This window comes from Streptomyces sp. NPDC050422, assembly GCF_044458665.1.
Taxonomy (GTDB): Bacteria; Actinomycetota; Actinomycetes; order Streptomycetales; family Streptomycetaceae; genus Streptomyces.
Genome location: NZ_JBITIE010000001.1, coordinates 266,666 through 497,351 on the forward strand (window position 1 = coordinate 266,666; position 230,686 = coordinate 497,351).

The 230,686-nt window shown below is 70.3% G+C and carries 187 protein-coding genes and 11 pseudogenes; 95 read left to right on the forward strand and 103 right to left on the reverse strand.

Annotation, left to right across the window (positions count from 1 at the left end):
* Window positions 1-177: 177 nt before the first annotated feature.
* The 3 genes from ACIBJG_RS01125 to ACIBJG_RS01135 all read left to right on the forward strand — a co-directional run bounded on the left by ACIBJG_RS01125 (window position 178) and on the right by ACIBJG_RS01135 (window position 4,143).
* Window positions 178-1,410: an arginine deiminase gene (locus ACIBJG_RS01125; RefSeq protein WP_399302610.1), complete on the forward strand. Its 1,233-nt coding sequence runs from the start codon at window positions 178-180 to the stop codon at window positions 1,408-1,410.
* 114 nt (window positions 1,411-1,524) lie between these two features.
* Window positions 1,525-2,529, forward strand: coding sequence for an ornithine carbamoyltransferase (gene argF / locus ACIBJG_RS01130; protein WP_399302612.1), 1,005 nt, complete (start codon window positions 1,525-1,527; stop codon window positions 2,527-2,529).
* Between the two features lie 186 nt (window positions 2,530-2,715).
* On the forward strand, window positions 2,716-4,143 hold the full coding sequence (locus ACIBJG_RS01135) for an amino acid permease (protein ID WP_399302614.1): 1,428 nt from the start codon (window positions 2,716-2,718) through the stop codon (window positions 4,141-4,143).
* Window positions 4,144-4,177: 34 nt separating this feature from the next.
* Here ACIBJG_RS01135 and ACIBJG_RS01140 read toward each other — a convergent pair whose 3' ends face one another.
* The gene (locus tag ACIBJG_RS01140; RefSeq protein ID WP_399302616.1) at window positions 4,178-4,603 is read right to left on the reverse strand and encodes an ATP-binding protein; all 426 of its coding nucleotides are present in this window, start codon (window positions 4,601-4,603) and stop codon (window positions 4,178-4,180) included.
* 243 nt (window positions 4,604-4,846) lie between these two features.
* On the opposite strand from ACIBJG_RS01140, the gene ACIBJG_RS01145 reads away from it, so the two are divergent.
* A complete protein-coding gene (locus ACIBJG_RS01145) occupies window positions 4,847-5,674 on the forward strand; it encodes an enoyl-CoA hydratase family protein (protein ID WP_399302618.1) in 828 nt (275 codons plus the stop codon).
* Window positions 5,675-5,678: 4 nt separating this feature from the next.
* On the forward strand, window positions 5,679-7,979 hold the full coding sequence (locus tag ACIBJG_RS01150; protein WP_399302620.1) for a bifunctional salicylyl-CoA 5-hydroxylase/oxidoreductase: 2,301 nt from the start codon (window positions 5,679-5,681) through the stop codon (window positions 7,977-7,979).
* 20 nt (window positions 7,980-7,999) lie between these two features.
* Here ACIBJG_RS01150 and ACIBJG_RS01155 read toward each other — a convergent pair whose 3' ends face one another.
* On the reverse strand, window positions 8,000-8,815 hold the full coding sequence (locus ACIBJG_RS01155; RefSeq protein ID WP_399302622.1) for a PaaX family transcriptional regulator C-terminal domain-containing protein: 816 nt from the start codon (window positions 8,813-8,815) through the stop codon (window positions 8,000-8,002).
* A 4-nt stretch (window positions 8,816-8,819) separates the two neighbouring features.
* Entirely contained in the window at window positions 8,820-10,457 is a 1,638-nt protein-coding gene (locus tag ACIBJG_RS01160) for an AMP-binding protein (RefSeq protein WP_399302624.1), read from the reverse strand.
* Window positions 10,458-10,579: 122 nt separating this feature from the next.
* Here ACIBJG_RS01160 and ACIBJG_RS01165 point away from each other — a divergent pair, with 122 nt between their 5' ends.
* Together ACIBJG_RS01165 and ACIBJG_RS01170 are read left to right on the forward strand one after the other, a co-directional pair.
* Entirely contained in the window at window positions 10,580-11,707 is a 1,128-nt protein-coding gene (locus ACIBJG_RS01165) for an acyl-CoA dehydrogenase family protein (protein ID WP_399302626.1), read from the forward strand.
* A complete protein-coding gene (locus tag ACIBJG_RS01170; RefSeq protein WP_399302628.1) occupies window positions 11,704-12,105 on the forward strand; it encodes a RidA family protein in 402 nt (133 codons plus the stop codon). The genes ACIBJG_RS01165 and ACIBJG_RS01170 overlap by 4 nt, the downstream gene beginning before the upstream one ends.
* A gap of 70 nt (window positions 12,106-12,175) precedes the next feature.
* Here ACIBJG_RS01170 and ACIBJG_RS01175 read toward each other — a convergent pair whose 3' ends face one another.
* From ACIBJG_RS01175 to ACIBJG_RS01195, 5 genes are read right to left on the reverse strand one after another with little or no spacing between them, the layout of a single operon-like run.
* On the reverse strand, window positions 12,176-13,309 hold the full coding sequence (locus tag ACIBJG_RS01175) for an FAD-dependent monooxygenase (RefSeq protein WP_399302630.1): 1,134 nt from the start codon (window positions 13,307-13,309) through the stop codon (window positions 12,176-12,178).
* Between the two features lie 51 nt (window positions 13,310-13,360).
* Window positions 13,361-13,930, reverse strand: a complete 570-nt coding sequence (locus tag ACIBJG_RS01180; protein WP_399302632.1) for a GTP-binding protein — start codon at window positions 13,928-13,930, stop codon at window positions 13,361-13,363.
* A gap of 6 nt (window positions 13,931-13,936) precedes the next feature.
* Window positions 13,937-14,362 (reverse strand): DUF742 domain-containing protein, encoded by a 426-nt coding sequence (locus ACIBJG_RS01185; protein WP_399302634.1) that lies wholly within the window; start codon window positions 14,360-14,362, stop codon window positions 13,937-13,939.
* On the reverse strand, window positions 14,359-14,796 hold the full coding sequence (locus tag ACIBJG_RS01190) for a roadblock/LC7 domain-containing protein (protein WP_359144614.1): 438 nt from the start codon (window positions 14,794-14,796) through the stop codon (window positions 14,359-14,361). Before ACIBJG_RS01190 ends, ACIBJG_RS01185 begins: the two co-directional genes overlap by 4 nt.
* A complete protein-coding gene (locus tag ACIBJG_RS01195) occupies window positions 14,793-17,705 on the reverse strand; it encodes a nitrate- and nitrite sensing domain-containing protein (protein WP_399302636.1) in 2,913 nt (970 codons plus the stop codon). Before ACIBJG_RS01195 ends, ACIBJG_RS01190 begins: the two co-directional genes overlap by 4 nt.
* 378 nt (window positions 17,706-18,083) lie before the next feature.
* Here ACIBJG_RS01195 and ACIBJG_RS01200 point away from each other — a divergent pair, with 378 nt between their 5' ends.
* From ACIBJG_RS01200 to mnhG, 6 genes are read left to right on the forward strand one after another with little or no spacing between them, the layout of a single operon-like run.
* Entirely contained in the window at window positions 18,084-21,002 is a 2,919-nt protein-coding gene (locus tag ACIBJG_RS01200) for a Na+/H+ antiporter subunit A (protein ID WP_399302638.1), read from the forward strand.
* Window positions 20,999-21,628, forward strand: coding sequence for a Na(+)/H(+) antiporter subunit C (locus ACIBJG_RS01205; RefSeq protein WP_399302640.1), 630 nt, complete (start codon window positions 20,999-21,001; stop codon window positions 21,626-21,628). The genes ACIBJG_RS01200 and ACIBJG_RS01205 overlap by 4 nt, the downstream gene beginning before the upstream one ends.
* On the forward strand, window positions 21,625-23,280 hold the full coding sequence (locus ACIBJG_RS01210) for a Na+/H+ antiporter subunit D (protein WP_399302642.1): 1,656 nt from the start codon (window positions 21,625-21,627) through the stop codon (window positions 23,278-23,280). Before ACIBJG_RS01205 ends, ACIBJG_RS01210 begins: the two co-directional genes overlap by 4 nt.
* Window positions 23,277-23,921 (forward strand): Na+/H+ antiporter subunit E, encoded by a 645-nt coding sequence (locus ACIBJG_RS01215; protein WP_399302644.1) that lies wholly within the window; start codon window positions 23,277-23,279, stop codon window positions 23,919-23,921. Before ACIBJG_RS01210 ends, ACIBJG_RS01215 begins: the two co-directional genes overlap by 4 nt.
* Window positions 23,918-24,253: a monovalent cation/H+ antiporter complex subunit F gene (locus ACIBJG_RS01220; protein ID WP_399302646.1), complete on the forward strand. Its 336-nt coding sequence runs from the start codon at window positions 23,918-23,920 to the stop codon at window positions 24,251-24,253. The genes ACIBJG_RS01215 and ACIBJG_RS01220 overlap by 4 nt, the downstream gene beginning before the upstream one ends.
* Window positions 24,250-24,603, forward strand: a complete 354-nt coding sequence (mnhG, locus tag ACIBJG_RS01225; RefSeq protein ID WP_399302648.1) for a monovalent cation/H(+) antiporter subunit G — start codon at window positions 24,250-24,252, stop codon at window positions 24,601-24,603. Before ACIBJG_RS01220 ends, mnhG begins: the two co-directional genes overlap by 4 nt.
* A gap of 52 nt (window positions 24,604-24,655) precedes the next feature.
* Here the strand turns inward: mnhG and ACIBJG_RS01230 are convergent, their stop codons facing one another.
* Entirely contained in the window at window positions 24,656-25,204 is a 549-nt protein-coding gene (locus tag ACIBJG_RS01230) for a MarR family winged helix-turn-helix transcriptional regulator (RefSeq protein WP_399302650.1), read from the reverse strand.
* Window positions 25,205-25,250: 46 nt separating this feature from the next.
* Between ACIBJG_RS01230 and ACIBJG_RS01235 the strand changes: the two genes are divergently transcribed.
* The 3 genes from ACIBJG_RS01235 (at window position 25,251) to ACIBJG_RS01245 (ending at window position 28,225) form a co-directional block, all read left to right on the forward strand.
* Entirely contained in the window at window positions 25,251-26,549 is a 1,299-nt protein-coding gene (locus ACIBJG_RS01235; protein ID WP_399302652.1) for a multidrug effflux MFS transporter, read from the forward strand.
* A 105-nt stretch (window positions 26,550-26,654) separates the two neighbouring features.
* On the forward strand, window positions 26,655-27,761 hold the full coding sequence (locus ACIBJG_RS01240) for a P1 family peptidase (protein ID WP_399302654.1): 1,107 nt from the start codon (window positions 26,655-26,657) through the stop codon (window positions 27,759-27,761).
* A gap of 287 nt (window positions 27,762-28,048) precedes the next feature.
* The gene (locus ACIBJG_RS01245; RefSeq protein WP_399302656.1) at window positions 28,049-28,225 is read left to right on the forward strand and encodes a hypothetical protein; all 177 of its coding nucleotides are present in this window, start codon (window positions 28,049-28,051) and stop codon (window positions 28,223-28,225) included.
* Window positions 28,226-28,248: 23 nt separating this feature from the next.
* Here the strand turns inward: ACIBJG_RS01245 and ACIBJG_RS01250 are convergent, their stop codons facing one another.
* Complete coding sequence (locus ACIBJG_RS01250) at window positions 28,249-29,478, reverse strand: alpha/beta fold hydrolase (RefSeq protein WP_399302658.1); 1,230 nt, start codon at window positions 29,476-29,478, stop codon at window positions 28,249-28,251.
* Between the two features lie 67 nt (window positions 29,479-29,545).
* Here ACIBJG_RS01250 and ACIBJG_RS01255 point away from each other — a divergent pair, with 67 nt between their 5' ends.
* The gene (locus ACIBJG_RS01255; RefSeq protein WP_399302660.1) at window positions 29,546-30,079 is read left to right on the forward strand and encodes a helix-turn-helix domain-containing protein; all 534 of its coding nucleotides are present in this window, start codon (window positions 29,546-29,548) and stop codon (window positions 30,077-30,079) included.
* Between the two features lie 45 nt (window positions 30,080-30,124).
* Here ACIBJG_RS01255 and ACIBJG_RS01260 read toward each other — a convergent pair whose 3' ends face one another.
* Window positions 30,125-30,535: a DUF6086 family protein gene (locus ACIBJG_RS01260; RefSeq protein WP_399302662.1), complete on the reverse strand. Its 411-nt coding sequence runs from the start codon at window positions 30,533-30,535 to the stop codon at window positions 30,125-30,127.
* Window positions 30,536-30,856: 321 nt separating this feature from the next.
* Between ACIBJG_RS01260 and ACIBJG_RS01265 the strand changes: the two are divergent.
* A pseudogene (locus ACIBJG_RS01265) lies at window positions 30,857-31,194 on the forward strand (DUF6234 family protein).
* Window positions 31,195-31,308: 114 nt separating this feature from the next.
* On the opposite strand, the gene ACIBJG_RS01270 reads toward ACIBJG_RS01265, so the two are convergent.
* From ACIBJG_RS01270 to ACIBJG_RS01285, 4 genes are all read right to left on the reverse strand, one after another.
* Entirely contained in the window at window positions 31,309-32,094 is a 786-nt protein-coding gene (locus tag ACIBJG_RS01270) for an ABC transporter permease (protein ID WP_399302664.1), read from the reverse strand.
* Entirely contained in the window at window positions 32,091-33,083 is a 993-nt protein-coding gene (locus ACIBJG_RS01275) for an ATP-binding cassette domain-containing protein (RefSeq protein WP_399302666.1), read from the reverse strand. The genes ACIBJG_RS01270 and ACIBJG_RS01275 overlap by 4 nt, the downstream gene beginning before the upstream one ends.
* Window positions 33,084-33,197: 114 nt before the next feature.
* The gene (locus tag ACIBJG_RS01280) at window positions 33,198-34,043 is read right to left on the reverse strand and encodes a DUF4097 family beta strand repeat-containing protein (RefSeq protein WP_399302668.1); all 846 of its coding nucleotides are present in this window, start codon (window positions 34,041-34,043) and stop codon (window positions 33,198-33,200) included.
* A gap of 83 nt (window positions 34,044-34,126) precedes the next feature.
* Window positions 34,127-34,642: a toxin-antitoxin system HicB family antitoxin gene (locus tag ACIBJG_RS01285; protein WP_399302670.1), complete on the reverse strand. Its 516-nt coding sequence runs from the start codon at window positions 34,640-34,642 to the stop codon at window positions 34,127-34,129.
* Window positions 34,643-34,904: 262 nt separating this feature from the next.
* On the opposite strand from ACIBJG_RS01285, the gene ACIBJG_RS01290 reads away from it, so the two are divergent.
* From ACIBJG_RS01290 to ACIBJG_RS01300, 3 genes are all read left to right on the forward strand, one after another.
* Complete coding sequence (locus ACIBJG_RS01290) at window positions 34,905-35,363, forward strand: MarR family winged helix-turn-helix transcriptional regulator (RefSeq protein ID WP_399302672.1); 459 nt, start codon at window positions 34,905-34,907, stop codon at window positions 35,361-35,363.
* 26 nt (window positions 35,364-35,389) lie between these two features.
* A complete protein-coding gene (locus ACIBJG_RS01295; protein ID WP_399302674.1) occupies window positions 35,390-36,844 on the forward strand; it encodes an MFS transporter in 1,455 nt (484 codons plus the stop codon).
* Between the two features lie 125 nt (window positions 36,845-36,969).
* On the forward strand, window positions 36,970-37,263 hold the full coding sequence (locus tag ACIBJG_RS01300) for a DUF1330 domain-containing protein (RefSeq protein WP_399302676.1): 294 nt from the start codon (window positions 36,970-36,972) through the stop codon (window positions 37,261-37,263).
* Window positions 37,264-37,514: 251 nt separating this feature from the next.
* Here the strand turns inward: ACIBJG_RS01300 and ACIBJG_RS01305 are convergent, their stop codons facing one another.
* The 4 genes from ACIBJG_RS01305 to ACIBJG_RS01320 all read right to left on the reverse strand — a co-directional run bounded on the left by ACIBJG_RS01305 (window position 37,515) and on the right by ACIBJG_RS01320 (window position 40,023).
* Complete coding sequence (locus ACIBJG_RS01305) at window positions 37,515-38,039, reverse strand: SMI1/KNR4 family protein (RefSeq protein ID WP_399302677.1); 525 nt, start codon at window positions 38,037-38,039, stop codon at window positions 37,515-37,517.
* A 401-nt stretch (window positions 38,040-38,440) separates the two neighbouring features.
* Window positions 38,441-38,785 carry a hypothetical protein gene (locus ACIBJG_RS01310; protein WP_399302679.1) on the reverse strand — a complete coding sequence of 115 codons (345 nt, stop codon included), beginning with the start codon at window positions 38,783-38,785 and terminating at the stop codon, window positions 38,441-38,443.
* Window positions 38,786-39,058: 273 nt separating this feature from the next.
* Window positions 39,059-39,595, reverse strand: a complete 537-nt coding sequence (locus ACIBJG_RS01315; protein WP_399302681.1) for a hypothetical protein — start codon at window positions 39,593-39,595, stop codon at window positions 39,059-39,061.
* A gap of 41 nt (window positions 39,596-39,636) precedes the next feature.
* A complete protein-coding gene (locus ACIBJG_RS01320; RefSeq protein ID WP_399302683.1) occupies window positions 39,637-40,023 on the reverse strand; it encodes a DNA/RNA non-specific endonuclease in 387 nt (128 codons plus the stop codon).
* Window positions 40,024-40,206: 183 nt separating this feature from the next.
* Between ACIBJG_RS01320 and ACIBJG_RS01325 the strand changes: the two genes are divergently transcribed.
* Both ACIBJG_RS01325 and ACIBJG_RS01330 read left to right on the forward strand, forming a co-directional pair.
* Complete coding sequence (locus tag ACIBJG_RS01325) at window positions 40,207-40,608, forward strand: VOC family protein (RefSeq protein WP_355848177.1); 402 nt, start codon at window positions 40,207-40,209, stop codon at window positions 40,606-40,608.
* Window positions 40,609-40,768: 160 nt separating this feature from the next.
* Window positions 40,769-42,064: pseudogene (locus tag ACIBJG_RS01330) on the forward strand (ISAs1 family transposase).
* A gap of 330 nt (window positions 42,065-42,394) precedes the next feature.
* On the opposite strand, the pseudogene ACIBJG_RS01335 reads toward ACIBJG_RS01330, so the two are convergent.
* Window positions 42,395-42,595, reverse strand: a pseudogene (locus ACIBJG_RS01335) (RHS repeat-associated core domain-containing protein); the annotation flags it as partial.
* Between the two features lie 68 nt (window positions 42,596-42,663).
* Here ACIBJG_RS01335 and ACIBJG_RS01340 point away from each other — a divergent pair.
* Both ACIBJG_RS01340 and lepB read left to right on the forward strand, forming a co-directional pair.
* Entirely contained in the window at window positions 42,664-42,933 is a 270-nt protein-coding gene (locus tag ACIBJG_RS01340; RefSeq protein ID WP_399302685.1) for a L,D-transpeptidase family protein, read from the forward strand.
* Between the two features lie 30 nt (window positions 42,934-42,963).
* Complete coding sequence (lepB, locus tag ACIBJG_RS01345) at window positions 42,964-43,605, forward strand: signal peptidase I (protein ID WP_399302687.1); 642 nt, start codon at window positions 42,964-42,966, stop codon at window positions 43,603-43,605.
* Here the strand turns inward: lepB and ACIBJG_RS01350 are convergent.
* From ACIBJG_RS01350 to ACIBJG_RS01360, 3 genes are all read right to left on the reverse strand, one after another.
* Window positions 43,593-44,324 carry a hypothetical protein gene (locus ACIBJG_RS01350; protein ID WP_399302689.1) on the reverse strand — a complete coding sequence of 244 codons (732 nt, stop codon included), beginning with the start codon at window positions 44,322-44,324 and terminating at the stop codon, window positions 43,593-43,595. The two genes, lepB and ACIBJG_RS01350, sit on opposite strands and share 13 nt — an antisense overlap.
* On the reverse strand, window positions 44,321-44,950 hold the full coding sequence (locus ACIBJG_RS01355) for an RNA polymerase sigma factor (protein WP_399302691.1): 630 nt from the start codon (window positions 44,948-44,950) through the stop codon (window positions 44,321-44,323). The genes ACIBJG_RS01350 and ACIBJG_RS01355 overlap by 4 nt, the downstream gene beginning before the upstream one ends.
* A 117-nt stretch (window positions 44,951-45,067) precedes the next feature.
* A complete protein-coding gene (locus ACIBJG_RS01360; RefSeq protein ID WP_399302693.1) occupies window positions 45,068-45,391 on the reverse strand; it encodes a hypothetical protein in 324 nt (107 codons plus the stop codon).
* Window positions 45,392-45,775: 384 nt separating this feature from the next.
* Between ACIBJG_RS01360 and ACIBJG_RS01365 the strand changes: the two are divergent.
* Window positions 45,776-46,231 (forward strand): annotated as a pseudogene (locus tag ACIBJG_RS01365) (transposase); the annotation flags it as partial.
* Window positions 46,232-46,306: 75 nt separating this feature from the next.
* Here the strand turns inward: ACIBJG_RS01365 and ACIBJG_RS01370 are convergent.
* Window positions 46,307-46,741: a MarR family winged helix-turn-helix transcriptional regulator gene (locus ACIBJG_RS01370; RefSeq protein WP_399302695.1), complete on the reverse strand. Its 435-nt coding sequence runs from the start codon at window positions 46,739-46,741 to the stop codon at window positions 46,307-46,309.
* On the opposite strand from ACIBJG_RS01370, the gene ACIBJG_RS01375 reads away from it, so the two are divergent.
* Window positions 46,740-47,765 carry an alpha/beta hydrolase gene (locus tag ACIBJG_RS01375; protein ID WP_399302697.1) on the forward strand — a complete coding sequence of 342 codons (1,026 nt, stop codon included), beginning with the start codon at window positions 46,740-46,742 and terminating at the stop codon, window positions 47,763-47,765. The genes ACIBJG_RS01370 and ACIBJG_RS01375 overlap by 2 nt on opposite strands.
* 412 nt (window positions 47,766-48,177) lie before the next feature.
* Window positions 48,178-48,348, forward strand: coding sequence for a hypothetical protein (locus ACIBJG_RS01380; RefSeq protein WP_399302699.1), 171 nt, complete (start codon window positions 48,178-48,180; stop codon window positions 48,346-48,348).
* A gap of 80 nt (window positions 48,349-48,428) precedes the next feature.
* Here the strand turns inward: ACIBJG_RS01380 and ACIBJG_RS01385 are convergent, their stop codons facing one another.
* The gene (locus ACIBJG_RS01385; RefSeq protein ID WP_399302701.1) at window positions 48,429-49,319 is read right to left on the reverse strand and encodes an alpha/beta fold hydrolase; all 891 of its coding nucleotides are present in this window, start codon (window positions 49,317-49,319) and stop codon (window positions 48,429-48,431) included.
* A gap of 83 nt (window positions 49,320-49,402) precedes the next feature.
* Here ACIBJG_RS01385 and ACIBJG_RS01390 point away from each other — a divergent pair, with 83 nt between their 5' ends.
* Window positions 49,403-49,876 (forward strand): MarR family winged helix-turn-helix transcriptional regulator, encoded by a 474-nt coding sequence (locus ACIBJG_RS01390; RefSeq protein WP_399302703.1) that lies wholly within the window; start codon window positions 49,403-49,405, stop codon window positions 49,874-49,876.
* 916 nt (window positions 49,877-50,792) lie between these two features.
* Here the strand turns inward: ACIBJG_RS01390 and ACIBJG_RS01395 are convergent.
* Entirely contained in the window at window positions 50,793-52,322 is a 1,530-nt protein-coding gene (locus ACIBJG_RS01395; protein WP_399302705.1) for a helix-turn-helix domain-containing protein, read from the reverse strand.
* A 265-nt stretch (window positions 52,323-52,587) separates the two neighbouring features.
* Between ACIBJG_RS01395 and ACIBJG_RS01400 the strand changes: the two genes are divergently transcribed.
* Complete coding sequence (locus tag ACIBJG_RS01400) at window positions 52,588-53,238, forward strand: MOSC domain-containing protein (protein WP_399302707.1); 651 nt, start codon at window positions 52,588-52,590, stop codon at window positions 53,236-53,238.
* An 87-nt stretch (window positions 53,239-53,325) separates the two neighbouring features.
* On the opposite strand, the gene ACIBJG_RS01405 is transcribed toward ACIBJG_RS01400, so the two are convergent.
* Complete coding sequence (locus tag ACIBJG_RS01405) at window positions 53,326-54,411, reverse strand: DUF5937 family protein (protein ID WP_399302709.1); 1,086 nt, start codon at window positions 54,409-54,411, stop codon at window positions 53,326-53,328.
* A gap of 99 nt (window positions 54,412-54,510) precedes the next feature.
* Between ACIBJG_RS01405 and ACIBJG_RS01410 the strand changes: the two genes are divergently transcribed.
* Entirely contained in the window at window positions 54,511-55,770 is a 1,260-nt protein-coding gene (locus tag ACIBJG_RS01410; protein WP_399302711.1) for an MFS transporter, read from the forward strand.
* A 143-nt stretch (window positions 55,771-55,913) separates the two neighbouring features.
* On the opposite strand, the gene ACIBJG_RS01415 is transcribed toward ACIBJG_RS01410, so the two are convergent.
* The 4 genes from ACIBJG_RS01415 to ACIBJG_RS01430 all read right to left on the reverse strand — a co-directional run bounded on the left by ACIBJG_RS01415 (window position 55,914) and on the right by ACIBJG_RS01430 (window position 61,158).
* Entirely contained in the window at window positions 55,914-56,723 is an 810-nt protein-coding gene (locus ACIBJG_RS01415) for a leucine-rich repeat domain-containing protein (protein ID WP_399302713.1), read from the reverse strand.
* 747 nt (window positions 56,724-57,470) lie between these two features.
* Complete coding sequence (locus ACIBJG_RS01420) at window positions 57,471-58,523, reverse strand: ATP-binding protein (protein WP_399302715.1); 1,053 nt, start codon at window positions 58,521-58,523, stop codon at window positions 57,471-57,473.
* Complete coding sequence (locus tag ACIBJG_RS01425) at window positions 58,520-60,049, reverse strand: Mu transposase C-terminal domain-containing protein (RefSeq protein WP_399303266.1); 1,530 nt, start codon at window positions 60,047-60,049, stop codon at window positions 58,520-58,522. The genes ACIBJG_RS01420 and ACIBJG_RS01425 overlap by 4 nt, the downstream gene beginning before the upstream one ends.
* A 356-nt stretch (window positions 60,050-60,405) precedes the next feature.
* On the reverse strand, window positions 60,406-61,158 hold the full coding sequence (locus ACIBJG_RS01430; protein ID WP_399302717.1) for a TnsA-like heteromeric transposase endonuclease subunit: 753 nt from the start codon (window positions 61,156-61,158) through the stop codon (window positions 60,406-60,408).
* A gap of 318 nt (window positions 61,159-61,476) precedes the next feature.
* On the opposite strand from ACIBJG_RS01430, the gene acnA reads away from it, so the two are divergent.
* A complete protein-coding gene (gene acnA, locus ACIBJG_RS01435) occupies window positions 61,477-64,191 on the forward strand; it encodes an aconitate hydratase AcnA (protein ID WP_399302719.1) in 2,715 nt (904 codons plus the stop codon).
* 83 nt (window positions 64,192-64,274) lie between these two features.
* Here the strand turns inward: acnA and ACIBJG_RS01440 are convergent, their stop codons facing one another.
* From ACIBJG_RS01440 to ACIBJG_RS01450, 3 genes are all read right to left on the reverse strand, one after another.
* On the reverse strand, window positions 64,275-65,195 hold the full coding sequence (locus ACIBJG_RS01440; RefSeq protein ID WP_399302721.1) for an FG-GAP repeat domain-containing protein: 921 nt from the start codon (window positions 65,193-65,195) through the stop codon (window positions 64,275-64,277).
* Between the two features lie 114 nt (window positions 65,196-65,309).
* Window positions 65,310-66,161: an FG-GAP repeat domain-containing protein gene (locus ACIBJG_RS01445; protein WP_399302723.1), complete on the reverse strand. Its 852-nt coding sequence runs from the start codon at window positions 66,159-66,161 to the stop codon at window positions 65,310-65,312.
* A 175-nt stretch (window positions 66,162-66,336) separates the two neighbouring features.
* Complete coding sequence (locus tag ACIBJG_RS01450; RefSeq protein ID WP_399302725.1) at window positions 66,337-68,364, reverse strand: FUSC family protein; 2,028 nt, start codon at window positions 68,362-68,364, stop codon at window positions 66,337-66,339.
* A 233-nt stretch (window positions 68,365-68,597) separates the two neighbouring features.
* Here ACIBJG_RS01450 and ACIBJG_RS01455 point away from each other — a divergent pair, with 233 nt between their 5' ends.
* The gene (locus ACIBJG_RS01455) at window positions 68,598-69,830 is read left to right on the forward strand and encodes an ROK family protein (protein WP_399302727.1); all 1,233 of its coding nucleotides are present in this window, start codon (window positions 68,598-68,600) and stop codon (window positions 69,828-69,830) included.
* A 65-nt stretch (window positions 69,831-69,895) separates the two neighbouring features.
* Here ACIBJG_RS01455 and ACIBJG_RS01460 read toward each other — a convergent pair whose 3' ends face one another.
* The 5 genes from ACIBJG_RS01460 to xylA form a co-directional block, all read right to left on the reverse strand.
* Window positions 69,896-71,275, reverse strand: a complete 1,380-nt coding sequence (locus tag ACIBJG_RS01460) for a GH1 family beta-glucosidase (RefSeq protein WP_399302729.1) — start codon at window positions 71,273-71,275, stop codon at window positions 69,896-69,898.
* 8 nt (window positions 71,276-71,283) lie between these two features.
* Window positions 71,284-72,138 (reverse strand): carbohydrate ABC transporter permease, encoded by an 855-nt coding sequence (locus ACIBJG_RS01465; protein WP_399302731.1) that lies wholly within the window; start codon window positions 72,136-72,138, stop codon window positions 71,284-71,286.
* A 5-nt stretch (window positions 72,139-72,143) separates the two neighbouring features.
* Entirely contained in the window at window positions 72,144-73,115 is a 972-nt protein-coding gene (locus ACIBJG_RS01470) for a carbohydrate ABC transporter permease (protein WP_399302733.1), read from the reverse strand.
* 12 nt (window positions 73,116-73,127) lie between these two features.
* On the reverse strand, window positions 73,128-74,366 hold the full coding sequence (locus ACIBJG_RS01475) for an ABC transporter substrate-binding protein (protein WP_399303268.1): 1,239 nt from the start codon (window positions 74,364-74,366) through the stop codon (window positions 73,128-73,130).
* A gap of 173 nt (window positions 74,367-74,539) precedes the next feature.
* Window positions 74,540-75,709, reverse strand: coding sequence for a xylose isomerase (gene xylA / locus ACIBJG_RS01480; RefSeq protein ID WP_399302735.1), 1,170 nt, complete (start codon window positions 75,707-75,709; stop codon window positions 74,540-74,542).
* Between the two features lie 268 nt (window positions 75,710-75,977).
* Here xylA and xylB point away from each other — a divergent pair, with 268 nt between their 5' ends.
* From xylB to ACIBJG_RS01500, 4 genes are all read left to right on the forward strand, one after another.
* Window positions 75,978-77,474: a xylulokinase gene (gene xylB / locus ACIBJG_RS01485; RefSeq protein ID WP_399302737.1), complete on the forward strand. Its 1,497-nt coding sequence runs from the start codon at window positions 75,978-75,980 to the stop codon at window positions 77,472-77,474.
* A gap of 47 nt (window positions 77,475-77,521) precedes the next feature.
* Window positions 77,522-79,777, forward strand: coding sequence for an alpha-xylosidase (gene yicI / locus ACIBJG_RS01490; RefSeq protein ID WP_399302739.1), 2,256 nt, complete (start codon window positions 77,522-77,524; stop codon window positions 79,775-79,777).
* A 108-nt stretch (window positions 79,778-79,885) separates the two neighbouring features.
* A complete protein-coding gene (locus ACIBJG_RS01495) occupies window positions 79,886-80,770 on the forward strand; it encodes an aminoglycoside phosphotransferase family protein (RefSeq protein WP_399302741.1) in 885 nt (294 codons plus the stop codon).
* 142 nt (window positions 80,771-80,912) lie between these two features.
* The gene (locus ACIBJG_RS01500) at window positions 80,913-81,554 is read left to right on the forward strand and encodes a histidine phosphatase family protein (protein ID WP_399302743.1); all 642 of its coding nucleotides are present in this window, start codon (window positions 80,913-80,915) and stop codon (window positions 81,552-81,554) included.
* A gap of 19 nt (window positions 81,555-81,573) precedes the next feature.
* Here ACIBJG_RS01500 and ACIBJG_RS01505 read toward each other — a convergent pair whose 3' ends face one another.
* The 4 genes from ACIBJG_RS01505 to ACIBJG_RS01520 form a co-directional block, all read right to left on the reverse strand.
* Complete coding sequence (locus tag ACIBJG_RS01505; protein ID WP_399302745.1) at window positions 81,574-83,061, reverse strand: hypothetical protein; 1,488 nt, start codon at window positions 83,059-83,061, stop codon at window positions 81,574-81,576.
* Between the two features lie 29 nt (window positions 83,062-83,090).
* Window positions 83,091-83,300, reverse strand: coding sequence for a DUF397 domain-containing protein (locus ACIBJG_RS01510; RefSeq protein WP_399302747.1), 210 nt, complete (start codon window positions 83,298-83,300; stop codon window positions 83,091-83,093).
* On the reverse strand, window positions 83,297-84,130 hold the full coding sequence (locus ACIBJG_RS01515) for a Scr1 family TA system antitoxin-like transcriptional regulator (protein ID WP_399302749.1): 834 nt from the start codon (window positions 84,128-84,130) through the stop codon (window positions 83,297-83,299). The genes ACIBJG_RS01510 and ACIBJG_RS01515 overlap by 4 nt, the downstream gene beginning before the upstream one ends.
* A gap of 138 nt (window positions 84,131-84,268) precedes the next feature.
* Window positions 84,269-88,114 (reverse strand): GH92 family glycosyl hydrolase, encoded by a 3,846-nt coding sequence (locus ACIBJG_RS01520; protein WP_399302751.1) that lies wholly within the window; start codon window positions 88,112-88,114, stop codon window positions 84,269-84,271.
* A 500-nt stretch (window positions 88,115-88,614) separates the two neighbouring features.
* Between ACIBJG_RS01520 and ngcE the strand changes: the two genes are divergently transcribed.
* The 9 genes from ngcE to ACIBJG_RS01565 all read left to right on the forward strand — a co-directional run bounded on the left by ngcE (window position 88,615) and on the right by ACIBJG_RS01565 (window position 100,775).
* Window positions 88,615-90,060, forward strand: coding sequence for an N-acetylglucosamine/diacetylchitobiose ABC transporter substrate-binding protein (gene ngcE / locus ACIBJG_RS01525; RefSeq protein ID WP_399302754.1), 1,446 nt, complete (start codon window positions 88,615-88,617; stop codon window positions 90,058-90,060).
* 50 nt (window positions 90,061-90,110) lie between these two features.
* Window positions 90,111-91,034, forward strand: coding sequence for a carbohydrate ABC transporter permease (locus tag ACIBJG_RS01530; protein ID WP_399302756.1), 924 nt, complete (start codon window positions 90,111-90,113; stop codon window positions 91,032-91,034).
* Window positions 91,035-91,176: 142 nt separating this feature from the next.
* Window positions 91,177-92,043, forward strand: a complete 867-nt coding sequence (locus ACIBJG_RS01535) for a carbohydrate ABC transporter permease (protein ID WP_399303271.1) — start codon at window positions 91,177-91,179, stop codon at window positions 92,041-92,043.
* 216 nt (window positions 92,044-92,259) lie between these two features.
* On the forward strand, window positions 92,260-93,459 hold the full coding sequence (locus ACIBJG_RS01540) for an ROK family protein (RefSeq protein ID WP_399302758.1): 1,200 nt from the start codon (window positions 92,260-92,262) through the stop codon (window positions 93,457-93,459).
* A gap of 123 nt (window positions 93,460-93,582) precedes the next feature.
* The gene (locus tag ACIBJG_RS01545) at window positions 93,583-94,650 is read left to right on the forward strand and encodes a sugar ABC transporter substrate-binding protein (RefSeq protein WP_399302760.1); all 1,068 of its coding nucleotides are present in this window, start codon (window positions 93,583-93,585) and stop codon (window positions 94,648-94,650) included.
* A 231-nt stretch (window positions 94,651-94,881) separates the two neighbouring features.
* Window positions 94,882-95,670, forward strand: a complete 789-nt coding sequence (locus tag ACIBJG_RS01550; protein ID WP_030979331.1) for an ATP-binding cassette domain-containing protein — start codon at window positions 94,882-94,884, stop codon at window positions 95,668-95,670.
* Window positions 95,667-96,965 (forward strand): sugar ABC transporter permease, encoded by a 1,299-nt coding sequence (locus ACIBJG_RS01555; RefSeq protein ID WP_399302762.1) that lies wholly within the window; start codon window positions 95,667-95,669, stop codon window positions 96,963-96,965. The genes ACIBJG_RS01550 and ACIBJG_RS01555 overlap by 4 nt, the downstream gene beginning before the upstream one ends.
* A 182-nt stretch (window positions 96,966-97,147) precedes the next feature.
* A complete protein-coding gene (gene dxs, locus ACIBJG_RS01560) occupies window positions 97,148-99,106 on the forward strand; it encodes a 1-deoxy-D-xylulose-5-phosphate synthase (RefSeq protein WP_399302764.1) in 1,959 nt (652 codons plus the stop codon).
* 163 nt (window positions 99,107-99,269) lie between these two features.
* Window positions 99,270-100,775 (forward strand): amino acid permease, encoded by a 1,506-nt coding sequence (locus ACIBJG_RS01565; RefSeq protein WP_399302766.1) that lies wholly within the window; start codon window positions 99,270-99,272, stop codon window positions 100,773-100,775.
* Between the two features lie 61 nt (window positions 100,776-100,836).
* On the opposite strand, the gene ACIBJG_RS01570 is transcribed toward ACIBJG_RS01565, so the two are convergent.
* The gene (locus tag ACIBJG_RS01570) at window positions 100,837-101,934 is read right to left on the reverse strand and encodes an LCP family protein (RefSeq protein ID WP_399302768.1); all 1,098 of its coding nucleotides are present in this window, start codon (window positions 101,932-101,934) and stop codon (window positions 100,837-100,839) included.
* 306 nt (window positions 101,935-102,240) lie between these two features.
* Between ACIBJG_RS01570 and ACIBJG_RS01575 the strand changes: the two genes are divergently transcribed.
* Complete coding sequence (locus tag ACIBJG_RS01575; RefSeq protein WP_399302770.1) at window positions 102,241-103,317, forward strand: hypothetical protein; 1,077 nt, start codon at window positions 102,241-102,243, stop codon at window positions 103,315-103,317.
* A 301-nt stretch (window positions 103,318-103,618) separates the two neighbouring features.
* Window positions 103,619-104,713, forward strand: coding sequence for a hypothetical protein (locus ACIBJG_RS01580; RefSeq protein WP_399302772.1), 1,095 nt, complete (start codon window positions 103,619-103,621; stop codon window positions 104,711-104,713).
* Between the two features lie 199 nt (window positions 104,714-104,912).
* Here the strand turns inward: ACIBJG_RS01580 and ACIBJG_RS01585 are convergent, their stop codons facing one another.
* The 11 genes from ACIBJG_RS01585 to ACIBJG_RS01635 form a co-directional block, all read right to left on the reverse strand.
* Entirely contained in the window at window positions 104,913-106,547 is a 1,635-nt protein-coding gene (locus ACIBJG_RS01585) for a glycosyltransferase family 2 protein (protein ID WP_399302774.1), read from the reverse strand.
* A 4-nt stretch (window positions 106,548-106,551) separates the two neighbouring features.
* Window positions 106,552-107,253, reverse strand: a complete 702-nt coding sequence (locus ACIBJG_RS01590) for an Ig-like domain-containing protein (RefSeq protein WP_399302776.1) — start codon at window positions 107,251-107,253, stop codon at window positions 106,552-106,554.
* Window positions 107,254-107,345: 92 nt separating this feature from the next.
* On the reverse strand, window positions 107,346-108,161 hold the full coding sequence (locus tag ACIBJG_RS01595; RefSeq protein ID WP_399302778.1) for a rhamnogalacturonan acetylesterase: 816 nt from the start codon (window positions 108,159-108,161) through the stop codon (window positions 107,346-107,348).
* A 31-nt stretch (window positions 108,162-108,192) separates the two neighbouring features.
* Window positions 108,193-109,695: a D-ribitol-5-phosphate cytidylyltransferase gene (locus tag ACIBJG_RS01600; protein WP_399302781.1), complete on the reverse strand. Its 1,503-nt coding sequence runs from the start codon at window positions 109,693-109,695 to the stop codon at window positions 108,193-108,195.
* A gap of 59 nt (window positions 109,696-109,754) precedes the next feature.
* Window positions 109,755-111,782, reverse strand: coding sequence for a hypothetical protein (locus ACIBJG_RS01605; RefSeq protein WP_399302782.1), 2,028 nt, complete (start codon window positions 111,780-111,782; stop codon window positions 109,755-109,757).
* Window positions 111,783-112,105: 323 nt separating this feature from the next.
* The gene (locus ACIBJG_RS01610; RefSeq protein WP_399302784.1) at window positions 112,106-112,807 is read right to left on the reverse strand and encodes a signaling protein; all 702 of its coding nucleotides are present in this window, start codon (window positions 112,805-112,807) and stop codon (window positions 112,106-112,108) included.
* A 497-nt stretch (window positions 112,808-113,304) separates the two neighbouring features.
* Window positions 113,305-115,446, reverse strand: a complete 2,142-nt coding sequence (locus tag ACIBJG_RS01615; protein WP_399302786.1) for a 3-hydroxyacyl-CoA dehydrogenase NAD-binding domain-containing protein — start codon at window positions 115,444-115,446, stop codon at window positions 113,305-113,307.
* Window positions 115,443-116,663 carry a thiolase family protein gene (locus tag ACIBJG_RS01620; RefSeq protein ID WP_399302788.1) on the reverse strand — a complete coding sequence of 407 codons (1,221 nt, stop codon included), beginning with the start codon at window positions 116,661-116,663 and terminating at the stop codon, window positions 115,443-115,445. Before ACIBJG_RS01620 ends, ACIBJG_RS01615 begins: the two co-directional genes overlap by 4 nt.
* A 284-nt stretch (window positions 116,664-116,947) precedes the next feature.
* Entirely contained in the window at window positions 116,948-118,222 is a 1,275-nt protein-coding gene (locus tag ACIBJG_RS01625; protein WP_399302790.1) for an HRDC domain-containing protein, read from the reverse strand.
* A 124-nt stretch (window positions 118,223-118,346) separates the two neighbouring features.
* Entirely contained in the window at window positions 118,347-119,009 is a 663-nt protein-coding gene (locus tag ACIBJG_RS01630) for a response regulator transcription factor (protein WP_024488613.1), read from the reverse strand.
* 261 nt (window positions 119,010-119,270) lie between these two features.
* Window positions 119,271-119,930: a DUF3000 domain-containing protein gene (locus ACIBJG_RS01635; RefSeq protein ID WP_399302792.1), complete on the reverse strand. Its 660-nt coding sequence runs from the start codon at window positions 119,928-119,930 to the stop codon at window positions 119,271-119,273.
* A 92-nt stretch (window positions 119,931-120,022) separates the two neighbouring features.
* On the opposite strand from ACIBJG_RS01635, the gene hemE reads away from it, so the two are divergent.
* The gene (gene hemE / locus ACIBJG_RS01640) at window positions 120,023-121,096 is read left to right on the forward strand and encodes a uroporphyrinogen decarboxylase (RefSeq protein WP_399302794.1); all 1,074 of its coding nucleotides are present in this window, start codon (window positions 120,023-120,025) and stop codon (window positions 121,094-121,096) included.
* Window positions 121,097-121,120: 24 nt separating this feature from the next.
* Here the strand turns inward: hemE and ACIBJG_RS01645 are convergent, their stop codons facing one another.
* Window positions 121,121-122,503 (reverse strand): FAD-dependent oxidoreductase, encoded by a 1,383-nt coding sequence (locus ACIBJG_RS01645; RefSeq protein WP_399302796.1) that lies wholly within the window; start codon window positions 122,501-122,503, stop codon window positions 121,121-121,123.
* 83 nt (window positions 122,504-122,586) lie between these two features.
* Window positions 122,587-123,531, reverse strand: a complete 945-nt coding sequence (locus ACIBJG_RS01650; RefSeq protein ID WP_399302798.1) for a DUF4349 domain-containing protein — start codon at window positions 123,529-123,531, stop codon at window positions 122,587-122,589.
* A gap of 127 nt (window positions 123,532-123,658) precedes the next feature.
* Here ACIBJG_RS01650 and hemG point away from each other — a divergent pair, with 127 nt between their 5' ends.
* Both hemG and hemQ read left to right on the forward strand, forming a co-directional pair.
* The gene (hemG, locus tag ACIBJG_RS01655; protein WP_399302800.1) at window positions 123,659-125,155 is read left to right on the forward strand and encodes a protoporphyrinogen oxidase; all 1,497 of its coding nucleotides are present in this window, start codon (window positions 123,659-123,661) and stop codon (window positions 125,153-125,155) included.
* A gap of 4 nt (window positions 125,156-125,159) precedes the next feature.
* Window positions 125,160-125,894 carry a hydrogen peroxide-dependent heme synthase gene (gene hemQ, locus ACIBJG_RS01660; RefSeq protein ID WP_399302802.1) on the forward strand — a complete coding sequence of 245 codons (735 nt, stop codon included), beginning with the start codon at window positions 125,160-125,162 and terminating at the stop codon, window positions 125,892-125,894.
* A 134-nt stretch (window positions 125,895-126,028) separates the two neighbouring features.
* Here the strand turns inward: hemQ and ACIBJG_RS01665 are convergent, their stop codons facing one another.
* The 5 genes from ACIBJG_RS01665 to ACIBJG_RS01685 form a co-directional block, all read right to left on the reverse strand.
* Complete coding sequence (locus ACIBJG_RS01665) at window positions 126,029-126,832, reverse strand: TIGR04222 domain-containing membrane protein (RefSeq protein ID WP_399302804.1); 804 nt, start codon at window positions 126,830-126,832, stop codon at window positions 126,029-126,031.
* A gap of 64 nt (window positions 126,833-126,896) precedes the next feature.
* Entirely contained in the window at window positions 126,897-127,952 is a 1,056-nt protein-coding gene (locus ACIBJG_RS01670; protein ID WP_399302806.1) for a TIGR04222 domain-containing membrane protein, read from the reverse strand.
* Between the two features lie 5 nt (window positions 127,953-127,957).
* Window positions 127,958-129,259, reverse strand: coding sequence for a DUF692 domain-containing protein (locus tag ACIBJG_RS01675; RefSeq protein ID WP_399302808.1), 1,302 nt, complete (start codon window positions 129,257-129,259; stop codon window positions 127,958-127,960).
* Between the two features lie 145 nt (window positions 129,260-129,404).
* A complete protein-coding gene (locus ACIBJG_RS01680; protein WP_399302810.1) occupies window positions 129,405-130,142 on the reverse strand; it encodes a DUF4142 domain-containing protein in 738 nt (245 codons plus the stop codon).
* A gap of 196 nt (window positions 130,143-130,338) precedes the next feature.
* Window positions 130,339-131,085, reverse strand: a complete 747-nt coding sequence (locus tag ACIBJG_RS01685; RefSeq protein ID WP_399302812.1) for a peptidyl-tRNA hydrolase — start codon at window positions 131,083-131,085, stop codon at window positions 130,339-130,341.
* A gap of 71 nt (window positions 131,086-131,156) precedes the next feature.
* On the opposite strand from ACIBJG_RS01685, the gene ACIBJG_RS01690 reads away from it, so the two are divergent.
* From ACIBJG_RS01690 to ACIBJG_RS01705, 4 genes are read left to right on the forward strand one after another with little or no spacing between them, the layout of a single operon-like run.
* Window positions 131,157-131,834 carry an AIM24 family protein gene (locus ACIBJG_RS01690; RefSeq protein WP_399302814.1) on the forward strand — a complete coding sequence of 226 codons (678 nt, stop codon included), beginning with the start codon at window positions 131,157-131,159 and terminating at the stop codon, window positions 131,832-131,834.
* An 11-nt stretch (window positions 131,835-131,845) separates the two neighbouring features.
* Entirely contained in the window at window positions 131,846-132,706 is an 861-nt protein-coding gene (locus tag ACIBJG_RS01695; RefSeq protein WP_399303273.1) for an ATP-binding cassette domain-containing protein, read from the forward strand.
* The gene (locus tag ACIBJG_RS01700; protein ID WP_399302816.1) at window positions 132,703-133,374 is read left to right on the forward strand and encodes an ABC transporter; all 672 of its coding nucleotides are present in this window, start codon (window positions 132,703-132,705) and stop codon (window positions 133,372-133,374) included. Before ACIBJG_RS01695 ends, ACIBJG_RS01700 begins: the two co-directional genes overlap by 4 nt.
* A 14-nt stretch (window positions 133,375-133,388) precedes the next feature.
* Window positions 133,389-133,580 (forward strand): hypothetical protein, encoded by a 192-nt coding sequence (locus tag ACIBJG_RS01705; protein ID WP_399302817.1) that lies wholly within the window; start codon window positions 133,389-133,391, stop codon window positions 133,578-133,580.
* A 16-nt stretch (window positions 133,581-133,596) separates the two neighbouring features.
* Here ACIBJG_RS01705 and ACIBJG_RS01710 read toward each other — a convergent pair whose 3' ends face one another.
* From ACIBJG_RS01710 to zapE, 19 genes and pseudogenes are all read right to left on the reverse strand, one after another.
* Window positions 133,597-134,472 (reverse strand): polysaccharide deacetylase family protein, encoded by an 876-nt coding sequence (locus ACIBJG_RS01710; protein ID WP_399302819.1) that lies wholly within the window; start codon window positions 134,470-134,472, stop codon window positions 133,597-133,599.
* 77 nt (window positions 134,473-134,549) lie between these two features.
* Window positions 134,550-135,976 (reverse strand): annotated as a pseudogene (locus ACIBJG_RS01715) (DUF6177 family protein).
* Window positions 135,977-136,067: 91 nt separating this feature from the next.
* Window positions 136,068-136,706: a hypothetical protein gene (locus tag ACIBJG_RS01720; RefSeq protein WP_399302821.1), complete on the reverse strand. Its 639-nt coding sequence runs from the start codon at window positions 136,704-136,706 to the stop codon at window positions 136,068-136,070.
* A 36-nt stretch (window positions 136,707-136,742) separates the two neighbouring features.
* The gene (locus ACIBJG_RS01725) at window positions 136,743-137,237 is read right to left on the reverse strand and encodes a hypothetical protein (RefSeq protein ID WP_399302823.1); all 495 of its coding nucleotides are present in this window, start codon (window positions 137,235-137,237) and stop codon (window positions 136,743-136,745) included.
* 71 nt (window positions 137,238-137,308) lie between these two features.
* On the reverse strand, window positions 137,309-137,596 hold the full coding sequence (locus ACIBJG_RS01730) for a hypothetical protein (protein WP_399302825.1): 288 nt from the start codon (window positions 137,594-137,596) through the stop codon (window positions 137,309-137,311).
* 100 nt (window positions 137,597-137,696) lie between these two features.
* On the reverse strand, window positions 137,697-138,380 hold the full coding sequence (locus ACIBJG_RS01735) for a pentapeptide repeat-containing protein (protein ID WP_399302827.1): 684 nt from the start codon (window positions 138,378-138,380) through the stop codon (window positions 137,697-137,699).
* Window positions 138,381-138,518: 138 nt separating this feature from the next.
* Window positions 138,519-139,139 (reverse strand): annotated as a pseudogene (locus ACIBJG_RS01740) (RNA-guided endonuclease InsQ/TnpB family protein); the annotation flags it as partial.
* 121 nt (window positions 139,140-139,260) lie between these two features.
* A pseudogene (locus ACIBJG_RS01745) lies at window positions 139,261-140,022 on the reverse strand (IS607 family element RNA-guided endonuclease TnpB); the annotation flags it as partial.
* Between the two features lie 72 nt (window positions 140,023-140,094).
* A complete protein-coding gene (locus tag ACIBJG_RS01750; RefSeq protein ID WP_399302829.1) occupies window positions 140,095-140,871 on the reverse strand; it encodes a hypothetical protein in 777 nt (258 codons plus the stop codon).
* A gap of 197 nt (window positions 140,872-141,068) precedes the next feature.
* On the reverse strand, window positions 141,069-141,368 hold the full coding sequence (locus tag ACIBJG_RS01755; RefSeq protein WP_399302831.1) for a hypothetical protein: 300 nt from the start codon (window positions 141,366-141,368) through the stop codon (window positions 141,069-141,071).
* A gap of 165 nt (window positions 141,369-141,533) precedes the next feature.
* A complete protein-coding gene (locus ACIBJG_RS01760; RefSeq protein WP_399303275.1) occupies window positions 141,534-141,995 on the reverse strand; it encodes a DUF6507 family protein in 462 nt (153 codons plus the stop codon).
* A 78-nt stretch (window positions 141,996-142,073) separates the two neighbouring features.
* The gene (locus ACIBJG_RS01765; protein ID WP_399302833.1) at window positions 142,074-143,447 is read right to left on the reverse strand and encodes an alkaline phosphatase PhoX; all 1,374 of its coding nucleotides are present in this window, start codon (window positions 143,445-143,447) and stop codon (window positions 142,074-142,076) included.
* Window positions 143,448-143,528: 81 nt separating this feature from the next.
* Window positions 143,529-145,076: a sensor histidine kinase gene (locus ACIBJG_RS01770; RefSeq protein ID WP_399302835.1), complete on the reverse strand. Its 1,548-nt coding sequence runs from the start codon at window positions 145,074-145,076 to the stop codon at window positions 143,529-143,531.
* Window positions 145,073-145,792, reverse strand: a complete 720-nt coding sequence (locus ACIBJG_RS01775) for a response regulator transcription factor (RefSeq protein WP_399302837.1) — start codon at window positions 145,790-145,792, stop codon at window positions 145,073-145,075. Before ACIBJG_RS01775 ends, ACIBJG_RS01770 begins: the two co-directional genes overlap by 4 nt.
* Window positions 145,793-145,971: 179 nt before the next feature.
* The gene (locus tag ACIBJG_RS01780) at window positions 145,972-147,645 is read right to left on the reverse strand and encodes a CotH kinase family protein (RefSeq protein ID WP_399302839.1); all 1,674 of its coding nucleotides are present in this window, start codon (window positions 147,643-147,645) and stop codon (window positions 145,972-145,974) included.
* Entirely contained in the window at window positions 147,642-148,319 is a 678-nt protein-coding gene (locus tag ACIBJG_RS01785) for a DUF4956 domain-containing protein (protein WP_399302841.1), read from the reverse strand. The genes ACIBJG_RS01780 and ACIBJG_RS01785 overlap by 4 nt, the downstream gene beginning before the upstream one ends.
* Window positions 148,316-149,212, reverse strand: a complete 897-nt coding sequence (locus ACIBJG_RS01790; RefSeq protein WP_399303277.1) for a polyphosphate polymerase domain-containing protein — start codon at window positions 149,210-149,212, stop codon at window positions 148,316-148,318. The genes ACIBJG_RS01785 and ACIBJG_RS01790 overlap by 4 nt, the downstream gene beginning before the upstream one ends.
* A gap of 211 nt (window positions 149,213-149,423) precedes the next feature.
* The gene (locus tag ACIBJG_RS01795; RefSeq protein ID WP_399302843.1) at window positions 149,424-149,849 is read right to left on the reverse strand and encodes an OsmC family protein; all 426 of its coding nucleotides are present in this window, start codon (window positions 149,847-149,849) and stop codon (window positions 149,424-149,426) included.
* 84 nt (window positions 149,850-149,933) lie between these two features.
* Window positions 149,934-151,028 (reverse strand): cell division protein ZapE, encoded by a 1,095-nt coding sequence (gene zapE / locus ACIBJG_RS01800; RefSeq protein WP_399302845.1) that lies wholly within the window; start codon window positions 151,026-151,028, stop codon window positions 149,934-149,936.
* A gap of 240 nt (window positions 151,029-151,268) precedes the next feature.
* Here zapE and ACIBJG_RS01805 point away from each other — a divergent pair, with 240 nt between their 5' ends.
* The 4 genes from ACIBJG_RS01805 to msrB all read left to right on the forward strand — a co-directional run bounded on the left by ACIBJG_RS01805 (window position 151,269) and on the right by msrB (window position 154,485).
* A complete protein-coding gene (locus ACIBJG_RS01805) occupies window positions 151,269-152,033 on the forward strand; it encodes a pyrimidine reductase family protein (protein WP_399302847.1) in 765 nt (254 codons plus the stop codon).
* A gap of 149 nt (window positions 152,034-152,182) precedes the next feature.
* Entirely contained in the window at window positions 152,183-152,635 is a 453-nt protein-coding gene (locus ACIBJG_RS01810) for an indole-3-glycerol phosphate synthase (protein WP_399302849.1), read from the forward strand.
* A 40-nt stretch (window positions 152,636-152,675) separates the two neighbouring features.
* Window positions 152,676-154,070, forward strand: coding sequence for a UDP-N-acetylmuramate--L-alanine ligase (gene murC / locus ACIBJG_RS01815; protein WP_399302851.1), 1,395 nt, complete (start codon window positions 152,676-152,678; stop codon window positions 154,068-154,070).
* A 10-nt stretch (window positions 154,071-154,080) separates the two neighbouring features.
* Window positions 154,081-154,485 carry a peptide-methionine (R)-S-oxide reductase MsrB gene (gene msrB / locus ACIBJG_RS01820; RefSeq protein WP_399302853.1) on the forward strand — a complete coding sequence of 135 codons (405 nt, stop codon included), beginning with the start codon at window positions 154,081-154,083 and terminating at the stop codon, window positions 154,483-154,485.
* 31 nt (window positions 154,486-154,516) lie between these two features.
* Here the strand turns inward: msrB and ACIBJG_RS01825 are convergent, their stop codons facing one another.
* Both ACIBJG_RS01825 and ACIBJG_RS01830 read right to left on the reverse strand, forming a co-directional pair.
* Window positions 154,517-154,978: a hypothetical protein gene (locus ACIBJG_RS01825; RefSeq protein ID WP_399302855.1), complete on the reverse strand. Its 462-nt coding sequence runs from the start codon at window positions 154,976-154,978 to the stop codon at window positions 154,517-154,519.
* A 96-nt stretch (window positions 154,979-155,074) separates the two neighbouring features.
* Complete coding sequence (locus ACIBJG_RS01830; RefSeq protein ID WP_399302857.1) at window positions 155,075-157,534, reverse strand: GTPase-associated protein 1-related protein; 2,460 nt, start codon at window positions 157,532-157,534, stop codon at window positions 155,075-155,077.
* Between the two features lie 266 nt (window positions 157,535-157,800).
* On the opposite strand from ACIBJG_RS01830, the gene ACIBJG_RS01835 reads away from it, so the two are divergent.
* The 6 genes from ACIBJG_RS01835 (at window position 157,801) to ACIBJG_RS01860 (ending at window position 168,130) form a co-directional block, all read left to right on the forward strand.
* A complete protein-coding gene (locus tag ACIBJG_RS01835; protein ID WP_399302859.1) occupies window positions 157,801-159,786 on the forward strand; it encodes a serine/threonine-protein kinase in 1,986 nt (661 codons plus the stop codon).
* Window positions 159,787-159,882: 96 nt separating this feature from the next.
* Window positions 159,883-161,433: a DUF4157 domain-containing protein gene (locus ACIBJG_RS01840; RefSeq protein ID WP_399302861.1), complete on the forward strand. Its 1,551-nt coding sequence runs from the start codon at window positions 159,883-159,885 to the stop codon at window positions 161,431-161,433.
* 32 nt (window positions 161,434-161,465) lie between these two features.
* A complete protein-coding gene (locus tag ACIBJG_RS01845; RefSeq protein WP_399302863.1) occupies window positions 161,466-161,915 on the forward strand; it encodes a hypothetical protein in 450 nt (149 codons plus the stop codon).
* A 133-nt stretch (window positions 161,916-162,048) separates the two neighbouring features.
* On the forward strand, window positions 162,049-162,945 hold the full coding sequence (locus ACIBJG_RS01850; RefSeq protein ID WP_399302864.1) for a LysR family transcriptional regulator: 897 nt from the start codon (window positions 162,049-162,051) through the stop codon (window positions 162,943-162,945).
* 462 nt (window positions 162,946-163,407) lie between these two features.
* Complete coding sequence (locus tag ACIBJG_RS01855) at window positions 163,408-164,193, forward strand: hypothetical protein (protein WP_399302866.1); 786 nt, start codon at window positions 163,408-163,410, stop codon at window positions 164,191-164,193.
* A gap of 115 nt (window positions 164,194-164,308) precedes the next feature.
* Complete coding sequence (locus tag ACIBJG_RS01860) at window positions 164,309-168,130, forward strand: S8 family serine peptidase (protein ID WP_399302868.1); 3,822 nt, start codon at window positions 164,309-164,311, stop codon at window positions 168,128-168,130.
* Window positions 168,131-168,266: 136 nt separating this feature from the next.
* On the opposite strand, the gene ACIBJG_RS01865 is transcribed toward ACIBJG_RS01860, so the two are convergent.
* Both ACIBJG_RS01865 and ACIBJG_RS01870 read right to left on the reverse strand, forming a co-directional pair.
* A complete protein-coding gene (locus ACIBJG_RS01865) occupies window positions 168,267-169,037 on the reverse strand; it encodes an SDR family oxidoreductase (RefSeq protein ID WP_399302870.1) in 771 nt (256 codons plus the stop codon).
* Between the two features lie 133 nt (window positions 169,038-169,170).
* Window positions 169,171-169,411: pseudogene (locus ACIBJG_RS01870) on the reverse strand (DUF397 domain-containing protein).
* An 85-nt stretch (window positions 169,412-169,496) separates the two neighbouring features.
* Between ACIBJG_RS01870 and ACIBJG_RS01875 the strand changes: the two are divergent.
* Window positions 169,497-169,721 (forward strand): annotated as a pseudogene (locus ACIBJG_RS01875) (ATP-binding protein); the annotation flags it as partial.
* A gap of 10 nt (window positions 169,722-169,731) precedes the next feature.
* Here the strand turns inward: ACIBJG_RS01875 and ACIBJG_RS01880 are convergent.
* From ACIBJG_RS01880 to ACIBJG_RS01890, 3 genes are all read right to left on the reverse strand, one after another.
* Complete coding sequence (locus tag ACIBJG_RS01880) at window positions 169,732-170,142, reverse strand: RidA family protein (RefSeq protein WP_399302872.1); 411 nt, start codon at window positions 170,140-170,142, stop codon at window positions 169,732-169,734.
* Window positions 170,143-170,220: 78 nt separating this feature from the next.
* Window positions 170,221-170,841 carry an L-threonylcarbamoyladenylate synthase gene (locus tag ACIBJG_RS01885; RefSeq protein ID WP_399302874.1) on the reverse strand — a complete coding sequence of 207 codons (621 nt, stop codon included), beginning with the start codon at window positions 170,839-170,841 and terminating at the stop codon, window positions 170,221-170,223.
* A gap of 119 nt (window positions 170,842-170,960) precedes the next feature.
* Window positions 170,961-172,421 carry an MFS transporter gene (locus ACIBJG_RS01890; RefSeq protein ID WP_399302876.1) on the reverse strand — a complete coding sequence of 487 codons (1,461 nt, stop codon included), beginning with the start codon at window positions 172,419-172,421 and terminating at the stop codon, window positions 170,961-170,963.
* Between the two features lie 176 nt (window positions 172,422-172,597).
* On the opposite strand from ACIBJG_RS01890, the gene ACIBJG_RS01895 reads away from it, so the two are divergent.
* Complete coding sequence (locus ACIBJG_RS01895; protein WP_399302878.1) at window positions 172,598-173,044, forward strand: MarR family winged helix-turn-helix transcriptional regulator; 447 nt, start codon at window positions 172,598-172,600, stop codon at window positions 173,042-173,044.
* A 75-nt stretch (window positions 173,045-173,119) separates the two neighbouring features.
* Here ACIBJG_RS01895 and ACIBJG_RS01900 read toward each other — a convergent pair whose 3' ends face one another.
* Window positions 173,120-175,111, reverse strand: a complete 1,992-nt coding sequence (locus ACIBJG_RS01900) for an RICIN domain-containing protein (RefSeq protein ID WP_399302880.1) — start codon at window positions 175,109-175,111, stop codon at window positions 173,120-173,122.
* A gap of 272 nt (window positions 175,112-175,383) precedes the next feature.
* On the opposite strand from ACIBJG_RS01900, the gene ACIBJG_RS01905 reads away from it, so the two are divergent.
* From ACIBJG_RS01905 to ACIBJG_RS01915, 3 genes are read left to right on the forward strand one after another with little or no spacing between them, the layout of a single operon-like run.
* Window positions 175,384-176,160, forward strand: coding sequence for a hypothetical protein (locus ACIBJG_RS01905; RefSeq protein WP_399303279.1), 777 nt, complete (start codon window positions 175,384-175,386; stop codon window positions 176,158-176,160).
* Between the two features lie 16 nt (window positions 176,161-176,176).
* On the forward strand, window positions 176,177-178,318 hold the full coding sequence (locus tag ACIBJG_RS01910; RefSeq protein ID WP_399303281.1) for a bifunctional serine/threonine-protein kinase/ABC transporter substrate-binding protein: 2,142 nt from the start codon (window positions 176,177-176,179) through the stop codon (window positions 178,316-178,318).
* 6 nt (window positions 178,319-178,324) lie between these two features.
* Window positions 178,325-180,421: a bifunctional serine/threonine-protein kinase/ABC transporter substrate-binding protein gene (locus ACIBJG_RS01915; RefSeq protein ID WP_399302881.1), complete on the forward strand. Its 2,097-nt coding sequence runs from the start codon at window positions 178,325-178,327 to the stop codon at window positions 180,419-180,421.
* Between the two features lie 91 nt (window positions 180,422-180,512).
* Here ACIBJG_RS01915 and ACIBJG_RS01920 read toward each other — a convergent pair whose 3' ends face one another.
* Both ACIBJG_RS01920 and ACIBJG_RS01925 read right to left on the reverse strand, forming a co-directional pair.
* Window positions 180,513-181,526, reverse strand: coding sequence for a CU044_5270 family protein (locus tag ACIBJG_RS01920; protein ID WP_399302883.1), 1,014 nt, complete (start codon window positions 181,524-181,526; stop codon window positions 180,513-180,515).
* Complete coding sequence (locus tag ACIBJG_RS01925) at window positions 181,519-182,154, reverse strand: RNA polymerase sigma factor (protein ID WP_399302885.1); 636 nt, start codon at window positions 182,152-182,154, stop codon at window positions 181,519-181,521. The genes ACIBJG_RS01920 and ACIBJG_RS01925 overlap by 8 nt, the downstream gene beginning before the upstream one ends.
* Window positions 182,155-182,351: 197 nt before the next feature.
* Here ACIBJG_RS01925 and ACIBJG_RS01930 point away from each other — a divergent pair, with 197 nt between their 5' ends.
* The 4 genes from ACIBJG_RS01930 (at window position 182,352) to ACIBJG_RS01945 (ending at window position 186,690) form a co-directional block, all read left to right on the forward strand.
* Complete coding sequence (locus ACIBJG_RS01930; RefSeq protein ID WP_399302887.1) at window positions 182,352-183,188, forward strand: alpha/beta fold hydrolase; 837 nt, start codon at window positions 182,352-182,354, stop codon at window positions 183,186-183,188.
* Window positions 183,189-183,461: 273 nt separating this feature from the next.
* Complete coding sequence (gene tdh / locus ACIBJG_RS01935; RefSeq protein ID WP_399302889.1) at window positions 183,462-184,490, forward strand: L-threonine 3-dehydrogenase; 1,029 nt, start codon at window positions 183,462-183,464, stop codon at window positions 184,488-184,490.
* A 42-nt stretch (window positions 184,491-184,532) separates the two neighbouring features.
* Window positions 184,533-185,726 (forward strand): glycine C-acetyltransferase, encoded by a 1,194-nt coding sequence (locus ACIBJG_RS01940; protein ID WP_399302891.1) that lies wholly within the window; start codon window positions 184,533-184,535, stop codon window positions 185,724-185,726.
* A gap of 43 nt (window positions 185,727-185,769) precedes the next feature.
* Window positions 185,770-186,690 (forward strand): LysR family transcriptional regulator, encoded by a 921-nt coding sequence (locus ACIBJG_RS01945; protein ID WP_399302893.1) that lies wholly within the window; start codon window positions 185,770-185,772, stop codon window positions 186,688-186,690.
* Window positions 186,691-186,708: 18 nt separating this feature from the next.
* Here ACIBJG_RS01945 and ACIBJG_RS01950 read toward each other — a convergent pair whose 3' ends face one another.
* Both ACIBJG_RS01950 and ACIBJG_RS01955 read right to left on the reverse strand, forming a co-directional pair.
* The gene (locus ACIBJG_RS01950; protein ID WP_399302895.1) at window positions 186,709-189,312 is read right to left on the reverse strand and encodes an FtsX-like permease family protein; all 2,604 of its coding nucleotides are present in this window, start codon (window positions 189,310-189,312) and stop codon (window positions 186,709-186,711) included.
* Window positions 189,309-190,019 carry an ABC transporter ATP-binding protein gene (locus ACIBJG_RS01955; protein ID WP_399302897.1) on the reverse strand — a complete coding sequence of 237 codons (711 nt, stop codon included), beginning with the start codon at window positions 190,017-190,019 and terminating at the stop codon, window positions 189,309-189,311. Before ACIBJG_RS01955 ends, ACIBJG_RS01950 begins: the two co-directional genes overlap by 4 nt.
* A 169-nt stretch (window positions 190,020-190,188) precedes the next feature.
* Here ACIBJG_RS01955 and ACIBJG_RS01960 point away from each other — a divergent pair, with 169 nt between their 5' ends.
* From ACIBJG_RS01960 to ACIBJG_RS01970, 3 genes are all read left to right on the forward strand, one after another.
* Window positions 190,189-191,418, forward strand: a complete 1,230-nt coding sequence (locus tag ACIBJG_RS01960) for a sensor histidine kinase (RefSeq protein WP_399302899.1) — start codon at window positions 190,189-190,191, stop codon at window positions 191,416-191,418.
* Window positions 191,406-192,065 carry a LuxR C-terminal-related transcriptional regulator gene (locus tag ACIBJG_RS01965; protein WP_399302901.1) on the forward strand — a complete coding sequence of 220 codons (660 nt, stop codon included), beginning with the start codon at window positions 191,406-191,408 and terminating at the stop codon, window positions 192,063-192,065. Before ACIBJG_RS01960 ends, ACIBJG_RS01965 begins: the two co-directional genes overlap by 13 nt.
* Window positions 192,066-192,180: 115 nt before the next feature.
* Window positions 192,181-194,592 carry a family 20 glycosylhydrolase gene (locus ACIBJG_RS01970; protein WP_399302903.1) on the forward strand — a complete coding sequence of 804 codons (2,412 nt, stop codon included), beginning with the start codon at window positions 192,181-192,183 and terminating at the stop codon, window positions 194,590-194,592.
* 437 nt (window positions 194,593-195,029) lie between these two features.
* On the opposite strand, the pseudogene ACIBJG_RS01975 reads toward ACIBJG_RS01970, so the two are convergent.
* Both ACIBJG_RS01975 and ACIBJG_RS01980 read right to left on the reverse strand, forming a co-directional pair.
* Window positions 195,030-196,505, reverse strand: a pseudogene (locus tag ACIBJG_RS01975) (exo-alpha-sialidase); the annotation flags it as partial.
* 266 nt (window positions 196,506-196,771) lie between these two features.
* Complete coding sequence (locus ACIBJG_RS01980; RefSeq protein WP_399302905.1) at window positions 196,772-197,158, reverse strand: VOC family protein; 387 nt, start codon at window positions 197,156-197,158, stop codon at window positions 196,772-196,774.
* A gap of 326 nt (window positions 197,159-197,484) precedes the next feature.
* Here ACIBJG_RS01980 and ACIBJG_RS01985 point away from each other — a divergent pair, with 326 nt between their 5' ends.
* Window positions 197,485-197,718 (forward strand): hypothetical protein, encoded by a 234-nt coding sequence (locus ACIBJG_RS01985; RefSeq protein WP_399302907.1) that lies wholly within the window; start codon window positions 197,485-197,487, stop codon window positions 197,716-197,718.
* A gap of 117 nt (window positions 197,719-197,835) precedes the next feature.
* Window positions 197,836-199,227: an extracellular solute-binding protein gene (locus ACIBJG_RS01990; protein ID WP_399302909.1), complete on the forward strand. Its 1,392-nt coding sequence runs from the start codon at window positions 197,836-197,838 to the stop codon at window positions 199,225-199,227.
* A gap of 312 nt (window positions 199,228-199,539) precedes the next feature.
* Here the strand turns inward: ACIBJG_RS01990 and ACIBJG_RS01995 are convergent, their stop codons facing one another.
* Window positions 199,540-199,716, reverse strand: a complete 177-nt coding sequence (locus ACIBJG_RS01995; protein ID WP_399302911.1) for a hypothetical protein — start codon at window positions 199,714-199,716, stop codon at window positions 199,540-199,542.
* 595 nt (window positions 199,717-200,311) lie between these two features.
* Here ACIBJG_RS01995 and ACIBJG_RS02000 point away from each other — a divergent pair.
* Window positions 200,312-201,880, forward strand: a complete 1,569-nt coding sequence (locus ACIBJG_RS02000) for a hypothetical protein (RefSeq protein ID WP_399302913.1) — start codon at window positions 200,312-200,314, stop codon at window positions 201,878-201,880.
* 61 nt (window positions 201,881-201,941) lie between these two features.
* Here ACIBJG_RS02000 and ACIBJG_RS02005 read toward each other — a convergent pair whose 3' ends face one another.
* Window positions 201,942-202,985 (reverse strand): LacI family DNA-binding transcriptional regulator, encoded by a 1,044-nt coding sequence (locus ACIBJG_RS02005; protein WP_399302915.1) that lies wholly within the window; start codon window positions 202,983-202,985, stop codon window positions 201,942-201,944.
* A gap of 194 nt (window positions 202,986-203,179) precedes the next feature.
* Between ACIBJG_RS02005 and ACIBJG_RS02010 the strand changes: the two genes are divergently transcribed.
* From ACIBJG_RS02010 to ACIBJG_RS02035, 6 genes and pseudogenes are all read left to right on the forward strand, one after another.
* Window positions 203,180-206,290, forward strand: a complete 3,111-nt coding sequence (locus ACIBJG_RS02010) for a glycoside hydrolase family 2 TIM barrel-domain containing protein (protein WP_399302917.1) — start codon at window positions 203,180-203,182, stop codon at window positions 206,288-206,290.
* A 203-nt stretch (window positions 206,291-206,493) separates the two neighbouring features.
* Window positions 206,494-207,543, forward strand: coding sequence for a carbohydrate ABC transporter permease (locus ACIBJG_RS02015; protein WP_399302919.1), 1,050 nt, complete (start codon window positions 206,494-206,496; stop codon window positions 207,541-207,543).
* On the forward strand, window positions 207,540-208,379 hold the full coding sequence (locus tag ACIBJG_RS02020; RefSeq protein WP_399302921.1) for a carbohydrate ABC transporter permease: 840 nt from the start codon (window positions 207,540-207,542) through the stop codon (window positions 208,377-208,379). The genes ACIBJG_RS02015 and ACIBJG_RS02020 overlap by 4 nt, the downstream gene beginning before the upstream one ends.
* Window positions 208,379-209,809 carry an alpha-L-fucosidase gene (locus ACIBJG_RS02025; RefSeq protein WP_399302923.1) on the forward strand — a complete coding sequence of 477 codons (1,431 nt, stop codon included), beginning with the start codon at window positions 208,379-208,381 and terminating at the stop codon, window positions 209,807-209,809. The genes ACIBJG_RS02020 and ACIBJG_RS02025 overlap by 1 nt, the downstream gene beginning before the upstream one ends.
* A 119-nt stretch (window positions 209,810-209,928) precedes the next feature.
* Window positions 209,929-210,090, forward strand: a pseudogene (locus ACIBJG_RS02030) (nucleoside/nucleotide kinase family protein); the annotation flags it as partial.
* Between the two features lie 67 nt (window positions 210,091-210,157).
* On the forward strand, window positions 210,158-211,288 hold the full coding sequence (locus ACIBJG_RS02035; RefSeq protein ID WP_399302925.1) for a M24 family metallopeptidase: 1,131 nt from the start codon (window positions 210,158-210,160) through the stop codon (window positions 211,286-211,288).
* 4 nt (window positions 211,289-211,292) lie between these two features.
* Here ACIBJG_RS02035 and treZ read toward each other — a convergent pair whose 3' ends face one another.
* Window positions 211,293-213,053 (reverse strand): malto-oligosyltrehalose trehalohydrolase, encoded by a 1,761-nt coding sequence (gene treZ, locus ACIBJG_RS02040; protein ID WP_399302927.1) that lies wholly within the window; start codon window positions 213,051-213,053, stop codon window positions 211,293-211,295.
* Window positions 213,054-213,218: 165 nt separating this feature from the next.
* Here treZ and ACIBJG_RS02045 point away from each other — a divergent pair, with 165 nt between their 5' ends.
* Window positions 213,219-214,574, forward strand: a complete 1,356-nt coding sequence (locus tag ACIBJG_RS02045) for a GH1 family beta-glucosidase (protein ID WP_399302929.1) — start codon at window positions 213,219-213,221, stop codon at window positions 214,572-214,574.
* Window positions 214,575-214,608: 34 nt separating this feature from the next.
* On the opposite strand, the gene ACIBJG_RS02050 is transcribed toward ACIBJG_RS02045, so the two are convergent.
* A complete protein-coding gene (locus tag ACIBJG_RS02050) occupies window positions 214,609-215,520 on the reverse strand; it encodes a GNAT family N-acetyltransferase (RefSeq protein WP_399302931.1) in 912 nt (303 codons plus the stop codon).
* Window positions 215,521-215,749: 229 nt separating this feature from the next.
* The gene (locus tag ACIBJG_RS02055) at window positions 215,750-216,706 is read right to left on the reverse strand and encodes a GNAT family N-acetyltransferase (RefSeq protein WP_399302933.1); all 957 of its coding nucleotides are present in this window, start codon (window positions 216,704-216,706) and stop codon (window positions 215,750-215,752) included.
* Window positions 216,707-216,879: 173 nt separating this feature from the next.
* On the opposite strand from ACIBJG_RS02055, the gene ACIBJG_RS02060 reads away from it, so the two are divergent.
* The 3 genes from ACIBJG_RS02060 (at window position 216,880) to ACIBJG_RS02070 (ending at window position 219,491) form a co-directional block, all read left to right on the forward strand.
* Window positions 216,880-217,446, forward strand: coding sequence for an FHA domain-containing protein (locus tag ACIBJG_RS02060; RefSeq protein WP_399302935.1), 567 nt, complete (start codon window positions 216,880-216,882; stop codon window positions 217,444-217,446).
* Between the two features lie 247 nt (window positions 217,447-217,693).
* Window positions 217,694-218,326 carry a hypothetical protein gene (locus ACIBJG_RS02065; RefSeq protein WP_399302937.1) on the forward strand — a complete coding sequence of 211 codons (633 nt, stop codon included), beginning with the start codon at window positions 217,694-217,696 and terminating at the stop codon, window positions 218,324-218,326.
* A 145-nt stretch (window positions 218,327-218,471) separates the two neighbouring features.
* Window positions 218,472-219,491, forward strand: coding sequence for a cytochrome P450 (locus ACIBJG_RS02070; RefSeq protein ID WP_399302939.1), 1,020 nt, complete (start codon window positions 218,472-218,474; stop codon window positions 219,489-219,491).
* Here the strand turns inward: ACIBJG_RS02070 and treY are convergent.
* Both treY and glgX read right to left on the reverse strand, forming a co-directional pair.
* A complete protein-coding gene (gene treY, locus ACIBJG_RS02075) occupies window positions 219,488-221,857 on the reverse strand; it encodes a malto-oligosyltrehalose synthase (RefSeq protein ID WP_399302941.1) in 2,370 nt (789 codons plus the stop codon). The two genes, ACIBJG_RS02070 and treY, sit on opposite strands and share 4 nt — an antisense overlap.
* A gap of 78 nt (window positions 221,858-221,935) precedes the next feature.
* A complete protein-coding gene (glgX, locus tag ACIBJG_RS02080; protein WP_399302943.1) occupies window positions 221,936-224,113 on the reverse strand; it encodes a glycogen debranching protein GlgX in 2,178 nt (725 codons plus the stop codon).
* A gap of 388 nt (window positions 224,114-224,501) precedes the next feature.
* Here glgX and ACIBJG_RS02085 point away from each other — a divergent pair, with 388 nt between their 5' ends.
* Both ACIBJG_RS02085 and ACIBJG_RS02090 read left to right on the forward strand, forming a co-directional pair.
* Window positions 224,502-225,734 carry an SAV2148 family HEPN domain-containing protein gene (locus tag ACIBJG_RS02085; RefSeq protein WP_399302946.1) on the forward strand — a complete coding sequence of 411 codons (1,233 nt, stop codon included), beginning with the start codon at window positions 224,502-224,504 and terminating at the stop codon, window positions 225,732-225,734.
* A 78-nt stretch (window positions 225,735-225,812) separates the two neighbouring features.
* Window positions 225,813-226,559, forward strand: a complete 747-nt coding sequence (locus tag ACIBJG_RS02090; protein ID WP_399302948.1) for a 3'-5' exonuclease — start codon at window positions 225,813-225,815, stop codon at window positions 226,557-226,559.
* An 11-nt stretch (window positions 226,560-226,570) separates the two neighbouring features.
* Here the strand turns inward: ACIBJG_RS02090 and ACIBJG_RS02095 are convergent, their stop codons facing one another.
* Window positions 226,571-227,437, reverse strand: a complete 867-nt coding sequence (locus ACIBJG_RS02095) for a phosphotransferase enzyme family protein (RefSeq protein ID WP_399302950.1) — start codon at window positions 227,435-227,437, stop codon at window positions 226,571-226,573.
* Window positions 227,438-227,562: 125 nt separating this feature from the next.
* On the opposite strand from ACIBJG_RS02095, the gene ACIBJG_RS02100 reads away from it, so the two are divergent.
* Genes ACIBJG_RS02100 through ACIBJG_RS02110 form a run of 3 tightly spaced genes read left to right on the forward strand, consistent with a single transcriptional unit; the run spans window position 227,563 to window position 230,641 of the window.
* On the forward strand, window positions 227,563-228,513 hold the full coding sequence (locus ACIBJG_RS02100) for a carbohydrate ABC transporter permease (RefSeq protein ID WP_399302952.1): 951 nt from the start codon (window positions 227,563-227,565) through the stop codon (window positions 228,511-228,513).
* Complete coding sequence (locus tag ACIBJG_RS02105; protein ID WP_399302954.1) at window positions 228,510-229,349, forward strand: carbohydrate ABC transporter permease; 840 nt, start codon at window positions 228,510-228,512, stop codon at window positions 229,347-229,349. The genes ACIBJG_RS02100 and ACIBJG_RS02105 overlap by 4 nt, the downstream gene beginning before the upstream one ends.
* Window positions 229,349-230,641, forward strand: a complete 1,293-nt coding sequence (locus ACIBJG_RS02110; protein ID WP_399302956.1) for an ABC transporter substrate-binding protein — start codon at window positions 229,349-229,351, stop codon at window positions 230,639-230,641. The genes ACIBJG_RS02105 and ACIBJG_RS02110 overlap by 1 nt, the downstream gene beginning before the upstream one ends.
* Window positions 230,642-230,686: the final 45 nt, after the last annotated feature.

A 230,686-nucleotide genomic window follows, 5' to 3' on the forward strand; every position in this document is an offset into this window, starting at 1 on the left:
GGGGGGGGGGGGGCCCCGCGGGGGTCGGTGGGGTGCGCGCGCGCTGTGGCGGGCGGGGTGCCCCCGGCCCCCGCCGCCCCCCGCGGCGGCCCGCCCCCCCCCCGCCCCCCCCCCCGCCGGAAGAACAGGCTGGCGATTCGCCGGGTGAACGGCGTCCCGCGCGGTGAGGATGAGGGCATGGGATTCCATGTCGACTCCGAGGCCGGGCGGCTGCGCCGCGTCATCCTGCACCGCCCCGATCTGGAACTGAAACGGCTCACCCCGGACAACCGGGGCGAGCTGCTCTTCGATGACGTGCTCTGGGTCCGCCGGGCCCGCGAGGAGCATGACGGCTTCGCGGAGGTGCTGCGCGACCGCGGGGTGGAGGTGCACCTCTTCGGTGACCTGCTCCGGGAGGCGCTGGAGATTCCCGTCGCCCGACGGCTCGTGCTGGACCGGGTCTTCGAGGAGAAGGAGTACGGACCGCTGGCCACCGAGCACCTGCGGGCCGCCTTCGAGGAACTGTCCACGGCCGACCTCTGCGAGGCGCTGGTCGGCGGGATGACCAAACGGGAGTTCCTGGAGCGGTTCCGCGAACCGACGTCCGTGCGCTTCCACGTCATGGACCTGGACGACTTCCTGCTCGGGCCGCTGCCCAACCACCTCTTCACCCGTGACACCTCGGCCTGGATCTACGACGGTGTCTCGATCAACGCCATGAAGTGGCCCGCCCGGCAGCGCGAGACCGTCCACTTCGAGGCGATCTACCGCCACCACCCGCTCTTCACGGGCCCCGACGCCGGAGCCTTCCACCACTGGTCACAGGGACAGGACGACTACCCCTCCACCATCGAGGGCGGCGACGTCCTCGTCATCGGCCGGGGGGCCGTGCTCATCGGGATGAGCGAACGCACCACCCCGCAGGCGGTGGAGATGCTGGCCCGCGGCCTCTTCGACGCCGGTTCTGCCCGCACGATCGTGGCACTCGACATGCCCAAGAGCCGGGCCTTCATGCACCTCGACACGGTGATGACGATGGTCGACGGCGACACCTTCACCAAGTACGCGGGCCTGGGCATGCTCCGCTCGTACACCATCGAACCCGGGGACGGGCCGCGCGACCTCAAGGTCACCGACCATCCGCCCGAGCACATGCACCGGGCCATCGCCGAGGCGCTGGGCCTGGAGTCGATCCGGGTCCTGACCGCCACCCAGGACGTGCACGCGGCCGCGCGCGAGCAGTGGGACGACGGCTGCAACGTCCTGGCCGTCGAGCCGGGCGTCGTCGTCGCCTACGAGCGCAACGCCACCACCAACACCCACCTGCGCAAGGAGGGCATCGAGGTCATCGAGATCCGCGGCAGCGAACTGGGCCGGGGCCGGGGCGGCCCCCGCTGCATGAGCTGCCCGGTGGTCCGGGATCCGGTGTAGGCGGGATGTGCGGCGCTGGGGGAGGGGCCAGGGGGGTCTGTATAGCGATGCATTGTGTCGTATAGACTTCCAGGGTTACGGTATGCGTCCCCGTCCCACCCAGGAGCAGTCACCATGGCCATAGACCTCGCAGGCCGCCACTTCCTCAAGGAGCTGGACTTCACGGCCGAGGAGTTCCGCGGCCTGATCGCCCTGGCCGCCGAGCTCAAGGCCGCGAAGAAGGCGGGGACCGAGGTCCAGCGGCTGCGCGGCAGGAACATCGCGCTGATCTTCGAGAAGACCTCGACGCGCACCCGCTGCGCGTTCGAGGTGGCCGCCGCCGACCAGGGCGCCTCCACCACCTACCTCGACCCCTCCGGCTCGCAGATGGGGCACAAGGAGTCCGTGAAGGACACCGCCCGCGTCCTCGGCCGGATGTTCGACGGGATCGAGTACCGCGGTGACAGCCAGCAGGCCGTCGAGGAACTGGCGGCCCACGGCGGCGTGCCCGTCTTCAACGGGCTCACGGACGACTGGCACCCCACCCAGATGCTCGCCGACGTCCTCACGATGACCGAGCACAGCGACAAGCCACTGGAACGCATCGCCTTCGCCTACCTCGGCGACGCCCGGTTCAACATGGGCAACTCCTACCTCGTCACCGGCGCCCTGCTGGGCATGGACGTACGGATTGTCGCGCCGAAGGCCTACTGGCCCGCGGACGCCGTCGTCGCCGAGGCCCGCGCGCTCGCCGCGGCGAGCGGGGCGACGGTCACGCTCACCGAGGACATCGCCGAAGGCGTGCGCGGTGCCGACTTCGTCGCCACCGACGTCTGGGTCTCGATGGGCGAGCCCAAGGAGGTCTGGGACGAGCGCATCGCCGCCCTCGCCCCGTACGCCGTGACGATGGACGTCCTGCGGGCCAGCGGCAACGACGGTGTGAAGTTCCTGCACTGCCTCCCCGCCTTCCACGACCTCGGTACCAAGGTGGGCCAGGAGATCCACGCCCGGCACGGCCTCACCGAGCTGGAGGTCAGCGACGAGGTCTTCGAGTCTGCGCACTCCGTCGTCTTCGACGAGGCGGAGAACCGGATGCACACGATCAAGGCGGTCCTGGTGTCGACGATGGCAACGCGCTGACGCGGTCGGGTTCCGCATGATCATGCACCCAATTGGGTGAACATGCACACGGGTGTCTAATATGGTCCCCGTTGGTGGGGTTCGAGCTCGCACGCTCGAACCCCATTTTTCGTGTGCGGCGACCGGCCCCCACTGCCGTCGCCGCACCGTCCCCCCACCTGTACCGCCAGAGATGAGACCACCGCCGTGAGCCCCCTGCGCCTGCCCGGCCCGCCGCACCGCGTCAAGGACCCGCATCAGCTGATCGCCGAGTCCGGCGCCGACCTGGAGGGCCACGGGCTCAAGCGCACCATGGGACTCTTCCAGCTGGTGTGCTTCGGGATCGGCGCCGTCGTCGGCACCGGCATCTTCGTCGGCCTGTCCGACAGTGTCGCCGAGGCCGGCCCCGCCGTCGTGCTGTCCTTCGTCCTCGCGGCCGTCACCTGCATCTTCACGGCGTTCTCGTTCGCCGAGCTGGGCAGCGCGATCCCGGTCTCCGGCAGCTCGTACTCCTTCGCCTACGCCACCCTCGGCGAGCGCACCGCCTTCCTGGTCGGCTGGTGCCTGCTCCTGGAGTACGGCGTCTCGGTCTCCGCCGTGGCGGTGGGCTGGAGCCAGTACGTCAACGAACTGCTCGACAGCCTCTTCGGGTGGCAGTTGCCGGCCGCCCTCTCCGCCGGTCCCGGCGACGGCGGTGCGATCAACCTGCCCGCCGTCATCGTGGTCATGATGGCCGCGACCCTGCTCGTGCGCGGCATTCGGGAGAGCGCCGGGGCCACGGCGGCGATGGCCGTCCTCAAGATCACCATCCTGATCGCGTTCTGCGTCATCGCCTTCACCGCCTTCGAGCACGGCAACCTCACGCCGTTCATGTCACACGGTGCGGGCGGCGTCACCGCGGGCGCGTCGCTGGCGTTCTTCTCGTACATCGGATTCGATGCCATCACCACCACCGGCGAGGAGGTCAAGAACCCGCGGCGCAACATCCCCATCGCGATCATGATCTGCATCGGCCTGGTCACGCTGCTCTACTGCGCCGTCGCCCTCGCCGCGATCGGCGCCCTCGGACCGGACGCCGTCTCCGACAAGCCTGCCGCGCTCTCCCTGATCGTCGACCAGGTCACCGGCTCGACCGTCGGCGGAGGGATCATCGCGTTCGGCGCGGTCGTCGCCATCGCCTCGGTCGTCCTCGCGGTGATGTACGGACAGACCCGCATCCTGATGTCGATGTCGCGCGACGGCCTGGTCCCGCGGGTCTTCGAACGGGTCTCGCCGCGCACCGCGACACCGGTCGCCAACACCTGGATCGTCGCCGTCGTCTTCGCCGTTCCGGCGGCCTTCTCCTCGCTCGACGTGGTGGTGAACCTGACCACCATCGGGACGCTGGCCACGATGGTCGCGGTGAACGTCGCCGTGATCGTGCTGCGCCGCCGCAATCCGGAGGTGCAGGGTTCGTTCCGGGTCCCGCTCTACCCGCTCAGCCCGCTGCTCGGCGTCGCCTTCTGCGTGTATCTGATGTACGGGACCGGCTGGTCGACCTGGGTGCAGTTCGCGGTCTTCCTGGCCGTCGGCGCCGGGGTCTACGCCGGCTACGGGCGCAGCCGTTCGCGGCTGGCGGGCCGGGCCGGCGGCTGAGGGGCCCGACAGGTCGGGGCGCCGGCCGGGCGGGCTACGGCAGGGTGAACCACACCGCCTTGCCGCGCTCCGTCGTGCGGTGACCGCAGGACGAGCTGAGGGTGCGGATCAACAGCAGCCCGCGGCCGTGCTCCTGCCAGGGGTCGGGCATGGAGTCCGGCTCCGGGCGGGAGAGGTCGCCCGGCGGTGAGGGGTCGCCGTCGTGCACCTCCACCTGACAGCCGGTCGGCAGGAGCTCGACGACCAGCTCGACGGGCTCGTCGCCGGGGGTGTGCTCGACGGCGTTGGCGACCAGCTCGGCGGTCAGCAGTTCGGCGGTGTCGCTGTCGGCCGGTGCGTCCGGGTCCGAGTCGATGGATGCCAGCACCGTACGGATCAGCGCGCGGGCGATCGGCACGGCGGCCGCGGAGTGCGGCAGCGCGATACGCCAGGTGGCGTGGGCGGGGGCATCGGACGGCACAGCGGGGCTTCCGTTCGGGAGAGCGTGAACAGTCCTGGGCTCAGGCGCTCCGGAGCTCAAGTCTTCTTGTCTTCAACCTTACGAAGCCCCACGACACGGGCAAGGGCCTGCCGACCGGTACGAAGGGGACGTTCGTCACTCCGTTCTCACACTCCGGTTATCGCGTACTCGTGACGGAAGTCACGTACGGGTGATAGATTCGGGGTCAGGCAGCAGCCCGACGGCTGAAGGGGACCACCCTCGATGAGTCCGTTTCCGAGCTCCGCGTCCCGTACGGAGAACTGGCGCAATCTGCGGGTCACGACGCAGGACGGCGTCGCCACCGTCACCCTCGCCAGGCCCGAGAAGCTCAACGCGCTGACCTTCGGCGCCTACGCGGATCTGCGCGACCTCCTGGCCGAACTGTCGCGGGAGCGTTCCGTGCGGGCTCTGGTGCTGGCCGGTGAGGGACGCGGCTTCTGTTCGGGCGGCGATGTGGACGAGATCATCGGCGCCACCCTCGCGATGGACACCGCCCAGCTGCTGGACTTCAACCGGATGACCGGCCAGGTCGTACGGGCCCTGCGGGAGTGCCCGTTCCCCGTCGTCGCGGCCGTGCACGGGGTCGCCGCCGGAGCGGGGGCCGTCCTCGCGCTGGCCGCCGACTTCCGGGTCGCAGACCCCTCGGCGAAGTTCGCCTTCCTCTTCACCCGCGTCGGGCTCTCCGGCGGTGACATGGGCGCGGCCTATCTGCTGCCCCGGGTCGTCGGTCTCGGCCACGCCACCCGGCTGCTGATGCTGGGCGACCCCGTCCGCGCCCCCGAGGCCGAACGGATCGGGCTGATCAGCGAACTGGCCGAGGAGGGCGGGGCCGATGAGCGGGCCGCGGCCCTCGCCCGGCGCCTCGCGGACGGCCCCGCGCTCGCCCTCGCCCAGACCAAGGCGCTGCTCACCGCCGAACTCGACATGCCGCTCGCCGCCTCCGTGGAGATGGACGCCGCCACCCAGGCGCTCCTGATGCACGGCGAGGACTACGCCGAGTTCCACACCGCCTTCACCGAGAAGCGGCCGCCGAAATGGCAGGGCCGGTGACGCGATGACGCCCTCCGACAGTGAGCCGTCCACGCTCCGCCGGATCGCCGTCGTCGGCGGCGGACCCGGCGGCCTCTACGCGGCGGCACTGCTCAAGCGGCTGGGGCCCGAGCGCGAGATCACCCTCTGGGAGCGCAACGCGCCCGAGGACACCTTCGGTTTCGGCGTCGTCCTCTCCGACGAGACCCTCGGCGGCATCGAACACGCTGACCCCGTCGTCCACGCCGCACTCCAGCGCGAGTTCGTCCGCTGGGACGACATCGACATCGTCCACCGCGGCCACACCCAGACCTCCGGCGGTCACGGCTTCGCCGCGCTCGCCCGCCGCCGGCTCCTGGAGATTCTGCACGAGCGCTGCACCGGCCTCGGGGTGAACCTCCGCTTCCGCGAGGAGGCGCCGCCCGCCGCCGAACTCGCCGCCTCGCACGACCTGGTGATCGCGGCCGACGGCGTCCACAGCCGGACCCGCGAGGCACACGCGGAGAGCTTCGGGCCCCGTCTGACCACGCACCGCTGCCGTTACATCTGGCTCGCCGCCGACTTCGCCCTGGACGCCTTTCGCTTCGAGACCGTCGAGACCGCGTACGGCGTGATGCAACTGCACGCCTACCCCTTTTCCCCCGATGCCTCGACCGTCATCGTGGAGATGCGCGAAGAGGTCTGGCGCGCTGCCGGATTCGACACCTGCGACCCCGCCGAGTCGACCCGGCACTGCGCCAAGATCTTCGCCGACGCCCTCGGCCACCGGCCGCTGCGCTCCAACAACTCCTCCTGGCTCACCTTCCGTACCGTCGTCAACGAGCACTGGTCGCACGGGAACACGGTCCTCATCGGGGACGCCGCCCACACCGCGCACTTCTCCATCGGATCCGGCACCAAACTCGCGGTCGAGGACGCCCTCGCCCTCGCCGCCTGCATCGAGGAACACCCCGGGCTGCCCGCCGCCCTCGCCGCGTACGAGAGCGAGCGCCGGCCCGTCGTCGAGTCGACCCAGCGTGCCGCCGCGGCCAGCCTGCGCTGGTTCGAGGAGCTGGGCACCTACGTCGACCAGCCGCCCCGACAGTTCGCCTTCAACCTCCTCACCCGCAGCCGCCGCGTCACCCACGACAACCTGCGGCTGCGCGACGCCTCGTTCACCGCGGCCGTCGAGGACGAGTTCGGCTGCGCGCCCGGCACTCCGCCGATGTTCACCCCGCTGCGGCTGCGCGGCCTGGAGCTGCGCAACCGTGTCGTCGTCTCGCCCATGGACATGTACTCCGCCACCGACGGCGTCCCGGGCGACTTCCACCTCGTCCACCTCGGGGCGCGGGCGCTCGGAGGCGCCGGGCTGGTCATGACGGAAATGGTGTGCGTGAGCCCCGAGGGCCGCATCACCCCGGGCTGCACCGGCCTCTACACCGAGGAGCAGGCGGCCGCCTGGTCCAGAATCACCGACTTCGTGCACGCCGGATCGCCCGGCACCGTGATCGGGGTCCAGCTCGGCCACTCCGGCCGCAAGGGCTCCACCAAGCTCATGTGGGAGGGCATCGACCAGCCGCTCGACGACAGCAACTGGCCGCTCACCGCCGCCTCCCCGCTTCCGTACACGCCGGGCGTCAACCAGACCCCGCACGCACTGGACCGTTCCGGTCTGGACGCCGTACGCGAGCAGTTCGCCTCCGCCGCCGAACGCGCCGACGCCTGCGGATTCGACCTCCTCGAACTCCACTGCGCCCACGGCTATCTGCTCTCCGGCTTCCTCTCGCCACTCACCAACCACCGCACCGACGCATACGGCGGCACCGTGGCGAACCGGCTCCGCTTCCCGCTGGAGGTCTTCGACGCGGTTCGCGCATGCTGGCCCGACGACCGTCCGATGACCGTCCGGATCTCCGCGACGGACTGGGCCGAGGGCGGGACGACGGGCGAGGACGCGATCGAGATCGCCCGCGCCTTCGTCGCGCACGGCGCCGACGCCATCGACGTCTCCACCGGCCAGGTCGTCCCCTTCGAGCAGCCCGAGTACGGGCGCTCCTACCAGACCCCGTACGCGGACCGGATCCGCAACACCCTGTGCGTGCCCGTCATCGCCGTCGGCGCCATCTCCTCCTGGGACGACGTCAACTCACTGCTGCTCGCGGGCCGCGCCGACCTCTGCGCCCTGGCACGCCCACACCTGTACGACCCGCACTGGACGCTCCACGCGGCAGCCGACCAGGGCTACACCGGACCGGGCGCCCCCTGGCCGCTCCCGTACCGTGCGGGCAGCCGCACCCCGCCGGCCGGCCGCACGGACGCACCGAAACCCAGGCTCACCCTGGGCTGAGCGGCAGGGGGGCGAGGGAGTCACCCGCGTACGAACTCCGCCCCCGCGTCCCGCAGCCGCTCGTGCAGCAGCCCGAACACCTCCGCCGACCTGCCGCCCGGCCACGTCCGCGGAAGCAGCTCCCTCGGCAGCCCCGGGTCCGCGTACGGCACCTGACGCCAGGAATCCAGCGCCATCAGGTAGTCGCGGTACGCCGTCTCCGGAACCGGCGGCTCGTCCGGGCGTGCCTCCCAGGACCGCAGCACCGGCTCGTGGAGCGTCAGGAAGTCGTGGTGCAGCCGGGCCACCGCGTCGAGGTCCCACCAGCGCGCCACCGACTCCCCGGTGGCCGCGAACCCCAGGTGGTCGCCGCGGAACAGTTCCACGTAGGGGGCGAGGCCGAGGCGTTCCAGGGTGTGGCGGGTCTCGTCGTACAGGGCGGCCGGTGCGATCCAGACGCCGGGTGCGGCCGTGCCGAAGCCGAGCCCGGAGAGCCGTGAGCGCAGCAGGTGCCGCTTGTGGCGTTCGGCCTCCGGTACGGAGAACACGGCGAGCACCCAGCCGTCCTCGACGCGTGGGTCGGGATGCCGGTAGATCCGCCGGTCTCCGTCGTCGAGCAGTTGCCGGGCGTCGGCCGAGAGCGCGTACCCGGCTGCCCCGCCCGGCGTCCGGGCCGCGACGAGGAGTCCGCGTCGCTTGAGCCGGGAGACGGAGGAGCGCACGGCGGGCGCCTCGACGCCGACGGCGCCGAGCAGCCGGACGAGTTCCGCCACCGGCATCGGGGCGTCGCCCGGGGTGCGGCCGTACGCACCGTAGAGGGTGACGATCAGCGAGCGGGGGGTGTGCGGTTCGACCATGTGATCATTCTCGGCCCGGTGTGCCGGAGTCCGCACCGGGTTCGTCCCCGCGCAGCCGGAACCGTTGCAGTTTCCCGGTCGCGGTACGGGGGAGTGCGGGCAGGAACGTGATGAGGCGGGGGCATTTGTGCGGGGCCAGTTCGGACCGCATGAAGGCGCGCAGCGCGTCGGCGGTCAGGGCGGAGCCCTCGCGCCGCACCACGTACGCCGCCACGATCCGGCCGCGCAGCTCGTCCTCCCTGCCCACCACCGCGGCCTCCGCCACCTCGGGGTGGCGCAACAGGGCGTCCTCGACCTCGGGGCCCGCGATGTTGTAGCCGGAGGAGATGATCATGTCGTCGGCGCGGGCCACGTACCGGAAGTAGCCGTCCGCGTCGCGCACATAGGTGTCGCCCGTGAGGTTCCAGCCGTGCCGTACGTACTCCCGCTGCCGCTCGTCGGCGAGGTAGCGGCAGCCGACCGGCCCGCGCACGGCGAGCAGTCCCGGCTCGCCGTCCGGCACCGTTTCGCCGTCCGGGTCGACCACGCGCGCCTGCCAGCCGGGGACCGGGACGCCGGTGGTACCGGGGCGGATGGCGTCGTCGGCGGCGGAGACGAAGATGTGCAGCAGCTCGGTGGCGCCGATGCCGTTGATGATCCGCAGCCCGGTCCGCTCGTACCAGGAGTGCCAGGTCGCGACGGGCAGGTTCTCGCCCGCCGAGACGCAACGGCGCAGGGCCGAGAGGTCGTGACCGTCGAGCTGGTCGAGCATCACCCGGTAGGCGGTCGGGGCGGTGAACAGCACCGAGACCCGGTGCGCGGCCAGGGCGGGCAGCAGTTGCTTGGGGCCCGCCTGTTCCAGCAGCAGCGCCGAGGCGCCGGCCCGCAGCGGGAAGACGACCAGGCCGCCGAGCCCGAAGGTGAAACCTAGCGGCGGACTGCCCGCGAAGACGTCGTCGGGCACCGGCCGCAGGACATGCCGGGAGAAGGTGTCGGCGATCGCGAGCACGTCGCGGTGCAGATGCATGCAGCCCTTGGGGCGCCCGGTGGTCCCCGAGGTGAACGCGATCAGCGCCACGTCGTCCGCCGCCGTGTCCACGGCCCGGTACGGGCCCGGCCGGCTCTCGGCCAGCCGCAGCAGGTCCTCGGGTGCGTCACCGCCGTACGCGGTGATCCGCAGCCCCGGGACTTCCGCCTTCACCAGGTCGTCGACCGACCGGACATCGCACAGCGCGTGGCTGATCCGGGCGATCGAGCAGATCGTGGCGAGTTCGGAGGCCCGCTGCTGCGCCAGTACGGTGACGGCGATCGCGCCCGCCTTCAGCACCGCGAGCCAGCAGGCGGCGAGATGCGGCGTGGTGGGGCCGCGCAGCAGCACGCGGTTGCCGGGGACGACGCCCAGGTCCGAGGTGAGGACATGGGCGATCCGGTCGACCAGGTCCTGCAGCTCCCCGTAGCTCAGCACCCCGCCGTCGGGCGTACGGAAGGCCGGCCGGTCGGGTCCGAAGCGCTCGGCCGTACGGTCCAGGAGCTCGACGGCGCAGTTGAGCCGGACCGGATAGTGCAGCTCGGGGAGGTCGAAGACCAGTTCCGGCCACTGGTCGTCGGGTGGCAGATGTTCCCTGGCGAAGCTGTCGATGTGCGCTGAGGTATTCGGTTCCATCAAGGATCGCCCCCTTGTCGCCCTTGGAGCGTATCGTTTGGGTGACGGTAGTCAACGGCCCGCGATAAAGTCCCGGTCCCGGAGGGGACGTCACCGGGACTTTCGACCAGAGAGGCGCCGGTATGACGGCATTCTCGCTCGATCCGGCACAGACCGCCTGGTGCGAGGAACTGCGCACCCTGGCCGATGAGCGGCTGCGTCCGCTCGCCGGGAAGGGCGAGCCGGGGCACGTCAACCGCCCCCTGGTCGCCGCGCTGGGGGAGCTCGGGCTGCTCGACCGGCTGCTCGGCTCCGGCGCGCTCGACCTGTGCCTGCTGCGTGAATCGCTCGCCCGCGGCTGCACGGAGGCCGAGACCGCCCTCGCGCTCCAGGGCCTCGGAACGTACCCCGTCGTGCAGGCGGGCACCCCCGCACAGCGCGAGCGCTGGCTCCCCGAGGTCCGCGCGGGCCGCGCCGTCGCCGCCTTCGCACTCAGCGAACCGGGGGCCGGGTCCGACGCGGCGGCCCTCGCCCTCGATGCCGTACACGCCCCCGACGGCTGGCGGCTCACCGGCGAGAAGTGCTGGATCTCCAACGCCCCCGAGGCGGACTTCTACACCGTCTTCGCCCGGACGACCGAGGGCGCCGGAGCGCGCGGCGTCACCGCGTTCCTGGTCCCCGCCGACCGCCCCGGCCTGACCGGCACCGCGCTGGACATGCTCTCCCCGCACCCGATCGGCGCGCTCCACTTCGACGGAGTCCCGGTCACCCCCGACGACGTGCTCGGCGAACCGGACCGGGGCTTCCGGGTCGCCATGAACACCCTCAACCTCTTCCGGCCCAGCGTCGGCGCCTTCGCCCTCGGCATGGCCCGCGCCGCGCTCGACGCCACCGTGGAGCACACCGCCACCCGCACCGCGTTCGGCGGACCGCTGAGCGACCTGCAGGCCGTCTCCCACCAGGTCGCTGAGATGGCCACCCGCACCGAGGCCGCCCGGCTGCTGGTGTACGCGGCCGCCGCCGCGTACGACGCGGGGGAGCCGGGCGTCCCGCGGCGGGCCGCGATGGCGAAGCTGTACGCCACCGAGACCGCGCAGTACGTCGTGGACACCGCCGTCCAGCTGCACGGCGCCCGCGCCCTGCGCCGCGGCCATCTGCTCGAACACCTCTACCGGGAGGTCCGCGCCCCCCGCATCTACGAGGGCGCCAGCGAGGTCCAGCGCGCCATCATCGCCAAGGAGCTGTACGCGAACCGGGAGCCGTCCGCATGAGCCCGATCCACCGGATCAACCCCGCCGAACTCTCACCGCCCGCGGGCTTCTCGCACGCGGTCACCGCCACCGGCGGCCAACTGGTCTTCCTCGCCGGGCAGACCGCCCTGGACCAGCGGGGCGACATCATCGGGAGCACCCTGCCCGAGCAGTTCGCCACCGCCCTCACCAACCTCCTCACCGCCCTGCGCGCGGCAGGCGGCGCCCCGGCGGACCTCGCCCGGGTCACGGTCTACGCCACCGATGTCGCCGACTACCGGGCCAACGCCGCCGCACTGGGCCGGATCTGGCGCGGGCTGGCGGGCCGCGACTACCCGGCGATGGCCGTCATCGGGGCGGCGCGGCTCTGGGACGAGCAGGCACTGGTCGAGATCGACGGAGTGGCGGTCCTGCCCTGAGAGCGAGAACGCCCCTTCCCGGCCCGGGAATCCGGGCCGGGAAGGGGCGTTCAGGGCGATCGGACCGTGATCAGTACGGCTGCACCAGCACGTGTGCCGCACCCGGGATGCCGACCTTCAGCAGCTCGTCCTCCTCGGGCGTCGTCTCCCCGCCCGTCTCCTGCTTGAGCACGGCGCGCGACAGCGCCTGCACCCACATGGCGCGGGGGCGGCGGCGGGCCTCCCACGCGTCGAGCGCGACCGCGACGTCCGCCTCGGTGTCCAGCGACTCGGCGAGCACCAGCGCGTCCTCCACGGCCATCGCCGCACCCTGCGCGAGATGCGGGGTGCTCGCGTGCGCGGCGTCGCCGGCCAGGACCACCCGGCCGACGTGCCACGGCTCCTCGACGCTCACCTGGGAGATCCGCGAGTACACCACCGCTTCCGGTCCGGTGACCGCGGCGAGCGCCTCGGCGACCGGGCCGGAGAACATCGGCAGCCGCTCCTTGAGCTGCTCGTGCGCCTTCTCCGCGTCGGGGCGGAAGTCCTCGGGCTCGGCGAACACCGCGCCCAGGTACATCAGCTCGTCCGTGATCGGGGTGAGCAGCGCCTTGGCGGCCTGGCCCGCGGAGCCCATGACCACGCCCTTGACCTGCTCCTGACGGGGCACGGTGACCCGCCAGTTGGCGAAGCCGGTGTACTCGGGGGCGTAGCGGTCGCCGTACAGCCGGGTCCGCAGCGGCGAGCCGATGCCGTCGAAGCCGACGACCAGGTCCCAGCGCGCGGCCGAACCGTCGGACAGGGTGACGTCCACGCCCTCGCCGTCGTCGGTGAGCTCGGTGATGGTCGCGCCGAAGCGGATCGTCGCACCGGCCGCCGTGGCCGCGGCGCCGAGTATCCGGGAGAGCGCCGGGCGCGGGATGCCGTTGTTGGACGGGGCGTCGCCCATGCGGGGCTGCGGGATCTCGGCCAGGACGTTGCCGGTGGGGTCGGCGATGGTCAGGACCTCCCACTCGAAGCCCGCCTTGAGGCAGTCGTCGAGGACCCCGATCTCGCGCATGACGTGCAGGGCGTTGGACGGCTGGATGATGCCGACGCCCAGGGCCTCCAGCTCGTCGCGGAGTTCGGCGACCTCGACGGTGTGGCCGCGCCGGGCCAGGGCGGTGGCGAGCGTCAGCCCGCCGATGCCGCCGCCGTGGATCAGGACGCGCAGGGGTGTTGCCATATCGGTTCTCTCCAGTGCGGAAACGGTGCGAAGTGTCGGGGGAGGGGGTGATCAGCCGGCTGTGACGGGCAGGCTCATCAGGTGGTCCACGAGGGCCAGCAGCACGTCACGGCCGAACGGCCGCTCGCGTACGTCGCCGACCAGCAGGGGGACGTGCGGATCGAGGTCGAGAGCGGCTCTGATCTCGTCCAGCGTGCGGCTGTTGTGGCCGTGGAAGCAGTTGATCGCCACGACGAACGGGATGTCCCGGCTCTCGAAGAAGTCGATCGAGGCGAAGCTGGTCTCCAGCCGCCGGGTGTCGGCGATGACGACGCCGCCGAGAGCTCCGTTGACGAGGTCGTTCCACATGAACCAGAAGCGCTCCTGGCCCGGTGTGCCGAACAGGTAGACGACGAGCTCCGGACTGACCGTGATCCGGCCGAAGTCCAGGGCCACGGTGGTCGTGTCCTTCTGTCCGACACCGGCCAGGTCGTCGACGCCGATGCTGGCCTTGGTCAGGAACTCCTCGGTGCGCAGGGGTGCGACCTCGCTGACCGCTCCCACGAGGGTGGTCTTGCCGACGCCGAAGCCGCCGGCGATCAGAATCTTTACGGCGGCGGGGGCCGCCTGACTGGTGGTCATCTTGGCTCAGAGTCTCCCGAGTCCGTCGCGAAGGGCGGCCAGCATTCCCATGTCGGCACCGCCGGCCGCCCGGGCCACCGAAAGGGGCGCACGGGCGAGCAGCAGGCCCTGGGCGACCAGGTCCGCCAGCAGGATCTTGGTCACCGAGACCGGGAGGTTGAGGTCCGCGGAGACCTCGGCGACCGCGGCGGGACGCAGGCAGCGCTCCAGGATCATCCGGTGCTCCGGCTGGAGCCTGCCCGGATGGATCGCCGCGCCGTGTCCGTCCCGCGGGTCGTGCGCGGTCGTCAGCACGGTGATGAGGGTGAAGTCGTCCCGCTCGGGAGCGGTCCGGCCACGGGTGATGGTGTACGGGCGCACCATGGTGCCCGCACCGTCCTCCTCGTCCGCCCAGCCCTCGTCGTTCGCCTCGTCCTCCCAGCGCGGGGTCACGCGCGCGGCCCGTCCCCGCCGCCGAAGGCGTTGAAGTCGCCCCGCACCGGGGTGCTGAGCTTCTGGCCGACCTGCTGGACGAGGTTGTGCATGGCGAGCGACATGATCTCGGCGTCCACCTCCTGGGAGGCGACGACGGCCAGGTGCGTGCCCTGGGCCGCCGAGATGATGAAGAGCCAGAGATCCGACAGCTCGACGATCACCTGGTGCACGCCGCCGCCGTTGAAGAGCTGGCCCACGCCGCGGGCCAGGCTCTGCTGCCCGGTGCAGATGGCGGCCAGCCGCTCGGCGTCGGAACGCTCGACGGTGCGCGAATGGCTCACCACCAGGCCGTCGTCGGAGAGCAGCACGGCGTTCAGGGTCTCGGCCACGGAGTCCACCAGACCGTCGAGCAGCCAGTCGAGGTCCTGGTGAGTGGCGGTAGTGCGTGTCATGACCGTTCTTCTCTCGTGGGGAGGGGGGCGGGAGGGTCGGGCTGCGTCGGCGGCTCGTCGGTCGCGCGGGCGGCGCGGGACCGGCGCTGGAAGGCTCCGATGGCGGCACCGGCGCGGCGCGGGGCCGGACGGGACTGCGGACTCGCCGACCTGCTCGGCGACGGGGACGGGGCAGTCCCGGAGGCCGGTGTGATCCGCAGTTCGTCCGCGAGGCTGGCCTGGCGAACCCGGCGCGGCAACGGGGGTTCCGCGGCGGGTCCCGCCGGCAGCGCGGGCCGTCCCGGCCCGCTCTCCCGGCCGGTCGTGCCGGCCGCCGGGGGAGCCGGATGGTCGGGTTCGGCCACCGGGAACCGTCCGGGGTGTCCTGCGGCCGGTTCCGGCTGCCGGGGTGCGGGCACCGGGAAGCCGGTCCGGTCGGGGACGCCCGCCGCGTACGGTCCCGGGTACGGCTGGCGCGGAGTCATGTACGGCTCCTCGGGCGTCTGGTAGGGCTGGTGCGGTACCGGGTACTGGCCCTCGGCCTTCATGTACGGCTGCTCGGCATCGGAGTACGTGTTCCGGTGGGTGCCGACGTACGCGGTGTCGCCCTGGTTGCCGTACGGGCTCTGATCCGTACCGCCGTACGGGGAGGCGGGTGCGCCCTGGCCGTACGTGTTCCCCGGCGTGGTGTCGCCGTACGGGGAGGCGGGTACGGCCTGGCCGTACGTACTGGCCGGCGTGGTGTCGGCGTACGGGGTGTACGGAGTCACCGGATCACTGAACGGGTTGCCGGCGGGGGCCGGCTGTGGTTGCTCCTCCCGGTCGGGGAAGGGTTCCTCCGCCACCGTGTAGGGCGCATCGGTGGTCTCGAACGGTGCGCCGGAGGCGTGCAGTGCCGTGACCCCGGCGAGGGCCTGGCCGCGGCCGCGGCTGGGCAGTGCGTCGGCGTCGCGGGTCGGGGCGGGCGCCGCGTCCGTGTCCTCGGGGGAGGGCGAGGGTACGGCCACCGGACCGGAGTGCGGGCCGGGGACGGTGAGCGCGTCGGGGACGAGCACGACGACCCGGGTGCCGCCGAAGGCCGAATGACGGAACTCGACCCGCAGGCCGTGCTGGTCGGCGAGGCGCGCGATCACGTACAGACCGAGCCGGATGTCGTCGGCATGCGCCAGCACGTCCATCCGGGGCGGCCTGCTCATCAGCTCGTTCGCCTCGGCGAGCTGCTCCTCCTCCATGCCCAGTCCGCGGTCCTCGACCTCGATGGCCAGGCCCCGGCTGACCCGGGCCGCTCTGACCTCGACGGGGCTGGGCGGCTTGGAGAAGGTGAGGGCGTTCTCGATCAGCTCCGCGAGCACATGGGAGACCGGGCCGACGGCCCGCTCCGAGAGCCACGGGGCGCCGTCCAGGTCCAGCACCACGCGCTGGTAGTCCTGCACCTCGCCCTGGGCGGAGCGCATGACGTCCAGCAGCGGTACGGGCTTGCGCCAGCGCCGGTGCGGGGAGCCGCCGGCGAGGATCACGAGGTTCTCCTCGTAGCGCCGGAGGCGGGCGGTGAGGTGGTCGAGGTCGAAGAGGCCGTCCAGTACCTCGGGGTCCTCGTGCTTGCGCTCCAGCTCGTCCAGCTTCTTCAGCTGCTGGCCGATCAACTGCTGGGTGCGGCGGGCGATGCGCTGCAGCAGCCGTTCGAAGCCACGGTGCTGGTCGGCCTGTTTGACGGCCGCCTGCAGCGCACTGGCGCGGGCCAGGTCGAGTGCGTCGCCGAGCTGGGTCAGCTCGTCGGCCTTGGCACCGTCCTTGCGGTCGTGGCCGATGGCGCGGGCCTCGGCCTCGACGTCGATGCGTTCGCCCTTGCCGAGCCGCTCGACGATGTCGGGCAGGTCCTTCTCCAGCTCCTCGGCCCGCTCCTGGAGCCGGCCGATTCGGCGGCGCAGGTTCCGGGTGAGGCGCCAGGTGATCCAGATGACCGCGATGACGGCGAGGAGGCCGACGACCGTGGTGAGGACGACCCTGATCAGCAGGGAGATGATGCTGTCCTTGCCGTTCGCGACGACGAGCTCGGTGCGGTGCTCCATCAGCTTCATCAGCTGGGGCGTGACCTCGTCCATCGCACCGCGCCAGGTCTTCTCCTCGACGCCGAGGCTGACGAAGCCGTCCTTGTCCGCGTCGGCGGGCCGCAGTACCTCGGTCTCCAACCGGGTCTTGGTCTTCCAGGCCGAACTGCCGGAGACCTCCTCCCACATGGCCTTCTCGTCCGCCGGAAGGTAGGGAACGACCTTGGTGGCGTACTGGAAGGTCTGGCCGGAAACGGCCTGCCGGACCTGCTGGAGGTCCTCCGTGCTCAGCTTGCCCTTGGTCCAGCCACGGGCCAGCAGGGCGTCCGAGCGCGAGATCATCTCCTTGGCCCAGAACAGGTCGACCAGCGGCTGGGACAGCGTGGTGATCTCGCCGTTGTCCACGTGGCTGAGCGCGGTGAAGAGCTGCAGGTCGACGGCGATCAGATCCGTGTAGTAGCCGTACACGGCCTTCTGCTGGTCGTTGTCCCCCTCATTGACGAGGGCGCGCTGGGCCGGGAGTTGGGTGATCGCCGTACGGGCCTGGACGACCGCGTCCCGGACCTCGCCGGGGGCGTCGTCGGTGGCGATGTCGGAGAGGGACTGGAAGGTGGTGATCGCTTCGTCGGTCAGCTTGCGCTGCTTGCGGAGTGCGTCGGTGGCACCTCCGTTGCGGGCCAGAGCCTCGGCGCTCAGCCGCCGCTCCTCCTGCAGGTTGTAGTAGACGATGTTGGACGGCTGGCCGGCCTTCTGGGCCAACTGCCCCTGGGCTGCTTGCCTCTGGAAGTCGAGCAGAGTCTGACCACTGGTGACGGCCCAGAGGGCGGCCAGTGCGACACCGGGGACGATGGCCAATACGAGCAGGGCCGTCCGCAGCGACATTGTGGTCGAGTCGCTCCGCCTTGACGCGCGCGTGCGCAGGGCATGCTCCTTGACGATGATGCCAGCCTCGCGACTGGTCAAATCCGTTGAAAACTTCGACAGATAGATATTAGTCACACTGCAAAAAAAGAAAGGAAGCGGGCTCACATGTGCAACACCGATCGCCCACAGAAACACCACTAACGCGCGGAGCTGTCCGGAAAGTGACATGGCGACGTCCCGAGGGGCGAAGGCACCGGTCCGGGGTGACGTCGCGGGAGCGGGATGACGGTCCATCACCGTCCGTGCGGCGCGCCGTACGGGTGAAGAGGGGATGGCGATATATCTGTACTTAGTGCCCACTGTCTGTTCTGTAACGCCTCCCGCCGCACCGGCCGTATGACCGCGCTCGTCATCTGCCACTTCGTCCTCGCCGCATGCGCGCGCCCGCTGGTGCGGCGCCTGGGCGCGCGCGCCTTCGTGGTCCTCGCGCTGCCCCCGGCCGCCACCACGTGCTGGGCGCTCGCCCAGTGGGACACGGCCGCCTCCGGCGCCTCGGTCACCTGGTCGTGGACCTGGATCCCGGCGTACGACGTCTCCGTCGGCCTGCGCCTGGACGCCCTCGCCGAACTCATGGTGCTGCTCGCGGCGGGCGTCGGCACGCTCGTCCTGCTCTACTGCGCCTCGTACTTCACGAGCGACACTCCGCAACTGGCGGGATTCGCCGGGAACCTGCTCGCCTTCGCCGGAGCGATGCTCGCGCTCGTCCTCAGCGACGACCTGATCACGCTCTACGTGTTCTGGGAGCTGACCACGGTCTTCTCCTACCTGCTGATCGGGTACGACAGCGAGCAGCGGCACAGCCGCCGCTCCGCCCTCCAGGCGCTCACCGTCACCACCCTCGGCGGACTCGCCATGCTGGTCGGCTTCCTGATCGTCGGCCAGGTGACCGGCACCTACCGCATCTCCGCGATCCTCGCCGACCCACCGCCCACGAGCCTCGCCGTCTCCGTGGCCGTGGTGCTGATCCTGTGCGGGGCCCTGTCGAAATCGGCGATCTGGCCGTTCAGCCTCTGGCTCCCGAACGCCATGGCCGCCCCCACCCCCGTCAGCGCGTACCTGCACGCCGCGGCCATGGTCAAGGCCGGCGTCTACCTGGTCGCCCGGCTCGCCCCGGGCTTCGCCGACGTACCCGTGTGGCGGCCCGTCGTCATGGTCCTCGGCGCAGCGACGATGCTGCTCGGCGGCTGGCGGGCCCTGCGGCTCAACGACCTGAAACTCGTCCTCGCCTACGGCACCGTCAGCCAGCTCGGCTTCCTCACCCTGCTCGCCGGCGTCGGCAACCGCGACGCGGCGCTGGCCGCCGCCGTCATGATCCTCGGTCACGCCCTGTTCAAGGCGCCGCTCTTCCTCGTCACCGGCATCGTCGACCATGCGGCCGGCACCCGGGACCTGCGCAGGCTCTCCGGCGTCGGGCGGTCGCTGCCGCACGTCTGCGCCGTCGCCGTGACCGCCGCGGCCTCCATGGCCGCACTGCCGCCGCTGCTCGGCTTCGCCGCGAAGGAGGCCGCCTTCGACGCGCTGCTGCACGGCGACACCGCGGACCGCTGGGCGCTGGGCATCACGGTGGCGGGATCGATGCTGACCGTCGCGTACACCGTCCGGTTCGTCTGGGGTGCCTTCTGGCGCAAGGCCGGTGTCGCCGACACCCCCGTCCACCGGGTCGCCCCGGCCTTCCTCGCGCCGCCCGCCCTGCTCGCCGTCTGCGGGCTGGTACTGGGCCCCGGTGTCGGCTGGACCGACCGGCTGTTCAGCGCGTACGCGGACGCCTTCCCCGCCCCCGCCCACCCGTACCACCTCGCGCTCTGGCACGGCTGGGGCACCGCGCTGCTGCTGTCGGTCATCGCCACGGCGGGCGGCGCGGTGCTCTTCGTCGTGCGGGGCCCGGTCGTCCGGCTCTCCCGGCGGATCGCCTGGCCGACCGCGGACAGCGTCTTCGGCCATCTGCTGCTGGGCCTGGAGCGGTTCTCCCTCCAGGTCACCGGATTCGTCCAGCGCGGCTCCCTGTCGGTCTACCTCGCCACCAGCCTGCTCGTGATGCTCGGCGGTCAGCTCGCCGTGCTCGGCGTCGACCGGCCCTGGCACGGCGCCGCGGCGCCGCGGCTCTGGGACGTACCGCTGCAGGGCGCCGTCGCGCTGCTGACCTGCACGGCGGCACTGTTCTGCCTGACCGTCAGACGGCGCATGAAGGCCGTGGTGCTGGCCGGACTCACCGGATACGGGACCGCGCTGCTCTTCGTCGTCCAGGGCGCGCCGGACCTGGCGCTCACGCAGTTCTGCGTGGAGACCGTGTCGATGATCGTGTTCGTGCTGGTGCTGCGGCGGATGCCGGTGCACTTCCAGGAGTCGGTGAGCACTTGGCGGCGGGCCGTCCGCATCCCGGTGGCGCTGGCCGCCGCGGCCACCCTCAGCGTCGTGGTGTGGGTCGCCGCGGCCGCCCGCACCGCGGAGCCCGCGGGCGCCGCCATGGTCGAGGAGACCGCTCACCACGGCCTCAAGGACGTGGTGGCCACCATCCTGGTGGACCTGCGGGCCTGGGACACGATGGGGGAGTCCGCCGTCCTGGCCGCCGCGGCGATCGGCGTGACGAGCCTGATCTATCTGCACCGACGCGCCGAGGGCGACCCGGCGCCCCCCGAGACACGGCGGCACACCGCCTGGTCGGTCACCACGCCCCCGCTGACCGGGGTTCCGCGCGGAGACGAAGGCGCGCCGGAGCGCGGCTGGCTGGCGGCCGGCGCCACGCTCGCGCCCGAACACCGCTCCATCGTCTTCGAGGTGGTGGCCCGGCTGCTGTTCCACCCGATCCTGGTGCTCTCGGTGTATCTGCTGTTCTGCGCCGAGAACATGCCGGGCGGCGGATTCGTCGCCGGGCTCGTCGCCGGCGTCGCGCTGATCACCCGTTACCTGGCCGGCGGCCGCTTCGAACTCGCCGAGGCCGCACCCCTGCAGCCCGGGCTCTTCACCGGCCTCGGCCTGTTCCTGTCCACCGGAGTGGCCCTGCTCGGTCTCGCGGACGGCACGGTCCTGCACGCCTGGACCCACCACGGACACCTGCCGCTCATCGGCGACTACCACTTCGGAACGCCGGTCATCTTCGACTGCGGGGTCTATCTGCTGGTCCTGGGTGTGGTGCTTGACATCGTGCGCGCCCTCGGCGCCAAGATCGACCGGCAGATCGAGCGGGCCGCGGCCGAACAGGCGGCCGCCGGCCCCGCTACCGGCCCCGCATCCGGGACGGGAGGCGCCACCCCGTGACCGTCAGCGTCTCGCTCCTCGCCACCGCCGCGGTCCTGTGCGCGGTCGGCGGCATCCTCATGCTCACCCGGCCCCTCACCCGGATCCTGCTGGGCGCGGTCATCGCGGGCAACGGCATCAACCTGCTCGTCCTGTCCGCCACCGGATCAGCCGGCCGTGAACCCCTGCTCTACGGCGTCGAACTGGGCCGGGTCACCGACCCGCTGCCCCAGGCCATCGCCCTCACCGCGATCGTCATCACGCTGGCCACCACCGCGTTCCTCCTCGCCATGGCCTACCGCAGCCACCAGCTGACCGGCACGGACGAGGTGCACGACGACGACGAGGACCGCCGCATCGCGCTGCGCGCCGAGGTGCTGGGGGAGCGCGACGAACTGCGCGAGCGGTACCGCTCCGAGTCCGACCGCACCGCCGAGGAACGCCGCCGCTACCGCGAGGAGCGCCGCCGCCTGCGCGCCAGGCTGCGCGCCGACCGCGCCCTCCAGGCCCGCGGCCGCGACGCGAGCGGCGACCTGTGGCACGACGTCCTGGGCGCCGACCCGGAGGACTACGCGCAGGAGCGGCCCACCGAGGGCCCCGATACCCCCAGCACCCCCGACGACGCGAACCGAGGAGACACCGGGTGAACGCACTCGTCCCCCTGCCGGTGCTGCTGCCGCTCTGCGCAACCGGCCTGAGCCTCGCCTTCGGCACCCGGCTCAAACAGTTCCAGCGCTTCATCAGCGTCGCCGTGCTCACCGCCGTACTGGGTCTTTCGGTCGCCCTGATGATCGCCGCCGACAGGAACGGCCCGCTCAGCGTGCACCTCGGCGACTTCGCACCGCCGCTCGGCATCACCCTCGTCGCCGACCGGCTCTCCGGACTGATGCTGACCGTCTCCTCGGCCGTCACCCTCTGCGTCCTCGTCTACTCCCTGGGCCAGGGCATGGCCGACCGGGACGAGGAGACACCGGTCGCCGTCTTCCACCCCGCCTACCTGATCCTGGTCGCCGGAGTCTCCTGCACCTTCCTCTCCGGCGACCTCGTCAACCTGTACGTCGGCTTCGAGATCATGCTGGTCGCCAGCTTCGTCCTGCTCACGCTCGGCGGCACCGGCCCCCGGATCCGGGCGGGCTCCACGTACGTGATCATCTCCCTGTTCTCCTCGATGCTCTTCCTCACCGCCATCGCCATGACGTACGCGGCCACCGGCACCGCCAACTTCGCCCAACTGGCCGGCCGCCTCGCCGAACTCCCGCTCGGCGTACAGACCCTGATCCAGGCGATGCTGCTGACGGTCTTCGCCATCAAGGCAGCCGTCTTCCCCCTCGCCGCCTGGCTCCCCGACTCCTACCCGACCGCACCGGCCCCCGTCACCGCGGTCTTCGCCGGACTGCTCACCAAGGTCGGCGTCTACTGCATGCTGCGCACCGAGACGCTGCTCTTCCCCGGCAACCGGCTCGGCGACCTCCTGATGGCCGCGGCACTCGCCTCGATGGTCGTCGGCATCCTCGGCGCCGTCGCCCAGACCGACCTCAAGCGGCTGCTCTCGTTCACCCTCATCAGCCACATCGGCTACATGGTCTTCGGCATCGGCCTCGCCACCCGGCAGGCTTACGGCGGCGCCATCGTCTACGTCGTCCACCACATCACCGTCCAGACCACGCTGTTCCTGGTGGCCGGACTGATCGAGCGGCGGGGCGGCACCACCGAACTGACCCGGCTCGGCGGCATCGCCAGAGCCGCTCCGCTGCTGGCCGCCCTCTTCTTCGTACCCGCGATGAACCTGGCCGGCATTCCGCCGCTCTCCGGCTTCATCGGCAAGCTCGGACTCATGCGGGCCGGTGTCGCCGACGGCAGCGTCTGGGCGTGGATCCTCGTCATCGGGTCCACGGCGACCAGCCTGCTCACGCTGTACGTGATGGCCAAGGTCTGGAACCTGGCGTTCTGGCGGGCAGCACCCCCCGGCCAGGCCGCCGACGGCACGGTGCTGGAGTCGGACGACGACAGCGACGACGACGACAGCGACGACGGACCCGACCGGATGCCCGGCACCGGCGACGAAGGGGTACGCCCCCGCCACGAGCCGGCCGGACGCGCGGTCGCGGCCACCCTCCACGGTCACGCCGTCACGACCACCACCAAGCTGCCGCACCTGATGACCTGGGCCACCGCGGCGACGGTCGCGCTCGGCCTCGCCTTCACGGTGTTCGCCGGACCGCTGACCTCGTACACCGACCGCTCGGCCGCCGAACTCATCGCGCGCGCCCCCTATATCGAGGCGGTGCTGGGCCGGTGAAACGCCTGATCACACTCTCCCGCCGGAACAAGGCCCTGCCGCCGTTCAGCTGCGAGTTCGGCGGCCGCAGGCCGCGCGTGCTCGACCTTCCGCTGATCGCCTGGCTCACCCTCATCTGGGTGCTGCTCTGGTCCAGTCTGAACTGGGCCAACGTCCTGACCGGAGCCGTGGTCGCGGTGGCCGTGTGCCTGGCCTTCCCCCTGCCCCAGGTCGATCTGGGGCTGCGACTGCACCCCTGGGGCATCGTGCGGCTCGTCACCTGGCTGCTCTACGACATGTACACCTCCGGCGTGAAGGTCACCCGGCAGATCTTCGGGGACCGCCCGCACCGGGCCGCCGTCATCGCCGTTCCGCTGCGCTGCCGCTCGGACCTGATGCTCACCGCGACCGCCGTCGCGGTGTCGAACGTCCCGGGCGGATCGGTCGTCGAGGTGCGCCGCGCCACCGCCACCGTCTTCGTGCACGTCCTCGACGCGGACCGGCCCGCCGAACTGGACGCAGCCCGGCGTTCCGTATGGCACATGGAGGAGCTGACCGTCCGGGCCTTCGGCACCCGCGACGAGATCGACCGCGTCGCCGGGCCGCCCCCGTCCGTAACGCACCCCGGCGAGCGGCCGGGCAACCAGGAGGAGGGCGCATGAGTGTGCCGGAGACCGTGGACCGGGTGCTGCTGACCGCGGCCGTCGTCCTGATCGTCGTCGCCGGAGCGGCCCTGCTGATCCGTATCCAACGCGGCCCCTCCATGCTCGACCGGGCTCTCGCGCTGGATGTCTGCGCGGCGCTCATCATCGCCGGGCTCGGCGCCAAGTCCGCCTTCGCGCGGGATCCGTTCTACTTCCCGATCATGCTGGTGCTGGCGCTCCTCGGCTTCACCGGATCGGTCGGCATCGCGCGCTTCATCGCGGTGCGCGACCGGCCGCCGGGCCGCCCGCGCCCCGACGGCGACCCGCGGACCGACAAGGAGGCGCCGTGAACGTCTGGCTCCAGATCGTGGACACGGCGGGCGCGGTGCTGCTGCTGATCGGCGCGGCCATCTGCCTGCTCGGCGTGATCGGCATGCTGCGGCTGCCCGATGTCCTCTCCCGCAGCCACGCCGCGACCAAGCCGCAGTCCCTCGGCCTGCTGCTGGTGCTGGCCGGGGTCGCACTGCGGCTGCGCAGCGGCATGGACCTCGCGACGCTGGGCCTGATCGGCTTCTTCCAGCTGATGTCCAGTCCGGTGGCCGCGCACCTGGTCGCGCGCTCCGCGTACCGCACGGGCCAGATCGACCACGGTGAGCTGCTCTTCGACGACCTGGACGAGCAGCTCACCGAGGAGAGCTGACCCGGGCTCCGGCAACGGTGCGCGGGGTGACGGGCGCCCGGGCTCCGTCCGGTCAAGTGGCCTGGGTGCCCCGGATGTTGGTGAGGCCCAGACCCAGGCCCCTGCCGTGCCGGCCGGCCAGACCGTCCTCCATCACCTCGGCGAGGCGCGCGAGGGCGTCGACCACCCGCGCCCGGTCCTCGCCGAGACCGGACAGCAGCTCGGCCTCGGTGGTGAGCTGGCGCGGGAAGATCTGGTCGATGGCCTGCTTCCCCGACTCCGTGATCGTCACGAGCGCGGCCCGCCGGTCGGCGGGGTTCGGAGTGCGTTCGATGTGGCCGCGCTTCTCCAGCTTGGCCAGCGTCTTGCTGACCCCGGCGCGCGACAGCCCCATGTTGTCGGCCAGCCGGCGGGCGATGGACGGCTCGGTCGCGTAGCGGAGCGGAATGAGCAGGTCTGCCTCGGCCACGGTGAGGGGAGCGCCCTCGTACACCGGCTCCAGAGCGCGGGCGAAGAGCGCGGACACCTGCTTGACGAGGCCCACGACGTCCATGGCGGAGGCATCGAGCCCAGGGTTGTGACGGGCCCAGTCGTCGCGGACACCATCGGGGTGGGGTTGCACCGGCACTCCTTTGTTAACCAGCGAACTATCGGTTACCTTTCTTGCCATGCTATCTCGTTCCCCCGCCTCCGACGAGGCGGCGTCCCGGGCTGCCCGGCCCCCGTCCGCCCCGCTCGTGTCCCCCAAGCAGGTCTCCGCCCTGATCGCGGTCCTGGGCGCGCTCACCGCCGTCGCCCCGCTGGCCACCGACATGTACGTGCCCGGCTTCCCCTCGATGGGAGCCACCCTGCACGCGAGCAGTTCCGCCGTGCAGCTCACGCTGACCGCCTTCCTGGTCGGCATGGTGGTGGGCCAGCTGCTGATCGGCCCGATGAGCGACGGCTGGGGCCGCCGCCGGCTCCTGATCTCCGGATCGGCGGGCTTCGTCCTCTTCTCCCTGTTGTGCGCCGTCGCGCCGAACGTGGAACTCCTCACCGCGGCCCGTTTCCTCCAGGGCTTCGCGGGCGCCGCCGGAATGGTGCTCGCCCGCGCTGTGATCACCGACTGCTTCCGGGGAGCGGACGTACCCCGCTACTTCGCGCTGCTCTCGCAGATCCTCGGCATCGCACCGATCGCCGCCCCCGTCATCGGCGGCGCGGTCCTGTCGCTGTCGACCTGGCGCGCCGTCTTCGTCGTCCTCGCCGTTCTCGGCGCCCTCATGCTCATCGCCGTACTGAAGAAGGTCCCCGAGACACTGCCGCCCGAACGCCGGCACAGCGGAGGCCTCACCGGCACCTTCCGCACCATGGGCACGCTGCTGGGGCACCGCGCCTTCATGGGCTACGTACTCGTGCTCGGCTTCACCTCGGCGGCGCTGTTCGCCTACATCAGCGGTTCCAGCTTCGTCTTCCAGAACGTGCACGGCGTATCGGCCACCGCCTACTCGCTCATCTTCGCGTCGAACGCGGTGGGCATGCTGATCGCCGGAGTCACCTTCGCGCGGCTCTCCGTACGCGTCCGGCTGAACACCCTCCTGATCGCCGGGCTCACCCTCTCGGGCGTCGGTGCCGTGGCCCTGCTCGTCCTGCCCGCCATGACGGGGGAGAACCTGGCCGTCAGCTGGATCTGCCTCTTCGTCGCCATCTCCGGCATCGCGGTGATCTTCCCCTCGACCATGAGCATCGGCCAGAGCCTGGGGCGCAGCGCACCGGGTGCGGCATCGGCGCTCATCGGCGGACTCCAGTTCCTGTTCGGCGCCGTGACCTCACCGCTGGTCGGCCTCTTCGGAGAGGACAGTGCGACTCCCATGGCCGCCATCATCGTCGTCGCCCTCGCCCTGGCGGGCGTCAGCCTGCTCCTGCTCGCCCGGCCCTGGATGAGCCACGGAGAGGTGACCGCCGAACCCGCCGAGCACGAGAAGCCCTGACGGACAGCGCCCCGGTCCGCCCTGTCTGCGCACCCGCGTGATCACGTACTCTCTGCCCGCACGGTCGACGACGGCACGCGGGAGGAACCTGTGGACGACAACCGCATGAGGGCACGTGAACTCGGCATACCCCTGTCCGGCGAACCGGGTCCGTGGAACGCGATCACGGACGTTCCCGGAGTCGAGGTCGGCTACGTGACCCTCCGCGAGGGCGACGACGTCCGCACCGGCGTCACCGCGCTCCTCCCGCGCGGCAGGGAGGGCGTGGGCACGCCCTGCGCGGCCGGCCTGCACTCGTTCAACGGCAACGGCGAGATGACCGGCACCGCCTGGATCGAGGAGAGCGGATCGCTCGCCGTTCCGGTGCTCGTCACCAACACGTACGCGGTCGGCCCGGTGCACCGCGGCGTCGTCGAGTGGGTGCGCGCCAACCGCCGCGACATGGCGCCCGAGTGGCTGCTGCCGGTGGTCACCGAGACCTGGGACGGCCACCTCAACGACATCCACGGCGCGGCCGTGGAGTCACGCCACGCGGCCGAAGCCATCGAGGCGGCGGCCTCCGGCCCCGTCGAGGAGGGATGCGTCGGCGGCGGTACGGGCATGCGCTGCTACGGATTCAAGGGCGGCTCGGGGACCGCTTCGCGGGTGGTCGCGTACGGCGAGGACCGCTACACCGTGGGCGCCTTCGTGCAGGCCAACTTCGGCGCCCGGCGCGAACTGGTGGTGGCCGGCGTCCCGGTGGGCCGCGAACTGCCCGACGGGCCCGCGCCGGCGCCCGACGGCGAGCGCCAGGTCCCGCCCGGCGCGGGCTCGGTGATCGTGGTGGTGGCCACGGACGCACCCCTGCTGCCCGGCCAGTGCGAGGCGCTGGCCCGGCGGGCGACTCTGGGCCTCGCCCGCACCGGCACCACCGGAAGCCACTTCTCCGGCGACATCTTCCTGGCCTTCTCCACCGCCAACGCGGGGGCGCTGACCAGCACGTTCCCGGAGGACGACGGCAGCGCCCCGTACGAGTCGATGCGCTTCGTGCCGTGGGGCCGGATGGACCCCTTCTACGGCGCGGTCGTCGAGTCGGTGGAGGAGGCGGTCCTCAACGTGCTCACCGGCGCGCACTCGATGACCGGCCGGGCCGGCCACCACGTTCCGGCACTGCCGCTGGACCGGGTCGTCGAACTGCTGGCGGCGCGGGGCGCGGTGGCCCAGGTGTACTGACCCGTGAGGTCAGGGCCTCTCGTTCGGATCAGGCCGGCCAGCCGGCTCGCTGCCGAACGTCCCCGTCACCCGTGCGGACGAGGCCCTCGGACCTGGACCGCACGGGCGGCATCCCGCCGGCCACGGAGGGGCACAACCCTTCCGCGGCCGGTCCCTGACCGGCTCCTGGCCGCAGCCCGTGCGTTCCCCGACGCCGAGGGGACGGAGTTCCGAAAGGTTCCTGGGGCGGGATGCCTCTGTCCGTTCCGCGACTGCCCCCGATGCCGGAAGGACAGTGCCCGAGGCCCGTGGAGGCCGCGCTGCCGCCGATCATCACGGCCATCGACGAACCCCCGGCCGAAGCGCTCAGCGCCAACGTGGGGGCCGTCGCATCCCGGTTGACACCCAGGGCGTTCGACCCTGCGGCCGCACACCGGCTGCGCGACGTCGCCGACTGGCTCCTTGCCGGGAGCCGACCCTCCTGACGAAGATCTGAAGCAATCCGTGTCTATCGCCGCGCCAGCCAGGACGCGATCTCGTCCACCACCGCGGCGTCGACGTGGTCCGTCCGGGTGTACTCGGCAGGCGTGGACGGCTCCCGGCCGCTGAAGAAGAAGTGGTTGGCGTCCGGGTGGACCCGGATGGCCACCTCGGGCCGGTCCGCCAGGGCGCGTTGCCATCGCGTCAGGTCGTCGGCGACCGTCACCTGGTAGTCCCGCCCGCCCTGCAGAATCAGCATGGGGCACGTCAGTTCGGCAGCCGTGGCCACCGGATCGTAGGCGCGCAGGTCGAGCCAGTACGCGGCGGAGAACCCGAAGGGCAACAGTTCCGACGGGGTGTCGGGCGCGAGTTGGGGTCCTGCCACGAGCGCTGCCTGCCGGGTCAGCGTCGCCACTGCTGCGTCCGCGTTCGGGCCAGGGGTACGCGCGGCGAGATGACCGGCGACCCGTACGGCGGCCTCGTGCATCGGCTGGGCATCCGCGGCGAGGAGCACCAGTCCGGCGATCGACGGATCAGCGGCGGCGGCGCGGGGCGCGACCTTGCCGCCCATGCTGTGACCGAGGAGGTGGACGCGGTCCGGGTCCACCTCCTGCCGCTCCCGGAGGAGCCGGACGGCATCGAGAGCGTACGGCAGGTACTCGTCGGCCATCGTGAAGCCCGAGGGCAGGCTGCCGGGCTGGGTGAAGGTGATCTTGTCGAACCGCAGCACGGCCACCTGCTGCGAGGCGAGTCCCCAAGCAAGGTCCTTGAGCGGCTTGTTGGGGCCGACGCTCTCGTCCCGGTCGAACGCGCCGCCACCCCCGAGCAGAACCACGGCGGGCCACGGGCCGGTGCCGACGGGCATGCTCAGTGTGCCCGGCACGGCGAGCGGCCCGTTGCCGACCACGACGTCCTGCTCGGTGAAGCGCTCCGGCTCCGCGTACTGCGGTGGCCGCCAGCTACCGCCCTCCGTATCGAACCGCAGCCCGTGGAGCAGTCCGTCGTCGCCCACCGACGTGACCACGGTGAAGCCTCCGTCGGCGCATTTCACCGGGATACGTACGCGCACCGGGGAGGTGTCACCGTCCGCCTGCGAAGGCTCCCCGATATTCACTTCCCCGCCTCGCCCGGCTGCCTCGGCCGTCCACGCGAGCCGCAGCGCGTCCGCGGACACGGCACCGCGCAGCGGGGGCGTGAACAACTCGACGATCTCGGCGAAACGCTCAGCCCGCAGTAACGTGGCGAATCGCTGAGACATGGCGAGCGCCTTCACTTCATCCGTTCGCATGATTGAGAAAGGTATCAGTCATGAGAAGGTATGGGGTATGGACTCCCTGGAGCTGCTCGCCCACCCCATCCGGCTGCGGATCGTTCACGCGATGGGCGGCGGACGGGTCATGACGACCACTCAGCTCTGCGCCCGGATCCCCGAAGCCTCCAAGGCCACCGTGTACCGCCATATCGACCTGCTGTCGACGGGCGGGATCCTGGAGGTGGCTGAGGAGCACAGGGTGCGAGGTGCGGTGCGGCGCCACTACCGGTTGCGCCGGGACCGGGCTGTGATCGGCCCCGATGCGATCCGCGACCTCACCCCCGACGACCACCGGCAGGCTTTCGCCACCGCGATGACGGCCCTGCTGGCCGAGTTCAACGGCTATCTCGACCGTGACGGGGCCGACCCTGTGGCCGACCAGGTGGGCTACCGGCAGCATGCACTCTGGCTCAGCCCGGGAGAGCTCGACGAACTCATCGCCGGACTGCGCGCGGCCATCGCACCGAAGCTGTCCAACCGGCCGGCCCCCGAGCGGACGCAGTACCTGCTGAGCCCGATCCACTTTCCGGTGGAGGGGTCTCGATGAGCCGCCGAGTAGCAGCCTCTGGGCCGGCAAGGAGCGAACGGTGGATCAGCGGTCCATCTGCCGGTCCATCTCCCGCGCTCGTCTGCCCAGGGCGGTGACGACAGCCTCTGGCGTGGTCCTGGGATCGACGGGTGCCTGCAGGTCCCGCCGGGCGCCCCCGGCAGCGTCGCTGGACTCCGGTCCGGGCAACTCGACCGCGATTCCCGCCCGCCGCGCGAGCGCGACGGCAACGGCAGAGAACCCCTCGGAGAGCGCGAGGATCACACCGTGGCGCGTACGGCAGTGCCAGGCGACGAGACCGTGTACGAACTCCGCGTACACCGCCCGGTCCAGGACGACCGTGTCCGGGTCGCCCGCATGCTCGCCCTGGCGGATTCCGGAGGGCAGGCCGAGCTCCGCCTCCAGGGCCTCGACGTGCCGCAGGAAGAGGCGGCCGCACCGTTGGACGGGTTCCACAGCGTCGTCTCGCCGATGTCGAAGTACGTGCTCATCGCTGATCCCCCGCTCAGCCGCCGACGCCACAGGATAGAAGATCGCGCGGTCGTCGGCGTCGGGGTAAAACGGAACTCGGCCCCAAGTGACCTGTGGATAACGCCCGTTGCCGGAGCCCTGAGCTTCGTGAAGGCGGCTGCGTCGCATGAGTGTGCGTACTCAGGCGCGCTGGAGGCCGGTTCGGAGCATGGGGCCATGACTCATGAGCTTCGCGCGCGTCTGTCCCGACGCAGATGGCCCTGGTAGAACACAACGTCCCGCGGTTCGGACATCGCCACGGCCGTCATGCTGCTCATCGTCGAGGCCCTGGTCTTCGTCTGGACGATGTTCGGTTACGGGATGGACGGGTGGGCCGCGCAGGGGAGGCGGGAGAAGATCGACGAGGCGGCGCTGGCGAACATCGCGTTCATGCGGCACTTCCTCATCGCGTACTCGTCCTCTTCGTGCTCGCGATGCTGGCCCGCGCCCGGCGGACAGCGGTCCTGCAGCTCCTGACGGCCGGCGCCGTCGCGATGATGTTCGTGCTCAGCCAGCACGAGTACGAACAGTCGCACCCGGGTCCCGCACCCACCCCGAGCGCCGGGTACTCGCCCTGTTACAGCGGCAGCGGACGATGCAACTGATCGACCGAGCCGCCAGCGGGTGCCGTCCCAGCCCTACGGGGCGGCCTACGCCGACGTGGTGTCCGGAGTACGCCGCCCCGTGGCGGGAGCTGATCTTCGAGCTGCTGACCGGTACTACTTCGGATCGGCGTTGAACTTCGAGGTGGACCAGAGGTAGCCGAGCACCGTAAGGCCCAGGCACCAGGCGACGGCGAGCCAGCCGTTGTGGCCGATCCCGGTGCCTAGCAGCAGACCGCGCAGGGTCTCGATGGCGGGGGTGAAGGGCTGGTACTCGGCGATGGGCTGGAACCAGCCGGGCATGGTGTCGACCGGGATGAAGGCGCTGGACAGCAGGGGCAGCAGGATCATGGGCAGTGCGTTGTTGCTGGCGGCTTCGGCGTTGGGGCTGATCAGGCCCATGCCGACGGCGATCCAGGTGAACGCCGTGGCGAAGAGGACGAGCAGTCCGAAGGCGGCGAGCCATTCGAGGACGGTGGCGTCGGTGGAGCGGAAGCCGATGGCCACGCCGACGGCGCCGACGAGGACGACGCTGGCGATGCACTGCAGGACGCTGCCCACGACGTGTCCGACGAGGACGGATCCGCGGTGGATGGCCATGGTGCGGAATCGGGCGATGATGCCTTCGGTCATGTCGTTGGAGACGGAGACCGCGGTGCCGATGGTGGTGCTGCCGATGGTCATCAGCAGCAGGCCCGGGACGATGTACGCGATGTAGTCGGAGCGGTCCGCGCCACCGATCCCGGCGCTCATGACGTCGCCGAAGATGTAGACGAAGAGGAGCAGCAGCATGATCGGGGTGAGGAGCAGGTTCAGGGTGAGGGAGGGGTAGCGGCGGGCGTGCAGGAGGTTGCGGCGCAGCATGGTGTTCGAGTCGCGGACGGCGAGGGAGAGGGCGCTCATCGGACTGTCTCCTTGGACTGGTCGGTCTGGGCCGGCTGGTTGTTGCCCGTCAGGGCGAAGAACACGTCGTCGAGGTCGGGGGTGTGGACGGTGAGTTCGTCCGCCTCGACGCCGGCCGAGTCCAGCCAGTCGAGGATGGAGCGCAGTTCGCGCTGGCTGCCGTCGCTGGGGATCTGCAGCGCGAGCGCCTCGTCGTCCCGGGCGGCCTCGCCCAGGACGGACGCGGCGGAGCGGTAGGCGGCCGGGTCGGTGAAGCGGAGTCGGATGTGCCCGCCGGGGACGAGCCGTTTCAGTTCGTCGGCGGTGCCCTCGGCGGCGATCTTTCCGTCGTTCAGCACCGCGATCCGGTCGGCGAGTTCGTCGGCCTCGTCCAGGTACTGAGTGGTGAGGAAGACCGTGACGCCGCCCGTGACCAGGGTGCGGATGATGCCCCACATGTTGTGGCGCGAACGGGGGTCGAGGCCGGTGGTCGGCTCGTCGAGGAAGATGATCCGCGGGTTGCCGACCAGGGTCATGGCGATGTCGAGGCGACGCTTCATGCCACCGGAGTAGGTGGAGGCGGGCCTCGATGCAGCCTCGACCAGGTCGAAGCGTTCCAGCAGTTCGGCGGCGACCCGCCGCCCCTCCTGCTTGGACAGGTGGTGCAGGTCCGCCATGAGGAGCATGTTCTCCTCGCCGGTGATCAGGCCGTCGACGGCGGAGAACTGGCCGGTGACGCCGATCGCGGCGCGCACCGACTGCGGGTCGGTGGCCAGGTCGTGGCCGTCGACGCGCAGATCGCCGGCGTCCGCGGTGACGAGGGTGGAGAGGATCTTCACGGCGGTGGTCTTGCCGGCGCCGTTCGGGCCGAGCAGTGCGAACACGGTGCCTGCGGGGATGCGCAGATCGATCCCGTCGAGGACGACCTTGTCGCCGTAGGACTTGCGCATCCCGACGGCGGAGACGGCGTCCGGCAACGGCTGGCCGTCACCCTTCCTGGATGTGGGCATGACAGACGAAGGCATGGAGCCCTCCCGTTCGAAGGTGAAAGTGGCTGGGGCTGAGCTGGTGGGGCGGGATGGGGCGGTGGCGCTGTGCGGGCCGGTGCGGGCCGGTGCCAGGGGTCAGGCCTTGGCGCGGCGGATGTCGATGTTGCCGTACCGGGTGCGGGCGCGGACCCTGACGGTGTCCTCGCTCTCCGCCGGGGTCTCGGACGCGGTGAGGGTGTTGCGCACCTGCCCGGCACCGGAGTTGACATCGAGCCAGGCGGCCGTTCCCTCGCGGATGCCGACCTCGATGGCCCCGTGGTTCGTCTCCAGCTGGGCTGTGCCGCGGGCGATCTCGGCCACGCGCAGGGTGCCGTGGGCGGTGGTGGCGGTGACCGAGCCCTCGGCGCGGGCGATGTCGATGTCGCCGTTGGAGCCGCTCACCCGCAGCTCGCCGGTCGCGGCCCCGACGGTCGTGGTGCCGTGCGAGTTCTTCAGGACGGCGGGTCCGTCGACGAACCCGACGCGCAGGCTGCCGGAGCTGGTGGTGATCTCGGCCTTGCCCTCGATGTGGTCCACGGTGATCGAGCCGTGCGACGCGGTCAGGTGCAGCGGGCCGGTCGTGTCGAGGCGGACGTCGCCGGACGAGGTCTTCACGCGGACCTCACCGAGCCGGCCCTCGCCGAGCACCTGCGCCCAGGCGCCGGTCACATCGATGTGCGAGCCCGTGGGCAGCTCGACCGTCACGTCCACGGTGCCGGTGCGGCCGATCAGGTAGCGCTGCTTGGGCGTCCGGATGGTCAGTGCGCCGCCGGCGTAGGTGACCTCGGTCTGCTCGGCCGCCCGGACGTCCTGGTCCTTCTTCGGGTCGCGGGGCCGTGCTTCGACGACGGTGTCGGGGCGGTCGCCCGCGGTGAACTGGATGGAACCGGCGTCCACGTGGGCGGTGACCGCGATCGGCTCGGAGGTGTCGAAAGAAGGCATGACTGTCCCGTCCTCTTAGGTCTTGGTGGCGTCCCCGCTGGTGGGACGTGGTGTGGGTGAAGCGGCGCGGGCAGGGGGTGCGGCTAGCGCACCCAGCCGGTGTAGCCCTGTCCGAGCGTCTGGCTCTTCTCCGTCGTACGCGGCCCGGTGCCGCCGTCGACCGCGGCCGACACGGCTCGCACCAGCCATGCGTTGACCGACAGGCCCTCGCGGGCCGCGGCCTCCTCGGCTCGCGCCTTCAGGTGGGCCGGCAGCCGCAGGTTGACGCGGGCGGTGCCACCCTCGTCGCCGTCCATCGGGGGCGGGGTCCTGAGCGGTTCGGCGGGCGCGGCCGGCTCCGCGGCGACGGTGCCGGTGACCGGCAGTGTCACGACGAAGTCGGGGTCGAGCCCGCGCAGCCGTACGTCGACGGAACCGGGGGCGAGTTCGCGGGTGACCTCGTCCATCGCAGCGGAGAGCACGTTGAGCATGGTCAGCCGGGTCGCCGACTCCAGGGGAGCGGTGAGCCTCTCCGCCAGCGCGCGGGCTTCGTCGCCGCCGGCTTCGGCAGCCACCGCGAGTTCGCGGCGGAGGGTGTCGACATACGGGGTGAGGTCCATGACGCCATCTTGGCACCACGATGGCGCCATGCGCAAGTGATGTGGCGCGGTTTCCGGACACTCTTGCAGCGAAACTGCTCTGACCTGCGGAAACGGCATGGCTCCAGTTGGGGCGATAGTGGTGCCAGACGTGTTCAGGTGGCCGTGATGGCACCGAATGGCACCCCGTGGTGCCACGTGGTGCCATGCGGTACCGCCTCGCTCCGTGTGCGGCCCCGCCGGGATGCATAAAGAATTCATATAAATCCGCTATGCTTCAGGTATGAGTCGCCGAGACGCCGCGCACGGCGCTTCCGATGCCATCGGGTCAGCCCTCTACGGTCTGGCCACCAGGGCCGTGAGACGCCTTCCCCGCGACATGAGCCTGACGTCCGCCGCCACCTTGGCCACCCTGGACAAGACCGGCCCGCGACGGATCACCGATCTGGCAGTGTCCGAGGGCGTCACCCAGCCCGCGATGACCGTCCTGGTCCGGGTGATGGAGGAATCCGGGCTGGTCGAGCGGAAGGGCGATCCGTCCGACAAGCGGGTCACGCTGGTGTGCCTGACCGAGGCCGGCGCGTCGTACGTCCGGACGCGACGCCAGGCGGGCGTCGACGCGTACGCGCGGTTGATCGACGAACTCACCGGTGACGAGGTCGAGGCCTTGGCAGCAGCCCTTCCGGCGCTGCAGCATCTGGCGGAGCTCGAAAGCCACGCCCGAGAGGAGTCGGACCGGTGACCGCGGCCCAGGCTCATGACCAGCCCATGAGCACTGACCCGATACGTTCCGAGGCGCGTCTGCTGGTCCCCGCCCTGATGTTCATCGCCCTGGTCGTGGCGGCGGTCGCCAGCCTCGGGACGCCGCTCATCACCAGCGTGGCGACCACGTTCCACGTCTCCCTCGACAGCGCGCAGTGGACGCTGACCATCGCCCTGCTCAGCGGCGCCGTCGCCACACCTGTCCTCGGCCGGCTCGGAGCCGGTCCGCACCGGCGGGCCACGATTCTCGCCACGCTGGCGATCGTCGTCGTCGGCAGCGCGCTCACCGTGCTGCCGCTGCCGTTCGCCTGGCTGCTCGTGGGCAGAGCCGCCCAAGGCGTCGGACTCGGTCTCACGGCGCTGATGATGGGCGTGGCCCGCGACCATCTTCCCGAGGAGCGCAGCGCGGCCACGATCGCCCTGATCTCCGTGGTCTCCATCATCGGAGCCGGCGTCGGCTACCCGCTGGCCGCGCTGCTCGCCGAGTTCGGCGGACTGCGGGCCGCCTACGGCCTCGGCCTGCTCGTCACCGCCGTCGCCTTCGTGACCGCGTGGCGCTCCGTGCCCGCAACTCCCGAAGGCCGCTCCGCTCACGTGAACGTGGCAGGTGCGCTCGTCCTGGCGGGTGGACTGATCGTCGTCCTGTTCCTGGCCGGCGAGAGGAGCCTGTGGAGCCGACACCTCGCAGTGGCGGTGACCCTTGCCGTCGCCGCCGTACTCCTGCTCTGCGTCTGGGCCGTTTCCGAACTGCGAACCAGGACGCCCCTGGTCGACGTCCGGGCGGTACGGCACCCGGCGGTCGCCGGGGCGAACATCGCCATGTTCGTCGGCGGGATCGGCATGTACCTCCTGCTCACGCTCATCACCCGCTACGCGCAGACGCCGCACAGCGCCGGCTACGGCTTCGGACTGACCACCTCCGTGGCGGGGCTGGTCCTCATCCCGTTCTCCGTGCTGGGGTTCATCGCCGGCAAGCTCACGCCGCGGGTCCGGACACGGATCGACGGGCCCCTGCTCCTGGCCGGCAGCGCCGCCATCGTCGGCGGCGGGTTCGTCCTGTTCGCCACCGCCCGGTCCAACCTGGCCGAACTGCTCGCGGCCATGGGCGTGCTGGGCTTCGGCGTCGGCAGCTTCTCGGCCGCCATGCCCGGCGTCATCCTGGCCGTCACCCCCAAGAGCGAGACGTCGAGCGCCATGAGCTTCAACTATGTCGTGCGCAGCGTCGGGTACTCCCTGGGCAGCGCCATCGGCGGCCTGGTCCTCGCCGCCGGCACTGCCACGGGCCGCCTCTTCCCGAACGACGACGCCTACACGACCGCGGCGCTGGTCGGCGTCGCCGCGATGGCGATCACGACGATGGTCAGCCTCGCCCTCGCCCGCCGACGCACACCCGAGATCAGTCCGATCACCGCCCCAGTCGGCCTGCCGGGCCCGGGCCGGTCGAGTCGAAACGAAAGCTGAGGACCGAAGCCGTCCGACTTCGACGCAGTCTCCGTCGGCTCGCTGACCCGGCTCGCTGACCCACTGCGCGCCGGCCATGGATCCGAGCACGCTTCTGATCATCAATTCCGAACACAGGAGGCACCGTGGCCAAGGGCTACTGGGTCAGCGCCTACCGCACCATCGCGGACCCCGAGAGGCTTGCTGCCTACGACAAGCTGGCTGGTCCAGCCGTCGCTGCCGCGGGCGGGCGGCTGCTCTCCCGCGGCAGCCGGGTCGTCGCACACGACGCCGGAATCGCCGAGCGCACCATCCTGATCGAGTTCGACAGCTTCGAGCAGGCGGTCGCCGCACGTGCGAGTGCGGCCTACCAGGAGGCGCTGGCCGCACTTGCTGACGGCGTCGAGCGCGACTTCCGCATCATCGAAGGCCTCGACTGACGATCGAGGCTGCGTCGGCGACGAAGGCGAAGCCGACTGCGGGGATCACCCCGACCAGCAGTACTCGTCGCCCCGTTCTGCGGGCCCCCACGGAACGAAGCCTTCGGGGCCCGGGCTGTGGACCTTGTGAAGTGCGACAGCCGAAACGTCGCCGAACTCGGTGTTCCGACCGCGAGTGCAGCTCGCCATCGCGTCAGGAGGCCGAATACCTGACCGTCGGCACAGGCCGGAAAGTCGATTCTCGATCGCTTTCAGCCGACGGAGACTACGGGTCCAGGCCCCGGAAAGTTCGGAGGGAGACCATGCGGTGCGGCCTTTCCCGAGCACAGCCAGGCGAGATAGCTCGAGAGGCTGCCCTCGTAGTGGAACCAGTCGTCATTCCGCCCAGCCACAACGACGGTCCATTCGTTGGGCTGCCCTTCTGTACGCCAGAAAAACTCATCCCCGTCTATCGAGCCGCCCCACAACAGCAACCCTCCCGACTCCGGGAACCCAGGGTAGCCGCCCAGCATTCCCCTCTGCGCCATGCCCTCGGCGCCGGCGATATCCTCTCTCGCCTCCTCGACGAATCCCGCTTCGTCACCTGGGGCCGGCGACGTCACAGTGAGGAATTGACCGATCTCCAGCCGAGGGTATGACTCCGCCAAAGTGATGTAGTCGTCCGGCAGGCGAGTCCCAAACCCGTCGAAGACAACCTGCCAGTCGATGCGCCGTAGAACCTCGAGACGCTGCGCCACCAGCCCCGGCAGCGCAATCTCCAGGGATTCGATTCCCAACGGCCACCCCTTATTTACGGTACGGTCTTGTTTTATATCCTCTCTCACGCGTCCTCATGTCTTCGTGCGCCGAGAGGACTTCGCAAGGCTCGAACAGGACGGAAAGGGGCGTCCTGTCCGCGTGCTCCCTGTTGAGCGGGCTTGTTTGCAGAGGAGTTGAGGAGGCCAGCACCCCTTGGGTCGCCTCGCTGCATCAAAGTCTCCTGCGCTCAGTCCGCCGGCGTGAATGCGGGGTCCGGAACGTGGGGAGCCAGCGTAAAGGGACGGAAATCAACATCCGTCAACACCCTGAAAAGAAACTCGGCTACACTCATTTCGTATCGATCCCAATCACCGATATCGGAATCCGCAACTCGGCCGAGAATGGGCCAACGGGCTTCTTTCTCTCCTTCCTGGACCAGTCAATAGAATTCGTCTCCCGTGTCGCCTGCACCCCACGGAATCAATCCGCCCTTGCCCGGTTCGTAGATCGCATATGGCTCGTAGAGGTTGACGGATTTCGAGGATACATTATTTTGCGTGTACTCCAAGCGAACCCGCCAATTTGTCAACAGGTCAAACACTTGATTCGGGTCTACGGAGTTCACCCAAATAGAGGTTGAGAATGCCCCGTGGCCGAATGATTCACACATGTTTTTATATTTGGAAGGGAGCTCCAAGCCTAATTCGGCTTCCAGGGGGTTCCAGTCAATGCGAAGCTCCTGATTCGCTCGCCCGGTAATCTCGAGCAGACGTTCAACCCACATTCCCACTCCAATTAGTTTTGCTGACCGATGCGGGCGAGGGCCCCACCAGAGCCGGCGCCGCGCGCTTGGGGAGTAAAGAGGCGGCGCAATCCGGCCGTCACTTACCAAGTGGCATCAGGAAGCTGCAATCCCCTACCACGCAACGCGGGCTGATTCCCACGGTATAGGGAACATATTCCGTCCCAGGCGTAGAGGGATAATTGAAAGCGCCACGGCCCGCACGATGTGAGGCGAGCGGGCCGTGGCGTCGATCGGACCGGACTGTGAGCAGGATCAATATTCCCGGTAGTAGGGCGATGGAATCGACTCTGCGATACCGAAGGGTTCGAATTCGGTCTCGGTGAGAACGCGGTAGACGAATTCCGAGGCCGACATGTCAAAGCGCTGAAATGGTTCCAGCGGGTCAACACGTGCGATCACCGGCCAAGTGGCCGGGTCTCGCGCTGCGTCAGCCAGCCAGTAGCACTCTTCCTCGATCAAGGAAAAACCCCACTGTACGAGGCCCGTCCCCGGACTGTTCTTGTTCGCGCCGAAAAGCCCGAAGGGTTTGAACATGTCCAGGTTTTCCGGGTTTCCCGATACCGACTTGAGCAGTTTGGCGTGGTTGGTGTGCACCGTCTCTGAACCATCGGTCGCCTTCAGAATCAGGAGATGATCACTGAAAGCGCCCCAGGGTGCGAAGCGGCGGCGCAGTTCCTTGAAGTCGTCGGGGAGAGGGGTGCCCAGGAACTCTTCGGTGCCGGACCAGTCGGTTTCGCTGGTTTCGCCATCCCAACCCGTGACCGCCACCAGGCGTTCTACCCATTCCATGTGCACCCCTCCATGAGATTTACTTGATGACTACGTCTCGGTCAGGGTTTGTTCCAAATTGTCTGATCGACAATTCTGGCCCCACTGGACGTATAGGCAGTCATCGTAACACCGAGCGGAATGGGATTGCTGTCGCTACCCCACACCGGAACGGCCGAATAGTAGACGGTGTTACCCGCGGCGATCGAGTCGGCGATCTTATCCTCTTGCTTCGACATCACCGGGGCATTCGCGTTGCGATACAGCGTGACCAAATTGCGCCGGTCCGTACCGCTACCTCCGAGCTGGCGGGCGAGGAGGTGCCCACGGTTCAGCGTTGGGTCGTTCCCCAGCACAAATCCGGGCGGTGCGTTCTCGAAGAATCCCGGCGTCTTCGGCGGCCAGGGCGCGGGACTGCCCATTATTTCCGTGTCCGGTGTGTTCAGCATCGTGCTTCCCTTCTTGTCCGTGTAGTTGAATCCACCGGCGGTGAGGCAGGCGTAGGCGCCCTGGGCCCTGCCCCAGGGCCCCGGCGAGTGCCTGGATCGCCCCACCCCGGGGTGATCCAGGCACTCGTCGGGGCCCTGGCTTCACCCCTGCCACCCTCGCGGTCCGCGTGGCAAGATCGCCGGATGCTGAAGCTCACCGATTTCATCATCGACTGCCCCGAGCCCATGAAGCTCGCGGCGTTCTACGCCGAGGTCACCGGCGAACCCGTCAAGCCCGACAGCGACGACAACTGGGCCGGCATCAAGTTCGGCAAGATCGAGCTCGCGTTCCAGCGCGTCGACAACTTCCGCGCCCCGAACTGGCCCGATGACGAGCACCCCAAGCAGTTCCACCTCGACTTCGAAGTCGACGAGTTCGAACCCGAGGAACAGCGCCTCACCGCCCTCGGCGCCACCCTCCGCAAGGACTTCGTCGGCGAGGAGGGCTACGGCTGGCGCGTCTACACCGACCCGGTCGGCCACCCCTTCTGCCTGTGCCGCAACAGGCGCGTCCAGTGGATCGACGGCGAGCCCGTCGGGCTCTGACGGACACCGGATGGGCCCGGGGGCTCCGGGCATGGCCCCGGCGAGTACCTGGATCGCCCCACCCTGGGGTGATTGATCTCGATGGCGAGCCCCGGAAGCAGATGAACACGGCGCCTGTGGATCATGTAGTTCTCTACGCTGCAAGATCCACGAAGGTGCCGTGTTCGTTCCTCCATCATCTCCTGTCGCTGTCCGTGCGCCTCATGCGCCCTGCCTGGAAGCTCTCCGCGAGGGTGTGGCCAAGGACCAAGTCCGTGGCCTGGTTGCCGAGTTCGAGTCGGTCACCGATCCGTGAGGGGCCTGCGGAGTGCGCTACCGGCTCTCCTCTGTCCTGGCCCTGGTGGTCTGCGCGATGACCCCGTCCGGCCACGACTCGATCACCGCGGCGGCGGAATGGTGCCGACGTGCGACGCCGGAGGAGCTGGCCGCCTTCGGCCTGCCCTACCACCCGCTCCTTGGCCGCTACCGGATCCCGAGTGAGAAAACCCTGCGCAGCATCCTGGGGCGGCTCGATCCCGGCGAGATCAGCGCGGCCGGGCACGACTACCTGCGGCCCCTGCTGTCCGCACGGTCCCGCCGTCCGGAGCCGGTGATGCCCGACGGCGGCACCGAGCGTGAACAGCGTCGGGCCCACCGGGCGGCCGCCCGCGCCGAGCCGGTACGCCCCCGGCGGCGGGCGATCGCGGTGGACGGTAAGTGCCTGCGCGGCGCCAGACGCCCCGACGGCAGCCGCGTCTTCGTCCTGTCCGCCGTCCACCACGGCGACGGTGTCACGCTCGCCTCCCGCGAGATCGGCGCGAAGACCAACGAAATCCCCGAGTTCGCACCCCTGCTCGACCAGATCGACGACGCGGATCTCGCGGGGGCGGTCGTCACCGCCGACGCCCTCCACGCCCAACACGGCCACGCCACCTACCTGCGCGAACGCGGCGCCCACTACCTGCTGACCATCAAGAACAACCAGCGCGGCCAGGCCCGTCAACTCCACGCCCTGCCCTGGAAGGCCATCCCCGTGATCCACCGCGACGACGCCCGGGGACACGGCCGCCACGAGCAGCGGCTCGTACAGGTCGTCACCGTCGACGGCCTGCTCTTCCCGCACGCGGCCCAGGTCCTGCGCATCCAGCGCCGTCGTCGTCTCTACGGGGCGAAGAAGTGGTCCAGCGAGACCGTCTACGCCGTCACCGACCTGCCCGCCGAGGAAGCGAACGCAGCCGAGATCGCATCCTGGGCTCGCGGCCACTGGACCGTGGAGAACACCGTCCACTGGTGCCGAGATGTCACCTTCAACGAGGACAAGTCCCAGGTCAGGACCCACAATGCGCCCGCCGTACTCGCTGCCCTCCGCGACCTGATCCGCAGCGCGCTCAAGCTCGCCGGCTACGTCAACACCGCCGCCGGACGACGAGCCCACACCGACCGACTCCGCATCCTCACCCTCTACGGCATCACATGATCAAACCGGACGAGCCAGGCACTCGCCGGGGCCCTGGGCCCTGCCCTGCTTGTCGAGGGGTGCGTAGTACGTCATGCTCTGGCCGGCCGCGCAGTCGTCACGGGTGAACGGGAACGGGGTGTCGGCCGGCTGCCACTCCTTCTTGGAGTCCGGCTTGAGGAGAAGTTCCTTGTTGTAGTCCGGGGTGTCTCCAGGGTCCGACTCGAAGCCGTTGGACACGGTGGGCGTGTTCCACCCGATTCCGTTGAGGAAGACCTCAACCGCCGTGAACACACCCTTGGGCGCCTTCGTGGCGACCTTTCCGCCACCCGAGAAGAAGTTCTTGATCGGGTCGAGCCAGCTGTGGCCGTCGAGTTCGGTACGACTCACCGGGTTGCCGCCAGTGAAGGCGTAGCGGTTGCCCGTGTAGGGGTCCGCGCCGAGACTCATGTCGGCGAGGGCTCCGTTGTACATGTCACGGGTGGTGAACCGGTTGAGCCCCGGGCTGTAGTCACGGAACCCCATGTCGTACGTTCCGGACTGGGCATCCCAGCCCCTACACGCGGGTCAACTCCTCGCACTGGTGGGTGGAGGACCCCGAGTCTGCGTACTACAACTCGATGCATTCCGCCGCCGGCGCCGATTTCCCCCTCGTCGAGACCGGGGAGCGGGGCAGCGAGCACCTCATCAACTACCCCACGCAGTACGCGAAGGCGCTGGTCATCAACTTCAACCGCCGGCCTGCCACTCCGGGACGCGGTGCCGGGATCTTCCTCCACGTCAACGGGTCCGGGGCGACAGCGGGTTGTGTCTCGGTACCGCGGGCCACGATGGACACGATCATGGCCTGGATCAAGCCCGGAGCCCATCCGCGCATCGCCATCGGCTGACGCGTCGACCCGCACACGGAATGAGAGCCGATGAGCGAAAGCCGATGCCCACATGGCGGGCGCCGACTGCTGATCACGGGGACGGTCCTGACGGTCCTGGGGGCCCTCACGGCTGCCGGGGCGCTCTGGTCGGTCCTGGGTTCCTACACGGTGGTCACGGCCAGAAGGGCTATGGAACCCACCTACCACGAAGGCGACCGCGTCATGGTCGAGCGATCCAGTGGCGAGGAGGTGCGGCGAGGGGATGTCGTGCTCTACAGCGTGCCGGATCGCTACAACGGGCTGGCGGTCCTGCAGCGCGTCATCGGGCTCGGCGGCGACCGAGTCGTCTTCGCCGACGGGACGCTGACCGTCAATGGAGCACCGGCTGACGGACCCTACGTGAAGAAGGCGGATTCCCCGTTCGGCACGGCACCTTACGACGTGAAGGTGCCGGCCGGGCGCATGTTCCTCCTGGGTGACAATCGCGGGAACGCGAACGACTCGCGGTACTTCCTCAGCGAGGACTCCGGCACCGTTCCCACCGCCGCTGTCCAGGGCCGCGCGCTCAAGAGCGGCGGCGCCCCGGTGAAGCTCGGACTGGCCGTGGTGCTCGGCGTACTGCTGGCCGTCGGTGGCGGCATCTGCGCTCTGGCCGGCAGACGGACCCGCCGGCCCGGCTACGGACGCTGACCGGCGCCGGCGGTGTGCTCCGCGCTCCTGCCCCGTGGGGGAGAGGCAGCTGGGGGGCCGTCCTTCGACGACCCCGTCGCGGGCGTCCGCGACGGCTTCCCGGGCGTCGAAGGAGCAGCGTCGTCCACGCCGGACAGCGCGGCACAGTAGGCATCCACCGCGTCCTCCCCGCCCGCGGCTTCCGCCAGCCGCCGGAACGCCGCACCTTGGTGCTTGCCGTTGCCGTTGCCCTTGGCCCACGCGTGGCACAGCGCGGCGCGATTGACCGATGCCGGATCGTGCGACGTGGCCCGGTCCGAGGGCGTGGGCGCCGGTGACGAGGTGGTCCGGTCCGGCCCCGCCGGACCGGTGCTGCCAGGAGTGCGCGGAGCATGCGCCCCCGGCCGAGGCCCAGGAGTCTCGGCCGGGGCGAGCGGATCCGGGAACACACCCGTGCCGGCGGCCAGTGCCACGCCGCCCAGCGTCACACCGGCGAGGACGACCCCGAGGGCCGCCCGCAACGAAACACGCGTGGGAAACCTGCGGCGGACCGGACGCCAGTCGTCGCGCCTCCGGCGTCTGAGCGGGACGGTCCCCGTCGCCGCGCTGCCGGCCTCCCGGAAGACCGCGAGCGCACGCTCGAGACCCGCCGCTCCGGCATCGCCCCGCACAGCTTCCGCGAGCGCCTCGATCTCGGGTGTGAGGAGCCCCGGATCCGTCTCTTCCGCCTTGCGACTCATGTCTCATCCTTCACGGCGCCCCGCGCCGCATCCGCTGCCCGCTCCGGGCCGCTGCCCGAGGTCAACTGCTCCGCCAACCGCTTCAACCCGCGGTAGGCGGCCGTCCGCACCGCTCCGGGCCGCTTGCCCAGCACCCGCGCCGTGGCAGGCCCGTCCAGCCCCACCACCACCCGCAGCAGAACGGCCTCCGCCTGGTCCGGCGGGAGCTCGCGGATCTGTGCCAGCGTCCACCGCGTCGACATCGACTCCAGCACCGCATCCGCCGTGTCGGCCCGCCCGGGCAGTGCCAGGACATCCTGCTCGATCAGAGACGTACGTGGCCTTCGCCTCTGCTTGCGGAGGTGGTCCAGGGCCCGGTGGCGCGCGATGGTCGCCGTCCAGCCGCGGAAGCCCGCGCCATCACCGCGGAAGCGCCCCACGTCCCTGGCGATCTCCAGCCAGGCATCCGAAGCGACGTCCTCCGCGTCGTCCCCGACGAGCCCGCGCAGATATCCCAGGAGCCCGGGATGCACCAGCCGGTACGCCGCTGCGAACCCGTCCTCGTCCCCCTGCTGAGCAAGCGATACAGCCGTCCCGAGCTCAACGTCGTACGCCTGCGTACGACGCCGGTCCCCACCCCTGCCCACACGTGCCTCTTCGATCGTCCAGCATGCTGCCCCCGTTCTTCTGCGTCCTGACGCACAGAAACGTCACAGCAATCGGAAGCGCCGCTTCACAGGCCGGCCCTGGTACGAAGCTCGAGCTCACCGCGCGGCCTTCACCGGTACGCGGCCATGGAGCAGGAAGTACATCTGCTGTACGGACTCCTCCTGGCCGGCCACGAACCGATTGGCCACTTTTCCGATCGGGTTCCACACCCGCCCGTCAGGCATCCGGACACCCACCATCTGACCGAAGAGCTCCTGCTGGCCCCGGTCGAAATCCACCCACTGCGCGCCGGCCCTCCGGACGAACACCTCGCCCGCGTAGGCCCCGAGCCAGAACAGCTCACGCGCCACGTCCCGATGCTCCGGTCCGGCACCGCGGAGCCCGTCGGTGATGCGGTCCACCACACGGAGGCTTGCCACCGAGTAGTCCAGGGGCAACCGGTTCCGTGCTGTCACCCGCCGTACGAACTCAGCCACCCCCACGCGCATCTCACCGGCAGACAAGACACGTCTCTGTTCTTCACCCGAACCCACCGCAGCCCCCAACTGTCGCCTCCGGGAGCCTCGTCCGGACGCCCGGCGAGGGACTCCTTGCGGTCCCTCCCCCAACCAAGCGAAGCCGTGCCCGCAAGCGTCACTGCGACGACCGGCACCGCCGGGACGGGCACCTGTGGCTCCCCGCCGGGGAGATGAGGGCCGGCGCTCCTGGTGCAAAGTCCTCCAGAGAAGTCCCAGAGAAGTCCCAGAGGGCTCCCATTGTTGACAGACGCCCTTTCGCCTCCATCCAGGCTGTGAAGTTCCCCCGGGGTGCGGTACTTCCACGGCTGCTACTCCGTCGGCGACGACCGGCTGTGGGGCGTCAACCGCCGCACGGAGGGGGTGGTGAACACCCTGGCCGCACTGAGGTCGATCCGGGCCGCGCGGTCGGACGGCGCCCCGATCTACGTCATCCTGGACAACGTGTCCGCCCACAAGGGCGACAAGATCCGTCGCTGGGCGAAGGAGAGCCGCGCCGAGCTGTGCTTCACCCCGATCTACGCCTCCTGGGTCAACCCGGTCGAAGCCCCTTTCGGGCCGCTGCGGCAGTTCACGATCGCGAACTGCCGCCACCGCAACCACAGCGTGCAGACCCAGGCGCTGCACGCCTACCTGCGCCGGCGTATCGCCAACGCCCGCCACCCCGACGTCCTCGCGCCGCAGCGTCGCGAACGCGCCCGCATCCGGAGCGAGAAGGGCATCCGCCGGGGTGGACGTCCCTTGCCGTCGCCCCCTGAACGATCTGACGAAACCATGCGGTCGCAGCCCGAACGTGCTGCAGAGCACCGGACAGACGAATCACTCGCGCATACGGACTGACGCTGGCGAGGCGAGCATCGCTTTGAGGATGCGTTGCAGTTCAACGCGATCCTGGGGAGCGACCCTCGCCAACCTGCGGTCGTACTCCGCCGCGAGGGCTGCAAGTGCTCGATCGCGTGCTTGCGTGCCCGCAGCGGTCAGTACGAGTCGATGACGCCGCAAGTCCGCCTCGTCGATCTCGCGGCGGATAAAGCCCTTGGCGACGAGGTTGCGAACGTAGACCGTCACGCTCGCCTTGGGCAGCAGCAGCGCAGCCGCGATCTCGGCCGGGTACGGCGATGCCTCGACCTCGGCCAGGACGAAGAACTCCTTCGTCTCCAACTCGAGCTCGGCCAGCTCCCGCGTGCAGGCATCCATCACTACGCCCAGCAGCCGCTGGTTCAGCGTCCACAGCTGCGCCCCGTCGACTGACATGCGAGCCCCCGTCCCGAGGTGGTACCGTTTCGTATTAGTTTCATATTGTACCAGTTGCTGTTTTGTGCTGGATTCCTATGGAACAACGACCTCACGAAGGAAGCCACACATGCTTCAGCACCTCACGATCCCGCGCGGTCCCATCGAACTCGCCGCCGACCTCCATCTGCCGGACAAGGCCGACAGCAGCGCACCGCTGCGCGCCGTGGTGCTCTCTACCCCAGGTAGCAGCGTGAAGGGGCAGATCGGCGCCAACTACGCCTCCCGTCTCGCCGCCCGCGGAATCGCGGCGCTCGTCTTCGACCCCGCCCATCAGGGTCAGAGCGGAGGCGAGCCCCGCGACCTCGAAGACCCCTACCTCCGAGGCGAGGACATCTCCTACGCCATCGACGTGCTCACGACGACCCCCGGCATGGACCCGCATCGCATCGGCGTCCTCGGTATCTGCGCCGGTGGGGGCTATGCCGTGCACACCGCCCGCACGGACCACCGCATCAAGGCGGTCGGTACGGTCGTCCCCAGCGACATAGGCACCTCGTTCCGCAGCTTCCAGCCCAACGGCCCGGCCGCCGCACTCGACGCCCTCGCGGACGCACGTATCGAAGAGGCCGGCTCCGGCAAGACGAACCGTGTGAACTGGCTGCCCGACACCCTCGATGACGCCACGACAGCGGGCCTGACCGACATCGACACCACTCAGGCCATCACCTACTACCGCACCGAGCGCGGCGGCAACGAACACTCCACAAATCGGCGCCTCTCGCGCAGCGACTCCCTTCTGCTGGGCTATGACGCGTTCCACTTGGCCGATCAGCTCATGACCCAGCCGCTACAGGTCGTCCTCGCCGGACGCATCGGCAACACCGGCTCCTACGACACCGGCATGCAGCTGTGGAAGCTGGCCCCCAACCCCGTCGACCTCCTGGTGATCGACGGCGCCGGCCACTACGAGATGTACGACGAGCCCGAATACGTCGACGCTGCCGTCGAACGACTCGCCAGCTTCTATATGAACAACCTGTAAGGCATCCGAACCGGCGAACCTATGCGGTCACAGCTAGTGACGTGAGTCGGAGATTCGCTGGCAGTAGGACGCGACTTTGTCGAGGATCCCCTGACATGGGCGGGGTGTTGGAGCCAGGCTGGCTGTATGGGCCGTGGGGATCTGACGAATGAGTCTCCCCTCGTAGCATGGAGTCCGTGACCGCAGGGGGAGTTGAGAGTCATGGCGGAGAAGCGGAGGGTGTTCAAGCCGGAGTTTCGTGAGGGGCTGCACGGATTGTGACGGAGACCGGGAAGCTGATCCCTGAGGGCGCGCAGAACCCAGGTGCGAGACAACGCTGACGAGCCGGGTCTCGCGGGCCAAGCGGGCCGGCAACGGCCGGAGCGAGAGCGAGGCCGAGGAGCTCGCCCGGCTGCGGGCCGAAGATGCGCAGTTGAAGAAGGACAACAAGGAACTCGGCATGGAGCGCGATGTCCTCGAACGCTGCATGGTCCTGTGGGTGAAGCAGCTGCCGCGGACCCGGACGGCGTGGCAGGGGTCATCAGCGGCCAGAGGGCCGAGCACCGCGTTCCACATGCCGTGGCCTGTCGTGCACTGGGCGTGAGCGAGTCATGGTTCTACAAGTGGCGGAACCGCAAGCCCGCCACCCAGTTGCGTACCGTCACGGCAAGGGGAGGCGCGGTCCTACTTGTTGTCGATTTGCCTGGTGAAGTTGATAAGCGTGGCCGTGAGTGCCTCGGGGGCTTCCTGTGCGACGGAATGACCCACTCCGTCAAGATGCACCGCGGTGATCTCGCCGGCGATCACTTGGCGGAAGGTGTTCTCGGTGAAGGGGTGATTGGCGCCGTCGACCGTGAGTACCGGCACTGCTATCGGGTGGGATTCGGCCAAAGCCCTGGTTGCCCCCTTGTCGGCAAAGAGTGCTTGATAGAGACCCTCTGTGCCGCGCCAGCCGTTCGGGCGCGCGTAGGCGCGGACGAATTCGTCGATGTCACCTTCCGTAATGGAACCCTCCGTCCCGTGCATCAGAGGTAGCGCCCAGCCGGCCAGGAACTCGCGTTCATGGCCCTGGAGGAGCATCCCGGGGATGCCGGGAGCGCCGAGGAAGCCGACGTGCCAGGAACCGAAGTTGTTCACGTCGGCAAGAGCTTCGAGTCCGAAACCGGCCAGGGTCGTCTCGACCCCGGTGAAGCTGATGACGTTCTCGGGGTGCAGTGCGGCGAAGCGGAAGGCCGCGCCGCCGCTGATGTCCTGGCACAGGAGGTGGACCGGGCCGGCGCCGATGTGCTCGACGAGATGGTGCAGGTCCTCTGCCGTGACCGCCTCGCCGTACTCGGTGTCGGCGTTGCTCGAGTCGCCGAACCCTCGGAGGTCGGGGGCGAAGACCCGGTGTGTCTCGGCGAGCAGCGGAATCAACTTGCGGAACGCCCACCACGTTTCCGGCCAGCCGTGCACCAGCAGGATCGGGGAGCCGGTGGTGCCGGCGGAGACGTAGTGGAGTTGCGTTCCGTTGATGTCCGCGAGGTGGTGCGTGACGCCGGGGAGGGTCGCCCCGGGGGGCGTGATGGTGGTCATGAGGAGCTCCCAAATAGGCAACTTGGTTGCTAATAATGTAGGCAACCGGGTTGCGCATGTCAAGGGGGTCGTATGCTGACGGCATGTCCAGATCAGGCGCCGACCTTGCCCTGCTCCTGCTCGCCGGCTTCCGCAATTTCGCGGACCGAGCCACCGCTGAGCTCGCCGAACTCGGGTACGAGGACGTACGGCCGGTGCATGACTTCGCTCTTCATTCGATCTTGTCCGGTGCGGACAGCGTTTCCGAACTCGCGCGCAGGATGTCGGTGACGAGGCAAGGGGCCGCGAAGACGATCGCCGTACTGGAGGAACGCAAATTCCTGAAGCGCGAACCCGACCCGGTCGACCGCCGACGAACACGACTTCACGTCACCGAGCACGGACTTGCGATGCTGCAGGAGGGCGAAGTCATCTTCAACAAGCTTCGTGAGCAGTGGGAGGAGCAGGTGGGTGCGGCGTCACTGTCTGCGCTTGAGGAGACGCTTCGAGCCTTCGTCGGGACGAGTGTGATCCGGCCTGACTCGCCGGGTTGGACCGCGCGCGACCTGGGCGTGTAGGCCCTCTCTTGGGCCTACCTGATGCGCAACGTCTCGACGGGTGTCGCTGTCGGGATCGGTGGTTGTGCACGCGCCGAGCCGCGGGGTGATCCCTCGTCCTGCGAAGGCGCAGATCCCCCATGGCTCAGAAATTCGCTCCGGAACCCCAGAGGTGCAACTCGCGGGCGAACCGCGAGCGGATTCTCGTCGTCGCCGGCAGGAGCTGGGCGGAACGCAATCGCGTCGCTCGGTGGGATCGCCCGCGCCGCGGGCGTGGTGCGGGCGCTCGCTCCACGGGTACTTCCCGGGTGTCTGCGGGTACTCGTTGAGGCGCCGGCGGACTGGGTGTACTGAGCGCGAGCGTTGTTGGCGATCCTTGCCCATCACGCCCTTGAAGCCGGGAAGGTGCGGCTGGCCGAGGAGGAGCCCGGCGAAGTGGTGGCAGCCGTCGCCTGGAGGCCCGCAGAGTCCGAACGGGTATCGGATCCCGTGCAGTTCGAGCGGCTGCTGGCCAGGGAGGTGGGACCGCAAGACAAGTTGCGGAACATCGGACGCATGGACGGCCGGGCGGCCACTGCGCACTGGCCCCGGGAACCGCACGCTGTACTGACGCTCGCACGACGGTAAGGAAGATCGGCCAAGGACATCGGGGTGGACCTGGCCCGAATGGCGCTACGGGACCTCGGTCCCCGGCATGGCCTCGTTGTTGCCGTCAGCCGGTCCGAGGGAGAAGGGCGCGAGCTCGTATGCGGCAGGTGAGGGGGCCGGCGTCACGCAGGCCAGGCAAAAGGGCAAGGAGTCCACCGCTGCGCGGTGCACGGAAGCCGTCGCTCCTGGTTCAAAGTCCCAGAGAAGTCCCAGGGACTCCGTCACACCCCGCCTCGACTCGCATTTGTGCAGGTCAAGAGGGGTGCGACGGTGCCATTTCTGCAGGCTGTCAGATGTCCCGGAAGATCTCGATCTGCGCGCCCACCGAGTTCAGCCGCTCCGCGAGCTCCTCGTAACCGCGGTTGATCACATACACGTTGCGCAGTACGGAGGTCCCCTCGGCCGCCATCATCGCGAGCAGCACCACCACCGCCGGACGCAGTGCCGGCGGGCACATCATCTCCGCCGCGCGCCACCGGGTCGGGCCCTCGACCAGCACCCGGTGCGGGTCCAGGAGCTGGAGACGGCCGCCGAGGCGGTTGAGGTCGGTGAGGTAGATCGCGCGGTTGTCGTAGACCCAGTCGTGGATGAGGGTCTGGCCGTGGGCCGAGGCGGCGATGGCCGCGAAGAACGGCACGTTGTCGATGTTGAGGCCCGGGAACGGCATCGGGTGGATCTTGTCGATGGGCGCCTCCAGTTTGGAGGGCCGGACCGTCAGGTCGACCAGGCGGGTGCGCCCGTTGTCGGCGGCGTACTCCGCCGTGCGGGCGCAGTCGACGCCCATCTCCTCCAGGACCGCGAGCTCGATCTCCAGGAACTCGATCGGCACCCGGCGGATCGTCAGCTCCGACTCCGTCACGACGGCGGCGGCGAGCAGGCTCATCGCCTCGACCGGGTCCTCGGAGGGGGAGTAGTCGACGTCCACGTCGATGTTCGGTACACCGTGCACGGTCAGCGTCGTCGTGCCGACGCCGTCCACCCGTACGCCCAGCGTCTCCAGGAAGAAGCAGAGGTCCTGGACCATGTAGTTGGAGGACGCGTTGCGGATGACGGTGGTGCCGTCGTGCCGGGCGGCGGCCAGCAGCGCGTTCTCGGTCACGGTGTCGCCGCGCTCGGTCAGCACGATGGGGCGGCCGGGGGTGACGGCGTGGTCGACCTGGGCGTGGTAGATGCCCTCGGTCGCGGCGATCTCCAGGCCGAAGCGGCGCAGCGCGATCATGTGCGGCTCGATGGTGCGCGTGCCGAGGTCGCAGCCACCGGCGTACGGCAGCTTGAACCGGTCCATGCGGTGCAGCAGCGGACCGAGGAACATGATGATCGAACGCGTCCGGCGGGCGGCGTCCGCGTCGATCGCGTCCATGTCGAGCCGGGCAGGCGGGACGATCTCCAGATCGGTGCCGTCGTTGATCCACCGGGTGCGTACCCCGATGGAGTTCAGCACCTCCAGGAGGCGGTAGACCTCCTCGATCCTGGCCACCCGGCGCAGCACCGTACGGCCCTTGTTGAGCAGCGAGGCGCAGAGCAGCGCCACGCACGCGTTCTTGCTGGTCTTGACGTCGATGGACCCGGAGAGCCGGCGTCCGCCGACCACTCGGAGGTGCATGGGGCCGGCGTAGCCGAGCGAGACGATTTCGCTGTCGAGTGCTTCACCGATGCGGGCGATCATCTCAAGGCTGATGTTTTGGTTGCCGCGCTCGATGCGGTTCACGGCGCTCTGGCTGGTGGCGAGCGCCTCGGCGAGCTGGCTCTGTGTCCAGCCCCGGTGCTGACGGGCGTCACGGATGAGCTTGCCGATACGTACGAGGTAGTCATCTGACATAACGAAAGGCTATCTCAGATATGAGATGAGACTGATGCCGGGGTGCGGTGTTCGAGTGACGGCTGAGTGCAGAGCCGCAGCAGGAGGGTGCGGCTCGACCGGGAGGCGCTGTCCACCTCCAAGGTCCGCCCGCAGCATCGGTTCGGCACGCGGGGCGCGTCCATCGGCACCGGCGGGACGCCGTGAGGGCTCGACTGCGTCGCTTCTCGGTACGGCCCCCGAAACCCTGTCGCCCGAGCGCGCCGCGGATCGTATCGTCCCCGGCATGAAGGTGCTCTCCGTCAATATCGGCCGCCCCCGCCCCAACCCCTGGAAGGGGCTGGGCGCGACCGGGATCGACAAGCGCCCCGCCGTCGGACCGGTCGCCGTTGCCGACCCCGGCCCCAAGGGCACCGGTGCGGTCGGCCTCGCCGGTGACCGGTGCTACGACGTGCGGCATCACGGCGGCCGCGACCAGGCCGTCTATGCCTACGCCCGCGAGGATCTCGACGGCTGGGAGCCCGAGCTGGGCGGGCCGCTCGCGCACGGAGCCTTCGGGGAGAACCTCACGACCCACGGGCTGGACGTCAACGGCGCCCTGATCGGCGAGCGTTGGCGGATCGGGCCCGATGTGGTCCTGGAGGTGTCGTGCCCGCGGATCCCGTGTGCGACGTTCCAGGGATGGCTGCAACGCGACGGCTGGCTCGAACGGTTCACGCAGGCCGCCCGGCCCGGCGCGTACCTGCGGGTGATCGAGCCCGGCGACATCCGGTCCGCCGATCCGGTCGAGATCGTGCATCGCCCTGATCACGACGTGACCGTCGCGCTCGCCTTCCGGGCCATGACCCTCGATGTCGAGCTGCTGCCGCGACTGCTGGCCGCCGACGCGCTGCCCGACGAGAGCAAGGAGCTGGTCCGTCGGCGGACCTCCGCATAGGCACCCCCGCCGCCGCCGTGGCCGGGAACGGCCGTCCGGAGTGACCGGGGTTCGGCCGCGCTCCCGGTGTCAGCAGACCGAAGCCACTCAGCGCAGTACGGCTGCCAGCAGGTCGGTGCCCAGTGCCGTCAGATCGGGCAGATCGAGGGTGTATCGGACGTAGCGGCCCTGCCGCCGGGCCGTGAGCAGGCCCGCGCGGCGCAGGACAGCGAGGTGACGGGACACCTCCGGGGGTGAAAGTCCCCAGGCATGGGCCAGTTCACCGGTGGTGTGCGAACCTCGGGCCAGGGTGCGCAGCAGCCGCAGCCGCACCGGATGTGCGAGTGCCTCCAGCCGTAGCGTGACCGTTTCCAGCGATACCGGCTGCGGTGGAGTCGCCTCGGCCACGGGGTACTGCACCACCGGCTGCCACCCGGGCGCGTGGACCATCACCAGGTGCGGGTGGCCGAAGACGCTGGGGAGAAAGGTGACCCCGGTACCGCGGGCGGCGATCGCATGGTCCTGGAGCTTGTCCACGATGATGCGGTTGCCGTCCGGCGCCAGGGTGACGGCGCCGGAGACCGATGCGAGTGCCGCCGCGGCGCCCTGGCGCTTCAGTAGATCGTTCTTCAGGCGCAGGTCGGTGGCGAGTTGCACGGCGACACCCGTCCAGGCGGCGTCGAAGAAGGCCTCGCCGCACTGTTCGAGGGTGTGACGCACCCGCGCCCGTACGGCGGCCGGGTCCGCGAGCAGCCGTTCCGCAAAGGCCTCTTGGAGCGTGCCGCGGGCCTGGGCCAGGTCGAGGGCACGCTCGCGCGCCGTCGAGTCGGCGAGCGGCGAGGGGGACGCGAAGTGGACCCGGTTGCTGCCGCACGTGGTGGTGAGCGCGGCGGCCACATAGGTTTCGTCGTCGATCCGGTCCACATCGTCCAACTCCTCGGCGAGGGTCTGCCGGGGACGAGCGGGGACCAGGAAGTCGGCTCGTGAGGAACGCCAGAGGAACTCCGCCTCCCTGAGCCGCTCGGCCAGCTCCGGCCGCAGCCCGGCCCAGACGCCCCCGGCCCAGTCGGCGAGCTGCGGGTGGTGCGCGGGTTCGGCCAGCACGTGCAGCATCGCGGTCAGCTCGGCCAGCGGAGAGGCGGCGAACCGCAGTCGCCCGGACGGCGGGCCGCCGATGTCGATCCTCAACGTCATCCCCTCATCATCGTCGGTCGGACGGCCGACGACCGCGTCGGTTGACGGTGTCCGTCAACCGACGCGGTCGGCCCGGCGGCCGAACGCACCGTTGACGCCATGGCAACCACCACCAAGCTCCGGCCACGCGCCCTCGTCCGTGCCTCCGGAGGCCCCCGCTACGCCGTCGCGCTGGCCGTGGACGCGCTCGGCACCGGCCTGCTGCGGCCCTTTCTGCTGCTCTACGGGGTGACGGTGCTGAGGCTGTCCGCGCCGGCCACCGGCATGGCCATGACGGTCGGCGCCGTCGTGGGTCTGGTGTGCATGCCGGCTGTCGGGCGATGGCTGGACCGGGGCCCGCGGAGCACGGTCGTGGCGGCGTCGATGCTGGTGCGGGTGCTGGGCGTCGCGCTGCTGCTGGCCGCCCCGGCGGGACACATCCGGCTGTTCGCGACGGCGGCGCTCTTCCTCGGCATCGGCAACCAGGCATGGCCGGCCGCCCATGCCGCCCTCGTGGCCACGGTCGCCCATGGCCGCGAACGCGACGCCGCTCTCGCGGCAGGCCGCGCCCTGCGCAACGCCGGCCTGGGCGCGGGCGCCCTCATCGCCACCGCATGCCTGGCGGGCGGCACCGCCGCGTTGCAGGCGCTGGCAGCCGTCACCGGGTTCGCCTACCTCGCCGCGGCGGCCCTGGCGTGGTCGGTCCACGTGCACGCTCGTCCGGCCGCTGCCGCGGCCGAGGGCAGGGACGACGAGCCCGTACCCCGGATGCGCGCGCTCCTGGCCGCCAATGTGATCTACGTCTTCTGCCTCAACGTCCCCGAAATCGCGCTACCCCTGGTCCTGGTGACGCAGATGCACGCCTCCCCGGTGTGGTCGGGGGCCATCTTGGTGGCCAACACGGTGCTGGTGGTCACCCTGCAGGTTCCGGTCACCGTCCTGATGTCCCGCTTCCCCCGCCGGTCCGTGCCGGTCATCGCCGGCCTGCTGCTCACCGCGTCCTACCTCGGCTTCCTCGCGGCCACCTCCCTGGGGCACGGCTGGGGTGCCCCGGCCGTCGCCGCGGTGTCCGTGGTCTGCACCCTCGGCGAGATCGTCTACGCGGGCAGCGCCACGGCACTCGTCACCGCCCTCGCCCCGGCGCATGTCCTGGGACGCGCCCTCGCCCGCTTCCAGCTCTCCACGGGCTTCGGCCTCGCGGTCTCCCCGGTGGTCATCACCGCTCTGGCACCCCACGGCCCGGCCGCCCTCTGGGGCAGCCTCGCCACCGCGACGCTCTTCTCCACCGGAGCCGTCGCCGCCGAGCGGGATCAAGGAACGCGGCTCAGCGGTTGCGGACCTCGGTCCGGGCGCCCCTCGCCGACCGGGTCCGCTGAGTGAACGACTCGATCGGGTGAGAGCGGCCAGGCACTGTCCTTCGACACTGAAGTTAGTCGCCTGGGTCGCGCTGACCTGCCACGACTAAGTTGGTTGGCAAACGATCACGTGAGATCGATCGCGGCGTTGGTGGTCACGTCGGCTAATCAGTCCCAGTCGGACGCCGGCTGATCGACTCGGCCGCCTGTGTGTGGTGTGGGGATGTAGCGCTTCGCACCGTCAGGGAGGTCGGCGACACACGCCGACGAGCAGGCGCTGCCCAGCAGAGGAAGCACGTCGGTGGCCACGCGTAGCGAGATCCACACCTGGTGGAATCCGCTCTGGGCGATCAGACGGTTGCAGACACTGCAGCGATGGATGGCGGTGCTGCCCCATCGCCGGGGATCCAGGTTCTCCAGATCGAGGTCCACGACGGAGTCCTGGGCAGGCTGAAGCCTTGGGAAGGGTGGCCGCAGCTTCTCGTTGCCGAACAACGCGCGCGTGCTCACTGTGCTGCGGGTCAGCTTCTGGCATCGGGTGATCTCGTAGGGGAACCAGTGAAGTCGGTATGAGGTGTATGGGGTGAACTCCTCCAGGCTGATCATGGATCCGATCTCGGGCGGGATGCGGACCAAGTTGCTGCCGTAGAGCACCAGGTGTTTGACCGCCGTCAGCCTGGCGATGCTCGGCGGCAGGGTGATGACCTGTCGCCGCTCTTCCGGGCTCAGCTCGGTGAGGGGACGGAACTCTTCGCGCCCGTCGGCGGCGGCTTCATCGACCAACTCCAGCAGGTGTTGCCAGCCCGAGGCAGAGGTGTCCTGCCGTTCGGTGTGGAATCCGACGCGGGCTCGCGGGTGCGGCCTGGACTGGTCGAAGCACGAGCACGCGTCCTGGCGGGACCCCCGCCGCTCCGGGGCTGGATCTGCTGTGTCGCCCCAGCGGTTCACGTAGAGCTTCGGTTCTTCCGTGTCCGTCATGGCACCAAGATACGGAGGTTGCTGAGGGCCGTTCCATTGACTATGTGCGCGCGAGAGACTCAGGGTCGAACGCTTGCGTGTGGAAGCTGACGCTGCTGATGGGGAATTGCGTGACGTTCCACATGCGGACGGGACCGGAAGTAGGCGTTGATTGAGGAGTAGGACACTGAGACGTCGTGGTCGTCCATCAGCCGGTTCCAGATCTCTCGGAGATCGAGGCGTTGGGCGAGCATGGCGTCAATCAGGGTTCGTGTTGAGTCGTTGATCGCGGGGGCGGGCCGTCTGGATGGCTGCCGCGTCTTGGGAACTTTCCTGGACCTGTAGGTGCTCGGCGCGGGCATTTCCAGGATGGTGCGGATGGTCCGGGAGGGCAGTTGGTGGCGTCTGGACAGGTCACGGATGGTCGCGGTCCCGGACTGGGCAGTCTCGTGGATGCGGAGGGCAAGGTCCGGGTGGTCGGCCAAGGGGACAGCGCTGGGGTAGCGGACGTTCGGCTTGGTGCGTCGTCGTGGCGATGCGACGTCGGCCAGCGTTCGAGCGAGCGTCTGGGGCGGCCGGAGACTGCTGCGAGGCGGGAGAGACTGGGTTTGCCGAACCAGAACGGTGGGCCGCAGAGGAAACGGTGCAGGTAGCTGGGCTTGAGGTGGTTGGCGCGAGCCAGGCGCCGGATGTAGGAGTCGGTTGTCTCTCCGAGCCGTGGCGGAACCTGGATGGGAAGCAGGGCAGGGCGGTCAGTTGGCATGCAGGTCACCGTCGGGCCGTCATCTTGGACGGAGGCGTCGTCGCGGTCTCCGCGGCGTGGTCCAGGGGGATCGCGTCGATCGCTTCTTTTGTCACACGCTCGGTGCCGTTGAGGATTGCGTCGATCGCGGCGCCGCGGATCGCGTGAGACAACGCTCCGATCATGCCGTCGGCCCGGTTGTGGAGGTAGCGGTCCAGTTTGACCAGGCTTCCCGGCGGGTGTTTGTGCAGGAGCAAGGTCTCTTCCAAGGTCGCGACCAGCCTCTTCCATTCGTCTCCATAAGGAAAAGGCCGGGTGGGAACGAGGGTGAAGCGGCCCGCGATCTGGGCGCCCCGCGTGCCGACCAGCAGTTCGCTGGTCTCCAGGCCGATGCCGGCGTAAACGAACGTTGCGGGGATGCGCTCCGAGAAGTACTTCAGAGTGTCGGAGACCTCGCCGCCGGCCCGCGTGACCTGCGAGACATTGTGGATTTCGTCGACGAGCACGAGGCCGGTGCGAGTGTCGGTGCAGACGCCGACCACTGCCTCGATGATGTCCGTCATGTTCGAGCGGCCTCGGACGGGAAGGCCGAGGAAGCGGGCGAACTCAGCGGCGACCATGCGGGCGGTGGCCGCAGGCGGGACGGTGATGTAGAGAACCGGGATGCGGTCGGCGATGTTCGGGTGCCGGGCCCGGTCGAGGAGTTCGTGGGACCGTCCGAGCTGGGTGATGGCGCTGGTCTTGCCCGTGCCGGGAAGCCCGGAGACCATCAGGCCGCGGCGGGCACTGATCGCGTGCCGGTTGAGTAGGACCAACCTGCGACCACAGATCACCGTCTTCTCGACGAACGAGGTGGCGACCGTGAGCATGCGGGCGTGATGGCCGAGCCGATCGTCGTCGTAAAGGTCCCGGCCGGTGGGAGAGAGCTGCTTCAGGTCGCCGGGAGACAAGAGGACCGGGGGCGCGGGGGATCTGTCGATGAACCTCCGCCATCCGTCCAACGTGGTGAGCTGCCGGTTGGCATCGGCGTCGACCTCCAGCAACGCGGTGTGTCGGGCCGCTAGTTCAGGGGTGGTCACGAACGCCTCCAGGGATTGGCGAGCGGGTCGAACAAGCCCAGCGGGATGACCTTGGCCAGGCCGGAGTCCGTATGGCCCTCCGGCGTCGCCTCGGTGACCGGCGGGTCAGGATTCGACCGGTCGGTCGTGGTGGCCCGAGTGCGGGCAGCGACGCGGCGGTCTCGCCGGGAGGTCCTGGCCGGACGGGCGTTCTCCTCTGCGGGGCCGTCGTGGGCTCGCTGCAGAAGGGCAGCGGCAGCATCGGCGATCTGTTCCTCGCTCCCGCCGGATACCTGTTCACGGGCGTGGTCCCAGGCCATCTCGCCGAACGGGACGCCGACGCGGTGCAGGTGCTTCCAGAACACCGTGATCCACCGGGCCGGCTCGCTGCGGCGGTCGCGTACCCAGATGCGGGAGACGTCGTAGGGGTCGTAGTGGATCTCCCATAGCCCCTTCTTCGCCGCCACCCCGGAGTGCTGGCGGCGCATGGGGGTCAACTCGCGGGCGTCATAGGTGCGGTGGTTGATCCGGATGCCGTAGGCGTTGATCGCCTGCCACCGTTCGGGCAGCAACTCGATGTAGTCCTCGCCGCTGAGCGGGGCCGGAACATAGCCGCACGACTCCAGCAGCGTCGAGTACTTCTCGTTTGGCGAGAAGGCCCGTTTCGGAGAGTCCGGATCCCGCAATGCATCGTGCGGACGGTTCTGCCAGACGGCAACAGTCCACTCCTCCAGCAGGCCCTGCAACTCGGGCAAGGACCACAGCGGCCCGTTCTCAAGGCCCCGGCCCCGGCGGTCCACCGACCGGCCGGTGTAGCCCGCGACGAACTGCGCGAACAGCGTCGCCACCGACCCCAGCGTCTTCTCGATCGCACCCTTCTCGAAGGGCGACGCCTTGTGAGTCGGCTGAAGACTGATGCCCAGGTAGCGGCAAGAGGCACGGAAGTTGTTCGAGATGAAGACCTTCCCGTGGTCGCAGACGATCGTGTCCGGCACGATCACCGGCCTAGCAGCCGCGTGCTCCAGCCTTTCGTCCAAAGCCAGCAGCCGCCGGTGCGGCATCGCCGACCTCGACATCCGAAGGGCCTCCGACCAGCCAGGACGCATCGCCTCCGGGGTGATACTCCGGGCCAGAAGAGCAGAAGCGTCGGCAGCCTTCGTCGTCGGCCGCAGCACCACAGCGGCCAGCGACCTGGTCGCCAGGTCGATCATGGCCGTCAACTCGACCTTCTCGGCAATACCGTCGTCCAGCCGCACCAGGACATCCAGCGGAGTGGAGTCGATCTGCATCCACTCGCCCGGCGCGCAGGCGGGCACCTCCCCGAACGGACCGGCCGGACGCGCGTTCACCGAACGGCGCGTGGTCGCCGAGCCCGTCGCGTGAGTGCCGGTCGCTAACCTGTCGAACAGCCGATAGAGCGTGCGCTCGGACGGCACCTCGACACCTTCCGCGTCCTCGCGTGCGTCCAGGATCTGTGTCGCCCGCCAGACCACGAAGCCGATCGTCTTCGATGACGCCTCGGCGGTCTCCTCGATCGCCTCCCGCATCGCCTCGACCACCGCCGGGTCGACCCGGCCAAACGACGGCATCTGTTTGGCCGAACGGCCATCGGCCAGTCCTACCAGCCCGTCGCGCTGGTAACGCTGGCGCCGCTGCTTGACGCCGCTGGCCGTCATCACGTGCCCGGCCGCCGTCAGCTCGACAGCCTTGGCCCGCTCCCGCTGAGCCAGCGAGCTCCGCTCCGGATCGAACTCCGGCCGTGGAACCGTCCCCGCAGGAGCATCCGGCGGCAAGCCGTCCAGAACCTCCAGAATGTGCCTCTCCCACCAGCGAGCCTGTTCAGCAGCGCTCTCCGGGAATTCCGCGATCCTGCCCGTCGGAGGCACCCGTCGCCCCTTCCCCGTCACCGTCCACCTCCGTCCGCCAGGCGCACGATGGTGGACGGCCCCAGCAACTCGACCGACAGTCCATCGGCGGCCGCTTCCTGGAGCCAGAGGAGGTGGAACAAGGCAGGCAGCGTCGCAAGCCGGTCGCCGGCAGCATCGGCCCCGACCATCAGAGGGATCGGAGCCGAGAGCATTGCCCGGAGCCGGTCTGCGACCGGTCCATGCAGGCACCGCGGGTGCCGGTAGCGCGACAGCCACCGAACATTCGCCAGAAGCACCGCATCCGGCACCCCGACCCGCTCGAAGCCCCATCCCGCCTGGCCGCAGGCCAGGCGGGTGACCTCGAACGCCTCCGCGTCCTTCGGCTCGATCCGTTCATCGGCGCGGACGTCGACGATCACCGCCGAGCCGTCCGTGCGGCGTACGAAGTAGTCCGGAGCGTGCCGACGCTCCCGCTTGCCGTCGTGCCAGTGCAGCCAGAACGGTTGCGAGGCGATCCCCTTCACCTCGGGATCGAAGTCCATCAGCAAAAGCCGGTCCCGCTCCAGCCACGATTCGAAACCGACGTGCTGCCCGGTCGTTGCCGCCCAGTACCAGCCAGAGAAGTGACGCTCACCGCGCGACCAGCGAAACGGTCGCACGGCAGCCACGTCCTCGAACCGGGCCGTCACACAGTCCAGCAGCGGACGCCGCCGACGCTCGCATACAGCATCCACGTACGACAGCTCGACGTACGGCTCCGCGAGATTCACCCCGACCGGTACGACCACCCAGCACCCCCAGCACGTCACCTCGTACGACTAGGTTCGCTGGCAAGGAAGGCGAAACGACTGGGTTCACTGTCAAACGCCTCGATTGGATGACAGCGGTCAGGCACGCCCTGACATGACCCTTCCCCGGCCATGTACTAGAGTTATCTCGACATCGAGATATATGCCGAAGGCGCACAGCGGACCGCCGCACAGTAAGGGTTACCTAACTAATCCTTACCTTAGTGGATGGCCGGGTCGCCGAAGGCGGCACCACGCGGCGCCCGCCGAAGTGAGGCGCGGCGCGGGGTTACGCGCACATTGATGAAGGAGACTGTCGTGTCGGCGAACAGCTTCGACGCCCGCAGCACGCTGCGCGTGGGCGACGAGTCGTACGAGATCTTCAAGCTGGACAAGGTCGAGGGCTCCGCGCGCCTCCCTTACAGCCTGAAGGTGCTGCTGGAGAACCTGCTCCGCACGGAGGACGGCGCGAACATCACCGCCGACCACATCCGGGCGCTCGGCGGCTGGGACTCCCAGGCCCAGCCCAGTCAGGAGATCCAGTTCACGCCGGCTCGCGTGATCATGCAGGACTTCACCGGTGTGCCGTGTGTCGTGGACCTCGCCACCATGCGTGAGGCCGTCAAGGAGCTCGGCGGCGACGCCACGAAGATCAACCCGCTGGCCCCGGCCGAGCTGGTCATCGACCACTCCGTCATCGCCGACAAGTTCGGCACCAACGACGCGTTCGCGCAGAACGTCGAGCTGGAGTACGGCCGGAACAAGGAGCGCTACCAGTTCCTGCGCTGGGGCCAGACCGCCTTCGACGAGTTCAAGGTCGTCCCCCCGGGCACCGGCATCGTCCACCAGGTGAACATCGAGCACCTGGCCCGTACGGTCATGGTCCGCGGTGGCCAGGCGTACCCCGACACCCTGGTCGGCACCGACTCGCACACCACCATGGTCAACGGCCTGGGCGTGCTGGGCTGGGGCGTCGGCGGCATCGAGGCCGAGGCCGCGATGCTCGGCCAGCCGGTCTCCATGCTCATCCCGCGCGTCGTCGGCTTCAAGCTGACCGGTGAGCTTCCGGCCGGCACCACCGCCACCGACCTCGTGCTGACCATCACCGAGATGCTCCGCAAGCACGGCGTCGTCGGCAAGTTCGTCGAGTTCTACGGTGAGGGCGTCGCCGCCACCTCCCTCGCGAACCGCGCCACCATCGGCAACATGTCGCCGGAGTTCGGCTCCACCGCCGCGATCTTCCCGATCGACGACGAGACGCTGAAGTACCTGCGTCTGACCGGTCGCGACGCCCAGCAGGTCGCGCTCGTCGAGGCGTACGCCAAGGAGCAGGGCCTCTGGCTCGACCCGGCCGCCGAGCCCGACTTCTCCGAGAAGCTGGAGCTCGACCTCTCCACGGTCGTCCCCTCCATCGCCGGCCCGAAGCGCCCGCAGGACCGCATTATCCTGGCGAACGCCAAGGCGCAGTTCGCCCAGGACGTACGCAACTACGTCTCGGACGACGAGGAGGCGGGCAAGGAGTCCTTCCCGGCCTCCGACTCGCCGGCCACCCACAACGGCGTCCCGTCGAACCCGGTCACCGTGACCGCGCCCGACGGCACCACGTACGAGCTGGACCACGGCGCCGTCACCGTCGCCGCGATCACCTCCTGCACCAACACCTCGAACCCCTACGTCATGGTCGCCGCGGCGCTCGTGGCGAAGAAGGCTGTGGAGAAGGGCCTGACCCGCAAGCCGTGGGTCAAGACCACTCTCGCCCCGGGCTCGAAGGTCGTCACCGACTACTTCGACAAGGCGGGACTGACCCCGTACCTCGACAAGGTCGGCTTCAACCTCGTCGGCTACGGCTGCACCACCTGCATCGGCAACTCCGGCCCGCTGCCGGAAGAGGTCTCCAAGGCGGTCAACGACCACGACCTGGCCGTCACCTCGGTGCTCTCCGGCAACCGCAACTTCGAGGGCCGGATCAACCCCGACGTCAAGATGAACTACCTGGCGTCGCCGCCGCTGGTCGTCGCGTACGCCCTGGCCGGTTCGATGAAGGTCGACATCACGAAGGACGCCCTCGGCGTCGACCAGGACGGCAAGCCCGTCTTCCTCGCCGACATCTGGCCGTCCGAGGCCGAGGTGAACGACGTCGTCGCCAACTCCATCGGCGAGGACATGTTCAACAAGTCCTACCAGGACGTCTTCGCGGGCGACGCCCAGTGGCAGGCGCTCTCGATCCCGACCGGCAACACCTTCGAGTGGGACTCCGAGTCCACCTACGTGCGCAAGCCCCCGTACTTCGAGGGCATGACGATGGAGACGACCCCGGTCGAGGACATCACCGGCGCCCGGGTGCTCGCCAAGCTGGGCGACTCGGTCACCACCGACCACATCTCCCCGGCCGGTGCGATCAAGGCCGACACCCCGGCCGGCAAGTACCTCACGGAGCACGGCATCGAGCGCCGTGACTTCAACTCCTACGGCTCGCGCCGTGGTAACCACGAGGTCATGATCCGCGGCACGTTCGCCAACATCCGCCTGCGCAACCAGATCGCGCCGGGCACCGAGGGCGGCTTCACCCGCGACTTCACCCAGGCCGACGCCCCCGTGTCGTTCATCTACGACGCCTCGCAGAACTACCAGGCCGCCGGCACCCCGCTGGTCATCCTGGCCGGCAAGGAGTACGGCTCCGGCTCGTCCCGCGACTGGGCGGCCAAGGGCACCGCGCTCCTCGGCGTCAAGGCCGTCATCGCCGAGTCCTACGAGCGCATCCACCGCTCGAACCTCATCGGCATGGGCGTCCTGCCGCTCCAGTTCCCGGAGGGCCACACCGCCGAGAGCCTCGGCCTGACCGGCGAGGAGTCCTTCTCCTTCACCGGCGTGACCGAGCTGAACGACGGCACCACCCCGCGCACGGTCAAGGTCACCACCGACACCGGTGTGGAGTTCGACGGCGTCGTCCGCATCGACACCCCCGGTGAGGCGGACTACTACCGCAACGGCGGCATCCTGCAGTACGTGCTCCGCAGCCTGATCCGCAAGTAGGGATCAGCGGCAGTACGGCGAGAGGGCCGCACCCCCGGCGACGGGGGTGCGGCCCTCTCTCATGATGTGGGGGAACTACCGGCTCAGAAGAGGAAGCGGTAGCTGTTCCAGCCGCTCGCGCCGATCTTCACGCGACCACCGAAGGGGGTCGCGGCCTTGCCGGTGCCCTTGTACAGGTACAGCGCGCCGGTCTTGTCGCGGGCGATGAGGTCGGTCTTGCCGTCCTCGGTGATGTCACCCGTGGAGATGAGCTGGTTGTACGTGTTCCAGCCACTGCCGATCTTGGTGCGGGTGGCGAAGGGGGCCTTGTAGTTGCCGGTGCCCTTGTAGAGCCACAGGACGCCGGCCGCGTCGCGGGCGACGAGGTCGTTCTTGCCGTCGCCGCTCAGGTCGCCGTTGCCGGCGATCTGGTTGTAGATGTTCCAGCCGCTGCCGACCTTGTAGCGGCTCGTCAGCTTGCCCGTGCCGAGGCCCAGGTAGAGGTAGAGCGCGCCGCTGCTGTCGCGGCCGAGCAGGTCACCGGCGCCGGCGCCGCCGACGTTGCCGGGCGAGACGAGCTTGTTGTAGATGTTCCAGCCGGTGCCGACCTTGACCGGAGCCGTGGCGTCGAACTTCAGGTACCCGAGGTACCCGTTGGACTCGCGGTACCAGATGCCGTCGGCGTCGCCGCTGCTCTTCGGTACGTTGGCGACCTGCAGGAGGTTGGAGACACCCTGCCAGCCCGTGCCCATGAGGTCGCGGGCGGTGATGCCGCCCTTGCCGTTGGACCGGTACGCGTACGCGTCGCCGTTGGAGGTGAGACCGTACAGCGCGAAGTCGGGTGCGACAGCCGCGGCGGCGGCGGTCGTTGCGGCCGAAGGCGCCTCGGCTGCCGTACCGAGCGACGGCTGGGGGGAATCGGCGGCAACGGCGGAGGTGCCGGTGCCGACGAGTGCGGCGGTGAGCGCCGCGGCTGCCACGCGGGCGGCTATGCGTCTGTGCTTACGGCCAGAGGTTTTGGCCACGAAGTACTCCATGGATCTAGATGAAGGGTGGCCCACCCGCCCCAAGAGGGAGGGCAGGCCACGAGTTTCACCCGAATGGTGTCATGACTTCGGTTGCGAAACCTTCACTTTTGATCAGAAGAGGAGACGGTAGGTGTTCCAGCCACCCGTACCGATCAGCTCGCGGCCTCCGTACGGGGTCGCGGCCTTGCCGGTGCCCTTGTACAGGTACAGCGCACCCTTGGCGTCCCGGCCGACGAGGTCGGTCGTGCCGTCCATGTCGATGTCGCCGGGGGCGAAGACGGTGTTGTACGTGTTCCAGCCACCGCCGACCTTGGTGCGGGCGGCGAAGGGGGCCTTGTAGTCGCCGGTGCCCTTGTAGAGCCACAGGACGCCGGACTTGTCGCGGGCGACGATGTCGTTCTTGCCGTCGCCGGTCAGGTCGCCGTTGCCGGCGATCTGGTTGTACGCGTTCCAGCCGCCGCCGACCTTGTACCGCTTGGTGACGGTTCCGTCGCCGTAGCCCAGGTACAGGTAGAGGTAGCCGGCGGCATCGCGGCCCAGGAGGTCGCCGGACTCGGCGCCGCCCAGATCGCCCGCCGAGAGAAGCGTGTTGTAGATGTTCCAGCCGTGGCCGACGTTCTTGAGGCCGGAGTTGTCGTTGGCGGCGTAGTTGAGCACCCCGGCCGCGTTCGTCTGCCAGCGGCCGTCGGCGACGCTGTCGGCGTCGTTGTCCACGCGGCCGAGGAACTTGACGTCCTTCCAGCCGGTGTCGAGCGGGACACGGGCCTGCAGGCCGCCCTCACCGTTCGGCGCGTAGTAGTACGAGGCGCCCGCGCTGTCCAGGCCGGCGATGCCGTACATGGGCGCGTCGCCCGGCTCAGCGGCGAACGCGGAGGCGCCGGTGCCGACGAGGGCCGCGGCTATCGCGGCGGCAGCGAGGCTGGTGGCGGCCCTTCCGGACAGCCGGCCAGAAATATTGGCCACGTGTGTTCTCCATGGGTGGTGGGACGAGGCGTGACGCGCCGCGGGATACGGGGATACGCCACGGAATTGAGGGTGATCCTTTCACGAGTCCCTCACGTGTCCAAGGGTTTGGCGAAATGATGCCACCACGGCATCTTCGCCCGCATATGCGGGTGTTGCGGGGTCCGGGGAGGGCTCAGGACCGAGGCGCCCGGCAGGGCGCCGACGGCCCCGGGAGCCCTTCCGCGGTCAGCCGGTGAATGCCGTGCAACTGGGTCATCACATCCCGCAGCGACCGGCAGTCCCGCGGACCCGGTCCCGGCGCCGGCCGCGCGGTGCGGTGGCCGTCCTCCAGGGCGTCCGCCAGCACGGACAGCGCCGTCGTCACGCGCTCCGCCTCGCCGGACGAGGGCCGCGGCACCCCGTTCTCGACCCGCAGCGCGCACGCGGTCGCCGCGTCGACGACCAGCTCGGCGGCCACCGTCACCGCCGACCAGTCGTGGCGCCGCCCGCCGAACGGGCGCGGCAGCTCGACCGCCACGGTCTCCGCCGCAGCCCGTGCCTCGGCGAGCGCCCGGTACGCGGCGCCGCGCAGCGCCAGTCCCCGTACGTCGTCCCGCTGCCGCCCCCCGGCCGGGTCCGGCGCGTCCAGCACATGGCGCAGATACCGCTCCGTGCAGCGCAGCGTGACGGCGAACCGGTGGCCGGCCCGTACCCGGGGATCGGCCACCAGCGGCAGATGGCCGACGAGCAGCACGATGACGCAGGCCAGGAACGTCTCCAGCAGCCGGGACGCGGCCGCCTCGGTGTCACCCGCGGTGTGCACGAACGACAGCACCAGCACAGTGATCACCGCGGTCTGGAACGCGAAGTGGCGGGTGGACAGCGGCACCAGCGCCCCGGCCACGACGACCGCCGACACGACGAGCGGCGCGCCGAGGCCTCCGAGCGCGGAAACGAGTGAGACGAAGGCGAGAACTCCGGCCACGGTCCCGGCGAACCGGTTCACCACGCGCGAGAACAGTGGCCCCATGTCCGGCTTCACCAGGAACGCCGCGGTGGCGGGCAGCCAGTACCAGTGGTCCTCGTGCAGCAGCAGCGCGACGGCCGCCGTGACCGAGACACAGAGCGCCACACGCAGCCCGTACTCACGTCCGGCGGGCGTGAACAGACCCGGGCCGACAGCGGAGTTCCGGCCGGCCGTGCGGGGGTGCCCGGGGCCCTGCCGCGGGTGCGCGCCGGCCGTCGTCCGGTCGAAGACCACCGCGGCCTCCAACACCGCCCGGTCGAAGGCCAGCCGCTCGACGGTGTCCGGCCGCGGGCTCGGCAACGCACCAGCCGGCCCGCCGGACCGGACCGCCGACGCCAGCCGCCGGGGGCCCGCGGCCACCGCGTCCGGGACGGGCCGGCCCTCCCACAGCAGCGCGATGCTCGCCTCGCAGAGCGCGACCCCCGCGCCGAAGCGTGCGGCGAGCACGTCATCCGCACCGCCGGACCGGCGGGGCCACGGCAGCAGGCGCATCAGCCGCAGCGCCTCGTCGGCCTGCTGCTGCGCGGCGACCAGGGCGCGCCGGGCGGCCGGTGCTTCCGGTCCGCCGAGCGCGCGCAGCGCGTCCGCGAGCGCGTCGAACACGGCGGCGACCGTCTCGCGTTCGCCGCTCCATCGCGTCGCGCCGGGCGATCGCGGGGTACGCAGCAGCAGCCGCAGGAGGACGAGCCAGCCCGCACCGGCCAGGAAGCACAGCGCCTTCAGCCACGCGGGGCCGGCCAGCGGCATCCCCATGCCGATCGTCGTGGTGACCAGCATCTGGAGGGCGGCCGCCGACCACACGGCGCCCCGGGCGCTCAGCGCCCCGGAGACCCAGCCCACCAGGAAGAGCACGGGGACCGCTGCCCATCGCCCCGTCGCGTCAGCGACCAGAGCGCCGGCCAGCAGCCCCAGCGATCCGGCCGCGGCCGGCAGCCCTATGTGGACGAGCCCCTTACGACGGGTGCCCGGCCGGTCGTTGACCCCGGCCAGCATCGCCCCGAGCGCGGCGAGGACCCCCGGGCCCGGCTGCCCGGCGGCGATCCCGGCCCCGAGCAGCGGGCCCGCACCGAGCGCGCCGCGCACCATCGCCGTACGGGGCACGGGGGCCCGGCGCAGACGGGTGACGTGGGTGAGCCAGGCGGGCGCGGTGCGCCGCGACTTCGTGCTGTGGGCTCGGACGGCCGGAACGTGCACCGCGGACCTCCTCGTTCACCGGCCGGACCACGGGGACGGGGTCCGGGGGAGGGTGGAGCGGGCAACGGCGGCCGCGTACGGCCAACGTAGCCGGGCGATGTGGCCGGGCGGCTGCGGCGGTGTTTCAGATGTGTGATCATCTGAGGCCCCTCCCCGTACCGGCACGAAACCGCAGGTCGTCCGCGGGGTGCGCGCGCGGTGGCGGACGCCGAGGGCCTACGCTCGAAGGTCTGATGACGACGATCCGTCCCACCTCGCCCGGCGCCAAGGCCGGACCCGAGTCCGTGCGCCGCAACAACCTCGGCCTCGTCCTGCGTGCCGTCCTGGAGGAGGGCGAGGTGACCCGTGCCCGGGTGGCCGCCCGGATCGGGCTGACCCGGGCCGCGGTCTCCTCGCTCGTCGAGGAACTGCAGGCACTCGACCTGCTGACCGAGTCCGGCAAGACGTTCAGCGGAAGCGCCGGACGCCCCGGCACCGTGCTGAAGGTGTCGGACACCGGCCCGGCCGGGCTCGGCGTCGAGATCAACATCGACTACGTCTCGGTGTGCGCGGTCGGGCTCACCGGCACCGACCGGGTCCGCGTCACCGAGCACATCGACAACCGGAACACCCCGCCGGCCGAGGTCCTCGCCCATGCGGCCCGACTCACCAACCGGGTCATCACCTCGACCGGCGAGCAGGGGCTGCGGGCCGTCGGCGTCGAGCTGGCACTGCCCGGACTCGTCTCCGGCGGCATGGTCCGCCAGGCACCCAACCTGGGCTGGTACCGGGTCGCGGCCGAAGGCATCTTCGGCCAGGCGCTCAGCACCCTGCGGCCGGCCGGGCGGGCGCTGGCGATCAGCTCCGACAACGAGGCCAACCTGGCGGCGCTGGCCGAACTGTGGTTCGGCGGCCTCGGCGACGCCCACTGCTTCCTCTACCTCACCGGTGAGATCGGTGTCGGCGGTGCGCTGGTGCTCCAGGGCGAACTGCTGCGCGGCGCCCATGGGTTCGCGGGGGAGGTCGGGCACGTGGTCGTCGACCCGGAGGGGCCGCTGTGCGGGTGCGGCGCCCGGGGCTGTCTCGAGCAGTACGCCGGACAGGCGGCCCTGCTGCGGGCCGCCGGCATCGACCCGGCAGCGGGGGTGCGCGGACTCGCCGAGCTGGAGAAGCGGGCGGGGTCGGGTGACCCGGACACACTGGACGTGCTGCGGGCGGCCGGTGACCGCATGGGTGTGGTCCTGGCCGGAGCGGTCAACCTCTTCGATCTGGGCACCGTCGTCCTCGGCGGCATCTACCGCGACCTGATGCCGTGGCTCGCCGACGCGGCCGAGGCGCAGCTCGCGGACCGGGTGGTGTCAGGCAGGTGGCGGAGCGACGGCTACGGGCTGCGGGCCTCCTCGCTCTCCGGCGACGCGGCACGGGGCGCGGCGGCCCGGGTGGTGCGCGGGGTCCTGGCGGACCCGGCGGCGTACGCGGCGCGCTGAGGGGCCCGGGCAAGGAACAGCCCCCGGCCGCGGCAGGGCGGACGGGGGCAGGAGCGGACCGGAGACTACTTCCGGTGCGCCGCGATCAGCTCCTGGTACCAGCGGTAGCTGTCCTTCGGCGTGCGCTCCAGGGTGTCGTAGTCGACCCGGATGATCCCGAACCGCTTCGCGTAGCCGAGCGCCCACTCGAAGTTGTCCAGCAGCGACCAGACGTAGTAGCCGCGCACGTCGACGCCCGCGTCCATTGCCGCCCGCAGAGCCGTCAGGTGCGTCTGCAGGTACGCGACGCGGTCCGCGTCGTGTACCGAGCCGTCGGCGTCCACGGTGTCGAACTCCGCCGAGCCGTTCTCCGTGATGTGCACCGGCGGCAGCGCGTCGCCGTACGTCTGCTTCAGCGCGGTCAGCAGGTCGGTGAACGACTCGGGCACGACCGGCCAGTTCATCGCCGTCTTGCGGACGCCCCGGTACTCGCCCTCGCTGTACCGGTTGTCGGTGGCGACCCGCAGCGCCGGGTCCGCCTCGCGGTGCGGGGCGGCGGCGACCACGATGGGGCGGTAGTAGTTGATGCCCAGGAAGTCCATCGGCTGGGAGATCAGCTCCAGGTCGCCCTCGCGCCGGAAGTCCTGGGCGGTGATGAGCTCGCCCCAGGTCTCCTCCTCGGTGGCCGGGTAGCGACCCGCGAGGATCGGCTCGGTCCACACGAGGTTGTGCTGGGTGTCCGCGCGGACGACCGCGGCGAGGTCGGCGTCCGACTCGGTGGCCGGGACGTTGCGGTCCAGGTTGAGCGTGATGCCCGCCTCGCGGACGCCCGCCGCGCGCAGCGCGGTCATCGCGTGGCCGTGGCCGACGAGCAGGTGGTGCGCGGCGGCCAGGGCCCCGCGTCCCTCCTTCGCGCCCGGCGCGTGACGGCCGACCGAGTAGCCGAGGAACGCGCTGCACCACGGTTCGTTCAGCGTGATCCAGCGCGGCACCCGGTCGCCCAGGTGCTCCGCCATGATCGCCGTGTACTCGCCGAAGCGCTCCGCGGTCTCCCGTACCCGCCAGCCGCCCTTGTCCTCCAGGGCCTGCGGCAGGTCCCAGTGGTAGAGGGTGGCGGCCGGCTCGATGCCCGCTTCGAGGAGCTCGTCGACCAGCCGGGAGTAGAAGTCCAGGCCCTTGGCGTTTATCGCCCCGCCGCCCTCGGGCTGGATGCGCGACCAGGCGATCGAGAAGCGGTACGAGTCCACGCCCAGGTCGCGCAGCAGCGCCACGTCCTCGGGGTAGCGGTGGTAGTGGTCGCAGGCCACGTCACCGGTGTCACCGCCGTCGGTCTTTCCGGGCGTGTGGCTGTAGGTGTCCCAGATGGACGGCCCGCGGCCGTCCTCGTCGACGGCGCCCTCGATCTGGTACGAGGCCGTGGCGGCGCCGAAGACGAAACCGGGCGGGAAGACCGGGAAGTCACTCATGGAAACCCTTACTTGACCGAGCCGCCGGTGATCCCGGCAGCGATGTACTTCTGGGACAGGACGAGCAGAACGGCTGCCGGGACCGCGGAGAGCACGGACGCGGCCATGACCGAACCCCAGTCACCGACGTGGGCGCCGATGTACTGGTAGATGCCCAGTGTGATCGGCTTGACGTCGTCCGTGGTGTTCAGGGTCAGCGCGAACATGAAGTCGCTCCATGCGTACAGGAACGAGAACAGCCCTGCCGTGATCAGGGAGTTGCGGCTCATCGGGAGCACGACCTGCACGAACGTACGGAAGCGTCCGGCGCCGTCGACCTCGGCGGCCTCGATGACCTCGCGCGGGATGGACACCATGAACGAGCGCATCAGCACGATCGCGAAGGGGATGCCCAGCGAGGCGTCCGCCAGCATCAGGCCGAAGTAGGAGTTGACCAGGCCCATGTCCACGTACGCGCTGTACAGGGCGTTCGCGATGACGATGCCCGGCACCATCTGGGTGATGAGCGTTCCGAAGACGATCGTCTTGCCGCCCCGCAGGTTGAACTGCGCCAGGCCGTACGCCGCCGGTGCGGAGATCGCCAGGCAGATCGCGACGGCGCCGAGCGCCACGGCCAGCGAGGTCAGCAGGTTGCCGCCCTGCTCGGTGAGGGCGGAGGTGAAGCCGGAGAAGTCCACGCCCGTCGGGACCGGGCCGACGTCGACCAGGCTCGCGTCCGGCTGCAGCGCGGTGTTGATCATCCAGTACAGCGGGAACAGCATCACCGCGAGGATGACGACGCCGAGGACGGTCGCTCCCCAGCGGCGCTTCGGCCGGTGGACGGCGGGAGCCGGGGCGGCGGGGATCTGGGTGGTGGTCGCCATGCCGGTCACTTCCCCTCGTTGCGGTTGACCCGCAGGTAGAACACCGCGAAGACGGCGGAGATCAGGATCAGGATGTTGCCGACCACGGCACCGGCCCCGAAGTCCATCTGGACGAAGGAGTTCTGGTACGTGAGCGTGCCGAGCGTCTGGGTGGAGTCGGCGGGCCCGCCGTCGGTGAGGGCGAGGACCAGGTCGAGGATCTTGACCGTCGACATGAAGCCGAGTACCAGCACCACGGTGATGACGGGCTTGAGCATGGGAAGGGTGACCGAGCGGAACGTACGCCAGGCGGACGCGCCGTCGAGCGAGGCGGCCTCGTTCAGCTCCTTGGGGACCTCCTGGAGGCCGCCGTAGAGGATCACCATGTTGAACGGGATGCCGATCCAGATGTTCACCAGGATCACCGAGATCAGCGCCATGCTGGTGCTCGTCAGCCACGGCGTGTCACCGGGGAGGCCGACGGTGCCCAGGAAGGAGTTGAGGACACCGGTGTCCTGGTCGAAGATGCGCCGCCACACGATGCCGGAGACGACCATCGGGACGAGCCACGGCAGCAGGATCAGCGAGCGCAGGATCCCGTTCAGCGGGAAGCGGCGGGTGAAGAAGACGGCGAGGGCCAGGCCGATGCAGAACTGGCCGACGAGCGATCCGACCGTGAAGAGGATCGTCTGCCACAGGGCCTTGCCGAACAGCCCGTCGTTGAAGACGTTGCTCCAGTTGTCGAAGCCGTTGAACGGCGCGTCGCCGGTGAAGAACGTGGACGGCGAGTAGTCCTGGAAGCTCATCACGATGTTGCGGACGAGCGGGTAGCCGAAGAACAGCGCCATGAAGACCACGGCGGGGGCGATGAACCCCCACTGGGCGAGCGTCCTGCGCCGCTTGGCACTCCGCGGGTTCACGGGCTTCTTGACCGCGCCGGCCGCGGGGGCCTTCGGGTCGGCCGGCGGCGCGGCGGCCGAGGCTGTGGTGGATGACATGGTTCGTATACCTCAGTTCCCGCTCGTGACCTGCTGCTGGGCACGCTTCAGAGCGGCCTCGCTGGACTCACCGGTGAGCGCGGACTGGAAGGCGCTCTGCAGGGCCAGCGACACGGACGACCACTGCGCGCCGAGCTTCGCGGTACGCGAACGGGCCGTGGCGACCTGGTCGGCGAGGGCGGCCAGCTCCGGGGTCTTCGCGCGCCACTTGGCTGCGGCCTTCTCGTTGGCCGGGACCATCCAGCTGTTGATCGCGTAGGTGATCTCTTCCTGCTCGCCCGACATGCAGCCGATGATGCGGGCGGACATCTTCTCCCGCGCCTCGTCACCGGTGTTGGGGACGGTCAGGATTCCCCCGCCCAGCGGGCCCACCGAGTCGTCGCCCGCCTTCGGGACGGGGATCTGGGCGATGCCCCAGTTCAGCCCTTTCTTGGCGTTGAGGCTCTCGACCTGCCACGGGCCGTTGATCATCATGGCCGCGTTGCCGGCCATGAACTGGTCGTTCACATCGGCCTGGGTCCAGTTGACCGTCGACTTGGACAGCGAGCCGTCCTTGAGGAGGGCCTTCCAGTAGTCCAGCGCCCCGGCGACCTGCGGGCTGTCGAGCTTCGTCTCGTCGCCGCCGTTGGACCACATGAACGGGGCGAACTGGAAGACGCCGTCCTCCGCGCCGCCCGCGCTGAGCGCGAGACCGTACCGCTTGCCCTGGGTGAGCTTCTTAGCGGTCGCCTGCATCTCGGCCCAGGTGGTGGGCACCTCCAGGCCGGCCTTGGCGAGGGTGTCCTTGTTGTAGAACAGCGCCAGCGTGTTCACGGTGCGCGCCGCCCCGTAGTACTTCCCGTCGTACGAGCCGAAGTTGACGATCCCCTCGGGGATGTCCTTCGTCGTCAGACCGAGGTCTTTCAGCGGGATCAGCCCGCCCGCCTCGGCGAACGTCGGCATCTCCGAGGCGTCCAGCTGGAGCACGTCCGGCAGCGACTTCGAGGACGCCATCCGCAGGGCCTTCGTCATGACCTGCGCGGCCGGGACGCTCTGCTGCTCGATCTTCACCCCGAGCGTCTTGCTGCACCGGGCCAGCGTCTGGGCGTCCCAGCGGTGGTAGGACTCGTCGGTCGACGAGTTCATGACGGTGTACACGTCCGGGTCGGCCTGCTGCCCGCAGCCGGACAGGACGACTCCGCCGACCAACGCGGAGACGACGGTGAGCGGGACGATGACCCGCCGGTGATGACGGCGGCGCGGCTGGCGCATGCCGTCCGGAGAAGGTGCAGTCACGATGGTGCCCTTGCGTGAAGAGGGGTGCCGGCCCGAGGGGACCACTGTGTCCCGGCGGGGTGGATCCACCAGCCCGTGCACAGGTCCGGCAGTCCCGTGCCCGGGGAAACGGGGGTGTCCGACGGCGCTCCGCCGGACACCCCGGGGTGTCAGCTGACGCCGAGCAGGTGCTCCATGGCGAGCTGGTCGAGGGCCTCGAAGGCCATCGAGCGCTGGGCGGCGCCGTCCACGTCGAAGTCCTCGTACGCGGAACGGTCCGCGAGCAGGGCCTTGACGCCGTCGGCGGCGGTCGGCTGCGCCAGTTCGTCCAGACGGGAGGCGGCCAGCGCCTCCTGGACGGCCGGGTCGGCGCGGAACGCCAGCGCGCGCTCCTTGAGGATCAGGTAGTTGCGCATGCAGTTCTTCGCGGACTCCCACACCCCGTCGATGCCGTCGGTGCGCACCGGCTTGAAGTCGAAGTGCAGCGGGCCCGCATAGTCCGAGCTCTCCAGCAGGTCGACGAGCCAGAAGGCCTGGCGCAGGTCACCGGCGCCGAAGCGGAGGTCCTGGTCGTACTTGATGCCGGACTGGCCGTTGAGGTCGATGTGGAAGAGCTTGCCCGCCCACAGGGCCTGCGCGATGCCGTGCGCGAAGTTCAGCCCGGCCATCTGCTCGTGGCCGACCTCGGGGTTCACGCCGTACATCTCCGGGCGCTCCAGGCGCTCGATGAAGGCCAGGGCGTGGCCGACGGTGGGGAGCAGGATGTCGCCGCGCGGCTCGTTCGGCTTGGGCTCGATCGCGAACTTCAGGTCGTAGCCCTGGTCGACGACGTAGTCACCGAGGAGGTCGAACGCTTCCTTCATCCGGTCCAGCGCGTCCCGCACGTCCTTGGCGCCACCCGACTCGGCGCCCTCGCGGCCGCCCCAGGCGACATACGTCTCGGCGCCCAGCTCGACGGCGAGGTCGATGTTGCGGATGACCTTGCGCAGCGCGAAGCGGCGGACGTCGCGGTCGTTGGAGGTGAAGCCGCCGTCCTTGAAGACGGGGTGCGTGAAGAGGTTGGTGGTGGCCATGGGGACCTTGAGACCGGTGTGGTCCAGGGCGGCCTTGAAACGCGTGATGATCGCGGCGCGCTCGCTGTCCGAGGACCCGAACGGAATCAGGTCGTCGTCGTGGAACGTCACGCCGTGCGCGCCGAGTTCCGCGAGGCGCTCGACGGACTCGACCGGGTCCAGGGCGGGGCGGGTGGCGTCACCGAAGGGGTCGTTGCCTCGCCAGCCGACGGTCCAGAGCCCGAAGGTGAACCGGTCGGCGGGGGTGGGGGTGAAGCGATTCGACATTCTGCTGCCTCTTGTCGACATGGCCCGGGCGGCTGCTCTGCCGTCCGACCGATTTGTTTGCTGGCAGTACTAATACGGCATCTCGGCGTTTGTTTCTAGACCATCCCAGTGACACTCCCGTCACATAGGGGCAACACGGCAGTGTGCTGGGGGTCTTGCGGCCCATGCGGGGCGGGGTGTGAGCACCCTCGGGTGCTGTCGAAGCGCTTCGAAGAATTATTTGTTTTGTGTACGATCAAAATCGGGACCCACAGGAACGAGGTACGACATGCCGTCGCGACCAGCCCAGAATCCGGACGCCGCACCGGTATCGGCCGTCATCGGCGTGGACAGCTCCACCCAGTCCACCAAGGCGGCCGTCGTCGACACCGCCACCGGCCGGCTCCTCGCCGTGGGCCGCGCCCCGCACACCGTGACCGGCCAGGGCGGCGCCCGCGAGAGCGACCCGGAACAGTGGTGGCAGGCCCTGTGCGCGGCCGTCGCCGCCGCCCTCGCCGAATCCGGGCTGGACCCGGCCGCCGTCACCGGGATCGCCGTGGCCGGCCAGCAGCACGGGCTCGTCACCCTGGACGCCGAGGGCCGCCCGCTGCGCCCCGCGATCCTGTGGAACGACACCCGCTCGGCCCCGCAGGCCGCCGCCCTCACCGCCGCACTCGGCCGGGACGCCTGGCTGGACCGCACCGGAACGGTGCCCGTCGCCTCGATGACCGCCGCCAAGTGGATGTGGCTGCGCGAGAACGAACCGTCCACCGCCGCCAGGGCCGCCGCCGTCCGCCTCCCGCACGACTTCCTCACCGAACGGCTGTGCGGCGCCGCCGTCACCGATCCCGGCGACGCGTCCGGCACCTGCTGGTACGACCCCGCCACCCAGGGTTACGACCCCGAGCTGCTCGCCCTCACCGGCATCCGCGCGGACATGCTGTCCACGGTCGCCGCCACCGGGGCCACCCCCGCCGGACACCTCACCACCGAGGCCGCCCGCGCCCTCGGCCTGCCCGCCGACATCCCCGTCGCCGCCGGCACTGGCGACAACATGGCCGCCGCGGTGGGCCTCGGCCTGGGCGCCGAAGGGCTCCTGGACCACCCGGTCGTCAGCCTGGGCACCTCGGGCACCGTCTTCGCCGCCACCCGCAACCGCCCGCACTCCGCCCTGCTCGCCGGCTTCGCCGCCACCGACGGCACCCGCCTCCCGCTGGGCTGCACCCTGAACTGCACCCTCGCCGTGGACAAGGTCGCCGAGCTGCTCGGCCTGGACCGTGAGGACGCCGTACCCGGCGGCGAGGCCGTGCTGCTGCCCTTCCTGGACGGCGAGCGCACCCCGGACCTCCCGGCCGCCTCCGGCCTCCTGCACGGGCTGCGGCACGACACGACCCGGCAGCAGATCCTCGGCGCCGCCTACGAGGGCGCGGTCGTCGCCGTCCTGCGTGCCCTGGACGAGCTGCCGCTCGACGCGCCCGACGCGCCGCTGCGGCTGATCGGCGGGGGAGCGCGGGGCACGATGTGGGTGGAGACCGTACGCCGGCTGTCCGGCCGTGCGGTGATCCTCCCGGACTCCGGCGAGCTGGTCGCCCTGGGCGCGGCCGCTCTCGCCGCGGGCGCCGCCACCGGGCGCGACCCGGTGGCCCTGGCGACGGAGTGGGGCACCGGCGCGGGCCGCGAACTGCCCGCCGTGGCCCGGGACACGGCCACCTGGGACCGGGTGACCTCGGTCCTCGACCGGGCCGCGCCCGCACTCCTGACGCGCACTCCTGACGAAGCACCCTGACGACGCACCCCGAACACCCCTGTACCACCGGCTAAGGAAGACCCCCCATGAAGTTCACCGACGGCTTCTGGCAGATGCGAGACGGTGTGGACGCCTCGTACGCCACCGAAATCCGCGACCTGCGCCTCGACGCCGACCGCCTCACCGCCCACGCCGCCGTCAAGCGCGTGACGCGGCGCGGGGACACGCTCAACGCCCCCCTGATCACGGTGGAGGCGTACGCCGCCGCCGAAGGCGTCATCGGCGTCCGCGTCACCCACCTCGCGGGCAAGCGCCGCCCCGGCCCCGAGTTCGGCCTGCCCGGCGCCACCGGTGACGCCAAGGCCACCACCCGTGACGACGGCCCCACCGCCGAGCTCACCAGCGGACCGCTCACCCTCAGGCTCCCCACCGAGGGCGGCTTCGGCCTGGAGTTCCTGGACGCGGACGGCCGGCTCCTGACCACCGCCGGTCGCAAGGGCACCGCCTTCGCCACGGTCCAGGACGGCGGGCACCACATGTTCGCCCAGCTCGCCCTCGGCGTCGGCGAGACGATCCACGGCCTCGGCGAGCGGTTCACCCCGTACGTCAAGAACGGCCAGGTCGTCGACATGTGGCAGGCCGACGGCGGCACCAGCAGCGAACAGGCGTACAAGAACGTCCCGTTCTACCTCTCCTCGCGCGGCTACGGTGTCTTCGTCAACCACCCCGGCAAGGTCTCCTTCGAGGTCGGCTCCGAGGCCGTCGGCCAGGTGCAGTTCAGTGTCGAGGACCAGACGATGGAGTACTTCGTCGTCGCGGGCCCCACGCCCAAGGACGTCCTCACCCGCTACACCGCGCTCACCGGCCGTCCGGCCCTGCCGCCGGCCTGGTCGTTCGGCCTCTGGCTGACCACCTCGTTCACCACCGACTACGACGAGGCGACCGTCACCTCGTTCGTGGACGGCATGGCCGAGCGCGGCATCCCGCTCTCCGTCTTCCACTTCGACTGCTTCTGGATGCGCGAGTACCAGTGGTGCGACTTCGAATGGGACCCGGACACCTTCCCCGACCCGGTCGGCATGCTCGCCCGGCTCAAGGCGAAGGGCCTGAAGATCTGCGTCTGGATCAACCCGTACATCGCGCAGAAGAGCGCCCTGTACGCGGAGGGCGCGGAGAAGGGCTACTTCGTCCTCACCCCCGAGGGCGACGTCTGGCAGTGGGACAAGTGGCAGGCCGGCATGGCGCTGGTCGACTTCACCAACCCCGAGGCCACCGCCTGGTTCCAGTCCAAGCTGAAGCCCCTCCTCGACCAGGGCGTCGACGGCTTCAAGACGGACTTCGGCGAGCGCATCCCCACCGACGTCGTCTGGCACGACGGCTCCGACCCGGAGCGGATGCACAACTACTACACGCACCTGTTCAACAAGTCGGTCTTCGAGCTCCTGGAGAAGGAGCGCGGCCAGGGCGAGGCGGTCCTCTTCGCCCGCTCCGCCACCGCCGGCGGCCAGCAGTTCCCGGTCCACTGGGGCGGCGACTGCTGGTCCTCCTTCGAGGCGATGGCCGAGTCCCTGCGCGGCGGACTCTCCCTGTCCCTCTCCGGCTTCGGCTTCTGGAGCCATGACATCGGCGGCTTCGAAGGCACCCCCGACCCCGCCGTCTTCAAGCGCTGGCTCGCCTTCGGCCTGCTCTCCTCGCACAGCCGCCTGCACGGCTCCTCGTCCTACCGGGTGCCGTGGGAGTTCGGCGACGAGGCGGTCGCGGTCGCCAAGCAGTTCACCGAGCTGAAGCACCGCCTCATGCCGTACCTGTACGGTGCCGCCGCCGAGGCCCACCGCACCGGCGTCCCCACCATGCGCCCGATGCTGCTGGAGTTCCCCGACGACCCGGCCACCCGCACGGTGGACCGCCAGTACCTGCTGGGCCCGGACCTCCTGGTGGCGCCGGTCTTCAGCGAGGACGGCCGGGTCGAGTACTACGTCCCCGAGGGCACCTGGACGCACTTCCTGACCGGCGAGACCGTCACCGGCCCGGCCTGGCACCGGGACACCTACGGCTTCGACAGCCTCCCGCTCCTGGTCCGCCCCGGCGCGGTCCTGCCGCTCGGCGCGGACGCCTCCCGCCCCGACAGCGACTGGACGCAGAACCTCGAACTGCGCGTGTACGCCCCCGAGGGCCTCGGCGACTTCACCCGCACGGTGACGGTCCCCGACCTCACGGGCGCCCCCGCCGCCACGTACGAACTGGTCCGCGAGGGCGGCACGCTCCGCGTCACGGCGGACACGGACCGGCCGTACGAGGTCGTGGTCGTCGGCGACGCGGCTCTGGAGGTCGTCAAGGGCTGATCCCGTTCCCGTCCGGGGCACGGCCCCGGACGGGAAAGTGGTTGACCCGGCTGCCGCCGCCGAGGTCGTATGGCGGGCGACCGAGGATCACCCTCCAGGACGGTAGTGATGCACGCTGACGAGCCCGCAACCGACGCCGCGCTGGTGCACCGGCTGATCGCCGCGCAGTTCCCCCGGTGGGCCGGCCTCCCCGCCACCCGCGTCGGCACTGCTGGGACAGCCAACGCGATGTACCGGCTCGGCGAGGACCTCGTGGTCCGGCTTCCTCGCACAGCGGGCTCGGCCGACGACACCGCGAAGGAACATCGCTGGCTGCCGCGCCTGGCCCCCGCGCTCCCGGTCGCCGTTCCCGTACCGCTGGGCGCAGGCGTGCCCGGCTACGGCTACCCCTACCCCTGGTCCGTCTACGGCTGGCTCGACGGGAAGTGCCCGACGGCCGGCGACACCACCGAAGCCGCCCCGCTCGCCCGGGACCTGGCCGAGTTCGTCACCGCACTCCACCGTATCGACCCCGCCGACGGGCCATCCTCCTACCGCAGCGAACCCCTGACCGCCCGGGACCGCGAAGTCCGCAAGGCCCTCGCGGACCTGACCACCGAGATCGACGTCGCGGCGGTCGCCGACGTCTGGGAGACGGCCCTGCGCGCACCCGCACCGACCGGGCCTCCCGTCTGGATCCACGCGGACCTGCAACCCGGCAACATGCTCACGGCCGACCGACGGCTCACCGCCGTCATCGACTTCGGCTGCCTCGGCCTGGGCGACGCCGCTGTCGACCTGATCGCGGCCTGGTACGTGCTGCCCGCCGGGGCGCGCGACACCTTCCGCGCCGCGGCGGAGGCGGACGACGCCGCCTGGGCACGGGGCATCGGGTGGGCGCTGTCGATCGCGCTGATGGAGCTCCAGCACTACCGGGAGACCAACGCGTTCATGGCCGACACCGCACGGCACGTCATCGCGGAGATCCTCGCCGGTCGCCGCCGGCCCGCATAGCCGCATCTGATCACTCCCGGGCGCGCCCGCCCGCCTCGCCACGGGCGGAATGCGATCGTGGACCAGCGGGTTCACACCCTCGACAGCACGTGAGCGGCACCCGCCACGTGAGCGGTAACGGCACTGAGAGCGGATGGCCTCCATGGGCGAGTTGATCCTGATCCGGCACGGTGAGACCGAGTGGTCCCGCAACGGACAGCACACGAGCCACACCGACCTGCCCCTGACGCCGCTCGGCGAACGCCAGGCCCGCGCCCTCGCGCCCCTGCTCGCCGACCGGCACATCGCCCTCACCCTGGTCAGCCCTTCGGTACGGGCCCGGCGCACCGCCGAGCTCGCAGGGCTGGCCGCGCCCCGCATCACCCCCGAGCTGCGCGAGTGGGACTACGGCGGCTACGAGGGCATCACCACCCACGACATCCACCTCACCCGACCCGACTGGAACCTCTGGACCGACGGCGTCACGGCCGGTCCCGAGGCGCACCCCGGTGAGACCCCCGCAGGGGTGGGCGAACGGGCCGACCGGATCCTGGCCGAGGTCAGGGAGGCCGCCGAACGGGCCGGCGACGAGGACATCGCCCTCGTCGCCCACTCCCACTTCCTCCGTGTCCTGACGGCCCGCTACCTCGGCCTGACCCCGGCCGAGGGCACGCTGTTCCAGCTCGCCACGGGAGCCGTGTCCCGGCTCGGCACGGAGCACGGCCAGCCGGTGATCACAGCGTGGAACGTGACGCTGCCGGAGAGCCTGTTCCCCGCCGCCGTCCCGGACACCCCGCAGCTCTGAAGGACACGGCTGCCCGACGTCAGCTCGCGTCGGCCGGCTCGTCCTCCTCGTACAGGCCCGCCAGGTCTTCGATGCACTTCTCGGCGATCTCGGCCGCGAACCGCGGGCAGGTCCAGGACTCCGCGCTGCGGGACTCCTCGCCCGGCGGGAACTCCTCCGGGGCCCAGAAATGCGCCATGCCGTCGCGGAACCCCGCGCCGCGCAGAGCCGGGTGCTCGTCCTCGTGCAGGCACTCGGCGGGCAGGGGAGCCGCAACGACGGCGCGCATGGTGGCCAGGACGCCCCGGACGACGGAGAGCGGAGGGCTCGGGTAGGAGATGTTCATCGCCTGGTGGGCCACGAGCAGCAGTACGGCGCGATCCCGGTCGTCGGCGGACTGCCCGTGACGACGGGCGGCCCACAGTCCCAGATCGTCGGCGTACTCCTGGTTCCAGCTCTTGTTGTCCGTCCGCTCCACGAGCTTCTCGATGTTCAGCCGGCCGTCCGCACGCAGATACTCGGCGTCGGCGTGCGAGGTGTCGCGCTCCCCGAAGAGCTCTTCCCGCCGCCTGCGCAGTAGTTCCAGCGTCCCGTCCGCGACCTCTGCCATGAGGACCGGACACGCCACTGCGTCGAGCGGGGCGTTCCGGCCCGATGCGATGCGGCCACGTTCGTAGATCTCCCGCCCGCCGGCACTGCTCAGCATGATGCCGAGTGCCGCAGCGTCCGGCCCGCTGCCCGGCAGAGCGGGGTGCCCGTCGTGGGCGCAGTCGCCGTGGGCGAAGTGCGGCAGCGCCTCCTCCACCGCTTCGGCCAGGTCGTCGAGTACGGACTTCGTACGCACCATGCCGGACACCGCGTACCAGGTCACCGCCCGGACCACCATCAGCCGCCCGGCACGGTCCGCCGGGTCCGCGCCGGACAGCTCCGACGCCTGGCTGCTGATCTCGTCGTCGATGTCGGTCCACGGCTTCGGGTACCCGTGCAGCAGCGCCGACAGCGTACTGATGCTGTCCTTGGCCTCCACCGGCAGACGGGGTGGCACATCCGCGACCGATCCGGGGTGGATGATGTCCAGGCCGATCCGCGCGAATCCGGCCGCGTTGCGCGGGCAACACCACTCGCTCCGAGGGCTGTCCTCGTCCCAGTCGGCGCTCTCGTCGGCGAGCGCGGGCAGCAGTTCGGCGAGGTACGCGTCTTCCTCGTCGTCGTGGTCCCGGTACGGATGCGAGTCGTGAGGGCAAGCGCGGTCGCGCAGGGCGCTGTCGGCAGCTTCCAGCGCTGCCGTGGCCTGCTGTACGACGCCTGCGCCGGGCAGCCAGGTGAGGTACGGGGCCATTACGGCCAGCCCGATCGCCCACACGTAGGCGGACTCGCCACCGGGATCGGAGGCGAGCCGGGCAGCGCAGTCGAGCACCGCCCGGTCATAGGCGCTGTTGTCGGATGTCTCGTAGTTCTCCCGTATGTCGTCCCAGATCTCGCTGAGTTCGTCGAGCGTCACGCCGTCGATATCGATCACGGTCTTCATGACGCGCGACGGACACGGGGGAGTTCCCGTCAGAGCGAGCCGTTGCCGATGGCCGCGACGAAGGGTGCCCAGTGCGCCACCGCGAAGGTGATCGCAGGCCCCTCGGGGCCGGTCTTGCTGTCGCGTACGGGAACGATGCCGGGGAGGTTGTCGGCGATCTCGACGCAGTCGCCGCCGTCCCCGTTGCTGTACGACGACGTGCGCCAGACGGCGGTGCTCAGGTCAGGTGTGGTGCTCATGGCGTCGCGAACTCCCTCGCCGCCGAGACGATCCGAACCAGGGAAGCCTCCGGCGACAGCGCGGCAGCCCTGGCCAGATCGTATGCGGTGCTGTACTGCTCCACCAGCAGGGGTTCTTCCACGAGTTGGCCGCTGTAGGCGCTCTCCGTGTACACCACGGCCGGGGCGTCGGTGAACTGCATCAGCAGCATGGAAGCGTGCAGGAAGGGATGCGCCCCGGCGGAGAACGGGAGTACCTGAGTGACGATACGAGGGCGGGAATCCGTCTGCTCGGCAAGGTGGTTGAGCTGCTCGGCCATGACAACACGCCCACCGACGGGCACGAGCAGAGCAGCCTCATGAATCATGACCCACAACACCGGCGCGGCGGGCGAGTCGAGGAGCTGGGCGCGCTCCATGCGCGTCGTGACATGGCCTTCGACCACCTCTGCGGTGGCGAAGGGATGCGCGGCCCGGGTGAGCGCCCGCGCGTAAGAGGCGGTCTGCAACAGGCCGGGCACGAGCATGGCCGTGTAGCTGTCGATGGACGAGGACCGCGCCTGGAGCTCGACCGCATCCGCGAAGTACCCCGCCACCTTCGACTTCCGTGCCAGAAGGCACAGCCGCTGAAGATGCTCGCCGCTCCCCAGCAACCCGTCGAGCGTGCGCGACAGCTCCAACTGGGGCCGTCGTTCCCCCGCTTCGAACAGCCCGATGTACGTCCCGGAGCAGAACGCCCGGGATCCCAACTCGCCCTGAGACAGCCCGGCCGCCTCGCGCAGCCGGCGTAACTCGGCGCCGTAGAAGGCGCGGGGATCGGTGTACGGGTCCAGGTCCTTCGGCTGCGGCATGCCACGGAATGTAGCGGCCCGCCCACGGCCCCGTACCCCCGATCGGCACACATCCACCCGCACGTGTGGTTGCGCGAGAACCGCGACCGGCCGGAACCTCGCGAGGAGGTACCGGCCGGCCGTGTGAAGTGCGCAGGGTCAGGAGATCAGCTCCACCTCCGCGAGCGTCGACTCCGTGTCGAGCACCAGGCGGTAGTGCGCGTACGAGGCGGGGGCGTTCACCGTGAAGGCCCTCGTCTGCTTGTCCCAGGCGAACGACTGGCCGGACCGCTTGTCGAGGTCCTTCCAGGTCGTACCGTCCGAGGACCCCTGCAGGGTCCACCCGCTCGGTGCCTTGGCCGCCTCGGCCGACGTCAGCGTGTACTGGACCGCGTTCGTCGCCGAGGGGACCGGCAGCTCCACCGTGGAGGCCTTGGCCGTGGTGGCGGAGGTGTTGTCGAACAGCGCGCCCTCGCCCTTCAGGACGTCCTTCTTCGGCGACGGCACCTTGTCGTCCTTGGTGATCGAGACCGGGGCGGCGTCCTTGCCGGTGCCCCAGGCCGACGGCTCGGAGCCCATGTCGAACTCCAGCACCCCGCCCTTGGCCAGCAGGTCGTGCGGCAGCGAGGTGGAGGTCCACTTCTTGCCGTTGACCTTCAGGCCCTGGACGTAGATGTTCTTCGCGCTGTTCTTCGGCGCCTTGACGACCAGGTCGTGGCCGTTCTCCAGGTGCACGGTCGTCTTGGTGAACAGCGGGGAGCCGATCGCGTACTCGCCACTGCCCATCACCAGCGGGTAGAAGCCGAGGGAGGAGAAGAGGAACCAGGCCGACTGCTCGCCGTTGTCCTCGTCGCCGTGGTAACCCTGGCCGATCTCGCTGCCCGTGTAGAGACGGCTCAGGACCTCGCGGACCTTCTCCTGGGTCTTGTACGGCTGCGAGGCCGCGTCGTACATGTACGTGACGTGGTGCGCGACCTGGTTGCTGTGGCCGTACTGGCCCATCCGTACGTCACGGGCCTCCGTCATCTCGTGGATGACGCCGCCGTAACTGCCGACGAACTCGGGGCCCGCCGTCTCGGGGGTGGAGAAGTACGTGTCCAGCTTCTTGGCCAGACCGTCCCGGCCGCCGTACAGGTTGGCGAGGCCCTTGCTGTCCTGCGGGGCGGTGAAGGCGTAGCCCCAGCCGTTCGTCTCGGTGTAGTCGTAGCCCCAGACGCGCGGGTCGAACTGGTCGGACGGGAGCCGCCAGTCGCCCTTGGCGTCCTTGCCCTGGAAGAAGCCCGCCTTGTCGTCGAACAGCTCGACGTAGTTACGGGCCCGGTTCAGGAAGTACTCGGACTCGTCCTTGTAGCGCTGCTTGTGGGTCTTCTTGTAGAGGGCCTGGCCCATCTGCGCGATGCCGTAGTCGTTGAGGTATCCCTCCAGCGACCAGGACAGGCCCTCGTGGGTCGAGGTGTTGGCGTACCCGGCGAACGGGGACGTCTCCATGCCCTTGCGGCCGACGCCCGAGGTCGGCGGGACGACCGTGGCGTTCTTCAGGGCCGCGTCGTACGCCGCCTCGGCGTCGAAGTCCACGCCCTTGACGTACGCGTCCGCGAACGCGACGTCCGAGGAGGTGCCGGTCATCAGGTCCGAGTAGCCGGGGGAGGACCAGCGGGAGATCCAGCCGCCGTCCTTGTACTGCTGGACGAAGCCGTCGACCATCTCGCCGGCCTTCTTCGGCGTGAGGAAGGAGTACGCCGGCCACGTCGTCCGGTAGGTGTCCCAGAAGCCGTTGTTGACGTACACCTTGCCGTCGACGATCTTCGCGCCGGTGTGCGTCGGGGTGTCCGAGCCGACCTGCGGGGAGAACGGGGAGGCGTACTTGTCCTTGCCGCCGACCTTCTCGAAGCCCGAGTTCGGGTAGAGGTAGAGCCGGTACATGCTGGAGTACAGCGTGGTCAGCTGGTCGGCGGACGCGCCCTCGACCTCGACCTTGCCCAGCAGGTCGTCCCAGGTGCCCTGGGCCTTGTCCTCGACCCGGCCGAAGGAGCGCGAGGCGGGGATCTCGGCGGCCAGGTTCTGCTTGGCCTGGTCGATGCTGATCAGCGAGGTGGCGAGCCGCAGGTTGACCGTACGGTCCTTGCCCGCGTCGAAGCGCAGGTAGCCCGTGACGTCATCGCCGCCGCCGCCGGAGAGCTTGCCGCTGCCGGTGACGGGGGCGTCGAAGACGCCGTACACGAAGAGCCGGGTGGCACCGGTCGAGCCGCCGCTCTTCACGTCGGAGAAGCCGGTGAAGGAGCTCGTCTTCGCATCGAGGGTCAGACCGCCGTCGTTGGAGACGTTGTCGAAGACCATGCTCGCGTCCTTGCCCGGATACGTGAACCGCATCCGTGCCGCGTGGTCGGTCGGCGTCATCTCGGCCTTGAGACCGTTCTCGAACGTCACCCCGTAGTAGTGGGGCCTCGCCGTCTCGTTCTCGTGCTTGAACGGCAGCGCACGGGCCGTGCGCGAGGCGTCCGGGGTGCCGGAGGCCGCCGACGGCATCAGCTGGAAGGTCTGCCGGTCGCCCATCCAGGGGCTCGGCTCATGGCTGGCGCTGAAGGCCTGCAGGGTGGGCAGGTTGTCGTCGTTGTTGCCGCGCGCGTAGTCGTACAGCCAACTGGTCGATCCGGCGTTGGTGACCGGCGTCCAGAAGTTGAAGCCGTTGGGGACGGCGGTGGCGGGGAAGTTGTTGCCCCGGGAGAAGCCGCCGCTGGAGTTGGTGCCGCGGACGGTCGAGGCGTAGTCCGAGAGGTGCTTCCTGCGCTTCTCGGGCGCCTTCGGGGCGATCTTGACGTCGTCGATCCAGCCCTGGAACTTCGCGGGGCCCTTGGGGGAGTCGTACGCGACGAGGATCCGGTCGACGGTCTTGCCGGCCGCGACCGTGCCGATGCGCGCGTCGACCTTGTTCCACTGGTTGACGTACAGCCGCTTGGCGTCGGCCTGGCCACCGGGAGTCAGCAGGCCGCCGTTGGTGTCGGTGGCGCGCAGATCGCTGAGGTAGGTGCCGTCCGTGAACGCGAGGTCCACCGCGACGTGCGTGGCCGGGTAGGACAGGTCCGTCTCGCCCATCTGGGGGTACACCAGGTAGGAAAGTTCGGTGTCCCGGGTGACGGCCGTGTTGACGTCGAAGATCTTGTTGTACGAGTACGCCCGGCCGTCCGCCTTGTGCGTGCCCGCGTACCGCAGCGCCTTCTTGCCGGTGAAGCCCGCGCCGGCCTTGGCGGTGGGGGAGCCGGACGGGCCGCGGTCGATCTGGCTGCGCATGTCGTCGGGGGCGGGGGCGGAGGTGTCCCCGTCGGAGAACTGGACGTCGGCGAGCTGGGTCGCGTCCGGGGCGCCGTTGTTCTTCGTGATGTCCAGGCGGAAGTGCTGGTAGGCCTTGTCCGCCGTGAAGTCGTACGACTTGGTCTGGAAGCGCTCACTGAAGGTCTGGCCGGTCCGCGTGTCCAGGTCCGTCCAGGTCTTGCCGTCCTCGGAGCCCTGAAGGGTCCAGTCCTTCGGGTCCCGCTCGTCGTGGTCGTCGGCCGAGGTCAGCGCGTACGTCACGACCTTCACGGGCTCGACGAGATCGAACTCGGCCCAGGCGGTGGGCTTGAACGACAGCCACTTCGTACCGGACTGTCCGTCGACGAGGTTTTCCTTCACCTCGCCGCCGCCGGTGTTCTCCTCGCTGGCGCGGACATCTGTGACCTTGTCGGTGACATTGCCCGGTATTCCGGCGGAGAAGCCGCCATCGATACCCGATGCCCGCTTCTTTCCGTCAGGGCCTTCTTCAACGGTATTGCGCCAGTCCGGCTGCTTTTCGTCCGCCTCGAAGGACGAGCTGAATGTCCGGTCGCCGGCGGCCTTCTGGCCCTTCGCGTTCGTACCGGCCGAGGTGGCGGCGGCGGCGGTGGGGGCGGTCACGAGCAGGACGAGTGAGGCCGCGATCAGCGCGGCCGTGCTGCTTTGTCTCTTACGAGAACCATGTCGGGGCTGCATGCCGAGCCATTCCTCCCGAGGAAGTGCGCTTGGACAACGTTGTCAGAGGGGGGCGCAGGAACCAGTAGGGAGTGAAGTGGCGGTTGGTGTCAAGGGTGTTGGAACAGACCCGGTGTTCGAATCGACCGGAATGCGGAAATCGTTACATCCGAAGGAGGCCGTGCGGTGCCGAGGTATCCGCGAGGTCTCAACTCGGGAAAGACTGCCGCCCAAACCTGCATTCGATCTTGCTCAGTTGGCGACAAGTGGACTATACCTGTCGGCGTCTGCACAGCTTCTTTCCAACTGTGCGGTCAGGGAGACACGGGGGCAGGGCAACGGGGGCGCCGCAGGTGCGTCCGCTGTTCGGTCTCCCCGCGCCCCCCACTGCATTGGCTAGCCTGAAAATCTGTACCACCCAAGCGCAACTGACCGCGGTGGCGGGGCCCTTCGCCTGAGGCGAATATCGACGGGCGACCGGTACACACCGCCTGAGTCCTGGAGAAGGCGAGGACTTGAGCATGGGATCCACCTCCGCCCAAAAGAATGAGGGCCTTGGCCGTCGCGATCTGATCAAGCGGTCTGCCGCACTCGGTCTGATCACCGTTCCGACGATGAGCTTCCTGTCGGCGTGTGCGAGCGGCGACAGCGGCAGCGACGACCAGGTCGAGAAGGGCAAGACCAGCGCGAAGAACCCGCTGGGCGTCAACGAGACGGCCGCTCTCGACGTGGTCATCTTCGACGGCGGCTTCGGCCAGCAGTACGCGATCGACGCCGAGAAGAAGTACACCGCGGCCTTCCCGAAGGCCAAGGTCAAGCACGCCGCGACCCAGAAGATCCAGTCGCAGCTGCAGCCGCGCTTCAACGGCGGCACCCCGCCGGACCTGATCGACAACTCCGGTGCCGAGCAGATGGACATGGGTGTCCTCGTCGGCAAGAAGCAGCTGCTCGACCTGACGCCGCTGATGGACGCCCCGTCCATCGACGACCCGAGCAAGAAGGTCCGCGACACCCTGCGCCCCGGTGTCCTGGAGATGGGCCAGTTCGACGGCGACCCGGTCTGGATCATGTACTACGCGTACACGGTCTACGGTGTCTGGTACTCGCAGACCGCGCTGGAGAACCTGGACGCTCAGTACCCCGAGGACTGGGACGCCATGCTCGCCCTGTGCGAGAAGGCGAAGAAGAAGGGCATCGCCGGCTGGACGTACGCGGGCAAGTACCCGTACTACCTGCCGTTCTCGCTCTACCCGTTCATCGGCAAGATCGGTGGCCGGGAGGTTCTCGACAAGATCGACAACCTGGAGCCGAACGCCTGGAAGGACCCCGCGGTCAAGGCGGCGTTCGAGGCGTACTACGAGCTGTACAAGAAGGGGTACATCCTCCAGGGCACCCCGGGCCTGACCCACATCCAGTCGCAGACCGAGTGGACCAAGGGCAAGGCGCTCTTCATCCCGAACGGTTCGTGGGTGGAGAACGAGGCGGCCAAGACCACGCCCAAGGACTTCAAGATGATGGTCTCGGCCCCCTCTGGCCTGGACTCGTCCGACAAGCTGCCCTTCGGCACCATCTGGGCGTCCGGCGGCGAGCCCTTCGTCGTCCCGGCCAAGGCGAAGAACCCCCAGGGCGGCATGGAGCAGCTGCGCATCATGCTCTCCGAGGAGTCCTCGAAGAACTTCACCAAGCAGGTCAAGTCCCTGAGCGCCTTCAACGGCGGCACCGACGGCCTGACCCTCTCCACGGCCATGCAGGCCGGTGTCGACGCGCTGAAGAAGGCCGGCGACAACGTGGTGAACCCGCGGATGCAGGACTGGTACGTGAAGCTCCAGAAGGAGCAGATCGGCACCGCCGGCATCGGCGAGATGATGGCCGGGCGTCTGACGCCCGCCGAGGCCATCAAGAAGATCCAGGCCTACGCGGACGCCGCGGCCAAGGACCAGTCCATCAAGCACTACAGGCACCAGTGAGCAACCGTCACCAGCGGCGGCACCCGCGGAAAGATCGGGGTCGGTAAACGATGCAGCACGGCAAGTACCGGTTCATTGTGGGGTTCCTGGTAGCCCCACTGGCGTTGTATGCGGTCTTCGTCATCTGGCCGTTCATCCAGTCCATCTACTACTCGTTCACGGACTGGACCGGCCTGAGCCCGGACTTCAAGATGGTCGGCCTCGACAACTACACGAGGATGCTCAAGGACGACATTTTCTGGAAGTCGCTGCAGCACAGCGTGCTGCTCGTGCTGCTGCTGCCGCTGGTGACGCTGGGCCTCGCGCTCTTCTTCGCCTTCATGCTCAATGTCGGAGGCCGACGGCGCAAGAACGCCGCGGTCTCCGGCGTGCGGGGCTCGGGGTTCTACAAGATCGCCTATTTCTTCCCGCAGGTGCTCTCGATCGTCATCGTCGCCCTGCTGTTCCAGTTCGCGTACAACCCGCGCAGTGGAATGCTGAATTCGGCGCTCAAGGGAATCGGACTCGACTCCGTCCAGCCTGACTGGCTGGGTGACCCGAACCTGGCGCTCATCTGCGTCATGGTGGTTCTGGTCTGGTCGACCGTCGGATTCTTCGTCGTCCTCTTCTCCGCCGGAATGGCCTCCATCCCGAAGGACTTCTACGAGGCGGCGCTCCTGGACGGGGCCAGCCGCGTCACGACGTTCTTCAAGATCACCCTGCCGCTTCTCTGGGACACGGTGCAGTCGGGGTGGGTCTACATGGGAATCCTGGCGCTCGGGGTCGAGGCGTTCACGGCCGTACAGGTCATGACCGTGGGCCCCGGCGGCCCCGACTACTCGACCTCGGTCCTGCCGCTGTACGTCTACCAGACGGCGTTCCGCGACGGTCAGGCCGGATACGCGACCACGATCGGTGTGGGGCTGCTCATCGTCACCATGGTGTTCGCCGCCATCGTGATGCGCCTGGGCCGGCGCGAGCGGCTGGAGTTCTGATGCTGTGCTTCCCGGGACGCGTTGCCCGGATCCCCAGCAGGCAAGACAGCCCGGCCTGGGCGGCCGGCTCGACAGTACGAGGTGAGCACACGTGAAGGCCACTGAAACCCCTCCCGTGGTCACGGTGACGGAACCGGCCCCCGTGTCCAAGGAGCCCGCGCAGGGCGGCAAGAAGAAGAGCGGCGAGGGCAAGGTCCTCAACGTCTTCTCGCACGGTGTGCTGATCATCTGGGCGATCCTGGTGGTCATGCCGCTGCTCTGGGCGGTCATGACCTCGTTCAAGACCGACGACTCGATCCTGTCGACGCCCTGGGCGCTGCCGGACAAGCTCCACTTCGAGAACTGGTCACGCGCCTGGGGTCAGGCGCACATGAGCGAATACTTCCTGAACACCATCGTGGTGGTCGGAGGTTCACTCATCGGCACCCTGCTGCTGGGCTCGATGGCGGCCTACGTGCTGGCCCGGTTCGACTTCCCGGGCAACCGCTTCGTGTACTACCTGTTCATCGGCGGGATGAGCTTCCCGATCATCCTGGCGCTGGTCCCGCTGTTCTTCGTGATGAACAACATGGGGCTGCTGAACACCACGCACGGACTGATCCTGGTCTACATCGCCTACTCGTTGCCGTTCACCGTCTTCTTCCTCACCGCCTTCTTCCGGACGCTGCCGGGCTCCGTGGCGGAGGCGGCGATGATCGACGGGGCCTCGCACACCCGGACGTTCTTCCAGGTGATGCTGCCCATGGCGAAGCCGGGCCTGATCAGCGTGGGCATCTTCAACTTCCTGGGGCAGTGGAACCAGTACATGCTGCCGACGGTGCTGAACAGCGACCCCAACCACCGGGTGCTCTCCCAGGGGCTCGTCGAACTGGCCAACAGCCAGGGCTACAAGGGCGACTGGTCCGGACTCTTCGCCGGTCTGGTGATGGCGATGCTTCCGGTCCTCGCGGCCTACATCGTCTTCCAGCGTCAGGTCGTGGCCGGTCTGACCGCGGGAGCGGTGAAGTAATAGCTCAAGCGCTTTCTCCACCGAACCACCGAACCGCCCGCCGGCAGTCCTGCCGACGGGCGGTTCGTCTGTGTAAGGGGGAGTTCGCGGAGCGTGCCATGCGGGGGCTCTGTGCTCATACGAGGCTTCGACTGCTCAAGGTCTTGACGGGGCGCACCCCAAAACGGTCAGCTTAGGGTTCACATGTTGGAGAATATGGCAGGAGTGAGAGAGTCGATGGAGACTCCGGGGTCGCAGACATCTCTGCATCGCGCCAACCTTGAGCGGGTCGTGCGCGCCGTACGTATGGCGGGCTCGCTCACCCAGGCGGAGATCGCCAGGAGCACGGGCCTCTCCGCGGCCACCGTCTCCAATATCGTTCGTGAACTGAAGGAGGGCGGCACCGTCGAGGTGACCCCCACCTCGGCCGGCGGCCGCCGGGCCCGCAGCGTCTCGCTCAGCGGGGACGCGGGCATCGTGATCGGCGTCGACTTCGGGCACACGCACCTGCGGGTGGCGGTCGGCAACCTGGCCCATCAGGTGCTCGCCGAGGAGTCCGAGCCGCTGGACGTGGACGCCTCGTCCGCCGAGGGCTTCGGACGGGCGGAACAGCTGGTCAACCGGCTGATCGAGACCACCGGGATCAGCCCGGGCAAGGTCATCGGGGTGGGCCTCGGTGTTCCCGGCCCGATCGACGTCGAGTCCGGCACGCTGGGCTCCACGTCGATCCTGCCGGGCTGGACGGGCATCAACCCCAGCGAGGAGCTCGCCGGACGCCTCGGCGTGCCGGTGTACGTCGACAACGACGCCAACCTCGGGGCGCTGGGCGAGTTGGTGTGGGGGAGCGGCCGCGGGGTCCGGGACCTCGCGTACATCAAGGTCGCGAGCGGTGTCGGCGCCGGTCTGGTGATCGACGGGCACATCTACCGGGGGCCGGGCGGCACGGCGGGCGAGATCGGCCACATCACCCTCGACGAATCGGGCCCCGTCTGCCGCTGCGGCAACCGCGGCTGCCTGGAGACCTTCGCGGCCGCCAGGTACGTCCTGCCCCTGCTCCAGCCCGGCCACGGGGCCGATCTCACCATGGAGCGGGTGGTCCAGCTGGCCCGCGAGGGCGACCCGGGCTGCCGCCGCGTGATCGCCGACGTCGGCCGGCACATCGGCAGCGGGGTGGCCAACCTCTGCAATCTGCTCAACCCGAGCCGCGTGGTGCTCGGCGGCTCGCTCGCGGAGGCGGGCGAACTGGTCCTCGGGCCCATCCGCGACTCCGTGTCGCGCTACGCCATCCCCAGCGCCGCACGACAGCTCTCGGTGCTCCCCGGCGCCCTCGGCGGACGGGCGGAGGTGCTGGGTGCGCTGGCCCTCGTCCTGAACGAGATGGGGGATTCAACCCTTTTGGAGAGCACGCTCCCCGCGGCGACTCCTGCCTTCACTTAGATAACGGATGGCACCGTTGTCATCTCGTTAAGGATTTACTCCTTGACGCCACGCCTGCGGCCGAGTTGACTCCAACCCACCTCGGCCGCAACGTTGCGGCCTCGTCAGGGAGGCACACCCGCAATGAACGCAATGACGCGACGCATCGTCATCGGCACGGCCGCAGTTTCGATGGCCGTCTCCCTCGCCGCTTGCGGCAAGGCGGGCGACGACAAGAAGGACTCCGCGGACTCGGGCAGCAAGACCAAGATCGGGCTGCTGCTCCCGGAGAACAAGACCGCTCGCTACGAGACGCTGGACAAGCCGCTGTTCATCGAAGCGGTCAAGAAGGACTGTGCGGACTGCGAGGTCGTCTACAACAACGCAGCCGGTGACGTCGGCCAGCAGAAGCAGCAGTTCGAGCAGCAGATAGCCGACGGTATCAAGGTCATCGCGATCTCCTCGGTCGACTCCGAGAAGTCCGCCGGGTGGATCGACGCCGCGCACAAGAAGGGCGTCAAGGTCGTCGCGTACGACCGCGCCATCGTCGGTGCCGACGCCTACGTCAGCCACGACAACGAGAAGATCGGCAAGCTCCAGGGCCAGGCGATCCTCGACGCCCTGGGCTCCAAGGCTGCCGGCTCCAACCTCGTCATGATCAACGGCGACGAGAAGGACCCGAACGCCGGCCTGTTCAAGAAGGGCGCCCACGCGTCCCTCGACGGCAAGATCAAGATTGCCTACGAGGCGTCCGGCGAGTGGGACCCGAAGATCGCCGGCGAGAAGATGACCGCCGCGATCTCCTCGGTCGGCAAGGGCAAGATCAACGCCGTCTACTCCGCCAACGACGGCATGGCGGGCGGCATCATCACGTCCCTGGACAACGCCGGCATCAAGGACATCCCGGTGGGTGGCCAGGACGCCGAGCTCCCCGGTATCCAGCGGCTCATCGCCGGTACGCAGACCTTCACGATCTACAAGTCGCCGAAGCAGCTCGCCCCGACGGCCGCCCAGTTCGCTGTCAACCTGCTCCAGGGCAAGGACATCGGCGCCGCGGGCAAGACGGACGGCGTTCCCTCCACGCTGCTCGAGCCGACCGTGGTGAACAAGGACAACATCCAGTCCACCGTGATCAAGGACGGCATCTACAAGGTCGCCGATGTCTGCGTCAAGGACATCGCCGCCAAGTGCACCGCGCTGGGCATCAAGTAGTCCCTCCTCGTGCCGGGGCCGACAGGCCCTGGCACGTACGGGTCTGATCCGCGCCGCACGGCGGGGTCCGCCCGCCCCATGACTGTCCGGCCCCGGCCGGCCCACACCCCGCTGCCGGCCGGGTGCCGGACATTCTTCTCCCAGTACTTCCCGTACGTCGACGCTGCCGCTCGTGGCGCGGCGTCTCCGCCGGTCAGGCGGCACATCCCCGCCGGTCAGGCGGCGAAGGAGATGGTTCACGTGTCACAGACGCCCGTGCTGGCGTTGCGTGGAGTCTTCAAGCGATTCGGAGCGGTCCAGGTCCTCTCCGGTGTCGATCTCGAAGTCCACGCCGGAGAAGTGGTCGCCCTGGTCGGCGACAACGGTGCAGGAAAGTCCACGCTGGTCAAGACGATCGCCGGCGTGCACCCCATCGATGAGGGCGTCATCGAGTGGGAGGGCGCGAAGGTGGACATCAACCGTCCGCACGACGCCCAGAACCTCGGCGTCGCCACCGTCTACCAGGACCTCGCGCTCTGCGACAACCTGGATGTCGTCGCCAACCTCTTCCTCGGTCGCGAGATCAAGAAGGGGGGCGTCCTCGACGAGGTCGCCATGGAGAAGCGGGCGCAGGACCTCCTGTCCACGCTCTCCATCCGTATCCCCAGCGTCCGTATCCCGGTTGCCGCGCTCTCCGGCGGCCAGCGCCAGGTCGTGGCCATCGCCCGTGCCCTGGTCGGCAACCCCAAGATCGTGATCCTGGACGAGCCCACCGCGGCCCTCGGCGTCGAGCAGACCGCACAGGTCCTCGACCTGGTGGAGCGGCTGCGCGAGCAGAACCTCGGCGTCATCCTCATCAGCCACAACATGGCCGATGTGAAGGCTGTCGCCGACAAGGTCGCCGTGCTGCGACTCGGCCACAACAACGGCATCTTCCCTGTGGCGACGACCAGCCACGAAGAAATCATCGCCGCGATCACGGGCGCCACGGACAACGCCGTGACCCGTCGCAAGTCCCGCAGCGCGGAGGCATCCAAGTGAGCAAGATCAGCAAGACCTCGGCCGAGATCCCGGCCCAGGCAGAGGCCACCGACGCTCCCGCAGCAGCGGCCGGCGCAGTCAAGGTCGTCGACCCCCGTCTGCTCATCCGTGAGCAGGGCTTCAAGGGCTACTGGACCGAGTTCAAGCGCAAGGTGCGCTCGGGCGAGATCGGCTCGCTGCCCGTCGTGGTGGGTCTGATCATCATCGGGGTCGTCTTCCAGCTCGAGACCGGAAACTTCCTCACCTCGTACAACCTCGACCAGATCACGCTGTACGCGGCGGGCCCCGGCATCATGGCCGTGGGCATCGTCTTCGTCCTGCTGCTCGGCGAGATCGACCTCGCGGTCGGTTCCGTCGCGGGTCTCGCGGGTGCGATGTGGGCCGTGCTCGGCACGGACATGCCCGACTCCCTCGCCATCGTGCTCGGCATCCTGTCCGGCACGGTCGTCGGCGCCTTCCACGGCATCGTCTTCGCCAAGATCGGCGTGCCCGCGTTCGTCGTGACGCTGGCAGGCTTCCTGGGCTGGGCCGGTCTGCAGACCTGGGTGATGGGCGACAAGTCCACCATCACCACCCCGCTCGGCAGCTTCGTCCGTGACCTGACCAGCTACTACTTCGCCGACGTCGCCGCCGCCTACGGTCTCGCCGTGGTCGTGATCGTCGCCTTCTACCTCGCGCAGCTGCGCGACTCGAGCCGCCGCAAGGCAGCGGAGCTGCCGCACCGCCCGCAGAGCGAGATCATCCTGCGCACCGTGCTGCTCGCCGTCCTGGCCCTCCTCGCCGCGTACGCGTTCAACCAGGAGCAGGGCCTCCCGCTCTCCCTGGTGATCTTCCTCGCGATCCTGGTCATCACCGACTTCGTTCTGCGCCGCACCACCTACGGCCGTCAGATCTTCGCGGTCGGCGGTGGCATCGAGGCAGCGCGTCGTGCCGGTATCAACGTGTCCTGGATCCGCATCTCGGTGTTCATGATCTCCGGCACACTCGGTGCGGTCGGCGGTCTCTTCCTGGCCTCCGCGACCGGCGGCGCCGACCGTTCGCTCGGTGGCGGCAACCAGCTGATGATGTGCATCGCCGCAGCCGTCATCGGCGGCACGTCCCTGTTCGGTGGACGCGGCAAGGTCTGGTCCGCGCTGCTGGGCATCCTGGTCATCCAGTCGATCGTCCAGGGCCTCAACCAGATGAACCTGTCGTCGAACGCGATCCAGTACATGATCACCGGTGGAGTACTCCTCATCGCCGTGATCATCGACTCGGTCTCGCGCAAGACCCAGAAGACCGCGGGCCGCGCCTGACCGCGGATCCGCAGGAGCGCCCGGCACCGCATCCCGGTGCCGGGCGCTCCTGCGTGCGCCGCCCCGAGTGACACACAACGCACCGCCCGACGCACCGCCCGATGAACACGTCCGCGGCCGGAACATTAGACTCGTCGAGATCCGGCAGAAGTCCGATCAGGCTAGAACGCAAGGAGGCACGGGTGGCGCTGCTGACCCGCATCACGGGACCGCGCGATCTGGACCGGCTCACCCCGGAGCAGCTGGACCAGCTCGCCGAAGAGATCCGGACCTTCCTCGTCGACGCCGTCTCCAAGACCGGCGGACACCTCGGACCCAACCTGGGCGTGGTCGAGCTGACCATCGCCCTGCACCGGGTCTTCGACTCGCCGAAGGACAGGGTCCTCTTCGACACCGGCCACCAGAGCTATGTGCACAAGCTCCTCACCGGCCGTCAGGACTTCTCGAAGCTCAAGAGCAAGGGCGGCCTCTCCGGCTACCCCTCGCGTGCCGAGTCCGAGCACGACGTCATCGAGAACTCGCACGCCTCCACCGTGCTCGGCTGGGCCGACGGCCTCGCCAAGGCCAACGAGGTGCTGGGCAAGGACGACCACGTCGTCGCGGTCATCGGTGACGGCGCTCTCACCGGCGGCATGGCCTGGGAGGCGCTGAACAACATCGCCGCCGCCAAGGACCGCCCCCTCGTCATCGTCGTCAACGACAACGAGCGCTCCTACGCCCCGACGATCGGCGGCCTCGCCAACCACCTGGCGACCCTGCGCACCACGGACGGCTACGAGCGCTTCCTGGCCCGCGGCAAGGACCTCCTGGAGCGCACCCCCGTCGTCGGGAAGCCGCTGTACGAGACGCTGCACGGCGCCAAGAAGGGCCTGAAGGACTTCATCGCCCCGCAGGGCATGTTCGAGGACCTCGGCCTGAAGTACGTCGGCCCGATCGACGGCCACGACCTGGAGGCGCTGGAGTCCGCGCTCCAGCGCGCCAAGCGCTTCGGCGGCCCCGTCATCGTGCACTGCCTCACGGAGAAGGGCCGCGGCTACACCCCGGCTCTGCTGGACGAGGCCGACCGCTTCCACGCCGTCGGCAAGATCCACCCCGACACCGGCCTGCCCGTCGCCACCTCCGGCCTCGACTGGACCTCCGTGTTCGGCGAGGAGATGGTCAAGCTCGGCAAGGAGCGCGAGGACATCGTCGCGATCACCGCGGCCATGCTCCAGCCGGTCGGCCTGACCAAGTTCGAGAAGGCCTTCCCGGACCGGATCTACGACGTCGGCATCGCCGAGCAGCACGGCGCGGTCTCCGCGGCGGGCCTCGCCACCGGCGGCCTGCACCCCGTCTTCGCGGTGTACGCCACCTTCCTCAACCGCGCCTTCGACCAGGTCCTGATGGATGTCGCCCTGCACAGGTGCGGTGTGACGTTCGTCCTCGACCGGGCCGGAGTCACCGGTACGGACGGCGCCTCGCACAACGGCATGTGGGACATGTCGATCCTGCAGTGCGTGCCGACCCTGCGCATCGCCGCCCCGCGCGACGCCGACCAGGTCCGCGCCCAGCTGCGCGAGGCCGTCGAGGTCGACGACGCCCCGACGGTCGTCCGCTTCTCCAAGGGCGCGGTCGGCCCGTCGGTCAAGGCCGTCGGCAGGGTCGGCGGCATGGACGTGCTCCGCGAGCCGGCCGCCGCCCGGCCCGACGTCCTGCTCGTCTCCATCGGGGCGCTCGCCCCGATGTGCCTGGAGATCGCGGACCTGCTCGACGCCCAGGGCATCTCGACCACCGTCGTCGACCCGCGCTGGGTCAAGCCCGTGGACGAGGCCATGGCACCGCTGGCCGCGAAGCACCGGGTCGTCGTCACCGTCGAGGACAACAGCAGGGCCGGCGGTGTCGGCTCCGCCGTCGCCCAGGCGCTGCGCGACGCCGACGTCGACGTACCGCTGCGCGACTTCGGCATCCCGCCGGTCTTCCTCGACCACGCCTCCCGCAAGGAGATCATGGCCGAGATCGGACTGACCGCGCCGGACATCGCCCGCCAGGTCACCGGTCTGGTCGCCAGGTTCGACGGCCGCTACGAGACGGACGCGGAGAGCACGGACGCGGAGAGCACGGACGCGGAGAGCCGTTCCGTAGCGGAGCCGGTCCGGGACTGACCCCCTCACCGCCGCACGCCGATTGGGCCGGTCGCCCACCCTGTACGGGTGGTCCGACCGGCCCAATCGTGTGAAATACCGCCGTGCGCGGCGTGCTGCGGGCAGCCGGGGGGCGGGCGGGTCCGAATCATGGCGTACACGACGAGTGCGTGGAGGTACGCCGGTGAGCACCCAGCAGGACCTGCCCCCCAGCGGAGACGGACTGTTCAGGACCAAGACGGTCGAACAGTCGATCCGCGACACCGAGGAGCCGGAGCACGCCCTCAAGAAGTCCCTTTCCGCCCTGGACCTCACGGTCTTCGGAGTGGGCGTCATCATCGGTACCGGCATCTTCGTGCTCACCGGCAAGGTGGCCAAGGAGACGGCGGGCCCGGCCACGGCCATCGCCTTCGTGGTCGCCGGCGTCGTCTGCGCCCTGGCCGCGCTCTGCTACGCGGAATTCGCCTCCACCGTCCCGGTGGCCGGCTCGGCGTACACCTTCTCCTACGCGTCGCTCGGCGAACTGGTCGCCTGGATCATCGGCTGGGACCTGGTCCTGGAGTTCGCGCTGGGCACGGCGGTGGTGGCGGTCGGCTGGTCCGGCTACGTCCGCTCGCTGCTGGACAACGCCGGCTGGCACCTGCCGGACGCGCTGTCCGGCCCGGACGTGGCGGACGGGTTCGGCTTCGACATCCTCGCCTTCGTCCTGGTGCTGGTGCTGACCGTCATCCTGGTGCTCGGCATGAAACTCTCCGCCCGGGTCACGACGGTGGTGGTGGCCATCAAGGTGGCGGTCGTGCTGATCGTGATCATCGCGGGCCTGTTCTTCATCGACACCGCGAACTACTCGCCCTTCGTCCCCGAGGCCCAGCCCCAGCCCTCCGGATCGGGCCTGAACGCCCCGCTGATCCAGCTGATCTTCGGATACGCCCCCACGAACTTCGGCGTCATGGGCATCTTCACCGCCGCATCGGTCGTCTTCTTCGCCTTCATCGGCTTCGACGTCGTGGCCACGGCCGCCGAGGAGACCAAGCTCCCGCAGCGCGACATGCCCCGCGGCATCATGGCCTCGCTCGTCATCTGCACAGCGCTCTACGTCGCCGTATCGATCGTCGTCACCGGAATGCAGCACTACACCGAGCTTTCCGTGAGCGCCCCGCTCGCCGACGCCTTCAAGGCCGTCGGGCACCCCTTCTACGCCGGCGTCATCAGCTTCGGCGCCGCAGTCGGCCTCACCACGGTCTGCATGATCCTGCTGCTCGGCCAGACCCGGGTGTTCTTCGCGATGAGCCGGGACGGCCTGCTCCCGCGCTTCTTCTCGAAGACGCACCCGCGGTTCCACACCCCGTACCGCCCGACCATCCTGCTCGGCGTACTCATCGCGATCATCGCCGGCTTCACCAGCATCAACGAACTGGCGACGCTGGTGAACATCGGCACGCTCTTCGCCTTCGTGGTCGTCGCCCTCGGCGTCATCGTCCTGCGCCGCACCCGCCCCGACCTGCACCGCGCTTTCCGCACACCGTGGGTCCCGCTGCTCCCGATCGTCTCGGTCGCCGCGTCGGTCTGGCTGATGCTCAACCTGCCGGCGGAGACGTGGCTGCGGTTCGGTATCTGGATGGTCATCGGCGTGGTCATCTACTTCGCGTACGGCCGCAGGCACAGCCGGGTGAACCGCACGCGGGTGTGACACACGCCAAAGGCCCCGCCGGCCCGTGCGGGCCGGCGGGGCCGGGCTGTCTGCCGTCGCGTCAGCCGCCGGTGGCGGGGGACTTCCTGGCGGACGCCGGGATGGCGGAGTCCGTGCGGATCGCCTTCCAGAGCGTGTCTGCCTGCGGCTGCGCGGAGATCACGCGGTTCGGGTCGATCTTGTCGTAGGCGACGGGGAGCATGATGGTCTCCATCGTGGCCGGGTCGACGCCGTTCATCGAACGGGCGAAGCTGGTCAGCGACGTGAGCGAGGCGAGACCCTCGTCCGTCGTCAGCGACTTGGTCGCGGAGTTGGCGATCTTGTAGGCGCTGGTCGGACTGCCCAGCAGATCCTGCTTCTTGACCTCGCTGAGAAGGGCGAACAGGAACTGCTGCTGGAGCCCGATGCGCCCGAGGTCGCTGCCGTCGCCGATGCCGTGCCGGGTGCGTACGTAGGCGAGGGACTGGGTGCCGTCGAGCTTGTGGGGCCCGGCGGTGAGGTCGAGGCCGGAGGACTTGTCGTGGATGTCCTGCGGGACGTCCACGGTGACGCCGCCGATGGCGTCGACGAGACCCTTGAACCCGGCGAAGTTGATCTCCAGGTAGTGGTCGATGCGGACGCCGGACATCTTCTCGACGGTCTTGACCACGCAGGCCGGACCGACCTGCGAATAGACGGAGTTGAACATCTTGCGCTCCGCCGAGGGCACCGTGGTGCCGTCGGCCTTGGTGCACTCGGGCCGGGTCACCAGGGTGTCGCGGGGGATGGAGACGGCGACGGCCTTGCTGCGGCCCTCGGGTATGTGCACGACCATCGCGGTGTCGGAGCGGGCTCCGCTGATGCTCCCGCCGCCGCCCAGCTCCTTGTTCTCGGCCCCGGCGCGCGAGTCCGAGCCGAGGACCAGGAGGTTCTGCCCGCTGGTCGGGAGCTTCTCGGGGCGGTCCTCACCCAGCGCCTTGTTGATGTCGACGCCCTTGATGTTGCCGTCGAGCCGGCTGTAGAGCCAGTAGGTCGTACCGCCCGCCGCGATGACGAGGACCAGAACGGACAGCAGTACGGCCCGGCGTATGCGCTGGCCCCGCGTCCGTACACGCTTGCGCCCGCGAGAAGGGGATTCCGGGGAACTCCGGTGCCCGGGCGTGGTGGAGTCTTGGCTCATCCTGAGTGAGTCCTCACAACTTATGGCCTGGTCAGGGCGCAGGTGATGGGGTGGGACTCGGGTGGGGGGGCATGCCGGTCCGCGATTTCCTGGTGAGTGAGCACTATAGACAGTCGATCTGGTGTACGTACGAAGTCTGTGGCGTGACTGTGACATAGCGGGCGGACGGCGGGGCCGGGAAGAGGGGGCGGATCGTACGCTGGTGAGGCCCGGGAAAGACTTCAGTGCCGGGGCTTTAGGATGTGACAGCTTCGAAACGTTGTGCGAGTTGTCGGAAGTCAGTTCTTGAAAAGGTGATCGCAGACCATGGGACAGGATGCCCGTGCGACCTCGAAGGTCGCGCCTGAAGCCAAGGCGCTCCGCGGCATCTGGCTCACCCGGGGGAGGGACGGCAGGCTCACCGCCTACGTTCCCGGCGACGGTGGTCTGCGGCGCTGGACCGAAAGGCGTCCGGGAGGCCCGGAATGGGATGCTCCGGACGTCATGCCGGCTCCAGACCTCACGCATCTGTCCGTGACGCAGAACGCCAACGCCTACGTCCACTTCGTAGGCCGTCGTGAACGAGCCGCGGCAGACGGCGCCGTCACGGTCGACATCGTGCACGCGATCCAGTACCAGACGGGCCGCCCGGCCTCGGCCTGGCAGTCGCTGGGTACGCCGCACAAGGAAGCCGTCGTGGGTCGCCGGCTCGGTGCACCCGTCGCCGTCGTCAGCGAGTCCGGTGAGATGCACGTCGCCGTGCGCAACGGCGGAGGCGGCATGATGATGCGTCGCGAGCGGCCCGACGGCAAATGGCGTGGCTGGGAAGATCTGCGCGGCAAGCACATCAAGGAAGAGCCCGCGGTGGTCGCGCTCAGCTCCGGATGCGTTGCTGTTCTCGCGGCGACGGACGAGGGTCCGCTGTACTGGCAGCAGGCCGAGCCCGGCGGCGGATGGGGCGCGTTCAAGCGCTTGGAGATCACCGTGAAGCCCGGCTCCCTGGGCGTACTGGAGACGGCCCCCGGCAGGGCCACGTACTACGGGACCGATCCGCAGGGCGAAGTGGTCGCCTACCGAGCTGATGAGGAGCCGATGCCGCTCGGCGGTGCCCCGGGAGACGGCGGGCACGCCGCGATCCGAACGATGCTGGACGGCTCCGACTGCACCGTGCTGGCGCACCGCGGAGCGGGCGGTACGGCGATCGTGGGCGTTGGGGTCACCGAGAGCGAGGCCAACGGCCTGTGGTGGTCGGACACCGGTGTGTCCTGTATGGGCGTACCGGCCCTGATGCACGACGCCCAGGGCCGAGTCGTCATGGCAGTGGTGGGAGAGGGCGGCGCCCCGCGGGTGGCGCGTCAGACCGACGGCCCGGGGCTGACCTTCGACCAGTGGCGCGGACTCTGAGGTTCGCGCGCGTCGTCGACTTTACGGGGCTGGTGCCGGGTCTGTGGTCTTCCCGGCGCGCTCACGTGACGGCTGTGCCTCGGCGGACAGCGTGACTCACCTTCGTCGGCCGCGTGCAGGGGCGATGGGCTGACCGGTGTGCTCTCGAGCACGGCAGCAGGTCTCGTGGTGCACGGTGACGACGAAGTGAAGCATGTGACAAAATCATGGTCGGAATACCATGGGATGCCCGTGGCGGAAGAAGGCGGGGCAGGGCGTGATCCGTGGCAGGAATGGTGGTCGCTCTGCGGGGCCCCGGCGTGTGAGCACATCCGGTGCCCCGGGCGGAGCTCCGCAGGTTTCCGCAGGACCGGGGCGCTGGCTCTTCACCGGCCGCGACGGACGGATGACGGCGTACGGAACGTCGGCCGACGGACTGGTCCGCTGGACCGAAATGGCGGGGGGAACCGGGGCTTGGTCCGGTCCTGATTCCTTCGAGGTGCCGCACTGGGCCGGCCGGGTAGTGATGGCGCAGAGCCGTGAAGGCTATGTGTGCTTCGCCGCTCTCCAGGACCAGGACGGCGCGCAGAGCATCGCGGTGGCCACCCAGTTTCAAACGGGGCGCGCGTTGGCCGGCTGGCACTCCCTCGGCCTGCCGAAGAGAGACGGCGCCGCATTCGACGACGTCCTGGTTCACAGCCCGTTGATCGCGGTCAATCCCGCCACGAGCTCGGTACACGTGCTGGTTTCGCTCAGCCGGAGTGGCGTGTTCCGGTGCAGCCGAAAGCCTGAAGGCGAGTGGGGAAGCTGGAAGCCCGTCACCGATCGGGCATACCCCTCGGAGCCTGGGGTGGTCATGACCGAGGGAGGGCCACTGGAAGTCCTGGCCATCGGTCCTGCCGGAGCCGATCACTGGGTCGGAACGTCCAAGGGCCGGTTCCAGCTCGTCGGCAGCGTGGGGACTCCAGTCGTCTCCGGGTCCGTCACTGCCCACGAGACAGGACCCAAACGGGCAACCTACTTCTGGAGATACCCCGGTGACGGCTCGCTGGTGGCGTGGCGACGTCCTGACAGGCAAGGGACCGACGGTGGTCTCATGACGCTCGGGGGCGCGGGGGGCATCGGCGCACCCAGCGTCACTCGGGCCTTCATCGGCGGATACGACTGCACCGTCCTTGCCCAGACAGGCGTCGACGGTGCAGTGGAGATCACCGCGTACGTCACTGAGAACGAGGGATACGGAATGTGGTGGGCGCAGGTCGAAGGCCGGGGTATGCAGTCGCCGCAGGTAGCTGTGGACGGCGCCGGCCGAGTCGTGGTGGCCGCCCTCGACAGCGAGGGGTCTCTGCTCGTCGCGCGGCAGAACCATGCCATTGAGGGCCTTGGCTTCGAACCGTGGGTCCGGGCAACTGGCTGACGGGTGCGGTGGCGGCCGCCAGGGGCTCAGGAACGACCTGAGGCCGCCGTGCGGTGGCCCCCACGGCAGCGATGTCGTCCCGCCGGCGGCACGCCACGTGGTGGGGCGCTTCTCGCCCTCGCGTCCCGTGCCGCTTCGAAGAGAGGAAGCCGAACCGCTGACGATGGTCAGGAGGTGGCGGTCCGACATGCTTCGGAGTTCACCAAGTGGGTTCCTCCGGAGACGAGTTGTTCCCCTTCGGGAGTGGGCGGCGCTCCGCAACCTCGACGCCGAGGTGACCGGTCTCCGAGCAGAAGAGCGTGGCGACCAACTCGTGCTGTGCGGACGTGGGCGAGGGAGCAATGCGAACAGGCGCGCGGCTGGTGAGGTCGACGTTCTCGGAGCGCTCACGGCCCAGACGAACCTCCTTGGTGACCCCTTCGAAACTCACTGCGAGGTAGATGTCCCAGACGCCGGGTGCCACCGGCCACCCGCTCGTGGTCTGCCGAAGATTGACACGGGCGGAATACCGGCCCATCGCCCGGGGCTTCCCCTTCGTGTTCAGCAGCTTCTCGTCCCGGCGAGCCGTGACCGAGAAGCGGTGCTCATCACCACTGTCCGGCTCCCGCAGAACCACCTCGGTGGCTCTGTCCCGGGTGGACAGTTGCTCGAAGAAGGCGAACCCGTCAAGGCCGAGGATCGAGTCGGTCCACTGAACGCGGGTGAGCTGCTGACTCACGGTCATGCGATCCGTGATCTCGAAAAGTTCGTCGGGCAGCCCGACTTCGGCATCGCGGAAGAAGGGCAACGTGGTGAAGACCCTTCCGTTCTCCACAGTCTTGCGTGGAGGGGTGCGGTCCTTGTCGGTTTCGTAGGCGATCATGTGTGCCATCTCGGAGAACCGGCCCGCTGAAAGGAGGGCCAGCCGCACCGCGAGCGGCTTCGGAAGCAACGCGATTGAGCCGTGGGTGAGATGGGCGTTCAGCACGTCCCTGGCAGCCCAGCAGGTACGCTCCCGCTCGTCCCTGCTCCGGATCCCGATGAGTGAGGCGCCGGTGGCGGGACCCAGATCCAGTTCCAGATGCCTGGCGAGCAGGTAATCGCGTTGTGGACCTGCCGGCCGGAGCGAAGCGGCCCACCGCATCATGTAGTCCGCGAGACCGATCCGTTCGACGGGCGACAGCGCCGGTGTCCGGACCGGGTCCAAGATGAGGCAAGGGGCGTCGGCCACCACGGCGATGTTGTCGGCTGCCACATATGCCGCCGCGGTGAATGCCATCTCGTCTGCCCCGGCAGGGGCATCGAGCGGGAACTCCAGCGCGTTTCGGCGGAGCAGGTCGGTGCGGAAGAGCTTGTTCGCGGACAGCGACCAGTAGGCGCGAGAATCGTAGAGGCTCATGGACACGCGGCTGCGCCGGTACAGAGCGGCAGGTTCCGAGGTTCCCGCCAGGCTCTCAGGCTGTCCGGCGACGACGTCCGCCTCTTGTGCGTCAGCCATGTCCACCAGCCGTTCGAGGGCGTCCGCGTGCAGCCGGTCCGATCCCTCGAGGAAGATGACATACCGCCCGGAGACCTGGCTCAGAGCCATGTTGCGCGCTGCTGCGGGCCTCACGCCGATGGGCTGCCGGCCTGCCTTTATCAGATCCGGGTGAGCGCTCGCGATCTTCGCCAGCAACGCGGGACCGTGATCGGAGGATCCGTCGTCGATGGCCACCACTTCCAGGCGGTTCTTCCCGATCGACTGCGTCAGCAGCGAGTCGAGGCACGCCTCGACTGTGGTGGCGTGGTTGCTGACACGGACGGCAACGGTGACGTCGCGTATGTCGGCAGGGTGCATGGGCCGCGAGCGGAGCATGGGTTTACCGGTTCCTCGGAGATTCTTGGGGCCAGGGCATCTTCCCGGTCAGTTCGGGCCATTGCCAGGGAGAGAACGCGGTGACGGCAGGAGCCTGGGGGAAAACTCCCGGCGCCGCGGCGAGGTCACCGACGAACACATTGGCCGTCGCCGTCGCCTTCATCGAATCAGCGGTGCCGATCGTGTACTCGAACCGGTCGTAGCCGACGAATCCCGGAGCGGGTTCATAGGTCACCCATCCGTCGCGCGAGAGCTGAGCGTTGCCGTGCAGAGGCTGGGTGACCGAGATGGCGAAGCTGCCGTCCGGAGCTTCGTCGAGTACGTTCCCTTCACCCCGGACGCCCGGGCTCGTGAGAATCCGGAGCCCGGTCAGCCGATGCGGCATTATCGGCACCGAGTGCCCGGTCAGGCGCGCCGTACGGACCATCTTGCGCTGAGTCACGTCGGGAACGCCGACCATGATCTGGGGCCGCAGCCGGGGCGCGCACCCAGGGCGGCCGATCCGCACGGACAGCACTCCCGTGCGCGTCTCTTCGGGGTCGGCGCGCACTCTGAACCAGCGTTGCCGCGGAAAGTATTCGAGGGCTTCCAGGGACACGACTTCTCCGGCATCGAGCAGAGAGCTCTCCAGCAGATAGGCGCAGCCTCGCGGCGCCCCCTGCTCGGCGGCGACGCACAAGGCCAGCTCGATGATGTCGCCGGGCACGACGGAGCGGTCCGGTTCCGCTGAGCTGTAGAGGCCGGCGCGCACAATGCCCTGGGACGGGCCCGTGGCACGGCCGCTGCACAACAAGTGGTTCATACGGCGGGGTCCTCCGGGAGACGGATGGAGACCCGCTCCCTGGTCCGGCGGGCGAAAGTGTCGTCATCGAGCCAGCCCAGTTCGTCGTACGAGAAGCGGCGGCGATCCAGGTCTGTGGTCCAGTGCCCAGGGACGATCTGCTGACTGCGCAGGCTGCGGGCCACGTAGCGCGCGCACTCGATCGCACCCTCGGCACGCAGGTGCACGTTGTCCGCGTCCTGGACGATCTTCTGCAGCGGCTCACCGGGGCGCAGGTACGTGAACGCGTGCTTGGAATCCTCCGGCCCGAGCTCTTCCCACCAAGCGAGGCTCTGCCCGTACAGATCGACGACAGGGAGGTGTTCCTCCTGCGCGAGCCGGCGCATGGCGCTCGGATAATCCCCCAGGAAGCGGGACACGTTCCCGTGAAGGTCCACCCTGCGACGCTCAAAGGGGAGCAGCACCACCGGATGCCCCTGTGCTGCCCGGGTTCCGACGGCATAGGCGCGCATGTGCTCCAGGAACGATCCGAAGGGATCGGTGTGCAGACCGGCATCGGGCTTCCAGTCGATCTGGCCGAAGCCGAAGATCAGGTAGTCACCCGGTGCCATGTTCTCCAGGATCCACTGGAGACGGCCACGCTCATGGAAACTCTTCGAGCTGGCTCGGGCGCGTGCGCAATTGACCACCTCCACCGAGGGACTGAGGAACAACGGCAGTGCTTGTGCCCAGCCTGCCATCGGCAGGTGACTGACCGGCCTGGTGACGGCAGTGGAGTCACCGGCGATGAATATCTTCGGCTTCCGGCCGTCGGGCTGTGCAGAGTGGTCCATGAGTTTCTCTCACCGGTTGGACGCAGCGGGGTTATGCGGACGAGTCGGCCTGCTCGTGCAGGACCGATGCGAGTGCCTGCTCGAACTCCGAAGCGGCAGCCTGGCTCGTCGTGGGGTCCTGCTGGCGCACATCAATGACATGGCCCGTCATGGAGGACAGCAGGACGTCCAGCGAGCTGAGCGCCACCATCTCGGAGGAGAGCAGAGAACCACTGGGCTCGTCGCCGAAGGCCTTGGTCCGCATGGGAGTGGCCGTTCGCTCCGGGTTGACGCAGTTGACCCGGATGCGGTCCCCGGCCCATTCGTCCGAGAGGGCCTGCGTCAGATTCACCATGGCAGCCTTGGTCGACGAGTACAGGCTGTACTCGGCGCGCCCCCGTGTGTAGCTGCTCGAGGTGAAGAGCAACAGCTGACCTTGTGTCTCGGCGAGGTACTTGAACGCGGTCCGCGCGATGTTCACCGGGGCCAAGTAGTTGACCTCCAGCGCTTCGCGCAGGGTCGCGCTGTCCGTCGCGTCGAGTCTGCCGATCCGCAGGACCCCCGCCGTGTTGACGACGTAGTCGATTCTCCCGGTCTCCGCGTAGGCCCGGGAGAACGCCGCCTCGACATCGTCGGGGTTCTCCACGTGCGTGCCGGTGGTGGAGCGGCCCAGGGCGAAGACGCGAGCCCCGTATGCCTCGGCCATTCGGGCGATGTCGGAACCGATACCGTACGACCCGCCGAACACGATCAAGGTCCGCCCGGCCAGACCATTCCGGTAGAACTCCTCGCCGCCAGGGCTCGGTGCGGTGGTCGACGCCAACTGGAACAGCTTGTCGGCAATGAAGACGTCGACGGGCTGAGTCACCTTCATGTTGTACTCGTCGCCCATGACGACGTGGACAGGCACGTCCGGCAGGTACTTCACGACCACGGAACAGTCATCGGTGGCCTGGAAGTGAGGGTCGGAACTTGCGCGGGTGTAGGCGCTGTTGATGGTGGAGAGCCAGAAACCCTGGGGTGTCTGGCCGCGCCTGAGCCTGCCGCGGTCCGGGATCTCGGTGATGAACTCGCCGTCGCCCCCGTGCATCCGGGTGACAATCACGGTGTCGGCCGACGGGATGGCCACATCGACGGCCTGATACTTCTTCAGCGCCTGGACACATTCCTTGACCACGCGCTGTGAGACCAATGGTCGTACAGCATCGTGGAACAGGAGGTTGCAGTCCTCGCCGTCGTCGAGCCCGGCCTTCACCGCATCGATGGCCAGCATGGTGGTCTCACTGCGGGTGGAGCCTCCGGCGAGAACCTGGGAGACCTTGCCGAGCCCGGCACGAGCCACGATCTTTTCGGCCTCGGCCACATAGTCGGGCGTCATCAGAACGATCACGTCGTCGATGTCCGGCGAGCTTTCGAATATCTGCAGCGTGTGTTCCAGAATCGGCTTCCCAGCGATCTTCAGGAGCTGCTTGGGTATGGCGAGCCCGATGCGCTGCCCGGTGCCACCGGCGAGGACCACGGCGACGGTACGGCGATGGGTTGGGCGGGTGGTCAAGAGATCCTGCTTCCTCGAGAGATGTGGGTCGGCGGGCGGGAGGGTGAAGCCCTGCGCTGTCAGGCCGGCAGGCGGGGCTGCTGCCCCGGCTGGTCGGGGAACTCCTCAAAGGCTGGGTACTCGATGGGGAAGTCCTGGAGCCCACGGGAGTAGAGGTCGTTCGCGGCGTTGTTGAACCTGACCGTGGAAGGCGGGTGGTCCGTGCCGAGCAGATAGTCCTTCAGTTGCTCCCGATAGGAAGCCATCACGTCTTGCGTCGGATCGAGCGTGGCCGCCAGGGCTTGGTCGAGACCGTTGCAGTCGCCGTCGAGCAGGTACGACGCGTAGGCCGTGCGCTGTTCGTTCCGGAACTCCGCGTCGGGGAGCCCATCCAGGTTGAAGATCGCATACGGCTTCCGGGTCGCCACGAAGTCCGAGACGACACTCGACATGTCACCGATGAGCAGGTCGGAGTGGTTGAAGCAGTCGTACAGGGTGGGCACTCTGTCCGTCACGACGTGGTGGGCGTCCGGGGGCAGCGAGTCCCAGTAGAGGGTGCCGGCCTGATCACGCAGCTTTCGAATCCGGACGGTCCGAGCCTCTTCGGTCAGGTCCGGATGCTTGGACCGGACTCCCCGCTCCTGAAACGCGGCGAGACGTTTGTCGATGCGCGCCAGTTTGCGGGACGCGGTCTTCGAATCCAGTACGTTACGTCCGAATCGTCGCGCGTTGTCCTCCTGGAGAAGCGCGATGATACGCCGGTGTGCGGCCGCTGCGGCCGTTGACCGCGTGCCGGTCAGCGGGTGCGGCTTGTAGATGATCCGAAGGCGTCGCTCGTGCGACAGGAGGGCGCGTATGAGCTGCTCACCGGCCGGAATGACGGATGTGTAGCAAGCGTCGTCGGTCCAGCCCTCCCACGTGGGGGCATAGATGACGGTGGGTGTCTCGTTGTTGCTGAGCGAACCGGTCCAGTGTCGCAGCGGCGCCAGTTGGGGGCGCCCGACCTCGACGATCTGCTGGGCGGTCACTGCGTGCTTGATGCGCTCGTAGCGGTCTCGCCCGGCTCGGCCCGCCACCCAGATCTCGTCGAAGACCTTGCTGACCCGGTTACTGCTGGCCAGCTTGTCGCTGTCGCCGTGTCCGATGAAGACGTGCTTGACCTCGTGACGCTGAAGCATGTGCACGTTCTTGCCGGCGTTGCCCGGATAGAGGGTGACTCGGAGCTCGGGCATTTCGACGCGGGCCAGGTACTCGGCCTTCGGGACGCAGATGACCGGTACGGATGTGGCATCCAGGAAGCGCAGCGTGGCCCGCTCCCGGAGCACGATAATGGGCCGCAGGTCCATCGCCTCCAGGGACTCCAACCACATGTTCACCTGGTACATGAAGTCCCGCGAGACGGCGGCGAAGGTGAAGTAGAGCGCGATCTGAGGCCTGTACTCCGCGAGCTGTCGGTTCAGCTCATCGATGGCGTCGTCGGGAGACGGCAGTATGAGGGCATTCCTCGCGCCGGGCAGCAGGACCAGCACGGCCAGGCAGGCGAACCAGACCGAGGCGATCGCGCCGAAGGTCACGTACTCCCACCGGTCGGTGGCGATGGTTCCGATCGCACCGCCCATCAGAGGGACGTCGAGGTGCAGCGTCTTGCGGAGGTACTTGCTCATCAGGAAGGGGTGCGGCATGCGCCGTATTCCCAGCGCCTCCAGGTCGAGCCCACGGGTGGTGAACGGCAGGGCCGCGCGCTCGGTCTTGACCCGCTTCAACAGTGCTCCGTAGACGAGCTGGAGTACGAAGAGCAGCAGCAGACCCACGGATGTCATCTGGACGACGAACGAGTCGAGGTCGTTGATCGACCCGCAGAGAGCCAGTAGGAGGAACTGGCGGATCAGGAACCGGATGGTGAGGCCGAACCGTGAGTCCCGCAGCCGGTCCAGGGTCGAGGACTCGGAGGTGTGCAGGAGCAGGTCCGCCGCGTAGCTGGCTGCGGCCGCATATGTGAAGACGAGGAGTGACGGGATGACGACCGCTACCAGCATGCCCAGGAACCCGAGCACGAGGGCAGCGGTGATCAGAAACCCCAGTGCGGCCTGGCGGTGTGCTTTGCCCATCAGTGGCCGACTCCTCCTTCAGTGATGTGTGCGGCGCTTGGCTGTGTTGGCCAGCGCGAAGCAGGGAGTGCCGCACGTCACAGTGGGGGCCGAGCGCCGCAGTCGAATGGAGTGCGCGGGCAGGGTGTAAGGAACTTGTGAAGCCTCCGGCAGAACTCTAAACACTCATCGAGTGTTCAGTGAACTCCCATAGGGACAAAAGTTGAACATTCACTGCTTGGATGCCGAACAGTTATGAACAGAAAGGGGATTTTTGTGATCTCTCTAACTTTTCTGTGGCTCGTCTGACGATATGGCGGGTCTCGTGCTAGACCTCCTCCGCGTCAAGACCCGCACGAGTAGACGGTGAGTTTGCGCCGGTCACGCGTCTTGACCGACAAGGCGATGCAGAGCTCGGGCGTGCTGCCCGGCCTGACGGCGATCCCTTCAGGCTCCCGAAAGCGCAACCCCGGAGCGGCCGTCACTCGCCGGCGCGCAACCGTCCGCCCACTGCTCACGTCGATCGTCGAAACGAACGTGTTGCCGCCGGCGGACGGAGGATTCTCACCCGCTTCATCCGTATAGGGATTTCCGGTGAGCTGATAGATGTGCTCGTCGTGCAGGGCGCACCCCTGGAAGGTCTCGCCCTTCCTCAGCGCGGTGTCCGCGATGTTGTGCAGCGGCTCGTACCGCTGGGCGAGGAAGTCCTCTGTGCGATAGACCGCATAGGCGTGTCTCCTTCCGACCCAGTGACTCACCAGCACACGGCGGTTCGTCAGATCAAGTGTGGGGTGCATCCGTCGGGCGCCCGGTAGCGGACGGTGGTGGCGAAGGCCTGCCGACGCGCTGTCGAGCACGGTGCCGTCACGGAACGGGACACGGGCGATGGCGCGCCCGTACCCGGTCCGAGGGTCCGCATCGGACTCCACCCACAGCAGCACGCCCCCGTCCGACGGCTCCACCCCGAACGAGATCCCATGTCCGAATCCACGCAGGTACATGTGCCCGACGCTGTCTCCCGACGGGGAGAGGACGGTCAGGCACATGTCACCGGACAGCCGCCTGGCTCGACTTCCGAGGGCCCGGGCTTCGCCGGGAAGACGAACCGAGGACGGAATGAGCTGGAGAGCGTACGTAAAGCCCGGGCTCCGGCCGTAAGAGATCGACTGCGGCCCTGAGACATGGCGCAGAGGTACGGGCGCGATCAGTTCCGAAGCCGCGGAGACGTCGAACTCCCCGGCAGGCCCAGCGGATTCGCTGTCACCCTGCGCAACGGGGTCGGGCCGCGTACTCAGCAGGACACCCCCGCTGAGCGCGACGGCGGCACTGCTGCCGGCGAGGAGAAGTCCTCTGCGTGTGATGTGCCGTCCAGTGTCTGTCATGCCTGTGCGTACTCACCGTCTCCGCTCGTGGGCGGGTGCCGTCCACCCGTGGTGCAAGATCGACATTCTGTCACTGCCCGCGCGGGAGACGGACGGGACCGAACGCAGGAGGGTGCGGTTCGGAATCCGAACCGCACCCTCCTGCCCCTCGGTGAAGGACGTTACGCCGGAACGCTCGCCACGCCCCGCTCGAGGAACTTCTTCCCGTTCACCCGCTCGGACACGCCCTCGCGGTCCAGGTACGGCGTGATGCCGCCCAGGTGGAAGGGCCAGCCCGCGCCCGTGATCAGGCAGAGGTCGATGTCCTGGGCCTCGGCGACGACGCCCTCGTCCAGCATCAGGCCGATCTCCTGCGCCACCGCGTCCAGGACGCGGTCGCGGACCTGCTCCTCGGACAGGACGGTGTCGCCCTGCTTCAGGAGTGCGGCGACCTCCGGGTCCAGCTCCGGCTTGGCAGGATTCTCGGCGGAGTAGACGTAGAAGCCGCGCTTGCCGGCCTTGACGACCGCGGCCAGGTTCTCGGAGACGGTGAAGCGCTCCGGGAAGGCGCGGTTCAGGGTCTCGGAGACGTGCAGGCCGATGGCCGGGCCGACCAGCTCCAGGAGCACCAGCGGGGACATCGGCAGGCCGAGGGGCTCGATGGCCTTCTCCGCGACCTCGACCGGGGTGCCCTCGTCGATGACGTTCTGGATCTCGCCCATGAAGCGGGTGAGGATGCGGTTGACGACGAACGCCGGGGCGTCCTTCACCAGCACCGCGGTCTTCTTCAGCTTGCGGGCGACGCCGAAGGCCGTGGCCAGCGAGGCCTCGTCGGTCTGCTCGCCGCGGACGATCTCCAGGAGCGGGAGGATCGCGACCGGGTTGAAGAAGTGGAAGCCGACGACCCGCTCGGGGTTCTTCAGCTTCGACGCCATCTCGGTGACCGAGAGGGACGAGGTGTTCGTGGCGAGGATCGCGTGCGCCGGGGCGACCGCCTCGACCTCCGCGAACACCTGCTGCTTGACGCCGATCTCCTCGAAGACGGCCTCGATGATGAAGTCGGCGTCGGAGAAGCCCTCCGCCTTGTCCAGCACTCCGGAGACCAGGGCCTTCAGGCGGTTGGCCTTGTCCTGGTTGATGCGGCCCTTGCCGAGCAGCTTCTCGATCTCGGCGTGGACGTAGCCCACACCCTTGTCGACGCGTGCCTGGTCGATGTCGGTCAGCACGACCGGCACCTCGAGGCGGCGGAGGAAGAGCAGGGCGAGCTGGCTGGCCATCAGGCCCGCGCCCACCACGCCGACCTTGGTGACCGGACGGGCCAGGGCCTTGTCCGGGGCACCGGCCGGGCGCTTGGCGCGCTTCTGGACGAGGTTGAACGAGTAGATCCCGGAGCGCAGCTCGCCGCCCATGATCAGGTCCGCCAGGGCCTGGTCCTCGCGGTCGAAGCCGGCGCCCAGGTCGCCGTCCTTGGCCGCGGCGATGATGTCCAGCGCGCGGTACGCGGCCGGGGCGGCGCCGTGCACCTTGGAGTCGGCGATGGCCTTGCCGCGGGCGACGGCCTGGTCCCAGGCGTCACCGCGGTCGACCTCGGGGCGCTCCACCGTGACCGTGCCGTTCAGCACGTTCGCGGTCCAGATCAGCGACTGCTCCAGGAAGTCCGCACCCTCGAAGAGGGCGTCGGCGATCCCGAGCTCGAAGACCTGCTTGCCCTTGAGCTGACGGTTCTGGTTCAGCGAGTTCTCGATGATCACCGAGACGGCGCGGTCGGCGCCGATCAGGTTGGGAAGCAGCGCGCAGCCGCCCCAGCCGGGGACCAGACCGAGGAAGACCTCGGGCAGCGAGAACGCGGGCAGCGCCTTGGAGACGGTGCGGTACGAGCAGTGCAGACCGACCTCGACACCGCCGCCCATCGCCGCGCCGTTGTAGTACGCGAACGTCGGCACGGCGAGGCCGGACAGCCGGCGGAAGACGTCGTGGCCGCCCTTGCCGATGGCGAGCGCGTCCTTGTGCTCCTTCAGCAGTTCGACGCCCTTGAGGTCGGCGCCGACCGCGAAGATGAACGGCTTGCCGGTGATCCCGATACCGGTGATCGCACCCTCGGCGGCCTCCTTCTCGACCTGGTCGATCGCGGCGTTCAGGTTCGCCAGCGACTGCGGTCCGAAGGTGGTCGGCTTGGTGTGGTCCAGGCCGTTGTCCAGCGTGATGAGGGCGAAGTTGCCCGCACCGGCCGGAAGGTCCAGGTGGCGTACGTGCGCCTGGGTGACGACCTCGCCGGGGAACAGCTCGGCCGCACCCTTCAGAAGCTCAGTGGTGGTCGTGCTCACTTGTTGCCTCCGTCGAAGTGCGGGTTCTCCCAGACGACCGTCGCGCCCATGCCGAAGCCGACGCACATGGTCGTCAGGCCGTAGCGGACCTCGGGCTGCTCCTCGAACTGGCGGGCCAGCTGAGTCATCAGCCGGACACCGGAGGAGGCCAGCGGGTGGCCGTACGCGATCGCGCCGCCGTACTGGTTGACGCGGGCGTCGTCGTCGGCGATGCCGTAGTGCTCCAGGAAGGCGAGCACCTGCACGGCGAACGCCTCGTTGATCTCGAAGAGACCGATGTCCGAGATGGACAGGCCGGCCTTCGACAGGGCCTTCTCCGTGGCCGGGATCGGGCCGTAGCCCATGACCTCCGGCTCGACGCCCGCGAAGGCGTAGGAGACGAGGCGCATCCTGACCGGGAGGCCCAGCTCGCGGGCGACGTCCTCGGCGGCGAGCAGCGAGGCGGTGGCGCCGTCGTTGAGCCCGGCGGCGTTACCGGCCGTCACGCGGCCGTGGGCGCGGAACGGGGTCTTCAGACCGGCGAGGGACTCCATCGTGGTGCCCGGGCGCATCGGCTCGTCGGCGGTGACCAGGCCCCAGCCCGTCTCGCCGACGTCCGGGTTGGTGCGGCGCACGGAGACCGGCACCAGGTCCTGCTGGATCTTGCCGTTGGCGTACGCCTTGGCGGCCTTCTCCTGCGAACGCACCGCGTACTCGTCGGCGCGCTGCTTGGTGATCGTGGGGTACCGGTCGTGCAGGTTCTCCGCGGTCATGCCCATGAACAGGGCGGACTCGTCGACCAGCTTCTCCGACACGAAGCGCGGGTTCGGGTCCACTCCCTCGCCCATCGGGTGGCGGCCCATGTGCTCGACGCCACCGGCGACGACGACGTCGTACGCGCCGAAGGCGATGGAGCCGGCCGTCGAGGTGACGGCGGTCAGGGCGCCCGCACACATGCGGTCGATGGAGTAACCGGGAACCGACTGCGGCAGTCCGGCCAGGATTCCGGCGGTGCGGCCGAGCGTGAGGCCCTGGTCGCCGATCTGCGTGGTCGCGGCGATGGCGACCTCGTCGATCTTGGCGGGGTCCAGGTCCGGGTTGCGGCGCAGCAGCTCCCGGATGGCCTTCACGACGAGATCGTCGGCGCGGGTCTCGTGGTAGATGCCCTTCGGGCCCGCTTTGCCGAACGGGGTGCGGACGCCGTCGACGAAGACGACGTCCCGGATGGTACGAGGCACGGTGGCTCTCCTCCAGGGTGCGGGATGGCACTGCTGCGGGGCACGCCCGGGAGCGTGCCGCCACCCTCATGCTACTTGCGGGTAACCAGACTGCCCAGTCCTTGCGGCGGGAGCGGCGAAGGTCACATGCGCGAAATGGCCCGGACGGCCCCGAAAGGGGGCCGTCCGGGCCATGAAGAGAACGAGGCGAGTGGCCGCGGGCCGCGCCAACCTGGCGTGAATACGCCCCTGTCCGATGCCGTCCGAAGCGGTCCGAAGCCGTCCGAATGCCGTCCGAAGCCTTCTCAGGCCTCCGAAGCGAGTGCGCGCAGCAGGATCGGGGACACCTGTTCGATCTGCCAGTGTCGCGCCCCGTATCCGGAGAGCGCGCTCTCGACCGCTTCCGGGGTGAGCTTCTTCGGCGGTTCCCAGCAGACCCGGCGCACGGTGTCGGGGGTGATGAGGTTCTCCTGCGGCATGTTCAGCCGCTCCGCGAGCTCGGACACGGCCGTACGGGCGGCCGACAGCCGGGCCGCGGCGGCCGGGTCCTTGTCTGCCCAGGCGCGTGGCGGCGGCGGACCGGTCAGGGGCTGGCCGGGCTGCGGGAGCTCCGAGTCGGGCAGCTCCTTCGCCCGGTCCACCGCTGCCTGCCACTGTTCCAGCTGGCGCCGGCCCATGCGGTGGCCGAAGCCGGGCAGGGCGGTCAGGGCGTGGGTGTTGGGCGGGAGGGCGAGGGCGGCCTCCACGATCGCCGCGTCGCCGAGCACCTTGCCGGGGGAGATGTCGCGGCGCTGGGCGACCTCGTCGCGCATGGTCCACAGCTCGCGGACCACGGCCATCTGCCGGCGGCGGCGGACCTTGTGCATGCCGGACGTGCGACGCCACGGGTCCTGGCGCGGGGGAGCGGGCGGCGCCGAGGCGATGGCCGAGAACTCCTCCTGCGCCCACTCCAGCTTGCCCTGCCGGTCGAGCTCCTCCTCCAGGGCGTTGCGCAGGTCGATCAGCAGCTCGACGTCGAGCGCCGCGTAGCGCAGCCAGGGGTCGGGCAGGGGGCGGGTCGACCAGTCGACGGCCGAGTGCCCCTTCTCCAGCGAGTAGCCGAGCACGCTCTCGACCATCGCGCCGAGGCCGACCCGCGGGAACCCGGCCAGCCGCCCGGCCAGCTCGGTGTCGAAGAGCCCGGTCGGCGTCATCCCTATTTCGCGCAGGCAGGGCAGGTCCTGGGTCGCCGCGTGCAGGATCCACTCGGTGCCGCGCAGCGCCTCGCCGAGCCCGGACAGGTCGGGGCAGCCCACCGGGTCGACGAGCGCGCTGCCCGCGCCCTCACGGCGGAGCTGTACGAGGTAGGCGCGCTGCCCGTACCGGTAGCCGGAGGCGCGCTCGGCGTCCACGGCCACCGGGCCGGAGCCCGCGGCGAAGGCCGCGATCACCCCGGCCAGGGCATCGTCGGAGGCCACCACCGGCGGAATGCCCTCGCGAGGTTCGAGCAAGGGGATCGGCGCCGGGGCGACGTCGTCCGGGGGGGCGCCCCCGGTGGTTCGCAGTGAGGTGTCTGCTGCGGTCTCTTGGGCGTCGGTCACGTATCAAGGGTATCTGTGTATGCGCGGCGCCCGTCGACGGATGATCCGTTGACGGGCGCCGATGCATGTAATCCAGCCGGTTCCGCATTTCTGCACACCGGCGGGGGTGCGGATTCGGAGGGATTCAGTGGATGATGCCCGTCCGCAGGGCGACGGCGACCATGCCTGCACGGTCTCCGGTGCCGAGCTTGCGGGCGATTCGGGCGAGGTGGCTTTTGACGGTGAGGGCGGACAGTCCCATGGAGACGCCGATGGCCTTGTTGGACTGCCCTTCGGCGACGAGCCGCAGGACCTCCACCTCGCGGCCGGACAGTTCGCGGTAGCCGCCCGGGTGGCTCGGGGTGCCGGGGGGCCGGCGGTGCATACGGGCGGCGTTGGCGCCGATGGGGGCGACGCCGGGACGGGTGGGGTGGCCGATGTTGGTACGGGTGCCGGTGACGACGTAGCCCTTGACGCCGCCCGCGAGGGCGTTGCGCACGGCGCCGATGTCATCGGCGGCCGAGAGGGCTAGGCCGTTGGGCCAGCCGGCGGCTCGGGTTTCGGACAGCAGGGTCAGCCCGGAACCGTCGGGCAGGTGGACGTCGGCTACGCAGATGTCGCGCGGGTTGCCGACGCGGGGGCGGGCCTCCGCGATGGACGACGCCTCGATGACGTCACGTACTCCGAGTGCCCACAGGTGGCGGGTGACGGTGGAACGGACGCGCGGGTCGGCCACGACGACCATGGCCGTCGGCTTGTTCGGGCGGTAGGCGACCAGGCTTGCGGGCTGCTCGAGGAGAACGGACACCAGGCCTCCTGGGGAGTGGCGGGACGGGCCGGCTCGGGGATGAAGCCGGGGCGAACCGTGCTTGAAGGGTCATTGACTCCTTCGGCAGCAGACCCCTGCTCCTTTAGAGGAAGATCACTATTTGGTGAGTAACAATTCGGGCAAATAGGACGCGCGATCGATTGTACGAAAAGAGAGCCGGTGACTGTGCGACGTTTCGTGACACAGCGTCACGAAACGTGAATACGGCGGAACGCTGCGGGAAACGCGGCGAGCAGCGCCCTACGAAACCTGCGGCCCGCGCCGCTGCGGCAGCGTCACCACCGCCGCGTCCACCGGCTCCGAGGGCGGCAGGCCGGCGATCTGGCACAGCAGGTCGCCCCACGCCATCAGATGCGCCGCCGTGTCCGGCACGCCACCGCGGCCCTCGCGCGGCGTCCACGACGCCCGGATCTCGATCTGGGTCGCCGGACGCCGTGTCGCCAGCGCGCCGAAGTAGTGCGAACCGGCCCGGGTGACCGTGCCGCCCGCTTCCCCGTACGACAGACCGCGCGCCTCCAGCGCACCGGTCAGCCAGGACCAGCACACCTCCGGCAGCAGCGGATCGGAGGCCATTTCAGGTTCCAGCTCGGCGCGCACCAGCGTCACCAGCCGGAAATTTCCCTGCCAGGCCTCGTGCCCGGCCGGGTCGTGGAGCAGGACGAGCCGCCCGTCGGCAAGATCGTCCTCGCCGTCGACGACCGCCGCCTCCAGCGCGTGCGCGTAAGGAGCCAGGCGCTTCGGTGGCCTCGTCGGCTCCACCTCCAGCTCGGGCCGCAGGCGCGCCGAACGCAGCGCGTCCACCGCCGAACGGAACGCGGGAGGGACGGCATCACCCTCCGCGCTGTCCGTGCCGTCAGCACCATTGGATTGATCGGAGAAGTGTCCCTGCGCCGGAGCCATGCGGGGAAGAGTAGGCGGAACCGGAGCCTCGCGCGCGGAAGGACACCCGTGCGGGGCAGGGCTCATTCCGCGCGCATGCGAAGATTCTGTGCGTGAGCGCCATTGACCGCCCCTCGGGCCACCAGACGAAGACCTCCGCCACCCACGACTCGGCGTTCCTGAAGGCGTGCCGGCGTGAGCCCGTGCCGCACACGCCGGTCTGGTTCATGCGCCAGGCGGGGCGCTCGCTGCCCGAGTACCTGAAGGTGCGCGAGGGCATCCCGATGCTCGACTCCTGCACGATGCCGGAGCTCGTCGCCGAGATCACGATGCAGCCCGTCCGCCGCCACAAGGTCGACGCCGCGGTCTACTTCAGCGACATCGTCGTCCCCCTCAAGGCGATCGGCATCGACCTCGACATCAAGCCCGGCGTCGGGCCGGTGATCGCGGAGCCGATCCGCACCCGCGCCGACCTGGCCCGGCTGCGCGATCTCACCCCCGAGGACGTCTGGTACGTCACGGAGGCCATCGGCCTGCTGACCGCCGAGCTGGGGTCCACCCCGCTGATCGGTTTCGCGGGCGCACCGTTCACCCTCGCGAGCTACCTCGTGGAGGGCGGCCCGTCCCGCAACCACGAGCACACCAAGGCGCTGATGTACGGCGACCCGGAGCTCTGGGCTGATCTGCTCGACCGCCTCGCCGAGATCACCGGCGCGTTCCTCAAGGTCCAGATCGAGGCCGGTGCCTCCGCCGTGCAGCTCTTCGACTCCTGGGTGGGCGCGCTGGCCCCCGCCGACTACCGCCGCTCGGTGCTGCCCGCCTCCGCGAAGGTCCTCGACGCCGTCGCGTCGTACGACGTCCCGCGCATCCACTTCGGCGTCGGCACCGGTGAGCTGCTCGGCCTCATGGGCGAGGCCGGCGCGGACGTCGTCGGTGTCGACTGGCGGGTCCCGCTGGACGAGGCCGCGCGCCGCGTCGGCCCCGGCAAGGCGCTCCAGGGCAACCTCGACCCCGCCGTGCTGTTCGCCCCGACCGCCGCGGTGGAGGCCAAGACCCAGGAGGTGCTGGACGCCGCCGCGGGCCTGGAGGGTCACATCTTCAACCTGGGCCACGGCGTGATGCCGAACATGGACCCGGACGCGCTGTCGCGGCTCGTCGAGTACGTCCACACCAGCACCGCACGCTGAGCCCGCGGGGGCGGGCACAGCCTCTCAGGCGGTGCCCGCCTTCCGCAGTGCCGTGACGGTCTTGCGGGCCGCCACCAGGACCGGGTCCCACACCGGTGAGAACGGCGGCGCGTAGCCGAGGTCCAGGGACGTCATCTGCTCCACCGTCATCCCGGCGGTGAGCGCCACCGCCGCCACGTCCACCCGCTTCGCCGCCCCCTCGCGGCCCACGATCTGCACGCCCAGCAGCCGCCCCGTGCGGTACTCCGCGAGCATCTTCACCGTCATGGGCCGCGCCCCCGGGTAGTAGCCCGCCCGGCCCGTCGACTCGATCGTCGCCGTGACGAAGCGCAGCCCCACCGCGCGGGCGTCCTTCTCGCGCAGACCGGTACGGGCGATCTCCAGGTCGCAGACCTTGCTCACCGCCGTACCCACCACGCCCGGGAACGTCCCGTAGCCGCCGCCGACGTTGGCCCCGATGATCTGGCCGTGCTTGTTGGCGTGCGTGCCCAGTGCGATGTGGCGGGTGCGGCCCGCCACCAGGTCGAGGACCTCGACGCAGTCGCCGCCCGCCCAGATGTTGTCGTGGCCCACGACCCGCATCGACAGATCGGTGAGCAGCCCGCCGTGCGGGCCGACCGGCAGCCCGACGGCGCGGGCCAGCGTCGTCTCCGGCTCGACGCCGATGCCCAGCACCACCACGTCCGCCGGGTAGGTCGCGCCGGCCGTCTCCACGGCGCTCACCCGGCCGTCCGCACCGGTACGGATCGCGGTGACCCCGGCCCCGTTCACCGTCGTGATCCCCAACCCGTCCATCGCGTCGTGGACCAGGCGCCCCATGTCCGCGTCGAGCGTCGCCATCGGCTGCTCACCGCGGTTGAGTACGGTCACCTCGAAGCCGCGCTTGAGCATCGCCTCGGCCATCTCGACCCCGATGTAGCCCGCGCCGACGACGACCGCGTGCCGCCCCCTCGCCCGGTCCAGGGTGTCGAGCAGTGCCTGTCCGTCGTCCAGGGTCTGCACGCCGTGCACCCCGGCCGCGTCCATGCCGGGCAGCGCGGGCCGCACCGGACGCGCTCCCGTCGCGATCACCAGTTTGTCGAAGCCGGTCCAGGAGGTCTCGCCCGAGTCCCGGTCCAGCGCGCGCACCCGCTGCCCCGCGACATCGATCTCCGTCACCTCGGTGCGCATCCGCAGGTCGATGGCGCGGGCCCGGTGCTCCTCGGGGGTGCGCGCAATCAGGTCGTCCCGCTGCTCGACGTCACCGCCGACCCAGTACGGGATGCCGCAGGCCGAGTACGAGGTGAAGTGGCCCCGCTCGAACGCGGTGATGCTCAGCTCGTCCGGGCCCTTGAGCCGGCGTGCCTGGGACGCGGCGGACATGCCCGCCGCGTCACCGCCGATGACCACCAGTCGTTCCGCCGCCATGCCAGGTCCCTTCGACGCACAGTCCGAGGGGCCCACGCTACGGCGCCGGGAACCCGGGGGCGCCGCGGCGCCCCCGGTCCCTCCTACTCGGCGGCCGGCGGCTGCCCCGCCCCCTTCCCGCCCCGGCGGCGCAGGACCCGCCACAGGACCAGCAGGACGGCAGCTGCGGCCAGGAACGGCGCCGTGGCGCCCACGGCCATGGCGAGCCACCGCAGCATCGTCAGGAAGGCGTGCCAGCCGCCGCTCAGCGCGTCCAGGAACCCCGGATCCTCGTCCTTCTCGGGAGCCGCCTCCGGCTCCGTCAGATCGAGTGTGATCGTGGCCAGCGACGTACGGTCCTCGAGGGAGGCCTGCTGAGCCAGCAGGGACTCCAACGCGGCCTGGCGGCTGCTCAGTTCGCCCTCCAGCGATACGACATCGGCGAGCCTGTCGGCCCGGTCCATCAGCTTGCGCACCCGCGCGACACTCGAGCGCTGGGTGGCGATCCGGCTCTCCACGTCGACGACCTGATCGGTGACGTCCTTGGCGGTAGACGTGCGGGACAGCAGCTTCCCCGCGCCCGAGAGCTCCCGCAGCACACTGTCGTACTCGCCCTGCGGCACCCGCAGCACGAGATGCGAGGAGTCGTGCGTGTCGTCCACCTGCTCGGTCGACTCGTTGGCGACCAGTCCGCCCGCGTTCTGCGCGACGGTACGGGCGGCTGCCGCCGCCCTGGACGCGCTCTTCACCTCCACGGACAGGGCCGCGGTACGGATGACGTGCGTGGCGGTCGCCGCGTCCGGCTTCTTGGGCGTACCCGACCCCGCCGCCCCCTCCTTGGCGTCCGCGGCTGCCTCTCCGGCGCCCGTGGCCGCCTTGTTCTGTCCCTCGGCGGAAAGGGCGTGCTGATCGGAGGCCGAGCCGGAGTCGTCGCTGCCGGCGCCGCAGCCGCTCAGCGCGAGGACGGCGGTGAGCAGCCCGGCCGCGAGCGCGGTGCGGGTACGTCGGTCCGAGCGTCTGCCGGTACGGGTGATGGGTGCTGTCTGCATAACTGTCCCCCCAGGACGGGTGATTGATGGCTCCGGTTCGACGTACGCGATGGCGGTCCGGGTTGCGGAATGCCGATTTCGAAGCGGTCACGTTCAGGACTCGGAAGTGATTTGAGAGAGTGGGGGCATGCAGCGTTCAACACACCGCGCGGACAGGGCCCCCGGCCACGTCGTCGTCATCGGCGGCGGCATCGCCGGACTCGCGGCCGCACACCGGCTCCTCGGCACCGGTCTGAGGGTCACCCTCCTGGAGGCTACCGACCGGCTCGGCGGCAAGCTCATGACCGGTGAGGTCGCGGGCGTGCAGGTCGACCTCGGCGCCGAGTCGATGCTCGCCCGCCGGCCGGAAGCGGTCGGGCTGGCCCGTGCCGTCGGCCTCGGCGGCCGGCTCCAGCCGCCCGCCACCGCCGCCGCCGCGCTGTGGACGCGCGACGCGCTGCGCCCCATGCCCAAGGGCCATGTGATGGGCGTCCCCGGCGACCCGTCGGTCCTCGGTGAGGTGCTCTCGCCCGAGGGCCTCGCCCGCATCGCCCAGGAACGTGATCTCACCCCGACCGCCGTCGGCGACGACGTGGCCGTCGGCGCGTACGTGGCCGACCGGCTCGGCCGCGAGGTCGTCGACCGGCTGGTCGAGCCGCTCCTGGGCGGGGTGTACGCGGGCGACGCCTACCGGATCTCGATGCGCGCCGCCGTACCGCAGCTCTTCGAGGTCGCCCGGCAGGCGGGCTCCCTGCTCGACGGGGTCACCCGGATCCAGGAGCAGGCCGCCGCCCGGCAGCAGACCGGGCCGGTCTTCCAGGGGATCGACGGGGGCCTCGGCACGCTGCCCGGCGCCGTGGCCGACGCCGTACGCGCAGGAGGCGGCGAGATCCTCACCGAGACCCCGGTGCTGGGCCTGACCCGTAGCGCCGACGGCTGGGACGTCCGCACCGATACCCGGGTGATCGCCGCCGACGGCATCGTCCTCGCCGCCCCCGCCTGGTCCGCCTCCACCCTGCTGGCCGCCGAGTCCCCGGCCGCCTCCGCGGAGCTCGCGGGCGTCGAGTACGCGTCGATGGCCCTGGTCACCATGGCGTTCCGGCGCTCCGACGTGACGGGCTCCACGGCCTTCGACGGCCGCTCCGGCTTCCTGGTGCCCCCGGTCGACGGTCACACCATCAAGGCCGCCACCTTCTCGACCCACAAGTGGCAGTGGGTCTCCGACGCGGCACCGGACCTGTTCGTCCTGCGGACCTCGGTCGGCCGCTACGGCGAGGAGGACCATCTGCACCGCGAGGACGGCGAACTCGTCGACGTGTCCCTGAGCGACCTCGCCGCGGCCACCGGACTGGCCGCGAAGCCCGTCGCCACCGAGGTCACCCGGTGGATCGGCGGACTGCCCCAGTACCCCGTGGGCCATCTCGGCCGCGTCGCCCGGATCCGCGACGAGGTCGCCAAACTGCCCGCGCTGCGCGTGTGCGGCGCGGTCTACGACGGGGTTGGCATCCCCGCCTGTATCGCGAGCGCCCAGCGCGCCGCGGACGAGATCGTCCGGGACGTGTCGGGCGAGGGCCGCGCGGACGCGGGAGAGAGCATCGCCACTGGGACCCTGGTTCAGGGCACACGGAGCGAGGCGGGACAATAGCCGTATGAGTGCTCCTGAGACTGTGACATCAAGCAAGGCCTCCAACGCCGGCAAGAAGGCGAAGGACCTCAACGACGTCGTCCGCTACACACTGTGGTCCGTCTTCAAGCTTCGCGACGTGCTGCCCGCCGACACGGACCGCGCGGCGTACTCCGGTGAGGTCCAGGAACTGTTCGACCAGCTCGCGGCCAAGGACATCACCGTGCGCGGCACCTATGACGTCTCGGGCCTGCGCGCCGACGCCGACGTCATGATCTGGTGGCACGCGGAGACCTCGGACGCGCTGCAGGAGGCGTACAACCTCTTCCGGCGTACCCGGCTGGGCAAGAGCCTCGACCCGGTCTGGTCGAACATGGCGCTGCACCGCCCCGCCGAGTTCAACAAGTCGCACGTCCCGGCGTTCCTCGCCGACGAGACGCCGCGCGACTACATCAGCGTGTACCCCTTCGTGCGCTCCTACGACTGGTACCTGCTGCCGGACGAGGACCGTCGCCGCATGCTCGCCGACCACGGCAAGATGGCCCGCGGTTTCCCCGACGTGCGCGCCAACACCGTCGCCTCCTTCTCCCTCGGCGACTACGAGTGGGTGCTGGCCTTCGAGGCCGACGAGCTGCACCGCATCGTCGACCTCATGCGTCACCTGCGGGCTTCCGAGGCGCGGATGCACGTCCGCGAAGAGGTCCCCTTCTACACCGGCCGGCGCAAGTCGGTCGCAGACCTGGTGGCCGGGCTCGCGTAGCGAGCGGGTTCCGATCACCCCAACCCGGAAGATCAGACGGTGGAATCACCGGCACCATGTGCCGGCCGCCGTTCCAGCGACACCGGGTTCGGCTCCTGGTGCGGCGCGCTTCCGGCGCGCCGCACCGGTGTCATTTACGGGGCGTTCCGCGCGGCGCGGCCGAGCGCGGCCCGCAGCGCCGGGTCGGCCACCGCGCGCACGCCCCGCACGGCGACCGCCACCAGCACATCGCCCTCCGGGCCGTCCGAGGACGCCGTGCGCGCGTCCAGGAGCCGCTGCCCGGCGGGGGAGGCCCAGGATCCGTACGGGTGCACTTCCATCCGGGCGATGGCCAGACACCCCAGAGTCAGTACGAGCGGCAGCCCGAACCAGACGAGTACCGGCACTCCCGAGCCGCCCGGTCCCTGCCCCCTGCCGGGTGTGAGCAGCGCGGCGGCGCCCATCGCGGCCACCAGCAACGCCGCCCCGCGTACCGCCCGCACCGCCGACACGATGTCCCGCCCCGTCCCGCCCGGGAGCGCCAGGCCCGCGGCGACGAGCCGGTCGGCGAGGGCGCGTACGGCATCGGCGGCGGCCGCCGCCGCGCGGACCGGTGGGAGGGGCGACTGGCCCTGCGGTCCGATGGCCCGGATCACCGTGCGCTCCACCTCGTCGTGGCCGTCCGGGTCGACCACCGTCGCCCAGCCGGTGTGCGCCAGCAGCAGCCGGCGGCGCAGATGCATGGTGACCAGCACCAGATCGGCCACCCGGTGCGGGCCGCCGGCGAGGAACGCGGTCTCGTACAGCGTGAGTTCAGGCCCGTCCGCCGCGATCCGGGCCTCCCGAGCGTCTCGGGACGTGCCGTGCGGCGGGGCCAGGCGGGCGGCCGCGAGGCAGAGCCGGACACAGGAGACGGCCGCCGCACCCCATGCGACCAGCAAAAACAGAACCCAGAGCATGCCGGATTTCTATGCGAGACCGGCCCGGAGCGCCAGGGGATTTCATGATGCGGACGGCTGCCGGTCAGGAACTGCTGCCGCAACTGGAACCCGAGCTGCTGCTGCAACTGGAACCGGAGCTGCTGCTGCAACTGGAACCGGAACTGCAGCTGGACCCCGATCCGGAACTGCAACTCGATCCCGAACTGCAACTGGACCCGGACCCTGAGCCGCACCCGCTGCCGCCGCTGCTCCCGCCGCTGCTTCCGGCAGAGCCGCCGCAGCCGCCGTCGCCGGGGCTCGACCCGGCGCACCACACCGTCGGCACCAGCAGCATCCCCGAGGAGTCCGAGGAGTGGTGCGAGGGCGAGAACGAGGGCATGGGCGCTCCCGCGGGCCGCATCCGGGCCGCCGTGATGAGGTGCGCCCGCAGCACCGGGTCGGTGAGCGCCCGCGGCCCGGCCGTCGCCACGACGTGGGCCGCGCCCGCCCCGTACGCGTGGGCGGCACAGAACTCCACCGCGGCCCTGCCGCCCGCCTTCGTGATCCGGGCGCGGGCGTTGCCCGCGACGACCAGCCCGATGACGGCGCCGACGAGCAGCGCCGGGAGCACTTTGATGATGAACGGAGCCGGCGTCTGGCCGAGGCTGTCGGCCGAGTCGAACTCGACGATCGTGAGGACGACGGAGACGGGCAGGCCGGCTAGGCAGACCAGCCCCTGCGTCAGCCCCCAGCGGCGCCACTTCCGGTTCGCCCCGGGGACGTTGAGCAGGCCCCGCTCGGCCAGGCCGTCACCGAGCTCCTGCACGGCAGGGTGGCGCATCACCGCGTTCCGCAGCGTGTGCAGGGCACCGCTCGGAGCCGCGGCCTGCTCCTGGAGCACGGCCCGCTCCACCGGGTCGTGGGCGACCGGCCGTTGGACCCCGATGATCCCGGGCCCGCCGAGGACCAGCCGGCCGTCCTCCAGCATCGCGGCGAGCGCGGTGTCCACCACGCGGCCGGGCCCGCCGTTCAGGAACGCCACCTCGGAAAGGTCGTGGACCACGCCGTGGACCCCGCGGCGGGCGCGGCCCGACCCCGCCTTCAGCAGCATCGAGGAGACCGCCACGGCGAGTGTCAGGACCAGGGCGAAGAGGGTCATCCCCGTCACCTTCCTACGAGTACGGAACGGGCCGCACGGGCCAGCCGGGCGGTGCGGCGGGGAGGCCGGGGAGCCGCCCGGTCCTGCCACCAGTGGGTCAGCCGGCGGCGGGCCGCGTCGCCCTCGGGGAGGTCGGCGATGAGCAGTTGCTCGGCGAAGTCCAGGGCGTCACGCCGGTATCCGGCGGACATCGGACGGCTTCTGGCGTACGCGAGGAACGCGTCCCGGTAGCCGTCGCCCAGGATCTCCGGGAGTTCGGGGGCCACCTTGGCGACGACGTCGGCGCGCTTGGCGGCCAGGGCCCGGCTCTGGATGCCGAGCCGGCGGTGGTCGAAGCCTTCGGGGGCGGGGGTGCCGGCGACGAGGGCGGAGAGCAGCGAGGCCTGCGCGACCGCCACCCGGTCACGCCGCGCCTCCGGCTCCCCAGCCTCCCGCTCCGCGGGCTCGGCCCTCGGGGCACGGGGGGCGGGCCGCCGTACGCCGCTCCGGTCCGCGTCGAGCGTGGCGCGGATCGCGTCCAGTTCACCCGCCAGCTCGGAGGCGGGCGGGAAGTCGTCGTCGCGCTCCAGCAGGACGCCGGGCGGGGCGACGCGGGAGCGGAGTTCGGCGAGGATGTCGAGCACCGGAGCGGTGACCGGGTGGGCGTGTGTGTCGTGCCAGACGCCGTCCTTCTCCACGCCGCCCGCGACGTGGACGTACGCGATGGCCTCCACGGGCAGTTCGTCGAGGGCCGTGGCCGGGTCCTCGCCCCGGTTGACGTGGTTCGTATGCAGATTGGCGACGTCGATCAGCAGCCGCACCCCCGTGCGGTCGACCAGCTCCGCGAGGAACTGCCCCTCGGTCAGCTCCTCGTCCGGCCAGGAGATCAACGCCGCGATGTTCTCCAGCGCCAGCGGCACCGGCAGCGAGTCCTGCGCCACGCGCACGTTCTCGCACAGCACGTCCAGCGCCGCCCACGTACGCGGCACGGGCAGCAGGTGTCCGGCCTCCAGCACCGGTGACCCGGTGCGCGCGCCGCCCGCCCGGACGAACGCGATGTGCTCGGTCACCAGGGGCGTGCCCAGCAGCGTGGCCCGGGCCGCCAGGCCGGAGAGCCGGCCGGGATCGGGGCGGTCGGCCCCGCCGAGGCCGAGCGAGACGCCGTGCGGCACCACGGTGACGCCGCGCTCCCTCAGCCGTACCAGGGAGGCGGGCAGATGGTCGGCGCAGAGGTTCTCCGCGACCGCCTCCACCCAGTCGATCCCTGGCAGTGCCTCCACCGCGTCGGCGATCTCCGGCCGCCAGCCGATTCCGATTCCCAGCTCCATGGTGTCCCCCTCAGCCGCTCTGTGCAGGGGTCATGACCCCGCCGCCCAGCGGTGAACCCGAAGAGGGGGACGTTCAGAGCTTGATTTGAGGTTCCCTGGCGCCCGGCCTGCCCGGCGCCGTTCCCGAGGGGATCGCCGCCGTTCGTCAGGACATCGGCGCCGTGGAGGGCCGCGAGGTGAACGACTGGTCCCCGGTCGGGGCCGCCGGAACCGGCTGCGGCAGGACCGAGCCCCTCGGCGCCACCGGCGGCCCGGTGGGGCTGGCCGTCGCCGCCCCGGCCGCCTCACGGGCCAGGGCGTCGAAGTCGACGAAGCCCGTCCCCTCCAGCATGGTGATGTGGTCGAGCACGGTCACGTTGGCGTCGGTGGCCAGCTGCCGGATCAGCGAGTTGCGGGTGGTGTGCCGGACCTGGGCGATCAGCGCGAAGACCTTGCCGTGCGAGTCCCGCAGCAGATTGGCGAACTTCCGCTCGTACTCCTGGCCGCTCGCCGCGGTCATCTCCCGCAGCCAGCCCTGCTGCTGCTCGGTCGGCTGGTTCGGCAGCTCCACACCCAGCTTGGCGGCCACGTCCCGCGACCTGCGGTCCAGATCCGTGTGCCCGACGACCAGATGGTCCCCGGCCGCCTTGATCGCCTCGGTCGGCGCCCGCTCGATCGCCTGCTGCCCGGCGGGCAGTTCCCAGAGCCCGGCCAGGCGCACCTTCACCAGGAAGTCCCGGTCGGTCGCGGAGAGAGGGCCCCACTGGGTCGCGGTGGTCGACGCGTCGAGGTTGGCCTGGCCGGTGCCGGAGCGATCGGCGTACGACCAGACCGGGTAGGCGAGGGCGCCGAGCGTGGCGACGAGCGCCGCGATGATGAGGGCCGTTCCGTTTATGCGTCGCACAGAGGAGTCTCCCGGGCCGAGGCGTGACGGCGTCCAACCACCGCCGGTCGCAGCGGCCGGGCAATGACCGGCCGTTCGACGTCCTGGGCGGTATTGCCAGTGCGGCGGTGTCAGGAGGTACGTATCGGCGGACCGGATTGTTCAAGGGGCCGGGAAGAATCCGCGGACTCACGAGGGAGCCCGTGCAACCCGTCGGTCAGCGGCGCAGCGCCGGATGGTCGGCGACCACCGTGCACGAACCCGGGGCGATCTCGGTGAACCCCGCGTCCTGTACCACCGGCAGCCCACTCACCGTGAGTTCCCGCCAGCGTTCCGCGTCCGGGGTGGCGACCGAGAGCGGGAAGCCCGCCTCACGCCATGCCTTGCGCTCCGTCTCCGACAGCTCCCACCAGGCGAGCTGGGCCCCGTGCCCGGCCTGTGCCATCTCCTTGCCCGCCGACATGCCGAGCTCCGGGTTCAGCCAGAGGACCGGGCCGGAGAGGTCGGGTGCGGCCGGGGGTTCCGGGTCGTCCAGATCCGTCCCCGAGACCTGGAGCTTGGCGAGCTCCTTCGGCCAGCCGTCGAGCGGCACCGGCGGGTAGACCCGCACCTCGGCCGTCTCGCCGGTGACCGTGATCCCGGGCAGTGCGCAGGCCTTCCGCCACTCCGCGCCGCGCGCCCGCCGCACGACCTTCCGAATCCGGGCGTCCTGCCAGTCGCGCATCACCTGCGCCCACTCGCCCTCGCCGGTCGACCGCTCGTCGGAGAGCATCACCAGCACCGCCCGGGCGGCCGTGCGCAGGGCGTCGGTACGGGCCGGGGGCGCCGCCTTCTCGATGTGCACCACCAACGGGAGTACGTACTGAGGTGCTTCGTCCCGGTTCGTCCGCTCGGAACGGAAGGGGCTGTCGGCCGGCAGGCCGGTGGGAACGGACGGGGACTCGGGAGTGTCGTTGCTGCTCACTCGTCCAGTCTGCCAGTCGCCCGGAATCCCCTTCTTGGCGGAATGAAGCCCTCCGGGTGAGGATGCACCGCATGAAGAGCGATCTCTTTTCCAGCGAGCACATGGCACAGCAGGCCACCGCCCCCGGAATGACCCTGCAGAACGCCAAATCCATCAAGTACGCGGTCAACGGCGAGATGCACGCCCGCCAGGGATCGATGATCGCCTTCCGTGGCGATCTCCAGTTCGAGCGCAAGGGCCAGGGCCTCGGCGGCATGCTCAAGCGCGCCGTCACCGGCGAGGGCCTGCCGCTGATGGCGGTACGCGGCCAGGGCGAGGCGTGGTTCGCGCACGAGGCGGCCAACTGCTTCATCGTGGAGATGGAGCAGGGTGACGTCCTCACCATCAACGGCCGCAACGTCCTGTGCTTCGACGCCACGCTCGCGTACGAGATCAAGACCGTGAAGGGCGCCGGGATGACCGGCGGCGGACTCTTCAACAGCGTCTTCAGCGGCTACGGGAAGCTGGGCCTGATGTGCGAGGGGAACCCCATAGTGATCCCCGTCACGCCCCAGCAGCCGGTCTGTGTCGACACGGACGCGGTCGTCGGCTGGAGCGCCCACCTGAACACGTCACTGCACCGTTCGCAGAGCGTCGGCTCGATGCTGCGCGGAGGTTCCGGGGAGGCCGTGCAGCTGCGCCTGGACGGCGAAGGGTTCGTGATCGTACGTCCCAGCGAGCTCAAGACCGAGAAGGCGTCAGCCAACTGAGCACCGAAGTCCTGCGGTTGCGGGGAGTGGGCCGACGGTACGGCCTCACCGGGCCCTGGGTGCTGCGCGGGGTCGACCTCGGGCTGCCCGCGCGCTCCCTCGTCCGCGTCGAGGGGGCCAACGGCACCGGCAAGTCCACCCTGCTGCGCCTCCTCGCCGGGATCGACACCCCCACCGAGGGCCGGATCACCGGCGGCCGGCCGCGCACGGCGTACGTCCCCGAGCGGTTCCCGGCGGCGCTGCCCTTCACCGCCGCCGGCTACCTCGTCCACCTCGGCCGGATCCACGGACTGCGCCGGACCGAGGCGGCCGCCCGGGCGGAGGAGTGGATGACCCGCTTCGGGGCCGCGGAACACGCCGGTACCCCGCTCGCGGAGCTCTCCAAGGGCACCAGCCAGAAGGTCGCCGTCGCCCAGGCGCTGCTGGCCGAGCCGGAGTTGCTCGTACTGGACGAGGCCTGGACCGGCCTGGACGCCGCGGCCCGGGACGAACTGGACCGCGCCGTCGCCGCCCGCGTCGCCGCCGGATCCACCGTCGTCTTCGTCGACCACGACGCCCGCCGCCTGGCCGGTGCGATCGACACGGCCCTGCGCGTCGAGGGGACCGGACTGGCCGGGGTGCTCCCCGCCCCGCCGCCCGGGCCGAGGCCCGGCCCCCGGGTCCGGATCGAGGTCACGGGCCCGCCCGGCACCCCGCTCCCGGCCGGACTGCCCGGCGCGCCCGAGCGGACCTCCTCCGGCGACGGAGGCGTGCGCCTCACCGTGGACGCCGCGCACTCGGACACCCTGCTGAACGCCCTGCTCACGGCCCGCCCGCCCTGGCACATCAGCCACCTCTCGACCGCACCCGACAAACCCGACGAGGCGGCATGACCGCACTGATCCGCTACCAGGCCGCCCTCCTGCTGCGCTCCCAGCGCTGGCTCGCCCCCGTCCTGCTGTACGTGGCCTTCCTCGGCGTCGGCGTCCGATCGGGACAACCCGTGCTGGACTCGCTCGGCTACACCGCGGCCGGGCTGCTCCCCATCACCGCGTGGCTCGTGCAGATCTGCGCCACCCAGGAACCGCCCGCCGCCCGGACGGTCGTCGCCGCGGCCGTGGGCGGGCAGCCGCGCGCCCATCTGGCGGCCCTGCTCACCGCGCTGGGGTGCGCCGGCCTCCTGGGCACGGCCACCACCGCGGTCGTGCTGCTGATCAGCGAGCCGGCCGGCACGGACCACACGGTCGCGGTCCCGCTGCCGTCCGCCGGGCTCGCCGGGCTGCTCGCCACCGCCTGCTGCGCCCTGCTGGGGGCGGCGGTCGGCGCGCTGTGCACCAGGCCGCTGCTGCACCGGCGCGGCTGGTCCATCGCCGCGACGGTGATCGCGGCGCTGCTGGCTCTGGTGACCAGCGGATCACCCGCGAAGTACGCGGTGACGGGCCTGGTCACCGGCTCGCACACCGGGGCCGTCCACGTGCCCGTCCTCCCGCTCCTCGGGGCGGCGGCCGTGGCAACCGCGGTCGCCGCGCTCGCCTGCAGGCTCACTTCGGTACGCGGCTGAGTAGGCTCGTACGCATGAACGAACCCGCGCACGAGCCGTACTGCGAGACGCCGGCCGTTCCGACGCCTGATACGGCCGCAGGTCCCCCATTCGCCGAGTGCGTGCTGTGCCGGAAGCCGACCGAGTACGCCGAGTCGGTCAAGGGCATCACGCTCTGTCCGGTCTGCGAATGGCAGGAGGCCCAGCGCACCGCCTGCTCGGGCTGACGCCTGCTGCTCGGAGTCAGCCGGCCATCAGCTCCGACACCTTCACGAAGCGGTACCCACGCTTCCGCAGTTCCGGAACCACCTGGTCCACCGCCTCGTCCGTGACCGGTGCCGCGCTGCGGGTGCAGTGCATGACGACCAGCGAACCGGGCTTCACCCCGTCCAGTACCTGCTGCGCCACCGCGTCCGCGTCCGTCGCGAAGGCGTCACCGCTGACGACGTCCCACTGCACCGCGGTCACCTTCTCCGGCGCGAGCGCGCGCAGGGTGGCCTCGTCGTAGCAGCCGCCGGGGAAGCGGAAGTAAGGCACCACATTGCGGGCGCCGGCCTTGCGGATCGCGCCGAAGGTCCGCTGTACCTCGTCGTGCATCGCGTCCTTCTCCACGGTCGGCAGCCCGTAGCAGGGCGAGGTGAAGGCGTAGTGGCTGTACGAGTGGTTGGCGATCTCGAAGAGCGGGTCCGTGCCGATGGAGCGGGCCTGGGCGGGGTACTCCTCGGCCCACCGGCCGGTCATGAAGACGGTCGCGGGCACCTTCAGCCGGCGCAGCAGCGCGATCAGTTCCGGATTGTCGAAGTGCTCACCGGCGGCGGCGCGCGGCCCCTCGTCGGCGGTCATGTCGGCGTCGAAGGTGAGCGCCACGACCTTGTCCGTACGGTTCGGCCCGCGCTTGAGGACGGGGGTGAGGCCGGCGAGGCCGGGCGCCAGGGTGGGCGGGCTCTTCTTCGGGGACGGGGAGGGGGACGCGCCCGGGGGAGCGGCGGGGGACGGGGTATGGGCGGCGGCCGCTGTACGGGCCGCGGCCGCGGGCCGGTCGCCATGCGGGTCACCCGAGGCCCCGCAGGCGACGAGCCCGCCTCCGAGCACCGCTCCCAGAACGGTCATAGTCGTCATTTTCCGTACAAGATTGGTCACTCACGGAAAATAGCTGATGAACTGACAGGTGCTGGTGTGCGCCGTGAAGCGTTCGGCTAGGCGGGTGGCGCTCCGCGCAGATGCCGCATGAGCCGTTCGAGGGCGGCCCAGCTCTCGGCGGTCCTGCCGTCGCCGAGCGGGTAGTAGTAGCCCGGCCGGGCGTGCGAGCCCAGCCGCACGGGGGCTGCGTCGAGCGGCGTCCTGCTCGCGGTGTCGCGCCCGGCCTCCCGGACCTCCGAGGGGCCGAGCGCGAACGCGTACGGCAGTGGCGGGCGTTCGAAGCGGGGCGGGGCGCTCAGGTCCCGGCGTGCCTCGCGCAGTTGGCACAGCATGGTCTGGAGGCCGTGCCCGGTGACCAGCTCGTCGGCCAGCTTCGGCAGCACTTCCAGAGCCGGCTCCTCGTCGGGCCCGTAGCCGAGGGTGAGGGTGATGTCCTCCTCGACACCATCCGGCGTACGTATGACGCGCAGGGTGGCGACGGCGGGCCGGGCCGGGGTGCCGACCACCACGGTCCAGGTGGGGCGGGGAGCGCGGTCGTACGCCAGCTCGGTCAGCTGCCGCCGCGACCAGGGCAGACCGGCCGGTTCCGACGTCCCCCAGCCGGCGGGCGGGCCACCGGTCAGCGCCTGCCAGGCGGCCTCCAGGGCGCCGCCGAGGACGAGGTCCGCGGTGGGGCGGTGCTGGGTGCGGAAGGAGACGATGAGCTGCCGTTCACCGGTGGGCCGGATCTCTGTGAACGCGTCCGCCACCGGCGCCTCACCGTTCTCGCCCCGGTCGGGGGAGAAGGCGTCGTCCTGCCAGCGCAGCACCGCGCCGGTCAGCCCGTCGTAGTAGCCGCACCGTTCGTCCTGCACGACCCAGCGGGAGTTGGTGGACTCCAGGAGCGCGCGGGTGGGCAGGGAGAGGCGGCAGTGCGGCGGGGTGCGATCTGGAGAGACCGGTCGCTCTCCAGGGTGGCCCGCAGCGCCTCGGAGAGCCAGCTCGTCATGGGGACGACCGGGCGGTCCTGGAGGACGACGGCGGCCTTGTCGGTGAGCATGTCGACGGCGGGCTGGGCGGCGGCGGGGGCCGGTACGGCGGTGATGCCCGAGACGTCGACCGGGCGGGCCGCCCCGACGGTGCCGGGGGCGTCCGGCGGCCATACCCGGCCGCCCAGCAGCATGGTCAGCCGGGCCGCGAAGGCACCCGCGAGCTCCTCGGCCCGGGGGACACCCGCCGCGGCCCGGGCCTCGACCCACCACGCGGGGCCGTCGCCGGACGGCTCGGCGCCGGGCCCCAGCAGCCGGGCCGCCTCGCCGGGCACCTGGATCATCAACGGCACCTCGACGGAGACAAGCGGCCGGCCCCCGTCGTCGCACAGCTGCACCACGGCACCCTCGCCGGTGGTGTCGACCAGCAGGTCCGGGCCGCCCGCGAGCAGGCCCGCCAGGACGCTGAGCGCGTCCGGCATGCGCTCGGTGAGCGCGATCACGTCCTTGGTCATGCGGTGTTCCTCTGGGTGGTGTGTGGGCGGCTGTTGGCTGCTGTGCGGGTGACGTACCCGGGTACCTGCCGCGGTGTCCGGTACGGAGGGATCACCCGAACGCTGCGTCGGTGAGGTCCGGTCCCCGCCCGTCGATGACGTCTGGAGGCCCCAGTCCGTAGCCCTCTGCTCGCCCGTAGTACGTCGGCTCGCCGGGCTCCGGTTCGGCTCCGAGCACCTGAACGAGCTCCTGCAGGGCCGAGGCGAGCCGCGGCGCGTTGTTGGCGTGGATGGCCGGGTGCGGCGCGCCCCGGAAATCGCACTGCCCCCAGACATCGTGATGCACGGACAGCTCGACCCACAGGTCCGTCTCGTCCGGTGCCACCATGAGTTCCACCATGCGGTACTCGCTGTGCCGCCTTCCGTCCGCGTCGAACCAGGCGCCTGAGCCCAGCACGAGAATTCCGCCGACCTCTGCCTGCGGATAACCGGTCGGCCGACAGGCGAGGAGCGCATCGGGCAGCACCGGATCGTCGAGCGAATGCGGGGCGAGGTCCAGGCGGCTGTGGGCACCGAGGCCGCCCCTGCCGGTCTGGAACCACGACCACTCAAGTGAGGACGGCGCCAGCAGGTCGTACTTCTCCAGCACCGCACCCATACGCGCCGCGGTCATGAGCGCGTACTCCAGACCGGTCTCCTCGATGTTCTCCACATTCCAGCACCACGAGCCGCTCTCTTTGGGTGCGCGCATCAGCATGGCCGTCGACCCCCCTTCCGTCTGATCAGCTCAATCCGTGAGCAGGACCTTGGCGCGGACGAAGATGTCGTCGTCTTCCAACTCCACGGGCCCTGCCTCGATATCGGTCACCATTCGCCGTAGAACCTTCGCCCACTCGCTGACGAATGCGGGCGTACGGACCACCGAATCGCCCCGCTCGGTCAGCAGCGACTCGTAGTTACCGAGCGTGCTGTGCCAACGCGCCCGAAGCCTCAGCCAGTCGCCTTCGCGGCTGATTACCCATTCGGCCGAGAACGTATCGGAACCCCAGAAGACATCGGTCCCGGAGAAATCTTCCCGTTGCACGTTCTCCAGGAGGGGAACCAGGTCGTCGAGAAGGGTGGCGAGGTCGTCACCGAACGACAGCCGGACCGGCACCAGGTTCCAGATGAGGACGGCGTCCTCGGCCGCCGAAGAGTACAACTCGCCGACCGCGTCAGCCATATCGGCGGCGGATTCACACGCCCGAACGGCCGGGCGGCCTGCCTGGATCGAGAAACTCATGGCTCCACAGCGGTGTTGAAGGAATGACGGATGCGTGCCCACCCGTGATCGGACTGGAAGCGGTGCCGTCGTCAACCCGGCGGCATCGGCTGATCCGGCGCATCGCTGAACAGATAGTCGTACATGGCTCCGAGGTAGGTGTGCAGGGTTTCCCTGTCGGGGAATTCGATGTCGGTCAGCCGCTCGTACTCGGCCGGACCGAAGGATTCGTCCGACATGATCTGCTCGAATCCTGTGCGAATCAACTCCACGTAGGAATCGCTGAAGCTCAACAGTGTGGGCCTCAGCTCACCAGTGTTTTCGTATCCACGCTCAAGATCCAAATATACTGTGAGGAAGTTTTTGAAATGGGCGTCCAATTGAATCTTCTTTGAAGGGTGGGGTGTACTGGATTGGTAAACATGTCCGCAGGTGTAATATTCGGTTGGGGTATCTGCCTCGACCGTGAATCCCTTGGTCCTACAGTGGCGTCGTTGGAACGACCGTGACCTGTCCACCTCGCTCGCTGACGCATGCCTCGATTTCTGTACCGGCCAGTTCTCGGGAGGATTCTCCGCTGACGACGGTGATCGGCCCGAAAACCGTGCCGGTCAGGCCGCGCACCACCGTGGTGTCGTCGACCGTGACCTTGAACGTGTTCTGGAACAGAACCGCGTCGGTCAGGTCCGCACCCCTCAGATCGACGCCGTGGAGCGAGGCCCCCATGATTCGTGTCCCTCTGAGGCCGGCTCCCGACGCGTCGACTCCGTGCAGAGAGGCGTTGACCATGTCGGCGCCGTGGAGCCGCGCCAAGCGGAGCGCAGCCCCGTTGAGATTGGCCCTGACGAGGTCGGCTCCGGTGAGATCTGCGCCTGTGAGATCCGCTGACTGAAGGTCGGCGCGGTAGAAAACTGCTTCCTTGAACACGACGCCCGCCAGGATCGCCTGGGTGAACCACGCTCCTGTGAAGTCGCCGCCCGAGAGATCGGCGCCCCGGAAGTCGTGCTCGATACCGAAGAGGCTGTGGTCCTCCTCGGTGAGCCATTCCTGCAACTGACGTGCTGCTTCAGGATCGGTAGGGGAGGCGGTCGCCTGCCAGCTTCCACGGGTACTGGATGGCATGGCTATTTTCTCCCTCTTCGTGTGATCGTGACATCCGGCCACAACCTTTGGTGCTGTCGGTCGCCGCTTGATCCTCCTGCCGACCGTTCCGTTTCCCCGGCCGAGAAGGCTTGCCGTTGCTTTGGGTATCAGTAGATCTCAGCAATTCCGGCGTTTCTGCCGGAATGGTCCGTGACGGTGTCACCAGAGCGCGAGTTGCGTTCTGGTGTCCTGTTGACGGTCTCCCGTTTCTGTCCCGGCTCTGGGGCTGGGGATTGTGCCACCTGCCCGCCCCGCACACGCCGTGGGGCGTGGGCGGGTGGTGCGGGTCTTGCGGTCGGCTCCACGGGGCTTCGACCCCACCGCGGTGGGGTCCAGGTCTCCGGCCACTCCGGTACCTGTACTGCGGATCGTGCTGCTATTGCGGGTAGTTGCGAGAGCGAGCAGGTTGTGTCCCGCGTTCTCGTCCCGGTCCAGGACGAGCCCGCAAGTATCACAGTCGAAGACGCGCACGCTCAGGGGCAGCTTGGCTTTCACCGCACCACAGCGTGAGCACGTCTTCGACGAGGGAAACCACCGGTCGGCCACGACAAGGCGTGTCCCATGCCGACGGGTCTTGTAGGTGACCTGGCGGCGGATCTCGCCGAACGACGCATCCGCGACCCGGCGCGACAGACGCCGGTTGCGGCCCATCCCGGCCACGTTGAGATCCTCGACCACGATCGTTCCGTACTCGGCGGTGAGGCGGGTGGTCAGCTTGTGGAGGGTGTCCTCGCGCAGGTTCGCGACCCGGTGATGCACCTTGTTCCGGACCCGGTTCGCCTTCTCCCAGCGCTTCGACGGCTTCCGCCCGGTGCGCCGGTCGGGGCCCCGGCGGCGTGAGACGGCGCAGTTGCTTCTGCGCGTGGTCGAGGTGGCGGGGGTTGGGTTCCTCGGTCACCTTCCCGTCGCTGTCGGCGAGGACCGCGAGGGTTTTGATGCCCAGGTCGATTCCGACAGCAGCATCGGGGCGGGTGACCTTCACCAGAGGTTGTTGTTCCTCGACCTGGAAGGCGACGAACCAGCGTCCTCGGTCCAGACGTACCGTCGCGGACAGGATCCGCAGGGTGCCCGCGTCGGTACGTGCGCGCAGGGCGGAGACGTCCTCGTGGAGGCGGACCGTGCCGATCCTGGGCAGGGTCACATGCCTGCCGCCCGCCTCAATACGCATCGTGCCGGTCGTGAACCGGCACGCCGGACGTGCCTTCCGCTTCGACTTGAAGCGCGGGATGCCCACCTTCGCGCCCTTGCGTTTCCCGTTCTTGGATTTTGCGTAGTTGTCGAAGGCTGCGGACGCGTTCGCGAGGCCGGTGTTGTAGGCCTCCTTGGAGTTCTCCTCCCACCACCCCGCGAACCGCGGGTCGGCCCGCTTGGCCTCGTTGAACGCCTTCCGCAACGACGGCAGCGACCACGACCGCCACGCAGTCAGCTCATCCTCGGGAATGCCGTACGAGGCTTCGGCTTTGCGCTGCCCCCACACAGCCGTGACATACCCGACCGCCCAGTTGTACGCAGCCCGCGCCGCACCCGCATGCGAATGCAGACGACCCACGACCGTGGCATTCGGATCCAGGGCCAGCCTGTGCGCGGACACGGTGAAGCCCGGTCGCGGCGTGAACTTCTTCTTCACGCAGTCACCCCGTCGGGGCAGCGGCAACAGCTCCATAGCTTCATCACATCAGCATATTCACAGACAACACCGCACAACTACTGAAAGAAATGGGAACAGTTGTTTACCCTATTGGCTGCGGCCCAGCGCCTCGCGGACCTCCGCGCGCACTCCCTCGTCGCCGACCGTCAGCAGATATTCTCCGAACTGCTGGACCTCCGGTCCTTCGGCGCGGAAGACAAGGGTGACGGCGTGGTCCACCGTGCGCGGTGAGGCACTGACGCGCAGCACGCTCATACCCAGTTCCACCGACAGGGCTGCGTCGACAGGTGCGACGGCGCATGCCAGGTCCACCAACTGCGTGGCCAGGTCGAATCGTTGCTTCTCTCCGGCCGCCAGAGAACGCGCACCACGGCGAACGACATCTTTGATGTCGTCCAGCGCGGCCCGGACCGTGGCGCTGTCGATCAGTTCGCCGAGCCGGTCCTCGAAGTACTGGCTGTCGGCGAGCTGAACGAGAGCGCGGAAGGCCTGCTCGCGCAGCCCCGCCGTCCCCTTCTCCTCAACGAGGTAGCGGCTGCCGTCCACGGCCACCGCCAGCTGCGAGAAGGTGCTGTCCACCGAGAATTTCCGGTCGATCGAGAAGTCGTACCAGGGCGTTCCCTCGGGGTCCGAAGCTGCACGGATCACCGCCTCGAAGTCGGCCGGCTCGGCCCATGTCGTGAGTGCCAGGCAGGCCAGGAAGCGCTCCTTCGCGGATCCGGCCGGATCATTCATCAGCTCGATGAGCCCGGGGACACGCTCCCGGTGCCTGGGATCTTCGGACGCGCTGTCAATCACGTCGTCGATGTCCGTCGTCGGCCCGCCATCGAAATCCGTGCCGAGCAATTCTTCGAACTGTGTCATGGCGGCCGTCTTTCAGAGTCCGGTCCCGGTTCTGGCCCGTCGGTGAGGCCGGGATCCTTGAGCGCAAGGCCGCTTGGGACGGATTGCGCCAGCTCGCCTGGTTCTGCCAAGACTCTGGATATGTCGACGCGGTCTTGGAGGACTGTACAAGCCGCGGCGCCTTGGTGACCCGGCAGGGACCCCGAGACCTAGCAGAGTCAACCAGGCGGCATTGGCTGCTCCGGCGCGCCATTGAATAGATAGTCGTACATATCTCTGAGGTAGGTTTGCAGAGTTTCCCTGTCGGGGAATTCGATATCGGTTAGCCGCTCATATTCGGCCGGTCCGAAGGATTCGTCCGACATGATCTGCTCGAAACCTGAGCGGATCAAGTTCACGTAGGAATCACTGAAGCTCATCAATGTGGGCCTCAAGTCGCCTATGATCTCGTATCCGCGCTCAAGGTCGAGTTGTGCTCTGAAGAAATTTCTGAAGTCTGGGTCAGTTGTAATGTCCACTGAAACCTCCTCTTTACGGATGGCGTCCGTGCGCCGGGTTGGCGAACATGGTGTGCAGGCGGAACTGCCCGTCGGGTAGTTGTCGATACACGGGCTGTATTGTGCCGCCTTGCGTCTCCAGCGTCTCCAGATCGCCCGTGAAGGTCGGTATCTTCCCCGGATCGATCACTTCTTGGGGCCCTTCATCTCCTCCGGAGTCGGAGCCTTCGCGTACTGCTCCTGCTTGTTCTTCGCCATCTCCAGGTCGCCCTTGAGGTACTCCTCAGTGGCCAGACGTGCCCCGGTCATGGACTTGCCCGTCCGGACCGGGAGGAACTTCACGTCGTTGTTCGTGTGCTGCTGGAACTCCTGCAGCGCCTGCGCCACCGGCCCGAACGCGCCCCCCTTGGGGATCTCCGTCCCGCCCAGCACCATCGTGCCCGCACACGTCGCGGAGCCCACGAGACCGTCCCCGTACGCGGTGAACTCCTCCTCGAACTTCCCCGCGGCCTCAGCCGTCTTGCTCAGGACCCCACGAACACCGTCCGGCTTGATGTCCCACTTGGACGCGACGCCCCCCGTTCTGCCGTTCCACCGTTCTGCAAAAACGTTTCTTGTACGCCGCGGCGCGCCCTCGCCATCCTGCACCGGCAAGCCGGGTTGATCAAACCCGTAGTTGCCGTTCGCAAAGGGAGAACGGGGTGCGCCGCCGCCGTACTCAGCCGGTCAGCGCCACGGACCCGTCACCGCGAACGTCGTCCCCGGCGTGTAGCAGTTGACGAACATCGTCTCCTGGTCCGGGGCGAACGTGACCCCGGCGAACTCGCCCCACTCCGGCTCCTCGGCCGTGCCGATGTTCTGCCGGCCCCGTGCCATCGCGTACACCTCGCCGCGCCGCGTCAGGCCGAACACATGCTGCACCCCGCCGCCGTCCTCGCACACCATCAGTCCGCCGTCGGAGGCGAGACAGATGTTGTCCGGGGACTCGCCCGGCAACTGGATGTCCGTGTCCGGGCCGAACGCGATGACCAGCGTCAGCCGGCGCCGCTGCGGCTCGTACCGCCAGACCTGCCCGAAGTGGTCGGCGGCCGACCCCTCCGCGCTGTGCGCGAAGCTGGAGACGAAGTAGACCGACGAGCCGCCCCAGTAACAGCCCTCCAGCTTCTGGCCGTGGGTGATGCCCTTCGGCCCGAAGTCCTGGAAGCGGATGGCTGTTTCGGCGGCCAGCGGATCCGGTACGGGGACCCACTCGATCCCCTCGAAACTCGTACCGGTCTCCTGGACCGCGGAGAGGTCGGGAACCCCCGGCACCCGCATGGCCTCCAGTCGGCCGCCGGCCCGCAGCGAGCCCGTGCCGCCGAGCGGCTTCTCCGGCAGGAAGCGGTAGAAGAGCCCGAACGGCTTCTCGAACGCGTCCTCGGTCTCGTACACGACCCCGTTCCGCGGATCGATCGCGATCGCCTCGTGCTGGAAGCGGCCCATCGCGGTCAGCGGCACGGCGCCGGTGCGGTGCGGATTCGCGCCGTCGACCTCGAAGATGAAGCCGTGGTCCTTGGTGTAGCCGTTGGTGCCGGCCTTGTCCTCGGTCTCCTCGCAGGTGAGCCAGGTGTCCCAAGGAGTGCGGCCACCGGCGCAGTTCACCGCCGTGCCGGCGATGGCGACGCGTTCGCCGAGGACGTTGTTACGCCCGTCGAGCTCCAGGGCCGTGCAGCCGCCCTTGCCCATCGGGTCGTACGTGAGCCCCTCGACGGTCGGCACGGCGATCTTCGCGGTGACCCGGTTCTCGTGATTGCGCACCAGCCGCACGTGCCCGCGGCGGCCGGCGAACGCCGCCATGCCGTCGCAGTTGCTGGGGACCGGGCCCTCGCCGGAGCGGAGCGGGTCGCCCTCCCGGGACAGCACCCGGTAGCGGAAGCCCTTCGGGAGGTCGAGCAGTCCGTCGGGGTCGGGTACCAGCGGGCCGTAGCCCGCGTGGCCCCGGGCGGCGGCCGTCCCCGCGAAGAGTTCGGTGAAGGCCCCGGTGAAGGCGATCGCGGCGGCGGCGCCGCTCGTGGCCAGAACCTGACGGCGTGTCGCGGAAGATCGAGGTGCGGTTGACATGTGGCAACTCCCTGTTGGCGGACAGGTGACATGGCATTGTCAAAGGCAGGCCTGCCCGTTCGAGGCCCTCGGTGAACGTTGTCACGGCCGACTGGCCGGTCCTGCCCCGACGCTCCGGGGCAGAAGCAGACGGAACGTCGATCCGCCGCCCGGACGGGTGTCGAGTTCGAGCCGGCCCTCATGGGCCTCGGCGATGGTGGAGGCGATGGACAGACCGAGACCCGAACCGGGCTCCGGTCCGCCCGCACCCTTCGCGGGCCCGCGGTAGAAGCGTTCGAAGACCTGCCGGGCGGCGTCGGGTGCCAGCCCCGGTCCGTCGTCGGCGATCTCGACCACGCACGCCGGTGTGCCCGGGGGCAGCGGCCCGGTGGCGCTGCTGCGGCCCGGCCGGTCGGTCCCCCCGGCCTCCGGGCCGGTGCGCACCGTGCCCACCCGCACCTCGACGCGTGCGTCGGGCGGAGTGTGGACACACGCGTTGGCCAGCAGGTTGACGATCACCTGCGCGAGCTGATGGGGGTCACCGAGCGTCTCGACCACGTCGAGTGCGTCCCGGGAACCGTTCGGGCCCCCGCCGCTCAGCGGTGCCAGCCGCACGTCCCGCCCCGGATGCGCGACGACAACCGCGCCGACCCCGTCGGCGGCCAGGGAGAGCAGGTCCACGGTCTCCCGGTGCGCCACGGGGGCGTAACCCAGCTTGGCCAGCAGGAAGAGGTCGTCGACGAGACGGCTCATCCGCTCCGCGTTCCGGGCGATCAGCTCATGCGCCTCGCGCCGGCGCGCCGCCGGGAGGCGCGGATGCTCGACGAGCAGTTCCGCGAACCCCTGGATGGAGGTGAGCGGTGTGCGCAGTTCATGGCCCGCGTCCGCCATGAACCGGCGCAGCCGCTGCTCCGAGGCGTCCTTGCGGTGCAGCGCCGCCCGTACCTGGTCGAGCATCGTGTTGAAGGCGATGCCGAGCCTCCCGGTCTCCGTACGCGGATCCGTGTCGGTGACGGTCAGGTCCGGCTCGCCTCCGGTGATGCGCCGCGCTGTGCGCTCCATCCGGTCCAGGGGCCGTAGCCCCAGGCGTACGGCCGCGCTCCCCAGCAGTCCGACGCCGACGGCGGCCACGGCACCGATGGCGATGCTGAACCAGAGCAGTTTGGACGTGGCGCCTTCGACGGTGTCCAGGGGGAGTGCGACGACGACGCGCAGCCCGTCGGGGCCTGTTCGGGCGATCACCCGCCAGTCCGACGTGCCGCGGCCGGCGGGGACGGTGGTGGGCCGCCCGTCCTTGAGGATGAGGGAGGACACGGCCGCGGGAAGTCGGGGGCGGCCGTCTCCGTCGCCCAGTGAATCCGGGCGGAGCCGTCCGTCGGCCCCGTAGAAGTAGACCCGGTAGTCGGAGGGCAGGACTTCCTCGCGCGGAAACGGCGCGGGTCCTTCCGACGCCCTGCCGCGGGCCGGGTCGGAGAGCGAACGAGGAGGCGGGCCGAAGTGCGTGAGGCGGCGGTCGATCTGGCCGGTGAGCCAGGTGCGCATGACCGTCAGCCCGGCGGCCTGGGAGGCCAGCACGGCGACCGTGGCCAGCACGGTGGAGATCAGCACCAGGCGGGTGCGCGTCGAGCGGGGCCGCAGCCGGAGTCTCACGGCGCGTCCGCGCGGGGCAGCCGCAGACAGTAGCCCACACCGCGCACGGTGTGGATCAGTGGAGGGCCGGTGTGGTCGGTCTTGCGGCGCAGGTTCTTGATGTACGTGTCGACGATGCGGGTGTCCCCGGCGAAGCCGTACTGCCACACCTCCTGGAGGATCTCCTGCTTCTCCAGCACCTTCTCCGGATGGGAGACCAGGCACACCAGGAGCCGGAACTCGGTCGGGGACAGCTGCACGGGCTGCCCGGCGCGGTGCACGGTGTGCCGGTCGCGGTCGACCCGCAGGTCCGCGTACCGCAACGGCGGCCGTTCGGCCGGTGGCCGGGGCGATCCGGCGGTGCGGCGCAGGATGGCGCGGATGCGCAGCAGGATCTCCTGGATGTGGAAGGGCTTGGTGACGTAGTCGTCACCGCCGGAACTGAGCCCGATGATGCGGTCCTCGATGTCGGTGCGGGCGGTGAGGAACAGGACCGGGGTGTAGTCGCCCCGGGAGCGGAGTCCGCGTGTCACGGCGAACCCGTCGGTGTCGGGAAGCGTCACGTCCAGCACGATCAGGTCCGGCCGGCAGCGGCCCGTCTCGCCGACGGCCTCCCGCCCGTCCACCGCCGAGGCGACGCTGTACCCGGCCGCGTTCAGGGCCGAGGTGAGCAGGGTGCGGATGCTCGGATCGTCCTCGACGACCAGGACGGTGTGCCGGGCTGACTGCGCGCCCATGGAACGGATCACCTCGCGCGGTACGGACGGAACGCACGCCGGGCGAGGCGGCGCTGTGCGGTGCGCGAGATGGTAGTGGGCGAACTTGTGCGGACTCACAGGAACGGGGTCCGCGTGTACGACGATGGCGCGCCCGGGGACGGAAGGGGTGGCCTTCCTGCCCGGGGCGCGCCGACCGCTCAGCCGGTGACCTCCTTGTTCTTCGCCAGGGCCGTGGTCCGCGAGGTGACGGTGGTGTTCAACGTGCCCACCACGGTGTCGACGTCCTTGGCGGGGACGCCGGCCAGTTCGGCCTGGGCCGAGAGGTCCTTCAACGTCTTCGTGGCCTTGCCGGAGGCGAAGAACTTCTCGTACAGGTCCTGGTACGCCTTCTTGTAGACCGCGTCGAAGGCGTCGAGCCCGAGGAAGCGTTCCTTGAGCGCGTGCCCGGACATCCCGCCGCCGCGTCCCGCGGTGGGGGCATCGTCGCCGTCGGCTGCTGTTCCGGGGCCGCCCGCCACGTCAGGCATGTCTGCCATGTCGGGCATCTCGGGCATCCCCTGAGGAGGTTCCCCGTCCTGCTGGCCGGCCGGGCGGCCGCCGCCCATGCTCATCTCGTCGTCCGGCCCGGCGGTCGCGTCCCCGCTGAAGGTGAGGTTGTAGTCCCATCCCAGCACCGAGAACTTCTTGGTGTTCAGGTCGTACCCGAGCAGGTAGTTCTTCCCCGGGCCCGCCATGTCGTCGAAGTTCATCAGCAGGTTCTGCGTCGCGACGTAATGGGCGAACGAGTCGACGTCGACGTACTTGTCGAGGTTCGCGGCGAACTCCTTGTCCGAGGAGTTCTCCACCCACTTGGTCAGCTTCATCAAGGGTTCGAGGTCCTGGCTGCCGACCTTGTTCAGCTGGCGGAACGACGTCTCGTACTTCGAGGGGTCGTCCCCCTGGTAGGCGAAGCTGCCACCCGCCCGGGCCTTGTACACCACCGATTCGCCCTCGACGGCTTCGGCGTACTCCGTGTCGGGGTTCTCGACCATCAGGCGCACAGCCGTCGGCCGGTTGTTGACCTTGAGGGTCGAGAAGCTGTACCGCTCGGCCGGCTCCCCGGTCCCGTCGATCAGCGAGAGCGCCAGTGCCTCGTTGACCGGCACCTGGGCGTTGGCCCCCGGACGGAGCGAGATCTCCCGCTCACCCTGGTAGGCGCGCCCCTCCACGTACTCGTCGATCTTGATGAGCCAGGGGAGCTCCTCCGGCTTGTCCGCGGAGAGGTTGTACTGCGTCATCCCGCCGCCTCCAGCCCGCCCGCCACCGCCGGCCGCCTGGCCACCATCAGCCGCCTGACCACCGCCGCCACCGGCCGCCTGGTCGCCGGGCGCTTGCGCATCCTGGTTCCCTCCGCCGCCCTGCGGCCCGCGCTGCCCGCCGCCGCCACCGGCGGCCTGGCCGCCTCCGGGCATTCCGCCGCCGTTGCCGCCCTGCAGGGACTTCAGGGTGGAGTTCCCCTTGAGCCGGATGCCGACGTCCTGCAGGTAGACCCCGTCGACGGTGAGGTCGGCCGGGATCGAGTCCTTGGTCCCGTCGTCCTTGAACTCCTTCATCATCTTGTCGAAGTCCGTCTGGTTGTACTCCAGTTGGACGGAGTGCCGCACGGACGTGTCGTACAGCCCGACCGTGCCCCTGACGTCGTCGGTGATCGTGTCCGCCTCGACCCGCGAGGCGGAGGTCACGTACGGGGAGATACGCGCGTCGCCGAACGCGTACAGCATCACCGCGAGCCCGGCGCACAGCGCCCCGGCCGGCTTCCAGTGGTGCCGCAGCCGTACGGGCACGCGGTCGCGCAGCCGTCGCCTCCGGGCCGTACCGTCGCCGGGGCTCACAGGTCGGTCGTGTCGTAACCGGTCAGCACCGTCACCCGCTGGCCGGACGTGCGCTCCTGCAACGCCGCGACCAGGTCACCGGGCTCCGTGCCCTTCTTCATGCGGACCGTGTAGAACACCTCGTTCAACGCCCCGCCGCGGATCGTCTCGGTGCTCACCAGTTCGAACTCGGTCGTGTACTTGATCAGGACGTCACGTATGCCGGGGGTGTAGTCCTCGCCCGCCGGGACCTGGACCTTGACGACCTGCCGCTGGACGTTCAGGGCGAACCAGTCGAACTTGTGCATGACCACGACCACGACACAGATCACGACCGCGCCGACCGCGGCCAGTGTGTAGAAGCGGGCGCCGCAGGCCATGCCGATGGCCATGGCGAGGAAGATGAAGCCGACGTCCCGGGTCTCCTTGACCGCGTTACGGAACCGGACCACGGACAACGCGCCGACCAGCGAGAACGCCCGCGCGAGGTTGGAGCCGACGACGAGCATGATCAGGGCGACGATCATGCCGACGATGACGAGGGTCTGGACGTAGGACTGGCTGTAGGACACGTTCCGGTGGGTGTACCGGTAGACGTATCCGATCACCGTGCTCAGGACGAAGGACAGCACCATCGCCGCGATGACGTCGGTGACGCTGAACGTCCCGCTGAGTTCCTGCAGATCGAAATTCACTGTGCTCCTGCTTTCACCGGCGGCTCGTGCGCCGGCAGCTGCGTGTCGAGGGGAGTGGCGGGCGGCGGGAAGTCCGCCTCGTCGAGGTGGAAGACGGACCGGGGTGCCAGCCCGAACGCCTCGATCGACTGGACGTACTTGGAGACCCGCACGAGGCTGAGATTGCGGCGGGCGGCCAGGTCGGTGATCCAGTGGGGGGTGCGTTCGTTGACCTTGATCTCCATCACCGACATGTGTGGCGGGATGGTGAAGCGGTTCTCCGGATCCGCCTGCCCGAGGTGGAAGTCCCGGTCACGGCCCCGGATGCGCCGGTCGAAGGTCACACGCAGACCGGTGTCCGAGCCGCGTCCGACCAGCGCCTCGCGCTGGTAGCCGGTGATCGCGGTCGGCCGGAGGTTCAGCCGTACCACCAGGTCGAGCACCTCGTGGATGAAGGCGCGCTCCTTCGGCGTGTGCTCCACCATCTCCCGCCCGTCGCAGAGTTGACGGGCCGTGCCGTACGGGAGGGTGATGCGGCGCTTCTGCGTCACCCGGTTGACGCGCTGCTTGATCTCGACGCACACGGGCGACGCGTCCGTGACGCCGTCCGGTTCGCCGTAGTGCCGGATGCGCAGCTTGCGGCGGAACTTGAGCCCTTCGATCTTCTCCCAGTAGAACCGCAGCTGCGGTGAGTCGTAGTACAGGCTCCACACGCCGTAGCCGCCGACCGGACTGTTCAGGTCACGGTCCATCCGCTCCGCGAGCTCGTCGCGGAGTTCCGCGGCCAGGTCCACGGGGACCAGGTACTTGAGCTCGTATCTGTTGAACGCGTGCAGTCTGCTCGCGACATGCAGCGGTGGGGGGTCCTCGTCGTCCTCGGGACGCCCCTGGGCGGGCTCCCGGAACGGAGCCATGTCGGGTTGCGACACCGCGCGCCTCCTTCGTCGTCCGTGCCGGACCGGCCGGCGCGGATCACGCAACCAACGACGGATGAGGAAGCGATGAGATTCCCGGGTGTATTGCCGGAGTATTCAAGATGGCCGAGAGGTGAACTCGGTGATGTGCGGGAACAGCGATGCCCCCGGGACCGGCCGTGGCCGTCTCCCGGGGGCATCGAGGAACTGCTCAGGCGAGCGAGGCGCTCAGGGTGATCGTCGTGCCCGTCAGCGCCTGGCTGACCGGGCAGTTCGCCTTCGCGTCCTCGGCCGCCTTGACGAAGCCCGCCTCGTCGAGACCGGGCACCTCGCCCTCGACGGTGAGGTGGATCCCGGTGATCCCGGTGCCGGGCTGGAAGGTGACCTCGGCCTGGGTGTTCAGCCGGGTCGGCGGGTTGCCGGCCGTGGCGAGACCGTTGGAGAGCGCCATCGAGAAGCAGCTGGAGTGGGCCGCGGCGATCAGCTCCTCCGGGCTGGTCTTGCCGTTCGCCTTCTCCGCGCGGGACGGCCAGGAGACCGGGTACTCCCCGATTCCGGAGGAGTCGAGGGTGACGACACCCTTGCCCTCGATCAGGTTGCCTTCCCAGACCGTGTGCGCCTGACGCGTGGTAGCCATGCTGGTTCCCTTCAAACGGAATGCGCGGTTGTACGGGGGTGGTGAGGCACTCCTTCGTGCCTCACCGTTGTCACGTCCCCGAACCTACTGCGCCACCAGCCCCTTTGCGTCGCGCGCCAGCGCCGTCAGCCGGGAGATTGCCCGGAAGTACTTCTTCCGGTACCCGCCGTTCAGCATCTCCTCGCTGAACAGCCGGTCGAACGGCATCCCGGACGCGAGTACCGGAACCTCCCGGTCGTACAGCCGGTCCGCGAGCACCACGAGCCGCAGCGCGGTCGACTGGTCGGGCACCGGCTGCACCTCGGTGAGGCACACCGCCCGGACGCCGTCCGTCAGCGCGCCGTACCGGCTCGGATGGACGCGGGCCAGATGGTCGAGCAGCGCGGGGAAGTCGTCCAGGCTGGCGCCCTCGGTCGCGTACGCCGCCTTGGTGACCTGCTCCTCGGAGTACGGGGGAGGGGCGTCGGGCAGTCCGCGGTGGCGGTAGTCCTCGCCGTCGATGCGCAGCGGGCGGAAGTGCGAGGACAGCCCCTGGATCTCCCGCAGGAAGTCGGCCGAGGCGAACCGGCCCTCGCCGAGCTTGCCGGGCAGCGTGTTGGAGGTCGCGGCGAGCGCCACCCCGGCCTCGACCAGCCGGCTCAGCAACGAGGAGACCAGCACGGTGTCGCCCGGGTCGTCGAGCTCGAACTCGTCGATGCACAGCAGCCGGTGCCCGCTCAGCGTCTGCACGGTCTGCTGGAAGCCGAGCGCGCCCACGAGGTTTGTCAGCTCCACGAAGGTGCCGAACGCCTTCAGGGGCGGCGCGGCGGGCGTGGCGTGCCAGAGGGAGGCGAGCAGGTGGGTCTTGCCGACGCCGTAGCCGCCGTCCAGATAGACCCCGCGCGGGCCGCTCGGCGCCGCCGCCTTCTTGCCGCCGAACCACTTGCGCTTGCCCGCGCCCGTCGCGTGCGCCCCGCCAAGACCGGCCGCGAAGTCCGAGAGGACCTTGACGGCCTCGATCTGACTCGGCTGGTCGGGGTCGGGGACGTACGTATCGAAACGCACCGAGTCGAAGCGCGGCGGCGGCACCATCTCGGCGACCAGACGGTCGGCGGGGACGTGCGGCTCGAGGGCGCACAGGGACAGCGGGGCCGTTTCGGCTATGGGGCTGGACCCCGGCACGGCAGTGGAGGAGGACACAACGACCCAGCCTACGGCCTCCCCCGCGGCAGGGAGCGGGCGAGGGACGTCCTGCGACTCCGCTTGCGGCGTTGTCGTCGGTCTACGACTCCCCCATAGCCCTAAGGGGCCCTAAGGGCATGGGGGGGACCCCCTTCGCGTCGCCTTCCTCCTCCGCCTTGCAATCGAAGCCACAGGACGTCCCTCGCTGATCCGCTCCCTGCCGCGGGGGAGGCCGCGGGCCGTGCCAGACTGCCGAACATGCGACGCCTGTTCCCTGTGACCGACCAGACAGCTGCCGACGACCTGGGCGAGTGGGGTCTGGGCGCCCTCGCCGACGCCTACGCCTACCCCGAGACGAACGGCCCCTGGCTGCGCGCCAACATGGTGTCGACGCTCGACGGCGCCGCCCAGCACGACGGCCGCTCGCAGCCGATCTCCTGCGAGAGCGACATGCGGATCTTCGGCACCCTGCGGGGTCTGGCCGACGTGGTGATCGCGGGCGCGGAGACGGTACGGCTGGAGGGCTACCGGCCCGCCCGTGCCCGGGAGGCCTTCGCCGAGCGGCGGGCGGCGGCCGGGCAGGGGCCCGCGCCGGCGATCGCCGTGGTGAGCGGCAGCCTGGACCTGGACTTCTCGCTGCCGCTCTTCGTCTCCCCGCTGGTCCCCACCCTCGTGCTCACCGGTGCGGGCGCGCCGCCCGACCGGATCGAGACGGCCCGGAAGGCGGGTGCCGAGGTGGTGATCGCGGGGGAGGGCTCCCGGGTGGATCCCGCCCGCGCCGTGCGGGAACTGGCCGGTCGCGGGCACCGGCGGCTGCTGACCGAGGGCGGCCCCCGGCTGCTCGGTCAGTTCGTGGCGGCGGGGGTGCTGGACGAGATCTGCCTGACCCTGGCGCCCATGCTCACGGCCGGTGACGCGCAGCGGATCGCGGGCGGTCCGTCGGTGGCCGTGCCGGAACGATTCGCCCTGGCATCGCTGCTGGAAGAGGCCGGGTTCCTCTTCTCTCGGTACCGTCGGATCTGACAATCAGCGGAATATCCCGTTCCGGTTAGCGTTCGGTGGGCAGAATGGATCTCGCAGACCCCGTGCGAGCACGGGGAAGGATGGTTTCCGCAGTGACCGGCGACGGGCACTGAAGCAGAAGGGCCCCTGTGGTGTTCACCAGCGTTTTGATGATCGAGAAGCCCCTCACTTCCGAGGACGTCGAGTTCGTCACCACCCTGCACGGGGAGGAGCAGATCTCCTTCGTCGTGCTCATGCAGCCACGTGGTGACCAGGCGGATGTGCTGTTGCGGGCCATCGACGACCTGGCGATGGGCGAACTGAAGGAAGCGGCCCGGGAAAGCGAGGAACCGGAGGGGAAGAACGCCAGACGGTCCGCCGAACTCGCGCTGGAGGTGTCCCTGGAGGCACTGCGCCAGGCGGGCTCCGAAGCCGTCGGACAGGTGATCGAGGACCACCCCCTGGACAAGCTCACGTCCGTCGTCAACGAGGCGGAGGCCGACGAGGTCATCGTCCTGACCGCGCCGCACTACGTCGAGGAGTTCTTCCACCGCGACTGGGCCTCCCGGGCCCGGCACAAGGTCGGCGTCCCGGTGCTCAAGCTCTTCGCGCACAGCGAATAGGCTGGGAGCCCCTACCCGCACCACCCTGGGAGACACACGCATGGCACCCGGTATTCCTGCCGCCATGGAACGGCCGCACTTCATCGGCATCGGCGGCGCCGGAATGTCGGGCATCGCGAAGATCCTCACCCAGCGGGGTGCGAAGGTCGCGGGCAGCGACTCCAAGGAGTCCGCCACGGCCGAGGCACTGCGCGCGCTGGGGGCGACCGTCCACATCGGGCACGCCGCCGGTCACCTGGCCGACGACGCCACGTGCGTGGTCGTCTCCAGCGCCATCCGTGACGACAACCCGGAGCTGGTGCGCGCCGGGGAGCTCTCGATCCCCGTCGTGCACCGCTCCGACGCCCTCGCGTCCCTCATGCAGGGGCTGCGGTCCATCGCCGTCGCGGGCACCCACGGCAAGACGACCACCACGTCGATGCTGGCCGTCGCCCTCACCGAGCTGGTCCTCGACCCCTCGTACGCCATCGGCGGCGACCTCGCCGGGCCCGGCACCAACGCCACGCACGGCGAGGGCGCGATCTTCGTCGCCGAGGCCGACGAGAGCGACCGGAGCTTCCAGAAGTACGACCCCGAGGTCGCGATCGTCCTCAACGTCGAGCTGGACCACCACGCGAACTACGCCTCGATGGACGAGATCTACGACTCCTTCGAGACCTTCGCCGGCAAGATCGTCCCCGACGGCACCCTGGTGATCTCCGCCGACCAGTCCGGCGCCGTCGAGCTGACCCGCCGGGTGCGCGACCTGTCCTCGCTCAAGGTCGTCACCTACGGCGAGTCCCAGACCGCGGACGTACGCGTCCACAAGATCACCCCGCGCGGTCTGACCAGCGAGGTCACGGTCGTCCTGAACGGGAAGTACCTCACCTTCACCGTCTCCGTCCCCGGCCGCCACTACGCGCTGAACGCGGTGGCCGCCCTCGCCGCGGGCGTCGCCCTCGGCATCCCCGCCCACAACCTGGCCTCGGCCCTCGGCAAGTACACGGGGGTCAAGCGCCGCCTCCAGCTCAAGGGCGAGGCGGCCGGCGTTCAGGTCATCGACAGCTACGCCCACCACCCGACCGAGATGACGGCCGACCTCGAAGCGATGCGCGGAGCCGCCACCGACGCCCGCATCCTGGTCGTCTTCCAGCCCCACCTCTTCTCCCGCACCCAGGAGCTCGGCACCGAGATGGGACAGGCCCTCGCGCTGGCCGACGCCTCGGTGGTACTCGACATCTACCCGGCCCGCGAGGACCCGATCCCCGGCATCACCAGCACGCTGATCATCGACGCCGCGCAGGCGGCCGGCGCCGACGTCACCGCCGTGCACGACAAGGCGACGGTCCCCGAGGTCATCGCGGGAATGGCGAAGCCCGGCGACCTCGTTCTCACCATGGGGGCGGGCGACGTCACGGACCTCGGCCCGCAGATCCTGGACCACCTGTCGAGCTGAGGGAGCCACCGTGCCGTACGACATCGAGAAGCCGGACGAGGAGTGGCGGGAGGAACTCTCCCCCGCCGAGTACGCCGTCCTGCGCAAGGCCGGTACCGAGCCGGCCTTCGTCGGCGAGTACACCGACACCAAGACCACGGGCGTCTACTCCTGCCGCGCCTGTGACGCGGAGCTGTTCCGCTCCGACACCAAGTTCGAGTCGCACTGCGGCTGGCCGTCCTTTTACGACCCGAAGGACACGGACGCGGTCGAACTGATCCAGGACCGTAGCCACGGCATGGTCCGCACCGAGGTCCGCTGCGCCCGCTGCGGCTCGCACCTGGGCCACGTCTTCGAGGGCGAGGGCTACCCGACCCCGACGGACCAGCGGTACTGCATCAACTCGATCTCACTGCGGCTGACGCCGGACGCCTGAGAACCGGCCCGAGGAGGACTGACGCGACGCGTCAGTCCTCCTCCGGCGTCTCGGGCTTCAGCAGCGGGTGCACCACACCGGGGAAGACCCGGGCCCGCACGACCTCCTCGGCCGAACCGCCCTGGATCACCGTCTCCGCGACACCCCAGGGCCGGTCGGGCAGTTGGACGATCAGCGTGTACGAGGCGGAGCAGCCGGTGCACTCGTACCGGTCCACCCAGGTCTCCACGTCGGTGGCACTTCCCGGGTAGCGGGCCACGTGCCGGTGCCGGGCGTGGCACCGCTCACACGTCTCGCCGGGCTCGCACATGCCGCCGCACGGGCAGGGCACGTCGAGCGACTCGGCCGGGCGCCAACGCTGCGTGAGGACGGCGTCACGCGTGGCGCCCATGTCCTTCATCGCCTTGAGGTTGCGGGCGGCCACATTGTACGACTCACCGGTCGCCGCCATCCGGTCGCGGATCACGTCCTTGCGCCCACGGTTCGTCGTCATCTGTTCCTCCTGGGGTTCACGCAGCCCGCCAGGAGCCCACGAGATCGTTGTGCCCCAAAGGTACCCGGCGGACGGCGCCCCCGACGACTCGCGCCGTCACCCCCGCCGCACCCGCCCCGCGATCCGCCGCCCGATCCGCCCCAGGGTGCCCTGGCCCCGACGGTTCCAGTCGTGGAAGGCCTCCGCCCGGCCGCTGCTCCCCGAGCGCCCCACGGCCTCCTCCACCTCCGCGACCCCGTCCGCCGAGAGCTTGCGCACGGCGGGCCGCAGCACCTCCTCCAGCAGGACGGCGGCGGTCCGGCTCCACTCCGCTCCCGCGTGCGGATGAGCGGTCCAGACGGCGAAGCAGTCCGCGGCGTAGGCCGGCTCGGCCTTCAGACGGGCGCGGACATCGGCCCCGCGCGCGGCCCGGTCGTACGCGGCGACGAGATCGGCGTCGCCGCTGTGCACGAGGGCGTACAGCTCGGCCTCCGGCCGCTCCGGTGCGAGCAGCCGTGCGGCGAGTGCCCCGAACGCATGGCCGAGCACCTCCGGTTCCACCGGCTCGGCGTCCCTGCGCAGCGCGCGGGCCCGCTCCGCCCATTCCGGCGCCGGCCCGTCCGACCGGATCTCGCGGGCGAACTCCAGGAGCAGCAGCGCACCGCGTTCCCGGCCCGCGATCTCCTGCGGGAAGCCGCGCAGCAGGTCGTGGGCGAGTTCGGGCGCCTCCTCGTCGGTGGCGCCGGCCCCGAGTGCCGCTACGACCAGGTGCGACCAGGTGCCGGCCGCCCGGTGGGCGTCCGACGTGGCGGCCTCCAGCAGCAGCCGGCCCTCGCCCGCCGTCATCGCGCCCCTCTCCGCACCCTCCTCCCACACCAGCCCCACGGCCGTCCGCAGCACCAGCGGCTCCGCGAACGGCGACATCCCGGCAGCCCGCAGCACCCGGTGCACCGCGCCCACCCGGTCCGCTCCGCACCCGGCCTTGGCCGCCGGCGCCTCGGCGCACATCCGTAGATGCGGCAGCAACTGCGTGCCGGTGAACGGCAGCGGCACCCGCCCCAGCAGCCGCTCGACATCCGACGGGTCCTGCGGCGCTATCCGGTCCAGCGCACCGAGCAGGGCCGTACGGACGTCGAACTGCTCGTCCATCAGCTCCAGCAGTGCCGGCGCCCAGCCCGGCTCGCCCTCACCGGGCTCCAGCAGGGCGGGCGCGAGCCGGCGGACGACCGAGGGCAGCAGGTCCGCGCAGTCCACGCCGAGCAGCCGGGCCACCCGCAGCAACTGCACCGTCCTGGCCACGTCGAGACCGACGCCCGCGCCACTCAGCTCGGTCAGGATCTCCGGGCCCAGCACCGAGGCGACGGCCGCGCCCTCGGGACCGCTGAAGGCGGTACGGCCAGGCAGCTCCACCGAGCCGTTGCCGCCGCGGACCGCCTCCGTGACCAGCATCGCGGCCAGCGGGGTGGTGGTCGTCGCGGGGGAGCGGCCGTCGAGCGCGGCGAACAGCCGCCCCGCGGCGTCGAATTCGGGACCGGTGCGGTCGTCGACCCCCGGAGCGGTCAACGCGTCGACGAGCTGCCGGGTCCGCTTCGCGTCCAGCGCGTACGGGCGCTCGGCGGCCCACCCGGCGGCGGCGGCGCGCCCGCCCGTGCCCAGCGCGATGCCCGCGCAGAGGGCCGTCACGGCCACCGGGCCTGCGGCGAACGGCTCCCCGGGCAGCTCGGCGGCCTCCCGGAACAGCTCCGGCGCACGGTTGCGCCAGATTCGGGCGGCCGTCTCGGCCCAGGCGTCGGCCACGGGCCCCGCCGGGCGCGGGCCGGTGCAGGTGTGCACGTGGAAGCCGGGGCCGGTCAGGTCGTGCGCGTCCTGCGGCAGTGTTCCGACGATCTGCTGCGGGGCGCTCCGCGGGTGGCGGGTGTACGTGGTGAAGGTCAGCCGCTCGGCCGCCCCGTCGGGCAGTGCGACGCAGGCCAGGGCGATCCACCGGGCCACGTCCGCGCTCCGCCGCTCGACGAGTACGACCGGGCCGGAGGCGTCCTGCGCGCACAGCCGGCGCAGATCGGCCAGCACACCGGCGAGCCAGGGCCCCCGGGACACGGCGAAGTCGTTGAGCCCCTCGCGGTCCCGGGCATGGCCGGTGGCGGGCAGGGCGGCGAGCGGGCCGGGCAGCGTACGGTCCGGTGTCGTGGCGGCCCAGCGGGCGGAACGGCAGGCGGTGACGGGGAGCACACCGCCCGGCAGCCGGGTGCCGGCCGGGAGATGGACCGCGTGCGCGTGGAATCCCACGGCGGAGCCGGGCGCGGGACGAACCGCCACGGTCCGGGCCAGCAGATGGCTGCCGTCGGAGAGCACACTGAAACTGAACGCCTCGGGCAGCGCGCGCAGCGCGGCGTCCGCGAGCCGGGGCTCGGTACCGGTGGGTGTCTCGTACGCCAGGAGCGGCCCCGCCTCGGTGAGCACGGACGCGGGTATCGCGGCGTCAACTGCGCTGAAGCGGGCCCGTATCGGTTCGGCCTCGCCGGTGCCGGGAGCGTCCCCGTCGGTTGCGGAGGTGTAGTGCAACTGCGCGAGGCTCATGCTTCGGCTCTCTTCGTCCCTGCCGTGAAGGTCCCCCTGCCACCCGCACCCGCCGTCCCGTGGTGGCAGCGCCGTCCCGGCAGAGCGACGACCCCGGCGGGGAGTGTTCCGCAGTCGCTGGGGCGACGCTATCAAGGACCCGCGTGCCCTTGCGGCGAGAAGGCCGGGCGAGGGCGGCGGGGGGCCGGGAGCACGAGATCACCGAGCCGGGAGGAGGTGGTCACAGCCGATGTCAAGGCTCGCGTGGCGGGCCGACGGTACATCTAATGTTGCTCACCACATCGACGTACACAGGGGGCCGGATGCACAGCGACGGAACGAACGGAAACGGCGCGGGTATGGTCATCGCAGGCCGCTACCACCTGCAACGCCAGCTCGGGCGGGGCGGGATGGGGGTGGTCTGGGAAGCGTTCGACGCGAGCCTGGACCGGAAGGTCGCCGTGAAGGGGCTGCTCCACCCCGGAGCGGTCTCCGCCGGGGCCCAGGCGGAATGGGTGAGCCGGGCACGCCGTGAGGCGCGGGCCATCGCCCGGATCGGCCACCAGAACGTGGTCGCGGTGCACGATGTGATCGAGGACGGCAACCAGGTCTGGATCGTCATGGAGCTGCTCAACCCGCGCTCCCTGGCGGACCTGTTGAGCGAGCAGCGACAGCTCTCCGTGCCGCACGCGGCACGCATCGGCCTCCAGGTGCTGCGCGGACTGACCGCCGCGCACGAGGCCGGGGTGCTGCACCGCGACATGAAGCCCCACAACATCCTGTTCCGTTCCGACGGGCGCGCCCTGCTCATGGACTTCGGGATCGCCACCTTCGAGGGCGCCGTGCAGGTGACCCGGACGCACGAGGTCATCGGCACGGCCCAGTACCTCGCACCGGAACTGCTGACCCGCACCGCCGACCAGCCCCACCCCGCCTCAGCGGCGTCCGACCTGTGGGCACTCGGCATCACGCTGTACGAGATGGTGGAAGGCCGACGCCCCTTCAACGGGGAGAACAGCTACGAGATCTGGATCGCCGTACGCGATTCCCCGGTGCCGCCCATGCGGTACGCCGGACCGCTCAGCGCCCTGATCGAGGCCCTGCTGCAGAAGGACCCCGGGCAGCGCCCGGTCGCCGCCGAGGCCGAGCGGATGCTTCAGGACGTCACCCGGGACTTCGACACGCTCGACACCCCGGCAGCAGGCCGCCCGCCCACGGGACCGCCCCGGCAGGAACCGGCCTCCGGCCCGGCGGTGTCCGCCCCCGCGCAGCCGGTGGCCCGCCCCGAACCGCCCGTCCGGCCGCCCACTCCGTCGCCCGGGCGGGGCGGGCAGGGCCGGTGGAAGGTTCCGGTCGCTGTTCTCTGCACGGCATTGCTCGCCGGTACCGGATGGTTCGTCTGGGGCCGGCCCGACGACACCGCAGCGAAGAAGAGTGTGGCGGCGGACAAGAACACGACCGAGGAGAGGTTCCAGGACGGGCACGATGAACTGTGGTTCGGCGTCAAGGCCGATCAGCCCGGACTGAGCGAGAAGACCGGGAATTCGTACGCGGGTTTCGAGGTCGATATGGCCAGGGAAGTCGGCAGGGAGCTGGGGTTCGACACGGATCCGCAAGCGGAGAAGAGGATCCGCTTCTACCCCGTGACGTCCAGCACGCGGGCGCCCTTGGTGACGACCAAGAACCGAGTGGACCTCGTGATGGCGACGTACAGCGTCGGCGAGGAGCGGGAGAAGAGGGACGGGGTGGATTTCGCCGGCACGTACTTCGATCCTCTCGGTGCGCTTCTGGTCAAGAAGGACAACTTCAAGAACATCGACAGCCGGCATGACCTGGAGAACGACAAGAGCGCCGAGGTCTGCACGGCGGCCGGGTCGACGTACGAACAGTGGATCAAGGACGAGGGGGTGACTCCCGAGAAGAACTTCCCGTCCGGCTACGAGGAATGCGCCAAAGAGGTCACCACCAAGGGCAACAACGTGTACGCGATGGCTACGGATGACGTCATCGTCGCCGGTTACGCCAGCAAGTTCGGCAACACGAAGATGGTCGACACGTTCGACGGCGGGGCCAAGGGGTACGGCGTAGCGATGGACCCCAGCGAGAAGGGCCTCAAGAGGGAGGTGTGCCGAGCCCTTTCGGAGATCATGAAGAAGCGCAACGGCGGGCCTTCGAAGTGGATGGAGCTGTACAACAAGCACCTGAAGCCCCTCATGCCTGACGAGTACAAGGTGGAGGAGCCGAAACTGACGGAGTGCGAAGGCTCGCTGTAACGGCATTCGGCGCGGTTGTACGATGCTCCGACGAGTGACGTTGTCGGCCGGCTGCCGAGTTCCAGGCGCAAGGTGCGTAGCCCGTGAGAGGACCCGATGTACGCCAACGACCAGGCCCAGGACTCCCAGAGCAGGAGGCGCACCCGCTCCGCCGCCAGGGCCTCCGCCCAAGGTGCCGGTACCCCCGCCGAGTTCCTCGCCCTGCAGCGCAGTGTGGGCAACGCCGCCGTTGTCCGGATGCTCCGGGAAGCCGACCGCTCCTGGGCCCGTCAGCGACAGCAGGCCGGAGCCGCCAGTGGCCACCGGCAGGACGCCGGGCAGCCGGCGCCCGCGGTGCAGCGCTCCACCGTCCGTGACGTTCTGCGTACCAGTGGCCGTCCCCTGGACGACGCGACCCGGACCGACATGGAAGCCCGCCTCGGTGCGGACTTCTCCGACGTCCGCATCCACAACGAAGCTGCGGCGAAGGCCTCCGCGGCCGAGGTCGGCGCCCGCGCCTACACCAGCGGGAACCACATCGTCATCGGCCGGGGCGGCAGCGACAGACACACCCTCGCCCACGAACTCACCCACGTCGTCCAACAGCGCCGAGGTCCCGTCAGCGGAACCGACAACGGCGCGGGGCTTCACGTCTCCGACCCCTCAGACCGGTACGAACGCGAAGCGGAAGCCAACGCGACGCGGGTCATGGCACGTACACCCGAGCCGCGGACAACAGAGGGCGTACGCTCCGCAGACCCTGCGACGCAGCGCACGACCGGAGCGCATGCGGGCGAGCCCTCAGTGCAGCGGGTGCTGGATCCCTCCATGCAGCCGGGGATCGGTTTCAACTACCAGTCCGAGTCCGCCGGCGGCGCCGCCAGGGTGAAGGCGGCCTGGATGCGGACCGACGGCAGCCTGGTGGGCGCCCCACCCTTCCAGGACGCGCAGGGGTACGACTACATCAGGCAGTTGAAGCAGACCAACTTCTGGATCAACTTCCACCTGGTGAACGAGAAGGCGGGTGGCCCCGGTGACGCGAGGAACCTGGTGCCCGCCTCGAAGAAGGACAACTCGAACTATCACTCCCAGTTCGAGGACTACCTCAAGAAGGACGTCGACGACGCCTCCTCCCAGGGCGAGCAGGTCTTCTACGGCGTGGAATTGGAGTACAACACGCCCTCGGCGGGGACCGCGCGGCAGATGAACTTCGCGCCGTTCTTCCCGACCGGTCTCCACGTCTACCATCAGCGGCTCAGCGGCGGCGTCTGGAAGTCCGTGCACCACGGGTCCTCCTTCCGGTTCCAGGTGCCGCAGGTCGCGGACCCCGGGCAGACCGTGGCGGTGACGGCGCTGACCCCCGCCACACTGGCCGCCGTGGCGCCGACCTGCGAAAACTTCAACGCGGACGAACTCGCCTTCCTGCAATCGCTCGGCGGCGTCCGTAAGACGGAGTTCGAGGGTCACATCGACGACGCCTCCGGACTCGGAGCGGCCGCGTCGGTCGGGTGGGCGCTGGACAAGGTCAAGTTCGTCGGGAGTCACACGAGCGGGCGACCGTCGCGCGCCGGGGCCACCCAGTCGACCATCTCGTTCGCCGAACGGATCGGTGACAAGGCGGCCCAACAACTGAGTTCGCTCATCGCCACCGGCGTCGTCACGTTGTAGGAAGCGCGACCAACAGCTGAGGAGCTGAGGAAATGTCGGCACTGTGGCGCGCACGCGTGCTTGCTGTCTCGTCGGGAACGGTCGAGTTGAGCGTGCACGCGGTTCACCCGGACGCCGGGGCCTTCTCCTCGTCGAAGGTGTTCGCTCACCGACTGCTCGCAGACGCTCCCGGGCTGGACGGCCGGCTGCCGCAGGAGGGCGCCGCCGAAGACGCGGTGGCGGCTGTGGAGCTCTCGCAGGTGCGGAACTACCCGTTCGACACCGAAGGAGCCAAGCTCAGGGTGGCTGCCGACGTCCGTTCCTCCGGAATCACCCCGGAGGACCAGGACGCCTGGCTCACGGCGTTCGGGCGGGCCTGGCACGACCTGTGGGACGACGTCGAACAGGTCCCGACGGCGCGACTGGCCGTTCGGCTGTCCGACCCCTCCTTGCTGACCGGGCTCAGGCCCGGAACGGAGTGGGAGTCAGCGGCGTACGGCTGAGAGGTTGCCGGGGAAGAGGGGGAGACGGGTCCCTTCTCCGCCGTGGTGTCGAGGAGCGGAATATACGAGGCACCTCCTGCGATGTACCGGCAGTCAGTGCATTTCGCTCACCGCAGGAAGGGGACGGGAGCCGATGAGCCTCCGCCAGTTCGAGTACGCCCTGGCCGTAGCGGAGGAGGGCTCGGTGACGGCCGCGGCGGAGCGGCTGCGTGTTGCCCAGCCGTCGGTGTCCCAGCAGATCCGCGGCCTGGAACGGGACCTCGGCGTGGAGCTGTTCGCCCGCACGCCGACCGGGCTCGTGGCCACCGTGGTCGGCCGCGCGTTCCTGCGGGAGGCGGAGGTCGCGGTGAGCGCGGCGCGGAAGGCGAGGGCGACGGCGCGGGCCGGTGCCGATGAGCTGGTGGGTGAGCTGGTGGTCGCGGCGCAGATGGGCTTCGGTACGCGGCAGCTGCCCGGCGCGATGGACGCGCTGCGGCGCCGCTTCCCGCGGCTGGAGGTGACCGTCTTCGAGGAGCCGAGCTCCGCGGAACTGGAGCGGCTGTGCCGGCGGGGCGTGCTGGACCTCGCCCTGATGGCGGCGTGCGAGCGGACCCCCGCCGACGCCCACCACCTCGGCGACGAGGAGTTCGTCGTGGTGCTCGGCCCCGGCCACCGGCAGCTCGCGGCGGACCGGGTCGACCTGTGCGAGCTGGACGGGGAGGCGTGGGTGAGGTTCGACCGGGACAGTGCGCTCGACGGCGTCCTGTTGGGCGCGCTGCGGGACAACGGCCTGACCCCGGCCACGGCCGCCCGCGTGTCCCAGACCGCGACAGCCGTGCGCTGGGCCGCCCACGGGCTGGGCGGGACGCTCGTCCCGGCCTCCGCGGTGCCCCAGGGTTACGAACACCTCGTCCGCCCCGTGACCCCGACCGTGTCCCAGCCTGTCATCGCCGTGCTCCGACAGGGCTCGGGCCCAGGAGGCGCGGCCCTGCTCGACCTCCTGCGCAGGGAGACCTGGACCGAGTCCGCTTCCTTCGCGCCGGTGTCCTGACGGGCGAGGAGGGGCCAGCCCTCGCTGAGCTCGAATCCCACCCATCAGCACGCGCATTCCGCGAGCGACGGCTGGCGTGCGGCCACATAGTTTTCCACCGACAGGTGAGAGGACACGTCGGTCAGTTGAAGGGCGCGAGCCCCGCCTCCACCCCCGCAGTCTGCCTAAACGTGCAATCGATCACGTCCGTACCAGTCGGTGCCCCATTGCCAGAAGTCGGATAAGTTCCCAGGATTCGGAATAGTCTCCGGCAAGGCACCGGGGTCGGGCCGCGCGCGGCCCCATGCGGAAGAGGGTGCGAGCGTGGAGGCGATGAGGCCGTCGGAAGAGGAAGCACGCCTCCACAGCGAACCGGTGCGCGAGGGGCAGCCCAGCGGGTTACCGCGGCTCGCGGCCCGGCTGGGGCCGGCACTCGAGAGCGTTGACCGGGCACTGGAGGGACTCGTCCGGCAGGGGCGGGCGATGAGGCAGGACGGCACCCGCCCGCCGGTGACCGCGGTGCCCCCCGCCCCGGCCCCGCAGCAGCCCGGGCGCGTCATGTCACCGCGCGACAGCCTGCTGCTCCGGGCACGGCACGAGGTGCTCCACTTCGATGTGCCGCCGTACCTGTCCACGGACAACGGGACTGAACTGGACCAACTCGCCCAGGGGGTGGTCTACCGGACGGTGTACGGACAGCGGGCTATCGAGTACCCGGGGGCGATGGTCCTCATCGATCAGTGTCTGGAAGCCGGAGAGAAGGCGCGGGTCACTGCCCGGCTTCCGATGAAGATGATGATCGTCGACCGTGAGCGGGCCGTCCTCTCCGCTCCCGCCGACGTGGCACTGCGTCCCGGTGCCTCCGTCGTCATCACCCGCGGCCCCCTGCTGGACGGGCTGATCGAGCTGTTCGAACGAGTCTGGGCCGAGAGCGTGCCCCTGGACCCCGCCGGTGCGGCCCTAGGGGCCCACGAGGGCGAACTGAACCCCGAAGAGGCGCGTCTGCTGACCCTTCTCCTCAGCGGACTCACCGACGACGCGGTCGCCCGCCACCTGGGGATCGCCCGGCGCACGGTCGTGCGCCGGGCCCGCAGCCTCATGGACCGGGCCGGGGTGGCGACCCGCATGCAACTGGGCTGGCACGCGGCACGCCGCGGGTGGATCGGGGTACCGGGCCGAGGGGGCGGCGACGGAGCCCCGCCCCCGGCAGCAGCGTCGTTCACAGGTGGCGCATATGCGACACCGAAGGAACCTCAACAGTGGACCTGACGGGCTATAACCTCCGAATGCGCTGATCATCCGGCCGGATCTCCTTGCTTCCAGGGCTGTCGTGCCCGGAGTTCGGCGTGCGCTGATTCTCTGCTCCCCACCCAAGGAGACGTACGTGCACAGTCCCTCTCGCGGCAGACGTGGCAGACGGCTGATCGCCGTTGCCACGGTGATCGCCACCGGAGCCCTCATACCCGTGGTCGGCTCCGGTACCGCCGCCGTCGCCCAGCCCGTCGCTCCGCAGGGCGGCTCTCAGCCCGCGGCGGCGAAGCCCGTCCAGGTCACCCTGGTCACCGGTGACCGGGTCTCGGTCAGCACGGCGACCGACGGCCGGCAGTCCGCCACCATCACCGCCGCGCCCGGCAACCCGAAGACCTTCCAGACGGTCACCGACCCCGACGGAGACCTCCACGTCTATCCCGCGTCGGCCTTCTCCGGCCTCGGCGCCAAGACCCTGGACCGGCGGCTCTTCAACGTCTCCCAGCTCATCAGGGACGGCCAGGCGGACAGCAAGCACGACTCCCTGCCCGTCATCGTCTCCTACGACGACAAACCGTCCCGGTCCACACTTGGCAAGCGCGCCGACCGGCTTCCGGGGAGCGAACGCGGCCTCGTCCTGGACCGGGTGGACATGGCGGCGCTGCATGTCGACAAGAGTGATGCGGCCTCGTTCTGGAAGGCGGCCGAGCCACGTACGGCCGCGAACGGCCGGTCCGCGGCCGCCGGTTCCGGGATCGCCAGGATCTGGTACGACGCTCCGGCGAAGGTCTCCCTCGACAAGAGCGTCCCGCAGATCCACGCCCCCGAGGCCTGGGCCGCCGGCTTCGACGGCACGGGCACCAAGGTCGCCGTGCTCGACACCGGCATCGACCTGAACCACGCCGACGTCAAGGACCGCGTCGTAGCCTCCAAGAGCTTCGTGGGCACCGCCACCGTCCAGGACGGACACGGCCACGGGACACATGTCGCCTCGACCATCGCCGGCAGCGGCGCCGAGTCCGCGGGCCGCCTCAAGGGCGTCGCCCCCGGGGCGGAGCTCCTCATCGGCAAGGTGCTGAGCGACAGCGGCTCCGGCCCCAACTCCGCTTCCATCGCCGGAATGGAGTGGGCGGTCGACCAGGGCGCCGACATCGTCAGCATGAGCCTGGGCGACGACGAGGGCACGGCCGACGACCCCATGTCCCAGGCCGTCGAGCGGCTGAGCGCCACCAGCGACTCGCTGTTCGTCATCGCGGCGGGCAACGCCGGGCCCGGTGCCTCCACCGTGGGCAGCCCCGGAGCGGCTCCCTCCGCGCTGACCGTCGGTGCGGTCGACCATGCCGACGCGCTCGCCGACTTCTCCAGCCGGGGCCCGGTCGGTGAGGACCAGGCCATCAAGCCCGACATCACCGCCCCCGGGGTCGACATCGTCGCGGCCAGGGCGGCCGGCACCGCCATGGGTACCGTCGTCGACACCCACTACACCTCGGCGAGCGGCACGTCGATGGCGACGCCGCACGTCGCCGGTGCCGCCGCCATTCTCGCCCAGCGTCACCCCGACTGGCCGGGCGCGCGGATCAAGGCCGAACTCACCTCCCACACCGTCCCGTCGGCGAAGCACACGGTCCAGGAGCAGGGCAACGGCCGGGTGGACGTGGCGGCTTCCCTCGACGCCAAGGTGGACCTGTCGAGCCCGGCCGACTTCGGCATGATCTGGTTCCAGAAGGACCGGCCGTACGAGAAGCTCACCCGCACTCTCACCGTGAGCAACCCGACCGACACCGCCACCACGGTGAAGCTGTCCGCGCACACCGCGACCGGAACCCTGACCGAGGGTGCGCTGACCTTCGACAAGGACGCGGTCACGCTGGCCGCGGGCGACAGCACGGAGCTCACGGTCACGCTCGATCCGAATCTGCTCGGACCCGCGACGTACTCGGGGCAGATCACGGCGACGACGGACGGCGGAGCCACCGCCACCTCGGCGCTCGGCTTCACCAAGGAGACCGAGAGCTACGGACTGACCGTGGATCTCCAGGGCCGTGACGGTGCAGCCCCGGACAGTGGTCTGGTCGTCGCCATGGGCCTCGACAACGACTACTACGAGTCCTTCCCGGTCGCCCGCCAGGGCGACCTGAAACTGCGGGTGCCTCAGGGCTCCTACGCTCTCTTCGGTGCGATCGGCACGGGCGACATGGGGTTCCGCGGAGGCTTCTCCGACGCGTACGACCTCTTCAGCCTCCCCGATGTGAAGGTTGCCGATGAGCCCGTCGAGGTCGGTGTCGACGCGACCGAGGCAACGGACTTCCGGCTCGACGTACCCGGTGACAAGCGCCCACGGGTGAATTCCGGGTACGCGCACACGCTCCGGCGGACCACCGCCGACGGCCGCGGCGTGGCGGTCTCCCTCGAGGGCGACGCGTTCATGACCTCCGGTCACCTCGGGGCGATCCCGGCCGCCAAGCCCTCGTCCGGCAAGCTGGTGACCTCCTTCTACCACCGGGAGCGGGCTCCGCTGATGACGGCGGAGGTCACCGGACGCGGAGGCTTCACGCTCACGCCACGCACCTACGAACAGTTCGTGCGCTTCGAGGGCGACAGGAAGCTGACCCTCGTCGACGTGGGCAGCGGCAGTCCGGAGGAAATCGCCCGCGCGGACGTCAAGGGCAAGGTCGCGCTCGTCCACGACGACGCCCACTACATCATCGAGGCCGCGGAACTCCTGGAGGCGGCGGGCGCCGCGGCGATCCTCAGGGCGCCTGTCACCGACCGTCCGGTGTACGCCGTGCTCGGCGCGGGCCTGACCATTCCCCTCGCGGTGCTCGACTACAAGGACGGCAGCAAGCTGTCCGCCCGGCTCGCCGCTGCGGGCAAGTCCCCGGTCCGGGTGACGCTTCACGGTGACAAGGAGTCCGCGTTCGCCTATGGCGGGCAGTGGGACTTCGAGGACACCATCCCCGCCGACCTGACGGTCAGGGCGCGGCGCGGTGACTTCGCCAAGGTCACGAACGTCTTCCACGGCTACGGCACGGAGCAGGTCAGCTCCTACCAGCAGCAGGTGTGGAGCGGTGCGACCTCCCGGCTCGTCGTGCGGGTACCGGAGGCCCTTCTGCGGGGCCACCAGCGGGACGACTACACCTATGCGAAGGCCGGTCAGGCGTACCGCCAGGGGGTGGGATCCTCCCAGTACGGTGCCCAGATGTTCGGCCGGACCGAGACCTACCGCCCCGGCCGGCCGGTGACCGAGGAGTGGTTCGCTCCCGCACTCCACCCCGCGCCCGTGGGGAGCATGTTCTCCTGCAACTTCTGCAGCAGTGATGTCGGCATCGCGCCGTACCCCGGGCCGGCGGGTGACTCCGACCCGGCGCACTACACCGAATACGGGGCGGCATCCCAGGGATTTGCCTTCTACCGCGACGGGGTCGAGGTGCCTGCCAGCACCCCCTGGATCATCAAGGACAAGGCCGCCTACCGGCTGGACCTCGACATGAAGTACGAGGCGGCCGACGGCTTCGCCGACTCGACGAGCCGCACCGAGTACTCCTTCACCGCGGACGCGCCTCAGGGCATGAACGAGGTGGCCTGCAAGGACTTCGTCGGCATGGCCGCTGCCTGCCAGCCCATGGCGGCCATCCTCACGCACTACGACATGAAGACCGACCTGCTGAACCGGGTGCAGGCGGCCAAGAAGTACACGTTCACCCTCGACGGCTACCGCGCCACCGGCTGGACCGGATCGAAGAAGCTGGCCGGCGCGAAGGTGTCGCTCAGCTACGACGGCGGAAAGACCTGGAAGGCAGCCGACGTACGGCGGCTGGACAGTGACTCCTTCCGGGTCTCGGCCCAGCAGCCGAAGCTCGCGAAGACGAACGGTCACGCGTCCATCAGGACCGAGCTGTGGGACACGGCGGGCAGCCGCACGGTCGAGACCATCGACTGGGCCTACGGCCTGAAGTAGGGATCGATCGGCGTCACATTCCCGGCCCCGGACGCCTTGTGTCCGGGGCCGGTTCCCTTGCGGGTCAGTGAGCTCGCATTCTTCCCGGGGCCTCGATGGTTGCCATTCCTTCCCGCGTCCCGGAATTCCGTCCGCGTCAACTCCTGGGAAATTCACCGCCGTCCACCGTGAGAATGTTCCCGGTCACCCAGCTCGCCCGGTCGGAAACCAGGAACAGCACCGCGTCGGCGATGTCATCGGGCCGGCCCACACGCCCCAACGGCACGCCGGTGTTGTCCGCGCCCGACCCCGGGACCATGCGCGCCCACTCCTCCCGCGTCGCTTCGCCGCCGGGAGTCTCGGTCCTTCCGGGGCTGACGATGTTGACCCGGATGCCGGACGGCGCCAGCTCCAGGGCCAGCCCCCGGCTGTAGTTCTCCAATGCGGCCTTCGCCGCCGTGTAGTGGAGGAACGGCGGGGGCGTGAACGGGGTCGCGGCCGACGACACGTGCACGATCGCCCCCGAACCCCGCTCCCGCATCCCCGGCGCCAGCAGCGCGTCCAGCCGTACGGAGGCCAGGTAGTTCAGGTCCAGCTGGTTCTGCCACTCCTCGTCAGGGATGTCCGCGGTCTGCCGGAATGGCCCCGCCCCGCCCGCGTTGTTGACCAGGATGTCCACCCCGCCGAGCGTCTTCTGTGCGGCTGCGGCGATGGCCTCCGCCCCGGCGCGTGTCCGCACGTCTGCCTCGACGAAGGAGACCCCGTCCGCTACCGCGTCCGGCGCCGACCGGGCGGTGGTGAGCACCTCGGCTCCCGCGTCTCGGAGTTGGCGCACGATGGCCGCCCCGATTCCGCGGGAACCACCTGTGACCAGGGCCCGCTTTCCGGCCAGTTCCCGCGTTCCAGACCCGTTTTCCGTCGTGCTCATTGCCGCTGTTCCTCTCGGTGAAGTCGTACGCTTCCGCGTTGTTTTTGAAGGTACGACCGGGAGAGAACGAGAGGCAAAGACCAAATGTCAGCAGGCGCTATAGGGGATTCCTATAGCGCCTGGGATCATGTGCTCAGCCCTGGACCGCGTACGCGACGAACTGGGTCCAGGTGGTGGGGGAGAGGGCGAGTTGAGGGCCTCCTCGACCTTGGAGTCGCGGATGTGGACCGTGGTGGGCAGGTGGCGACCTCTACGCAGGAGTCGCCGTCGCCGCTGTACGTGGACTTGTGCCAGGACAGGGCGACTTCGAGGCAGGCGTCTCCGTCCGAGCCGCTGTAACTGCTCGTGAACCAGGCTCGACCGGTAGTACTCATAGCGCTCCTCGGGTTCGCCTCAGCAGGCTCCTGGAGTCCTCGGGCGTGAGGGCCTGCGAACGCAGTGCTGCCGGCCCTGGCCTCCGGCGGCCCGGAGACGATCGGCACGCTGCGTATCGAGGTCACCGACACCCGGGGCGAGTGCCGGCCGCCTGGCCCCGGTGAGGTCGTGACACCGGCGCCTGGGTCGGACGGCGGTCACGGGCTGGTGCTGGTCGAGGCGTTGGCGGACCGGTGGGCGGTGCTGGAGCGCGTACCGCCGGGGCAGCCGGGCAAGACGGTCCGCGCGGAGCTGGGCCCGCTGTACTGAGCCGGCCGGCTCAGGCGTCGATGACCGCGGCCACGGATTCGATCTCGACGAGCTGGTCGTGGTAGCCGAGCACGGTGACGCCCATCAACGTGCTGGGCACGTCATGGTCACCGAACGCGTCCCGGACCACCTTCCAGGCGGTCCCCAAGTCCTCCTGCCGGGTGGAGGCGACGAGCACGCGGGTGCTGATGACGTCCTCCAGGGACGCGCCGGCGTCCTTCAGCGCGGTCTGCATGTTCTCCACGGCCTTCGCGGCCTGGCCCGCGTAGTTCCCGATGGCCGCCGTCGAACCGTCCTCGTTCAGCGGGCAGGCGCCCGCGAGGAAGATCAGCCGCGCCTCGGCGGGGGCCGTGGCGGCGTAGGCGTACTCGGCGACGTCGGACAGGGCGGCGGAGCGTATGAGAGTGACGGCACGGGGCATGGTCGGTCAGGTCCTCCGGTGTCGGGGGGCAGGGAATCGGGACCGGCGGGCCGGGGTGGTCCCGGCCCGCGCGCCCGGCTACTCGAAGCGGGAGGGGTCGCCGGCTCCGCGTCGTACGATCTCCGCCTCGCCGCTGGAGAAGTCGATGACGGTGGTGAGCTCCGTACCGCAGTCGCCGGAGTCGAGGACGGCGTCCACCTCGTGGTCGAGGCGTTCCTTGATCTCCCAGCCCTGGGTCATCGGCTCCTCCTCGTCGGGCAGGAGCAGGGTGCTGGAGAGCAGCGGCTCGCCGAGTTCGGCCAGCAGGGCCTGGGTGACGACGTGGTCGGGGATGCGGACGCCGACGGTCTTCTTCTTCGGGTGCAGCAGCTGACGCGGCACCTCCTTCGTCGCGGGGAGGATGAAGGTGTACTGACCGGGGGTCGCGGCCTTGATGGCGCGGAACACGTCGTTGTCGATCTGCGCGAACTGCCCGAGCTGGGCGAAGTTCTGGCACATGAGTGTGAAGTGGTGACGGTCGTCGAGGTTGCGGATCGAGCGGATGCGGGAGATGCCGTCGCGGCTGCCGAGCTGACACCCGAGGGCGTAGCAGGAGTCGGTCGGATACGCGATGAGTGACCCGGAGCGGATGCTTTCGGCCACGGTGGTGATGGTGCGCCGCTGGGGATTCTCGGGATGTACGTCGAAATACTTCGCCATCCGGCGAGTCTACGGCCGGGGCGGTGAGCGGTTCGAGGCAAAAGCAGGTTGTCCTGCCCCTGGAAGGGACAGGACAACCTTTTCGGGTGGTGAGGCGCTGCTCAAACCTTTTCGGCCACTCAGACCTTGGCCGTGGTGACCTCGGGCGTCGAGGGAGCCGTTTCGAGGGGGTCCTTCTTCGCCGGTGCCCGTACGGGGATGAGGACGGCGAGGACCGCCGCGGCGAGGGCGACGCCACAGCCGATCATCATGGCGGCGCGGAAGCCGCCTGCCGTCGTCAGGGCGTGGCCGCCGAAGTCGGTGGTCATCTGGGCCATCACGACGCCGATGACGGCGGCGGCGAGGGAGCTGCCGATCGAGCGCATCAGGGTGTTGAAGCTGTTGGCGGAGGCGGTCTCGGACTGCGGCACGGCGCCCATGATGAGTGCGGGCATGGCTCCGTAGGCGAAGCCGACACCGGTGTTGCAGACGAGGGTCACCGCGAGCAGGCTCCAGGTGGAGCCGCCGTCGATCATCGGTACGGCGAGGCCGTAGCCGAGGGAGATGATCAGCGCGCCGATGGCGAGGGTGACCTTGGGGCCCTTGGCCGCGGAGACCTTGGCGCCGACCGGCGACATGATCATCATCATCAGGCCGGACGGGGCCATCCACAGGCCCATGGCGAGCATCGACTGGCCCAGGCCATAGCCCGTCGCCTCGGGCAGCTGGAACAACTGGGGTACGACCAGGGACTGGGCGTACATGGAGAAGCCGATGAGGACCGAGGCCGCGTTCGTCAGGAGGACCTGGGGGCGGGCGGTGACGCGCAGGTCGACCAGCGGGTCGGTGATGCGCAGTTCCCACCGGCCCCAGACGAGCAGGATGACGACCGACGCGGCGAGCAGGCCGATGGTGGTGCCGCTGTCCCAGCCCCAGTCGGCGCCCTTGGAGACGCCGAGGAGGAGGCAGACCAGCGCGATGCCCAGGCCGATGGCGCCGAGCACGTCGAAGCCCTGTGAGGTCCTGTTCTCCGCGTCGGCGGGGACGAGGAACCAGATCAGCGCACCGACGGCCAGGGCCAGCGCGGCGACGACCCAGAACAGGACGCGCCAGCTGGAGTTCTCGGCGATGGCGGCGGCGAACGGGAGGCCCAGCGCGCCGCCGACGCCCATGGAGGCGCTCATGATCGCGATGGACGAGCCGAGCTTCTCGGCCGGCACCACGTCACGCAGCAGGCTGATGCCCAGCGGCACCACGCCCATGCCGATGCCCTGGAGTCCGCGGCCGACGATCATCGGGACGACCGAGGAGGACAGGGCGCAGACCACCGAGCCGGCGACGAGCGGGAGCAGGGAGGCGAGCAGCATGCGCCGCTTGCCGAACATGTCGCCGAGGCGTCCGGCGACGGGCGTGGCCACGGCGGCGGCCAGCAGCGTCGCGGTGATGACCCAGGACGCGTTCGACGAGGAGGTGCCGAGCAGCTTCGGGAGTTCCGCGATCAGCGGCACCACCAGGGTCTGCGTGATCGCGGCGACGATGCCCGCGAAGGCGAGGATGCCGACGACGCCGCCGGAGCGGGCTGTGGGCCGGATTGTGTTCACGGGTACTCCTGTAGCTCTGCCGGGCCATGAAGAGGTGCATCATGCATTCGTTATGCACGATACACTAGAAGTGTATGATGCACATTTCATGCACCATGCATACTCGTGGTATATATGTACAAAAGAGCTCGCTCGCCCCGCGGGGAGGTGGGCCCGGCAGTCGAAGGAAGCCTTGCGTGGACATGCCTGTGGATCGGATCGAGTTCGAGACGATGCTGCTCGGTCGGCATATGAGTCTGCTGACCTCGCGAGGGGGCGGGCGGCTCGACCGGAGCGCCTACATCCTCCTCAGCCGCATCCGGGCCCAGGGCCCGATGTCCATCGGTCAGCTGCACGAGGCCTTCGGCCTCGACACCTCCACGCTGAACCGGCAGACCGCCGCGATGCTCCGTGTCGGCGTCGTCGAGCGCATCCCCGACCCGGACGGCGGGATCGCCCGTAAGTTCGCCATCACGGCCGAGGGCGAGCACCGGCTGGACAAGGACCGGGCGGAGAACCGGGACGGTCTCCAGCGCGTACTGGCCGAGTGGACCCCGGAGGAGGCGGCCCAGTTCGCGGACAGTCTCGCCCGCCTCAACCGCGACATCGAGCGCCTCGACGGACGGCCCTGGCCGCGCGACTGAGCAGGGTGACGGACGCGCGAACGGGGCCGGGTGCCTGCTTCGGCACCCGGCCCCGCTCGATCTGCCGCGGTCGGATCAGGACAGCTTGGTGAAGGCCCAGGTCTGGACCGCGGTGGTGGAGGGCGCCTGCTGAGTGAGTAGCGCCCCGTTCGTGGTGGAGGCCGCGGTGAGGAGCAGCCCGCTGGACTTGCTCGTCAGCTTGTAGCCCCCGGTCGTGGGAGTGGCGGTCCAGCGTTGGTTCGCGTCGCCGCTGCACGCCCACTGGTCGATGGCGGCCCCCGCCGCCTTGGAGTTCTTGTAGACCTCGGCACACAGGCCGCTCGTGACGTTCTTCAGGGTGTACGTGCCGTCGGTGTCGGCCGTGACGTTCCACTGCTGGTTGGTGCCGCCGTTCCAGAGCCAGCCGACCAGCTGGGTGCCCTGGGCGGTGGAGTGCGCCGGTACGTCGATCGCCTGGGTGCCGGCGGAGATCCGGTTGATCCCGGCCGTCGGTCCCGTCGGCTTGACGCAGGTCGTGGATGACTGGTGCGCGCCGCGGTCGGGCACGCAGCCGGCCGCGACCGGGCCGCCGAAGTAGTCACGTACGCCCGCGTTCGGTACGACCGCGCCGTTGGCGAGGGCGGAGGAGCCCGCCTGCAGCCGGTAGCCGTCGGCGTCCGTGCGTGAGGCGGCCGTGCCGGGGGCCGTCAGCTTCGGGTCCGTCGTCACCTTGTTGGCGTCGGCCGGCTCGCCGGCCGGGTGGGTGCCGTAGAAGACGTTCGCGTTGTACCCGAGGCCTGCGGCGTTGACGTAACTCGCCCCGTCCGTCGCCACGTGGAAGATGTTGTTGGTGAACGTGGCGTTCGCCGCCGTCGAACCGTTCGAGTTGCTGATGATCTCGACCGGCTTCGAGAGGTAGAAGGTGTTGTTGTAGATCTGGGTGTTCGTCGTCCTGTCGCAGACCATGTCGAAGAGCTGGCCGCCGTCGTTCTGGCTGATGTTGTACCGGACGATGTTGTCGGCGGTCGTCGACCCGCCACCGTTGCACAGGAGGATGAAGCCACCCTCGTTGTCGTGGCTGTAGTTGTACTGGTAGATGGTGTGGATATTGGCCTCGTCGAGGTCGAGTCCCTGCCCGTCGCAGGTGCTCTTGCCGCCGCTCACCTCGTTGAACTGGTACAGCGCGTCCTGGGTGTTCCACGCCCAGAGGCCGGCCGCGCAGTGCGCGGGCTCGCGCTCGCGGAAGCCGTCGACCTTGTTGTACTCGACGAGCGCGCCCTCGGTGTGATGCGGGACGATCGCGTCGCCGCCGATGTCGGTGACGGTGTTCCCGCGGATGACGACCCGCGTCTGCGGCGTCCACGCCCCGCAGGTCGTACCGCAGTTGGCGTTGTTGAGCTCGGGCCGTTGCATCCACCGGGTCCAGAAGTGGATCCCGTAACGGTCCACGGCCCGCACGGTGTTGCCGGTGAGGACGACGTCGTCGAACTTCGTGGGCGTCGTGTTGCCCAGGACCTCGAAGAAGATCCCGGCGCTGGCGTCGTCGTCCTTCTTGGTCTGGTTGCCGTTGACGTCATGGACGTCGAGACCGGTGAGCCGGTAGTAGGTGCCGGTGCCCGAGTCGGTCCGGGTGACGTGGACGCCGCGTCGCGTCGCCGCTGCCGCTCCCTTGTTGGAGATGTCCAGGTTGCGGATCTCCCAGTACTGCTGGTCCGCGAGCCGGACGACGTCCGTGACCTGTCCGGCACCTGCAAGCGCCGGCTTGGCACCCGTGCCGTAAGCGTCGACCACGATCGCCGCTCCGGCCGCCCCCGACCCTTTGGGGGAGAGCGTCTGACCGGTACAGGTCGAGCCGCGCTTGAGGAGGATCGAGTCACCCGGCTGGAACGTGTGGGCGTTCACCGGAGTCAGCGAGTTCCAGGGCGTGGCCTGGGTTCCGTTGCCCGCGGCGGCGGCTCCGCAGTCGACGTAGAACGACTGCGAGGCGGCCGGCGCGGCGGCCTGTGCTGCTGAGGTGGGGGCCGCGGTCAGAAGGGATGCCAGCGGTAGCGACAGGGCCGAGAGAAGCAGGGTTCGTCTTCCGGTCATGGAACAACTCCACTTTCTGAAAACGGACAACAGACGTCTGATGCCCGCTCACAGTAGGGAGCGGCGGCGTCAGTGGTCAAGACCTGTCCATGTCAATCGGTGCCGGCGGTGACCGGTCGGTGGCCGGTGGTGGCCGCGGCTCAACGTCCTGATGGCGCAACAGTTTTGGCGTCCTCCGCCCCCGGGCGGCCCGCGATCATAGGATCGGGGTGGTCTTCGGGGAGACGGGGTGGCCGATCGTGGCGTGCGCACGGGCGATACGCGGATACGGAATGCTGGTGCTGGCTCCACTGGTACTGGTGGCTTGTTCCGGCGGCGGTGGAAGTCCGGGCGGGGAGGGGAAGAGCGCCTCCGCGTCACCGAAAGCGAGCACCGCCCCCGCGTCCGGGCCCGAGGACACCGGCCTCATCGACGCGGACCCGGCCAGGCTGCCCACCTCGCGCGCCGACGCCCTCGCCTTCATCGGCAAGGTCATCGCGGACCCTGACAGCTTCGGTCCGGGTGTCGTCAGGCGCAGCCCGTACGAGAGCGATCCGGCCACCTGGCCCGTACTCGGGGCCGACTGCGTCTGGCAGCAGGAGAAGCTGGCGAGCAGCGTCCTCGCCACCCGCAGCCGCTCCTTCGAGGTGCCCGCAGCGGGCGGCAAGGGCCCACTGCGGCTCTCCGCCGTCGTCACCGTGCACAGCACCCCCGAGGACGCCCGCTGGGAGATGGCGGAGTCCGTGGAGGAGACGATGCGGTGCCCCACGCAGCAGTTGCGGAAGGGGGAGATGATCGGCTCGCTGCTCTCGGCAGCGCTGACCCAGGGCGAGAGTACGCAGGTCAACTCCGAGGACTCGCTGATCGAGTACGGGAAGTATCAGAACGCCGAACTCGGCGGTGACCCCTACCCCTACGCGTGGCTTCAGGACCAGAGCCTCCAGTTCACCGTTGCCGTCACCGGCAAGGGGGCGAAGGGCTGGACGGACGCCGAGATCGGCACGCTGACGACTCAGGCCCGGGCTGCCATGCTGCTGCGCCTCAAGGACGAGGTCGAGAAGAAGAGTTGAGAGAGTGGAGAGCGTGATGGAGAGACTGCGCCCCTCCGACCCCGCGCGGATCGGCGGGCACCGGCTGCTCGGGCGGCTCGGCGCCGGTGGCATGGGCGTCGTCTACCTCGGTCGTACGGACGCCGGGGCCCTCGCCGCGATCAAGGTGATCCTGCCGGAGTACGCCGCCGACGAGGACTTCTGCACCCGATTCCGGCGCGAGGTCGAGGCCGCCCGGCGGGTGGACAGCCCCTGGGCCGTGCCGGTCACCGGTGCGGACACGGAGGGCGAACAGCCGTGGCTGGCCACCGCGTTCGTACCCGGACCCGCACTGTCCGAGGCCGTCGCCCGATGCGGACCGCTGCCCGTACGCAGCGTCCGGGTGCTCGGCCGGCTGCTCTCCCGCGCCCTGGCCGCCGTACACACTGCGGGACTCGTCCACCGCGATGTCAAACCGGGCAACGTCCTGCTCACGGTCGACGGTCCCCGCCTGATCGACTTCGGCATCGCGCGGGCCGCCGACGCCACGGCGCTCACCGCCACCGACCTCGTGGTCGGCACCCCCGGCTTCCTCTCCCCGGAACAGGCCACCGGGGGCGGAACGGAGGCCGGGCCCGCGAGCGACGTCTTCTCCCTCGGCTGCCTCCTGGCGTACGCCGCGACCGGACGCCCGCCGTTCGGCAGCGGGGCCGTCGACGCGCTGCTCTACCGCACCGTCCATGACGCTCCGGACCTCGACGCGGTCGAGGACCCCGAACTCCTCGCCCTGCTCGCCGACTTGCTGGCCAAGGAGCCCGGTGAGCGCCCCACCGCCGCAGAGCTCGACGCCCGGATCGCCGAGGACGCGCCGAACGGCTCCACCGCCTGGCTGCCCGCGGACGTGGCGGCGCTGGTCGCCGAACGCTCCGCCGCCATGCTCGACCTGCCCGGTATCGACCCGACGGTCGCCGAGGACACCCCGCAGCCCGGACCGGGGCGGCGCAGGGCACTGCTGCTCGCCGGCGCCGGTCTGGTGGTCGCGGCCGGTGGCGGTTTCGCCGTACGGGAGTGGCTGAGCGACGAGGGCGGCTCCGGTACGGCCAAATCCGGTGAGCGGGCCTGGATCATCGGCGTACAGGCCGATCTGTCCGGTCCGCGGAAGGCCGCAGGTCAGGCCCAGGAACGCGGGGTCCGGCTGGCCGTCGAGGAGTTCAACGCCCGTGCGGGCAAGCCTTTTACGCTCACCGTCAAGGTGCTCGACGACGGGGGCGACACCACGCGCGCGGTGAAGGCCGCCGATCGGTTCGCCCGTGACCGCGACGTGCTCGCCGTCGTCGGCCCGACCGGTGACCGCACCACCGAGGCCGTGCTCGGCGCGTACGACGAGGCGATGCTGCCGGTCATCACCGTGTCCTCGCTCCAGATCACCTACGCCGCCCGGTCCAAGAAGTCCTTCTTCCAGGCGGTCCCCGCCGACGCCGTACTCGCCCAGCCGATCATCAGACGGCTTGTGCTGCGACCCGATGTCGAACGGCTCGGGGTGCTGCTCGACCGGGCCGGTGGACAGCCCGCCTACCAGGTCGGCTACCTGACCAACATGGTGACGGGCCAGATCACCACAGGGACCACCTATCCACGCGTGATCCCGGCCGGTACGCAGGACCTGGCACCCGTGATCGAGGACATGCTCGCGCACGCCAGCGACGCCTTCTTCTACGCCGGTGACGCGGCCGGGGCCGCCCGTACCGCACGCGCGCTCGCGGCCACCGCCTTCAAGGGGCCGCGGATGGCCATGCACACGGCCATGGAGGCGCGCTTCCTCAAGGACGCCGGACCGGCCGCCGAAGGCTGGGAGTTCACCGCGCCCTACACCGACGCGACGGCGCCCGCCGCCAGGAAGTTCGCCGCCGCGCACCGCGCCGAGTACAAGCAGGCCCCCGCACGCTGGGCCGCCGAGGCGTACGACGCGGCCGGGCTCGTGATGGCCGCCGTGACCGCACTCGCCGGGCGGACCGGCACACCGAAGCGGCCGGCGCGCGCCGCGCTCGTCGCCAGGATCGCCGCGTCCACGTACAAGGGCGTCGCCCGCACGTACGCCTTCGACGAGGACCATCAGCTCAAGGGCTCGGACGCCTACCTCTACGGCGTGCGGGACGGGCGCTTCGTCCACTTCGGCGCCGCCCCGAAGGCCACGGCCTGATCCCGCATGCGGCCGCTCACCTCGGACGACCCGCACACCATCGGCGAGTACCGCACCCTCGTCCGGCTCGGCGCGGGAGGCATGGGCGTGGTCTACCTGGCCCGCTCGCCCGGCGGGGCGCTCGCCGCCGTGAAGGTGATCCGCTCCGGGCACGCCGCGGACCCCGGATTCCGGGCCCGGTTCCGGCGAGAGGCCGAGGCGGCGGGCCGGATCACCGGGCCGTGGGTGGTCCCGGTGACCGGGGCGGACACCGAGGCCCCGGAGCCGTGGCTCGCCACCGCGTTCGTGCCCGGCCCTTCGCTCGCCGAAGTGGTGGAGGGGCAGGGGGCGTTGCCCACGGCCACGGTCCACACGCTAGGCTCCCGCCTCGCCGAAGCGCTCGTCGCGGTGCACGCGGCCGGCCTCCTGCACCGTGACGTCAAGCCCGGCAACGTACTCCTCGCCCTCGACGGGCCCCGGCTCATCGACTTCGGCATCGCCCGCCACGAGGGCGCCACCGCGCTCACCGCGACCGGCGCGGTGATCGGCACACCCGGCTACCTGGCCCCCGAACAGGCCTCGGCGGGGCCGCTCGGTACCGGGTGCGACGTGTTCTCCCTGGGCTGCGTACTCGTGTACGCGGCGACCGGGCGGCGGCCGTTCGGGCACGGCACACCGGCCGGAGTGCTCTTCCGTACGGTGCACGAGGAGCCGGACCTGGACGGGGTTCCCGCCACTCTCCTGCCCCTCGTCGCGGCCTGCCTGGCCAAGGACCCGGCGGACCGGCCGGGCGCCCGGGACGTCGCACGGGAACTCGCGGGGAGCGGCGCGGACTGGGAGGTGCCGGGCCTGTCCGCCGCGGTCGCCGCCCGCTCCGCCGCCGCACTCGCCCTCCCCGATCCCGAACCGCCCACCGTCGTCCGGGACCCCGGCCCTCCGCGCCCGACCCGGCGGCGCGTGCTCACCGCGGGGGCGGCCGGCGCGGTACTTCTCGCCGGCGGGGGAACGGCCGCCTGGCTGGCCGCCGCCCGGCGCGGCGGCACCGGAACGGCGCCCCGCACGCTTCCCGCGTACCGGATCGCGCTGCACGCGGACCTGACGGGACCGGGGAAGGCCGTCGGCCTCGCCCACGAGAGAGGGGCCCGCCTCGCGGTCGACGACCACAACTCCCGTACGGACAAGACGTTCACGCTCGGGCTCCGCATCGAGGACGACGGGGGCGACGCCGCCCGCGCTCTCCGGGCCGCCGACCGGATCGCCGCCGACCCCCGGATGCTCGCCGTCATCGGCCCCACGGCGGAGGTCGCGGACGCGAAGGTCGTCAGCCGCTACGAGAGGGCGAGTCTCGCGCAGGTCGTCGTCTCGGCCCGCTCCACCACCGCCGAGTGGTCGGAAGCCAAGTCCCTCTGCGTACTGCGGCCGTTCGACGTGTCGTTGGCCCTCGGCCTGACCTACTACCTGTCCCGTGTACAGCCGGCCAAGCAGGTCGTCGTCATCGAGGACGGCGCGGACCCGCAGAGCGGCTGGGCGATCAGGAACCGGCTGCCGGAGACCGCGACCCATGGACGCGCGTTCACCGTCGCGGCCACCGCCCGCGACTTCGCCCCGGTCGCCCGGGCCGCAGTCGCCGCCGGAGCCGGGGCCGTCGTCTACGCCGGATCGTCCGCCGCCCGGGGCGCCCGCTGCGCCACCGACCTGGCCGCCGCCGGCTTCACCGGCACCGGTCTGTCCACCGGCCCCGTCCTCACCCCGTCCTTCCTCCGGGAGGCGGGCAAGGCCGCCGAGGGCTGGGTCTTCGCCGAGGCGTACACCGACCCGGCGGCCTTGTCCTCCGCCAAGGCGTTCACCGCCGCGCACCGCGAACGGTTCGGGTCGCCGCCCGAGACCTGGGCCGCGGAGACGTACGACGCGGTGGGACTGATCGCGCAGGCCGGCCGCACCATCAGCGTCGGCGGCGCCGTGCGCGGGGCGGTGGCCGCGAGGATCTTCCGCACCGACTACCGGGGCGTCACCCGGCGGCTTTCCTTCTACGAATTCCACCAAGTGCGTTATGACGAGGGCATCTTCCTCTACCGGGTCGACGGCGGACGAGCCCGCTTCCTCGGGCCGTACACCTCGGTGTGAGGCGGCCCCGGCGTGGGGGGAGCCGCCTGAGGACGGCCACGACCCCCCTCCGGTCCCGGCCGTCCTGGCGGACTCCTCCGCTACCTCCCCGTCATGGCTGCTGCTTGGCCCTGTCGACGACCGCCCAGCTGTCGAGGTACGAGAGCTGGGTGTACCTCTTCATGTCCTTGCCGTCGCCCGAGCTGCGCTCGTCCCGGAAGCCGAGGAACCGGTACGTCTCCGGGTCGAAGATGAAGTAGCCCCCGAAGCCCGTGGCCCCCTTCGGGAGCATCGGGTCGTCGTACGTGATGGCCACGCCGGTACGGCCCTTGGCGTCCTTCTGATGCGGCACCGTCCTCACTCCGGGCACCATGCCGAGCGCCTCGTACGCCGCCGGGCGCAGCCCCTCCGGCATCACCGGGACCAGCTTGAGCAGACCGGTGAGACCGAAGTGGATCTGGGACCACTCCTCCTCGGCGATGCCGTCGAGCGAGTCGTTCCTGTCGTCCGGCCCGGTCTTGGGCAGGAGCGAAAGGATCAGCTTCTCGGGGTCGGTCGGGAGCTTCTTCAGCGTGCCCCAGTCCTGCGGCGGCCAGATGCTCTCGTTCTTCGCGAGCGGCGGTGACCACCAGCCGTGCCCGATCTCCATGACCCAGGAGCGCTGTGATCCGTCCACCGAGCGCCAGTCCTCGTCGGTGTAGCTCTTCGTGGAACCGGTCTTCTGGTCGGTCTCCTTGATGATCTCCTTGGTGTAGATGAACTGGTCGTCCCGCGGGCTGGCCGCCCGCTCGTGTGTCCGCTCGTACGCGGCCGCGCCGTTGAGCACGGTCTGCACACTCACGTTCCTCATCGGTGGGGAACTGGCGGCCGGCGGTTTCGCCGTCGGCACCTCGGTGCCGTCGTCCTCCTGCACGGCGACCAGGACACCGGCGGCGACCGAGGCCGCGACCACACCCGTGAGGGCGATGCGCAGGACGGGGCGGCCGCGCCGGACCGGCGCGGGTCCGTGCGCCGCGGTGATCGCCGCGAACAGCCGTGCCCGTGCCCGGCGCCGAGTCTCGTCGTCGAGCGGGGGTGCCCCCGCGTCGAAGTCCTTCAGTGCGCGCAGTTCGTCGGTGTCACGCATGGGCGTCTGCCTCCCGGAAAGCTGTCGGATCGGATCCGCCCAGTGCTTCGCGCAGTTTGCTGCGAGCCCGGTGCAGCCTGGATCTGACGGTGCCGATCGGCACCCCAAGGGCCCGCGCCGCCTCCTCGTAGTCGAGGTCGGCCCAGGCCACCAGCAGTACGACGTCGCGGTGCCGGGCGGACAGCCCGGCCAGCGCGGCAGCCAGGTCCCGGCGCACCCCTGTGGCGCCGGCTCTGGCGACCGCGCGGTCCGCGACCGTCTCCTCGTGTTCCACCGGCTCCGGCACCTTGGAGAGCGCCTTGAACCGGCGTGCCTCGGCCCTGCGGTGACGGCTCACGAGGTTGGTCGCGATGCCGAACAGCCAGGGACGGGCGTCGGCGCGCGCGAGGTCGTACGCATGGCGTCGTTGGAAGGCGGTCGTGAACGTCTCCGCCATCAGATCCTCCGCCCCCTCGGGCCCGAGCCGCCTGGCCGCGTAACGGTGCACGGCGTCGGCGTACCGGTCGAAGAGCGTGGCGAACAGCTCGGGCTCATCCCGGGACCGCTCGATCACACGGGCGTCGCTGTCCCCGCGAGCGTCCTCGCGATCTTCCTCACGGGTGTGGACACCCGGGGGTTCGACGGTCATCGGGGCTCCTCTCGTTCGTCGATGCGTCTCGAAGGCTTGGGCTTGTCGGGTTGTTCATCTGTGATTCGCCGGTGGACGGGATCGAGTTCCATTCCGGCCGCTGCTCCCTCCACGCCACCGGCGGACAGGATGGGTACGGTGACGTCGCGGGTGCGTGGCCTGCTGTGCACAGCTGCCCAGTCGAAAGGTGTTGTCATATGGCCGAGTTGGAGCTTTCCGCAGGCGTGGTGGAGTACGAGGACACCGGCGGTGACGGCCCGGTCGTGGTCCTGTTGCACGGCGTGGCCATGGATGGCTCGCTGTGGCGCCACGTGGTCGGAGACCTGCGCTCCGGCCACCGGTGCATTGTCCCGACGCTGCCCCTCGGTGCCCACCGCCGGCCGATGCGGCCCGACGCGGACCTGTCGGTCCTCGGCGTCGCACGGCTGGTCGCGGAGTTCCTCGAAGCGCTCGACCTCACCGACGTCACCCTGGTCATGAACGACTGGGGCGGCGCCCAGGCCCTGGTCGCGGACGGCCGGGACCAGCGGATCGGCAAGCTGGTCATCACCTCCTGCGAGGCCTTCGACAACTTCCCGCCCGGCCTGCCCGGCAACAACCTGTACGCCTCCGCCAGGATGCCTGGCGGCCTGAACGTGGCCTTCACCCTGCTGAAGCTGAAGCCGATGCGCCGGTTGCCGATGACCTGGGGCCGGATGAGCAAGCGGCCGGTGCCGGACGCGGTGATGGACGCCTGGTTCCGGCCGCTGTGGACCTCGCCGGAGATCCGCCGTGACCTCAGGAAGTACGTCCTGGGCGTACCGCCGAAGGCCGAGCTCCTGCGCTGGGCGGAAGCCCTGCGCAGCTTCGACCGGCCGGCGCTCGTCGCCTGGGCCTCGGAGGACCGGGTCATGCCGCCGGAACACGGCCGCCGGCTGGCCGCGATGCTGCCCCAGGGCGAGCTGGTGGAGATCGCCGACAGCTACACCCTGATCCCGGAGGACCGGCCCGACGAGCTCGCCCGGCACATCAGGGAGTTCCTGCGGAAGGGGTGAGCACCCGGTACGCGTCCGCCGAACGGAGCAGGGGCCGCTCCCGCCCGTGCGGCAGGGCGTGAAGCGGAACTGCGGGCGCGCTTAAGAAAACCTCGATGGACCTGGGGCGCGGGGTACGGCAGATTTCTCCCTGACGGCGGAGGATGGTGCGCGGCAGCCGGTCGAGCGCGCTGCCACGCCGTCCCTCTCATACTTCCCCGGGCCGCAGGCTTCCTCAGGCATGCCCCCGGCCCGGGGACATCAACGCCGTACCAGGTACAGGGAGCCGCAGCCGTGAAGGCACTCGTGAAGCAGAAGGCCGAGCCGGGACTCTGGCTGATGGACGTGCCCGAGCCGGAGACCGGTCCCTCGGACGTGCTGATCAAGGTGCTCCGTACCGGCATCTGCGGCACCGACCTGCACATCCGTAACTACGACGGCTGGGCCCAGCAGTCCATCAAGACCCCGCTGGTCCTCGGCCACGAGTTCGTCGGCGAGGTCGCCGCGACCGGTTCCGACGTCGTCGACATCGCCGTCGGCGACCTGGTGAGCGGCGAGGGCCACCTGGTGTGCGGCAAGTGCCGCAACTGCCTGGCCGGGCGCCGCCACCTCTGCCGCTCCACGCTGGGACTCGGCGTCGGACGCGACGGGGCCTTCGCCGAGTACGTCGCGCTGCCCGCGTCCAACGTGTGGGTGCACCGGGTCCCCGTCGACCTGGACATCGCCGCGATCTTCGACCCGTTCGGCAACGCCGTGCACACCGCGCTGTCGTTCCCGCTGGTCGGCGAGGACGTCCTGATCACCGGCGCCGGCCCGATCGGCATCATGGCCGCAGCCGTCGCCAAGCACGCCGGCGCCCGCAACGTCATGATCACCGACGTCAGCGAGGCCCGCCTGGAGCTGGCCCGCAAGGTCGGCGTCAGCCTCGCCCTCAACGTCGGCGAGCAGACCATCGCCGACGGTCAGCGGGAGCTCGGGCTCCGCGAGGGCTTCGACATCGGCCTGGAGATGTCCGGCCGGCCCGAGGCGATGCGCGACATGATCGGGAACATGACGCACGGCGGCCGGATCGCGATGCTCGGACTGCCCTCCGAGGAGTTCGCGGTCGACTGGTCCCGGATCGTCACCTCCATGATCACGATCAAGGGCATCTACGGCCGCGAGATGTACGAGACCTGGTACGCCATGTCCGTCCTGCTGGAGGGCGGCCTCGACCTCGCCCCCGTGATCACCGGCCGGTACGGCTACCGCGACTTCGAGGCGGCGTTCGACGACGCGGCGAGCGGACTCGGCGGCAAGGTCATCCTCGACTGGACCGTCTGAAACCGGATCGCCCGACCTTTCGAAACCCTTAAGGAATCCCGCATGTTCGACTCCGTACGCGACGACCTGCGCACCACCCTCCAGGAGATCGAGGCCGCCGGGCTGCACAAGCCCGAGCGCGTCATCGGCACCCCGCAGTCCGCGACCGTGGCCGTCACCGCGGGCGGCCGCCCCGGTGAGGTGCTGAACTTCTGCGCCAACAACTACCTGGGCCTCGCCGACCACCCCGACGTGATCGCCGCCGCGCACGAGGCACTGGATCGCTGGGGCTACGGCATGGCCTCCGTCCGCTTCATCTGCGGCACCCAGGAGGTCCACAAGGAGCTGGAGCAGCGGCTCTCCACCTTCCTGGGCCAGGAGGACACGGTCCTCTACTCCTCCTGCTTCGACGCCAACGGCGGAGTCTTCGAGACCGTCCTCGGCCCGGAGGACGCGGTCATCTCCGACGCCCTCAACCACGCCTCGATCATCGACGGCATCCGCCTGTGCAAGGCCAAGCGCTTCCGCTACGCCAACCGCGACATGGCCGACCTGGAGAAGCAGCTCAAGGAGGCGTCCGGGGCCCGCCGACGCCTCGTCGTCACCGACGGCGTCTTCTCCATGGACGGGTACGTCGCCCCGCTGCGCGAGATCTGCGACCTCGCCGAGCGCTACGACGCCATGGTCATGGTCGACGACTCGCACGCCGTCGGCTTCGTCGGCCCCGGCGGCCGCGGCACGCCCGAGCTGCACGACGTGATGGACCGCGTCGACATCATCACGGGCACGCTCGGCAAGGCGCTCGGCGGCGCGTCCGGCGGCTATGTGGCCGCCCGCGCCGAGATCGTGGCCCTGCTGCGCCAGCGCTCGCGCCCGTACCTCTTCTCCAACTCGCTCGCCCCGGTCATCGCGGCGGCCTCCCTGAAGGTCATCGACCTGCTGGAGTCCGCCGGCGACCTGCGCGAGCAGCTCAACGCCAACACCGCGCTCTTCCGTACCCGGATGACCGAGGAAGGCTTCGACGTCCTGCCCGGCGACCACGCCATCGCCCCCGTGATGATCGGGGACGCGGCGAAGGCAGGCAGGATGGCGGAGCTGCTCCTCGAGCGCGGTGTGTACGTGATCGGGTTCTCGTACCCGGTCGTCCCGCAGGGCGCGGCCCGCATCCGCGTCCAGCTCTCCGCCGCGCACTCCACCGCGGACGTGAACCGCGCGGTCGACGCGTTCGTCGACGCGCGGGCGGCGCTGGGGGAGTAGTCCCCGGCGGGGGTGCCCGGCGCGACCTGGGACAATAGGTCACATGATCGATGCACGGCGGCTGCGCATCCTGCGGGCGGTGGCGGATCACCGCACGGTGACCGCCGCGGCCGCCGCGCTGTATCTGACCCCCTCCGCCGTCTCCCAGCAGCTCGCCGCGCTGGAGCAGGAGACCGGACACCGGCTGGTCGAGCGGGGCGCGCGCGGCGCCCGGCTCACCCCGGCCGGGGAGATCCTGCTGACCCACACGAACGCGGTGCTGGCCCAGCTGGAGCGGGCCGAGGCGGAGCTCGCCGCGTACAGCGCGGGCGACGCCGGTACGGTCACCGTCGCTGCGTTCGCCACCGGCATCGGCCTGGTCCTCGCCCCCGCGATCGCTGCCCTGAACAGGACCGCACCCGGCATCAAGGTCCGCGTCCAGGACGCCGAGGGCGACGCGAGCGTCCCCATGGTGCTTGACCGGCAGGTCGATGTGGCGGTCGCCGTCGAGTACCGGGGCGCACCGGGCGAGGACGACCGGCGGCTGACCCGCGTACCGCTGTACTCGGAACCGTTCGACGCGGTGCTCCCGGTGGGTCACCGGCTGGCCGGCGAGGAGCAGGTGGCCGTCGCCGACCTGGCGAAGGACGCGTGGATCGGCCCCTACCCGGGCAACCCCTGCCACGACGTGGTCGTCCTGGCCTGCGAGTACGCCGGCTTCGCGCCGAACCTCGAACACTCCTCGGACGACTTCCACGCGGTGGTCGCCCTAGCGGGCGCCGGCGCCGGGGTGGCCCTCGTCCCACGGTCCGCGCTGCGCGGCGTGGCCCTGGCCGGCGTGGTGGTCCGCCCGGTGCAGGGCAGCGCGCCCACCCGCCGGGTCTTCGCGGCGGTACGCCGGGGCGCCGAGGCCCATCCGCTGATCGCCCCGGTACTGGAGGCGCTGGCGGGGGCGGCGGGCGACGACGTGCTCGCGGCGGGCTGAGGCAGGGGCCCCGGCGCCTCACCCGAGGGGCGGGCCCGAGGGCCCGCCGCCCCGCGCCCCCGGGAACATCGTGCCCACGGCGGCCGCAGCGGTCACGGCCGCCGCCAGGACCGCGTACTGCACCGGCGGCAGATACGGCAGCCCGCCCGTCGCCGGGAGCGCGAACGCCAGCAGCGGGATCGCCGCGACCACGGTCCCGATGGTCAGACCGGCCACCGTCACCAGGCCCGTCTCCAGCACCCGCATCCGCAGCAGCTGACCGCGTCCCGTACCGACCAGCCGCAGCAGGCGGAACTCCGGGCGACGGCCGACCGAGATCAGGGCCAGCGTGCTGACCACGGCGAGCAGCGCGAATCCGCCGATCACTCCGACACCGATGACGATCAGGGCGTCATCCTGGTCCGAGGACGACGGGCTGATCCGCACGTCGTCCGCGGTCGCCGGTCGGATGTCGAGCCCCTTGTACGGTGCCAGCGCCCGCCGTACGGCCGACGTGGCGTCCCCGTCCGCCGAGCGCACCAGGATCTGCTGATCGCGCGGAGCCGATACGTGAGGGGCCAGCGCTTCGCGGGGCAGCATGAACTCGCCGAGACCCAGGGCCCGTTCGTAGAGCGCCACCACCTTGAGCCGCACCTGCGTACCGTCCCCGAGACGCAGCTCCACCTTGTCCCCGACAGCCACGCCCAGGTCGTCGGCCCGGTCCTTGCCGACGGCGACCGTGCCCCGGCCCGTGAGACCGGCCGGGTCGCCCGCCGTGACCCGGGCGTCGAGGGTGCCGGCCAACTCGCCGGCCGTGACGCCCAGCACCGGGACGCGGTCCAGTGCCGGATCGCCGGCCTCGCGGTGGGCGAGGACGACGGCCGACCGCAGCAGGCCCGTCGCGGCGGCCACCCCGGGCGCCGCACGCACGGCGTCCGCCGCCTCCGCCGGGATACCCGCCGCGGGGCCCGTCACCACCAGGTCCGCCCGCAGCGCGTCGGACGCCTGCCGGCCGGCGGCCCGCTCCAGTGTCGTACCGGCCGCCAACTGGACGCACACGAACGCGACGACCAGCACGATCGGGGTGAGCGCCGCACCGAGCCGGCGCTTGTGCGCGGCGGCGGAGCGGGCGGCCAGGAATCCGGAGACCCCGCCCGCACGCCGGGCCGGAGCGCCGAGCACGCGCATCGACACCCGGGCGATCCACGGACCGAGCAGCGCCACCGCGATGATCAGCGAGGTCGCCGCACCCGACGCGGCGAGCGCCGCGGCCTGACCGCTCTGCGTGGCCGCCGTACCGGCCGAACCGAGCCCCGCGACCGCCAGCAGCACACCCGCGCCCGTGCGTACCCGCCCCGGCTCACCCGGCTCCGGCGCCCGCGCCGCGCGCAGGGCGGCCGCGGGCCGCATCCGGGTCACCGCACGCGCCGCGAGCAGCGCCACCGGCCGGGCGGCCAGGGCGACGAGCAGCGCGCCCACGGCGCCCGTCGCGACCGGCAGCCACACCGGGACGGGCAGCGGCAGCGGGTCCGTGGTCAGCAGCGACCGCATCAGCAGCCCGAGCGGCACGGAGCCGGCCGCGCCCAGCAGCGCGGCGGCGACCGCGACCCGGCCCGCCTCACGGCCGACCGCCGACCTGAGCTGCCGGGGAGTCGCCCCGACCGCCCGCAGCAGCGCCAGTTCGCCGGAGCGCTGGTGCACCGCCTGGGAGATCGTGGTGGCGATCACGAGCAGGGCCACCATGAGAGCCGTTCCGGCGATCGACGCCAGCAGCGCCAGCAGGTCGCCGCGCCCGCCGAGCGCGTCGACGTGCTCGGCCTCGCCGCGCTCGGCACCCGTCAGTACGCGCAGACCGCGCTCGCCTCCGCCCTTTTCTGCCACGGTCTCCTCCAGGGAAGTCCGCAGCGCGTCGGCGGACACGCCCCGCTCGGCCACGATGCCGATCGCGTCCACCGTGCCGGGGTGGCCGGCCAGTGCGGTGAGCCGGGGCTCGGTGAAGAACACGGCGGGTGCGCCGCCCCGGTGGCCGGTGGCGGCCACCCCGCTGACGGTGTACTGCCGGGCCGCGCCGTCCACTTGAAGCGTGACGCGCCCGCCCGGCCCGCGGCCCCCGGCCGCCAGCGCCGCGTCCACGACCACCTCGGACGCCGACCTCGGGGCGCGCCCCTCGGAGAGCTCGTACGCGGTGAGCACGGCGGAGGGCCAGGAGCGGCCCACCGCCGACGCCCCGTCGCCCGCCGTGACCGGTACGGAGTCGTCCGCGACGGCCCGCGCCACGCCGTCCGCCACAGCCGCCCGCGCCACCACGGAACGCTCCAGCCGCACCCGTTCCGGCAGATGGGCGGTGACCGTCTGCGGCTCGCTGCCCCAGGGCTTCGCCGTGTAGGAGACCCGCTGATCGGCCACCACCACCGCATCGGCCCCGGCGTAGCGCTCCACCGGCGGCCGCGCCGGCAGCAGCGAGCCGAGCACCAGGGCGAAGGCGCCGAGCAGTGCGGCCGCCGCCGCCACCGCCGCGAACACCGCGGTCCAGGCCCGGCGATGGGCCGTCAGCGAGCGGCGGGCCAGAAACGCCGAGGCCCGCCGGCTCCCGGCCCGCACGGTCGCGCGCACCGGTGTCTTCTGTGCTCCGGTGATCGTCATCGCAGCCGGCCGCCGTCCATCGTCATGACCGTGTCCGCCCAGCTCGCCGCCACCGGATCATGGGTGACCATCACGACCGTCCGGCCGTCGAGCCGTACCGCGTCCCGCAGCAGGCCCAGCACCAGAGCTGCCGACTCCGGGTCCAGGGAAGCCGTCGGCTCGTCCGCGAAGAGCACATCGGGCTCGGTCACCAACGCCCGCGCCACCGCGACCCGTTGCTGCTCACCGCCCGACAGGGTCGCCGGTCCGCCGCCGCCCCGGCCGGACAGCCCGACCCGGTCCAGCAGCTGCCGCCCGCGGTCCAGTACCCGGTCGTCCTCGGGATCGGCCCCGGCCAGGACCAGCGGCAGTACGACGTTCTCCTCGATGCTCAGCGACGACACCAGGTTCAGCGCGTGCGACTGGAAGACGAAGCCGATCCGGTCCCGGCGCAGCCGGGTCAGCGCGGACTCGGACAGCGTGCCGAGATCGGTCCCGGCGATCCGTACCGTCCCCGACGACGGCCGGTCCAGGCCCGCCGCGCACTGGAGGAACGTGCTCTTGCCCGACCCCGAGGGACCGACCACCGCGGTGAAACTCCCCACCGGAACGACGCAGCTCACCGCGTCGAGGGCGACCGCCTCCCGGCCGCTGCCGCGCCGCCCGTGGCGCCGGCTCACCGACTCCAGTTCCAGCGCCGCCGTGCGCACTGCCGTGGTTGTCTCCACCGTGGACCCCTCGCTTCTTCCGTACTTCCTGACCTGCGTAAACGCTATGAGTGCGCGGGGGCAGGGGCGAGGGTGCGCGGTCCCGGACCGGGGGTGCAGCCAGCACCACCACCGCCCGGGGTGGCCGCTCCACTCCGGTGCCGCACCGGCCCCCGTAACGTGGTGCGGTATGAGCACCACCCCCGCCCCGCTGACGGTCGCAGTGCAACGCTCCTGGCACGCCTCGCGCTACGTCTTCATCGGCATTCCCAGCGCGCTGTTCGCGTACGTCGCCACGTTTCTGGTGGTGGCGGCGCTGCTGTTCGCCGTCGTGGTCATCGGGCTGCCGGCGCTGCCGGAGGCGGCCAAGGCGCTGCACCGGTTCGCGGAGTCCGAGCGGCGCAGGGCGGCGGCGTACCTCGGTGTCCCCTTCCGGCCGACGCCGTATCTGCCGCTCGACGGCGGCGAACTCACCGAGCGGGTCAGGCATGTGCTCACCGACCCGGTCGCCCGTCGCGAGGCGTTGTGGCTGCCGTTCCAGGCACTGGCCGGCAATGTCATCGGCTACCTCGCGATGGTGCTGTGGCCGGTCGGGCTGCTGGTGGACGGGATCGTGCTGTCGCTCGTGCACCTGCTGGACCGGCGGAGCGCCGACGAGTACGGCACGCCGCCTCCCGAGCGCCGCGGCCTGGCCCTGCGCTGGCATCCCGTACTCGCCGAACTGTCGGCGAGCTGGACCAGGTCCCTGCTGACCACCCCGCAGTCGGACGAACTGGCCGAGCGCGTCGTCCAGTTGACGGAGAGCCGGGCTGGTGCCGTCGAGGCGCACGGGGCCGAGCTCCGCCGCATCGAACGCGACCTGCACGACGGCGCGCAGGCCCGCATCGTCGCCCTGTCGATGCGCATCGGCCTCGCCAAGCAGGTCCTGGACCGGGATCCGGCCGCCGCACGGCAGCGCCTGGACGAGGCCCAGGACGGCGTCGACGCGGCGCTCGCGGAGCTGCGGCACGTGGTCCGCGGCATCCACCCGCCGATCCTGACCGACCGCGGACTCGCGGGAGCCGTACGGGCGTTGGCCGCCGACTCGGCCGTCCCCGTCACGGTGGAACTCGACGGCGTCGAGGACGGGCTCCGGCTGCCGGCCGCCATCGAGGCCGCCGCCTACTTCGTGATCGCCGAGGCGCTCACCAACATCAACAAGCACAGTGGCGCGACGGCCGCACGCGTACGGATCGACCGTGCCCCCGGCGCCCTGCTCGTGGCCATCGGCGACGATGGACACGGCGGCGCGGACGAACGCGGCGGCAGCGGGCTGGTCGGGATCAGGCGGCGGATTGCCGCCCTGGACGGCACCACCCGCATCAGCAGCCCCACCGGGGGGCCGACGGACATCGAAGTGGAGCTGCCGTGCGGATCGTGATCGCCGAGGACAACGCCCTGTTGCGGGAGGGCCTGATCCTGCTGCTCACCAGCTCGGGCCACGAGGTGGTGGCCGACGCCGCGGCCGGCCCCGAGGTGCTGCCCGCCCTGCTGGAGCACCGCCCGGACGCCGCAGTCCTCGACGTACGGCTGCCGCCCACGTTCCGCGACGAGGGGCTGCGCGCCGCCATCGCCGCCCGCAAGGAGATGCCCGACCTGCCGATCCTGGTCCTCTCCCAGTACGTCGAGGAGACGTACGCCGCCGAGCTGCTCGCCCAGGGCGCGCAGGGCATCGGCTACCTGCTCAAGGACCGGGTGGGCCGCGTCGACCAGTTCCTCCAGGCCCTGGACCGGGTGGCATCCGGCGGCACCGCACTCGACCCGGAGGTGGTCAGCCAGCTGCTGACCCGCAAGGCGTCAGCGAAGCCGCTGCTGAGCCTCACACCCCGCGAGCGGGAGGTCCTGGAACTGATGGCCCAGGGCAAGGCGAACGGCACCATCGCCACCGAACTCGTCGTAACCGAGCGGGCGGTGAGCAAGCACATCGGTTCCATCTTCGCCAAGCTCGGCCTCGAACCGGACGACGGCTCGGTCCACCGCCGGGTCCTCGCGGTGCTCGCGTACCTGGAGGGCAAGGGGGCGCGCTGAGCGTGCGGTCGGGCACGGCCCCGGGCGCGCGCAGAGACTAGCCACACACCGGATGCACTCCTAAGGTCTGACATCAGATGTCCCATTGTTGTCGAACCTCAGGACGGTTTCACGCATGAGACGACTTATCCGCCATGTCCTGGCGGTCACGCTGTTGGCCGCTGGGGTCGTTCCCCTCGGCGTGCCGGGCGCCGTGGCAGCGGAACCCGGCAATCCCGCACCGGCCGTACAGCCCGGCATCCGTGAATGGCAGGGCGGGGACGGCGTGTTCCGGCTGGAGCCGGGCTCGCGCATCATCCTCGAACCTGCCGGTGCAGCGGCCCTCCGTGCCATCGCCCGCACCTTCGCCGCGGATCTCTCCACCGTCACCGGGCGCAGCCTCCCCGTCGTCACCGGCGGCACCGCACGGGCAGGCGACATCACCCTGCGCGCGGACAGTGCCGATGCCGGACTCGGGCCGCAGGGGTACGCGTTGGACGTCGGCGAGGTGCTCGCCGTGCAAGCCACCGGTGACACCGGGGTGTTCTACGCCACGCAGACGATCGAGCAGGCCCTCAAACTCGATGGCCACCGCACCACGATTCCCCGTGGCCAGGCCCGTGACCGGCCCGACATCGAACAGCGCGCCCAGATGCTCGACGTCGGCCGTAAGTACTTTCCGCTCAGCTACCTGAAGGCCCAGATCCGTGAGATGGCCTGGCAGAAGCTCACGACCCTCCATCTGCACCTCAGTGACTGGTCGGGCTTCCGGATCCGCCTGGACGAGTTCCCCGGTCTGGCGTCCGACGACGCCTACACCCCGGCCGAACTGCGCGAACTGCAGGACTACGCCCGTACCTACCATGTCGACGTCGTCCCCGAGATCGACGTGCCCGGCCACGCCAACGCCCTCACCACCTACGACCCGACGCTGCGGTTCGCCTGCACGTCGATGGACCAGGGGAAATGGCCCGGCGGCGAGCGTGGGGGCTGGACGCTGGACATCACCCAGCAGCACACCCGCGACTTCGTCCACGACCTCTTCGAAGCCGTCATCCCGCTCTTCGACAGTCCGTACGTGCATGTCGGGGGTGACGAGATAGGGCTGGACGACAAGAAGGACGCCTGCCCCGAACTCACCGACTACCGAGACGCCCGGGGCTTCGAACACACCGGGGACGTGTTCGTCGACTTCCTCAACACCCTGAACAAGCAGGTCCGTTCCCATGGGAAGACCACCCAGGCATGGGAGTGGTGGGACCAGTACGGCCAGAAGTCCTCGATCGAGCCCGACCGGACCATCCTCCTCGACGACTACATAGACCGTGACCCGACGCCCCTGGTCTCGAAGGGGTACACCGTGGTTGCCGCCCCCGAACCCGTGCTGTACGTGAGCCCGGGCATGGGGCAGAAGCTCGGCCAGTACGGATACGTCGACATCCGTGACGCGTACGAGGACTACGCGTTTCCCACGCCGGAGACGGGCGGCGGACGTGTTCTCGGCTACAAGGTCGCCCGCTGGGCGGACGGGGCCGAGTCCCGGAGTGTGGCCTTCTTCGACCACTTCGCCCGCAGACCCCTCCAGGTGATGGCGGCACGTACGTGGGGCTCGCCGCGGGAGTCCTCGGTGTGGGCCTTCCTCGGCCGCGTGGACGCGGTCGGCGCCCCGCCGGGCTCACCCACCGGTGATCTCACCGCGCTGCCCAAGGCCGGGATGACCGCGGCCGCGGACAGCCAGGAGACCGTCGGGGAGGACGGGCGGGCCGCCGCCGTCCTCGACGACAACCCGTACACCGCCTGGCACACCGCCTACAGCACGGGCACCACGCCCGCGCCCCACCAGGTCACCCTGGACCTGGGCGGCGAACGGCAGCTCGCCGGATTCCGCTACCTGCCACGCCAGGACGGCGGCAGCAACGGCCGGATCGGATCCTGGACCTTCGCCGTCAGTGCCGACGGGGACACCTGGCGTACCGTTGCCCACGGCGCCTTCGACGACGACGTGACGGAGAAGGAGATCACCTTCCCGCAGACCGCGGCACACCACGTGCGGCTCACCGAAGTCTCCTCCGCCAACGGCCTTCCGCACGCGGGAGCGGCCGAACTCACCCTGCTCACGCCGGCCGCCCCGGTGGCGCAGGGCAGCACCATCCAGATGCTGAACACCGCGTCCCGCAAGGCGATCGACGTTCCGGGTTCGACCACCGCCCCGGGAGCGCGGCTCGGCACCTGGACGCCGCACGACGGCGCCAACCAGCGGTTCACGGCCCAGGCTTCCGACGGTGCCTACACGTTGCGCAACAGCGGCAACGGCCTGTGCCTCGATGTCGAAGGAGGCAGCACCGCGGCGGGTACGGCGATCATCCAGTGGCCCTGCACCGGTGCCGACAACCAGCGCTGGTCCGTCACGGCCGCGGCGGCCGGCGGCTTCACCCTCACCTCCGTGCGGAGCGGACTGGTGTTGACGTCGTCCGGCACGCGCGACGGCGCCCCGCTCACCCAGCAGGAGAGCACCGGGGCCGCCGACCGGCGGTGGGCCCTCGGCTGATCCGTGCGCGGGGCCCGGCCGGACCGCCCTTCGTGCGACGGTTCGGCCGGGCCCCGCGCTATCGCCCGTCAGTGGATCTCGCTGAGATCCCCTTCGGCCTCGGAGGCCGTCCCTGCCCCGTCCGGCGTGGTGGCGGACACCGTCAGTGCCGGCGCGAAGCCGTTGTCGAGGTCGGCCTGGGTGACAGTCCGCGTGCCGCTGGCCGAGCCCCGGCAGACGTACGAGGCGCCCGGCGCCAGGGTTGTGCGGCCGCAGGCTGCCAGATTGTCCAGGTTGCCGGTCAACCCGACCTCCGTCAGTGTCACGTTGCCGGGATTGGACACCCGGATCCAGTAGGACATGACGTCGCCCAGCGGGCCCGGGGCTCCGGCCGCCCTGAGGTTGTCGAGCACCGGGAGGGCGCGAACGGCGGGTGCCGCCGGGGCGTCCGCCGCCGCGGTGACGTTCACCGAACCGGCGCCGTAGGAGTGCGCGTCACGTACCGCGTAGACGGCCTTGAACTCCGCCCGCCCCGTGGCGGTCGGCGGCACATCGACCGGCACCTTCACCGTGGCGCCCTGGCCCGGGTTCAGCGCCGGAACCTCGGCGGAGCCGACATCCCACCCCGCGGGGAGATCGAGCGTCGCGCGGCCCGCCGGCAGGGGCCGGTCGTTCTGGTTGACCACGCGCACGGACACCTCGGCGCTTTCGCCCGCCCGGACCGCCGGTGCGGTGACGGTGACGGGGGCACAGACCCCGCCGAGCCATTGCAGGTCGAAGGACGAGTAGGTGATGTGCTGATAGCCGTCCCGCTCCCAGAGCATCCCCACGCGCGGGTTGCCGCCCGTGCCGTCGCTCAGCGGCGTGAGGGTCGAGTAGCCCGACGCCCCCGTGTTGACGACCCTGCGGATGGGCCAGGTCTTCCCGTCGTCGCACGACATCTTCACGGTGAGGTTGCGCCGTATGCCGTTGTCCTCGGTGTTGCTGAACAGCAGCCACTTCGACCGCGGATGCCCGGCGGGAACGTCCGGTGCGAAGCGGGTGACCGATCCGTTGTTCGCCGGGTCGACGAGGGAGGGGTCCTGCTGGAAGGGCGTGTAGGTGACCCCGCCGTCCGAGGAGTAGGCGACCGTACGGTAGGGCGCGGACCGGTTGTTGAGCATCACCCGGCCGTCGGACAGCTCGACGGTCTTGTTCTCGTCGCCCCCCGGGCCCGTGAGAGCGCCGGCCTTCCAGGATTCACCGTGATCGTCGCTGTACGCGCTCATCGCGTAGTTGCCGCCGTTGGACCGGACCGCGTACTGCTGGATCAGCCGCCCCTTGTGGGCGCCGTGCCGCAGCTGGATTCCCTCACCTGACGCCGCGAACATGCCACCCCAGGAAGGGTCCTTGATCTGCGCGGTGATCCGGCGGTGCTTCCAGGTGAGTCCGTCGTCGTCCGAGTAGCTGTAATCGGACTGCTGGACATCGGGGTCGTTCTCGTCGTTGCCCGTGTGAGAGCCCGCGAACCCCTGGTTGACCGTGGACGAGTAGAACACGAAGATCCGGCCTGTCTCCCGGTCGACCAGAAGACTGGGGTCGCCGTTGCCCCGGGGCGCCGCCTCGCTCCGGACGGTCAGCTGCTCCTGCCAGGTGGCGCCGCCGTCCGTGCTCCGGCGTATCACCACCCCGATGTTGCTGGGAAGATCGGCCATCGAGGGGCGGGTGTCGTAGGCCGCGATGAGCGTGCCCTTGACCGTTCTCGTCAGTGCCGGGATGCGCTGGACCGGCGCGCCCTGGCCGCGGGTTGCCAGATCCTGGCTCACCAGACTCCCGGCGGTCGCGGCCGGGGCGGCGGAGCCGGGGGCCGCGGCGTGTGCGGAGCCGGACGACGTGGCGACGACGGCCAAGGACAGCAGAAGGGGGATGAATCCGTGCTGCGCGGTTCGCTGCATGGGGCCCTCTTTCGGAAGGGGTCGTGGCGCATGGCTGTGCGACCCGGCGGCCGGTGAGGGCGGGAGCCTCTCCGCGGGTACGCCGACGGGCAGTTCGGGGGCCGCAATCCCCAAAACAGCAGACGTCTGATGTCCTGGGACCGTAGGGTTCCTTCGGCCGGCCGTCAAGAGTCCCGCGGATCAGTGTGGTTGGGCCGCCACGTCATCGCGCCGACCGGGCCGGTGCGTCTTCGGCGCGTCTTCGCGCGGCCGGCCCCGTTCGCCCCTCAGGCAGGCTGGAGCAGATCCCAGCGATTGCCGTACAGGTCCTCGAAGACCGCGACCGAGCCGTAGACCTCGTGCCGCGGCTCCTCCAGGAACCGGACCCCGGCCGCCACCATGCGCGCGTGGTCGCCGGTGAAGTCCTCCGTATGGAGGAAGAAACCGACCCGTCCGCCGGTCTGCGCCCCGACACTGGCGCCCTGCGCCTCGTCCTTCGCCCGGGCCAGCAGCAGTCCCGTGCCCTCGGTTCCGCGCGGACGCACCACGATCCAGCGGGAACCGTCGCCCCGGTCGGTGTCCTCCACCAGCTCGAAGCCGAGGGCGCCGGTATAGAAGCCGAGTGCATCGTCGTAGTCGCGGACGACCAGGGTGACCAGAGCGATGTGGGACATGGGACTCCTTGCGGGATGGAAGGGGAGCGGGAGGCTCTTGGCTCGTTCTATGTCTACCAAGGCCCTCCGGCCTTGCCGATGGCCTTGCGGGTTTCGGGGTGTTTGACGGTCGTGCCGACGACGTAGCGGGAGGCTCGGTGTCTGTGTGTGGCCCGGGTTGGCCTTCGGGGGCCGGCGCCGAGCGGTTCGGGGGGCGAGGCGAGTGAGGATGTTCCCGAACCCGCGGCGGACCCGGGCCGGGGCGCGCCGGCCGGAGGCGGTGGTTTCTCCTACGCCCGGCGGAGGTCTTCGGCGGGCGGGCGGGCCGGAGCCGGGTGTGGGTGGCGATGGGGGGCGAGCTGCTCGACGTCGGCCACGACTACGGGGAGGGCGGCGCCGGAGCGGGCCTGCCCGCTCCGCGGCAGCTGCGAGCGGCGCGGTGGAGACTCCGGCGCTCGCGGACGGTCTCGGCGGCGCCCACCACCACGTTCGGGACCTGCGCATCCGCCCTCGTCGGAGTCACTCCCGCACACGCCAACGCGCTTGTGCACTCGGTCGACAGCAACGCACCACCCTCCTGATCGAGCCATTGCAAACTCGAGATAGTGGGACTAATGTCCAGCTTCGCCGAGGCGCACCCGCCTTCGCCCTGGACTGCCGCTCGGATCGTCCAGCGTCTCGATTTCCTGGAGCATTCGGTGACGAAGCCTGTTTTCCGGAAAAGCATTCTTACCACCGTCGCCATCACGGCCGGTTCGCTCGCGCTCTCCTCGTGCGGTCTTGGCGGCAGCGCCGACTCCGCCGGCGGGGACATCTCGAAGCCGTCGGTGAGCTGTGACGTCCCCCAGGCCAACCTGGACGACTCCAAGGTCGACACCAGTAAGCCCACCGGCACGATCAAGTTCGCCACCCAGAGCCTGAAGACGGACTTCGGTCCGTTCTTCGAGGGGCTCATCGCGAAGTTCGAGAAGCAGCACCCCGGCACGAACATCGTCTGGAACGACGCGCCCACCGACACCGACTTCGACTCCCGCATGGTCAGCGACGCCCGCACCTGCGTCATGGCCGACGTCGTCAACGTGCCCAGCACCACGATCATGGCGTTGTCCAAGGGCAACCTGCTCCTCGATCTTGACGTGAAGTCCCCCGGCGTCGGCAAACCGTTCCTGCCGGCCGTCTGGGACAACACCGCCTTCGGCGCCCACGGCCACCACACCGCACTGCCCTGGTACTGGGCGCCGTCCATCACCACGTACAACAAGGACGTGCTGAAGCGGGCCGGGCTGGACGAGAACAAGCCCCCGAAGGACTGGGACGGGTTCGTCGAGATGGCGAAGGCCATCGACAAGAAGTCCGGCGGCAAGGACCAGGCGCTCTGGGGCAACCCCACCTGGTCGTTCGTCGACCAGTGGGTCGGCATGGGCGCCAAGCTCATGAGCGACGACCGGAAGGAGTTCACCTTCGCGGAGGACGCCATGGTGAAGCAGTGGCTCACCGACATGCGCGAGCTCTACAAGGCCGGCGCCATCCCGAAGGACTCGGTCACCGGCAAGCCCGACCCGAGCCAGGCCTTCCTCGGCGGCCACCTCGCCTTCGGTAGCCCGAACCCGTCCTTCCTGCGCAACGTCAAGAAGAACGGCGGCGCGTTGTACGAGCGCACCGGCGTCGGCGAACACCTCACCAGCAAGGGCGGCAAGGTCCTCTTCGACGGCCAGTACCTCGCCGTCTCCGCGATGACCAAGAACGCGCCGCTCGCCCTCGCCTGGGCCGAGTTCGTCACCAACGCCGAGAACCAGCTCGCCTGGAACAAGGACCCCGGCGTGGTGATCTTCCCGACGGTCACCGAGGCGCTGGAGGACCCGTTCTTCAGCAAGCCCGACACCTCCACCCCGCTCGGCCGGGCCCGCGCCACCGCGGCGAAGGCCGCCCGTGAGGGCACTGCGGACCCGGCCAACTTCTACATCACCGGCCAGATCAAGACCGCCGTCATGCAAGGCATCCAGCTCGCCATGACGGGACAGAAGAATCCGGAGGAGGCGCTGCAGGAGGCGCAGAAGGAAGCCAACCGCCTGGTCAGGGCGCTCGGCTGAGGTAGCCGCAGCGGCTGCACGGCGAAGGCGGCAGCCCGCAACCCCGTCGATCTCCGGGGCCGCCTGCCGATCGTCGGAGGTCCCGCGCGGCGGCACGCGGGCGGGTGCCGCCGCCCGGGGCCAGGGACCGTCGGCCGGGCGGCACGGAGAGCCGCGCCAGGCGGAAGGCCGGCGTCGGTGGCCTGCGGGTGTCGGGGCCGTTGCCGCCGGTGCCGTCCTGGTTGGCGCAGTGGGCCTGCGGCGTGACGGGCGCGTCGGTGACCGATGAGGCAGGCGTGCGCGGGTCTGCGTACACCCGGTTCTCCCTGGCGTTCATCCCCGGGCCGGCCGGAACGTGTCGGCGAGGGCGGGGAGACCGTCGTTGGCGCCGCCCATGTGGGTGACCGCGACCGTGCGGAGCCGGGTGCCCGGGTCCGTGTCGCCGGAGACACCGGAAGCGAGGGCGGTGGGTTCGGGCCGCCCTCGCTGACGTCCCGGCGCGTGCGCCACCGTGTGCGTCCGCGGCCGCGCGAGGTGGGGGGAGTCTCCTCGTGTGGTGGTACCGGGGAGCCGAAACCCATGCGGTGGTTCGGCTCCCCGGTACCGCCGCAGTTTCCTCATGCGGTGGTTCGGCTCCCCGGTACCGCCGCAGTTTCCTCATGCGGTGGTTCGGCTCCCGGTACCGCGCGGAGTGTGTTCCGACCCCGTCCTCCCTGGTCAGCAGCGCCGCGGGCCCGCTCTGCCGGCGGAGCAGGTTCAGCCGGCGGCCGACCGTCGTCATGACGTACGGCACCGGGCCCGGCTCGGAGCCGGAGGGGGCGTACGGGCCGGTCTCTGCTGGTTCCTATGGAGCGGCGCGCCCCGTGCGCCCCCGCCCACGACTGCGCGAAGACGCCCGCCGGGACACGAGCGCCGTGTCATCACGCTGTGAACTATTCCGGGCAGAACACTTGCGAACACGAGATAGCAAAAACTACTGTCACTGGTCATCGCCGTCCGGAAGATGGCTGCGCTCCCAACTCCGCGTCGGTTACCGGATGTTGCCGTCTCCTCACCGCATCGAACCGCACCACATCGCCCCTCCCGCTCCCGGAAAGGTCGCCCCATGACCACCTTCCCCTCCCGCCGGTCCGTTCTCGGGCTGGTCGCCGCCGGCACCGCCGCGGCCGTGGGTATCCCCGGCTCCGCGGCCGCCGCATGGCGCCGCAGTCCCAACGTCCCCGGACCGGAACTCCTCGACGCCGGCAGCGCGCTCTCCCGCCCCGACCGGGTCTTCATCGCCCGCGGCCTCATGCATGGTGCGTGGGTCCGCTCCGAGGGCGGCGAGTGGTACCCCGGCGCCGGCCTGTGGAAGGAGAGCGGCTTCAACGCGCCGACCTTCTACCTGCCCTCGCTCTGGAACGGCCCGCTGATGCAGTCGCTTCCCGAGAACACCCCTTGGGCCGTGGCCCGTGCTCCCCTCGCCACCAACCTCGACCCGGCGAAGCTCCCGGACCCCCAGGCCGAGTGGCTCACCTCCCCGATGCTCGCGGCCAAGGACGACCTCTTCACAGCCTGCTTCGGTGACGAGGAACCCTACAACGACGCGCTCACCCAGTGGTTCGCCGCCGCCTATGCGCGCATGCATCGCGACCACCCGAACGTCCTGGTCCACAACAACCAGGCCGTCGGCCAGTACAACGACACGCAGATGCGGACCTACCTCAAAACGGCCCGCCCCGACCTGATCACCTTCGACCAGTACTACTGGCAGCGCGCCAGGTACTGGCCCGGCGGCAGCGTCACCCAGCTGTACAACCTGAATGGCCGCTACCGCCGCCATGCCGTGGCCGGACTCGACGGCGACGGTGTCTCGCCCATCGCCTTCGGTCAGTACACCTGCGGTTTCCGGCTGCAGCCCGCCGAACCGATCGACGGCAAGGACCCGAAGTACCTGCGCCGCTACTTCGTCTCGGAGTCGCAGCAGCACATCGTCTCCTTCGCCACCTGGGCCTTCGGCGGCAAGTGGCTGGACCTGTTCCGCTGGGACCTCGGCGCCCACGACGGCGAGTGGGAGTCGGACGGCCTCTTCCTCACCGACGAGAACGGGAAGCCCCGCGTCCAGCTCAACCGCTACACCGAGCTCAACACCTCGCTGCGCGCTCTCTCCCCGTACCTCACGCGGCTGCGCACGCGGTACGTGGGCCTGGTCAACGGCAAGGTCGGTGAGACCGGCGCGGCCACTCCGGCCTCCACCGAGATCTCGGCGTTCGCCGCGAGCGGTGACGGCGGCAGCGGCCTGCTGTCGGTGGTGGCGAAGAACGTCGGCACCACCAACAACGGTGCCCCGGGCGACGTGCTCGTCGGCACCTTCCGCGCCCTGCCGGGCATGTCCGACGCCGAGGCGGCCGGAGTGCTGCCCGACAAGGCGAACACCCCAGGCTTCATGCTCGTCAACGCCCTGGCGGTGGCGAACAAGGACGTCTACGACCCGAACTCCACGGGCGGCAGCGGCGACGACACCCGCCAGCAGTTGACGGTGACGGTCCTCCCGCCGGCCGGGAAGACCAACCTCTACCAGGTCGACCGCTACAACGGTGCCCTGAAGAGCGTCGGCCTCTCCTCGTCCGGGACGCAGAAGAAGTTCACCGTGACCGCCAAGGGCGGTCAGGGCGAGCTCTACCTCTGGGCCTGATCCGTGGCCCGTGCCCGCAGGGCGCCGCGCCGGGGCGAACCCCGGCTGACGCGGCACCAGTTCATCCCTCGGGCATGTCCGCCAGTGCGGCGGTGGTCCCGAACACCGGGGTCGTCGGCACCAGCGTGGTGAGGGGGGCGGGCTGTTGCTGTCGCAGCGGCCCGCCCCCCTTCAGGTGTTCCATCAGCACGTCGACGGCGGCGAACGTCAGCTCGCGCAGCGGCCAGGCGACGGTGGTCAGACGGCCGAAGGCGTTCTCGGTGAGCGGGTATCCGCCGTAGCCGATGACCGAAACCTGGCCGGGGACCGAGACCCCGCCTTCCGCGCAGGCCTGGAGCGCGCCGAGAGCCAGCAGGTCGTCGGCGCAGAACACGGTGTGCAGTTTCGGTTCCTCGCGCAGCACCTGCCGCATCGCCTCCGCGCCGGCCTCCGGCAGCCAGGTCTCCGCCTCGACGATCCGCAGCCGGCGCCCGAAGAGGCGGCGGGCCACGTCGAGCCGGTCCGGCCGGTAGACCGGGCCGACGATCGCCACGATGCGCCGGCCGCGGGGGAGTTCGACCCGCGAGAGCACGGCCTCGGTGCCGGGCTGCTCGTCGGCGACGACATGGGCGAGCCCGATCGGCATGTGTTCCTTGCGGGTGAACGACATCCACACCACGGGCACGTCGAGTTCGGCCAGACGGCGTCCGGCCTCCCGGTTGCGGTCGCTGTACTCGCAGATGACCCCGGCCAGGTCCACGTCGGCCATGATCCGGTCCACGTATGCGGTCCCGGTGCCCTCGGTGGGCTGTGCCACCGGCAGCACCAGGTGGTCGTGCTCCTGGGTGCGTGCCATGGCAGCCGTCAGCACGTCGTAGACGACGGGTACGTACGGGGTCGGGGGCAGGGCGGCCAGCAGCAGACCGATGGTGTGCGAACGGCCGCCACGCAGGGCGCGGGCGGATGCGCGGGGGATGTAGCCGAGCCGCGCGGCGGAGTCGCGCACCCGCTGTGCGGTCTCCGGGGAGATGCGCAAGTCCTCGGCACGCCCGTTGAGGACGTTCGAGACAGTCGTGGGGGCGACGCCGGCGTGGCGTGCGACGTCACTTCGGGAAGCTCTGGGCACGCCCGAGTCTCGCACACGGCCTGCCGGGCGGGCCATGTCCCGAACCGAACGCGTCCCACCTGCCTCGAATTAGCAAACACGTGATAGTTTTCCGAATCGGCTGCGGCCGGGAGTACTTCCCGGCATCCACGCAACCACCGCCCGGGAGCGTCCGGGGCTCTCGCGGAACCCATCGAGAAGGAGTGCGGTCGCACGTGTCAGGACTCCCGCCCTTCGACGACCCGTCCCTCGGCTACGTGATCTCCCGGGACCCCGGCCGCGGCCGGCTCGCCCCGCCGGTCGCCGCCCTCGACAGCGATGCCGGCCGTCTCGACCTCGGCGGCGACTGGCGGTTCGCCTGGTCGCCCACCGCGCGCAGCCCGCACGCCGTCGAGGACCCCGCCCTCGACGACTCCGGCTGGGAGACCCTGCGCATCCCCGGCCACTGGGTGCTCCCGCCCGACGGTCGCCACGGCGCCCCGGCCTACACCAACGTCAACTACCCGATCCCGCTCGACCCGCCTCACGTACCGGACGAGAACCCCACCGGCGACCACCGCCGATGGTTCGACCTCCCCGAGGACTGGCAGGGCGGCCGGATCCTGCTGCGTACCGACGGCATCGAGTCCGTGGCGCGCATCTGGGTCAACGGCGCCGAGGCGGGCGTGCGCACCGGCTCCCGTCTCGTGCAGGATCTCGACGTCACCGAATTCCTCGTGCCCGGGCGGAACCTGCTCTCCGTGCGCGTCCACCAGTGGTCCGCCGGTACGTACGTCGAGGACCAGGACCAGTGGTGGCTGCCGGGGATCTTCCGCGAGGTCACCCTCCTCCACCGCCCCGTCGGCAGCCTCGACGACGTATGGATACGCGCCGACCTCGTCCCCGCCACCGGCACCGGCCTCCTCGCCCCCGAGATCAGCTGCGGCCCCGCCGCGTGGCCGGTCACCTTCTCCGTCCCCGAGGCCGGCCTCGAGGTCACCTGGCAGGGCCCCGAGGACATCCGCCCCCTCGAACTGCCCGACGTGCGGCCCTGGTCCGCCGAGAGCCCCGTCCTCTATGAGGTGCGGCTGCGTTCCGCCGCCGAGACCGTCACCCTGCGCACCGGCTTCCGCCGTGTCGAGGCGGTCGGCGGAGTCCTCACCGCCAACGGGCGTCCACTCACCCTGCGCGGTATGAACCGGCACGAGATCGACACGCGTGAGGGCCGGGTCTTCGACGAGGACCGCGCTCGCGAGGACCTGTTGCTGATGAAGCGGCACCACGTCGACGCGATCCGCACCGCGCACTACCCGCCGCACCCGCGCCTGCTGGACCTCGCCGACGAACTCGGATTCTGGGTGATGGTCGAGTGCGACGTGGAGACCCATGGCTTCGAGGCCGCCGGATGGCAGGGCAACCCGGCACACGACCCTGCCTGGCGCGAGAACCTCCTCGACCGCGCCCGCCGCATGGTGGAACGCGACAAGAACCACCCCTGTGTCTTCAGCTGGTCCCTCGGCAACGAGTGCGGCACCGGCGGCAACCTCGCCGCCATGGCCGCCTGGATCAAGGAACGAGACCCCGGCCGCCTCGTCCACTACGAGGGCGACCACGCCGCCCGTTACACCGAGATCTACTCGCGTATGTACCCGGCATTCGAGGAGATCGAGGCCTTCCTCAGCCCTGAGGGCCCCCTCGCGGTCCCGCACCATGCCGCCTCGCGCGTCACACCCGGGGAGGCGGCCCGGGCGCGGAAGCTGCCCTTCGTGATGATCGAGTACCTCCACGCCATGGGCACCGGCCCCGGCGGCGCCGCCGGCTACGGCCGGCTCGTCGACTCCTCGGCGCGTCTGGCCGGCGGCTTCGTCTGGGAGTGGCGCGACCACACCCTGCTCGCCCACCGCGAGGACGGCACGCCGTACCAGGCGTACGGCGGCGACTTCGGGGAGCCCCTGCACGACGGCAACTTCCTCGCCGACGGCATGGTCCTCGCCGACTCCACGCCCACCCAGGGCCTGCTCGACTGGGCGCAGTCCGTCGCCCCGGTCCGGGTGCGGTGGGACGACGGGATCGTGGTCGACTCCCGGCGGCAGTTCACCACCACCGAGGACCTCGCGGTCCGCTGGTCCGTGGAGGTCGACGGTTTCGTGCACGACGAGGGGTGGCTGCCCTGCGGTGCCGTGCCCCCGGCGGCGGTGCGCTCGCTCGGCACGCCGGAGGAACTCTCCGCGGCGCTCGCAGCGGCCGAGGCGGAGGGCGGCGAGCTGACCCGCACGCTCCAGATCGTCCTGGCCCGGGCCACCCCGTGGGCCGAGGCGGGGCACGTCTGCCACACCGCGCAGGAAGTGCTGACGCCCGCTGCCGGGACCCGCCGAGAACCCTCCGCGCCGGCGGCGGGCCCGGCCCTCGCCGACCGCCCTGCCGTCGGCGAACTCCGTGCCGGCCCGGCTCGTTTCGCGGCGGGGAGCGGCCTGCTCACACGACTCGGTGACCTCGCGGTCACCGAACTCGGCGTCGAACTCTGGCGCGCCCCCACCGACAACGACAACGGCCACGGTGCCCTGGACTACTCCGAGACCGATCCGCGCACCAGCCTGGGCGCCGGAGCGGGCCGGCGCGGCCCTTCCTCCGCCGACCGCTGGGCCGCCGCCGGACTCCACCGCCTCGTCCGCCTCACCCGCGGGCTGCGCACGGGCCCCGGCGGCGGGCTGCTCGTCGCCAGCCGGACCGCCCCGGCCGCCGAGCCCTTCGGCGTGGCCGCGACGCTGCTCTGGGAGTCCGTCGGGGACGGCGAGGTGCGTTGCTCCGTCGATCTGACGCCCGAGGGGCCCTGGCGCACCACCTGGCCGCGCGCCGCGGTCCACTTCTTCCTGCCGTACGCGCCACAGGCCCCGGACGGTCCCGACCCCTCGTCGGCCGACTGGACCCTCGACTGGCACGGCTACGGCCCGGGCGAGTCCTACCCGGACATGCGCGCTGCCGTCCGCCTCGGCCGGTGGAGCAGCCCGGTGGACTCTCTCGCCGTCGCCCGCCCGCATCCGCAGGAGAGCGGTCACCGTTCCGGCGTGCGGTCCTTCCGCCTGCACCGGCCCGGCGGCCCGGGGCTGGCGCTGCGTGTGAGGGAGGGCGAGCTCGGTGTCACCGTCCTTCGGCACAGCGCCCAGGAGATAGGTGAGGCGCGCCACCCCGACGTGCTTCCCGTCTCCCGGGGTCTGCACGTCTATCTGGACCTGGGCCAGCACGGGACGGGCAGCCGCGCATGCGGCCCGGACGTGCGTCCCGAGTACGCTCTGCGTCCCACCCCGCTACGGGCGGTGTTCGAGTGGCGATCCGTCACCGGAATGTAGCGCGAGAAGTGCGCAGACTCCTTGCAAACTCGTAATAGCCACCCTTTACTTGGGTCAGTCCTGCGGTCTCTGGACGGGCCCTGGTGCGCGGTGCCAAGTACGCCCTGCCCGGCCGCCCCTGCCGACCCGGTGCGGAGATTCGCCGCGGTCCACGGCCCCGAACGAAGCCGGACCCCCGGCCCCTGAAGAGAGGTGCGACGCCGATGTCGTCGATAGAGGTCCGGGCTGAGGAAGCCGCCAGTGGCGCCGCAGCCCGGTCGCAGACCCCCGAGAACGTCCAGGGAGCAGGCGTGCCCGGCGCGGAGAAGTCCGGCCCGGAGAAGGGCCGCCGACGTAACCGGAGCGACGAGACACTGAACGGCGCCGCACGCTTCCGGCGCTGGTGGGTCCCGTACGTCTGGATCGCCGCGCCGCTGGCCGCCGTACTGCTCTTCTACGTCTACCCGTTCGTCAACACCCTGCTGCTGAGCTTCACCGACGCGCGCCCTCTCGGCGGCGGCGGCGCTTTCGTCGGCCTGGACAACTACCGGACGCTCCTCGAGGACGACGCCTTCGCGGGCGCCCTGCTCAACTCGGTTGTCTACGCCGTCGTGGTGGTCCCCTTCCTCACCTTCCTGCCGCTGCTGCTCGCGCTGCTGGTGAAGGAACGCATCCCCGGCATCGGCGTCTTCCGGTCGCTGTACTACACCCCGGCCGTGGCCTCCGTGGTCGTCGTATCCCTCGCCTGGGTCTTCCTGCTGAAGGACGACGGGATGATCAACACGGTGCTCCGCTGGACCGGCATGGTCGACGAGCCCGTCCCCTTCCTCACCGGCCGCTGGTGGCTGCTGATCTCGGCGATGCTCATCACGCTCTGGAAGGGCCTGCCCTACTACATGATCCTTTACCTCTCGGCCCTCGCGAACGTCGACAAGTCGCTCTACGAGGCGGCCGAGATGGACGGGGCCGGCGCGATCCGCCGCTTCTTCACCGTCACCCTGCCCGGCGTCCGCATCATGGTGTACCTGGTCGCGGTGCTGGTGATGATCGGCTCGATGAAGGTCTTCAGCGAGGTCTACCTCCTCTCCAACGGCACCGGCGGGGTCGGCGGGGCCTCCGAGACCCTCACCATGTACATCCAGAAGGTCGGCATCGCCGACAGCACCTACGGCTCGCTCGGTCTCGGCAGCGCCGCCTCCGTGGTGCTCTTCGTCCTGACCCTGGGCTTCCTCGTCGCCAGCCGGCGCCTGAACAAGAAGGCGGAGGAGCGGTGAGCCTCACCCTGAACCGCCGGCGCCGCGGACTCCTCGCGCGCTACATCACCCTGGTCGTCGTCCTGCTGTTCCTGCTCGGCCCCCTGGTCCTGCCGCTGCTCGGCGCGTTCAAGGGTGAGGGCGAGGCGATGTTCGGCCCGGAGGCCACGGTGCTTCCGAGCCACCCGAACCTCTCCGCCTTCCGGGAACTGTTCGCGCAGACCGAGATCGTGCGGGCCATCGGAAACTCGCTCCTCGTCTGCGGACTCGCCGTGGCCAGCCACCTGGTCCTCGCGACGCTCGGCGGCTACATGCTGTCCCGGCGGGGCTGGAAGGGGCGGCGGATCGTCGAGCTGATCGTTCTGTCCGCGCTGATCTTCCCCTTCGAGGCCCTGATGGTCTCCCTCTTCGCCCAGGTCCGCGACCTCGGCTTCTACGACACCCTCGCCGGTGTCTGGCTGCCCGGCATGCTCGGCCCCTTCCATGTACTCCTCATGCGTGCCGCCTTCCTCGCGGTGCCCGACGAGATCGAGGACGCGGCCCTCCTCGACGGCGCCGGCGAGTTCCAGCGGTTCTGGCGGATCTTCCTTCCGCAGACCCGCGGCGCCATGGTGATCGTCTGCCTGACGTCCTTCATCTACGCCTGGGAGGACTACCTCTGGCCCCTCGTTGTCGTCCGCTCCGACGGCAAGTTCACGATGATGCTGGAGATCGCCCGTCTGCAGAGCAACTTCGGCTTCGACTACCGCGTGGTCCTCGCCGGAGCCCTGCTCGCCCTCGCGCCCGTCCTGATGATCTTCTTCGCCGCCCAGAAGTACTTCTTCAAGGGCATCGAAGAGGGAGGAATGAAGTACTGATGACCGAGCAGTACGCAGTTCCCGCCGGCGCCGCCGCTGTCGACTTCACCCCCGACGACCTCGCCGCCGCCGGGGCGGTCCGCAAGGGAGTGGACCCCGGCTACACCTGGCCCGAGGACCCGCGAACCCTGGCCGCGCTGGAGCACTGGCGTGACCTCAAGGTCGGCGTGATCATGCACTGGGGCGTCTACTCGGCGATCGGCCAGGCCGGTTCCTGGTCGCTCCACCGCGACCACCTCGGCTCCTTCACCGACATCCCGGCAGACTTCGAGGGCACTCCCGCCGAGTACCACACCTGGTACTACGACCAGGTCCGCACCTTCACCGGGCACGACTACGTCGCCGCCGACTGGGCCCGTGCGTGTGCCGACGCGGGCCTGAAGTACCTGGTGTTCACCACCAAGCACCACGACGGCTTCGCCCTCTGGGACTCCGACCAGACCAATCTGAAGAGCACCGCGGAGGATGCCGGCCTCGGACGCGACATCGTCGCCGAGACCTTCGACGCGTTCCGCGCCGTGGGTCTGGAGACGGGCGTCTACTTCTCCAAGGCCGACTGGTCCCACCCGGGCTACTGGGACCGCGCCCGGCCGCTCACCGGGCGTCACCACAACTTCGACATCGCCGAGAAGCCCGCCAAGTGGCAGTCCTTCGTCGACCTGACCCATCGCCAGATCGGCGAGCTGCTCTCCGGCTACGGCAAGGTCAACGTCCTCTGGCTCGACGCGGGCTGGGTCTGCGAGCCCGACGAGCCCATCGGTATCGAGCGGATCGCGGACCGGGCCCGTGAACTCCAGCCCGACATCCTCGTCGTCGACCGCGAGGTGCACGGACCGCACGAGAACTACCGCACCCCGGAGCAGGAGGTGCCCGACGACAAGCTCCCGTACCCCTGGGAGTCCTGCATCACGATGACACCGTCCTGGTGCTCGACGCGGGTCGACGAGCCGGCCAAGCCCATGGCGGAGATCGCGGCCACCCTGGTCCGCATCGTCGCCCGCGGCGGCAACTACCTCATCGGCGTGGGCCCCGACGCCACCGGGGCCCTCTCCCGGCACATCGTCGCGCGCATGGCCGAGCTCGGTGAGCTCCTCCGGGCCATCGGCCCCGCCGTCTACGGCAGCCGCACCGTGCCGGGCACCCTTGCCGCCGAGGGCGGCATCGAGTGGCACCTCACGCAGGCCGGGGAGGCCCGCGGAGGTTCTCTCCCCGGCATCCACGCCCTCGGCCTCTACGGCGAGGACGGCGCCCGCGAGACGGCGCTCCGGGTCATCGGGTGGACGGCCGCCGACTGCGTCGCCGTCCTCCTCGGAGCCGACGGCGAACCGGCGGAGAGGCTCGCCGCCACTGTCACCGACGGCGCCGTCACCGTCGAGGTGCCCGCAGGGCCGAACAGCCACGTCGTCGCCGTACGCCTGACGGAGAGCTGAACCCGCCGGAACCGCAGGTTCCCGCAGTGACCGGTGAGGGAGCACGCCCGCATCCCCCTGGAGGTGAGGTGCGCCCCTCGCCGGTTCGCCGTTCCCGGTACGGGACATACCAGGACGTACGGATCCGCAGGCTCGTCGACCGGCATGTGCGGTTCGGTAAGCCCCGGCCCCACGAGGAGCGCTGGGTGGGCGGTTCCGACGAGGCCAACGCGCGGCTCGTCGCGGCCGGGCGTGACCGCACCGACCTCGTCGTACGACTCACCAACGGCACGCTGCCCTGACGCTCGCGGCCGGGCGCCCGGGCGGGCAGGATGCAGAGAGCCGTTCCGCGCCGCCAGGAGGTCCCGCATGCCCAGCCCGAACCAGCCCGTGCCGTTCACCGCCGACGACTACCGGGCCCGGATGGCGCGGGCCGCCGACAGTGCGGCTGCCGCCGGACTCGCGGGTGTGCTGGTCGCACCGGGGCCCGACCTGGTGTACCTGACCGGATACCAGCCCACCGCGATCACCGAGCGCCTCACGGTCCTCGTCCTGACCGCGGGCCAGGACCCCGTCCTCGTCGTCCCGACCCTGGAGGCCCCGGACGCGGAGAAGGCCGTCGGCGCGCCCGCGCTGACCCTGCGCGACTGGACCGACGGCAAGGACCCGTACGCCGTCACCGCGCCGCTCCTCGACGGACGGGGCCGGTTCGGGATCAGCGACAACGCCTGGGCCATGCATCTGCTCGGCCTCCAGCAGCTGCTGCCCGGGACCTCGTACGCCTCCCTCACCGAGGCGCTGCCGATGCTGCGGGCCGTGAAGGACGCCCATGAGCTGGACCGCCTCGCCGCGGCCGGGGCCGCCGCCGACGCCACGTACGAGGAGATCCTCAAGGTCCGGTTCTCCGGCCGCAAGGAGACCGAAGTGGCCGCCGATCTGGCGCGCCTGCTCACCGAGTTCGGCCACTCGCAGGTGGACTTCACGGTGGTCGGCTCCGGACCCAACGGCGCCAACCCGCACCACGAGGCGGGTGACCGCACCATCGAACGCGGCGACATGGTCGTGCTCGACTTCGGCGGCCTCAAGCACGGCTACGGCTCCGACACCTCCCGCACGGTCCACGTCGGCGAACCCACCGCCGAGGAGCAGCGGGTCCACGACATCGTGCGGGAGGCGCAGAAGGCAGGCTGCGAAGCGGTGCGGCCGGGGGTCGCCTGCCAGGAGATCGACCGGGCCGCCCGCGCCGTCATCACCGAGTTCGGCTACGGCGAACGCTTCATCCACCGCACCGGCCACGGCATCGGCGTCACCACCCACGAACCCCCGTACATGATCGAGGGCGAGGAGCTGCCGCTCGTCCCCGGCATGTGCTTCTCCGTGGAGCCCGGCATCTATCTGCCGGGCCGGTTCGGCGTCCGGATCGAGGACATCGTGACCGTCACCGAGGACGGCGGCCGCCGCCTCAACGCCACGGCGCGTGAGCTGGCGATCGTCGAGTAACGCCTCAGTCGTCCGCCAGTACCACGCACGACTCCGGCGGCAGATGCAGCGCCCCGTCCGCGCCGGGCGGCTCGACGGGCAGCCAGGCGGCCAGCACCCTGCCCCCGCCACTGCGGTGCCGGCCGCCGCCCAGCGGGATCGTGGCCGGCTTCTCGTCGAGGTTGACGGCGATCCGCAGGTCGCCCCGGCGCAGCGCCAGCCAGCGCGCCTCGTCGTCGTACGCCGTCCTCACCGTCGCCAGATCCGGGTCGCTCAGGTCGGGCAGGGTGCGGCGCAGCGCGATCAGTTCGCGGTACCAGGCGTGCAGCCGGGTGTGCGGTTCGCGCCGCTGCTCGCTCCAGTCCAGACACGAACGGTCGCGGGTGGCCGGGTCCTGCGGGTCGGGGATGTCCTCCTCGGCCCAGCCGTGCGCCCCGAACTCCCGCCGCCTGCCGCTGCGTACGGCCTCGGCGAGCTCCGGATCGGTGTGGTCGGTGAAGAACTGCCAGGGCGTACGGGCGCCCCACTCCTCGCCCATGAAGAGCATCGGGGTGAAGGGGCCGGTCAGCACGAGCGCCGCCGCGCAGGCCAGCAGGCCGGGGGCGAGGGAGGCGGCGAGCCGGTCGCCGAGCGCCCGGTTGCCGATCTGGTCGTGCGTCTGGGCGTAGCCGACGAAGCGGTGGGCGGCGGTGCGGGTGACGTCGACCGGGCGTCCGTGGCTGCGGCCCCGGAAGCTGGAGTACGTACCGTCGTGGAAGAACGCGCTTGTCACGGTCTTGGCGAGCCCGGCCAGCGGGGCGGCCGCGAAGTCCGCGTAATAGCCCTGGGCCTCGCCCGTCAGCGCGGTGTGCAGACAGTGGTGGAAGTCGTCGTTCCACTGGGCGTGCAGACCGATGCCGCCCGCCTCGCGCGGAGTCGTCGTACGGGGGTCGCACAGGTCGGACTCCCCGATCAGCGAGAGCGGCCGGCCCAGTTCGGCGGAGAGGGCGTCGGCGGCGGCGGAGAGTTCCTCCAGGAAGGTCAGCGCCCGGGTGTCGGCCAGCGCGTGGACCGCGTCGAGCCGCAGCCCGTCCAGCCGGTAGTCGCGGAGCCAGGCGAGAGCGCTGCCCAGCAGGAAGGCGCGCACCTCGTCGGAGCCGGGCGCGTCCAGATTGACCGCCGCGCCCCACGGGGTGTGGTGCGTCTCGGTGAAGTACGGGCCGAAGACGGGGAGGTAGTTGCCGGACGGGCCCAGATGGTTGTGGACCACGTCCAGGACGACCGCGAGCCCGAGCCCGTGCGCCGTGTCGACAAAGCGCTTCAGCCCCTCGGGGCCGCCGTACGGCTCGTGCACGGCCCACAGCGACACCCCCTCGTACCCCCACCCGTGGACCCCGGGGAACGGGCAGACCGGCATCAGGGACACATGGGTGATGCCCAGCTCGGCGAGGTGCCCCAGCCGGGCCGCCGCCGCGTCGAAGGTGCCCTCGGCGGTGTACGTACCGATGTGCAGCTCGTACAGGACCGCGCCCGGCAGCCCGCGCCCCGCCCAGTCGGTGCGCCAGGTGTACGCGTCGTGGTCGACGACGGCGCTCTCGCCGTCCGGCCCGTCCGGCTGACGGCGCGAGCGGGGATCGGGGCGCACCGGGCCGCCGTCGAGGGCGAAACCGTAGCGGTCGCCGGCCGAGGCCTCCGCCTCCGCGGTCCACCACCCGGCCCGGTCCGGATCGGGCTCCATCGTCCGCAGCTCACCCGACAGCCGCAGGGCGGCCGATCCCGCGTCCGGTGCCCATACCTCGAACAACATGCAGCGCTCCCTCGTCTCCGTGTACCGGCCCATGGTCGGCAGAAGGCGCGATCTTCGACCCACGACACTGGATCGAGCCCGTTACTGGCGATTAAGGTCTGGTTCTGATCATTGCCCTGACAGGTTCTGACATACGCACTCCCTCTTACGGCTGTGGAGGCCGAGATGACTGTGCCGCCGTTCCCGCCCGGTTTCCTCTGGGGAGCCTCCGCCTCCGCCTTCCAGACCGAGGGCGCCGCCGACACCCATGGCAAGGGCCCCTCCGGCTGGGACGCCTTCGCCGCGCAGCCCGGACGCATCAAGGACGGCACCGACACCACCCGCGGCACCGGCTTCCACCGGCACTACCGCGAGGACGTCGCTCTCCTGGCCGGGCTCGGCGCCGACGCCTTCCGGTTCTCGGTGAGCTGGCCGCGCGTCGTCCCCGGCGGCAGCGGGCCGGTCAACCCGCAGGGGCTCGACTTCTACGACCGCCTCGTCGACGAACTCTGCGCCCACGGCATCACCCCGGCCCCCACCCTCTACCACTGGGACACCCCGCTCCCGCTGGACGAGGCCGGCGGCTGGCTCAACCGGGACACCGCCCACCGTTTCGCCGAGTACGCGGGCATCGTCGCCGAGCGCCTCGCCGACCGCGTACCCATGTGGATCACGATCAACGAACCCGCCGAAGTGACCATGCTCGGCTACGCACTCGGCGAGCACGCCCCCGGCCGCGCCCTCCTCTTCGACGCGCTGCCCGCCGCCCACCACCAGCTCCTCGCCCACGGCCTGGCCGTGGGCGCGCTGAGGGCCGCCGGCGCGGACAACATCGGCATAGCGGTCTCGCACTCCCCGGTCTGGACCGCCGGCGAGTCCGAGGAGGACCGCCTCGGTGCCGAGCTGTACGACCTCCTCACCAACCGGCTGTTCGCCGACCCGCTCCTCACCGGCCGCTACCCCGACGAGAACGTCGCCGCCCTGATGCCGGGCCCCGTCGAGGACGACCTGCGGACCATCTCCACCCCGCTCGACTGGTACGGCGTCAACTACTACAACCCCACCCTGGTCGGCGCCCCCGCGACAGACGCCCTCGACTCCTTCGCCGGCTTCGGCATGCCGGCCGAACTCCCCTTCGGCATCCGGGAGATCGAGGGGTACGAGAAGACGGACTTCGGCTGGCCCGTCGTCCCCGACGGGCTGCGCGAGACCCTCGTCCAGCTGCGGGACCGCTATGGCGACCGGCTCCCGCCGCTCTACATCACCGAGAACGGCTGCGCCGTCGACGAACCCACCGCGGACGCCCGCCGGATCGCCTTCCTCGACGGCCACCTCGGGGCCCTGCGGGAGGCCATGGACGCGGGCGTCGACGTACGCGGCTACTTCACCTGGTCGCTCACCGACAACATCGAGTGGACCGAGGGGGTCAGCAAGCGCTTCGGCCTGGTCCACATCGACTACGAGACCCTGCGCCGCACGCCCAAGGACTCGTACGCCTGGTACCGCGACGTCATCAGGCGACAGCGCGCGAACGGGGGCTGACGCGACGCCGTACCGGCCCCCGCCCGCCCGTCCGCTAGACCAGGTAGATCCGCTCCTGCGTCACCGGATGCCCGGCCCTCGCGAACGCGGCCGCCATCGGAACGTTCCCTTGGTCGGTCGCGCCCGCGACGAACTCGGCTCCCCGGGTGGCCAGGAAGTGCGTGCACTCCACGAGCAGGTCGTAGCCGTACCCATGACCGCGGGCCTCGGGCACGACCCCGATGAAGCCGATGCACGGTCCCGAGGGGTTGTGCGCGGGCACATGGAGACCGGCCGGTTCACCGTCCGGCGTGTACGCCACCTGCCACCAGTCACGCGGCGAGGGGCACCAGTGGAAGAAGTCGAGCTCCTCCTGGGCCGCGGCCTCCAGCCCGCCGGGGCCCTCGATCGCCCGCCGTGCGTGTGCTTCGAGCGTGACGGAGTGGATCCGGCGCAGCAGGCCGAGGATCACCGCGTCGTCGGGCTCCGGCCCGAAGGTCAGCCGGCCCGGCCGTTCGGGCAGTCCGCAGTCCGGCGTCCACCGGTACTGGTACCGCTCGACGAGCGGCTTCATACCGGCCGCCGTAGCGGTCGCGATCCGGGCCTCGGCGGCCGCCCGTGCCTCGGGGACCTCACGCCAGTTCGCGGGAAGGCCCAGTTCGTACTCGGTGTGCAGCGGGGAGCGGCGCAGGAGCTCCGCGCCCGCCTCGTCCTCGCCCTCGGCGAAGTCGAACCAGTTGAGCAGGACGGGTTCGGTGTCATCGGGACCGGCCCACCAGGCGGCCCGGGCGACGACCGCGTCGTCGCGCAGCGCGATCCAGGTCCACTCGGGGCGGTACTCCCCGCCGTCGGCCACCGTGGCGTAGCGGTGCCCGAAGGCGGCACGGCCGACGAGCGAGGCGTCCTGCAGGGAGTCGAAGAGAGAAGCGTCGCTCTGCGAGAGCGCGCGAATGACCAGATCGGTCATGGAGAAGTCCTCCGGAAGTAAACCGTGCGCTCCCGGTCAGACCGAGTCGGACACCGCCCGGCGGACGGGACGGGAGCGCGGGAACGAAGTGGTACGCGGGGTGATGCCGTTGCCCGTACCCATGTGCCTCGCCTCCTTCCTCGACCGGGGCCCGATGCCCTCGCGGGAACCATAGCCCCCTCCGGGCGGGCCGTCCAAGGGATTCGGACGGCCCCGCGCGGTGGTTCGGTCAGCCGTCCCACACCATGTCGAAGGCGCGCTCGAAGTTGACGTACCCCAGACGCGCGAAGGACTTCGCCATCGGCACGTTGCCGAGGTCCGTCGCCGCCCGGATCCGCTCCACGCCGTCCTGCCCGGCGAGCACCCGGGTGCCCTCGGCGAGGAGTTCGTCGATGAAGCCGTGACCGCGCCGGGCCGGCAGCACGCCGATGTACGCGATGATCGGGTTGTAGCTGTTGCGGGCCGGGATCACGAAGCCGACCGGCTCACCGTCCGGGAGTTCGGCGATGCGCCACCACTCCTGCGGGGTCGAGTAGTGGGCGAGCTCCTCGTCGTAGTGCTTCTCCGCGGCCTCGCGCGCCGACAGACCCGTCGCCAGGTCCTGCTGTCCGTGGGCGTCGAGGGTGCCCTCCATCACCGGCGTCATCAACGCGAGGAGATCCTCGCGCCCGACGACCGGACGGAACCGCAGCCGGCCGCTGTCGGCGGGTACGGGAGTGCCCGCGCGCCACTCCAGGCGCAGCCGCTCCACGAGCATCCGGGCGCCGGTGCGCTCCATGACCCGGACCCGGGCCTCGACGACGTCACGGGCCGCCGGGTCCTCGCGCCAGTCGGGCGGTACGAAGCGCCCGTACTCGGGACGCGGGGCACCGGCCGGAACGACGGCCGCCGTCGCCGTCTCCAGCAGCCGCAGCCCCGCCTCCCCGCGCTCGGGCTCGGGCAGTGTGTCGTCCAGGTCGAAGAAGTCCAGGAGCAGCGGCTCCTTGCCGTCCTTGCTCCACCAGGCGATCCGTGCCACCACCCGATCGCCCCGCAGCGCCACCCACATCCACTCCGGGCGGCGGCGGCCCGTCGCGAGGTCGTCCGTGAGCTCGTGGTCCAGGACGTAGGACAGCCGGCAGAACAGGCCGAGCTCCTCCGGGCCGCTGATCGGACGGACGGTCAGGTCGAGTGGTGCGTCGAGCACGAATCCCCCACGGTGTACGGTCCCGCCCCGGCGGTCGCCGGGACGGCGCGGCGGCCGACAGTAGCAACGCCGGGCGCGCGGCGCCCCGGATATTTCCGGGGCCGCGCAGGTCAGGGGGCGGAAAGCGCCGTTGTTCTGGACACTCCGGGGCGGTCGGCCCGACAATTGGCCCTGTGACGTCCTCCTTCGAGTCCCACACGTACCCCGCGCGGCTGTCCGACGCCCAGCGCGACCGTGTTCTCGGTGTGCTCAGAGAGGGCGCGGCCCAGGGCAAGCTCTCCCACGACACCTTCATGCGGCGCATGGAACTGGCCCTGACCGCCAGCCGTTCCGAGGAACTGGACGCGCTCACCGCCGACCTGGAGCGCGACGGCCGCTGGTCGCGACAGCTGTTCCGGGCCGTGAGCGGCGTCTCCGGCTTCCCCGAGCGGGTGCGCAGGGCGTGGCGTGCCGAGCGGCTGCCCAAGCTCCTGCTCCCGGCGCCGAGTCCGCACCCCCTGCGCATCGGCCGCGACCCGGGCAACGGGCTCCGCCTCAGCCACGAGACGGTGTCCCGGATGCATGCCGAACTGACCGCGCACGGCGGCCGGTGGCAGCTGCGCGACCTGGGCTCGACCAACGGCACCTGCGTCAACGGGCAGCGCGTCACGGGGGCGGTGTCGGTGCGCGAGGGGGACCAGGTGAGCTTCGGCAGGATGACCTTCCGGCTCTCCGCACCCGCGCTCCGGCCGCCCGCGTAAGTGCCGCGTTCACGCCTGCGGGTGCAGCCCACGGCCCCCCCCGGGCTGAGGAAGGCCTCGCCGCCGGCCCGCCGTTCCCGCACCGGTCCGGAGGAGCGGTCGTCCCGGTCGGAGGACCTCGTCCCGGTCGTCCCCACCTCGACGGCCCACCGGCGTTGCCCCGCGCCGCGCACTCCTTGGCCCGGGGGAGGCGGGCCGAGGTGGTGGCGGGCCGGTTGTCCATGCTGCCCCGACGACTGCGGTGGACATGAAGAAGGCGGAGAGCCCGGCTGTGGCCCGGGGGACGTATTTCCTGTTCACACTTGCCGTGGTGGTGCTCGGCTGGGTCGTCGCCGCGGTCAACACGGGCATCTCCTATCTCGCGTTGGGCACGGATGCCATCCCGATCGTCATCGGCCTCATCGGGTGCATCGTCTTCGCGATCGTCCTGCGGTTCCTCCACTGTGCGTGGTGGCTCGCCGTCCTCTCCTTCCTGCCGGCGGTGTTCGTGCTCGTGCGCTCGGTCCAGTACGCCCCTGAGGTCACGCTGGACGGCCGGGCGTGCGCGAGACCGTGCGCATCACCGCCGACAGTGCTGCGGCGAACGGCGGATCGAATCAATCACCGCTTCACGCTCGAGGGCAGGCTGGGTGAGCTCAAGGAGACCCTGGACTACGACGAGGACCACCCGGACTGGGGGGTGGGCGACAGGATCGAGGTCATCAGCGATCCGAAGGGTGTCGTCCCGCTGGATGCCGCCTCCCATGTCGATTCCGGCGGTCAGCCCGGCACTCTCGTCATGGGCGTCGTCGGCTGGACGTGCATCACGTTCCTGGCCGGCCTGCGCGGATTCGTGCGGCGCAGCGCGGGCAGGCGCCCCGCGTTCGAGGACATCGGCTGAGCCCTGTCCGCCCGCTGTGCCGTGCAGCACGCTGACTGCCCCGTCACCCGGACGGCCGTACGCCGACTGCGGAGGGACCGTTCAGGTGATCCCCTGACAGGGACCGCGCCGCGCACCGGCGCACCGGACAACCGGGGGGTACGCCATGCAGGCAGACACGCCCGGAGACATACCGGCCCCGACGCCCTCGCCCGAACGCGGCACCGTTCGGCGCCCGTCCGCACGGCCCCGCCGCGCGGCCCGTGCCGGCGGCGGCCCCAGTCTCCTCGCGCCGGGCGCGGCCCACGACCCGTACCGGCTCTACCGGGTGCTCCGTGAGGAGTACCCGCTCGTCTACGACGCGCCGCTGGGCGCCTGGCTGGTCAGCCGGTACGACGACGTGGCCGCCGCCCTCACCGACCCGAGGTTCGCGGGCTTCCCGCACGACGGAGCACCCCGGGGCGGACCGGCCCCGCTCGGCCTCTGCCACGGGAACTCCCGCTGCCTGCCCCGCGACCGGTACGCGGTGCCGGCCGGCTCCGTGCCCGGGCATCTGGCCGCACGCGTCGAGCGGACCGCCTATGTGCTGGCCCGTCGCATCGCCGGACGCCCGCAGGCCGATCTCGTCGAGGAGTTCTGCCGCTGGCTGCCCGCCGGAGCGCGCACGGGCACCCGCACCGGCACGGCCACCGAGGCGGCCCCCTGCACCCGGCACACCGCGCTGCGCGAGACCGCGCTCGCCTCGTTCCTCGCCAATCTGCTCGACGATCCGGACCTGATGGCCGTCATGCGCATCGAACCCGCGCTCGCCGGCCGGGCCTGGACCGAGTCCCTGCGCCGCGACCCGCCCGTCCAGGTCGTGCTGCGCCGCACCGTCACCGAGGTCACCCTCAGCGGCGGCACCCTGCCCGCGCGGGCGCCCGTCGCCTGTCTGGTCGGCTCGGCGGGCCGTGACCCGGAACGGTTCGCCGCACCGGACGTGTTCGACCCGTTCCGCCGCGACCAGGACCGCGACACACCCGGTCCCGCGGGCTGCCCCGCCGTGCTGCTCGGCCGGCTGGAGGCCGAGCAGGGCCTGCGTGCCCTGCTCGAAGCGATGCCCGCCCTGCGCTGGGCGGACGGCTTCCGCCCGGCGGCCACCGGTCTGCTCACCCGGGGCCCGCGCTCCCTTCTCGTCCGTCCCTAGGCCGACCGGCGGAGCAGCGCCACCGGCCGCTCCGCGAACAGCTCCGCCACCGACACCCTCCCGCCGGAGAACTTCCGGCCCGGCGTGAGCAGATCGCGCCACACCCCGTCGTCCGGCAGCGCCAGCTCCGTCCCGCGCCAGCCGCCCGACTCCGCCAGCCGCAACGACAGCCGGGTGACCGCGGTGACCACCTCGCCGGAACGGCAGAAGGCCAGAGCGTGCGCCGCCGCCGGTCCGGAGACGGTCAGCGGGGCGTACGTACCCGACTCGCCGAACACCTCGGGCCGCTCCCGCCGCAGCCGCAGCGCCGTCTCGGTGAGCGCGCCCTTCTCGTCGGCCGGCGCCCCGTCGGGCGGCTGCCGGAACGGCTGCCGGTTGTCCGGGTCGACCAGCGCCAGGTACTCCCGCTCCGTGCCCTGGTAGAGATCCGGCACCCCCGGCATCGTCAGGTGCACCAGTGCCGCGCCCAGCACCTGGGCCCGCACATGCGGGGCGAGCGTCGCCGCGAACCGTTCCAGGAGCGCCCGCGCCGGACCGGTGCCGGTGGCCGGACCTGCGGCGACGAAGTCCGTCGCCACCCGCTCGTACAACGGGTCCGGCTCCGTCCAGCTGGTGAACAGCCCCGACTCGCGCGCCGCCTTGAGCAGCGCGGGCTCCAGCCGTGCGGCCTGCTCCCCGGGCGGGAACCCCACACAGCCGAGCGCCGTCTGCCACGCTTCCCAGGCGAGTTGCGGGTCGGGGGCGGAGGGGGCCGTCCGCGTCAGTTCGGCGAGCAGCTCCGTCCACCGCCCGGGGCACTGCGACAGCACGGCGATCCCCGCCCGGACGTCGGCGCTGCGCTTGGTGTCATGCGTCGTCAGCGCCGTTCCGGTGGCGGGCCAGTCGCGGGCGAGCCGCGCGCAGAAGGCGTGGAACTCCTCCGGAGCCACCGCCGGCCGCCCCGGATCGCCGCCCACCTCGTTGGCCGAGAGCAGCGGCACGTACCGGTAGTACGCCGTGTCCTCGACCGCCTTGGCGCGCAACGCCGACGCGGTCTGGGCGAACCGGGCGCAGAACGCCGCCCGGTCCTCGCCCGCGCCGAACCGCCCCAGGGCCAGCTCCCGCACCACGTCGACGGCCGAGGCCTCCTCCCGTACCGGGAACGCCGCCTTGGCACTGCTCACCGCGACCGCGTCGAACGTCGCCGCGGCCGTCTGTGAGCAGGGGCCGCCCGCCGTCACGTACGGGCGGTAGACCGGGACCCGGACCAGTAGTTCGCGCACCGCGGTGTGCAGGGCCCAGGGGGCGTGGTCGCGCAGTGCGGGGTCACCGGCGCAGATGCGTGAGGCGAGCCGGGTCAGCAGCTCGGTCTCGGCGGCCAGCTCATGGGTGACGACCCGGTACGCGGCCCGGCGCACGGTCGCTGTCCAGTAGCCTCCCCGGTCGCCTGTCGGGGACGCGTACTCGCGGTAGCCGTTCAGCAGCTCGGCCGCGCCCACCGGGTCGAGGAAGAGCCCGTCGATCCGGTGCAGCGCGTCGTACCCCGTCGTCCCGGCGACGGCCCAGCCCGCGGGCAGCGGCTCGGGACCGGTGAGGACCTTCTCCACCATCGTCCACACCCCGCCGCTCGCCACGGAGAGCCGCTCCAGATAGCCGGACGGGTCGGCGAGCCCGTCAGGGTGGTCGATCCGCAGGCCGTCCACGACCCCGTCCCGTACCAGCTCCAGGACCTTGGCGTGGGCGGCGGCGAAGACCTCGGGGTCCTCCACCCGCACCCCGATCAGCTCCGAGATGGTGAAGAAGCGCCGGTAGTTCAGCTCGGTGCGGGCCAGCCGCCACCAGCCGAGCCGGTAGTGCTGGGCGTCCAGCAGCTCGGGCAGACCGAGGTGGGCGGTGCCGGCCCGCAGCGGGAACTCCTGCTCGCCGTAGCGCAGCACGTCCCCGTCGACCCGCAGCCGGTCGATCTCCTCGCCGATCCGTCCGGCGAGTACGGGCAGCAGGATCCGCCCGTCGCCCGCGGCCCAGTCGATGTCGAACCAGCGGGCGTACGGGGAGGCGGGCCCCTCGCGCAGCACCTCGCGCAGCGCGTGGTTGTGCCGGGGGTCGGCGGCCATGTGGTTCGGCACGATGTCCAGGACGAGGCCGAGCCCGTGCTCGCGCGCGGTGCGCGCCAGCCGGCGGAGCCCCTCCTCGCCGCCCAGCTCGGCGCGTACCCGGCTGTGGTCGACGACGTCGTAGCCGTGCAGCGAGCCGGGTACGGCCTCGAGCACCGGGGACAGGTGCAGATGGGAGACGCCGAGCGAGGCGAGATACGGCACGGCGTCCTCGGCGGCCGAGAACGGGAACTCCGGCTGGAGCTGGAGCCGGTACGTGGCGGAAGGCGTCATGGCAACGTTCGTACCCAGATCCGGGCCACCTGTGTCACTCGGGCACGGACAAGTGCACGACCGGCGGCGCCCGCTCCCTCATGCCGGCCGCTGAAGCACCACCATGCTCCGTCCCACCAGTGTCACCCGATCGCCCGCCGCCACCTTCGGTCCGGCACCGGTCAGCACCCCGTCCGGGCGGGCCGTGTCGACGACCGCCAGCCACTGCCTGCCGTGATTGACCGGAACGGCGAATTCCAGCGTCTCGGCGCTCGCGTTGAACATCAGCAGGAACGAGTCGTCGGAGATCCGCTCCCCGCGCGGGCCGGGCTCCGAGATGGCGTGCCCGTTCAGGAAGACCGTCAGCGCCTTGGCATGCGCCGCCTGCCAGTCCCGCTGGGTCATCTCCTGGCCCTCGGGCGTGAACCACGCGATGTCCGAGAGCTCGTCGTGCGTACCCTCCACAGGGCGCCCGTGGAAGAACCGCCGGCGCCGGAAGACGGGATGGTCGCGGCGCAGCCACACCATCGCCCGGGTGAACTCCAGCAGACTGCTGCCGAGGCCGCTGCCTTCCTGCCCGTCCGGCTCCTCGTCGTCACCGTCACCGTCGTCCCCCGCCGCCCCGGCGGGGTCGGGCCAGTGCACCCAGGACAACTCGCTGTCCTGGCAGTAACCGTTGTTGTTGCCCCGCTGCGTACGGCCGAACTCGTCGCCGTGACTCAGCATCGGCACGCCCTGGGACAGCATCAGCGTGGCGATGAAGTTGCGCATCTGGCGCTCGCGCAGCTCAAGCACCTCGGGCCGGTCCGTCTCGCCCTCCACGCCGCAGTTCCAGGACCGGTTGTGGCTCTCGCCGTCCCGGTTGCCCTCGCCGTTGGCCTCGTTGTGCTTGTCGTTGTACGAGACCAGGTCGTGCAGGGTGAACCCGTCGTGACAGGTGGCGAAGTTGATCGAGGCGAGGGGCCGGCGCCCGTCGTCCTGGTACAGGTCGGAGGAGCCCGTCAGCCGGCCGGCGAACTCGGCCAGCGTCCGGGGCTCGCCGCGCCACAGGTCCCGGACCGTGTCCCGGTACTTGCCGTTCCACTCGGTCCACAGCGGCGGGAAGTTCCCCACCTGGTAGCCGCCCTCGCCCACGTCCCACGGTTCGGCGATCAGCTTCACCTGGCTGACCACCGGGTCCTGCTGCACCAGGTCGAAGAACGACGACAGCCGGTCCACCTCGTGGAACTGCCGGGCCAGCGTGGCCGCCAGGTCGAAGCGGAATCCGTCCACGTGCATCTCGGTCACCCAGTAGCGCAGCGAGTCCATGATCAGCTGGAGCACGTGCGGGGAGCGCATCAGCAGGGAGTTCCCGGTCCCCGTCGTGTCCATGTAGTAGCGCTGGTCGTCGGCGAGCCGGTAGTACGAGGCGTTGTCCAGCCCCCGGAAGGACAGCGTCGGCCCCAGGTGGTTGCCCTCCGCCGTGTGGTTGTAGACCACGTCGAGGATCACCTCGATGCCGGCCTGGTGCAGGGCGCGCACCGCCTGCTTGAACTCCAGCACCTGCTCGCCCCGGTCGCCCCAGGAGGCGTAGGCGTTGTGCGGGGCGAAGAAGCCGATGGTGTTGTAACCCCAGTAGTTGGCGAGCCCCGCGTCTGCCAGCCGGTGGTCCTGGACGAACTGGTGCACCGGCATTAATTCGATGGCCGTGACGCCGAGCTCCGTCAGATGCGCGATGACCTCAGGATGGGCCAGCCCGGCGTACGTGCCGCGCAGCTCCTTCGGCAGCCCGGGATGGAGCATCGTCAGGCCCTTCACATGGGCCTCGTAGATCACCGTGCGGTGGTAGTCCGTACGGGGCCGCCGGTCGTCGCCCCAGTCGAAGTACGGGTTGACCACGACCGAGGACATCGTGTGCGGCGCCGAGTCGAGGTCGTTGCGCGCGTCGGGCCGGCCGAACGGATAGCCGTACACCGCCTCGCCCCACTGGATCTGCCCGGAGACCGCCCGTGCGTACGGATCCAGGAGCAGCTTGGCGGAATTGCAGCGGGCGCCGCGCTGCGGCTCGTACGGACCGTGCACCCTGAATCCGTACCGCTGACCGGGCATCACCCCGGGCAGATAGGCATGGCGGACGAAGGCGTCGGTCTCTCGCAGCTCCACCGCCGTCTCGGAGCCGTCGTCGTGCAGCAGGCACAACTCGATTCGGTGGGCGGCCTCCGAGAAGACCGCGAAGTTGGTCCCGGCGCCGTCGTACGTGGCACCGAGGGGGTACGCCTGTCCCGGCCAGACCTGCATAGGTTTCGACTCTTCCACTCTGATGCGGTTGCCTGGGGAATGCGGGCTCCCTGGTGCAGATCTTCCCCGAAAGGGCGGCCCTTACCTAGGACCGGACGGCAAACGGGGGGCGGCGTCGCGGACGTCGCCCGGCACCGGTCAACATCGGGCCCGTCCGTGTCGCCCGGAACCGGAATCCGGCACCGCGCCCGGCCGGTTGTCCGGAATGCGGCTTGGAGTGGGGTGTTTAATCACTATGAATCCGCTCACTCCGGCCTATCTCGGCGCACGGAACGAGCATGCGCAGTAGGGGAGTTGGGAAAGGAGCCTGCGCATCCGGCTGCACCGGCTCCCGCTCGCGGAGTACCCTTCCTTGATCGTTGGTGGGGGAGTGGAAGGCGGTGCGCGGGTGAGCTCGGGAGGGTTCGAGCTGCCCCCAGGTGACACGGGTCACGAGGGGGATCTGGCCGATGTCCCGCCCGGGGCGGTCTCGCTGGCGCAGCCCCTGGAGATCGGTGCGGAGCTGGACTGGGGCGCGGAGGCCTGGAGCGAGGTGCGCACGCGCGCCCAGCGGGCCGGGCGCGCCTACATCTGGCTGAATCTCGTGGAGCAGCGGCTGCGCGCCGTCGTCGCCGCGGTGCTCCGGCCCATCTACGAACCGGTCCACGGCGAGGACTGGGTGGTGGCCGCGGCGGGGCCCGCCGGGCAGGAGTGGGTGCAGCGTGCCGTCGCCGTGCGGGAGGTGTCCCGGCGCAAGGGCTATCTGCTCGACCCGGCCGACGACAACGTCCTGAGCTTCCTCACGCTGCCGCAGCTGCGCGAGCTGATGGTGCAGCACTGGCCCTGCTTCGAGCCGTACTTCGACGACCGTCGTGACGTCGAGCTGGCGCTGGACGAGCTGGAGGTCGCCCGCAACGTGGTCTCCCGCAACCGTGCCCTCAACGAGGCGGTGCTGGCGCAGGCCGAGCGGGCCTCCGCCCGGCTGCTGGAGATCCTCGGCAGCGGCGCGGCCGTCCCGTCCGCCGACCGGCTCCCGGTCGACGCCGTGGAGGAGCTCGTCGGCGACCGGTACGCGGACGTGGTCTCCGTCCACCCCGACCGGGTGCGGCTCCAGCGCCAGCTGCCCGCCGAGGACCTCTTCGGCGGCTCGCGCCGGCTGGACGCGATCGGGATAGGGCTCAACCTGCTGGTGCAGAACTTCTCCGGGCGCCGGCTGATCCGGCTGGCCGAGTCGGGCTGCCGGGTCCGGCTGCTCTTCATCAATCCGGCCAGCAGCGCGGTCAAGCGCCGGGAGCGGGAGCTCGGCCTCAAGAAGGGCGAGCTGAGCCGGTCGGTGGAGATGAACATCCTCCACATGCGCCGGGTCCGCTCCAAGCTGCGCGACCCGGGCGCCTTCGAGATCCATGTCTTCGACGAGACGCCGCGCTTCACCGCCTATCTGGTGGACGGTGACGGCGCCGACGCGGTGGGGGTCGTCCAGACGTACCTGCGCCGGGCGCGCGGCATGGAGGCGCCGGTGCTGGTGCTGCGGGGCGGCGGGCGGGCGGTGGTCCGGGCCGGCCAGGACAGCGAGGGCGGGCTCTTCGAGACGTACCGCGAGGAGTTCGAGTCCGTGTGGACGGACTCCCGGCCGGTCTCCTGAGGGACCGTCCCGCCTCGTTGTCAGTGCCCCGTGCGAGGGTGGTCGTCATCTGGGGGAGCACCACGAAGGAGGTACGGGATGAGCTGGCACCGGCACGCGCTGGTCGGCTTCGACCTGGAGACGACGGGTACGGAACCGCTGGAGGCCAGGATCGTGACGGCCGCGGTCGTCCGTGTGGACGGCCAGGACGGTGAGCCGGTGAGCCGGCACAGCTGGCTGGCCGATCCGGGGATCAGGATTCCCGCACAGGCCTCGGCGATCCACGGCATCAGCAGCGAGCGGGCGGCGGCGGAGGGCCGGCCGGTGCGCGAGGTGGCCGACGAGATCGCCGACACCCTGACCGGGTACTGGCGCCGCGGCGTCCCGGTCGTCGCGTACAACGCGGCCTTCGACCTGACGTTGCTGACGGCCGAGTTGCGCCGCCACGGGCTGCCCTCGCTCAGCGACCGGCTCGACGGGGAGGGGATCGGGCCGGTGATCGACCCGTACACGATCGACCGTGCCGTCGACCGCTACCGCAAGGGCAAGCGCAACCTCGAGGCGGTCTGCGTCGAGTACGGCGTGGTCCACGGGGGAGCGCACGACGCGGGGGCGGACGCGCTGGCGGCGGTGCGCGTGGCGTACGCGATAGCCGCACGGCACGGCTCGGTGGCCGCGCTGACCGCCCCGGAGCTGCACGAGCGCCAGATCACCTGGTACGCGGAGTGGGCCGCCGACTTCCAGCAGTTCCTGCGCCGCAAGGGCACGGCCGACGCGGTCATCGACGACCGCTGGCCGGTACGGCAGCCGGTGCGCGAGGTGAAGTCGAGCCCGTCCGGCGCTTGAGGACAAAACGCTCAGAACGGATACCACCGCACCGCCGCGTCGCCGTCCCGCAGGGACGCCACCCGGCGGCGGAACTCGTCGAGTGCCTTCGGGTTGACCGGGGCGTGCTGCGCGACCCATGCGCAGCTCGCCGTCTCCCGCGCCCCGCGCAGCACCGCGCATCCGTCCCACTCCCGCACGTCCCACCCGTACGCCGAGGTGAACGCCTCATAGGCCTCGGCCGCCAGTCCGTACCGGTCGCGGGACAGGGCGAGCACCACCAGGTCGTGCTCGCGCAGATCCGTGGAGAAGGTCTCCAGGTCCACCAGGACCGGGCCGTCCGGACCGACGTGGACGTTGCGCGCGAGCGCGTCGCCGTGGATCGGGCCCGGAGGCAGATGGGGGATCAGGCCGGCAGCCGCCACCGCGAAGCCGTCGCGGCGCTCGCGCAGATACGCGGCATCGGCCGGGTCGATCGCCTCGCCGGCCAGGCCCAGCCACCGCTCGACGCCGCCCAGCAGTTCCCGGCGGGGCAGGGTGAGGCCCTCCGGGGCCGGCAGCGCGTGCACCGCCCTCAGCAGTGGTGCCAGATCCCGCGGTTCGGCGGCCCGCACCGCGTCCGGCAGCCGGTGCCACAGCGTCACGGGGTGGCCCTCGACCAGCCGCGCCCCGGGCTCGGCCGCCCGCACGGCGGGGATGCCGGACGCGGCGAGCCACTGTGCCACGGCCACCTCGCGCTCCGCCCGGTCCCGTAGCTCCGGGCTCCGTACGGCGTCCCGGCCGATCTTGACGACCAGGTCGCCCACGGCGAACACCGCGTTCTCGCCCAGTGCGATCAGCTGTGCGTCGCCGGGCAGTCCGGCGGCGGTCAGCACCTCGCGCGCTCGCATCTCGTTCATGGATCCGATTTTCGCATCCGTGCAGGCCACCTTGACGAACTGGCGGACCGTCAGCACGATGGCGGAGGCCACCTGAGCGGCCAGAACGGTATAAAGCCGGTCGAATGACGCAAGGGGGTCAATCCATGGCATTGGCGAATGTAACCGTGCAGTCCGGACGGCACGGCCCGCCGGGCAGCCCGCGCGGCAAGCAGTCCGGGCAGATCAACCGGAACGCCGGAACCTGGTTCCTGGTGCTGCCCGCCCTGATCCCGATCCTGATCCTGAGTGTCGGGCCACTGCTCTACGGCATCGCGCTGGCCTTCACCGACGCCCAGTCGGGCCGTACCCGGTCCACCCAGTGGGTCGGCGTACTGAACTTCCAGGACCTGCTCCACGACGGACTGTTCTGGGAGTCGTTCCGGATCGGCCTGGTCTGGGCGGTCGGCGTCACCGTCCCGCAGTTCGTCCTGGCACTCGGCCTCGCGCTCCTGCTCAACGAGAACCTGCGGATGCGCTGGCTGGCCCGCGCCCTGGCCATCATCCCGTGGGCGATGCCCGAGGTCGTCGTCGGCATCATGTGGCGCCTGGTCTACAACCCGGACGCCGGCATCCTCAACGAGACCATCCGCGACCTGGGACTCGGCGACGGCCGGGACTGGCTGACCGGCCTCGCCACGGCACTGCCCGCGGTGATCCTCGTCGGGGTCTGGGCCGGGATGCCGCAGACCACGGTCGCCCTGCTGGCCGGGCTCCAGAACACCCCGCACGAACTCCACGAGGCCGCCGCCCTGGACGGCGCGGGCGCCTGGCGCCGGTTCCGTACCGTCACCTGGCCCGCGCTCAGACCCGTCGCCCTCTCCATCACCGCCCTCAACTTCATCTGGAACTTCAACGCCTTCGCCCTGGTCTACGTGCTGACCAACGGAGGCCCCGGCGGCCGCACCCGGCTGCCGATGCTCTTCGCGTACGAAGAGGCCTTCCGGTACGGACAGTTCGGCTACGCCGCGGCGATGGGCTGTGTGATGGTCGCGGTGATCTCCGTGATCCTCGCCGTGTACCTCGCCGGGCGGCTCAGGGGAGGCGAGGACCGATGAGTCTGCGCACCAGCAGGCCCGCACGCGCCGGACAGTACCTCGCGCTGCTCTGCTATCTGGTCTTCCTGGCCTTCCCGTTCCTGTGGCTGATCTCCACCGCCTTCAAACCCGCGACCGAACTGGGATCCCTCCACCCGACCTGGATCCCCGAGCACCCCACGCTGGACAACTTCCGCCAGGCCTTCGACGAGCAGCCGCTGCTCCGGGCCGCCGTCAACTCGCTGATCGCCGCGCTCTCGGCCGGCGTCATCGCCGTCGTCATCGCGACCCCGATGGCCTATGTGATGGCCCGCCACCGCTCACGGCTCTCCACGGCCGCCACCGGCTGGGTCGTGGTCAGCCAGGCGTTCCCCTTCGTCCTGCTGATCATTCCGCTCTTCCTGGTCCTCAAGCACCTGCATCTGATCAACACCCTGTGGGGGCTGATCATGGTCTACGTGGTGTGGGCACTGCCCTTCGCGCTGTGGATGCTGGTCGGCTACGTACGGGCCGTGCCGCCCGAACTGGAGGAGGCCGCGGCGGTCGACGGGGCCGGCCGGCTGCGGATACTCGTCTCGGTCACGGCCCCGCTGCTGGCTCCCGGGATCGTCGCCACCGCACTCTTCGCGTTCATCACCGCGTGGAACGAGTTCTTCTTCGCGCTCGTCCTGCTCAAGACACCGGAGAAGCAGACCTTGCCGGTCGTACTGACCCACTTCCTGGGCGCGGAGGGCGCGAGCGACCTCGGCCCGCTCGCCGCCGCGGCCTTCCTCGCCACCCTCCCCTCGCTCGTCCTCGTCGCCGTCATCCAGCGGCGGATCACGGGCGGCATGCTGGCCGGGGCGGTGAAGAGCTGATGCGCCAAGTGGTACGTACGGCAGCGGCGGCGGCCACCGCGCTGGCCCTGCTGCTCACCGGGTGCGCCGGGGACGGCGACGGCGGGGCGGACGGGAAGATCCGGATCCGTTTCCAGTCGCTCGCCTGGCAGAAGGAATCCGTCGACATCAACAAGCAGCTGGTGAAGGAGTGGAACGCGAGCCATCCCGACGTCGAGGTCCAGTACGTCCAGGGCAGTTGGGACAGTGTCCACGACCAGCTCCTCACCTCCTTCGAGGGTAACGAGGCCCCGGACGTCATCCACGACGCCTCCGACGACCTCGCGGACTTCGCGTACGGCGGCTACCTCGCCGATCTGCGCACCCTCCTCCCGGACCGGCTGACCGACGACATCCCCGCAAGCAGCTGGCGGGCCGCCACCTTCGACGGCGGCGTCTACGGGGTGCCGTTCCTCCAGGAGCCACGGGTCCTGATCGCCAACACCAAGATCCTCAAGGCGTCCGGGGTCCGCATCCCGACCCCCGAGAAGCCCTGGAGCTGGCCGGAGTTCCGTCAGGTCACCAAGGAGCTGACGGGCAAGGGCCGTTACGGGGTCGCCTGGCCGCTCAAGGAACCGGTCTCCGTCTCCCTCAACCTCGGCCTCTCGGCGGGCGGCGAGCTGTTCCACCGCGGCGCCGACGGACAGGTGACCGTGACGATGGGCGAGGGCGACCAGGTGGTTCCGGGCACCATCCGCGACCAGGTCAACACCGACCACAGCGCCGCCCGCACCGCACTCGGCATGGGCGGCGGCGACACACTGCCCGGCCTCTTCGGCGGCAAGTACGCCATGGTGCCGCTCGGCTTCTCCTACCGCCAACAGGTCGTCGAACAGGCCCCGAAGGGCTTCGAGTGGACCGTGCTGCCCGCCCCGGCCGGCAGCGAGGGGCTGGCCCAGGGAGTGAGCCCGCAGACCCTGTCCGTCGCCGAGGACAGCCCGCACAAGAAGGAGGCCGTGGAGTTCATCGACTTCCTGCTGCGGCCCGCCAACATGGTGCGCCTGGCCAAGGGCGACTGGATGCTGCCGACCGGCACGGCCGCTCTGGCCGACCCCTCGCTGCACACCGCCGACCGGGGCTGGGCGACCGGCGCCGCCCTCGCGACGGCGCTGCGGCCGGCGCCGGCCCAGTCCGTGCGCGGCTACCCCGAGTGGAAGGACAAGGTCGCCACACCCGCGCTCCAGGAGTACTACAGCGGCGCGATCGACGCCGGTGAGCTGAGGAAGCGTCTGGTGGAGGACGGGAACCGGGTGCTGGCCCGATATCAGCGGTGACTTCGGACGGGAACGGAAGCGAATTACCGACCGGTACGTCTCTTT

Coding starts and splice junctions, on each gene's coding strand:
- ACIBJG_RS01125 (WP_399302610.1), top strand. CDS start 178: ATGGGATTCCATGTCGACTCCGAGGCCGGGCGGCTGCGCCGCGTCATC.
- argF (WP_399302612.1), top strand. CDS start 1,525: ATGGCCATAGACCTCGCAGGCCGCCACTTCCTCAAGGAGCTGGACTTC.
- ACIBJG_RS01145 (WP_399302618.1), top strand. CDS start 4,847: ATGAGTCCGTTTCCGAGCTCCGCGTCCCGTACGGAGAACTGGCGCAAT.
- ACIBJG_RS01150 (WP_399302620.1), top strand. CDS start 5,679: ATGACGCCCTCCGACAGTGAGCCGTCCACGCTCCGCCGGATCGCCGTC.
- ACIBJG_RS01155 (WP_399302622.1), bottom strand. CDS start 8,815: ATGGTCGAACCGCACACCCCCCGCTCGCTGATCGTCACCCTCTACGGT.
- ACIBJG_RS01160 (WP_399302624.1), bottom strand. CDS start 10,457: ATGGAACCGAATACCTCAGCGCACATCGACAGCTTCGCCAGGGAACAT.
- ACIBJG_RS01165 (WP_399302626.1), top strand. CDS start 10,580: ATGACGGCATTCTCGCTCGATCCGGCACAGACCGCCTGGTGCGAGGAA.
- ACIBJG_RS01170 (WP_399302628.1), top strand. CDS start 11,704: ATGAGCCCGATCCACCGGATCAACCCCGCCGAACTCTCACCGCCCGCG.
- ACIBJG_RS01175 (WP_399302630.1), bottom strand. CDS start 13,309: ATGGCAACACCCCTGCGCGTCCTGATCCACGGCGGCGGCATCGGCGGG.
- ACIBJG_RS01180 (WP_399302632.1), bottom strand. CDS start 13,930: ATGACCACCAGTCAGGCGGCCCCCGCCGCCGTAAAGATTCTGATCGCC.
- ACIBJG_RS01190 (WP_359144614.1), bottom strand. CDS start 14,796: ATGACACGCACTACCGCCACTCACCAGGACCTCGACTGGCTGCTCGAC.
- ACIBJG_RS01195 (WP_399302636.1), bottom strand. CDS start 17,705: ATGTCGCTGCGGACGGCCCTGCTCGTATTGGCCATCGTCCCCGGTGTC.
- ACIBJG_RS01200 (WP_399302638.1), top strand. CDS start 18,084: ATGACCGCGCTCGTCATCTGCCACTTCGTCCTCGCCGCATGCGCGCGC.
- ACIBJG_RS01220 (WP_399302646.1), top strand. CDS start 23,918: ATGAGTGTGCCGGAGACCGTGGACCGGGTGCTGCTGACCGCGGCCGTC.
- ACIBJG_RS01235 (WP_399302652.1), top strand. CDS start 25,251: ATGCTATCTCGTTCCCCCGCCTCCGACGAGGCGGCGTCCCGGGCTGCC.
- ACIBJG_RS01240 (WP_399302654.1), top strand. CDS start 26,655: ATGAGGGCACGTGAACTCGGCATACCCCTGTCCGGCGAACCGGGTCCG.
- ACIBJG_RS01250 (WP_399302658.1), bottom strand. CDS start 29,478: ATGTCTCAGCGATTCGCCACGTTACTGCGGGCTGAGCGTTTCGCCGAG.
- ACIBJG_RS01255 (WP_399302660.1), top strand. CDS start 29,546: ATGGACTCCCTGGAGCTGCTCGCCCACCCCATCCGGCTGCGGATCGTT.
- ACIBJG_RS01270 (WP_399302664.1), bottom strand. CDS start 32,094: ATGAGCGCCCTCTCCCTCGCCGTCCGCGACTCGAACACCATGCTGCGC.
- ACIBJG_RS01275 (WP_399302666.1), bottom strand. CDS start 33,083: ATGCCCACATCCAGGAAGGGTGACGGCCAGCCGTTGCCGGACGCCGTC.
- ACIBJG_RS01280 (WP_399302668.1), bottom strand. CDS start 34,043: ATGCCTTCTTTCGACACCTCCGAGCCGATCGCGGTCACCGCCCACGTG.
- ACIBJG_RS01285 (WP_399302670.1), bottom strand. CDS start 34,642: ATGGACCTCACCCCGTATGTCGACACCCTCCGCCGCGAACTCGCGGTG.
- ACIBJG_RS01290 (WP_399302672.1), top strand. CDS start 34,905: ATGAGTCGCCGAGACGCCGCGCACGGCGCTTCCGATGCCATCGGGTCA.
- ACIBJG_RS01295 (WP_399302674.1), top strand. CDS start 35,390: ATGAGCACTGACCCGATACGTTCCGAGGCGCGTCTGCTGGTCCCCGCC.
- ACIBJG_RS01310 (WP_399302679.1), bottom strand. CDS start 38,785: ATGTGGGTTGAACGTCTGCTCGAGATTACCGGGCGAGCGAATCAGGAG.
- ACIBJG_RS01315 (WP_399302681.1), bottom strand. CDS start 39,595: ATGGAATGGGTAGAACGCCTGGTGGCGGTCACGGGTTGGGATGGCGAA.
- ACIBJG_RS01320 (WP_399302683.1), bottom strand. CDS start 40,023: ATGCTGAACACACCGGACACGGAAATAATGGGCAGTCCCGCGCCCTGG.
- ACIBJG_RS01325 (WP_355848177.1), top strand. CDS start 40,207: ATGCTGAAGCTCACCGATTTCATCATCGACTGCCCCGAGCCCATGAAG.
- ACIBJG_RS01340 (WP_399302685.1), top strand. CDS start 42,664: ATGCATTCCGCCGCCGGCGCCGATTTCCCCCTCGTCGAGACCGGGGAG.
- lepB (WP_399302687.1), top strand. CDS start 42,964: ATGAGCGAAAGCCGATGCCCACATGGCGGGCGCCGACTGCTGATCACG.
- ACIBJG_RS01350 (WP_399302689.1), bottom strand. CDS start 44,324: ATGAGTCGCAAGGCGGAAGAGACGGATCCGGGGCTCCTCACACCCGAG.
- ACIBJG_RS01375 (WP_399302697.1), top strand. CDS start 46,740: ATGCGAGCCCCCGTCCCGAGGTGGTACCGTTTCGTATTAGTTTCATAT.
- ACIBJG_RS01370 (WP_399302695.1), bottom strand. CDS start 46,741: ATGTCAGTCGACGGGGCGCAGCTGTGGACGCTGAACCAGCGGCTGCTG.
- ACIBJG_RS01385 (WP_399302701.1), bottom strand. CDS start 49,319: ATGACCACCATCACGCCCCCCGGGGCGACCCTCCCCGGCGTCACGCAC.
- ACIBJG_RS01390 (WP_399302703.1), top strand. CDS start 49,403: ATGTCCAGATCAGGCGCCGACCTTGCCCTGCTCCTGCTCGCCGGCTTC.
- ACIBJG_RS01395 (WP_399302705.1), bottom strand. CDS start 52,322: ATGTCAGATGACTACCTCGTACGTATCGGCAAGCTCATCCGTGACGCC.
- ACIBJG_RS01400 (WP_399302707.1), top strand. CDS start 52,588: ATGAAGGTGCTCTCCGTCAATATCGGCCGCCCCCGCCCCAACCCCTGG.
- ACIBJG_RS01405 (WP_399302709.1), bottom strand. CDS start 54,411: ATGACGTTGAGGATCGACATCGGCGGCCCGCCGTCCGGGCGACTGCGG.
- ACIBJG_RS01410 (WP_399302711.1), top strand. CDS start 54,511: ATGGCAACCACCACCAAGCTCCGGCCACGCGCCCTCGTCCGTGCCTCC.
- ACIBJG_RS01415 (WP_399302713.1), bottom strand. CDS start 56,723: ATGACGGACACGGAAGAACCGAAGCTCTACGTGAACCGCTGGGGCGAC.
- ACIBJG_RS01425 (WP_399303266.1), bottom strand. CDS start 60,049: ATGCGGGAGGCGATCGAGGAGACCGCCGAGGCGTCATCGAAGACGATC.
- ACIBJG_RS01455 (WP_399302727.1), top strand. CDS start 68,598: ATGACGACGATCCGTCCCACCTCGCCCGGCGCCAAGGCCGGACCCGAG.
- ACIBJG_RS01460 (WP_399302729.1), bottom strand. CDS start 71,275: ATGAGTGACTTCCCGGTCTTCCCGCCCGGTTTCGTCTTCGGCGCCGCC.
- ACIBJG_RS01465 (WP_399302731.1), bottom strand. CDS start 72,138: ATGGCGACCACCACCCAGATCCCCGCCGCCCCGGCTCCCGCCGTCCAC.
- ACIBJG_RS01470 (WP_399302733.1), bottom strand. CDS start 73,115: ATGTCATCCACCACAGCCTCGGCCGCCGCGCCGCCGGCCGACCCGAAG.
- ACIBJG_RS01475 (WP_399303268.1), bottom strand. CDS start 74,366: ATGCGCCAGCCGCGCCGCCGTCATCACCGGCGGGTCATCGTCCCGCTC.
- xylA (WP_399302735.1), bottom strand. CDS start 75,709: ATGTCGAATCGCTTCACCCCCACCCCCGCCGACCGGTTCACCTTCGGG.
- xylB (WP_399302737.1), top strand. CDS start 75,978: ATGCCGTCGCGACCAGCCCAGAATCCGGACGCCGCACCGGTATCGGCC.
- yicI (WP_399302739.1), top strand. CDS start 77,522: ATGAAGTTCACCGACGGCTTCTGGCAGATGCGAGACGGTGTGGACGCC.
- ACIBJG_RS01495 (WP_399302741.1), top strand. CDS start 79,886: ATGCACGCTGACGAGCCCGCAACCGACGCCGCGCTGGTGCACCGGCTG.
- ACIBJG_RS01500 (WP_399302743.1), top strand. CDS start 80,913: ATGGGCGAGTTGATCCTGATCCGGCACGGTGAGACCGAGTGGTCCCGC.
- ACIBJG_RS01505 (WP_399302745.1), bottom strand. CDS start 83,061: ATGAAGACCGTGATCGATATCGACGGCGTGACGCTCGACGAACTCAGC.
- ACIBJG_RS01510 (WP_399302747.1), bottom strand. CDS start 83,300: ATGAGCACCACACCTGACCTGAGCACCGCCGTCTGGCGCACGTCGTCG.
- ACIBJG_RS01515 (WP_399302749.1), bottom strand. CDS start 84,130: ATGCCGCAGCCGAAGGACCTGGACCCGTACACCGATCCCCGCGCCTTC.
- ACIBJG_RS01520 (WP_399302751.1), bottom strand. CDS start 88,114: ATGCAGCCCCGACATGGTTCTCGTAAGAGACAAAGCAGCACGGCCGCG.
- ngcE (WP_399302754.1), top strand. CDS start 88,615: ATGGGATCCACCTCCGCCCAAAAGAATGAGGGCCTTGGCCGTCGCGAT.
- ACIBJG_RS01530 (WP_399302756.1), top strand. CDS start 90,111: ATGCAGCACGGCAAGTACCGGTTCATTGTGGGGTTCCTGGTAGCCCCA.
- ACIBJG_RS01540 (WP_399302758.1), top strand. CDS start 92,260: ATGGAGACTCCGGGGTCGCAGACATCTCTGCATCGCGCCAACCTTGAG.
- ACIBJG_RS01545 (WP_399302760.1), top strand. CDS start 93,583: ATGAACGCAATGACGCGACGCATCGTCATCGGCACGGCCGCAGTTTCG.
- ACIBJG_RS01550 (WP_030979331.1), top strand. CDS start 94,882: ATGGTTCACGTGTCACAGACGCCCGTGCTGGCGTTGCGTGGAGTCTTC.
- ACIBJG_RS01570 (WP_399302768.1), bottom strand. CDS start 101,934: ATGAGCCAAGACTCCACCACGCCCGGGCACCGGAGTTCCCCGGAATCC.
- ACIBJG_RS01575 (WP_399302770.1), top strand. CDS start 102,241: ATGGGACAGGATGCCCGTGCGACCTCGAAGGTCGCGCCTGAAGCCAAG.
- ACIBJG_RS01585 (WP_399302774.1), bottom strand. CDS start 106,547: ATGCTCCGCTCGCGGCCCATGCACCCTGCCGACATACGCGACGTCACC.
- ACIBJG_RS01595 (WP_399302778.1), bottom strand. CDS start 108,161: ATGGACCACTCTGCACAGCCCGACGGCCGGAAGCCGAAGATATTCATC.
- ACIBJG_RS01605 (WP_399302782.1), bottom strand. CDS start 111,782: ATGGGCAAAGCACACCGCCAGGCCGCACTGGGGTTTCTGATCACCGCT.
- ACIBJG_RS01610 (WP_399302784.1), bottom strand. CDS start 112,807: ATGTGCCTGACCGTCCTCTCCCCGTCGGGAGACAGCGTCGGGCACATG.
- ACIBJG_RS01635 (WP_399302792.1), bottom strand. CDS start 119,930: ATGGCTCCGGCGCAGGGACACTTCTCCGATCAATCCAATGGTGCTGAC.
- ACIBJG_RS01645 (WP_399302796.1), bottom strand. CDS start 122,503: ATGGCGGCGGAACGACTGGTGGTCATCGGCGGTGACGCGGCGGGCATG.
- ACIBJG_RS01650 (WP_399302798.1), bottom strand. CDS start 123,531: ATGCAGACAGCACCCATCACCCGTACCGGCAGACGCTCGGACCGACGT.
- hemG (WP_399302800.1), top strand. CDS start 123,659: ATGCAGCGTTCAACACACCGCGCGGACAGGGCCCCCGGCCACGTCGTC.
- hemQ (WP_399302802.1), top strand. CDS start 125,160: ATGAGTGCTCCTGAGACTGTGACATCAAGCAAGGCCTCCAACGCCGGC.
- ACIBJG_RS01665 (WP_399302804.1), bottom strand. CDS start 126,832: ATGCTCTGGGTTCTGTTTTTGCTGGTCGCATGGGGTGCGGCGGCCGTC.
- ACIBJG_RS01670 (WP_399302806.1), bottom strand. CDS start 127,952: ATGACCCTCTTCGCCCTGGTCCTGACACTCGCCGTGGCGGTCTCCTCG.
- ACIBJG_RS01675 (WP_399302808.1), bottom strand. CDS start 129,259: ATGGAGCTGGGAATCGGAATCGGCTGGCGGCCGGAGATCGCCGACGCG.
- ACIBJG_RS01690 (WP_399302814.1), top strand. CDS start 131,157: ATGAAGAGCGATCTCTTTTCCAGCGAGCACATGGCACAGCAGGCCACC.
- ACIBJG_RS01700 (WP_399302816.1), top strand. CDS start 132,703: ATGACCGCACTGATCCGCTACCAGGCCGCCCTCCTGCTGCGCTCCCAG.
- ACIBJG_RS01705 (WP_399302817.1), top strand. CDS start 133,389: ATGAACGAACCCGCGCACGAGCCGTACTGCGAGACGCCGGCCGTTCCG.
- ACIBJG_RS01710 (WP_399302819.1), bottom strand. CDS start 134,472: ATGACGACTATGACCGTTCTGGGAGCGGTGCTCGGAGGCGGGCTCGTC.
- ACIBJG_RS01720 (WP_399302821.1), bottom strand. CDS start 136,706: ATGCGCGCACCCAAAGAGAGCGGCTCGTGGTGCTGGAATGTGGAGAAC.
- ACIBJG_RS01725 (WP_399302823.1), bottom strand. CDS start 137,237: ATGAGTTTCTCGATCCAGGCAGGCCGCCCGGCCGTTCGGGCGTGTGAA.
- ACIBJG_RS01750 (WP_399302829.1), bottom strand. CDS start 140,871: ATGACACAGTTCGAAGAATTGCTCGGCACGGATTTCGATGGCGGGCCG.
- ACIBJG_RS01765 (WP_399302833.1), bottom strand. CDS start 143,447: ATGTCAACCGCACCTCGATCTTCCGCGACACGCCGTCAGGTTCTGGCC.
- ACIBJG_RS01775 (WP_399302837.1), bottom strand. CDS start 145,792: ATGGGCGCGCAGTCAGCCCGGCACACCGTCCTGGTCGTCGAGGACGAT.
- ACIBJG_RS01790 (WP_399303277.1), bottom strand. CDS start 149,212: ATGGCTCCGTTCCGGGAGCCCGCCCAGGGGCGTCCCGAGGACGACGAG.
- ACIBJG_RS01795 (WP_399302843.1), bottom strand. CDS start 149,849: ATGGCTACCACGCGTCAGGCGCACACGGTCTGGGAAGGCAACCTGATC.
- ACIBJG_RS01805 (WP_399302847.1), top strand. CDS start 151,269: ATGCGACGCCTGTTCCCTGTGACCGACCAGACAGCTGCCGACGACCTG.
- ACIBJG_RS01810 (WP_399302849.1), top strand. CDS start 152,183: ATGATCGAGAAGCCCCTCACTTCCGAGGACGTCGAGTTCGTCACCACC.
- murC (WP_399302851.1), top strand. CDS start 152,676: ATGGCACCCGGTATTCCTGCCGCCATGGAACGGCCGCACTTCATCGGC.
- ACIBJG_RS01825 (WP_399302855.1), bottom strand. CDS start 154,978: ATGACGACGAACCGTGGGCGCAAGGACGTGATCCGCGACCGGATGGCG.
- ACIBJG_RS01830 (WP_399302857.1), bottom strand. CDS start 157,534: ATGAGCCTCGCGCAGTTGCACTACACCTCCGCAACCGACGGGGACGCT.
- ACIBJG_RS01835 (WP_399302859.1), top strand. CDS start 157,801: ATGTTGCTCACCACATCGACGTACACAGGGGGCCGGATGCACAGCGAC.
- ACIBJG_RS01840 (WP_399302861.1), top strand. CDS start 159,883: ATGTACGCCAACGACCAGGCCCAGGACTCCCAGAGCAGGAGGCGCACC.
- ACIBJG_RS01845 (WP_399302863.1), top strand. CDS start 161,466: ATGTCGGCACTGTGGCGCGCACGCGTGCTTGCTGTCTCGTCGGGAACG.
- ACIBJG_RS01850 (WP_399302864.1), top strand. CDS start 162,049: ATGAGCCTCCGCCAGTTCGAGTACGCCCTGGCCGTAGCGGAGGAGGGC.
- ACIBJG_RS01855 (WP_399302866.1), top strand. CDS start 163,408: ATGAGGCAGGACGGCACCCGCCCGCCGGTGACCGCGGTGCCCCCCGCC.
- ACIBJG_RS01865 (WP_399302870.1), bottom strand. CDS start 169,037: ATGAGCACGACGGAAAACGGGTCTGGAACGCGGGAACTGGCCGGAAAG.
- ACIBJG_RS01880 (WP_399302872.1), bottom strand. CDS start 170,142: ATGCCCCGTGCCGTCACTCTCATACGCTCCGCCGCCCTGTCCGACGTC.
- ACIBJG_RS01885 (WP_399302874.1), bottom strand. CDS start 170,841: ATGGCGAAGTATTTCGACGTACATCCCGAGAATCCCCAGCGGCGCACC.
- ACIBJG_RS01900 (WP_399302880.1), bottom strand. CDS start 175,111: ATGACCGGAAGACGAACCCTGCTTCTCTCGGCCCTGTCGCTACCGCTG.
- ACIBJG_RS01905 (WP_399303279.1), top strand. CDS start 175,384: ATGCTGGTGCTGGCTCCACTGGTACTGGTGGCTTGTTCCGGCGGCGGT.
- ACIBJG_RS01910 (WP_399303281.1), top strand. CDS start 176,177: ATGGAGAGACTGCGCCCCTCCGACCCCGCGCGGATCGGCGGGCACCGG.
- ACIBJG_RS01915 (WP_399302881.1), top strand. CDS start 178,325: ATGCGGCCGCTCACCTCGGACGACCCGCACACCATCGGCGAGTACCGC.
- ACIBJG_RS01920 (WP_399302883.1), bottom strand. CDS start 181,526: ATGCGTGACACCGACGAACTGCGCGCACTGAAGGACTTCGACGCGGGG.
- ACIBJG_RS01925 (WP_399302885.1), bottom strand. CDS start 182,154: ATGACCGTCGAACCCCCGGGTGTCCACACCCGTGAGGAAGATCGCGAG.
- ACIBJG_RS01930 (WP_399302887.1), top strand. CDS start 182,352: ATGGCCGAGTTGGAGCTTTCCGCAGGCGTGGTGGAGTACGAGGACACC.
- ACIBJG_RS01940 (WP_399302891.1), top strand. CDS start 184,533: ATGTTCGACTCCGTACGCGACGACCTGCGCACCACCCTCCAGGAGATC.
- ACIBJG_RS01945 (WP_399302893.1), top strand. CDS start 185,770: ATGATCGATGCACGGCGGCTGCGCATCCTGCGGGCGGTGGCGGATCAC.
- ACIBJG_RS01950 (WP_399302895.1), bottom strand. CDS start 189,312: ATGACGATCACCGGAGCACAGAAGACACCGGTGCGCGCGACCGTGCGG.
- ACIBJG_RS01960 (WP_399302899.1), top strand. CDS start 190,189: ATGAGCACCACCCCCGCCCCGCTGACGGTCGCAGTGCAACGCTCCTGG.
- ACIBJG_RS01970 (WP_399302903.1), top strand. CDS start 192,181: ATGAGACGACTTATCCGCCATGTCCTGGCGGTCACGCTGTTGGCCGCT.
- ACIBJG_RS01980 (WP_399302905.1), bottom strand. CDS start 197,158: ATGTCCCACATCGCTCTGGTCACCCTGGTCGTCCGCGACTACGACGAT.
- ACIBJG_RS01985 (WP_399302907.1), top strand. CDS start 197,485: ATGGGGGGCGAGCTGCTCGACGTCGGCCACGACTACGGGGAGGGCGGC.
- ACIBJG_RS02000 (WP_399302913.1), top strand. CDS start 200,312: ATGACCACCTTCCCCTCCCGCCGGTCCGTTCTCGGGCTGGTCGCCGCC.
- ACIBJG_RS02015 (WP_399302919.1), top strand. CDS start 206,494: ATGTCGTCGATAGAGGTCCGGGCTGAGGAAGCCGCCAGTGGCGCCGCA.
- ACIBJG_RS02025 (WP_399302923.1), top strand. CDS start 208,379: ATGACCGAGCAGTACGCAGTTCCCGCCGGCGCCGCCGCTGTCGACTTC.
- ACIBJG_RS02035 (WP_399302925.1), top strand. CDS start 210,158: ATGCCCAGCCCGAACCAGCCCGTGCCGTTCACCGCCGACGACTACCGG.
- treZ (WP_399302927.1), bottom strand. CDS start 213,053: ATGTTGTTCGAGGTATGGGCACCGGACGCGGGATCGGCCGCCCTGCGG.
- ACIBJG_RS02045 (WP_399302929.1), top strand. CDS start 213,219: ATGACTGTGCCGCCGTTCCCGCCCGGTTTCCTCTGGGGAGCCTCCGCC.
- ACIBJG_RS02050 (WP_399302931.1), bottom strand. CDS start 215,520: ATGACCGATCTGGTCATTCGCGCGCTCTCGCAGAGCGACGCTTCTCTC.
- ACIBJG_RS02065 (WP_399302937.1), top strand. CDS start 217,694: ATGAAGAAGGCGGAGAGCCCGGCTGTGGCCCGGGGGACGTATTTCCTG.
- ACIBJG_RS02070 (WP_399302939.1), top strand. CDS start 218,472: ATGCAGGCAGACACGCCCGGAGACATACCGGCCCCGACGCCCTCGCCC.
- treY (WP_399302941.1), bottom strand. CDS start 221,857: ATGACGCCTTCCGCCACGTACCGGCTCCAGCTCCAGCCGGAGTTCCCG.
- glgX (WP_399302943.1), bottom strand. CDS start 224,113: ATGCAGGTCTGGCCGGGACAGGCGTACCCCCTCGGTGCCACGTACGAC.
- ACIBJG_RS02090 (WP_399302948.1), top strand. CDS start 225,813: ATGAGCTGGCACCGGCACGCGCTGGTCGGCTTCGACCTGGAGACGACG.
- ACIBJG_RS02095 (WP_399302950.1), bottom strand. CDS start 227,437: ATGAACGAGATGCGAGCGCGCGAGGTGCTGACCGCCGCCGGACTGCCC.
- ACIBJG_RS02100 (WP_399302952.1), top strand. CDS start 227,563: ATGGCATTGGCGAATGTAACCGTGCAGTCCGGACGGCACGGCCCGCCG.
- ACIBJG_RS02105 (WP_399302954.1), top strand. CDS start 228,510: ATGAGTCTGCGCACCAGCAGGCCCGCACGCGCCGGACAGTACCTCGCG.
- ACIBJG_RS02110 (WP_399302956.1), top strand. CDS start 229,349: ATGCGCCAAGTGGTACGTACGGCAGCGGCGGCGGCCACCGCGCTGGCC.